Consider the following 227931-nt stretch of genomic DNA (forward strand, 5'->3'; position numbering starts at 1 on the left):
AGGTTGACCGTCACGTCCGTGGTCTGGGCGGAGAGCACCGTGGCCACGAGGAGCTCGAAGGGGTTCCGGAAGTCGAGCTCGGCGTGGGCGTACGGGTACTGCTCAGCGAGGGCCCGGTTGATCCTGCGCGCCCGGCGCTTCAACGCCAGCGCCGACTCGCCGGAACGGGCCGGCGCGCCAGCCACAGCCCCGTTTTCGGCGGGGAGGGTATCAGTGGGAACCCCGGCGGGCACGTCCGCGGGAACCTCCCCGGAAGCAGGTACCACCGGGATGCCCGGCGTGCCGCGCCGGCGCGAAGCGGAATCGGCCACGGCGGCCGGCTAGCCGCGCTCGATGTTGCTGAGGTCGCGCAGGACGCCCACCCGGCCGTCCGTGTGCTGCACCAGGAATTCGTCCCCGCGGTCCTCCAGTGCCAGAACCCATCCCCCGGGCTCGATACCGAACAGCGGTGCGCCGGTGCGCTCATCAACGGCAGTGCGGTGCTGGGCCACGGCGAACCAGAAGGCCTCGTGGACCTGCTCATGTTCGGACTCCTCCGGCCGGCTTGCCGGGTCGACCGTGGCACCGATCGGTTCCTGCGACCGCACCTGCTGCTGCACATCCACCCTCGGGTGGACGGCGGTGGCAGGCGTGGCCGAGGCAGCACGCGCAGCCTCTTCCGCAGCTGCACGCGCGGCAGCGTCGGACTTGCCTTCTGTGACGGCGGCTTCCGCTGCGGGCGCCTCCGTGGCCGCAGCTTCCCCTACAGGCGCTCCTGCGGCAGCCGCCGGGGCGGCCGTGGCTCCGTCCAACTGGGTCCGCTCGGCCTCCTCGGCGGCCCGCTGCGCGGCCGCTTCGGCTTTGGCGGACGGCACTGCGCCCGCCTGCGCGGCGGCGTCACCAGTCTGCGCAGAGGGCACGACGGCGGCCTGTCCCGTTTCCGGCGACGCTGCGGCGCTGCTCGCCGCGTTAGCGGCCGGCCACATCCCGGTCACGGGCGCTGGGCCGGCGGTTCCGGCACCAGCGGTTCCGCCACCAGCAGCAGCGCCGGCGGTGCCGGCGCCGGCAGCTGCGGCACCAGTAATTCCGGCACCACCAATTCCGGCGCCGGGGGTTCCGGTCTGGGCTGCGCCGTGCCCCGGCTGGCCGACCGCCGTCGCACCATGGGATACAGGACCCCGGGATTCAGGACCCATAGGCGCCGCGCTGGCGGCCACAGCGCTGCCGGCCGCAGCGCTACCTGAGACCGCACCCGCCGAAGCAGCGCCCTTAGTGGAAGCAGCACCGGGCATGGCCTGGGCAGCCTTCGGTTCCTTGGGCGCTTTAGGCTTGCGCACGGGAACGGCCGAGTCACGCGCCATGATGTGGGCCGGGACGTCGGGGCGGTCCAGGAAGTCGCCGGCGAAGAACGGGATGAACCGGGCCAGCACTGTGGCGGCCAGCAGCACGAGGGAGCCGATCAGGCCCACGAGCAGGCTGGGCGTGTAGGCGCCGGCAACGGACAGGAAGAAGAAGGCCACCGCAAACGAGGCCACCACAGAACCGAACTGGTCCACCGAAAGGGATCCGATGCGGACCTTCGTGTCGTGGGCGAGCCGGCGGGCCACAAACAACGCCGCAACAATGAGCGGCAGCACCACGCCGAGCCCCAGGAAGAACAGGCTTCCGAGGTTCCACAGGTTGTAGCGCACAGCGAACATCGGAATCAGCGATGCGATAAAGAGGACAAGAGTGGCCGCGAAGACGGTCAGGTCCCGAACGGTGAAAGGTCCAGCAACGGCCTCATTCCGCACGCCCTGCTGCTTCATGAAATTCGGCGCCGCAGTGTGCGCTTCCGGCCGCCCGGACGGTCCCGCCCCAAGCGGTGCCTGGCCTTGGCCCGGCTGGGTCGAGCCCTGCTGGGGCTGGCTTTGCTGATTCATTCTGTTCTCCTTAGCGTGGCGGTGCCCGGACGGGTGTCCGCTGCGTGGTTCCGCCCTACGGCCGGAGCCTGACCACAAGCGGCCTGGCTGCCTCCGGCCCCTGTCACGAGTCCATCTCAGCCTAGCCAAGTGGAGGGTGCTTCACTAGCTGACTGGCCGCGGTGCGGTGCGCTCACAGAAGCGGCACAGGTCTCCCAAAGAACCATTCACCGCTAAATGGGCACCGCTCACGGCTCCTAATGTGACGCGGCCCACGCGCAGTTGCATGACGCGCTAGTCTGGTCTCGGAACAGCTCTTTGCGGTTTATCCGTGACGGGCCGTTGCCCGACGCCGTGCAGCGCGGGGCAATGGCCGGGACCGGCGCGCCGCGCAGGAAAGATCGATGAATGATGAGGTTCACCATGTCCCAGGACACCCCCGGCTCGACGGCCACCGCTGCCACCCCCAGCCAGCAGGGCGATGCTCTTGAAAACCTGCTGCATGAGAACCGCAAGTTTGCCCCTTCCGAGGAGTTCGCTGCCAACGCCGTGGTGGGCGCCGAAGTCTACGCTGAGGCAGCAGCCGACCGGCCCGCATTCTGGGCCAAACAGGCCCGTGAACTCCTGACCTGGAACAAGGACTTCACCGAGGCCCTCGACTGGTCCAACCCGCCGTTCGCCAAGTGGTTCGTGGGCGGCGAGGTCAACGCCGCGTACAACGCCCTGGACCGGCACGTGGAGAACGGCCTTGGGGACCGGGTAGCAATCTACTTCGAGGGCGAGCCGGGCGATTCCCGCTCCTACACCTACGCGGAACTGACCGAGGAAGTGAAGAAGGCCGCGAACGCCTTCGAGTCCCTCGGCGTGGCCAAGGGCGACCGGGTGGCCGTCTACCTGCCGATGATCCCCGAAGCTGTCATCACGCTGCTGGCCTGTGCCCGGATCGGTGCGGTGCACTCGGTGGTGTTCGGCGGGTTCTCCGCCGACGCGCTCCGGTCCCGGATCGAGGACGCCGAGGCAAAGCTCGTGGTCACCGCGGACGGCACCTACCGGCGCGGCAAGCCCAGCGCCCTGAAAACCGCAGTCGACGCCGCCCTCGAGCAGGAGGGGCACACCGTCCGGAACGTCGTGGTGGTCAAGCGCAACGGCCAGGACGTCGACTGGCACGAGGGCCGGGACCACTGGTGGGAGGACACCGTCGGGGCAGCGTCGGCCGAGCACACCGCCGTCGGGCACGACTCCGAGCACCCGCTGTTCATCCTCTACACCTCCGGCACCACCGGCAAGCCCAAAGGCATCCTCCACACCACCGGCGGCTACCTCACCCAGACCGCCTACACCCACAAGACGGTCTTCGACCTGCACCCCGAAACGGACGTGTACTGGTGCACGGCCGACGTCGGATGGGTCACCGGCCACTCGTACGTCGCCTACGCGCCGCTCATCAACGGCGCCACCCAGGTCATGTACGAAGGCACCCCGGACTCCCCGCACCAGGGCCGCTGGTGGGAGATCGTGGAAAAGTACAAGGTCTCCATCCTCTACACCGCCCCCACCGCCATCCGCACGTTCATGAAGTGGGGCCGGGACATCCCGGACAAGTACGACCTCTCCTCCATCCGGGTCCTGGGCTCCGTGGGCGAACCCATCAACCCGGAGGCCTGGATGTGGTACCGCGACGTCATCGGGGGCAACAAGGCCCCCATCGTGGACACCTGGTGGCAGACCGAAACCGGTGCCCAGATGATCGCCCCGCTGCCCGGCGTGACCGCCACCAAGCCCGGCTCCGCCCAGGTGCCGCTGCCGGGCATCGCCGTGGACGTCGTGGACGAGAACGGCGCCTCGGTGCCCGACGGGCACGGCGGCTTCCTGGTGATCCGCGAACCCTGGCCGGCCATGCTGCGCGGCATCTGGGGCGACCCGGAACGGTTCAAGGACACCTATTGGTCCCGCTTCGAAACCATGTACTTCGCCGGCGACGGCGCCAAGAAGGACGAGGACGGCGACATCTGGCTCCTGGGCCGCGTGGACGACGTCATGAACGTCTCCGGGCACCGCCTCTCCACCACCGAAATCGAATCCGCGCTGGTGAGCCACCCCGCGGTGGCGGAGGCCGCCGTCGTGGGTGCCACCGACGAAACCACCGGGCAGGCGGTGGTGGCGTTTGTCATCCTCCGCGGCGACGCCGTTGACTCCGGCGACGAGACCGTCCAGGACCTCCGCAACCATGTCGGCAAGGAAATCGGCCCGATCGCCAAACCCAAGACCATCCTCGTGGTGCCCGAACTGCCCAAGACCCGCTCCGGCAAAATCATGCGCCGCCTCCTCAAGGACGTCGCCGAAGGACGCGACGTCGGAGACGCCACCACGCTCGCCGATAACACCGTCATGCAGCAGATCGCCGCCTCGCTGAAGAAGTAGCGGGGCCAAACAGGGCCCGTCCGGAGCGCCGGACGGGCCCTGCGTTTTGCTGTCCTACGGTGCCACGCCGCCGGAAAACCGCGTGTTGTTTTTCGATCTTTCCTGTTCCCTTTTGCGAGGTTATAGTCAGTAATATGTGACAGATGTCACATGACTCCATTCCCCGGGAGAGATCATGGCAACACATCCGGAAGCGTCCACCAGCGCCGGGCCAGCCCGGCGGACCTTCCTCAAAACTATTGGCGTGAGTGCCGCCGGCCTGGGCGGCGTGCCACTGCTGGCGGCGTGCACCGGAGGCAGCGGACCGTCCGCCGGAGGCTCGGAAGCCTCCGGCCTGTCGTTCGGCTCAGGCTCCTCCGACGAAGTTCCCAAGAATGCGTACCAGGCAGTCACCGATGCCTTCACCCAGAAGACGGGCAAGACGGTCCGCACCAACGTGGTGCCGCACAACGACTTCCAGAACAAGATCAACTCCTACCTGCAGGGCTCGCCGGACGACGCCTTTACCTGGTTCGCCGGCTACAGGATGCAGTTCTATGCCGGCAAGGGGCTCCTGGCGCCGGTTGATGACGTCTGGGGCAAGATTGGGGGCAATTTCTCCGACGCCCTGAAGAAGGCGTCCACCGGCCCGGACGGGAAGATGTACTTTGTCCCCAACTACAACTATCCGTGGGGTTTCTTCTATCGAAAGAGCGTGTGGGCAGACAAGGGTTACGAGGTGCCGGATACCTTCGATGCCCTCAAGACCCTGGCGGCCAAGATGAAGGCCGACGGCATCATCCCGATCGGTTTTGCGGACAAGGACGGCTGGCCCGCCATGGGCACGTTCGACTACATCAACATGCGCCTCAACGGTTACCAGTTCCACGTGGACCTGTGCGCCCACAAAGAGTCCTGGGACCAAAAGAAGGTGACCGACGTCTTCGACACCTGGTCCGCCCTGCTGCCTTTCCAGGATCCTGCGGCACTCGGCCAGACCTGGCAGGACGCCGCAAGGGCGCTTGCGGCCAAGAAGACAGGCATGTACCTGCTCGGCTCCTTCGTCACACAGCAGTTCACGGATCCCGCTGTGTTGAAGGACATCGATTTCTTCCCCTACCCGGAGATCGCCAGCGAGGGGCGGGATGCGGTGGAAGCCCCCATCGACGGTCTGCTGCTGTCCACCAAGGGCGGCGGGAACGCGGCCGCGCACCAGTTCATGGAGTTCATCGGCACACCCGAAGGCCAAGACATCTACGCCTCGGTGGACGCCTCCAACATCGCCACGGCCAAGGGCGCGGACACCTCGAAGTTCACGGCGCTCAGCAAGAAATTGGCCGACACCATCGCGCAGGCGAAGTCCATCAGCCAGTTCTTTGACCGTGACGCCCTGCCCGCCATGGCCAACAACGTCATGATCCCGGCCCTGCAGACCTTCCTCAAGGACGGCAAGATGGACGTCAAGAACCTTGAGGCGCAGGCCAAGTCACTGTACGCGGCCCAGTAGCAGTCCGGGGACTCCCATGAGCACAACAGCAAGAGACCTGGTCCCGCCGGAGTCCCGGGCGCCCTCCGGGGCACCGGCGAAGGGGGTCCGCAGCGGAAAAGTCCGCCGGCTCTCCAAACGCGACAAGGCGGTCCTGTCCCTGATGGTGGGCATTCCCACCCTGATCCAAGTGGCGTTTATCTGGCTGCCCACGGTGATGTCCGTCGGGCTGAGCTTCACGCGCTGGAACGGCCTCGCCCTGAGCGACATCAGGCCGGCGGGCGCGGACAACTACCAGTACATTTCCCAGGATTACCCGCCGTTCTGGCCGGCCATCCAGCACAACCTGCTGTGGCTGGCCTTCCTGGCCCTGGTGGCCACCCCGCTGGGCCTGCTGCTCGCGGTGCTGCTGGACCAGCAAATCCGCGGCAGCAGGATCTACCAGAGCATCTTCTTCGCTCCGGTGATGCTGTCGCTGGCACTGATCGGCATCATCTGGCAGCTGTTCTACCAGCGTGATAACGGCTTGCTGAACTTCCTGCTCGGAACCTCGGGGGCGCCTCAGGCCGTTGATTGGTTCGGGGACTCCTCGGTGAACATCTGGGCAGCCATGATCGCCGCCACGTGGCGGCACGCCGGCTACGTCATGCTGCTGTACCTGGCGGGCCTGAAGGGCGTGGATCCCACCCTGAAGGAGGCCGCGGCCATCGATGGGGCCAACGCGGCGCAGACCTTTTTCCGCGTGGTCTTCCCTGCCATGCGGCCCATCAACATCGTCATCGTCGTGATCACCGTCATCGAGTCATTGCGGGCGTTCGACGTCGTGTACGTCATCAACCGCGGCACCAACGGCCTGGAGCTCCTCAGCGCCCTGGTGATACAGAACCTCGTGGGCGAAGGCCAGGTGATCGGCGTCGGCTCCGCCCTTGCGGTAGTCCTGCTGGTCATCTCCCTCGTGCCCATCGTGTTCTACCTCAGCCGCACCTTCGGCAAGGAGAACAGGGCATGAGCGCCGCCGTCTCCCCCGGCAGGGCCATGACCGGGAAAACTGAACGCTCCGGCAGCAAGCCGAAGCGGCATTACGGCACGCATATCTTCCTGACGGCCATGGCGGTCATGTGGCTGATCCCCCTGATCTGGGCCGTGTTCACCGCCCTGCGGCCGATCGTCTCCACCAACGAGCACGGCTACTTCAGCCTGGCCGGCGACTTCAACTTCGACAACTTCAGTCAGGCCTGGTCCCAGGGCGGCTTTGCCAAATACCTCTGGAACTCGGTGATCATCTGCGTTCCGGCGGTACTGCTGGTGCTCTTTTTCGCTTCCATGATGGCGTTTGCCGTCAGCCGGGTGAGCTGGAAGTTCAACGTCACGCTGCTCATCATGTTCACGGCGGGGAACCTGCTGCCGCCCCAGGTGCTGGCGGCGCCGCTGTTCGAGATGGCCAAGCATTTCCAGGTGCCCTACTCCTTCAGCGATTCGGGCAACATGCTGAACACATACATCATCGTCATCGCCGTGAACATGGCGTTCCAGATGGGGTTCTGCACGTTCGTGCTGTCCAACTACATGAAGGCGCTCTCCGCGGACCTGACCGAGGCCGCCCTCGTGGACGGCGCCGGCATCTGGCGCCAGTACCGGGAAATCATCATGCCGCTGTGCCGGCCGGCCTTCGCGGCCCTTGCAACGCTGGAAGTCATCTTCATCTACAACGACTTCTTCTGGCCTCTGTTGTTCATTCAGAGCGGCGACCGGCTGCCCGTCACCACCGCGATCAACAACCTCCAGGGCGAGTTCCTGAACAACTACAACCTGCTGGCAGCCGGCGCCGTCATTACGGTAATTCCCACCCTGATTGTTTACCTGCTCCTGCAACGGCAGTTTGTTGCGGGCCTGACTCTTGGTTCCAGCAAGGGCTAGGCGATGATGGGCAGTACCAGGTTTCATCCACTGAAAGGATCCCGATGCTTCCCGCGGCCCGCCACCAGTCCATAGTGGACGCCGTCCGGCGCGAGCGGGTGGTCCGCGTGTCGGATCTGGCCCAGCAGCTGGGCGTGTCCCTGATGACGGTGCGCCGCGACATCGAGATGCTCGAGGAAAGCGGCCAGGTGGAACGGATCCACGGGGGTGCCAAGCTGCCCGGCGATGCCAGCACGCACGAGCCCGGATTCGAATTGAAATCCACCCAGCTGACCGCACAGAAACGCGCCATTGCCCTGGAGGCCGCCGCCCTGGTCCACGAGGGCATGGCCGTGGCTTTGAGCGCAGGCACCACCACCTGGGCGTTGGCCAAGGAACTTGCCAACGGTCCCCGGATCACCGCGGTGACCAACTCGGTGAAGATCGCCGACCTCTTCCACCATGCCTCCGCGTCGGGGTCCGGGCGCCACGCCTCCACAGTGATCCTCATCGGCGGCGAGCGCACGCCGTCGGACGCCCTGGTGGGCCCCATCGCGACGGCGGCGCTCCGCCAACTCCACCTGGACCTGCTGTTCCTCGGCGTACACGGCATGGACGCGGAGGCCGGCTACACCACGCCGAACCTCCTGGAGGCGGAAACCAACCGCGCCTTTATCGCCGCGTCCCGCAAGGTGGTGGTCCTGGCGGACCACACCAAGTGGGGCACCCAGGGAATCAGCACCATCGCCAAACTTGAGGAAGCCGACGAGGTGATCAGCGATTCCGGCCTATCCCCCGACGCCCAGCGGATCCTCCGGGACCGGGTGGGCCGGCTCCGGCTGGTTTAGGCCCGTACCGGCTTCAGGGGCAGCCGCAGGACTGCCTGATCAGGAGTCTCGTCGGAAAAACGCGGTGCTCTGCGGGGGCGCCGCGGTCCGCCCCGACGAGCGCCCGGACGGCTGCCTCGGCCATATCCCGCACCGGCTGCTCCACGGTGGTCAGCGTTGGCCAGGAGTATTCGGCGTCCTCTGAACCGTCGAACGAGGCCAGTGCGATATCCCCCGGGACGGACAGGCCGGCCTCGTGGAGCGCGCGGAGGATGCCGATGGCCTGCATGTCAGAGCTGGCGAAGATGGCGGTAGGCCGGTGCCCGGACGCCAGGAGCCGCTGCCCTGCGGCGTAGCCGCCAACACGGGTGAAGGCGCTGCGGGCAATGGGGCCTTCCGGCAGCCCGGCGTCCCTGAGTGCCCGCACCCAGCCCTCTTCGCGGGCGTCCGCTTCGTCGCCGGTGGTGGTGCCCATGGCCAGGCCGATGTTGGTGTGACCGTGCCCGATCAGATGCTCGACGGCGATGCGCGCGCCCTTTGCCAGGTCCACGCCCACCGTGGTGACCCCGGCCGAACTACCGCTGTGGCTCAGGAGCACGGACGGGATTTCCGCAGTCTCCAGATCGGTCAGGTCAGGCTCGAACAACACGCTGGCCAGAACCACGCCGTCCACCTGCCGGGCCGCGAGGTTCCGGATGTTCCGGCGCTCCTTGGCCAGGTTGCCGTCCGAGTTGGTCAGCACCAGGGCGTAGCCGAGGGCGGCCGCTGCGTCCTCCACGGCGTGGGCCAGCATGGAGAAGAACGGGTTGCTGTTGTCCGGAATGACCAGACCTATCGTTTCGCTGGACCCCAGCTTCAGGGCCCGCGCAGCCGCGTTGGGGCGGTAGCCCAGCTGCCGGATGGCTTCCTGGACCTTCGCCTCGGTGGCGGGGGCCACCTTCTTCGGCCCGCCGTTCACCACGTAGCTGACGACGGCGGTGCTCACCCCGGCGTACCGGGCAACGTCCTTGCGGGTCACCTGGGTCCGCGGGGCGGGCGCTGCCGGAATGGTCATAGTGTCCATGCTAGCTACAGCCCGCCCTAGAGGGTGGCCGGAGCATCGCCGAAGTCGCGGATGGGAAGGCGTTCGCCGTTCCGCACGGCGGATTCGTGGGCCACGATGCCGGGCAGGGTGAACCGCGCGGCCGTCCATGCGTTGACCGGCGGCAGCGACCCCGTATTCACGGCCGTGACAAAGTCGTCCACCAGGAACTGGTGGCTGCCTTCGTGGCCGTTGGGGGCACCCCGGAACTCCTCCGGCAGCCTGTCGCTGTCATGCACCGGGGCCAGCCCGGACACGAAGGCGTCCCGCAGTTCGGGGGCCACATTGGCGAGCGACGGATCGTCCAGCGCAACGCTGGGCCGGGACTCCACCTGCTCTGAGATGTCGTGAACGTTGGCCTTGTCCTGCCACACCGTCACCTTGGCCAGCTGCTCAAAGCTGGCCTCGGTGCCGAAGAACCGGAAACGGGACTCACGGATGTGGGAGGGGTATCCCACCCGGCGCATTTCATTGGTCCGCATGGCACCGCCGTCGTTCAGTTCGAAGAGGGCCGTGGCGTTGGAGAAGTCGTTCCCGAACATGCTGATGTCCTTGTCGAACACCCCGTCCTGGCGGTCGTCCTTCACGCCGACGCAGCTGACGCTCACGGCGTGCGCCGGCAGGGCACCGAGGACGCCGCCAATCGCGTGGGTCGGGTACAGCATGGGCGGGTAGCTGGCAGTCTCCTTCCAGCGCTCCCCGCCGCTGTACTGGTAAGCGTCGTAGAAGCCCAGGTCCATGTCGTGCACGTAGTCGCCTTCGGAGTAAAACACCCTCCCGAACCGGCCGGCCGCATGCTGCTGGCGCGCGTAGACAGTGGCCGGGTTGTAGTAACTCGTTTCACCCATCATGTAGACGTTGCGGGTGTCCCGGACGGCGTCGATGATCTTCGCGATCTCGTCCTCGGTGACGGCCATGGGCACGGCCGAGTAGACATGCTTTCCCGCCCGGAGCGCCCGTTCCACCAGCGGCCCGTGGGTCCACCGCTGCGTGAAGATGGCGACGGCGTCGACGTCGGACGCCAGCAGCTCATCGAAGGTGGCCATGGAACCGGCCAGGTCATATTGCCCAACTGCTTCGGCCGCACGGTCGGCCCGTTCATCTACCGCAAAGACTTCGCTGACCCCGGGGTGCAGATTGAAGAGGTGCGCGAACTGGCCACCGAACTGCCCCACGCCAACTACTCCGATCGAAAACGCCATTGTTCCTGCCTTTCTAGGCCTAGGCGGCACCGCTTTCCGGTGCGCACACATGTTTGCGTCACAGTCTTTCAGCCGAATCTACTCGAGTCAATAATTGCAACGTTGGAGAAAACTCGGCCAGCAATGGTGTGAAAATATTCCTTGCGGTCCCGGATCTACTCGTGTAGATTTGTGGCGATTGTTAGTTCCATCACACACCCAGGAAGGGTCGATGATGACCACCCTTACTAAAAACCCTGCAGCCAGGAGTGATCAGCGTCCGGCGCGGTCCGGCAGGATCCGCCCATGCGGCCTCCGGCGGTACGGCGACCTCAAGATCGCCCTCTTCTTCATCGCCCCGGCAATGATCGGCTTCGTCCTCTTCTACGTGGTGCCCACCCTCCGGGGGATTTACCTGAGCTTCACGGAGTACAACATCCTCGGCGACCCGGAGTGGGTGGGCCTGGACAACTACGCGGCGATTGCCAAGGATCCGCTGTTCTGGAATTCCCTGGCCGTCACAGGGCAGTACGTCCTCATGAACATCGCGCTCCAGACGACGCTGGCCCTCGGCCTGGCCCTCCTGATGGACCGGGTGGCCAAATCCACCCTGGTCCGGGGTGCCCTGCTCCTGCCCTACCTGATGTCGAACGTCATCGCGGCCCTGCTCTGGTTCTGGATGCTGGACTACCAGATCGGCATCGTGAACCAGTTCATCGAATGGGCGGGCCTCCCCCGCGTCGCATTCTTCGGCAGCGAGGAGTGGGCAATTCCCACCCAGGCCCTGATCAACACGTGGCGGCACATGGGCTACACCGCCCTGCTGATCTTCGCCGGCCTCCAGGCCGTCCCGCAGCACCTCTACGAAGTGGCCAAACTGGACGGCGCGTCACCGTTCCAGACCTTCCGTAAGATCACCATGCCGCTGCTTCGCCCGGTCCTGGTCCTGGTGCTCGTCGTCACCGTGATCGGTTCCTTCCAGGTCTTCGACACCGTGGCAGTAACCACGCAGGGCGGACCGGTCAACGCCACCCGCGTCATCCAGTACTACATCTACCAGCGCGCCTTCACCGAGTCGGACTTCGGCTACGGGTCCGCCATCGCCGTCATCCTCTTCCTCATCCTCGCCCTCGTTGCCTTCATTCAAATGAAGTTCCTCAAGGGCAACGAGTCGGACCTGGACTAAGGAGCCCCGCATGACCACCACCACCAGTCGCGCACCGCAACCGGCCGCCGCACGCCGCCCGGCAACCACCCGCCGTCGTCCTTTCAACGCCCGCCGCGCCGGCGCCTGGACCCTGCTGGCCCTCGCCATCGCCGTCTCCGTGCTCCCGTTCCTCTGGGTGTTCCGCACCGCGCTGTCCACCAACGGAGCACTGGCCACGCAATCGGCCAGCCTGCTTCCGGCAGACTTCACCGTTGGCGCCTTCATGCGGGTCTTCGGGCTGCAGAGCCCCGCCGACGCCGTCGCGGAGGGCGGTTCCGGTGCCGCCATCGACTTCTGGCTGTACCTGCGCAACTCGATCATCTTTTCCTCCATCACCACCGCCGGGGCCGTGTTCTTCAGCGCGATGGCTGCCTACGCCTTTGCCCGGCTGCGCTGGAAGGGCCGGAATGCTGTATTCAGCCTGTTCCTGGGCACCATGCTGGTCCCGCCGATCTTCACCGCCCTGCCCAACTTCCTCCTGATCAAGAACCTGGACCTGCTCAACACGATGCTCGGGATGGTTCTGCCGTACGTCTTTATGACTCCGTTCGCCATCTTCTTCCTCCGGCAGTTCTTCCTGAACATGTCCCGTGAAGTCGAGGAGGCAGCCATGCTCGACGGCGCCAAGCACCTCCGCATCTTCTTCCAGATCGTTCTGCCCAACGCCGCAGCCCCCATCGCCACGCTGGCGCTGCTGACCTTCATCGGCCAGTGGAACGAATACTTCTGGCCCCTGCTGGTCGGATCCCAGGACGACGTACGCGTTCTCCAAGTGGGGCTCGGCGTCTTCAAATCGCAGTCCCCGCAGGGGGCACCGGACTGGTCCGGCCTCATGGCCGCCACCCTGGTCTCGGCGCTGCCTGTCCTGATCCTCTTCGCCGCCTTCGGCAAGAAGATCGTCAACTCCATCGGATTCTCCGGAATCAAGTAAGCACCCGCCTCCTCCTCTTCACCCCAATCCCGAACGGAAAGAAAACAATGAAGAAATCCCTCGGCACCGTCGCCGTCGCCGCAGCCATGGCCCTCTCCCTCTCCGCGTGCGGCGGCTCAGGATCCTCTGCAGAATCGGCCAAGGGCGAGATCAGCTACTGGCTCTGGGACGCCAACCAGCTTCCCGCGTACCAGCAGTGCGCCGACGACTTCACCAAGGCCAACCCCGACATCAAGGTCAAGATCACCCAGCGCGGTTGGGACGACTACTGGAGCACGCTCACCAACGGGTTTGTCGGCGGCACGGCCCCCGACGTCTTCACCAACCACCTCGGGCGCTACGGCGAACTCGCCGAAAACAAGCAGCTGCTGCCCATTGACGACGCAGTCAAGAAGGACAACGTGGACCTGTCCGCCTACAACGAGGGCCTGGCGGACCTGTGGGTGGGCCAGGACGGCAAGCGCTACGGCCTGCCGAAGGACTGGGACACCATCGGGCTCTTCTACAACAAGGCGATGCTCACAAAAGCCGGCATCTCCGAGGACCAGATGAAGAACCTGACCTGGAACCCGCAGGACGGCGGAACGTACGAGAAAGTCATCGCCCACCTGACCGTCGACAAGAGCGGCAAGCGCGGGGATGAAGCCGGCTTCGACAAGAACAACGTGGCCGTCTACGGCCTCGGACTCAACGGCGGCGGCGACTCCTCAGGCCAAACGGAGTGGAGCTACTTTGCCAACACCACCGGCTGGTCCCATACCGACAAGAACCCGTGGGGCACGCACTACAACTACGACGACCCCAAGTTCCAGTCTTCCATCGACTGGTTCGCCGGACTGGTCAAGAAGGGCTACATGCCCAAGCTAGAGTCCACCGTCGGCGCAAGCATGGCCGACACGTTCGCTGCCGGCAAGTCGGCCATCAACGCCCACGGCTCATGGATGGTCGGCCAGTACACGGGCTACAAGGGCATCAAGGTGGGCATCGCTCCGACCCCGACGGGCCCGGAGAGCAAGCGCGCGTCGATGTTCAACGGCCTGGCCGACTCGATCTGGGCCGGAACCAAGAAGAAGGACGCATCCATCAAGTGGGTGGAATACCTCGCCTCGGCACCGTGCCAGGACGTCGTTGCCTCCAAGGCCGTAGTCTTCCCAGCACTCAAGGGCTCCTCTGACAAGGCTGCTGCAGCGTTCAAGGCCAAGGGCGTTGACGTCACCGCCTTCACCGAGCACGTGAAGAACAAAACCACCTTCCTGTACCCCATCACTGACAACACCGCCAAGGTCAAGGGCATCATGGAACCTGCCATGGACGCCGTGGTGTCCGGCAAGCAGCCCGCCAGTTCGCTGACCGAAGCAAACAACCAGGTCAACGCCCTCTTCAAGTAGGGCCGGAACTGGGCGAAAATCAAAGTCCAGGCATCCACACAGCACCACACCTGCGGGGCCGGAACCGCACACACCGCGCCGGCCCCGCAGCACCCCACATACCTATCTGCTCATCGCGAAAGAGACCTACCTATGGATCCCCTGCACCTCCGTTCCGCCGGCACCAGCCTGGTGATCAGCTTCGACAGCGGGGAGGCCGAGGTCGTCCACTGGGGTGCCGACCTTGGCAGCGAACTCCCTGACCTGTCCATCCTCACGGAGGCCATCCCCAACTCCGCCGTCGACACCACCGTCCCGGCGGGACTGCTCCCCCAGGCGTCCTCCAGCTGGCGCGGGCGGCCGGGCCTGCGCGGGCACCGGATTGCCGACGGCGTCTCCGGACTCGACTTCTCCGTTCGCCTGCGCGCCGTGGGCACCACAGTCAACGGCCGCTCCGCCGCCCTCGTCCAGCAGGATGCCGACGCCGGCATCACCGTGGAATCCACCCTCACCCTCCACGACGGCGGCCTGCTGGAACTGCAGCACACCGTCACGAACACCGGAACCACGGCTTTCCAGCTCGATGAACTGGCCGCCGTCCTCCCGGTGGCTCCGGACGCCGTCGAAATTCTCGACCTGACCGGGCGCTGGTGCCGGGAACGGCACCCGCAGCGCCGCCCCATCCAGCAGGGCACCTGGGTGCGGACCGGCCGGCACGGCCGCACCGGGCACGACTCCTCGCTGCTGTTCGCGGCCGGCACCGCCGGCTTCGGAAACCGCCACGGCCGGGTCTGGGCCACGCACCTGGCCTGGAGCGGCAACCACGAACAGTTCGCGGACACCCTCGCCGACGGGCGCACCATGATCGGCGGCTCCGAACTGCTGGGCCCTGCCGAGGTCATCCTCCAGCCCGGCGGAAGCTACGCCACCCCCAAGCTCTTCGCCGCCTACTCGGGCCGCGGCCTGGATGGCATCAGCGAGGCGTTCTACAGCTGGTTCCGCTCCCGCCCGCACCACGTGCTCCCGGCCGCGGGCGGCGGGAAGCCGCGCCCCGTGGTGCTCAACACGTGGGAGGCCGTCTACTTCGACCACAACCTGGACACCCTGATCGAACTCGCGGACTCGGCCGCAGACCTCGGCGTGGAGCGCTTCGTCCTCGACGACGGCTGGTTCCGCGGCCGCCGCGACGACACAGCCGGTCTAGGCGACTGGTTCGTGGACGAGACGCTATGGCCGGACGGGCTGACGCCGCTCATCGAAGCAGTCACGTCCCGGGGCATGGAGTTCGGCCTGTGGGTGGAACCCGAGATGATCAACCTCAATTCGGACGTGGCACGGGCGCACCCGGACTGGATCGTAGGACCCGCCACAGCCTCGCACAAGGACGGCGGACGCCTGCCGCTGTCCTGGCGGAACCAGCACATCATCGACCTGGTGAACCCGGAGGCATGGCAGTACATCTTTGACCGGATCGACGCCCTGCTGCGCGAAAATAACATCAGCTACCTGAAGTGGGACCAGAACCGGGACCTCACCGAACACGGGCACGCCGGGCGCTCCTCCGTTCACGAGCAGACCCTCGCCGCCTACCGCCTGTTCGATGAGCTTCGGAAGGCCCATCCCGGCGTCGAAATTGAAAGCTGCTCCTCGGGCGGGGCGCGCGTGGACCTCGGCATCCTCGACCGCACGGACCGCATCTGGGGTTCAGACTGCAACGACGCCCTGGAGCGGCAGACCATCCAACGTTGGACCGGCGTCGTGGTTCCGCCCGAACTGGTGGGCGGGCACGTCGGCCCCACCACGTCCCACACCACCGCCCGCACCCATGACCTGTCCTTCCGTGCCATCACGGCGCTGTTCGGCCACTTCGGAATGGAATGGGACGTACGCGAGGTGCAGAGCGAGCAACGCGAGGAGCTCAAGCGCTTCATCGAGCTGTACAAGGAGCACCGCGGGCTGATCCACAGCGGCCGGATGGTCCGGGCCGATGTGCCTGACGAGTCGCTGATGCTCCACGGTGTGGTGGCCGGTTCCGCTGCTGGTTCCGGTTCCGTTGCTGCGGGCACGACGGCGGCGCTGTTCGCCCTGGTGAGCACACGCACCTCGTTCGCCGAGCAGCTGGGGCGGGTCGCCCTGCCCGGGCTCGAGGCGGATTGCCGCTACCGGGTGGAGGCCATTTTCCCGGCCCCGGGGGACGCCGATTACGGCCACACCTTCACCCAGGTCCAGCCGCCGGCATGGCTGGCCTCCGGCGCGGAGGCCAGCGGCCGCTTCCTGGCCGAGGTGGGAGTCCCGATGCCCAGCCTCAACCCGGAGCACGCGCTGGTGCTGAAGGTCACGGCCCTCTGAGCGCCCTCTAACCCGGGCGGCTCTGAGCTGCGCCGCCCGCGGGTGCTGCCCGCCCGCCGTCGTTCTCCGTCCCGCACTATCGCGTCCCGCACCGCCGGCCCTCCAGCCGGCGGTGCGGGACGCCGCATTTTCCGTAACGAAAGCCTCGCCCTCGGAGCCCGGCAACCCGACGCGATAGATTTGCAGACATGACTGAAGCCCCCTCCGCCACCGAAGCCGGCCGCGGCACCATCCTTGTCCTCAACGGCCCCAACCTGAACCTCCTCGGCACCCGCGAACCGGAGAAGTACGGCACGTCGACCCTGGCCGACGTCGAACAGCTCGCCAAGGACGCCGGCGCCGCCCATGGTCTCGACGTCGAATGCTTCCAGTCCAACCATGAAGGCGCGCTGGTGGACGCCATCCACGCCGCCCGGGGCAAGGCAATCGGCATCGTGCTGAATGCGGGCGCGTACACCCACACCTCGGTCGCGATCCGGGACGCCATCTCGGCGGTGCAGGTGCCCGCGGTGGAGGTCCACATCACCAATGTTCATGCCCGCGAGGCGTTCCGCCACCACTCCTACCTCTCGGACATCAGCAAGGCCGTGATTGCCGGTGCCGGGATCATGGGCTACCGGTTCGCCGTGGAGTACCTCGCCGACCTGAATGCCGGCAAGGCCTGACCATGCCGGCGGCGGCCCTCGGCACCGCAGAGTGGTACCGGCACTTCGGCACGGTTGATGCCCCCGGTTCCTCGCCCTGCTACTCCGACTGGTCGCTGCATATCGCCGACGATGCCGGGCTGATCGCCCGGATCGACCGCTGGCCGTACAACAAGCGCCAGCCCCTGCTGATGCTCGCCGCCGCCCGTTTCCTCGGCGCCAAGGTCTCCCGTATCCGGAGTTCCGCACGTTCCTGGACGAGCACTGGACCGAGGTCTCGCGCACCGTCATGTCCCGCGCCACCCAGACAAACGAGGTGGGCCGCTGCGCCACCCTGCTTCCGTCGCTCGCTGCCATCGCGGCTGCCGAGGGCAGGCCGCTCGCGCTGATCGAGGTGGGCGCCTCGGCGGGACTCGCACTGTTCCCGGACCGCTACAGCTACGAGTTCGACGACGGCGCGACAGTCACGCGGCTGGATCCCGGCGCGTCCGGCGAACTGCCGGCCGGTTCCGGCCTACCGCCAGCCCGTTCCAGCCTTCGGCCGGAGCCTCCCGTCCTGCGCTGCCGGACAGCAGGCCCGGTTCCCCTGCCGGACAGCTTGCCTTCTGTGGTGTGGCGGGCCGGGATCGACCTCAATCCCTTGGACGCACGGAATCCCGACGACGTCGCCTGGCTTGAGGCGCTGATCTGGCCGGAGCAGGAGTTCCGCCGTGAGCGGCTGCGCCGGGCCATTGCCGTTGCGCGCCGAGATCCGCCTCTACTTGTAGCCGGCGACCTCAACGAACAGCTGCTGTCGCTGGCCGGCCAGGCCCCTCCCGGCGCCGCGCTGGTGGTGTTCCACAGTGCCGTCATGGGTTATGTCAGCGCTGACGGGCGCGCCAGGTTCCGGGCCATCATGCAGAGCCTGGCGCGGGACCGGGGTTGTCACTGGCTGTCCAACGAGGGCGAGACCGTGATCATCCAGGAGGACGGCTCGGCGGTTGTCCCGGAGATGGATTCCGGCCGGCTCCGCGGCAACTTCCTGCTGCTGCACAACGGCCAGCCGGTGGCCATCACCGGCCCGCACGGCCAGAGCCTGGACTGGCTGTAACCGGCTGATCCTTTCGCTGGATGCCTATTGCCGGATGCCGCTACTGCTGGATGCCGCTACTGCTGGATGCACTGTCCCGACGACACCGGGCTGGACAGGCTCGGCGCCTCTGCGGCCACCGGCCGGAGGTCGATCATCGGAATCGCGAAGCCCAAGGCTGCGTTGGATGTTGTCTTCGCGAAGATAACGCCTGCCACCTCTCCGTTGGTGGTGAGCAGGGGCCCGCCGGAGTTGCCGGGCTGGACGTCGCCGGCAAGCTTGTACACCTCGTCCGGAACAGGGTTGTTGCCATAGATGTCCGGCACCAGCACCGTGGAAATGCCCTGCACAGTGGCCGGCTTGGACTGGTAGGGGCCGCCGTGCGGGTAGCCGGCAAACGCGGCGGCGGTTCCCGCGGGCAAGTCAGAGCTCAGCGGCAGCGCCGCGGTGGGCAGTCCGTCCACGGCCAGGACTGCGAGGTCGCGCTTGCTGTCGAAGTACACCACGCTGCCGGGCATGGCACCGCCGCCGGGGACCTCCACGACAGGCTGCGACACCCCCGCAACGACGTGCGCGTTGGTCACTACGCGTCCGGATGACACCACGAAGCCTGTTCCGGTCTGGTTCTGCCCGCACTGGAATGCGGTTCCCGCGATCTTCAGGACCGAACCGGCGGCCCTGTTCAAGGCCGGTGTGTCCGTGTTGGCGTTCGGAACCGGAACCTGCTGCTGGTCCTGGCCGATGCCCTCAATGAGCGTGGGGATGCCGTCGCCCATGACCGCCGAGCGCAGCTGCGCCATGGCGGTTTTGACCGGGTTGGGCGTCAGTCCGTCTATGAAACGGATCACCTTTGACTCGGCCAGCTGCTGCGATACGAAAGGCACGCCGAGTGCGCTGATGCTGAAGGCCAGCATGGACATGACCAGAGCGGACACCACCACGTTCAGGGCACCGCCGATGATTCTGTCCATAGCCCGGAGCGGCCGCATGCGGACGGCACTCCGGATGCTGCGCCCGATCATGGTGCCGAGCGCGTTGCCGAGAACCACCAGCAGGACGGCGGTGCCGATAATGGCGGTCAGGCGCCACCCGCTGTCCTCCACGAAGTCGCTGACCAGCGGAACGGAGAGGAAAGCGGCCACGGCGCCGGCCGCGAAGCCGGCAAGGCCGCCGATGGTCACCAGGAAGCCGTTGCGCAGGCCGTAGATAAGATAGGACAGAAGCGTGAGTATCAACGCAAGGTCCAGAACGGTCAGGCCAAACACCGGGTCTCCTCATAAGCAGCTAGGCCCCGATTCTACTGGCGAAGTCTGACAGTATGCCGTGGATACGGGGAGCCGCCGCTGGTCTCGCGGCGTCTTTTAGGGCGTTTCAGCTGCCAAGTACGTCACAGACCGTTGAAAATTCTGAAACAATGGCACAAGCGCCCCAGACGACACTTTTACTCAGGAGAATTCATGGACATCGAGGTATTGCGACGCGCACCCCTTTTCGCCACGCTGGACGACGACGCGTTCCGCCTGCTGACGGACGAACTGACCGAGGTCGACCTGTCCCGCGGCGCATCCGTCTTCCGCGAGGGCGACCAGGGTGACCAGCTCTACTTCATCGTCGCCGGCAAGGTGAAGCTCGGCCGCACCTCCCCCGACGGCCGCGAATCCCTGCTGGCCATCCTCGGCCCCGGTGAGCTCTTCGGCGAGATGGCCCTGTTCGACCCGAGCCCGCGCACCGCCACGGCCACCGCCGTCTCGGAAACCCGCCTGGCCGGCCTCAAGAACGAGAGCCTGAACTCCCTGCTGCGGACCCGTCCCGAGGTGTCGGCACAGCTGCTGCAGGCGCTGGCCCGCCGCCTCCGCCGCACCAACGACTCCCTCTCCGACCTGGTCTTCTCCGACGTTCCCGGCCGCGTGGCCAAGGCCCTCCTGGACCTCGCCGACCGCTTCGGCCGTCCCGCCACCGACGGCGTCCTCGTGGCACACGAGCTCACCCAGGAAGAGCTGGCCCAGCTCGTTGGCGCATCCCGCGAAACCGTCAACAAGGCACTGGCCGAGTTCGTCCAGCGCGGCTGGCTGCGCCTCGAGGCCCGCGCCGTCGTGATCTTGGACATGCAGCGCCTCCGCCAGCGCTCGCGCTAGGTCACGATGCCCAAAGGCCGCCTCCACGTGGGGCGGCCTTTTGCTTTTAACTCACCACCGGCTGATAACGGCCCTTCGGCATCGCCTCGTCGAAACCAACTGAAAGTCCGCTGGTTGAGCCTGTCGAAACCAAACGAAAGCCCGCTGGTCGAGCCTGTCCAAACCAACTGAAAGCCCGCTGGTTGAGCCTGTCCAAACCAACTGAAAGCCCGCTGGTTGAGCCTGTCGAAACCAACTCGCCAAGCCCTCGATCTCGACAAGGACTGAGGAAGCGTTGGGAAAAACCCGACAAGAACTGAGGAAGCGTTGGTCCCTGCGACCGCAGGGGCCCTTTCGATTGTGTCTAAGTGACGGCGAAGGCCCGCCGCCCGGCGGACGGAACCAAAGCGAACCAGCAGATCTCGACAAGCTCGCCAACGGGAAGGCTTAGCGCTCGCGCTGGGGCTCCCCGGCCACGGTTTTGGCCGCCTCGACTTCGAGCATCAGAGTCCCGTTTTCGTCGACGAGCTTGGGTTGGTACACGTGCGGGGTGCGCTTGTAGCTGAGGTAGGCGATGCAGCCGTTGGCCTTGGCCATCTTCTCCAGCATGATCTCGGAGCCGGGAACCATGAGCTGGCCGAGGGTGAGGCCGACCGTGTTCTCCTGGCCCACCTCGTCACCCAGCACGGTCGTGTCGCGCTCGGCGATCGCCTTGGTGGCGCACACCCACCGGCCCCAGACGCCTTTGCTCTCCAGGATGGACGGCTGCTGGTTCATGGGGACCGTGGCGGCAAAATACCGGGTGTTGAAGCGCCGGTGCGCGAAGTCCGGGCTCAGCCAGTTCACGAGCGGCTTGAGCAGGTCGGTGCGCAGGGACAGGCCCCGCTTGGCCAGCTCCTCTGTGAACGACTTTTCCTGCGACGCAACCGCTTCGCGGGCCTTCATCCACTCCACCGTGGACGTGGCCTCCACGGTGGAGGACAGGTCCGGGCCCGCCAGCAGCACGCCGGTCTCCTCGAACAGCTCACGGACTGCACCCACCACGTGGCGGCGGGCCAGGCCGACGTCGTCCGTTCCCATTTGCTCGGCCCAGTGCTGGGGCGAGGGCCCCAGCCAGCCGACGGCATCGTCATCGGAGGCGTCCAAGGAGCCGCCCGGGAAGGCGAGGACGCCCAGCGGGGACGAGCCGGGACGGTACCCGAGCCAGGTTTCCAGGCCGGTGGGCGAATCCCGGAGGAGTACCACGGAGGACGCGAAACGGGGTTTGCGCGGAGTCCGTTCGCCGTGTTCGAGCCAGCTTTGTGCCGCCCCTTCAAGATCGGGAGGAAGAACAAAGAGCCGGCGTGCTAGCTGGGGCAAAGGAACCTACTGCTCCTTAACTGAATTCGGCGATCAGTTCGACTTCCACCGGAGAGTCGAGCGGCAGGACTGAAACGCCGACGGCGGAACGGGCGTGCTGGCCCGCGTCACCGAAGACCCGGCCCAGGAGCTCGGAGGCGCCGTTGATGACGCCGGGCTGGCCGGTGAAGGACGGGTCGGAGGAGACGAAGCCCACAACCTTGACGATGCGCGTGATGCGGTCGAGGTCGCCGATGACGCTCTTCACGGCGGCCAGGGCGTTCACGGCGCAGACGGCGGCGTATGCCTTGGCGTCTTCCGGGGACACAGTCGGTTCGTCCGAGGTGCCCTCGGTGCCGGCGGACACCTTGCCAGTAGCTTCGAGTTTGCCGTTAATAAACGGCAGCTGTCCGGAGGTGTAGACGTGGTTGCCGGAGACGACCGCCGGTACGTAGGCGGCGACGGGGGCGGCAACTTCCGGGAGGGTCAGTCCGAGCTCGGAAAGACGCTGTTCGACGGCGGACGACGGCGTCAGATCAGCACTGGAGGCGGTTTCCTGGGGGGTGGTCATGCTAGTGCTTCTCCCTCTTGAGGTAGGCGACAAGGCCGTTGCCGTCGGGTCCGGGGACTACCTGGACAAGCTCCCAGCCGTCGTCTCCCCACTGGTCCAGAATCTGCTTCGTGGCGTGGATGATGAGCGGAATCGTGGCGTACTCCCATTTGGTCATGAAATAAAGCCTAATCGTTGCCGGTAAACTGGAGAACATGGCGACTCGTAAGAACCCCATATTCGACACGGCCACCACCCTCGGAAAGATTTTTGGCTTCCTTGGCGTGAGCGCTATTTGTGGTGTCCTCGTGGCCGGCCTGCTGGTTCCCGCAGCCGCCGTCTCGGGCAGCACAGCCAGCGGCTCGATCGAATTCTTTGACACCCTGCCCGCTGAACTCCAGGTGGACCCGCCCAGCCAGTCCACCAAGGTCCTGGCCGCCGACGGGAGCGTGATCGCCAACCTGTATGCGGAAAACCGCACCCGCGTTCCGCTAGAACAGATCTCCCCGTACATGAAGGACGCGGTGATCGCCATTGAGGACAGCCGGTTCTACGAGCACGGCGGTGTGGACACCACCGGCATCCTCCGCGCCTTGGTCAGCACGGCCCGGGGCAACAAACAGGGTGCCTCCACCATCACTCAGCAGTACGTCAACAACGTCCTCAACGCCAACCTTGAAGCCGAAGGCAACTCCGACGAGATCAAGCTCAACGGCGTTAACAAGGGCGTCGGCGACAAGCTCCGCGAAATGAAGCTCGCGATCGCCCTGGAGAAGAAATTCACCAAGGAGCAGATCCTTGAGGGCTACCTGAACATCGTCTTTTTCAATCGCGACGCGTACGGTATTGAGGCCGCCTCCAAGTTCTTCTTCAGCACCACCGCGAAGAACCTCACGCTCCCACAGGCCGCGCTGCTTGCCGGCCTCGTAAACAGCCCTTCGGCCTTTGACCCGATCAGCAATCCGGATAACGCCAAGAAGCGCAGGGACCTGGTGCTGAGTGCAATGCTCACGCACGGCAAGATCACCAAGGCCCAGTACACCGCCGCCGTCGCCACCCCTGTCACGCCGAAGGTGACCCCGGCACGGCAGGGCTGCGCCTACTCGCCCACCGCCCCGTACTTCTGCGATTACGTCCTGCACCTCCTGCTGAACAACCCTGCCTACGGCGCGGACGCCACCGAACGCGAGAAGAAGGTGTTCCGCGGCGGCCTGACCATCAAGACCACCCTGGACCCGAAGGCGCAGAAGGCCGCACAGGACCAGGTGAACACCGCTGCCGGCTCGAACCCGGACAAGTGGGGCGCCGCGCTGGTTTCCGTTGAACCGGGCACGGGCAAGATCACGAACATGGCCCAGAACACCTCGTGGTTTGCCGGCAAGGGCAAGTTCGATTCCCAGATCAACTTCAGCGTGGACCAGTACGACGACCAGGGCAACGACCTGAACGGCCTGGGCGGTGCGCAGCCCGGCTCCACGATGAAACCGTTCACGTTTGCCGAGTGGCTGAACGAAGGCAAGCCGATGAACACCATCGTCAACGCCGCCCAGCGCCGGTACCAGCAGGATTTCCCGTGGCAGAACACCTGCCCCACCCCCACGGTGGGCTGGTATGACAGCACGAACGGCACCGATGACCTGCAGAACGCCGAGGAGGGCTATTACCGGCCCATGACCGTGCTGGATGGCCTGAAGAACTCCATCAACACGGCCACGTTCGCCTCGGCGTCGCAGGTTGACCTGTGCGGCATCCAGAAGGTTGTGGACGCCGTCGGGCTGCACGGCGGCCTCCCGACAAGGGACAAGGAAACCAACGCGGTGGTCGATGCGAACCCGAGCATCACCATGACCACCCTTGGCAACCTGCTGGGCTCCACGCAGACCGCGCCGCTGACCATGGCCACCGCCTTTGCCACGTTCGCAAATGACGGCAAGTACTGCGCGCCGATCGCCATCACGTCGGTGACTGACCAGACCGGCGCGCAGCTGCCGGCGCAGTCTCCCGCCTGCCGGGACGCCCTCAAGCCCGAGGTGGCGCGCGGCGTGAACTATGCCCTGCAGCAGGTCCTCAATGAAGGCTCCGGCTCGCTGATCGAGCCGCGAATCTCCACCCGGACCAACTTCCCCATTGCGGCCAAGACTGGAACGTCGAACAACAACGGCTCCACCTGGGTTGTCGGCCACACCATGGGCCTCGCGACGGCTGCCTGGTTCGGTGACGCGCTCGGCTCCCAGGGCCGGGCCGGCCAGAACGTGACGGTCAACGGCAGGTTCTACACGGGCATCGACGGCTACATGATCGCCGGCCCGATGTTCTCCAACTTCATGTCGCAAATCGCGCCGGGCTACGGCACGGACCCCTTCCCGGAACCGCCGTCGAACCTGCTTTACGGCACGCCGCAGTACCAGCCACCCGCCCCCGAGAACCCGTTCCCGGGCGGGACCACCGGCGGAAACACCGACACCGGCAACAGCGGCGGAAACACCGGGGGCAACAGTGACAACAGCAGTAATGACAAAGGAAACGGCAACAGCAACAAGGGCAACGGCTGACCGTGACTGACCTTTCACAGGTGGCTAGCCGCGTCCGGAGCATCGGGCGCGGCTTTGCCGTCACCGCTGGCGCCGGGACCGCTGCCGCCCTCGCCGCTACGGCCTACGGATTGTGGGAAAAAAACCAGTTTGTCCTCCGCGAGGAGACCGTCCCGGTCCTTCCTGCGGGAAGGCCCCCGTTCCGGATCCTGCATCTGAGCGACATCCATTTCGTGCCCGGCCAGAAGGCCAAGGCAGAGTGGTTGCAGTCGCTGGCGGCGCTCAGGCCCGACCTTGTGGTGAACACGGGTGACAACCTCAGCCACCCCAAGGCCGTGGACCCGCTGCTCAACGCGCTGGCACCGCTCATGGAGTTCCCGGGCGTGTTTGTTCCGGGCTCCAATGACTACTATGCGCCCAAGCTGAAGAACCCCGCCGCATACCTCATGGGCCCCTCGAAGGCCGCGCCGGACCGGGAGGAACTTGACTGGCCCCGCCTGCGGGCCGGCTTCGGCATGGGCGGCTGGATCGACCTGACCAACCGGCACCAGTCCATCGTCCTTAGCGGCATGCGGTTCGACTTCTCGGGCGTGGATGATCCGCACCTCAACCGCGAACGCTACGCCGGGTGGCCGCGCGGCACCCGAGGCCAGAACGCCAAGGACCACCTGCGGGTCGCCGTCATCCATGCCCCCTACCAGCGGGTCCTGGACCACTTCACCGAGGACGGCGCGGACCTGCTCCTGGCCGGCCACACGCACGGGGGCCAGTTGTGCATCCCGGGGTACGGCGCCGTCGTCGCGAACTGCGACATACCCACCTGGCGGGCCAAGGGCCTCAACGACTGGAGCAGCAACGGGCGTACGACGCCGGTCAACGTCTCGGGCGGGATCGGCACCTCGCGCTTTGCGCCGGTCCGTATCGCCTGCAAGCCCGAGGCCGTCCTGCTGACGCTCACCCCTCGCGCCTGATTGCCTGCGCCATCATTCGTCCGGGAGAGCCGCTGCTCCTCCGGTGACCGACGGCCTGTTAAGGGTGCAGCCCATGGCATAGGGTAGTTGCTACGGGAGACTACACACAGTTGATTTCACGCAGCTGATTTCACGCAGTTGAGTTCAAGAAGCGGGCATGGCCAAGCAGAGTTCATTTTTTCGATCCGTCAGCCGTCTCTATCCGCACGTGAAGCCGGTCCTGCCGCGCCTGTTTATGGGCCTGCTGTCGGCGCTCCTGGCCAGCGTGGTTGCCCTTGCCATCCCGCAGGTGCTGCGCGTGCTCATCAATGATTCCCTCCGGCCCGGGGCCACCGCAGACGCCGTGTGGGGCTCAGCCGGCCTCATCCTGGCCTTGGGCGTCGCCGAAGCGGTGCTGGTTGCCCTGCGCCGCACGTTCGTGATCAACCCGGCCACCACCGTGGAGACCCGGATGAGGGTCTCGCTCTACGGCCACCTGCAGGACCTCCCCGTCTCCTTCCATGATCGCTGGGGCTCTGGCCAACTGCTCTCCCGCGCCATGACGGACCTCAACTTCATCCGACGCTGGATGGCATTCGGGGCCATCATGCTGGTGGTGACCACCCTGACGGTGGTGATCGGCGTCGTCGTCATGTTCACCATGAGCTGGCAGCTGGCCCTGATCTTCGTGGCCGCCGCGGGACCCGTGATGGTCTACGGGTTCCGGTTCCGGACCCGCTTCAGCAAGGTCACCCGCCGCAGCCAGGACCAGGCCGGTGACCTCGCCACCACGGTTGAAGAATCCGTCCACGGCATCCGCGTGCTGAAGGCCTTCGGCCGCAGCCGCGAAGCACTGGAAACCTTCAACGGCCAGGCCGAGGAACTGCGCCAGACGGAGATTGCCAAGGCCCGGCACCAGGCCGTATTCAGCATGGTCGTGACGCTCCTGCCCGAGCTGGCGCTGGGCGCGGGTCTGGTAACTGGAATCATGCTCGCAGCCAGTGGCCAGCTCAGCATCGGCTCCCTCGTGGCCTTCTTCGCCACCGCCGCCGTCATCGCCGCGCCCGTCGAGTTCTCGGGCATGCTGCTGGCCATGGCCTTGACGGCGAAAACTGCCCTGGACCGGCACTTCGAGGTCATGGATTCCCAAAACACGATCACCGGCGCGGCCGAGCCCCGCCGCCTGGCCGACGTTAGAGGCGCGCTGAGCTTCAACAACGTGGCGTTCGCGTTCGACGACGCCCCGGACAAACCGGTCCTGAAGGACATCCGGCTGGATATCCGTCCGGGCGAGACCATGGCGCTGGTGGGCATCACCGGCAGCGGCAAAAGTGCCCTGCTGCAGCTGGTGCCCCGGCTCTATGACGTCACGGCGGGTTCCATTGAACTCGACGGCGTGGACCTGCGGGACTTCAGCGTCGAGGAACTCCGCACCCTGGTGGCTGTTGCCTTCGAGGACACCACCCTGTTCTCCAGCTCGGTGCGCGACAATGTGCTGCTCGGCGTCCGGTCCGAAGACACCGGCACCCGCGAAAAGATCCTGGCCGAGGCACTGGACACCGCCCAGGCACACTTCGCCTACTCGCTGCCTGAGGGGCTGGACACCCTCATCGGCGAGGAAGGCCTCAGCCTGTCCGGCGGCCAGCGCCAGCGCCTCGCCCTGGCGCGGGCCATCGCAGCCGCGCCCGCCGTGCTGGTCCTGGACGATCCCCTCTCCGCCCTGGACGTGAACACCGAGGAGCTCGTGGAAAACCGCCTGCGGGAGGTGCTGGCAGGCACCACGACGCTCATCGTCGCCCACCGCCCGTCCACCGTGGCGCTGGCCGACAGGGTGGCGCTGCTGGAGGACGGCCGCATCTCCGCCGTCGGAACCCACACCGAACTGCTGGCCGGCAACAGCCATTACCGTCACGTGATCGCGAGCCTGGAGACGGAGCCCCGTGACCTGGACTCCGAGCTGTCGGCCCTCGACGACGCCGAGGAGGTCAGCCGGTGAGCAACACAGCCTTCGGTACCGCCAATGAGGACAACGCCAACCTGAGCAAGAGCGACAGCAAGGCAGTACGGCGCCGGTCGCTCGCCTTGCTGGGATCGCTGATCCGGCCGGTGCAGTTGCGTTTCTGGCTCACGATCGCCATGGTGGTCCTGGCACAGACGGCCCGGGTGGCCGGCCCGGCGCTGATCGCCTTCGGCATCGACCATGCGTTGCCCGCCCTCCGCGCGGGCAACAGCCTCCCGCTGGTGCTGGCCGGCGTCGCCTACCTGATCACGGCGCTGGCGGCAGCCGGACTCACCGCCCTGTACGTAACGTCGACGGCGAGGCTCAGCCAGGCCATGCTGCTGGACCTGCGGCTGTGGGTTTTCCGCCACACCCAGCGGCTCAGCCTCGAGTTCCACGAGAAGTACACCTCGGGGCGGATCATCGCGCGGCAGACCTCGGACCTGGAGGCCCTGCGTGAACTCCTGGACTCGGGGGTCAGCTCGCTCGCCTCCGGCCTGCTGTTCATGCTGTTCACCGCCGTCACCGTCTTTGCCCTCGACTGGCGCAGCGGACTGGTAGTGCTGGCCGCGGCCGTCCCCATGTTTTTCCTGGCCCGCTGGTACCAGAAGCACTCGCAGAAAGCGTTCCGCCAGTCCCGGGTGGTCTCGGCCCGGCTTATCGTGCACTTCATCGAGACCATGACCGGCATCCGCGCGGTCAAGGCCTTCCGTAAGGAACGCGAAAACGCCGGCCGCTACGGCGAACTCGCCGAGGACTACCGGCGGGCGACTGTCCGCTCCATCAACCTGAACGGCGTCTTCCAGCCCGGCCTGGTGCTGATCGGCAACGTCTGCGTGGCCGCCGTGCTGCTGTTCGGCGGCTTCCGGGTGCTGACCGGTGACCTGGCCGTGGGCGTGCTGCTGGCCCTCATGCTCTCCACTAAGCGCTTCTTCCAGCCCGTGGACCAGATGGCCATGTTCTACAACTCCTTCCAAAGCGCGCAGGCCGCGCTGGAGAAGGTCTCGGGCCTGCTCGAGGAGGTGCCCACGGTGCGCCCGCCGCGGAACGCGGTGGAACTCCACGACGCCCGCGGCGCCGTCGAATTCCGTGACGTTGAGTTCCGCTACAGCACCGGGCCGCTCATCATCCCCACGCTGAACCTCACCATTCCGGCGGGCCAGACCGTGGCGCTGGTGGGCCAGACCGGTGCGGGCAAGTCCACGCTTGCCAAGCTGATTGCCCGCTTCTATGACGTGTCCGCCGGTTCTGTGACGCTCGACGGCGTGGACGTCCGGCAGCTGGCCACCGCGGACCTGCGGCGGAACATTGTGATGGTGACGCAGGAGGCCTTCCTGTTCAGCGGCTCGGTGGCGGACAACATCGCCCTGGGCCGGCCGGAGGCACCGCGTGAGGAGATCGAGGCCGCCGCAAAGGCCGTGGGTGCGCACGAGTTCATCATGGAGCTCCCCGAGGGATACGACACCGACGTCAACAAGCGCGGCGGCCGGGTCTCCGCGGGCCAGCGCCAGCTGATCAGCTTTGCGCGCGCGTTCCTTGCCCGGCCGGCGGTCCTGATCCTGGACGAGGCCACGTCCTCGCTGGACATTCCCTCCGAACGGCTCGTGCAGAGCGGCCTGGCCAGGCTCCTGCGAGGAATGGACGGCACCGGCCGCGGCCGCGCAACTCAGGGAGCGCCGACCGCCGACGGAACGTCCCGCGGAACCGCGCGCACGGCGCTGATCATCGCGCACCGGCTATCGACCGTGGAGACGGCTGACAGGGTGCTCGTGGTCCATGACGGACAGGTGGTGGAGGACGGAACGCCGGACGAACTGATCGGTGGCAAGGGCCGCTTCGCCCGCCTGCACAGCGCCTGGAAGGACTCGCTGGTCTGAGCCACAGCGGCTCTTCCGGACCCCGATTTCACATGTTGGCCCAGTATCGGATATTCTTGTTCAGTTGCTTTCACCGCAGCGGATCGGGATGTAGCGCAGCTTGGTAGCGCGCTTCGTTCGGGACGAAGAGGTCGCAGGTTCAAATCCTGTCATCCCGACCAAAAGGAAAGAGGGTCTCCCCAGGGAGACCCTCTTTCTGTTTCTTCGGCCTCCCCAACTAGGTGGGCCCACACCTGCAGGGTTCCCTGGCCGAGCTTGCGAGGCTAGGGTGCGGGTGGGGAGTTGCCGCCGAGGCTCTGATGGTTAATGTTCTGGGTCGCCTGCCCGTCACCCAGCAGGGGGACCCTCGGCCGGCGGGATCCGTCGTCCGTCAGGTAGGCGCCCCGGCTGTCGTAGCTTTGGGCCTGGTTCAGGTAGCGGTGGCGGAGGCGCAGGCCGACGGCGAAAAGCACCAGCGACTCCAGCAGCGCCGCAATGCCGATCAGCCCCCAGACGAAAGTCCCGGCGTCGGCCGTTCCCTTGAACACCTCAACCACAGCGGCTCCGGCGGCGGCTGCCACAATCAGTGACGTGCCGGCGATGGTCCAGAGGAAAAAGGCCCGCTGTAGGCCGTCGGCTACTCTCCGTGTCATGGTCCCCACTCCTCCTCAGCTACGGCTGCTGTTTCTGGAAAGAAAAACGGCCCCGGAACATGATGTGCGCATGTTCCGGGACCGTTTTCCTCATGGAAGCTGTTTACATGGGATCAGGCCAGTTGCCAATGGTGGTCTCTGACACCATGGGATCAGGCCAGTTGCCGATAGTGGTCTTGTTCACGTCCTTGACGCGCATCGGATCCGGCCAGTTGCCAATGGCAACCGAGGTGCCCGCGTTGTCCGCCATCGAGCCTGCAGACAGAACGGCGGGAGCCGCAGCAGAAAATGCAAGGGCCCCTGCCAAAATGGCGGCGGCTGCTATCTTCTTTAACATGTGAGAGTTCCTCAATACGAGTCGGATTTGCTACCAAGTCAGCACAGTCCTTGTTGACATACATTGTAAAATGTTGTCCACAGAGGGTGTCAAGCATTCTGTACAAAGGCTGTCCGGAATAGGAGGAACTCAGTGGGCAACGGATTCGGGGAGAAGCTCCGCGCTGAGCGGCTGGAGCGCGGACTGACCCAGGCCGAACTGGGCAGGGATCTGTACTCCCCCAGCTACATTTCCCTGCTGGAGACAGGCCGGCGGGAACCCACAGCCGACGTCATCGAAGAGCTCGCCCGCAGGCTGGAGCTCGCGCCCAAGGCGCTCGAAGCGTGGAGCCAGCCCATCTCGGTCAGCGACGCCGAGTACGTGCTGGCCGGCCTCTATGCCCGGCAGGCATGGGACTTGCGCGACTACGGCCTCGCGGCCGAACACGCCGCGAACGCTGCCCGGATCGCCCTCGACGGCAAGAACACCAGCGCCTGGTGGAACATGACCTACATGCAGGCCGAATGCCTCATGAAGCAGGGCCAGCTCAAGGAATGCCAGAAGATCATGGAGCACCTCTCCGAGCACCCCATGGCCACGGAATCGGCCGGTCTGGGTGTCCGGGCGCGCCAGATGCTCGCCGCCCTGTGCCACGGGCAGGGCCAGCTGGGCACCGCCGTCGAACACGCCGAGAAGGCCGTGGAGCTGTGCGCGCAGCTACCCAAAGGCTCAACACTGATCATTGGGGCGCTCCGCGCGCTGATAGGGGCGCTGGCCGAGAGTGGCCGGCTCGACGAGGCGTGGAAGTACTGCCAGGACATGAATGAGCAGATGGACGAGCATTCGATGTCCCAGCTCGCGGGCGAGGTGGCATGGGTGATCGGCAATGTCGCGTTCATGCGGCACGACTACCCGGAGGGCATCAAGCACCACGAGCGGGCGGCTAAGCTGCTCTCCCCCGCCAACGACATCGAGCTGTGGGCCCGCTTTAACAAGGCGTCGGCCGCCGTCCGCCTCTCCTCCGGAATCGTTGAGCCGGAGACCCTGTCCGCCATTGAGCGCGCCGAACTCGCGCTGTCCATCGTCGGCGGGAACAAGACGGACCAACTGGAAGTCGCCTTCATCCGCGCCCGCTGGCTCTATCTCACGGGCGACATCGTGGCTGCAGTCCAGAAGCTCCGCGACATCCACGCCGAACGCATGGATCTGGCCAAGCACACGGCCGGCGAGGTTTCGCTGCTTCTCGGCAAATCGCTAAAGGCTGCGGGCGAAGGGGATGAGGCGCTGGTGCATCTGCAGGAGGCGCAGAAGGAATTCAGTGCCGCCGGCGCGCAGGACCGGGTCCAGCAGGCCCTCGATGCCGTGCTGGAGATCCGGCTCGCCCAGCGCCGTGCGGCAGCAGCCGAAGCCAGCTAGCAGCCACTACGCAAAACAGGAGGCACCCCTTGGGACCAGTCCCGGGGCGCCTCCTGTCTTTTTGGAAGCCTGGAGCGCCTAGCTGAACGTGCGGCCGGTCAGCTTCTCGTAGGCCTCGATGTAGCGGGCCCGGGTACGGTCCACGATGTCCGCGGGCAGGGCCGGCGGCGGCGTGTCGGAGGCCTTGTCCCAGCCGGATTCGGCGGACGTCAGCCAGTCCCGGACAAACTGCTTGTCGTAGGAGGGCTGCGCCTTGCCGGGCTCGTACGTGGCGGCGTCCCAGAACCGGGACGAGTCCGGCGTCAGGACCTCGTCGCCCAGGGTGATGGCCCCGTTCACGACGTCATAACCGAACTCCACCTTGGTGTCGGCCAGGATGATGCCGCGTTCACGGGCGATCCCCTCGGCCTTGGTGTAGATGCCCAGCGTCAGTTCGCTCAGGCGCGCGGCGATGTCGTCGCCCACGATGGACACGACGGCGTCGTAGGTAATGTTTTCGTCGTGCTCCCCCACCTCGGCCTTGGCCGACGGGGTGAAGATGGCCTGCTCTAGGCGGGAGCCGTCCACCAGGCCTTCCGGCAGCGGGATCTCGCAGACGGTGCCGGACTGCCGGTACTCCACGAGGCCGGAGCCGGTGAGGTAGCCGCGGGCGATGCATTCCACCGGGAACATTTCCAGCTTCTTGCAGATCATGGCCCGGCCCTCGACCGCTGCCGGCACGCCGTCCTCCACCGTGGAGGCCAGGACGTGGTGTTCCACATCCAGCTGGTCGAACCACCAGAGGCTCAGCTGGGTCAGGACCCGTCCCTTGTCCGGGATTTCGCTGCTGAGCACGTGGTCGTAGGCACTGATGCGGTCACTGGCCACCACCAGCACGCATTCCTGCCCGAACTGCTCGTTGATGGACTCGCTAGCCGGGACGTACAGGTCGCGGACCTTGCCGGAGTAGACATGCTTCCAGCCGGGCAGCTCCGCGTGGGCGGTGTCCAGGCCGCGGGTGTTTTCCTGTTCAGCCACTGTCAAGCCTTTTCTTCCGAAGCGGAGCCGGCCTGGGCAGCCGACGGGGCGGTGACGGCGGACGACACCTTGATTTCACCGCGTGCGGCCTTGCCTGCGATGTCCGTGCGGAACTGGGCGCCTTCCAGCTGAACCAGCTCCACGCCGTCGTACGCCCTTTCCCGGGCCTCCACGAGGTCGGATCCGAGCGCCACCACGGCCAGCACGCGGCCGCCGGCGGAGACCACCTTGCCCTCGCCGTCGAGCGTGGTTCCGGCGTGGATCACGTGGACACCCTCCAGCTCGTCAACCTTCTTGAGGCCGCGGATGCGGTCACCCGTCCGGGGGGTGTCGGGGTAATTTTCGGAGGCGACGACGACGGCGACTGCTGTGTCCTTGGACCAGCGCAGCTCTTCTGCCTGGTCCAGTTCGCCCTTGGCGGCTGAGAGGAGCAGGGAACCGAGGGGCGTCTTGAGCCGTGCGAGCACAGCCTGGGTTTCGGGGTCGCCGAAGCGGACGTTGAATTCGATGACCCGCGTGCCGCGCGTGGTCAGCGCCAGGCCGACGAACAGCACGCCGACGAACGGGGTGCCGCGGCGGGCCATCTCGTCCACGGTGGGCTGGGCGATGCGGTCAATGACCTCCTGGACAAGGCCTTCAGGAGCCCAGTCGAGCGGGGTGTAGGCACCCATGCCGCCGGTGTTGGGGCCTTCGTCGTTGTCGTAGATGCGCTTGAAGTCCTGCGCCGGGGACAGTGCCACCGTGTTGCGGCCGTCGCACAAGACGAACACGGAGACCTCCGGGCCGTCCAGGAACTCCTCGATGACCACGGTTCCGCCGGCGTCGAAGCAGCTCTGGGCGTGCGCCAGGGCGTCGTCCCGGTTGTTGGTGACCACCACGCCCTTGCCTGCGGCCAGGCCGTCGTCCTTGACGACGTAGGGTGCGCCGAAAGTGTCGAGCGCTGCGGCTGCCTCGTCGGCATTGGCAGCCACCAGCGCCATCGCCGTGGGAACGCCGGCTTCGGCCATGATCTGCTTCGCGAAAGCCTTGGAGGCCTCGAGTTGGGCGGCGTCTTTGCTGGGCCCGAACACCGGGATGCCGGCGTCGCGCACGGCATCGGACACACCGGCCGCAAGGGGGGCTTCGGGACCAACCACCACCAGGTCGACGTCGAGCCGGGTGGCGAGCGCCGCCACCGCGTCCGGATCGTTCCCGTTGATCGCGTGCGTGGGGACGAGCTTGCTGATGCCGGCGTTGCCCGGAGCCGCGTGGACTTCGGAAACGTTGGGGTCGGCAAGGAGGGAGCGGACAATGGCGTGTTCGCGGCCGCCGGGGCCAATGACGAGTACCTTCACAGTCTCCAAGGGTACTTTGTGCACCGTGCTGGCTCCTAAGCTGCAACCGGGACGCACTTGTGACCGGGTCTCCCAGTGTGGCCTGCCCTCGCCTGTGACCTGCCCTCAGCTGTGACCGGCGGCAATCCGGGCGGCCCGCCGCTACGAACCAATGTCATGAAGAAGCTCATGAGGTGGTTGAGGGGACCAGCCGCGTTGGCGGCCCTTGCAGGGGTGGCCGCCGCCGCCGTCGTACTTTCCGTTGCGGAACTGGCGGGGGCGTTCTTTACCGCCCGCGCCACTCCCCTGTTTGCCCTGGGTTCGACGTTCATCGACTTCACGCCGCCACGGCTGAAGGACTTCGCGATTGCGACGTTCGGCACCAATGACAAAGCCGCGCTCTTCGCCGGGATGGGCCTGACAATTTTCGTGCTGGCGTGCGTGCTGGGCGTGGTGGCGTACCGGAGATGGGTGCTGGGCGCGGCCGGCGTGCTGTTCATGGGCGCGGTGATCGTGGCCAGCGTGGTGACCCGCGCGGGCGTCAGGCCGCTGGACGCCGTGCCCTCGCTCCTCGGAACCGTGGCCGGGCTGGTCGTGCTGCGGTTGCTGGTCTCGCGGCTGTGGCGGCTGCAGGTCTTTCCGGATGCTCCCGCCGATGTGGCGGCCAAGGCGCCGGAGCGCCCGGCCACCTCCCGGCGGGCCTTCTTCGCGGCCACCGGCCTCACGGCGGCCGCCGCGGGCATCGCGGCCACCGGGGGCCGGCTGCTCAGCGCGGCGCGCAGCAATGTGGCCCAGGCGAGGGAGTCCCTCCGGCTGCCGGCGCCGGGCCGGCCCGCAACCGCCGTGCCCGCCGGAGTACAGTCGGCCACGCCGGGCGTGACGCCGTGGCTGACGCCCGGCAAGGACTTCTACCGGATTGACACCGCCCTCAGCGTCCCGGAGATCAAGGCGGAGGAGTGGGAACTGCGCGTGCACGGGCTGGTGGAGGAGGAGGTCCGGCTCACCTTCCAGGACCTCCTCGACGCCGACCTGATCGAGTCCCACGTGACCCTCACCTGCGTCTCCAATCCGGTGGGCGGCAACCTCGCCGGCAACGCCAAGTGGCTGGGGCTCCCCATCCGCGAGGTGCTCAAGCGGGCCAGGCCCACCGCCGGCGCGGACATGGTGCTCTCCACCTCCATCGACGGGTTCAGCGCCTCCACGCCTCTGGAGGTCCTGCAGGACGGCCGCGACGCCATGCTCGCCATCGGCATGAACGGCGAGCCACTGCCGCTGGAACATGGCTATCCCGTGCGCATGGTGGTGCCGGGACTCTACGGGTTCGTGTCCGCCACGAAGTGGGTGGTGGACCTGGAGGTGACCCGCTTCGCCGACAGCAAGGCCTACTGGACCCAGCGCGGCTGGTCGGAGCGCGGCCCCATCAAGACGATGGCCCGGGTGGAGGTGCCCAAATCCTTCGCCGTGGTGCCGGCCGGGAAGGTAGCCATCGGAGGCACCGCGTGGGCGCAGACCAGGGGCATCACCAAGGTGGAGGTGCAAATCGACGGCGGCGACTGGGCCGCAGCCGTTCTCTCGGACGAGGCCTCCGTTGATACATGGCGGCAGTGGTCCTTCGCCTGGGACGCTCAGCCCGGCTCGCACTACATCAAGGTGCGCGCCACGGACGGGACCGGCGAGGTGCAGACGGAGAAGCGCGCCGATCCCGTGCCCGACGGCGCCTCCGGCTGGCAGTCGGTCATGGTCACCGTTGAGTAGGCGGTCCTGTCACTGGGCGTCTTGCCGTTGTAAAAGCCGGCCGGCCGCCCCTGACGGCTCCCGGAGAATGCCGCTGCCGCACCATAGACTGGGCCCATGGCCCTAACTTCGCACGCCACGTTCACTGTGGATTCCGCCGTCGAACTCGCAGTGGTTGAACGAAGCGGATTCGTGGAGTCGCGCCATATCGGGGCGGCGGTGGTGCTCGCCGCGGACGGCCACGTGGTCACGCAGCTGGGCGACATCTCCACCCCCATCCTGGCCCGGTCCACGCTCAAGCCCCTGCAGGCGCTGGCGGCCATGCAGTCCGGTGTTCCTCTGCGTGGCGCCCAGGTGGCCCTCGCCTGCGCCAGCCACACCGGATCGCTCGACCACATGGACGTCGTGGAAGGCATGCTCAAGGCCGCGGGTGTTAAGGAGGACCAGCTGCAGTGCCCCGCCGCCTGGCCACAGGACGAGACGGCACGCACCTGGCTGACCAGGTCTGAGCGGGGCAAGTCCCGGCTGGCGTTCAACTGCTCGGGGAAGCATGCGGCTTTCCTGTGGGCCTGCACGGAAAACGGCTGGGACACGCACAGCTACCTGGAGCCCAACCACCCGCTGCAGCAGCGCATCCGCACCGTGATCGAGGAGTACTCCGGCGAGCAGATCGCACACCTGGGCATCGACGGCTGCGGCGCTCCGGTGGCCGCCATCTCGCTGACCGGCCTGGCCCGCGCCTACTCCCTGCTCGCCAAAGCCCCCTCCGACAAATCCGCCAACGCCCGCGCCGCCACCATCGCCACCTCCATGCTGGACTACCCCTGGGCGGTCCAGGGCAGGGGCGAGGCCAACACGGTCGTGATGGAGGAGCTGGACGTCATCGCCAAGATCGGCGCCGAGGGCATCCTGGTCATGGCCACCTCCCAGGGGGTCTCCGTGGCCCTCAAGATGCTCGACGGCAACCTGCGGGCCACCTCGCTGGTGGGCCTGACGCTGCTGGCGGCCTGCGGAGCCGTCGACATCCCGGGTGTGTCCAGCGTGCTCGAGAAGGTGGTGGAGCCGGTCCTCGGCGGTGGCCGTCCCGTGGGCAAGATCCGCCTGGGCCACGCTGTCTCGGCCCTGCTGGACTAACGTACTTTTGGCTTTTCAAGGAGGCACCGGTGGCAGTTGCGCGCCGCAGAATTGACCCGGCCAGCGGCAAAGCGGCCCTGATCGAATGGGCGGCAGGTGCCGTCCCGCCGTCGGACGCTGCTCCGGCGGTTCCGGCCGCTCCGGCCGTCCCCCGTTCGGTGATCGCGACGGCGGTCCGGTACTCGCTCGAGGAGGTCACCGCCCGCGCGCCCGGGAATTCGGTGGAGGTGCGGGTGCCTCCGTTCGGCGTCACCCAGTGCGTGGAGGGTCCGCGGCACACGCGCGGCACTCCCCCGAACGTCATCGAGTGCGACGCCGCCACCTGGCTTGCGATGGTGACCGGACGGCTGAGCTGGGCGGACGCCGTGGGCGCCGGACGCGTGGCCGCCTCCGGCCTGCGCGCGGACCTGTCAGCCCTGCTCCCGCTCTGAGCACTGCCAGCTTAAAGAGGCAGGATCCCGCCCCGGACTGAACTGCTCAGCCGGGACGGGATCCTGCCCTCATTCCTTTGGAGTTTTTGTACAGATATCGCGACTTCAAGGGCCTTCAGCGGACGATATCTGTACAAAAACTCCGTGCGCTATTCGTGGTTGATGGCTGCCGACGGCCTGCTCATCTGGAACTCCGGCATCTCACCGGGGTTCGGGCCGCCGCGGAACTTGGGCGAAGCCTGCCCGCCCCCGCTGATCCGTTCGAGTTCCTGCTCCTGGAAGTCCTCCTCCACGCCGAGCATGACCGCCGAATCATGGTTGGTGATCTCGCCGCGGAATGCCCGGACCATGACGCTGCGGTCAAACTGGCCCTCCCACTTGGAGACCACAAAAGTTGCCACGCAGTTGCCCAGCAGGTTGACCACCACGCGCATGGAGTCCATGAGCCGGTCGGCGCCAAGGAGCAGGGCGACGCCGGCCACCGGGAAGATTCCCAGCGCAGCTGCCGTGGCGGACAGTGCCAGGAAGGACGAGCCGGGAACGCCGGCCATGCCCTTGGAGGTCAGCAGCAGCACTCCGAGGGCGGCCAACTGCTGGCCGAGGTCCAGGTGGTGGCCGAAGGCCTGGGCGAGGAACAGCAGGGAGATGGACAGGTAGATCGCGGCTCCGTCCAGGTTGAAGGAGTAGCCCGTGGGCACCACCAGGCCGGTGGTGGCCCGGGAGCATCCGGCATTCGTCAGCTTGGTCATGATGCGAGGCATTACGGCCTCGGTGGACGCGGTGCCGAGGGCCAGCAGGAATTCCTCGCGGGTGTACTTGAGGAACTGCCACAGCGGAACCCGGGCGAAGCTCCAGGCCACGACGAACAGGAGCCCAATGAACACCACAGCCGCGCCATAGCAGGCGGCAATCAGCATGGCGTAGGTGCCGAGGGTGTCCAGCCCGTACTGGCCGATGATGAAGGCCATCGCCCCGAAAGCACCGATCGGCGCAACCTTCATGATCCAGGACATGATCTTGAAAACGAGTTCCAGGACCGTCTCCATGAGGCTGACAACCGGGAGGCACCGCTCGCGGCCGATGACGACGATCGCGGCGCCGAAGAACACGGAGAAGAAGAGGACCTGCAGCAGGCTGTTGTTGGCGAAGGCGCCGATGACGCTGGTGGGGATGACGTCCAGGATAAAGGCCGCTGCGTCCTTCGGCACGGCGTGGCCGGTCTTGGCGTCCACGGCTTCCTGGGACAGCGTGCTCGGGTCAATGTTCAGCCCGGCACCGGGCTGGACGATGTTGCCTACGATCAGGCCGAAGACCAGCGCGAAAAGCGTGGCCGCGGTGAAGTAGAGAAGGGCTTTGACTCCGACCCTTCCGACCGCCTTGACGTCGCCAACGGCCGAAATTCCCGTGACGATCACGAGAAAGATCAGCGGCGCAATGATCATCTTGATGAGCCTGGATGAAGCCGTCACCGAGCGGCCTCAGTTGAGCGCCTAGGTCCGGCGGCCAGAAATGCCCTATAAGAACACCCGCCACGACGGCGATCAGAATTTGGAAGAAGAGCGACCTATACAAGGGCTTCTTCTTCGACGGCACCGAACTCGCCTTCAGCGCCGCGGAATCTGGGATCTTCATTGATCTGTACCTATCAATTTGGGAACAGCCCCGGATCGGGGTCTGCTTCCAACGTAACCCCAGTCACACTATTCCGCAAGAGGAAATTCAGTTTTCACGATGCGGAACTCTGGGGCCGGTCACGATTGAGTTTTTTGTCCACTTATTGGGAGTTACAGCCCCCTCCAGCGGCCATTATCTGTCCAAAAACTCCTACTGCTGCCAGCCCTGCTTGCGCAGCGCCTGCCGCACCCGCGAAACGACCCAGTCCCGCCCATGGCCCATGTCGACGCTGTTGACTTTGACCTGCCGCCAGCCCGCGTCCGTCACGCGCTGGTCGCAGCAGGCGTCCAGCGCCTGTTGCTCGGGGGTCGGGTGATGGAGCCCCTGATACTCCATGCACGTCCGGAACCTCACGCACCCCAGGTCCGTCCAGACCGGCCTGTTGAGGACGTCATCCACACGGCAGTTCGGCGTGAACTCCGGAAGGCCGGCGTCGTCCAGCAGCAGGCGGAGCTTGCTTTCCGGCGGCGAGTCGGGCCTGAACTCCGCCCACGGCGGCAGCGGAACGCCGTGGACTTCCGCCGCGGTGACCAGGCTGGCGAAGATGTCCGCATCAAGTGCGGTGTGCGTCGGAAGGAAAGGAAGGCAGCTCGGGAGGAGAGAGCGTTAGCCGCGGCCTATGAAGGGCATTCCGGCGGCCGTGATGACCACTGAGCCCACGCTGGCCGACGCCGGCATCCCCGCCATCATCAGCACGGCCCGCGCAGCGTCCTCCACCGGGAACATCGGTTCCACCCTGCGGCTTCCGTCGGCCTGGAGCGCCCCCGTGCCGACCCCGATGGTGTCCATGATTTCCGTGGCCGTGTTGCCGATGTCGATCTGCCCGCAGGTGACGCCGAACTCCCTGCCATCCAGCTCAATACTCTTGGTCAGGCCCGTCATGGCGTGCTTGGTGACGGCATATGCCACGGTCCGCGGCCGGGGTGAGTGCGCGGAGATCGAGCCGTTGTTGATGATCCGCCCGCCCTGCGGCGACTGCGCCTTCATCGCCCGGACGGCCGCCCCAGCGCACAGCACCGAACCGGTCAGGTTCACGGCGACGGTGGCCTCCCAGTCCGCCAGGCTGATCTCGTCTACCGACGCCGCCGGGCCAAAGACGCCGGCGTTGTTGAACAGGACGTCCACCCGGCCCCAGCGCTGGAGGACGGCGGCGAAAAGGCGCTCGACGTCGTCGGGCACCGTGACATCGCACGGCACCGCAAGCGCCTCCGGATGGCCGTCGGCCGTTTCCAGGAGCTGCGGCTCACGGCGGCCCGCCAGGGCCACCCGGTAACCGTCCGCCAGCATCTGCCGGGCAACCGCCCGTCCGATGCCGGAACCGGCGCCGGTGACGACGGCGACCCGTCCCGGAGTGGGTGGAACGGTCATGCTGCTTCTCCTGAGTAGTTGGAAACCCTAGGCGCTGGCGGGAAGGTCATTCACCGCCAGCGGCCAGCCTATGACGGTCTTGGGCCGCGGCGTGGCGTACGTCCGCACCTTGGACGTGGAGAGCCGCATCCGGACCAAGGACTCCGCGATGGTCACTGCGGCCGCAACGCCGTCGACCACCGGCACTCCGGCGCGCTGCCGGATCTGTTCGTCCAAACCCGCCATGCCGCCGCAGCCGAGCACGATCACCTCGGCTTTGTCCTCCCGGACGGCGAGCAGCGCCTGGCTGATGATGGCCTCGACCGCCCGCTCCGGCTCCTCCTCCAGTTCCAGTACGGCCATGCCGCTGGCCCGCACGGAAGCGCAGCGGGCGTCGAGGCCGGCCAGCTTCAGCCGGTCCTCGATGAGCGGCACGGCACGGTCCAGTGTGGTGACCACGGAGTATTTGTGGCCCAGGAACATGGCCGTGCTGGCCGCCGCCTCGGTGATGTCGACGACGGGCACGTCCAGCAGCTCCTGCAGCCCCTCCCTGCCGTGCTCGCCGTACCCTGCCTGGATGACGGCGTCGAAGGGTTCGGGGTAGTTGACCACCCTGTCCATCACGGCGATCGCGGCCAGGTAGCTTTCAAAGTTGCCCTCGCAGGAGTCGGCTCCGAAGCGCGGCGTGATCCCGACGATCTCCGTGCCGGGCGCAGCGATGCTGCGTGCCTGCTCGGCGATGGAGTCGGTCATGGACTGGGTGGTGTTGACGTTCGCAACGAGTATGCGCATGGTGTCCTCCTCGATGGGTTTTGCCCAACTGACTCGCAGTTGTTGTCGTTTTGGGCGCTCAAAACGACATTAAGTGCGAGTCAGTTGGGTGGGATGGCTGCTTAGTGGGTGCTGGCGACGGCGATGGCCTCGCCGTCGGCGTCCTCGAAGCGTTGCTTGCGGTCGGCGATCACGTAGTAGCACAGTGCGCCGACGCCGGCACCGAAGAACCAGGCAAACGGCGCCGCCGCCGCAAAGACAGGGAGGAAAGCGACAAGGATGGCCAGGACGGCCGCCGGCACCAGCGCGATGATGGCCCTCGGATTGACGCCCCGCTTGTAGAAGTAGGCTCCGGCGGGGTCCTCGCTGTACAGCTCGGGGACGTTGACCCTTCCGCGGCGGAGCAGCCAGTAGTCGGCCATGACGACGCCGAACAGCGGCCCAAGGAGGGCGCCGAGTCCGCCAAGGAAGTAGACGATGACGAGGGGGTTGTTGTAGAGGTTCCACGGCAGGATGACCAGTCCGATGGTGCCGCTCACCCAGGCCGCCCGGCGAAAGTTGAGACGCTTGGGAAAGAGGTTGGTGAGGGCATAAACGGGGGCCACGAAGTTCGCCATGAGGTTGACCGCAATGGTCAGGATGAGGATCGCGAGGCAGGCCAGCACCAGGAACAGGGTGTTGGGAATGCTTTGGACGATCTGCGATGGCGTTTCGATGATGGTTCCGTTGATCTTGTACTGTCCGCCGGCCAGAACCACCACGATGGCACCGAACAGGAGCATGTTGATCGGGATGCCCCAGAAGTTGCCGCGGACGATGGACTTCTTGGACACGGCGGAGCGGGTGAAGTCGCAGAAGTTCAGGACGAAAGTTCCGTAGATGGACACCCAGAGGGCGCCGCCGGCGAACATGGTCCGCCACATCTCGCCGCCTTCGAGGCCCCGGATGCCGGTCCACTGGATCGAGCCGTGCGCCTCGACGAAGACCCAGACAGCCAGCAGGATCATCGTCAGCAGGATGACCGGACCGGCGAAGGCCTCGTACTTACGGATCATCTCCATGCCGAAGCTGACGATCACGAGCTGCACAATCCACAGCCCAACAAAGGAGATCCAGCCCAGCGTGGACAGGCCGAGGATGGAATTGGTGTCCAGGTCCTGAAGGGACGGGACCATGGCCACCAGCATCACCCGGAGCACCACCGAGGCAAGGAACGTCTGGATCCCGAACCACGCAACCGCCACCGCGCCGCGCAGCAGGCTAGCGAGCTGGGCACCGCGGATGCCGAAACTGATGCGGCTCATGACGGGAAACGGAACGCCCGTTTTCTGCCCCATGAAACCAGAGAAGCTGAGCAGTACGAAGAGGAAGACCGCGCCGATGGCCAGGGCCATCAGGATCTGCCAGCCCCCGAGGCCGAGGGAAAAGAGTCCGACGGCGAACGCGTAATTGCCGAGGCTGTGCACGTCGTTCGCCCAGAGGGTGAAGATGCTGTACGCCGTCCAGCGGCGCCCTTGCCGCTTGGTCGGTGCGAGGTCGGTGTTGTAGAGGGCCGGGCTGATGTCGCGGCCGGCGGCGGCGCTGGCCGTCTCGCACAGGGCGTCGACGCCGGAGGCGGGATGGACCGGCTGGCCCGACAACGGCGTCGGCCCGTCCGTTTCGACGCCGACTGAAGGGGTCGTCTGCATCTGGTTCTCCAGTTTCTGGGATTTTCGCGGTGGTGAGCCCTCGATCGGTCGATCGTGGATCGTCCGATTATCGCTGTTATTCCACATTGCGAAATAAACTTGTTGAATAGTGAAATCATCGTATGACCCACATCACTATCCGGTCAAGGTGCGCGCCAGCCCGGGGCGGTCACAATTCGCCCGTTGGCTCAACGACGAGCCAGCGCCACCAAGAGTGATATCGGCGTTTGACCTGAGTCCGACGCTCCGGATAATCTCGAAGAGCAAGAATGTTTTCTCATAATACGAAAACATGGGCCCAAACATTCAAAGATGAAACGAGGCTGCCGTGGCTGCAGGAGAAGATACCTCCCATATCCTCAGCGGGTTGACTAACCAGCTGCCTGATCGTGATCCGGAAGAGACCGCCGAGTGGGTTGAGTCCCTGGATGCGCTGATCAGGGAACAGGGCACGGAGCGTGCCCAATACATCATGCGCAGTCTCCTGCAGCGTGCCGGCGCGCAGAGCGTCGGGGTTCCGATGGTGACCACCACGGATTATGTGAACACGATCCCGGTGGACCAGGAAGCAGAGTTCCCGGGCAACGAGGAGTACGAGCGCCGGTACCGGGCGTACATGCGCTGGAACGCCGCGGTGATGGTGCACCGGGCGCAGCGGCCCGAGATCGGGGTGGGCGGACACATCTCCACCTACGCCGGCGCCGCGACCCTGTACGAGGTCGGGTTCAACCACTTCTTCCGCGGCAAGGACCACCCGGGCGGCGGGGACCAGGTGTTCTTCCAGGGCCACGCGTCCCCGGGCATGTACGCCCGCGCGTTCATGGAAGGCCGCCTCAGTGAGGAGGACCTGGACGGGTTCCGGCAGGAAAAGTCCAAGGAAGGCCACGCGCTCTCCTCCTACCCGCACCCGCGGCTGATGCCGCACTTCTGGGAATTCCCGACCGTCTCGATGGGCATCGGCCCGATGAACGCGATCTACCAGGCCCAGTCCAACCGGTACCTGCACAACCGGGGCCTGAAGGACACCGCCGACCAGCAGGTCTGGGCGTTCCTGGGCGACGGCGAAATGGACGAGCCCGAGTCCCGCGGCCTGCTCCAGCTCGCCGCGAACGAGAACCTGGACAACCTGAACTTCGTGATCAACTGCAACCTCCAGCGCCTGGACGGGCCGGTGCGCGGCAACGGCAAGATCATGCAGGAACTCGAGGCGTTCTTCCGCGGCGCGGGCTGGAACGTGATCAAGGTCGTCTGGGGCCGGGAATGGGATGACCTGCTCACCCGCGACGCCGACGGGTCGCTGGTGAAGATCATGAACGAAACCCCGGACGGGGACTACCAGACCTACAAGGCCGAATCCGGCGGGTTCGTCCGCGAACACTTCTTCGGCAAGGACCCCCACACCAAGGACCTCGTCGCCGACCTGACCGACGACGAGATCTGGAACCTCAAGCGCGGCGGGCACGACTACCGCAAGGTCTACGCCGCGTACAAGGCAGCGACCGAATTCAAGGGCAAACCCACCGTGATCCTGGCCAAAACGGTCAAGGGCTACGGACTGGGCCCGCACTTCGAAGGCCGCAACGCCACCCACCAGATGAAAAAACTCACCCTCGATGACCTGAAGGAATTCAGGGATTACCTGCGGATCCCAATTTCCGACGCCCAACTCGAAGACGATCCGTACCGTCCTCCGTACTACCACCCCGGCGCGGACGCTCCCGAGATTGCCTACCTCCTGGAGCGGCGAAAGGCACTGGGAGGTTCCGTCCCGGAGCGCCGCCCCAATCATGCGGCCGTTGAACTGCCCGAAGCCAAGACGTTTGAAGTCGCCAAGCGGGGCACCGGCAAGCAGCAGGCCGCCACCACCATGGCATTCGTCCGCCTGCTCAAGGACCTGCTCCGCGACAAGAAGTTCGGGCACCGGATAGTACCCATCGTGCCGGACGAATCACGGACCTTCGGCATGGACGCCTTCTTCCCGACCGCGAAGATCTACAACCCTGGCGGCCAGAACTACCTCTCCGTGGACCGGGACCTGGTCCTGGCCTACAAGGAATCCGCCCAGGGCCAGCTGATCCACCCCGGCATCAACGAAGCCGGCGCCGTGGCAGCCTTCACCGCCGCCGGCACCGCCTACGCCACCCACGGCGTTCCCCTGGTCCCGGTCTACGTGTTCTACTCCATGTTCGGCTTCCAGCGCACCGGCGACGCCTTCTGGGCCGCCGCCGACCAGATGACCCGCGGCTTCATCATCGGCGCCACTGCAGGACGGACCACCCTCACCGGCGAAGGACTCCAGCACGCCGACGGGCACTCCCCGCTGCTGGCCTCCACCAACCCCGCCGTGGTCACGTACGACCCCGCCTACGGCTACGAAATGGGCCACATCGTCCGGGACGGCCTCGAACGCATGTACGGACCCGATTCCAACGGAAACAACACGGACCGGAACCTCATGTACTACCTCACGGTCTACAACGAGCCCATCACCCAGCCCAGCGAACCCGAGAACCTCGACGTCAACGGTGTGCTGAAAGGCATTTACCGCGTGTCGGCGTCAGGCGTTGACGGACCGAAGAGCCAGATCCTCGCCTCCGGCGTCTCCGTCCCCTGGGCACTCGAAGCCCAGCGGATCCTCGCCGAAGACTGGGGCGTCTCCGCCGACGTCTGGTCCGTCACCTCCTGGAACGAACTGCGCCGCGACGGCCTCGCCGCCGAGGAAGAAGCCTTCCTCAACCCCGGCAAGGACGCCCGCCAGCCGTTCGTCAGCAAACAGCTCGAAGGTGCCCAGGGCCCCGTCGTAGCCGTCTCGGACTACATGAAGGCCGTCCCGGACCAGATCCGGCAGTTCGTCCCGAACGAGTTCGCCACCCTGGGCGCCGACGGCTTCGGCTTCTCCGACACCCGCGCCGCCGCCCGCCGCTTCTTCAAGAACGACACCCACTCCATCGTCGTCAAAACCCTCCAGCTGCTCGCGGCGAGGGGCGAGGTGCAGGAGGGCGCGCCGTCGTACGCGATGGACCGCTACAAACTCCTGGACGTCACCGCGGGAACAACAGGAGGAGCCGGCGGCGACTCCTGACCATCCACCCGTTGGTTGACCCTGTCGACACCGCCCGCTGGTTGAGCTTGGGCCCACGCCCGCAGGGTTCCCTGGCCGAGCTTGCGAGGCTAGGGTGCGGGTGGGGAGCGAAACCAGGGTTTCGACAAGCTCAACCAGCGGAGCTGGCACCACACAAAACGACGGCGGCCCTCACCTGATGGTAGGGGCCGCCGTCGGGCTTCTTTGGATTAGGTCAGGGACGCCTGCGGTCGACGACGAAGCCTGTTGCTGCGCTCTCCCGGACTGCCGTTATTCCGGCAGTGACGGCCTTGATATTGGAAAAGCTGGGCGAAACCGCAACCACGGTTCCGTCGTCGGCCGTCAGCCTGAACCGGTACTGCCCAGCGCCTGCTGTCTCGATTACGAATGTGCCTGCCATAGATGCTCCTTCCGACAACTGCACCGTTGCAGCCGCCATTACGACCCCCAATTGCCAACACGACATATCCGAGGTTAGCCGCCATTCACTGGACTAACCACCCCTACTACCGGGTAGTCTTGCGGCCCTAAGGTGGTGACCATGGCTTCCTTCGTTTCATCCACCACCGGTGTGTTGCTGGCGGCGGGTGCCGGCACCCGCTTGGGCCGCGGCCCGAAAGCCCTGCTTCCGTTCCGTTGCCGCACCCTCGTGGAGGTCCTGGCGGACGTGCTGCTCGACGGCGGCTGCCGGGAAGTTGTGGTGGTGCTCGGCGCGGGAGCCGGGGACGTCCGCGGGCGGACTGACCTGGCCCGGCACACCGTGGTAGAGAACCCGGCGTGGGCCGGAGGGATGGGCAGTTCGTTCCGGGTGGGGCTGGACAGTGCACGCCAGGAAGACCACGTACTGGTGGCGCTCGTGGACCAGCCGGGGCTGACGGCGGAGACTGTCGCCCGGCTCCTGCGGGCGCACCGGCCAGGCCGGGTGACGGCCGCCGCTTACGCCGATACGTCCGGGGAGCTCCGGCGCGGCCACCCACTGCTGCTCGACGCAACGCTGCGAGCGGAAGCCGCGGCGGCATCGGAAGGCGACGCCGGTGCCCGGCTTTTCCTGCAGACGCACCCGGAGCTGATCGACCTGGTGGACTGCACCGACCAGTCAGGCGGCGAGGACATCGACACACCTGACCAGCTGCACCTGCTGGGCTAGCTCGGCTCCGCTGCAGGAAGTTACTGAACCATCCCCGCCGCGAGAAGTTCCTGCAGTCCCTGTTTGAAGCGGGCTCTTCCGCCATGGGCAGGGTGCCTGATTTTCGGCACGTCCAGACCGCTGCGGCGGAAGCCTTGGTATGCAACGTTCCCCACGGCCACCACGGTTTCGATGGGAAAGATCCTAGTGAGGGCCTGCCAGAATGGGGCGCCCAGCGCCGCCTCCGCGGGTGTTGGCGTGCGGTTGGACAGCGGCTGTCCCGGCACATGCGTATGCCAGGGGCAGGCACTCCACAGCAAAGGAAGGAAGTCGAGCTCGGCCAGCACCTCCCACATCACCGTGGCCGTGGGCTCGGCGGCGACGCCGGCAGCCTCCGGCGGCAGCACGTACCCTTTCCCTGCCCCGAACAGCCCGAAGGAATTGGCCGAGCCCTGAAACATGGTGCGGTTGGTGAAGGGAACACCCGTGAGCCGCATGCCCCGGAAGCCCGGCGCCTCCCCCACCAGGAGCACCTTCGGTGCCCGCTCCAGCACGTCCCCGAGATACGCCGCCAGGTTCTGGCGGCGCAGGGCGTTAGCCGGAACCGAATGGTCGAAGAAGTTGTTGCAGCCCGGCGGAGTCTCCGTGGCGGCGAGCCGGTCAACGAAGTCTTCGATCGACGATGACCTCATGCACCCGCCTCCCCTCACCCGATTTACAGCAGGGCGGGGTCAGATATCGCCCCCTGGAAGCCGTAAGTGACGCCGCGTTGCTGTTACCAGCGGGGGTGGACAGCCTCGCGGAAGTAGTGGTCGTAGATCCAGTGCACGCCTTCGTCGAACTCCGGGCTGAGCACCGTGGCCGCGGCGGCCGCGTTGGCCCGGGCCTGCTCCACGGAACGGGCCCCGGGAATGACCGACGTGACGCCGTCTTGGGCGGCGACCCATGCGATGGCCGCCTGCGCGGTTCCCGAGCCCTCCGGTACCAGCTGTTCGAACTCGGCCACCGCCTTGATCCCCAGCTCGTAGTCCACTCCGGAGAAGGTTTCGCCGACGTCGAAGGCGTCGCCTGCGCGGTTGTAGTTGCGGTGGTCGTCCGCGGCGAAGACGGTTTCCTTGGTGTACTTCCCGGACAGCAGGCCGGAGGCGAGCGGAACCCGGGCGATGATGCCCACGCCGGCGGCCTTCGCAGCGGGGAGCACCTCCTCCAGCGGCTTGAGCCGGAAGGCGTTCAGGATGATCTGCACGGAGGCGGTGCCGTCGTGGCGCAGGGCTTCGAGTGCTTCATCGGTCCGCTCCACGCTGACGCCGTAGTTACGAATGGCACCCTCGGCCACGAGGGTGTCCAGGGCGTCGTACACCTCGGCCCGGCTGTACACAGCGGTGGGCGGGCAGTGCAGCTGGACCAGATCCAGGGCATCGGTCCGCAGGTTGCGGCGCGAACGGTCCACCCACTCGCGGAAGTTGGCGAGGTTGTAGTTCTCCGGGCGCTGCTCCAGCCGGCGGCCCATCTTCGTGGCCACCGTGATGCCCGTGCCCGGGTTGTCGGCGAGGAACGCCCCGATGGCCTGTTCGCTGCGGCCGTCCCCGTAGACGTCCGCCGTGTCGAAGAACGTCACGCCAGCCTCAGCAGACGCCGCGAGGATGGCCTGCGCCTGTGCCGGGTCAACGTTGCCCCAGTCCGCGCCGAGCTGCCAGGTTCCCAGTCCAACAACTGAAACGTTCCGTCCGGTCTTGCCTAAGATGCGCTGTTCCATCCCCCGACTATATGTTGCCGAGCCCACGCGGGCTCACTTGGCGCGCCCCGGCGCAGTTCATGGGGCGCAAAGTGACTCCGCGTTGCCTGGACCAGCGGGAACGCGGTCTGCGGCAACGCTGCCGGCCACGGGAATGTGCGCCGCAGGAACGAGTCCCGCCTCCTTCAGCCCGAGGTAGATCCTGTCCCGGGCGATCGGCAGCTCGGCGAACCGCACGCCGGTGGCATTCCGGATGGCGTTGGCCAGCGCGGGCGCCACGGGGTTGAACGGGCTTTCGCTCATGGACTTGGCCCCCAGCGGTCCCAGTGCATCGTTGGTGTCGGCGAAGTACACCTCGCTGCGCGGCACGTCGGCGAAGGACGGGATGTGGTACTGCCGGAGGATGTCCGTGGTGACCCGGCCGGCGTCGTCCACGCAGACCTCCTCGTAAAGGGCGGCACCCAGCGCCTGGGCAATCCCGCCCTCGATCTGGCCCCGGCACTGCCGCGGATTCACCACGACTCCGGCGTCGGCCGCCTGCACGCTCTGCAGGATCCGCAGCTCGCCGGTCCCGGTGTTCACGGCCACGCGGAAACCGTGGACGTTGAAGGCCACCGAACGCGGCGTTCCGCCCCAGCGGCCCTCGGCCTCAAGTTCGACGCCGGCCTGCCGGGCGGCGTCGAACAGTTCAGTAAGCGGCACCCTGTTTCCTTCGCAGACGACGGCGTCGCCGTCGAGCACGCATCCGGACGACTGGATCTGGCGGACGCCGGCGGCGAACGCCCGGATCCTCACGGCCAGTTCCTCGGCCGCGGCGAGCGTGGCTTTGCCGGCCACCACGGTGCCAGCCGAGCCGAACGCGCCGGTGTCGTGCTCGATCAGGTCCGTGTCGGACTGCCGGACCGCGACCCGAGAGGCCACGGTGGACAGCGCCGTCGCCGCGAGCTGTGCGTGCACCGTGGTGGTGCCGTTGCCGAATTCGGCGGTTCCGACGTCGGCGGCGTACGTTCCGTCGGCCAGGAGCCGGAGCTTCGAGTGGGCGAAGTGACCTCGCGGCGGCACGGTGTCGATCATGGACAGCGCCGCGCCCTCCCCCGTAACCCAGCCCGGCCCCAGGTCATCGAGGCCGGCAGCCCGGTAGCGTTCGCGGCCGCGTTCCAAGGCGTCCTGCACCAGGCGCGTGCACTGGTCCAGCCCGTAGCTGCCGTAGTGGACGTCCTCCTCCGGTTCGGAATGGGTGGACAGCATGTCGTCGCCCTCGCGGACCATGTTGCGGCGGCGGAACTCCAGCGGGTCCATGCCGATGCCGGCGGCCAGTTCATCGATAGCCGATTCGATGGCGAAGATCATCTGGCTGAGCCCGTAACCGCGGAACGCTCCGGAGGGCAGGGTGTTGGTGTAGACGGCGAGCGCGTCGACCTTCTTGTTGGCGCACTTGTAGACGGCAAGGGATTCGCCGCAGCCGTGGAACATGACTCCGGGGGCGTGGTTGCCGTAGGCGCCCGTGTTGGTGAGGACGTCCAGCTGCAGGGCCGTGAGCCTGCCGTCGCTGCTGGCGCCCGCCTTGAGCTTGATGGTGAACGGATGCCGCGTGGTGCTGGCGGTGAACTGCTCGGTCCGGGTGAACTCCAGCTGGACGGGGCGCCGCAGTTTCAGGGCTGCGAGGGCGGCGATGTCCTCAGTCAGGACCTCCTGCTTTCCGCCGAAGCCGCCGCCCACCCGGCCCGCCACCACGTGGACCTGGTCCTCCGGCAGCCCGAACACGCGGCAGAGCGTGCGGCGCACCAGGAACGGAACCTGGCTGGACGTGCGCACCTGCAGCCGTCCGTCGTCGTCCACCGAGGCGATGGAGGCGTGTGTTTCCAGCGCCACGTGCTGGACGCGCTGGGTCCGGTAGGTCTGCTCGTGGATGAAGTCCGCCGCCGCGAAGCCGTCACTGACGCTGCCAAGTTCGGTGTGCAGCCCGGCCACAATGTTCCGCTCGGGTTGGGCGATCCGCGCCGTGCCGGAATCCTTGTCCCCGTGCAGGGCGGGGGCACCGGGCCGGATGGCATCCTGCGGGGTGAACACCGCGGGCAGTTCCTCGTACTCAACGCGGACCGCGCGGACGCCCGCTTCCGCCGCACCCACCGACTCGGCGACGACGGCGGCCACCCGCTGGCCGCGGAACCTCACCGCCGTGTCCAGCAGCCGGGTGTCGTCGGGGTCGTCTGTGTAGAGCTCGTGCTGGGCGCTGGAATACAGCTGGGTGGGGGCGTCCTCGGCGGTGAGGACGGCCACCACTCCCGGCACCTCCATCGCGGCCGCGGTGTCGATGGACAGGACCCGGGCGTGTGCGTGCGGCGAGCGCACGAGCTTCAGGTGCAGCAGGCCGGGCAGTGCCTCGGCCGGGACATCCAGCGTGTAGCGGGCCTGGCCCGTGACCACCGCGCGGCCGGCGGGGGCCGGAACGTCGTCACCCAGCCGGCCGGGCTCCGGGGCAGGCTGCCCCTCGCCCGCGATCCCCGAACCGGGGCCTTCCGGGGCCGGGTGGCCTTCGTGGCCGCAGACGGCGTCCGCGATGGCGCGGTAACCGGTGCAGCGGCACAGGTTGCCCTTCAGGCTGCGCGGCAGGTTTTCTTTCTGGGCGCCGTCGAAGGTGGCCGCCGTCATCACCATGCCCGCCGTGCAGAAGCCGCACTGGAAGCCCTGGCGGTCCAGGAACTGCTGCTGCACCGGGTGCAGGTCCGCTCCCGGGCTCGTGGCTGCGAGGCCTTCGATGGTGGTGACGGCATGGCCTTCGGCGCGCACGGCCGGGTAGATGCAGCTGTGCACCGGGGTGCCGTCCACGTGCACGGTGCAGGCACCGCAGTCGCCGCCGTCGCAGCCCTTCTTCACGCCGAAGTTACCCTGCTCGCGGAGGAACGTGCGCAGGCACTGGCCTGGCCGGGGCTCCGCCTGCACCGGCGCGCCGTTGATTTCCATGGCCATGCTCAGGCCCCTCTCTTCGTCTGCCGGGTTGGCTGCGTCTGCCGGGCAGGCTGCTGTGTCATTTGCGGTGGCCAGAAGTCGCCGGACACTGCTGCCGGCGCTCCTGCCGGCATGCCGAGTTCGGCCCGAATTTCCTCTGCCAGGCGGTGCGTCATGTCGCGGCGCCACGCGGGCAGCCCGTGGATGTCGTCGTGGTAGAGGCCCTCCGGGATGGCGGCCTCGAGTTCCTCCGCCAGCTCCGGCGCGTCCGGCAGGGAGCCGAACCGCAGCTGCACGGGCCGCTTTGTGGCGGCGGTGACGGTGAGCGTGAACCGGCCGCCGCCGTCGAGCCTTCCGATCAGCAGCACCCCCGACCTGCCGAGGTTGCTCAGCGAGAGCCGGCGGAACGCCACCCGGGAGGACAGGGCCGACGCCGGGAGGCTGACGCTGCGGAGCAGCTCGGCGGGTGCCAGGACGTTTTGCCCGTCCCCGGTGATGAAGTCAGCCACCGGCAGCTCCCGCCGGGAGCCTCCCGGACCGAGGACCGTGGCCGTGCCGTCCAGTCCGGCGCACAGCGAAATCATGGGGCCGGCGGGCAGGGACGTGCACAAATTGCCGCCCACGGTGGACATGTTCCAGACCTTGAAGGACGCCACGAAGGAGTCGCAGCAGGGCCGGACCAGGTCTAGGCCAGGCCAGTCCCTCGTGCCCTCTTCTGCCAGCTTCTCCGGGAGCGCGTACAGTTCGGCGACGGTGCAGGTGGCGGCCAGCTCGATGCCGTTCGCGGTCTCGGTGACGGCTTGCCAGCCGGCCGAGCCGAGGTCCAGCAGGCGCCGCAGCGGCTCGGGACCGAAGGCCGTGCTGCCATAGGAAAAGAGGACGGTGCCGCCCGCGAGCCAGGCGTCGCCCTCCCGCCAGTCGGCGGGGTCGGTGGTGCGGACCACCGCCTCGATGGTGTTCATGTCCATGCGGTCTCCTGGGATGCCTGTTCTGTATTTGATGCCGGTGCTCTCCTGGCTGCCGGTTCTGCCTGGGGTGCTTGTTCCGGGCCGGCGCTCGCGCCGGCGGGCATCGAATGGATAGGGCCGGTGCCGTCCCGCAGCGGGGCGCAGGCGGCGGAACCGGTGCGGACCGCGATCAGCTCGGCGGTAATGGAGACCGCCACTTCCGCCGGTGTGACGGCACCAAGATCCAGTCCGATGGGCGAATGCAGCCGGGCCAGCCGCTCCGGAGCCACGCCGGCCTCGAGCAGTCCGTCGATGCGGTGCCGGTGGCTGCGGCGCGAGCCCATGGCGCCGACGAAGGCAACGTCCAGCCCGAGTGCTTCCTGCAGCAGCGGGATGTCGAACTTGGGGTCGTGGGTCAGGACGCAGATGACAGTGCGGGAGTCGATGCGCCCTGCCGCGGCTTCGGCGGCGAGATAGCGGTGCGGCCAGTCGGTGGCCACCTCGTCTGCCGTGGCGAAGCGCTCCTGCGCCGAGAACGCCGGCCGGGCATCGCACAGCGTGACGCGGTAGCCGAGCAGCTTGGCAGCCGGCACCAGGGCGGCGCCAAAGTCGTTGGCACCGAACACCAGCAGCCGCGCCTGTGGCAGGCGGCTCTCCACGAGCAGGGTCACCGGCTCGGGCGACGTCACCCCAGCCTCCGTACCGTGGGCGCCCCGGACAACGCCGCCACAGCCCTGCGGGGGCGCCAGCCGGACCAGTCCCGTCCGGCCGCCGCGCAGCAGCGGGTCGAGCTGGGCCGCGGCCGCGAGGAGTGCGTCCTGTCTGGCCCCAGCGTCCAGGCTCAGAGCGTCCAGGCCCAGCAGCGCTGCGAGCTCCGCCGATTCCGCTGTCTGGAAGCTCCCCGGATCAGGAACGACGACGACGGCGGGCGGCTGGGCGACCGCAACACCCATGTTCCCAGCAGCCCCCAATGTACTGCCAGACAGGGTTCTGCCAACCAGCGTTCTGCCGGTGACGGACCTGCCGGTCCCACTGTCGATGCGCCGGATCAGTGCCAGCGGCCGTTCGGGGTCCCCGCCGGCGAGCTCCCGGAGGACCCCGAGCCCGGCGGCACTGCCGTCCAGGGGCTGAATGTGGACCTCCAGCTCACCACCACAGGTGAGCCCGACGGCGAATGCGTCCTCGCTGCTGAAGCCGAACGCCTCAAGGCGGGTGCCGCCGTCGGCCATCACTTCCAGCGCCGAGGCAACCACGGCGCCCTCAACACAGCCGCCGGAGAGGCTGCCGAGGATCTCGCCCGACTCGGACACCAGCATGGAGGTCCCGGGCGGGCGCGGCACGGAGCCGCTGGCGGTGATGATGGTGGCGACGGCGCACCGTTCCCCGGAGGCCGCCGGGCGCCAGCCGGCCAGAGAAGGCATCAGATCCAGCATGGCAGCACTCCCTCTTCCCGTGCGATGGTGCCCATATTCTCGTTCCTATCCTTGGTAGTGGAAAGCGTACGACGCCGGTCCTGCCCGGCGACGCGCAAATGGTCCGGGGATGCGCGGATTCCGTATCGTCCGGCCATTTGCGCGTCGCGGGGCATTTTCCGCGTCCCTAAGCCCGGTCCCTAAGCTCCGAGCAGGGCGCTGACCGGACCCCGCGCGAAGTAGACCACGAAGCCCACGGTCACCACCCACATCAGGGGATGGATCTTCTTCGCCTTGCCGGAGGCTGCACCGATGACGGCCCAGCTCACGAAGCCCACGCCGATCCCGTTGGCAATCGAGTAGCTCAGCGGCATGGTGACGATCGTCAGGAAGGCCGGCAGCGCCACCGCGAACTTGGTGAACTTGATCTCGCGGATCTGCGCCATCATCATCGCGCCCACCACCACCAGGGCGGCGGCTGCCACCTCAAGCGGCACCACGCTGGTGAGCGGGGTGAGGAACATCGATCCCAGGAACAGCGCGCCGGTGACCACCGACGCAAGTCCCGTGCGCGCCCCCTCGCCGATTCCCGCAGCGGAGTCGATGTACACGGTGTTGGAGGAACCTGACGTGGCGCCGCCTACCACCGCGCCGACGCCTTCGACGATGAAGGCGGACTTGAGCCGGGGGAACGTGCCGTTCTTGTGCGCCACGCCCGCGCTTTTCGCGAGCCCGGTCATGGTCCCCATGGCGTCGAAGAAGTTGGTGAACACGAGCGTGAACACCAGCATGGTGGCAGCGAGTCCGCCGATTCGGCCGAAGGCGCCGAACAGGTCGAACTGCCCCACGAGGCCGAGGTCCGGCGCGGAGACCAGGTGGCCCGACAGCACCGGCGTGTTCAGGTGCCAGCCGCCGGGGTTGGCTTCGCTGGCGGGGCCGATGTGCAGGAACGCCTCGACGACGGCGGCGAGCGCCGTGGTGGCCACGATGCCGATGAGCAGGCCGCCCTGGACCTTCCGTGCCACCAGGATGCCCATCACCAGCAGGCCCACGATGAACACCATGGTGGGGATGGAGGTGATGGAGCCGTTGTCGCCGAGCTGAACCGGCGGGCCGCCGGTGGTGGCCTTGACGAAGCCAGAGTCCACGAAGCCGATGAAGGCGATGAACAGGCCGATGCCCACCGTGATGGCGGCCTTCAGCTCCTTGGGCACGGCCCGGAAAATCGCGGTCCGTGCGCCGGTGACGCCAAAAAGGACGATCAGGATGCCGTTGATGACCACCAGGCCCATGGCCTCAGCCCAGGTGACCTCCTGGATCACCGCCACGGCGAGGAAGGAGTTGATGCCCAGTCCCGCGGCCAGGCCGAACGGCAGGTTGGCGATCAGGCCGAACGCGATGGTCATTACGCCGGCCGTCAGCCCGGTGACTGCACCAACCTGCGCCGCCGAAAGCCAGCCGCCGGCGACGTCCGTGGGGGCGTTGTCCGCGCTGAATCCGCCGAGGATCAGCGGATTCAGGATGACGATGTAGGCCATCGTGAAGAAGGTGACCAGTCCGCCCCGCACCTCGCGGGCCACGGTGGAACCGCGCCGGGTGATGTGGAAGAAGCGGTCAAGGAACGAGTTCGACGCCGGGGGCCTGGGGCTGTTGCTCCGCTGGGCTTTGCCGGGTGCCGGGTTCTCTTCGGGTGCCGCTGTCTGCCCTGCGCCCGGAAGCGCAGCCTGCTGTTCAGCGGTATTGTCCAGGATTGTCATGTCAGCCACCGGGCCCTAGTAGTCAATCCTGGAGTCGAGCGTGTTCCAGGTGTTGAACGGTTCCAGGATGGCCGGGGCTTCGGGATGGCCCAGCTCGAGCTTGGAGACCGGCATCAGGGCGTGGCGGTCCTCGTTGTCGAAGTACTCGTAGAAGACGGCGTCGTCGAAGCCCACGGAGGCGGCGTCGTGCCGGTCCGCAGCGAAGACCACGCGGTCGATGCGGGCCCACAGCGCCGAAGCGAGGCACATGGGGCATGGCTCGCAGCTGCTGTAGAGGGTGGCTCCGCGGAGGTCGAAAGTGCCAAGCCCGCTGCACGCGCGGCGGATGGCCGTGACCTCGGCGTGGGCGGTGGGATCGTTGTCGGCGGTGACCCGGTTGACGCCGTCGAACGCCTGACCGTCGGCGGTGACGATCACGGCGCCGAACGGGCCGCCGCTGTTCAGGACGTTGGCGGTCGCCAACCGGATGGACCTGGCCAGGAATGCCTCGGCTGTGACGGTGGTACTCATGATGCGACTCCCTTTGCTGTGGAAGCCGGTACCCCGCGGGCGGAACGGAAAGGACCAGATGCGACGGTTACCAGGCTTCAGCATGTGCTTTTGAAGGTTAAGTTGCGCCTGGTAGATAGCTTCCCGGAGTCCGGGTGCCCGCCTTTGGCAACTTGAGATTAGCACCGGAATGTGGTCCGCGCCATAGTTTTCTGGAAACTTAATTTCGCAATGTGAAATGCGTGTTTCCGGCGGCTCACGGCTGGCTGTCACGGCCGATCACTTCCCGCGCTGTCGCAAAGCGCGCCCATTGACCGCTCTCCCACACCCGCCCTACGCTGGTGCCGACTCGCCGCCGTCGGGCAGCGCGTCCCCTGGATCAGCAGACAGGACCACTGAGCTGGAAAGTATCAGCACACTCAGACAAGGACCCCTCATGACCCAGCTCTTTGACCTTCCGCCGACGCACCCGGCCGCCGAATCCCGGCTTTGGATCCGGAACCCGCTGGCGGCCTTCACCGCCAACAGCCTCGACGCCTCGGGCGGCCTGGTGGTGAGCGGCGGCAGGATTGTGGAGGTACTTGGCGCCGGACAGACGCCGTCGGTTCCCTGCCAGCAGACCTTCGACGCCGGCAACCACGTCCTGCTGCCCGGCCTGATCAATACCCATCACCACTTCTACCAAACGCTTACCCGTGCCTGGGGTCCGGTGGCCAACGCTCCCCTGTTCCCCTGGCTGCAGAACCTCTACCCGGTCTGGGCCAGGCTGACCCCGCGGGATCTTGAACTCGCAGCCACCGTGGCCCTCGCCGAACTGCTGCTTTCCGGCTGCACCACCGCCGCCGACCACCACTACCTCTTCCCCGCCGGGATGGAGGATGCAGTCGACGTCGAAATCGGCGTCGTCCGGCGCCTCGGCATGCGGGGTACGCTGACCCGGGGCTCCATGACACTGGGAGAGGACGACGGCGGGCTGGCCGCCGCAGTCGACAGTGCAGGCGCCGGAGGCGGTGCTGGCCGACAGCGAACGGCTGATCCGCGAATACCACGAGCGCGGGGACGGTGCCGTGATCCAGATTGCGCTGGCGCCCTGCTCGCCGTTTTCCGTCACCAAGGAGATCATGGCCGAGAGCGCCGCGCTGGCAGAGCGGCATGACGTCCGGCTGCACACCCATCTCGCCGAAACCCTCGACGAGGAGCAGTTCTGCCTCGAGATGTTCGGGCTGCGCACCGTGGACTACCTGGACAGTGTGGGCTGGCTGACCGACAGGACATGGCTGGGCCACGGCATCCATTTCAGCGACGCTGAAATCGCCCGGCTGGGAGCGGCCGGAACCGCCGTCGCCCACTGCCCGACGTCGAACATGCGCCTCGCGTCCGGCACCGCCCGGGTGCTTGAACTGGAGGAAGCGGGGGTGCCCGTGGGGCTGGGAGTGGACGGATCGGCGTCGAACGATGCCTCCAACATGATTCTCGAGGCGCGGCAGGCGCTGTACCTGCAGCGCCTGCGCTACGGCGCACACGTTCCAGTGGAGCGCGCGCTCGGCTGGGCCACACGCGGATCGGCGGCGGTTCTGGGGCGGCCGGACCTCGGCCAGTTGGCGCCCGGCATGCAGGCGGACCTGGCCCTGTTCCGGCTGGACGACCTGCGGTTCTCCGGCAGCCACGATCCCCTCGCCGCCCTGCTGCTGTGCGCCGCCGACCGCGCGGACCGCATGATGGTGGGCGGCGAGTGGCGGGTGATTGACGGGCAGATTCCGGGCCTGGACGTGGCCGGCTTGATCGCGAAGCATTCGGCGGCGGCGCGGCGGCTCGTGAACGGCTGACGCCCCGCCGTTTCGACGGTTCCCTGCGCACACGACGCTGCGAAACGTCGAGTGGGCAGGGAACCATCGAAATGGCGGCCAGGCACTGCTAGCGTGGCGCCATGACTCCGTCGAAGACGCCGGCCGAAATCCTGGACATCGCCGGCACAGAGGTCCGCATCTCGAGCCCGGACAAGGTGGTGTTCCCTGAACCCGGGCTGACGAAGCTCGACCTGGTGCGCTATTACCTGGCCGTCGCCGGTGGCGCGCTGCGCGGTGCAGGCGGCCGGCCGATGGTGCTCAAGCGCTTCCCGAAGGGCATCGACGCGGAGGCGTTCTTCCAGAAGCGCGTGCCCGACAACCATCCCGATTTCATCGACACGACGACGCTGCACTACGCGTCGGGGACGTCGGCGGAGGAGGCGGTCATCCGGGATGCCGCGGGCCTGGCGTGGGTGGTGAATCTTGGCTGCCTCGACCTCAACCCGCATCCGGTGCGCGCCGAGGACCTCGAACACCCGGACGAGCTGCGGGTGGACCTGGATCCGATGCCGGGGGTCGACTGGTCGCAGATCGTCGACGTCGCGTATGTCGCGCGGGAGGTGCTCGACGACGCCGGGCTCGTGGGGTGGCCGAAGACGAGCGGGTCCCGGGGTCTCCACATTCTGGTGCGTATCGCGCCGGAGTGGTCTTACCGCGATGTGCGGCTCGCTGCTGAGACTCTCGCCCGGGAGGTCGAAAACCGCGCCCCCGGCCTCGCCACCGCGCGGTGGTGGAAGGAGGAGCGCGGTGAGAGTGTGTTCGTCGACTTCAACCAGAACGCGAAGGACCGCACCGTGGCATCGGCGTACTCAATCCGGCCGCTGCCTGACGCCCGGGTCTCTACGCCGCTCACCTGGGACGAGGTCCGCTCCGCCAGGCCGGAACAGTTCACGGTGCTCACAGTGCCGGAGCGCTTCGCCGGGGTGGGCGACCCACACACCGGCATCGACGACGCCGTCGGCAGGCTCGATGGGCTTCTCGCCTTGGCCGCCGAGCTCGGCCCCGCCGAGAAGGCGCCGCGCGCTGGCAACGGCTCCGGCCGCCGGCAGTCGGTGATGCCGCTCATAGAGGTGGCCCGCACCAAAACCAAACCGGAGGCACTCGCCGCGCTCGACGAGTGGAAGTCCCGGCATGCCGACGTGGTGCCGTCGCTGCATCCGGCCGATGTGTTGGTCGACGGAATGCGCGGGTCAAGCTCGCTCTGGTACAGGGTGCGGGTGAACCTGCAGCATGTCCCCGAGGAGGAGCGTCCCCAGCAGGAGGAGCTCATGGCCGACTACGACCCGTGGGCCGGCAAGGAGTGGCCGGACCGTCCCGGATCCTGACAGTCCTTGCGACACGGAAATTACCGGAGGCTGCGGCTATGGCCGCCTGCCGAAGACCGGAAGCGCCCGGAGCCACCGCGACAGGCCGCCGGAGCGCCGGTCGCAGTCGGCCGGAATGTAGAAGTCGGGATCCGTGGCGCCGAACGGCAGGTACAGCTCCTGGCCGGGTGCCGGAAATTCCGCGACGTTGTTCTGATCCTGCGAGTCCATCTGTTCCTCCTCGTTTCTTGCCTTGCCCGCTTTACTTTTTCGTAGTGCGGAAATTAGTTTTTGATATGTGAAATCTTAGGGACACGTTCGGGGGTGTGTCAAGACCCCCGGCCATGGCGTTCCGCACCAGTCTGGTCACAATCGGTTTTTTGAACTTGTGATGTACACCACCGGCATGCTGCGCTACGCTTTAATTCAATTCGTGGCGCACGTCACGTAACCTGGGAGCAGCAGGCAGGGTCGTAATGAGCTGGCATCAACTGATGTCGGCTCATTTTTTGTTTGGGTCGACGCCACACGAAATGCGTGGGAAACACGCACTTAATTTCTATGTGGGACTTTCGTTCCACATACGGGAAGTTGGGAACAGACCATGAGCAACAAGATCGTCCTCGGCCACAACCAGTACGGTAAGGCCGAAGTCCGCGTCGTCAAGATCACCCGCGACACCGACCGCCATGAGATCGAGGATCTGAACGTCACCTCGCAGCTCCGCGGTGACTTCGAAGCCGCCCACCTCGAGGGCGACAACGCCCACGTGGTGGCCACCGACACCCAGAAGAACACCATCTACGCCTTCGCCCGCGAAGGGGTCGGCTCCCCCGAGGCGTTCCTGCTGCGCCTCGGCGAGCACTTCACCTCCAGCTTCGACTGGGTCACCGGCGGCCGCTGGGAAGCCGAGTCCTACGCCTGGGAACGCATCCAGGCGCACGGCAGCGCGCACGACCACTCCTTCGTCCGCAAGGGCCAGGAAGTCCGCACCGCCGTCCTTGTCCGGGACGGGGCTGCCACCCACCTGATCTCGGGACTCAAGGACCTGACCGTCCTGAAGTCCACGCAGTCCGGCTTCGTCGGGTACCCGAAGGACAAGTACACCACCCTGCCGGAGACCACTGACCGCATCCTGGCCACCGACGTCTCGGCCCGTTGGCGCTTCAAGGCCGGCACCGATTTCAGCTCGCTGGACTTCAACAAGAGCTACGAGGACGTCAAGAGCCTCCTGCTTGAGGGCTTCACCGAGAAGTACTCCCACGCCCTGCAGCAGACCCTGTTCGACATGGGCGCCAAGGTCCTGGAAGCCCACAGCGAGATCGAGGAAATCAAGTTCTCGATGCCCAACAAGCACCACTTCCTCGTGGACCTCTCGCCGTTCGGCCTGGACAACCCCAACGAGGTCTTCTTCGCAGCCGACCGCCCGTACGGACTCATCGAGGCCACCGTCCTGCGTGACGACGCCGAAGCAGCCGACGCCGCCTGGTCAGGCATCGCCGGCTTCTGCTAAACCCGCAGCCAGCGGGCCCGCGGACACCACGCTCCGCGGGCCGGCCGGCCAGCACCAGCATTACCCAAGGGTCCCGAGTTTTTGTACAGATATCGCGATTAGACACCCCCACCAACGGCCCCGGCCCACACCACAAGACCCAAATTGTTAGCCAGACATTGTTAGCCAGACGAAGGCGTCTGCCATGAACCAAGAAAGTCTGCCATGAACATCATCAAGAAAAGCCGCCCAACAGCAACCCGCCCGGAAGATCAGCGCCTCTCCATCGGCAGCACTTTCGCCTACGGATTCCAGCACGTCCTCACCATGTACGGCGGCATCATTGCCCCGCCCCTCATCATCGGCGCCGCGGCCGGCATGTCGTCCCAGGACATCGGCCTGCTGATCGCAGCCTGCCTCTTTGTCGGCGGCCTGGCCACCATCCTCCAGACGGTCGGCATCCGGTTCTTCGGGTCCCAGCTGCCGCTCGTCCAGGGCGTCTCCTTCGCCGGCGTCTCCACGATGGTGGCGATTGTCCACGGCGGCGGCGGAATCCAGGCGGTCTTCGGTTCGGTGATCGCAGCGTCGCTAATCGGGCTGCTCATCACTCCCCTGTTCTCCAAGATCATCAAGTTCTTCCCGCCGGTCGTCACAGGTACGGTCATCACCACCATCGGCCTCACGCTGATGCCGGTGGCCGCCAACTGGGCCATGGGCGGCAACAAGGCCGCCCCCAACTACGGCAGCATGGCCAACATCGGCCTGGCCGCCGCCACCATGGCGATCGTCCTGCTGCTGAGCAAGGTGGGCAACGCCGCCATCTCCCGGCTGTCCATCCTGCTCGCCATGGTTCTCGGGACCCTGATCGCCCTAGCTTTCGGCATGGCTGACTTCTCCAAGGTGGGCACGGGCGAGATCGTCGCGTTCCCCACCCCGTTCGCCTTCGGGCCGCCAACGTTCGAGATTGCCGCCATCATCTCCATGCTGATCGTCATCCTGGTGACGCTCACCGAGACCTCCGCGGACATCATCGCCGTGGGCGAGATCGTGGGCACCAAGGTCGATTCCAAGCGGATCGGCGACGGGCTGCGGGCCGACATGCTCTCCAGCGCCATCTCCCCGCTGTTCAACTCCTTCACCCAGAGCGCCTTTGCGCAGAACGTGGGCCTGGTAGCCATCACCGGCGTCAAGAGCCGGTTCGTCGTCAGCGCCGGCGGCCTCATCCTGGTCATTCTCGGCCTGCTTCCGGTCCTTGGCCGGGTGGTCGCGGCGGTGCCGACGCCCGTCCTGGGCGGGGCCGGCGTCGTACTCTTTGGAACTGTTGCCGCCAGCGGCATCCGGACGCTCTCCAAGGTGGAGTACCGCAACAACATGAACCTGATCATCGTGGCAGCGTCCATCGGCTTCGGCATGATCCCGATCGCGGCACCCGCGTTCTACGACCAGTTCCCGTCCTGGTTCAGCACCATCTTCCACTCCGGCATCAGCTCCGCAGCGATCATGGCCATCCTGCTGAACCTGCTCTTCAACCACTTCAAGGCAGGCAACTCGGACAACCAGTCCGTCTTCGTCGCTGGCACCGGGCGGGTCGTCAAGGAGGAGGACCTGCACTGCCTGTCCGACGGCGACCGTTTCGAAGGCGGGAAACTGATCGACTGCGACGGCAAGGAAGTCCCCATCCAGACGTCATCCAGCTCCGAGCACTAGAAATCGTTTAAGCGCGAACGGACAGTTGAGGCCCCCAGGACCGTGGGGCCTCAACTGTCCGTTCGCGCTGCACAGAAGGACGACGGAGGGGATCAGTTTTGGTTGAGCTCGTCCGAGATGGCCTGGGCTGCTTCGCGGAGGAGCGGCACGGCGCGGTCGGCGAAGGACTGGTCCACGCGGGAGACCGGCCCGGAGACGGAGATGGCGGTGGGCGTGGGCGCGTTGGGCACGGCCATAGCGAAGCAGCGCACACCGAGCTCCTGCTCCTCCTCGTCGATCGAGTAGCCGCGTTCCCGGATACGGTTCAGGTCCGCGATCAGGGAATCGAAGTCGCCGATGCTCTTAGCAGTGGGCGTAGGCATGCCGGTGCGGGTCACGATACCGCGCACCACCTCGTCGTCCAGCTGCGCCAGGATCGCCTTGCCGACGCCGGTGTCGTGCGTATGCGCGCGGCGGCCCACCTCCGTGAACATGCGCATCGAGTGCAGCGACGGCACCTGGGCCACGTAGATCACCATGTCCGAGTCCAGCACGGCCATGTTGGACGTCTCCCCCAACCGGTCCACGAGGGACTTCAGCTGCGGCCGCGCCAGGGCACCGAGCTGCTTGTTGGCGCCTTCGCCGAGCCGGATCAGCCGCGGGCCGAGGGCGTAGCGGCGGTTGGGCAGCTGGCGGATGTACCCCAGTGCTACGAGCGTACGCAGCAGCCGGTGGATCGTGGGCAGGGGCAGGTCCGTGGAGGAAGAGAGCTCGCTGAGCGTGACGTCGCCGCCGGCGTCGGTGATGAGTTCCAAAAGTTCAAAGACGCGCTCTACGGACTGCACGCCTCCGGTGGCCTTCTCAGCCATGTAACACTCTCCTGTTGCCTCGAATACGACAACTCTTATCCGCATCGTGAAAAAAGTTGCTTAGACAGCCAAAGATACAGCAAGACGCGGAGCGGCGTCGATGGAAGCATGAAGGGCTTGTATTTCCATAAAGTAGATAATAATATCCATAATACGAAAACATTCAGGAGAACAGCCCGCCCCAGCGGTGGGCCTGATCAGGAGGACATTCAATGGCGAACCCGAGCCCCGGAAACTCAATCACCCTGCGCGTGGAGGCACCCTCAAGCTTCACGGCCACCAGCGAGCTCGCGGCAGCCGTCGGCGCGGCCGGGGCGGCGATCACCGCACTGGACGTGACCGAGTCCCACCACGAGACGCTGGTTGTCGACGTCACCTGCAACACCACGGACCAGGACCACGCGGACCGCGTGAAGGATGCGCTCAACGCGCTCGACGGCGTCACCGTGCGCAACGTTTCGGACCGCACCTTCCTGATGCACCTGGGCGGCAAGCTCGAGGTGGTGCCGAAGGTGGCGCTCCGCAACCGCGACGATCTCTCCCGCGCCTACACCCCTGGAGTCGCCAGGGTCTGCCTTGCCATCGCGGAAAACCCCGACGCCGCCCGGAACCTGACGGTCAAACGAAACACGATCGCCGTGGTCACCGACGGCTCGGCCGTCCTGGGCCTCGGCAACATCGGCCCGGCAGCCGCGCTTCCGGTCATGGAGGGCAAGGCCGCGCTCTTCAAGCAGTTCGCCAACGTTGACGCCTGGCCCGTTTGCCTGGATACCCAGGACACCGAGGAGATCATCAAAATCGTCAAGGCCCTCGCCCCCGTCTACGGCGGCGTGAACCTCGAGGACATCGCGGCGCCGCGCTGCTTCGAAATCGAAAACCGGCTCCGCGATGAACTGGACATCCCGGTCTTCCACGACGACCAGCACGGCACCGCCATCGTCACGCTGGCCGCCCTGGTCAACGCCCTCCGGGTCGTGGGCAAGACGCTCGCGGACGTCCGCATCGTGGTCTCCGGCGTCGGCGCCGCCGGCTCGGCGATCATCCAGCTCCTCAAGGCCCAGGGCGCGCAGCACATCATCGCCGCCGGCCGCTCCGGCGCCATCCACTCGGGTGAGAAGTACGACGACGAGCACCGCACCTGGATCGCGGCCAACACCAACGAAGAGGGTTTCTCCGGCACGCTGCACGAGGCCCTCAAGGGTGCCGACGTCTTCATCGGCGTGAGCGCCCCGCACGTGATCGGCGAGGAGCAGGTTGCCTCGATGGCGGACAAAGCCATCGTTTTCGCCATGGCCAACCCGACGCCGGAAATCGACCCGACAGTGGCATCCAGGCACGCCGCCGTCGTCGCCACCGGCCGCAGCGACTTCCCGAACCAGATCAACAACGTCCTGGCCTTCCCGGGCTTCTTCCGCGGGCTGCTGGACGCCGGGGCATCAGACATCACACCGGAAATGCTGGTGGCCGCCGCCGAGGCGATCGCCAACCGGGTTCATGACGACGAGCTCAACGCCAGCTACATCATCCCCAGCGTCTTCGACCCCCATGTGGCCGCTGACGTCGCGGCAGCAGTCGCCGCCGCGGCCCACGCCGCAGCGGGTACTGGCATCGCGACGGCAACAGCGGAAGACTCAACAGAAGCAGCAGCGCCCGCGGACGCAGCTCTCGCCAACGCCTGAATCAGCCCTGGAAAGGACCCACAATGGCTATCACAGTCACAGACCCCCGGCCGATCGAGCGTGCGGAGGAGATTCTCACCCCGAAGGCCCTCGCGTTCGTGGAGGAGCTCCACAAGCGCTTCGCCGGCCGGCGCGGCGAGCTGCTCACGGCCCGGAAAACCAAGCGTGAGCAGGTGGCCCGGTCCGGCAGCCTGGATTTCCTGCCGGAAACCAAGAACGTGCGCGACGGCGACTGGAAGGTTGCGCCGGCACCGGCGGCCCTGCAGGACCGCCGGGTCGAGATGACCGGCCCGGCTTCGCCGGCCAAGATGGCCATCAACGCTCTTAACTCCGGCGCGAAGGTGTGGCTCGCAGACCTTGAGGACGCCAGCACCCCCACGTGGGGCAACGTCATCGATGCCATCCTCAACCTCCGCGATGCCGCTACCGGAACGCTGGCCTATACCTCCCCAGAGGGCAAAGAGTACCGGCTCCGCACCGACGCCCCGCTGGCCGTCGTGGTCGCCCGCCCCCGCGGCTGGCACATGGAGGAGCGGCACCTGCTGCTCGACGGCGAACCCGCCGTCGGCGCGCTGGTGGACTTCGGCCTGCACTTCTTCCACATCGCCAAGCAGCTGGTGCTCAACGGCCAGGGCCCGTACTACTACCTGCCGAAGATGGAGAGCCACCTCGAGGCCCGGCTGTGGAACGACGTGTTCGTCTTCGCCCAGGACTTCCTCGGCCTCGGCCAAGGCACCATCCGCGCCACCGTCCTGATCGAAACGATCCCGGCTGCGTTCGAGATGGACGAGATTCTCTACGAGCTGCGGGACCACGCTTCCGGGCTGAACGCCGGCCGTTGGGACTACCTGTTCAGCATCATCAAGTACTTCCGCGACGCCGGTGCCAGCTTCGTGCTGCCGGACCGCGCCACCGTGGCCATGACGGCGCCGTTCATGCGGGCCTACACGGAGCTGCTGGTGAAGACCTGCCACCACCGCGGCGCCTTCGCGATGGGCGGCATGGCTGCGGTCATCCCCAACCGGCGCGAACCCGAGGTCACCGCGCAGGCCTTTGCGAAGGTCCGCGCAGACAAGACCCGCGAGGCGAACGACGGCTTCGACGGCTCCTGGGTGGCCCACCCGGACCTCGTGCCCGTCTGCCAGGAGGTGTTCGACTCCGTGCTCGGGGACCGGCCCAACCAGCTCGACAAGCAGCGGCCGGAGGTCTCGGTCACGGCCGGCCAGCTGCTGGACATTGCCTCCGCCGAGGGCCAGGTCACCGAAGCCGGCCTCCGCCTGAACCTTTACGTCGCCGTGGCCTACACCGCCGTCTGGATCTCCGGCAACGGCGCGGTGGCCATCCACAACCTGATGGAGGACGCCGCTACGGCGGAAATCTCCCGTTCGCAGGTCTGGCAGCAGATCCGCAACGAGGTGGTCCTCGCGGACACGGGCAACAAGGTCACCCGCGAGCTGGTCGCCCGGATCCTCGCCGAGGAAACCGAAAAGCTGCGCGGCGAGGTGGGCGAGGAAGCGTTCGTCCGCTACTACCAGCCAGCGAGCGCCCTGATCGGCGACATCTGCCTCTCCGAGGACTACACGGACTTCCTCACCACCCCCGCCTACGAACTGGTGGGCTGAGCAATGGCGGTACCCGAAACATCGCTGACCGCAGCCGACCTCGCCCGGATCGACGGGCAGCTGGCGGACACCGACCGGCTGCTGGAGCAGAACTACCCGGGCGACGACGGCTCGCGCCAGCCGGTCCACACCGTGTACGTCCCCGCGGACCGGTTCACGCCGTCGCTCGCCGCCGACTGGGGAACCCAGGCGCTGGCGACGGCGGCCGCCCACGGCGGGCTGGCCCGGCTGGGTGCGCTCCTGGGCCAGGACGCCGACCTCGCGGAGGCCGTCGCCTCCCGGGTGGAGACGAAACTGGGCGGCGAGCCGATCGAGGACCTCCGGCTCGACTTCGAGGACGGGTTCGGGGACCGGGGCGACGACGCCGAGGACGCCGCCGCCGTTGCTGCGGCGTCCGCCGTGGCTGCCGCAGTCTCGGCCGGCTCCGCGCCGCCGTTCATCGGAATCCGGTTCAAGTGCTTCGAGGCCCCCACTCGCGCCCGCGGGCTGCGCACCCTCGACCTGTTCGTCTCCCGCCTGGCCGCGGCGGGCGAACTGCCCAAGGGCCTTGTCCTGACGTTGCCCAAGGTCACCACCGTGGCGCAGGTGCAGGCCATGGATTACGCGGTCTCCCGGCTCGAGGAGATCCACTCCCTCCCCGCCGGCCGGCTCCGGTTCGAGGTGCAGGTGGAGACGCCGCAGCTCATCCTCGGCCCGGAGGGAACGTCCCCGGTGGCACAGCTGCCGCATGCCGTTCCCGGCCGGATCAGCGGCCTGCACTACGGCACTTACGACTACTCCGCTTCCCTGCAGATCTCCGCCGAGTACCAGTCGATGGAACACCCGGTGGCCGACTTCGCCAAGGAGGTCATGCAGCTGGCCGTGGCCGGCACCGGCATCCGGCTGTCCGACGGATCCACCAACATCATTCCCGTGGGCGACAACGTGGAAAACGCCTGGCAGCTGCACGGCCGCCTGGTGCGCCGTTCCCTGGAGCGCGGCTTCTACCAGGGCTGGGACCTGCACCCGGCCCAGCTGCCCAGCCGCTTCGCGGCAACGTACGCCTTCTACCGCCAGGGCCTGCCGGCCGCGGCCGGCAGGCTGCGGAACTACGTGGAGCAGACGGAAGGCGGCGTCATGGACGAGCCGGCCACGGCGCGCGCCCTCGCCGCGTTCGTGCTGCGCGGCGTCCAGTGCGGCGCGGTCGGTGCCGACGAGGTGCTGGCGCTGGCCGGCGTCGGAATCCCCCAACTCACCGGACTGGCCCACCCACGGCTGGCCCAGACCACTTCAAAGTAAGGATCCAAAGATGGGCAAGTACTACTCCCCTGAAGGCGGGCTGCCGCCCCAGACGCACCTCACCACCGAGCGCGCGATCGTCAAAGAGGCCTACACCGTCATCCCCAAGGGCGTGCTGACCGACATTGTCACCAGCAACCTGCCGGGCTTCACGAACACCCGTTCCTGGATCATCGCCCGCCCGATCTCGGGGTTCGCCACCACGTTCTCGCAGCTGATCGTCGAGATCGGTCCCGGCGGCGGCGCCCCCAAGGCCGAATTCGAGGCCGGCGTCGAAGGCGTCGTCTTCGTCACCAAGGGACGGGTCAATCTGACGCTCGACGGCGAGCTGCACCAGCTTGAGGAGGGTGGCTACGCCTACCTCGCAGCAGGTTCAACCTGGGGCCTGGAGAACGTCTCAGATGACACTGTGTCCTTCCACTGGATCCGCAAGGCCTACGAACGGCTCGAGGGTTACGAGGCCAAGTCCTTCGTGACGAGCGATGCTGAGGTTGATCCGAGCGAAATGCCGGACGTCGACGGCGTCTGGAAGACCACCCGCTTCGCGGACCCCAACGACCTGGCCCACGACATGCACGTGAACATCGTGACCTTCCAGCCGGGCGGCGTAATCCCGTTCCCGGAGACCCATGTCATGGAGCACGGCCTTTATGTCCTCCAGGGCAAGGCCATGTACCTGCTCAACAACGACTGGGTGGAGGTGGAAGCCGGCGACTTCATGTGGCTGCGCGCCTTCTGCCCGCAGGCCTGCTACGCCGGCGGCCCGGGCGAATTCCGCTACCTGCTCTACAAGGACGTCAACCGCCAGATCCGCCTGACGTAGTCTTACCCGCCGCGGACCTCCTGCCGCCGAAATCGCCGGAAGCCACCGAGCTTCCGGCGATTTCGCGCGTTTCCGGCGACTCCGGCTTTCCGCCCCCCTTGCATCACAACTGCACGCACGGAAGCATGAAGGCATGCTGACGATTGGAACGACTGTCCTCGGCGTCAACGACGTCGCCCGCGCCACCGCCTTCTGGTGCGACGCCCTCGGCTATATCCCCCGGGAGGACGGCGACGAAACGTGGGTGGTGCTCGTCCCGCAAAAAGGCGACGGCGCCCGGCTCGCCCTCATGCTCAGCGAGACTCCGGTGCAGTCCCATCCGCGCCTTCACCTGGACCTCTACGCCGATGACCAGGCAGCCGAGGTGGAACGACTCGTCAAGCTCGGGGCAACACGGGTGGACTGGGACTCTTATCCGGATGACCCGGACTTCATCGTGCTGGAGGACCCCGACGGTAACCGCTTCTGCGTCGTGGATGCGGCAGCCTGACCCCAAAAAGGGACCCACGGAAGGACGCACCATGGAATTCTCGCCCCGCACCGCCATCGTCACCGGCAGCGACTCCGGGATCGGCCGCGCCACCGCAGTGGCACTGGCCCAGGCCGGACTGGACATAGGCGTCACCTGGCACTCTGACAGGGACGGCGCCGAGCGGACGGCAGAGGAGGTCCGGGCCGCGGGCCGGACCGCGCTGGTCCGGCAGCTCGACACCACCGACCTCCTGACGTGCGCCGGTGTCATCGACGGCCTCGCGGAGGACCTGGGCGGCGTGGACGTGTTCGTCAACAACTCCGGCACGGGCGACGGCACCAAGTTCCTCGAGCTCAACTATGAGACCTGGGCGAAGACCCTGGACACCAACCTCAACGGCGCCTTCCTCTGCATCCAGGCGGCAGCCCGCCGGATGGTCGACGCCGGGAGGGGCGGCCGCATCATCGCCGTCACGAGCGTCCATGAGACGCAACCGCGGGTGGGCTCGTCGGCCTACGACGCGTCCAAGCACGGGCTCGGCGGACTGATCAAAACCATTGCGCTTGAGCTGGCCAGCCACGGCATCACGGCCAACTCCGTGGCCCCCGGCGAAATCGCGACGCCGATGACGGGCCAGACCGATGAAGACCCCCGCACCAAGGACCGGCCCGGCGTTCCCCTCGGGCGGCCCGGCGATGCGTGGGAGGTGGCCGCGGTCATCGCGTTCCTTGCCTCTCCGGCGTCGAGCTATGTCACCGGGGCGTCGTGGGCGGTCGACGGCGGGATGCTCCAGATGGGCGCGCAGGCCGGCTCACACATCACCGGCCACGAGTGGCGTGAGGGCTGAGCGGGCGCGCTCGGCTATGAGCTCAAACGGAAAGCGACTGGCGGGTGAGTCGCCCGCCAGCCGCCGTCCCGGACCTCGCTGCTAAAGCCCGGTGTCTGTAAATCCCGTCAGGGCTTAAGGACCACCTTGATGCAGCCGTCCTCTTTCTTCTGGAACTTTTCATAGAGGTCCGGAGCCTCAGCCAGCCCAGCGGTGTGGGTGACCAGATCCATCACGGCCAGCGGATCGGCGTCGTCCTCCACCAGCGGAAGCAGCTCATCCGTCCACCGGCGGACGTTGCACTGTCCCATCCGTACCTGGATCTGTTTGTCGAACATGGTGAGCAGCGGCATGGGACTGGCCGTGCCGCCGTAGACACCGCTCAGGGAAAGCGTGCCGCCGCGGCGGACCGCGTTAATGGCCGTGTGCAGCACCGCAAGGCGGTCGACGCCGGCGGTTTCCATGGCCTTCTGCGCCACCTTGTCGGGGAGGAGGCCCAGTGCCTGGTGGGCGAAGCCCGCCACCGGCGAGCCGTGCGCCTCCATGCCGACGGCGTCCACCACGGCGTCCGGTCCCCTCCCACCGGTCATCTCGCGCAGCTCGTCTGCAATGCCCTTGGAATAGTCCAGCACCTCGACGCCGTGGCGCGCGGCCATCTCGCGGCGTTCCGGAACCGGATCAATGCCGATCACCCGCTGGCCGAAGTAGGTGCCGATCCGGGAGGAAAACTGCCCCACCGGGCCGAGCCCGAAGACCGCCAGCGTCCCGCCGGCCGGAGCATCGGCGTATTTCACCGCCTGCCAGGCAGTGGGAAGAATGTCCGAGAGGAACAGGTAACGCTCGTCCGGCAACTCCTGTCCCACTTTGACGGGGCCGTAGTCGGCGAACGGCACCCGCAGGTACTCCGCCTGGCCGCCGGGAACGGAGCCGTACAGCTCCGAGTATCCGAATATCGCACATCCCGAATTCTTTGCCCGGACCTGGCTGGTTTCGCACTGCGACTGCAGGCCCTGCGAGCACATGTAACAGTGGCCGCAGGAAATGTTGAAGGGAATGACCACGCGGTCGCCCTTGGCCAGGTTGGTGACGGCGCTCCCCACCTCTTCCACGATGCCCATGGGTTCGTGACCCAGCACATCGTCCTTGTGCATGTAGGGGCCCAGCACCTCGTACAAGTGAAGGTCCGAGCCGCAGATCGCCGACGACGTGATCCTTACGATCGCATCCGTGGGCTCCTGGATAACGGGATCCGGTACTTCCTTCACGCTCACCGAGCGCTTGCCCTGCCAAGTCAGTGCCTTCAATGGAGTGCCTTCCTGTAGCTGCACGTCGCGTTCTTTCGACCGTAGCCGGATCCGGCTCCGATGTGAAGGTCAGTATGCTTATCAATTTTTTGGGGATTCAAAGGCAGAAGGTAAGCATCCTTGCTTTTCTCTTGTTTCGGCCAAGGATCGCTCCTAGCGTAGGAACTGTTCCCGCCCCCCAAGGAAAGGCGCCCGTCATGTCGCTCTACCAGCCCGAACCCGTGGAAATCTCCACGCGAATGCGCCCCGGTGAGTGGACGGAGGCCAGCCTCGAGGAGCTGGTCACCACCTACCAGGCGAAAATCCTCGCCATGGGCGCGACGATTTCCGAGGTGGTCACCGAGGTGGTCCGAAACGACGACGGCTCCGTGGCGGTTGCAGTGTCCTGGAACAAGGGGGCCTACGCCGACGAGCCCAAGGGCGGCGGGTTCACAAACACCGAGTCCACCAACACCGGTTCCAGTGTGGACACGGCCGAGGCCTGACTGCGCACGGACGCTTCAAGCCCTGAAACCCTAGCCGGCCAGCAACTTTCCAATCGCGCTGCGGCCCAGGTTGTCCAGCAGTTCCCTCGGGTCGGCGTAGACCTCGACGGCGCCCGCCTCGCGGAGTTCCGCCTCGCTGGTGCCGCCGCAGGTGAGCGCGACGGTGGGGATGCCGAGCCTGCTGGCCGCCATGACATCCCACACAGCGTCCCCCACATACACGGCTCCGGAGGCCTCAATCCCCACAGCCTCCAGCGCCGCCACCAGGATGTCCGGCTCAGGTTTGCTGTTTTCGGCGTCGTTGGAGCTCGTCGCTGCGTGGATGAAGTCATCCGCCGACAGGGCCGCACGCAGCGCCCCGAGATCCTGCTCCCGCGCAGACGAGGCCAGGGCCACCGCCAGTCCGTTCTCACTGCACTTGGCCAGCAGGTCCCGGGCCCCGTCGAAGGCGCGGAGCGACGGCCAGTACGTGCCGAAGATCCCCGAATGCGCAGACAGAACATCCTCGTCCACGTCCTTGTTCCGGGAGTCCGGTAGCAGGTGGTCCACCAGTCGGGCGCCACCCATTCCCACGCAGCGGTGGATCCGGGCCATGGGCACATCGAAACCTGACTGGCGGAACGCCTGCCACCACGCGAGCGTGTGGATATAGGCGGAGTCGATCAGCGTGCCGTCAACGTCGAACAGGACACCCTTCTCCCTCCGCTGCCCTGGTGACAACTGATTCTCCGCCTCTTTCCCCTCTGACACTCCAGGACCTCAGCGCTCGGCCAGCAAGGGGGATGGCACCCGGTGCGGTGCAGTCCTCGGGGACCCGTAACCGACAGCAACCGTGGACTTCAGCGACTGCCTTGCCGGTTTGCCATGACGCTTCTGGACGGGGCGCTTCACAGCATCCTTGCAGCAGTCGCGGATTAGGCCCGTACCGGCAATCTCCCTGGCTTGGGCAACCCCGGCAACTGCTGCGCGCTTCGTCGGGAAGGTGACGGACACCGCCATCAGCGCCCCTGTTCCGTCCAGCAGCCGGATCCTGTAACCGCCGTCGGGAGCGTCCACCAACTCGAAATATCCAGCCATTTGGCCCTCCTCCTTCTTCACCCTTCGGTGAGGTGTTAGTAAGTATACTTACTTAGGCGCCGAAGGTGAGAGGTGTCACCCAATTTTGAGCGGAACCGCGTTGCCCGTCACCCGGTACCGGCCTTCGACGGCAGCGGCTTATCGCTGCGGTGGGACCGGCTTTGATTCAGTTCCAGGGCACTGGTCACCAGTGCGAAATGGCTGAATGCCTGAGGCGTGTTTCCGAGGTGCCGCGCACTTTGGACGCCCCATTCCTCACTCAGCAGGCCGACGTCGTTACGCAGGGACAGCAACCGCTCGAACAATTCCGTGGCCTCCCTGCGCCGGCCGGCTCCGAGCAGCGCCTCCACGAGCCAGAAGGAACAGGCGAGGAACACCCCCTCGCCCCCCGGCAGTCCGTCGTCGCTCTCCTGGGGCCGGTACCGGAGCACGAACCCGTCCTCCGTCAGTTCACGCTGGATGGCGTCGATGGTGCCGAGCACCCGGGGATCATCGGGCGGGAGGAAACCCACGCGGGGAATGAGGAGCAGGCTGGCATCGAGTTCTGGCCGGCCATAGCTCTGCGTAAAGGTGTTCCGGCCGGGGTCGAAACCGTTCGCCATGACCTCGGCGTGGATGGTGTCGCGGAGCGCCTCCCAGCGGTCCGCCGGACCGGGAAGCCCAGAATCCCTGACCCCTTTGACCATCCGGTCCGCCGCCACCCATGCCATCACCTTGGAATGGGTGAAATGGCGGCGCGGACCGCGCATCTCCCACAGCCCGTTGTCCGGCTGGTCCCAGGCGCCTTCGAGGTATTCCATCAACGCCACCTGAACGTCCCAGGCTTCGTCCGTGTGCTTCAGCAGCGAGTTGCGGGTCAGGGCAAGGCAGTCCAGCACTTCGCCCCATACATCAAGCTGCAGCTGGCCGGCGGCAGCGTTGCCTATCCTGACCGGTGCCGAATTCTCATAGCCGGACAGCCAGGGCAGTTCCAGCTCCGGCAACCTGCGTTCACCGTGGATTCCGTACATGATCTGCAGGTCGGCCGGGTCGCCTGCCACGGCGCGCAGCAGCCAGTCGCGCCAGGCCGCCGCCTCGGAGGTGTAGCCTGCGGCCAGCAGTGCCTGCAGCGTCAGGGTGGCATCGCGGAGCCAGCAGAAGCGGTAGTCCCAGTTCCGCGGCCCGCCCAACTGTTCCGGCAGTGACGTGGTCACGGCCGCAACGATCCCTCCAGTGGGCGCGTAGGTAAGGGCCTTGAGGGTAATCAGCGAGCGCTGCACGGCGTCCTTGTACGGCCCGGTTACGTTGCACTTATCCGTCCATTCCCGCCAGAACCGTTCGGTGGAGTCCAGGACTTCGTCGGCGTCCACGGACCGGGGCCGGCGGAACTGGCTCGGCGCCCACGTCAGCACGAACGGCACCCGTTCGCCGGCCTTCACGATGAAGTCGCTGACGGTGCGCATGCGTTCGCCGCGCAGCGGGGCAGTGGTCACCAGGTAGGCAGAATCAGGACCGGCGATGGCGTGGAGACCGTGGCTGTCCCGGCGCACCCACGGCATGATGTGGCCGTAGTCGAAGCGCAGGGCCAGTTCGCCTCTCATCCGGACATGTCCGTGCAGCCCCACCACAATGCGCACGATGTCCGCCACCTCGTCGCGGGGCGGCATGAAGTCGATAACCCGGACGGCGCCCTCGTCGGTTTCCCACTCGGTTTCCAGGATGAGGGTGTGCCGACGGTAGCGGCGCCGCGTGCAGCCGCCCCCGGCTGCCGGGGCGAGGAGCCAGCGGCCGGCTTCGGGAGTGTCCAGGAGCGCATTGAAGCAGGCCGGCGAATCGAACCGCGGCAGGCACAGCCAGTCAATCGAACCTTCGGTGCTGACCAGGGCCGCGGTGTGCAGATCTCCGACCACCGCATAATCCTCGATGCGTACCATGCCCTTACAGTGCCACAGCAGGCCCCGCGGCACGAGGGGCGGCCGGGTGTAGCCTGAAGTTAGGCGGAGCGGCCGCCCGAAGCCTTGCCTCGTTATCCCGGTGCTGCCGGGTTAAAGGGCGGAAGTGGAGCCTTGCGTGAATACTCGCCTGAATGAAGTTAACGTGGTGGGGCACGTCCAGGACATGTTGCTGGACACGCAGGACGTCCAGGATTTCCTTGACGAGTTGGCACGGTTCTCTGCGGAGAGCATGTCGGGGCCACGCGGCCCGATCTATTGCGGCATCACCCTCCTGCGGCACCGTTCGGCGGCCACCGTGGCAAGCAGCAGCGAGCACGCCCAGGCGGTTGACGAGATCCAGTACCAGTTTCGCGACGGCCCCTGCCTCCGCTCCTGCCGGGAGGGTGTCCTGGTCCACGTTCCGGACTTCGCACTCGATTCGGAGTTTCCGGATTACAACGTCACCGTGCTGAAGAACGGCATCCGTTCGGTTTTGGCGGTCCCCTTCGAGCTGCCCGGCGCCGACGCGCGGGCGGGACTCAACCTGTACTCCGGGAAGCCGAATGTCTTTGACGCAGCTGCCGTGGAGAGCGCCGTCAGCTACGTACGGCAGGCCTCCAAAGGCCTCCGTCTCGCGGTCCTCCTGGCCCAGCGCACCGACAACGCCGCCAATCTGAGGAAGGCGATCGAGTCGCGGACCATCATTGATACGGCCGTCGGGATCATCATCGCGCAGAACCGCTGCAGCCAAGAGGACGCCATCAACCTCATCAAGTCGGCGTCCAGCACGCGCAACCTGAAGCTGCGCGACGTCGCTGCTGCCATCGTGGAGTCTGCCGGCGGCGGCCCCGTAGCCACCCACTTCGAGTGACGTCCCACGGGTGAACATCCACATCGGAACGTCCGGCTGGAGCTACGACCACTGGGAAAATGTGCTGTACCCGCCGGGGCTTCCAACCCGTGACCGGCTGCAGCACTACGTTGCACGGTTCAGCACAGTGGAGCTTAACGCCAGCTTCTACCGCTGGCCGCGGGACACCACGTTCGCCGGCTGGCGGACCAGGCTGCCGGCCGGTTTTGCCCTGTCCGTCAAAGCCCCGCGCGGCCTCACGCACGGCAAGAAGCTGTACGGTCCCGAAGTCTGGATCGAACGGATCTCGCGGTGCTGGCACGAACTCGGCGACAAGCGCGCCGTGCTGCTGGTCCAGCTTCCGCCCGGCATGGCGAGGGATGACGCCCGTCTGGGCTATTTCCTCGGTGCCATGCCCGAGTGGATCCGGGTGGCCGTGGAATTCCGCCATCCGAGCTGGGAGCAGCCGGAGGTGTACGGGCTGCTGGAACGGCACGGGGCCGCGTACACCGTCATGAGCGGCGCCAGCCTGCCCTGCAACCTGCAGGCGACCGCCCCGTTCGTCTACGTCAGGCTGCACGGGCCCGACCACCAGCACCTGTACGGCGGCTCCTACTCGGACGAGGAGCTGGGCTGGTGGGCGGACAGGATCCGGGAGTGGCGCAGCTCCGGACGGGAAGTCTTCGCGTATTTCAACAACGACGGCGGGGGCAACGCCGTGCGTAACGCCGCCACCCTGCGCGGCATGCTGGGAGACGGCAGCGAGTAACAGAGCGCAGGCGGGCAGCCCATGGGCGCCTGCCCTGTGGCAGAGTGAAGGCATGGACATGGCGTCACAGGAATCACCGTTGTCAGGGGCGAGTCTGTCAGGGACGCGCGCCTTCCGCCTGGCCCACCGGCTCTCGGATGCGATCAATACGACGCGCCTGAAGGCCGCCCGCCGCTGGAAGTTCGAGCCCAAGACCATCGCCTACCAGGGTTACGGCTCCACGGAGTGGGTCCGGGTCCTGGGCAGGGTGGTGCTGGCCAGCAAGCCCGTGCCCGGAAGCCGCGCGGACCATGCCGCCCGGAACGGCACGGAGAATGTGCGGGGCTGGCGTGCCTTCACCAGCGTTCCCATTCCCGGCTCCGAGGTGGAGATCGAGATCGGCGGAACAGTCACAAAGGTCAAGGCAGACCGCGGCGGGCTGGTGGACATCGATATTCCCGTGTCCCTGGCCCCGGGCTGGCACACCGCCGTACTTCACTCAGCGGGCACCGAACCCACGGAAGCCAGCATCTTTGTCATTGGCCCGGACACAAAGTTCGGCATTGTCTCCGACATTGACGACACCGTCATGGTGACGGCACTGCCCCGGCCGTTCCTGGCGCTCTGGAACACCTTTGTGCTGAGCGAGCGGGCCAGGATGGCTACCCCGGGGATGGCGGTGCTGCTGGACCGGCTCAATGTGGAGCATCCCGACGCGCCGGTCATCTACCTCTCAACGGGCCCTTGGAACGCTGCGCCCACCCTCGCAAGGTTCCTGACCCGGAACATGTATCCGGCCGGCCCGCTGCTGCTGACGGACTGGGGGCTGACCCAGGACCGCTGGTTCCGCAGCGGCCAGGAGCACAAGCGCCGCAACCTCGAGCGGCTGGCGGCGGAGTTCCCGCACATGCGCTGGCTGCTGATTGGCGACAACGGGCAGCATGACGAGCAGATCTACTCGCAGTTCACACAGCACAACGCGGATAAGGTGGCGGCCATCGCCATCCGGCAGCTGTCCGTGAGCGAGGCAGTCTTCGCCGGCGGCCACTCCGAAGACGGGGACCACAGCGCCTCGACGGTGCCGTGGATCTACTCCCCTGACGGGGCGGGCATGGCCCGCCAGCTCAGGGAGCTCGAACTGCTCTAGAGCGCGAACTGCTTAGGCGACCGGCCCGCCGTCGGACGTTCCGCCGTCGGACATCCCTGCGTCTGTCAGCATTCCCTCAGTCACGGCTCCGTCCGGCCCTGCAGCCGCAGCCGCGACGGCGGCATCCGCGGACGCGGCCAGCTTCCGTTCCTCCTGGAGTTCCTGGAACCAGTAGAAGGAGGCCTTCGGCGTGCGCACCTGCGTCTCGAAATCCACGTGCACCAGGCCGAACGGCTGCTTGTAGCCGCCCGACCATTCGAAGTTGTCCATGAAGGACCAGACGTAATAGCCGCGCAGGTCGATCGCCTCGGCCTCGCCGCCGGGGGCCGTGGCACGGAGGGCGGTGCCGAGGTGGTCCGAGAGGTAGCGGAGCCGCCGCTCGTCGGGGATGAAGGTCTTATTGGTGGACTTGTCGAGGACCCTGATGTCCTCGAAGCTCGCCCCGCCCTCCGTGATGATCACGGGCGGAAGGTTCGGGTACCGTTCGGCCATCTCCTTGAGCGCCACGGCCATGTATTCCGGTTTCACGGGCCAGCCGTAGGCAGTGGTTTCGGTGTCCGGCCACGGTTCGATGTGCAGCGGGGCACCGGGCGTGGCGTCCTTGAGGTCATCCCCCATCGCCTCCGCCATCGCCGCCGGAACGGGGCTGTCTCCCCCGCCCGCCGCCACCCGGGTAGGCATGTAGTAGTTCATGCCGTAGAAATCCAGCGGCTGGGAGATGACGGCCATGTCCTCGTCCGGATGGTCGAAGGACGAGAAGAACTTCGCCGCCCGGACCAGGTCCGGATATTTTCCGGTGAGCACCGGGTCAGAGTAAAGCCGGTTCTGTGCCACATCCATGGCTCCGGCACTGATCCAGTCGAGGGGGTTACCCGAGTTGGGCACCACTGGCGAGTACACGTTGGTCATGCCGATTTCGCCGGGCACCTTGGCGGCCCGCAGGGCCTGAAGGGCGAGGCCGTGGCCCAGCAACTGGTGGTGCACGGTGGGCAGGCCGTTGGCGAGGTCGGCCTTTCCCGGGGAGTGCAGGCCCAAGGCATAGCCATTGGTGGTCACGGTGGCGGGTTCGTTGATGGTGACCCAGCGCGCCACCCGGTCCCCGTACGCGGCCGCGGCGATGGCCGCGAACTCGCCCAGCCGGTAGGCGGTGTCGCGGTTGAGCCAGCCGCCGTCCTCATCAAGAGCCAGCGGCGTGTCCCAGTGGTAGAGCGTCACCATCGGCGAAATTCCGTTGGCCAGCAGCTCATCCAGCAGCCGGTCATAGAAGTCCAGGCCGGCCCGGTTCACCGCTCCGCGGCCGTCCGGCTGGATCCGCGGCCATGCCAGCGAGAACCGGTAGGAATCGATGCCCAGTTCCTTCATCAGGGCCACGTCCTGCGGCATGCGGTGGTAGTGGTCGCATGCCACGGCGGGGCTGTGGTCGTCCACGATCGTCCCTGGCTTGGCGGCAAAGACGTCCCAGCCGGCGGGTCCGCGGCCGTCCTCGTCTAGAGCCCCTTCAATCTGGAACGCGGCTGTAGCCACCCCCAGGGTGAATCCCGTTGGAACCATGGCGGCCAATTCTTTGGCGGAAGGATGCATCGCTGGACCTCTGTGACGTTGTGAAAGGCCCGTAGGCCGAAACTTCAGATTGCCGGAGTCTACCGCTCAGGGCGCCGCGCTGCCCGGATTTATCACGGAAATCACGTTGCCGGCCGGGTCCTTGAACCATGCGATATCCGGGCCCATCCCCCGGGCTATTCCTTTTTCATCCGTGGGGAGGCCGGGATCGTCGTAGATCTTGGTCTGGACGCCAGCCGCGTTGAGCTCGTCAACCGCCGCTTCGACGTCGTCAACCACCAGGTTCAGGACGGTGAAGGTGGCTGGCTCATGGTTGTCCTTGGGGTAGACAAAAATCCTGTGGCCCTCGGGCATGGACAGCTCCAGCGTGCCCATCGCGCCGTCGGACACGGCCATTCCCAGCGTCTGCCCGTAGAACTCCCGGGCGCGTGCGACGTCGTCAACGCTGAAGCTGGAAAACGAACCCTTGGGCGCAAACATGGCCTTCTCCTTCGACGGCTCCGGTCCTTCCACAGCTCAAGACGACTGCGGTACCTCTGGACTGCGGTACCTCCCAGAATGGCACAGGCCGGGGCCGCTGACGAGGGGCCGATCGGGTTCCTGGCAACGCCCCGCCTCCGGCCGCGGCATGGTCTTGACCGCCGCTGGTAGGGTCTGCGGCATGGATGAAAAATTGGGGAAGTTCATCGATGATTTCGCGCAGCTGGTGCAGATCGCCCAGTCCGGGCAGCACCGCGTAAGGGCCGGAGGGCAGCTGCTGACAACAATCACCGAACATCTGGCGGTGCCGGCCGAATCACTCGCTGTGGTGGTGGAGGAGGTTCCGGCGCACCGGTTCGTGGACGCAGACATCCTGATGGCCGAGCTCGCCGCCGAGGACGCAGAGTTCCGGCTGGTGGGCATCGGTGGCGGTGACCAGCGCCACCATCAGTCCCTGAGTGACATGTTGCAGCAGTCGCAGTTTTTCCCACAGTTTCCGTTGTCGCAGCCCGATTACATCAACCTGGCTGTGGGGCCGGAGGAACAGCGGCAGGCCGTGGCTCTGGGCCTGTGGCTGTTCAGGCATGCGGGCAGCCCTGTTGCTGTCTTGCAGCGGGACGCGGCGCCGCGGTACGGGCGGCAGACGGCATGCCTCGAGGTTCTGGCTGCCGACGCGAAGAACGCCGCGGACTTCCTGGCCGAGTTCCGCCGACGCATGCAGCGCGGCAGCGTCCTGAAGGGCCAGGTCATTTCCCTGGTCATGGGAGAGTACGGGCCCAGCACCGGAGGCGTGACGTTCCACGCCCGGCCGGAACTCACGGCCTCCGACGTCATCCTGCCCCAGGGGCTGCTCCGGAAAGTGACCGACCATGCCCTCGGCATCGCCGCGCACCGGGAGTCGCTGAAAGAGTACGGCCAGCACCTGAAGCGGGGCATCCTGCTGTACGGCCGCCCGGGGACCGGCAAGACCCACACGGTGCGGTACCTGCTGAGCCAGAGTGCCGGCATCACCGCGATCCTGCTGTCCGGAGGATCCCTGGCCAGGATTTCCGAGGCGGCCGCCATGGCGCGGGCCCTCCAGCCTTCGATCGTTGTGCTTGAGGACTGCGACCTGATCGCCGAGGACCGGAGCTTCGGGCACGGGCCGCAGCCGCTGCTGTTCGAGGTGCTGGACGCCATGGACGGCCTGGACCACGACGCCGACGTCGCGTTCGTCCTCACCACCAACCGCGTGGACATGCTCGAACGCGCCCTTGCCCAGCGCCCCGGCCGCGTGGACCTCGCGGTGGATATTCCGCTGCCGGGCGCGGATGAGCGCGTCGGGCTGATGACGCTGTATGCGCGCGGCATTCCGTTCAGCCCGGATGCTGTCCGGGACGCCGCCGCCCGCACCGAAGGAACAACGGCCTCGTTCGCACGCGAACTCGTCCGCCGGGCCGTCGTACGGGCCGCACTGAACGCCGCACCCGTGTCGGACAGTCACCTGCTCGGGGCGGTGGAAGAACTGATGGCCGACGGCGAAACCCTCACCAGGAGCCTGCTGGGCAGCGGCCCCGCCGGCGGCGGCGGGGACGGACAGGGCGGCTTCGGCGGTCCCGGCCTCCCCGGGCCCGTACTTGGCGGGCCGGGTTTTCCCCGGCCCGGCTTCTTCCCCGGGCCTGACTTTGGCAGCGTTGGTTTCGCCGGGCCGGGTTAGTCCGCCAGCGGGGTTAGTCCACTCACGGGTCAGTCCACCACCGGTGGCGGGCCGAAGAGGAATTCGTTGGCATGGGACACGGCCTTGCGGAAGGCATCATTCCGCAGGGCCACCAGGTTCGCGGAGCTGGCCTCACCAGGGTCAAGGAACTGTGTATGGCCAGGGCGAAGCACCCAAATGTCCCCGGCTGGCGGGAGGTAGAACACCCCGAACGTACGGTGCTGGCGGTCGTCGTCCGACCAGATGGGCACCACGGCCAGGGCGGCACCGGTTGTGGGATTGATCCACTGTGCTCGGGGAAGCGGCTCCTCATGGGCCTCGGGGTCGAGGAACGGCGCCGTGCCCTTGCCCCAGCGCTCCTCGAAGCGCTCATGGAACGCCGGAATCAGATGCGAGTCGTAGCGGCGCCAATCGCTCATGGTTGTGGTTCTCCTCTGACGTTCAAGTCGGATTCAGGCCCAGGGTCCGCTCTCCCACCGGACGGGGGTGACGCGCAGCGGCGGTTCACGGTGCCGAATTACGTGGACTGGAATGCTTTGTGGCTGGCTGGCTGATGGTTCGGGAGCCCCGGCACGAAGGACCTCGCGATCGTAGGCGGCCCGGCGCTTCGGGTCCCGAAGCACGGAGAAGGCCCGCATGACGAGTTGCAGTTCGGCTGGTACCGCTTCACCGCTGGCAACATCGGGATGGTGGCGGCGCATCAGCGCGCGGTAGGCGCGGGCGACTTCCTGCTGCGACGCGCGGTGCGGAATCTGCAGCACCGCATAGTAATCCGGTGCGGGTCTGGTCATCACTGAAGCCTGTTGCAATTGCAGGGGTTGTTGCTGGTTGCCGCTGGCAGGGGCGGCCTTAGACGACGGCCGCCCCTGCCAGCGCGGAGGCCCCGGCTACGTCTCGATCTGATGCAGCTGGCCCTTGCTTTCGATCTCGATCTTCCGCGGCTTGGCCTGCTCGGCAACGGGGATCCGCAGCGTCAGCACACCCTGGTCGTAGTTGGCCTTGATCTTGTCCGCGTCCAGCGTGTCCCCGAGAATGACCTGGCGGCTGAAGACGCCGCGCGGCCGCTCGGAAACCACCAGCTCAACGTTTGGCTGGGTGGCATCCCGGCGCTCCGCCCGGACAGTGAGGACGTTCCTCTCAACGTTCAGATCCACGGCGTCCGGCGAAATCCCGGGCAGGTCAAAGGCCACCACAAACTCCCCGTCTTCCTGCCACGCATCCATCGGCATGGCCGCCGGACGGGCTGCTGTTCCGAAGACCTGCTGGGTGAGTCGGTCCAGCTCACGGAACGGGTCAGTACGGATTAGCATCATTTCCCACTCCCTTCAGCATGTAGGTTTTATGGCTATCCACCACCATTTATCTATGGTGCCGGATATAGATTTTTTATAGCACCGGTGACAAACTGGGGCAAGGGGGAAAATCAAGAAAAATCTGGACGGGGAATCACATGGCCAACCGGGACAGCACCGGGCGCGGGCTGTACGCCATTTCAGTGGTGGCGGAGCTCGTGGGAACGGGCCAGCAAAACATCCGGCTCTATGAGCGCCGCGGCCTGCTGACCCCGGAAAGGACCGACGGCGGCACCCGCCAGTACAGCGAATCTGACCTGGCGGTCCTGCGCCGCATCGCTGAGCTCCTGGACGAAGGGCTCAACCTGGCGGGCGTGGCAAAGGTGCTGGAACTGGAAATGGACAACGCCCGGCTGCGCCGTCAGCTGCAACTAGCCCGGGCCCGGAGCGCCCGCCCGGACGGCGGCGATTGATCCCTGCCGGCTACAGCCGGCCGCCGGCGAGCAGGAAGGAATCCTCGAGCAGTTCGGCGAGCTGGTCGCCGTCGACCCTTGAAAGCCGGACAAGGACCAACTGCGGCGAACGCTCATGGTGCGGCGTCCAGAAATACGTCTCCGGATCCGTGCCTGCGAGAGCCTCGCGCTCCCCAGTCTTGACCGTGAGCACGTCCGATTCCCAGATGCGGGCCATCAGGGTTTTAGCGAACCAGGCTGGCTGGTTCCAACTGGCGCGTTCGGTCACGCCCGGCAGTGCAAGGCAGATCCTGCGAACATCGGCTTCGGTGGCCATGCTTTCAGTCGGGGGTGTCGGCTTTGGAAAGCTCGCCCGTGACTTTCTCGCCCGGCACCCGGGCGGTGCGCCAGGTGTCGATGGCTATCACGGCGCCGAGCACCACCAGCGAGAGCGCCACAGAAGCCACGGCGTCGCTCACCCAGTGATAGCCAAGGTACAGCCGGCTGACGGACGCCAAGATTACTCCGATGATGGCGCAGACGAAACCGACCACCGTCGTCTTGGGTTTCCGGTGGCGGGAAAAGACCAGGAACGCCGTTATCAGCAGGAAGTCCGAGGCCCCCAGAACGTGGCCCGAGGGAAAAGAAAAGGTGTGGTCTGCACCGAACAGCATCTGGTCCACGGGAGGGCGGTCCCTGCCGACCGACCTGCCGATGAGCTGCGCCAGTCCCACGCCGGTGAGCATTGCCGCCGCCAGCAAAATCGGCCGCCACGCATGCTTCGCCAGGATGCCCCATGCCACTGTGACAACAAGGACGATAATGGGCAGCGCCACGGGCCCGAAGATGACAGCCAGGACAATCATCACCACGGTCAGCACCTGCGAGCGGGTCGTCAGGAGCCACCTCCATGCCCCGTCATCGGCGCTGGCCAGCCCGTCACGATCCAGAACACCTGCGAGCGTTACGAAGAAGACGGCTGCCCCCACAACTGCTAGGACGATCGCCGTCACGTAGAGCGCTTTCCGCGCGCTGGGTTCCATGTAGCGTTCTTCAACCACAAACTTGTCGTGGAAGACGCGCCACCAGCCCTGGTTGCCCCTTGATTCTTCTGCCACCTGAAAGACCGCCTGTGCGCTCGGGAACGGATCCTGAATTGAAGGTTATCCCTGTTCCGCACCCGCCGGGCAGAAACCCGGAGCCCCTTACGGATGTCCTTCCCCGCTGTTACGGTAAAACTTCCAGCCCCACGAGGTCTCAGGAGACGACATGAGCACTGAAGGAACCGGCCAGGAAGACCAGAACAGAGGAACTTCACCGCAGACCCAAGGGGATGGCGTCCCGGACTCCGGCGCCGGCGTCGCGGTGGGCGCAGGCGAGCCGAACACGTTCGAACCGGAAGAGGGCACGGACAGCACTCGGACCGGAACGCCAGGCAACGACCAGATTGCCACCGCGGAGGACACCCCGGACGTCGAGGAAACACCGGTGGACACCACCGAACCCAGCTGACCTGGCTGCGGGGCCGCTTGCACTGCTGCCGGCCCGGCTGAAAGGCCCGGACACGCTTCCCGGCAAGACCGATCGACCCGTTCCGGTAGCCCTGTCCTGAATGACAGGCGCGGTGGATAATTAGTCACACATTGAAGTGGCAACGGGGCGACGGAGGCTGCCGTGAGGATCATCGGATTGCTTGTGGTCATCTGGCTCATCATCGGCGTATTCGCTGCGTTTCAGCGGGGCTACTTCGGCGGCTCCCCGGACTCGTGCACGGAGGCCGGAACCGTGGCGATCACCATCGCCGCCGGACCGCTCAACTACATGGGCGCCAACCCCAAGCTGACCTGCGAAGTGCCCCAGCCTTCCAAGTAGCAGCAGCCTTCCAGGTAGCAGCGGCCCGCCGCTTCGCCGGACGGCGTGTTACCGTTCACTCGCGATTCACGCGCGCGTCCTCGCCTGTCCAAGCTGCCTCGTTAGGTTCGGGACCATGGACATCACGCGCAGAACACTCATCACCAGCAGCCTCGGTGCCGGCCTCGTCATCGCGTTGCCCGGCAGCGCCGTCGCCGATCCCCGGAACGCAGAAGCGAGCCTCCCCACAGATCCCTTCACCCTCGGCATCGCGTCCGGCGACCCTTGGCCCGACGGTTTCGTGCTCTGGACCCGGCTCGCGCTCAACCCGCTCGCAGAAGACGGGCTGGGCGGCATGCCCTCCCGCGTTGTCGCCGTGGCGTGGGAGGTTGCCGAGGACCCTGCCATGCGGAACGTGGTCCAGCGCGGCGTGGAGCAGGCCCTGCCGGAAAGCGCCCACTCGGTCCATGCGGAACTGCGCGGCCTGGAGCCTGGGCGCGAGTACTTCTACCGGTTCCGCGCCGGCCGCCACATCAGTCCTGTCGGCCGCACACTGACCAGCCCCGCCTGGTACGAAACGCCGGCGGCCCTGGCCATGTCCTTCGCCAGCTGCGCCCAGTACGAGCACGGATTTTTCACGGCCTACCCCGCCTCGCCGAGGACCAGCCGGATCTGGTGCTGCACCTCGGCGACTACCAGTACGAGTACAAGAACGGCTCCTAGCGTGACCGGCGGCGGGAACGTCCGCGACCACGAGGGCCCGGAGACGGTGACGCTGGAGAACTACCGCCAGCGCCACGCCCAGTACAAGGCCGACGCCGACCTCCAGGCTGCGCATGCCGCGGCGCCGTGGCTGGTGGTCTGGGATGACCACGAGGTGGATAACAACTGGGCGGACGAGGTCCCGGAGAACGCGGACCCGGCCCAGCTGAACGACACTGCGGCCAACTTCAGGAAGCGCCGGGCCGCCGCGTTCCAGGCGTACTACGAGAACATGCCGCTCCGCGCACCGTCCATGCCCGCCGGGGCAGACATGAAGATCTACCGCACGGTTCAGTGGGGCCTGCTCGCCAACTTCCACATGATGGACACCCGCCAGTATCGCGACGACCAGCTGGCGGGGGACGGCTGGCGGAAGAACGTCCAGGAGCGCCTGGCGGAGAACCGCACCATCACCGGGGCCGATCAGGAGCAGTGGCTGTTGGACGGTTTCCGGAAGTCCAAGACACGCTGGGACCTCCTGGGCCAGCAGGTGTTCTTCGCCGAGCGGGACCGCAACCAGGCCGCCGATATCGACGACGTGTCCATGGACGGCTGGGACGGCTACGCATCCTCCCGCCGCCGCATCACCCAGGGCTGGGTGGACGCCAAGGTGCGCAACGCCGTCGTCCTCACCGGCGACGTCCACCGCAGCTGGGCCAACAACGTAAAGGTGGAATACAAGGATCCGGACGCGCCGGTGGTGGGCTCTGAGCTGGTGTGCACGTCCGTCACTTCCACAGGCAACGGCACGGGCTCCATCACGGACCCCACCATGGCATGGAACGAGCACCTGAAGTTCTTCAACGACCAGCGCGGCTACGTTCGGACCACCATCACGAAGGATTCCCTGACGGCAGATTTCCGGGTGCTAGACTACGTCAACACTCCGGGTGCGGCGGTCAGCACCAAGGCGTCCTTCCGGATCGACGACGGCGTGCCCGGCCTCCAGCGCCGCGTCTAGCCTCATCGCCCAAGAAAAGCGCGAACGGACACTCAAGCCCGCGCCCACCTAAGCCGCAGGGGCCGCAAGTGTCCGTTCGCGCTCAGTGGTTACCAGTCGTGGACCGTTCCGTCGACGAGACGGTTGTAGGGCAGGTAGGCCTGCTGGTACGGATACAGATCCATGCAAAGACACCCTGCAGGGCCAGTCACTTGATGAGTCACGTCCACGCGGCTGAACGGCCAGCACCACTCTGCCAGCCAGTCCCAGACCAGCCGCCACCATCCTCACGGACACTTAGGGCCCCGGCCACCCACGCCGCAGGGGCCTCAAGTGTCCGTTGGCGCTCAGTCCTCTGTGGGCGTCGTGCGGGTCGAGTGGTAGTTCCGCCAGCTGTGCTCGGGCGCGTAGCCAAGGAGCCGTTTGGCCTTGTCGATGGACAGCAGGGTCTCATGCTCGCCCAGCTCCTTCGTCACCCTAACTCGCGGGAACACCTCCGCCGCCAGGCTGGCACTGGAGCGACTCATGACGGTGTCCTCGTTGGCGATGATGAAGGCCTCGAACCCCGGCGTCCGGTATTCCAGCGCGCGCGCCACTGCCTGCGCACCGTCGCGCGCGTCGATATAACCCCAGAGGTTCCACTTGCGCAGGGCGGCGTCCGAGTCAAAGGACGGAAACTCCTCATAGTCCTCAGGATCCATGACATTGGAGAACCGGAAGCCGACGATGCTCAGCTCCGGATCCCAGCGCGTCATCTGGATCGCCATCTGCTCCTCGAGGTGCTTCACCAGCGAGTAGGTGCTCTCCGGCCGGGCCGGATACTCCTCGTCCACCGGGATGTACGGAGGGTCGACGTCGAACGGCAGTCCCAGCACCGTCTCACTTGAGGCGTACACAATTTTCTTGATGCCGGCCCTCCGGGCCGCCTGGAACACGTTGTAGGTGGACAGCATGTTGTTTTCGAACGTGGCGGCGTCGGGCACCAGGCCAGGAGCCGGGATGGCGCCCAGATGGACTATCGCGTCGAAGCCCTGGTGCCGGTCATCCAGGCCCATGATGACGTCAACAACCTGCCCGTAATTACGCAGGTCCACGGCGGCGAACTGTGGACTCCGGCTGCCCGTCCGGTCCAGGTTGAGGACCGAATGCCCGTCCGCCACAAGCCTGCGGACCACATTCTGTCCGAGCTTTCCACTGCCTCCCGTTACGGCTATTCTCACTGCGGCCTCCTCCTGTTTGTTGCTGGCTCTGCCCTGGCCAGCCATGCTGCGTTAGCCGCAGCGGCTCCGCCGCCCGGCACCTTTCCCCAGCCTAGGGCCCGCGGCTGTAACCGCTGTCATGGCTCGTGAAGAACTGGTGTATATTTTCTCGGTACGGTTTAGCAGAAGGCCGTTGGATTGTTGTTCGATCCGGCACCTTGCTCGCTGTTGTCCGCCCCGGCCATGGGGCTCCTGCGCTGCGCCCGCTGGTTCGTCATGACCCGAACGAAACGGTACTGAAAGATCGTGGCCAGCGAGTCGACCGCAAAACCTGAAACCTCAATCACGGAGCACCTGAATGAGCTTGTGCTCACCAGCTCCGACGTAGGTGAATTCCTCCACGAGCTTGCCCGGATCTCTGCACGCAGCCTCTCCGTACCCGGCGACGAAGTCCTCTGCGGCGTGACCCTGTTGCGGCACCGCAAGGCAGCTACCGTGGCAAGCAGCAGCCCCGAGGCGCAGGCCATGGACGAGATCCAGTACGCTTTCGGCGACGGTCCCTGCATGACGGCCTCGCGCGAGCAGGTCACCATCCACATCACGGATCTTAAAGACCACGACCGCTGGAAAAGCTATGCCGAGACGGTCCTGGGGCAGGGCGTTCGCTCCATCCTCGCCGTTCCGTTCGTGCTCGAGGGCGAGACCCGGGCCGCCCTGAACCTGTATTCACACCGGCCGGGCCGTTTCGAGGGGCGGGTCCTGGAACTGGCGCAGGACTTCGTCAGCCAGACCTCAATGGCCCTGCGGCTGGCCGTGCGCTTCGCCCACTACAGCGACGCTGCGGCCAATCTCAAGGCCGCGCTGGAAACCCGAACCGTAATCGACGTCGCCGTCGGCGTGATCATGGCGCAGAACCGGTGCAGCCAGGAGGAAGCCTTTGAGCTGCTTAAGGCAGCGTCGAGTACCCGCAACATCAAGCTGCACAGCGTTGCGACATCGGTCGTTGACTCGCTCGGCCAGGGCCCGGCGAAGACCCACTACGAGGGCTGAGCTGCCGGCCTAGGGGCCACCGAAACTCTGGCCCTCGGGCTCCTCCCCCATGTCCCGTGAAGAGCCGCCAGTTCCAGCACCACCAGTTCCAGCACCGCGGGAGACGCGGACCTTCCGGGCTCCGGCAGCGGGCTCCTCGGGCAGCGGGACGCGCACTTCCAGAACGCCGTCGGTGTACGAGGCGCGGATGTCCTCCTGGTTCACCGGGGCGGGAAGGCTTACCGTTCGCGAAAACGTGCCGAAGCGGAATTCCGAGCGGTACCCTTCCTTGTCCTTGTGCTCCGATTTTTCTTCACGGCGGACTGTAATCTGCAGCTGACTGCCGGCGAGGGTGATGTCGACATCATTGTCAGGATCGATGCCCGGCGCTTCGGCCTTCACCACCAGGGAGCCGGCCTCCCGGTATTCCTCCACCCGGAGCCACGCCTCCAGATCCCCCTCCAGGAAACGGCGGAAGGGTTCCGGGAAATCCACGCCAGCCCGCCTGAATATGTTGGTCATCGCTGCTACCTCCTGTCAGCTTCCGGCCCCACTGCAGGATGCGGAAGCGGGAACGGGTCCCACCACCACAAAACTACGCCCTTGCGGAGCGCTTGTTAAGGCGCCCGTCGGGGCGCTTGCCAAGGGCTGCCCATGCAGCCTCCTGCCCCGCCAGCAGGAATCCTGAGAGTTTCCTTATGAAAATCCGGGAAGTTTCCGACTCAACCTCCGGGCCCCGCGCTAAAGCGGGCGTTTTCACCACCCTTACCCCCCCCAAATTCCGCGAGGAACCTTCTATCGAGGGGTGCGGGCACCGAGCTTTTCACAGGAGGCATGCTGCAGATTGGCGTCATGCAAGGGATCAGGCAGCCAACGGAGGAGCCCCAGTGAAGACGCTGTTACTGCTGTGTATTCCGGTGGTTACTTTCGCAGCACTCAACGTCTGGAACCAGGCGGTTGCGGAGCCCGCGCCTCTTCAGGGGCCCGGCATAGTGGTGGCGGAGCTCTCCCCATCAGCCAAAGCCGAATTCCTGGAGGGAAACGCGATCATTCACGGAGGTCCTGATGGACGGTAGCATTGCCACCCCTGGTGAGCCCAGTCGGCTAAACGTCCCCTCTGAACGTAGATGCCCCGGGGATGCAGCGGATGAGTTGGATGACTTCTGCAGCGAATCGCTAAGGTCGATCGACAGGACGGTGATGCGCGCGCAGGTCATCGAACTCATCCTGGACATCCTCGCCACCACGGATGTGCAATCAGAAGCCAGGCACCGGCTGCTGCAGCACCTGGCCTCGCATCCGGGGTCCCCCGAGCAGGCCTTGCTGTGCCACCTGAGCGAGAACGCCTGCCTGCCGCCGGCTGCGGGCGCCGACTCCCTGGCGGCGGGCGGCTTCCTCCCGGCGGGCGGAGACTACTTCGCAGCTGGGGCGGCAGACCGGCCGGCGCAAGGCAGCGAGGACTCGGGTGAAGGATCGAAGTCGAGGTGGCTCCCGGCCCCGCTCCGGAACCTGTTGCGGCGCGACTGATTTGGACCGGCAGCTGAAGGGAGCCGACGGCGGCCGGCCGTCGGCACTTTCAGCTCCGGTGGTGCTCGATCAGCCAGCCGGCCATCTGCTGCGCCCGCTTGGAAGCGAGGAAGTCGCCTTCAGTAGCAGAAATGATGGAGCCCTTCATCAGGATGTGCCAGGAGCGGGCGAATTCGTCAGGGCGTTCGAGTCCGGCCTCGTCGGCGAGCGCCTGGATGTGGCCGCGGATTCTGGCGAGATAGCCGATGCTGGCCTCGCCAAGCGGATGCTCCGGGCCCATCTCCAGAAGGACGTTGATGAAGGTGCACGCCTCGAAATCGTCGCGCTGGAACCAATCACCGAAGACGTCAAAGATGGCCAGCAGGCGCCCTTCGGGGGTGGTGCCCCTGCGCCTCGCCTCGGAGACAATCAGGTCCACGGTCCAAACCTGGTCGCGGAGTGCGAGGAAAGCCAGAACCAGCGCATCCTTGGAGGGGAAGTGGCGGTAGAACGTGGACTTGGCCACGCCGGACCGTTCGATCAGCTCATTGATTCCGACGTCGCGGACACCGCGGTGGGAGAAAAGCTCGTAGGCAGTGGCGAGGATCCGGTCCACTGGTTCACTATGGCCGGTACGCACCCCTGGAGGAAGCAAGGCATCCCCGGTTGCATCAGGAGCACTCATTAGAGAATCAGTGTACCTTGGTACTGGTAGAGACAGACCTGTCTGTCTTATTGTTTTAGGAACATGACGCTTCGTCTTGGGAACGGCGTCCCGGCAACAGCGCCGGACCACGGGCCGTTGGCGTCACTGCAATGGGGCAGGAACAGGAGGGTACCGATGGACGAAGATATCCGCGCGGTGGAAGAGGCCGCGGCTACGCTGGAATCCGCCGTAGTAGAGCACGACCCCGCAGCTGCAACCCTGCAATACGCAGTGGCGGCAGCCGTAACCCACGGCAAGCCGATCCGCGAAGTAGCGGCGGCCGCGCACATGACTGCGCTGGAGGTCCTGGATGCAGCCGATGCCGTGACATACCCACAGCAACCGTTGCAGCCCTGGATGCTCACCCCGTAGGTGCGTGCAAAGACCTCGCGGAAACTTGATTGGATCCCCGGGTAAACCTGCGGCAAGCCTGATCGGCCCGCGCCACCCTTAAGCATCAGCCCCTGGAGGAGCGATCTTTCCAGGGAAAGCATGCAACTAGGACCGCTAGGAAGCGGAGGGCGCCATGAACCGGTCAGCAACTCTCGAGGAAGTCATCCAAGTAGGCGGTGTCATCACCGACCGTGAGCCGCTGGACTTTTACCGGCTGGGGCTCGCTGGCTGCATCGACAGGCTCACAGTCCCCCTTCGCCGCCAGGGCACCTGCGTCCACTGGGAGACTCCCCATCACGGCGTTGAGATCTCGTCCGGCTGCGCGTCCCTGCTGTATCAGTCCGCGCAGGAGGCGCTGAGCAACACGTTCAAGCATGCGCATGCCACCGATGTCACTGTCCGGCTTGCCGCTGTGTTCCACGGCATCCGCCTCATGGTCGCGGACAACGGCACCGGCTTCGAATCGGTTCCGCCGGCAGCGGAACAAGTCAACGGCCACGGACTCAGGACCATCTCGCAGGCGGTCGAGGAAGCGGGCGGGACGGTGGACATCACCTCCGCTCCGGGCACCGGCACGGCCATTACCATCACCATTCCGCTCGACTGAACCTCAGCGCATCGCAACACACCTGCGTCCCGGGCCTCGCTTAGGATGCTGTGCATGACCCTTCCGAAAGTTGAGCCCTGCGCCGTCCGGGCATTCGAATCCGTGGAAATCCAGCACCCCGTCGCCGGACTGCGCAGCCGGATGAGCGCCGGAAGGCGGATTCTCCTCGGCGTGGCTGGTTCCCCGGGGTCCGGCAAATCCACCTTCTCGGCCTGCCTGGCCGACGCCCTCGGCCCGGATTTCGCCCTTGTGGTGCCCATGGACGGTTTTCACCTGGGCAACGCCATCATTGACGGCACTCCGCTGCGGCAGCGCAAGGGCGCACCGGACACGTTCGACGTCGGCGGTTACCTTTCGCTCCTGCAGCGGCTTTCGCGCCGGGACGAGGACGTCGTGTATGCACCCGACTTCCGGCGGACGATCGATGAGCCCGTGGCCGCTTCGCTGGCCATCCCCGCCGCCGTCCCCGTCATCATCACCGAGGGCAACTACCTGCTCGGCGACGATGCGCGCTGGCAGCAGGTGCGGGCGCAGCTGGACGAGGTGTGGTTCATCGACACACCGCGTGAACTGCGCCTTGGCCGCTTGGTTGAACGGCACATGCTCTATGGCATGGACCGCGCTGCGGCCGAGGCCTGGGCCAACGGGCCGGACGCGGCCAACGCGCGGCTGATCGAAGCCACGCGTTCCCGCGCGGACAGGATCATCCCCTGGCTTTAGCTACCTGTCCTCGGCGTCCCACAGCCCGGATTCGTCCGCGGCCTCTTCCGGCTTGTGTTCGCTTTCCGGCGCTCCACTGCCCACGTAGCTGGCCGGTACTGTTCCGCCAGGCTGTGTCATCTGTTCCTCACGGATGTTGCGTGCCGTGCCCGCCTCGGGATGGGGCTGCTCCTGTTCGACGGCGTCCGGGTCGCCCGGCCCCCGAAGGTCGCTGGGCTCTTCCGGATTGCGCTTGCTGTCGGTCATGCCACTGCCTCTCACTGGGAAATGCCGGTCGCGTCCCAGTCTAGGAGGAAGCGTCTTGACGCCAGTAGATTACGCCCCCGCCGGCACCCATCCCAGCACCGGGGCCACATGGCGGGCGATGTTTCCCAGCAGCTTGGCGTTGTACTCCACGCCAAGCTGGTTGGGGACGGTGAGCAGGAGCGTGTCCGCGGCCTGCACCGCGGCGTCGGCGGCCAGTTCCTGGGCTATGACGTCCGGCTCCCCGATATAGCTCTTGCCGAAGCGGGCAAGGGTACCGTCGAGGGCGCCCACCTGGTCCTTGCCTTCGCGGAGGGCGCTCAAACCGAAGTACTGCCGGTCCTCGTCATCGGCCAGCGGCACGACGCTGCGGCTGACCGAAACCCGCGGCTCATGGCCATGCCCGGCCGCCGCCCACGCCCCACGGAACATCGCGATCTGCTCGGCCTGGAGCTCATGGAACGGCACCCCCGTATCCTCGGTCAGCAGGGTGGAGCTCATCAGGTTCATCCCCTGCTCGGCCGCCCAAACCGCGGTCTTCCGGGTCCCGGCGCCCCACCAGATCCGCTCGGGCAGCCCCTCGGACCGGGGCTGGACCGGCAGCAGCCCGGTGGCTCCCCCGGCGTATCTCGGGTCGGCCTCCACCACGCCGGCGCCGGCGATGGCCCGCCGGAACTCCTCGGCATGCCGGCGCGCCATGTCGGCCTCCGTCTCGCCGTTCCGCGGCACATAGCCGAACGCCGCCGCCCCGTTACGTGCGGGCTCTGGTGAACCGCGGCTGATGCCGAGCTGGAGCCGGCCGCCGCTGATGAGGTCCGTGGCCGCAGCCTCCTCCGCCATGTACAGCGGGTTCTCGTAACGCATGTCGATGACCCCGGTGCCGAGCTCAATGCGGCTGGTGCGGGCTGCGGCCGCCGCGAGCAGCGGGAACGGTGACGCCTGCTGGCGAGCGAAATGGTGCACGCGGAAAAACGCGCCATCAATGCCAAGCTCCTCGGCGGCCACGGCCAGCTCGATCCCCTGCAGCAGCGCATCTCGCGCAGTCCTTGTGCGGGAACCCTGCACCGGTCCCCAGTGGCCGAAGGACAGGAAGCCAATTCGTTTCATGCCGTTCTCAACATCCCGGTCTCCGCTGCCATTCCTGCAGGCTACGCCCTGTCACAGACCCTGCGCACCGGCCCGCGATCCGGATAGGTTGGTAACACCGCTTGAGGACGTCCGTTCTCGCGAGACCGAAGGGAATGTAGACATGGCTTTCATCACCGTTGGACAGGAAAACAGCACCGACATTGAGCTCTACTACGAAGACCACGGGACCGGACAGGCTGTTGTCCTCATCCACGGCTATCCCCTGGACGGGTCCTCCTGGGAGAAGCAGACCGCCGCCCTGCTCGACGCCGGTTACCGCATCATCACGTACGACCGCCGCGGCTTCGGCAAGTCCAGCAAGCCCACCACCGGCTACGATTACGACACCTTCGCGGGCGACCTCAACACCGTCCTCACCACCCTGGACCTCAACGACGCGGTGCTGGTGGGCTTCTCGATGGGAACAGGCGAGGTGGCCCGGTACCTCTCCACGTTCGGGTCTGCCCGCGTGTCCAAGGCTGCTTTCCTGGGATCGCTTGAGCCCTACCTCCTGCAGACCGACGACAACCCCACCGGAGTCCCGCAGTCAGTGTTCGACGGCCTGACCGAGGCGGTCACGGCGGACCGCTATGCCTTCTTCACCGAGTTCTTGAAGAACTTCTACAACAGCGACACATTCCTGGGCACGCCCCGCCTCAGTGAGGAGTCCGTCAGGGCAAGCTGGAATCTTGCCGCCAACGCGGGCGCCTTCGCCTCGGTGGCAGCCCAGCCCACCTGGCTCACCGACTTCCGCGCCGACATCCCGAAGATCGACGTCCCCGCCCTGATCGTGCACGGCACGGCGGACAACATCCTGCCGATTGACGCCACCGGGCGGGAGTTCAACAAAGCCCTGCCAGAGGCCGACTACGTGGAGATCGACGGCGCCCCGCACGGCCTGCTCTGGACCCACGGAGCAGAGGTCAACGAGGCCCTGCTCGCCTTCCTGCGCAAGTAGCACGCCGCAAAGGGAGGGCAGCCGACGCCGAAAGGATCCGCCGTCGACTGCCCTTCATTGCGGTAACAACCGCTCTAGGTTGACAGTTTCGGTAAATCAGTGTTGACACGCACTTCCGGAGGTACACTCGGAATACCGGATCCGGACACTTCCCTTGAGGGGGACCCGGCTCCAAGCCCACCCGACAATTCCCGGTGGACGATCATAAAGTGGCAGAAGTGGTTGATAGGTCTCCACGCGCCCCGTGATCTGCTATTCCTGCCCGAACAAAAATGAATGTGCATCCCTAGGCAGGAGCAAAAACTATGACCATCACCTCGCCAACGCGGCAGCGCCGCCCATTGGCAGCCAGACTCGCTTTGGTTTCAGCCGCATCCTTCAGCCTCATTGTGGGTTCCGTGGCGGTCGCGGGACCGGCGTCAGCTGCGGGCTACGGCCAGAACGACAAAAAAGTTGAGTGCTGGGTCAAGGCCAAGGACGTAAAGGAGAGAGCGGACTACGGCAACTACTCGAGGAGCTCGAGGAACTCGGCCGACGTGAAGTTCGAGTTCAAAGTCTGGTGTGACAAGAAGACTGACGTTAAGTTTGAGCACTGGATCTTCCAAAAGAAACACGGCAAGTGGGTAAAGATCGAGGAAAAGAACGGCCATATTTACAACGTTAAGGACAAAGTCACAAAGCACACCAAGGCTAACGTCAAGGACACTGGCCGCAAGGGTGGCCACGAATACGTGCTCCATGTCGTCAAAATCAAGTACGACGACAAGGAGGGGCGGCACTCCTACAGGGTAACCAAGACCGACCACGCATACGGAACGGTCGATTTCGGCTCCTACCACTAGCCTTTCAGGCTGACCCGGTTCACTAACTAAACAGAGGCCGACGGCGGTTGCGAACAACCGCCGTCGGCCTCTGTTTTGTGTGGCTCAGGTTTTGCCGGAGATCACAGAGAACCGGTGGTGAACGTCCAGCCAGCCGACTTCAGCGGGTTGCCCGCGAGGTCGCGGACCGCCGCGGTTCCTCCGGTCACGGTGACCGTGTATTTGGTCCGCCCGGCCAGGGTCGCCGAGGGGTTCAGGATCCACTGGTTCGTGGTGCCGTTGCGGGAAACGGTGGCCGTCACCGTGGCGCCGGTGGCGGCGTTCTTCAGCGTGACGGTGCCGGTACCGGCACCCTGGATGGCTTCACTGAAGGTCACCGCGATGTTGTTGGCGCGCCGCACCAGCGTGGCGCCCGGGCGCGGCGTCATGGCCGTGATGACCGGGGACGGGCCGGTGGTGAACGTCCAGCCGGTGGTGGCCAGCGGGGTGCCTGCGGTGTCGAAGATGGCGGCGGCTCCGCCGGTGATCGTCACCGCGTACTTGGCGTCGTTAGCGAGGTTGGCCGCCGGATCCAGGGTGGCGGTGCGGGTGGTGGAGTCGTACGTGACGGCGGCCGGCAGCACAGTCCCGGCAGCGTTCTTCAGGAGGAAGCTGTTGCCGGTTACGCCCTGGACAGCCGTGCTGAAGGTGGCCGTGATGTTGCTTCCGGCGGCAATGGCGGTGCCGTTCGCGCCCGGCGTGCGTGCCGTGACCGTTGGGGCTGCTGCGGTGGTGAAGGACCAGCTGCCCGTCACGAAGGGCGTGCCTGCGGCGTCGCGGACGGCCGAGGATCCGCCGGTCAGCGTCGCCGTGTACTTCTGCGACGCATTGAGTAGGCCCTCCGGGTTCAATATTGCGGTACGCGTGGCGGCGTCGTAACTGACGGCCGCGGGCACCGTTGCGCCGGCGGCGTTCCGCAGGACGAACGTAGAGTTGCCCACGCCCTGGACCGCGGTGCCGAAGGTGGCGGTGACGTTGGCTCCCACGGCGGCGCCGGAAGAATTGGCCGCTGGGCTTAGTGCTGTCGCGGCTGGTGCGGTGAGGACCGCAACTGCCGGGTCGGAGAACAACAGCCGGTTCGGCGTCCCGGTGGTAGCGCCCGAGACCGCGCTGGAGGTGGCGGCAGAAAGCAGCTTCGACGCCACGTCCGCCGGCACCAGCCCCGGCGACCGGGACAGCATCACCGCCGCGGCGCCAGCCACATGCGGCGAGGCCATCGAGGTGCCACTCATCAGGGCCGTCGCCGTGGTTGAGGCATGGGAAGCGGACTTGATGCCCACGCCCGGCGCGTACAGGTCGACGCAGCTGCCGTAGTTGGAGAACGGTGCCTGCTTGTCCGCGGAGTCGCTCGCGGCAACGGTCAGCGCGCCGGCAACGCGGGCCGGGGAGCTGTTGCACGCATCGGCGGCGGAGTTTCCGGCGGCGACCACTGCGGTGACGCCGTCGTTGATGATGCCCTGCACCGCGGCGTCCACCATGGCGCTGGCGGTGCTGCCGAGGCTCAGGTTGGCCACCGCCGGGGTACCGGCCTGATGGTTGGAGACGACCCACTCCAGCCCGGCAATCACGTCCGAGTTGAAGCCCGAACCGGTGCAGTCCAGCACGCGGACGGGGACCACCGTGGCCGCCTTGGCCACGCCGTAGGTCTTTCCCGCGATGGTGCCGGCAACGTGCGTGCCATGGCCGTTGCAATCCCCCGTGCCCAGTCCGTCGGAAATCGCCGACCACCCCGAGGCAACGCGGCCGCCGAACTCCGCGTGCGCAGACAGCACGCCGGAGTCAACCACGTACGCGCTCACGCCGGCACCTGAAGACGCCGAAATGTAGGTCCCGGACAGCGGTAGGGCGCGCTGGTCAATGCGATCCAGGCCCCACGTAGCGGACTGCTGGGTGTCGGCAGCCGTTACCGGGGCATCGGGTTCGACGGCGGCCACGCCGGCCGACCGCAACAGGCCCGCCGCCTGCCCGGGCGTCGCCGTCACCACTGCGCCCCGGATCGCCTTGGCGAACGTGCGTCCGACGGCGATGTTCCTCGAGCGCAGGTTCCGCACGGCCGAGGAAACGTCGGTCCCGGCGGAGTAGCGCACGATGTAGCGGGCAGCCGGTGCTCCCGCCCCGGTTTCCGAAGCGGCAGCACCGGCTGACACTCCGGCGATGGGGGCGGCCAAGGCCGTCAGCAGCAGCGAGGCCAGGGCAGGACGGAGAACAGACGAAGCGCGAATTTTGGGTTCCTTCGAACGAACTGAGGGCCAGCGGGGAAAGCCAAAGGAAGGCTGATTCCAGTGTATTTTCCGCGGCCGGCCGCAGCCCCGTTGCTGGCCCGAAGCTTCGGCGAAGCTTCGAAAGCTGCGCGAAAACCGGCTAAATCCTGCGCTTGCCTGTACTCCTGAGCTTGCCTGACCTCCTGCCCGGCACCTGCCTCAGGTCCCCGCCACCCGCCTCAGGTACCAGCCGGGAACGCCGGGCGGTACATGGGCGGGAACGAACCCAGGGGTGTGGGGTCCGTTTTGGGCGGGTCGGAGAGGATGGGGTCGTTGTTCCGCAGATCGCCCACCGAAAACTGCACCATCATGTCGTGATCCTCGTGCACCAGGTTGTGGCAGTGCATCATGTACCGGCCGCCGGGGGAATCCGGTCCGGTGTCGAACTGCATGAGCAGCGTGATGGACTCGTTCTCACCAGCGTAGAACACATCCTTCGGCCCGGTCTCCCAGGCGAACGGCTTGCCGCCGTTGGTGTTCCGGGCAATGATCTTCGCGTCAACGAGGTGGATGTGCACCGGATGGAACCAGCCGCCTGACTCGTTGATGATGGTCCACTGCTCCACGGAATTCCGCCGCGGGATGGCGAAGCACCTGGTGAAACCCGACTTTTCCACGTCCTCCCATGTCTCCTCGTTGATGGTCCATTCCCCTCCCTGACGCTTCACGCGCAGCACCCGCTTTGCGACCGCCATCTCAGGTTTGAGAGCCATGGTGGCGATGCTGCCGCGGGCGCTTCCCGGCGTTCCGCCGTCGTCCAGTGTCACCGGGACGGAACTGATGCTTCCCGCCGAGGAACCGGAGCCGGCCACCACCTGGAACCGCATGACCTTGTTGGTGTTGGGCAAGTCCAGGTTGTTTTTGTTGCTCAGGTTTCGCAGGTCCACGGTCTGGCCCACCCTGTACCGGCGGAAGTCGATGAGCACTTCGTAGCGCTCCGCAGTCCCCTGGCGCCAGGAGGAGACAGCCTGCACCCTGGGGACCATCCCACCGTCGGTGCCCACCACATGGAATGGCTCCCCGTTGGAGAGGGCCAGCCGGTAGGAGCGGGTGATCGAGGCGACGAGCACGCGGAAGCGGTAGATCCGCGGTTTGACCTTCATGAGCGGCCACGGCACGCCGTTCACCATGATGATGTCACCCCACAGCCCGTCGTGATCATTGTCGTTGTAGCCCAGCGAGCCGTCGGCGTTGAACAGCGCGTCGGAGATGATTAGCGGCACGTCGAATTCGCCTTGGGGCAACTGTGCCCGTTCAAATCTGTCCTGCAACGGGTACATGGCCGCAAGCCCCGAATAGACGCCCTGCGCGGTGACCAGGTGGTGGTGGTCGTGGTACCAGAGGGTCCGTGCGTTCTGCCAGTTCGGATAATGGTAGTTCTTGAACTTTCCGGGTGCAGTGGAATCGTTGGCGTAGCCGTCGTACTGCGGCAGCGATGCTGAGCCGTGCAGGTGGGTGACGGTCTTGAAGGTGCCGCGGTGGAGCAGAGCCGTGGACGGAAGCGCGTTTCGGATCCGCACCTCGGTCCGGGTTCCCTGCGCCACCCGGATGGTGGGCCCGGGAAATATTCCGTTGTATCCGGCCACCGGCGTGGAGAGGCCCGGGACGAACCGGGCCTGGCCCAGCTTCTGGGTGAGGGCGTAGCGGGCAAACGGCCGGGCCGGGTCACCGCCGTCGAAACCCGTCTGGTAGGGCACCAGCTCCGGCGGACGGCGGAACCGTGCCGTGTACGGCACTGGCATGTTCGCCCGGGCCAGCTGGCTCCGGGTAATAAGTGACGTGCTTTGCGTCGGCTCGTCGCCGTTCGCCGCCACTCCGGTCAAGGACGCTGCCCCCACCACGCCCAGTTTCAGAACTTCCCTGCGAGACGTCATTGTCTCCTCCAGATGTCGCGATGATTTGGATTGAAAAAGGCAGACCTGCGGCCGGAACCGCAGGTCTGCTGAATCCCCAGGGACGCGGAACCCCGAACTTTCCGGGCCGCTGGCCTTCCGGCACCGCGCCCACGATCAAGTTCAGGTTTCCGCTCCCCTGCCGCAACGGGAGTGGAACACCGCAATTGTTGGGCCGGCTGCTTCTGGAAACCTTGGAAAAGTTGCCCCGCCTGCGATGTTCCCACCCAAATGGGGTGTCGACGGGTGTGCGGTCGGTTCTAGATCCAGTTGTTGTGCTTGAACGTGGCGTACAGGACCAGCCCCATACCGATCATCAGGCCCAGCGCCATGGGATAGCCGAAGATCCAGTCCAGTTCAGGCATCGTATGGAAGTTCATTCCATAGATGGTGCCGATGAGCGTGGGAGCGAAGAGGATGGCCGCCCAGGAAGAGATCCTCTTGACCTGCTCGCTCTGCGCGAAGCTGGACTCCGTGAGGCGGCGCATCTCGTCGTTCTGGCGCTGGGCAACGAGGGTCGCATTGACCGCGAGCGCGTTCTGTAGCAGTGCCCGGAAGGACGCGATCCGGTCGTTGAGCCGCAGGACGTGGTCCAGCACATCGCGGAGGTGGTCCTGGAGCTCGGCGCCGGGGTGGTGGTCCGGCGTTCCGGTGACCAGTGCCTGCAGGATTCCCGCCAGCGGCCCGGTGGCGCGCTGCACCGTGATGACCTGGCGGGACAGTTCGTAGATACGGCGGGACACCTCCGGGTCCGCGCCGAACAGTTCGTCCTCGATCTCGTCGATGTCATTTTCCAGGCCTGCCGCAACCGGCTCGTACTCATCGACCACCTGGTCCAGGATGGCGTACAGCACGGCGTCGGGACCCAGGGCAAGGAATTCGGGCTGCGATTCCATGCGGCGGCGCACCCGCGCCAGATCCGGTGACTCTGCACGGCGGACCGTAACCACGAAGTCCGGTCCGGCAAAAACATGGATCTCGCCGAACTCCACCTTTTCGACGTCGTCGAGATACCGCGCCGGGCGCAGGACCAGAAAGAGCGTTTCACCGTAATGCTCAAGCTTGGCGCGCTGGTGCCCGGTCAGCGCGTCTTCAACCGCAAGCGGGCTCAGGTCGAACTCATCCGCCACCGATCGCAGCTCATGGGGGTCGGGACGGTAAAGCCCGATCCAGGCCATGCCCTCGCGCTGCCGCAGCAGGAAGTATGTTTCCTCCAGCCCTTCGGGATCCGCCGTCCGGTGCCCTTTCACGTACACTGCGTTGTCGATGATGGCCACAGCGGCGCCTCCTCAGCTGGAACGGCATCCCATGGCAGTGACGTTATCCCTTGCGGAACGCCGTGCCAATAAGGGGACGTGCCCGCGCGGCAAGGGGCCGCCGGCTCAGGTGCTGGCGGCCCTGGTGCTGGGGTTCAGAGTGGCCAGGTCAGATTCGGGCGTGGAGGCCGCGGCTGACCGGCCGCCCGAACGATGCCGCGCCGAGGAACTCAACGGCCACGAACGGCTCGGAACCGACCACCCATTCATCGTGTCCCGGAGGAATCGCATAGGTGTCATTGGCGTGTATGGAGGAGCGGGCACCTTCAGGTGTCTCCACCTCCATGACGCCGGAGAGGCAGAACCCAAGGTGGTTGTGCTGGCAGAAGGGCGTCTGTTCGGTGGGCTTGGTGCATTCGGACCAGCGCCAGCCGGGGGCGAGGATCAGCCGGGCAACGGAGAAGTCGTTGACGCTGACCAAGTCCACCTCGGCTTTGTCCGGGCACCTCTTCTTGTCCGGTTCATCGAAGGATTTGACGGCAAGGGCTGTAATGAAATTGGCAGTCATAAACGGTACCTGCAGATTTGGTTGAGACCTGAAATTTGAAAGGCGGTTTCTGGAGAAACGCCACGTTAACGAGGTGCGGGCTGCTGCCGAACGTGACAGTACAGCAGCCGCATCTTTGATGCGGCTTCCCCTCGCCGCACGCGCACGCAACAGATCAAATGTTGACGTAGCTCAACCGTAGACCTCTGCAGGCCGAAGTCAATGGTCCCGGTGTGAGTGGCCAAGCCGGCGCTTTGCCACTGAACACGGTTACCGGCCGTAGAGCTTCACGAAGTTCCGCAGGATCTTCATGGGTTCGGTGGCGGTGAAGGTCCGGGCTTCCGCCATCAGCTCCTCGGCGGATTCGGGCGGGAAGTATCCGGCGTGGCGGTAGATGTCGATCCTGGTCACCAGGCCTTCGGCGTCGAGTTCGGGGTGGAACTGCGTGGCGTACAGGTTCTGCTTGATCCGGAACATGTGGACGGGGCAGGCGGCGGAGCTCGCCAGCAGCACTGCGTGCGCGGGCAGCACCGTGCACCCTTCCTTGTGGCCCGTGAAGGCGGTGAACTGCGCCGGAAGGCCGGCCAGCAGCGGATCCTGAAGGCCCTCCGGGCTCAGGCTTATGGTCACGCCGCCCAGCTGCTCGCCGTAGGTCCGATCGATCACGGCGCCCTGGTGCAGGCCAAGGGTACCGACGCCGTAGCAGGCGCCCAGGAACGGGAAGTCCTCCGCCACGATCCGGTCCAGCAGCCCGGACAGTTCGCGCTCCACGCGGTGCTGTGCTTCGGTCTTCTTCTCGGGAGGGTCGCTCGAGGTGAACGGGCTGCCGCCCACGATGACGCCGGAATAGTCGTCCAGGTCCAGCTCCGGCAGGGCCGCGCGCTCCATCCGGATCCGCGTCAGCTGGTGCGGTTCCAGCTCGCAATAGCGCAGGTACGACTCGTATTCGTCCTCCGCGGCGACGTCCTCGGCCCGCGAGGCGAGCAGCAGAAACGGCTTCACGTGCTTACTTCAGCAGGGCGACGTCGGACACGAGGGTGATGTGGTCCAGCATCGCCGCCGCGGCGGCCTCCGAGTCCTGGACCCGGATGGCGTCCGCGATTTTGCGGTGGGATGCCAGTGACTGCTCCGGCCGGCCGGGCTGTCCCAGCGATTCGAGCCGTGTTTCGAGGATCATCTCCGCAATGAAACTCATGAGCTGGGCTAGCACGCCGGAGTGCGCGGCGGCGGTGATGGCCTGGTGGAACAGCTCATCGCCATGGGCCCCTTTCGCGCCCGAGGCCACCTCTTCCGCCATGACGTCCAGGGCTTTGTCGATCGCCCGCATGTCCTCGTCGGTGCGGCGCCCGGCAGCAAGCTCGGCCAGCTTGACCTCGAGCGTGCTGCGGGCTTCGACAATTTCGGGAAGGCGGCTGCGGTGCTCGCGCAGACCCTTGAGCACGGAGGGAACGTTGGGCCGGTAGACAAGCACCGCGCCGGTGCCGTGCTGGACATCAATCACGCCCAGGACTTCAAGGGCAACCAGCGCCTGGGCCAACGTGGCCCGGGAAACGCCCAGCCGCTCGGCCAGGTCCCGCTCGGCGGGGAGCGTGTCACCGGGCCCCAGCTGCGCGGACTCGATGAAGTCCATCAGCTGCTCCACGAGCTGTTCGTAGAGTCGGGGCCGCGCGACGCGGGAAATTTGTTGCGTTGCTGTCTTCCTTGGCATGCGCATCCTTCCGGCGGTGTTCTTGCCCCAGCTTAGCGGAGGAGTATTGACAAAGTCATCTAGTGTCTAGGAGGCTAGGCCAGTGAGCTTGTTAGCCACGTCACATCAACTCTCTCATCCCGGAGGAACAACGATGTCCGCTCCAGTCCTGTCCATCATCATCCTGGCGGTGATGTTCCTGCTGGCCACGGTCCTGCCCCTCAACATGGGCGCCTTGGCTTTCGTAGGCGCCTTCCTGCTCGGCTCGGTGGTCCTGGGAATGTCCACCAGCGATATTCTTGCCAACTTTCCCGGAGGCCTGTTCCTGACGATCGTCGGGGTCACCTACCTCTTCGCGATTGCCCAGAACAACGGAACCATCGACCTGCTGGTCCGCGGCGCAGTCAGGCTGGTGGGCAGCAAGGTGGCGCTCATCCCCTGGGTCATGTTCGCCATCACCGCCGTCATCACCGCCGTCGGAGCCCTGTCTCCCGCCGCCGTCGCGATCATCGCGCCGATCGCGCTCAGCTTCGCCGCGAAGCACAAGATCAACCCGCTCATGATGGGCATGATGGTGATCCACGGGGCGCAGGCCGGCGGTTTCTCCCCGATCGCCGTCTACGGCGTCACGGTCAACGGCATCATTGCGAAGACGGATCTGGAAGCCAGCCCGATGGCGATCTTCCTGGCCAGCTTCATCTTCAACCTCGCCATAGCCGTCGTGTTGTTCATCGTCCTGGGCGGCAGCAAACTGCTCTTCACCAAGACCGGCCGGCTCGTGGAGCAGGCCGCCGAGTCCCGGATGGCCGTCAGCGTCGGCACCCGCGCGGCCGGTGTCACCCTTCGGGGCTCCGGCTCTGACATCTCCCCCTCCGGAGTGGCCCGCAAGGGAACCTCCGGTTCCGCCTCAGCCGCTTCCACCGCCGCCGATACCAGCGGCGCCCGTGCCACCATTCCGCAGCTGGTCACCATCGCCGGCCTCATCGCCCTCGCCGTCATCTCGCTGGGCTTCAAGGTCGACGTCGGCTTCGTCTCCATCACCATCGCCATGATCCTGGCCCTCGTCTCGCCCGCCGCCCAGAAGGGCGCCATCAACAAGATCAGCTGGTCCACCGTCCTGCTCATCTGCGGCATGCTCACCTTCGTGGGCGTCCTCGAGGAGGCCGGCACCATCAAGTTCGTCTCCGACGGCGTCGCCCACCTCGGGATGCCGCTGCTCGCAGCCCTGCTGATCTGCTACATCGGCGCTATTGTCTCGGCCTTCGCCTCCTCCACCGCCATCCTGGCCGCACTCATCCCCCTGGCCGTTCCCTTCCTGTCCACCGGCGAAATCGGCGCCGTCGGCGTGATCGCCGCCCTGGCCGTCGCCGCCACCATCGTGGACGTCTCACCGTTCTCCACCAACGGAGCCCTGGTACTCGCCAACGCCCCCGAGGACGTGGACAAGGACAAGTTCTACAAGCAGATCCTGGCCTACAGCGGCATCGTCGTCGTTGCCGGCCCCGCCATCGCCTGGCTGGTCATGGTCCTCCCCGGCTGGATGTAGCCACCCCGGAACAGGCCCACCAGCCCCTCCAAGCAAGAGAAGGAACACCCAGCATGAGCCATGAATCCACACCCCAGCCCGAAGGCCCCCTCGCCGGCTACCTAGTGGTGGACCTCAGCCGCGCCCTGGCCGGACCGCACGCCGGCATGATGCTCGCGGACCTCGGCGCACGGGTCATCAAAGTCGAAAACCCCGGCACAGGAGACGACACCCGCGGCTGGGGTCCGCCGTTCGTCGGCCCCGAAGACGATCCCCAGGCCACCTACTTCCTCTCCTGCAACCGCAACAAGGAATCCATCGCCCTGGACCTCAAAAGCGACGACGGGCGGACGGTACTGCGCGAACTGCTCGAACGCGCCGACGTCGTCATCGAAAACTTCCGCCCCGGCGTGCTGGACCGGCTCGGCTTCTCCGCCGCGGAGATGCACGCACTGAACCCTGCCCTGGTGGTCCTGTCCATCACCGGTTTCGGCCACGACGGCCCGGAATCCCGCCGCAGCGGCTACGACCAGATCCTGCAGGGTGAGGCCGGGCTGATGTCCCTGACCGGCTCCGGCCCCGACGATCCGCAGCGGGTGGGCGTGCCCATCGCGGACCTCCTCTCCGGCATGTACGGGGCGTTCGGCACCCTCGCGGCACTGCTGCAGCGCGAACGAACGGGCCAGGGGCAGATCGTCCGTACCTCGCTGCTCGCCGCACTCATCGGTGTGCACGCGTTCCAGGGCACCCGCGCCACCGTCGCGGGCGAGGTGCCCAAGGCCCAGGGCAACCACCATCCGTCCATCGCCCCTTACGGCCTGTTCCACTGCCGGCAGGGCCGCGTGCAGATCAGCGTGGGCAGCGAGAAACTGTGGCGCACGTTCGCGGCGGCGTTCGGCATCGACGCGGATCGGCCGGAATTCGCCTCCAACGCCGAGCGCGTCCGGAACCGGGAAAAAGTCATCGAGGAAGTGGAACGCGCCTTCGCCGACCACGAGGCCGAACCGCTGCTCGCCAAGCTCAACGACGCCGGGATTCCCGCCGGCAAGGTCCGGACCCTGGACGAGGTCTACGAGTGGGAGCAGGTCCACTCCCAGGGCCTGGTGATCGACGTCGACCACAAGATCCTTGGCAACGTCACCCTCCCGGGCCCGCCGCTGCGCTTCTTTGCCGCCGCGGACACCGCCGAGACCACCATCAAAACCCACACCGCGCCGCCGCTGCTGGACCAGGACGGCGAGCAGATCCGGCAATGGCTCGGCCTCGTCCCGGCCGACGCCGCCGCTGCCGGGGAGGGCCGCTGAGCATGGGGACAGGTCAGAAGGTCCGTCACCTGGACGCCACCCAACTCATCGCCGCCGTGCTTGACCCCGGCTCCTACCACTCCTGGGACTCGCCCGTGGTGGACCCCGATCCCACCCCGGAATACCGCCAGGAACTGGCCGCGGCCCGGGATAAGACCGGCGTCGACGAATCCGTCCTCACCGGTGAAGGCCTCATCCGCGGCCGCCGGGTCGCCGTCATCGTCAGCGAATTCCGCTTCCTCGCCGGCTCCATTGGCCTCGCCGCAGCGGAACGGATCGTGAACGCCGTCGAACGCGCCACCCGGGAAGGGCTTCCGCTCCTGGCGGGACCGGCGTCGGGCGGCACCCGCATGCAGGAGGGAACCATCGCGTTCCTGTCCATGGTGAAGATCAGCGCGGCCGTCCGGGCGCACCGGCAGGCGGGCCTGCCCTACCTCGTCTACCTCCGGCACCCCACCACCGGCGGCGTCATGGCCTCCTGGGGCTCCCTCGGGCACATCACGGTGGCCGAACCCGGCTCCCTCCTCGGGTTCCTGGGGCCGCGGGTCTACGAGGCCCTCTACGGTTCACCCTTCCCGGAGAACGTCCAGGTGGCCGAGAATCTCTTCGACAAGGGGCTCGTGGACGCCGTGGTCCCGCCATGGCAGCTGTCCGACGTCGTCGACCGCGCCCTGAGCATCCTGGTCGCCGGGCCCCACGCGCAGGTCCGCTCGCCGCGGACCCTGTCCGTAAAACCGTCCGACGCCGGCGCCTGGGAATCGATCGAGATCTCCCGGAACCCCCGCCGCCCGGACCTGCGCCAACTGCTCGCCTACGGCGCCCGCGATGTGCTTCCACTCAACGGCACCGGCCAGGGCGAAAAGGACCCCGGGCTGCTGCTGGCACTGGCCCGCTTCGGGCAGAAATCCTGCGTGGTGATCGGGCACACCCGGCCCCGGCCCTCCCAGCAGACCGCCATGGGCCCGGCATCGCTGCGAGAAGCCCGCCGCGGCATGCGGCTGGCCGAAGAACTTGGCCTGCCGCTGGTGACCGTGATCGACACCGGCGGCGCTGCCCTGTCCAAAGAAGCGGAAGAAGGAGGGCTCGCCGGCGAAATCGCGCGTTCCCTTCATGACCTCATCGGCCTGAACTCCCCCACCGTGTCCGTCCTGATGGGCCAGGGCACCGGCGGTGGCGCGCTGGCGCTGTTCCCGGCCGACCGCACCATCGCGGCCCAGCACGCCTGGCTGTCCCCGCTGCCGCCCGAAGGCGCAAGCGCCATCGTGCACCGCACCACCGACTTTGCCCCGGCCATGTCCGAGGCACAGGGCGTCAACGTCGCCTCACTCCACGCCCACGGCATGGTGGAGCACATCGTGGACGAACGGCCCGACGCCGCCCACGAGGGCAGGGCGTTCTGCCAGCGCCTGGGGCAGGCCATCGAGTACGAACTTGCCGCCCTCTCCGCCGCCGGGGTGCCCGAACTCCTCCTGCAGCGGCTCGAAAAGTACCGCAACCTCGGCGGCCTCGTCCCGCTCCCCCTCTAGTCGCCCTCCCTCGCTAGCGGGACAGCTTCTGGGTGTCGGGTTCCGGATCGCCGATGTGGCCGGGTGCATTGGCCGCCAGGACACGCTGGACGAAGGCGCAGTACTCTTCCATGTAATGGCGCAGGAATGCCGCGGTGGATTCATCCTTGACCTCGCCGTCGCTGCCGAACACGTCCGGGTTGAACTTCACGTAGGCCTCGGGGGCATTGAGCTGGGGGGCGTCGAGGAAGCTCAGCACGGCGCGCATGGAGGACTGCATCACCGCCGTGCCGATGCTCCCGGGCGAGGCGCCGATGATGCCGGTGGGCTTACGGGCGAACGAGTTGGTACCCCAGGGACGGGATCCCCAGTCGATGGCGTTCTTCAGCGCCCCCGGAATGGAGCGGTTGTATTCCGGGGAGACAAAGAGGATGCCGTCGGAGCCTTCGATGGCTTCCTTGAGGGCACGGCCTTCGGGCGGGAAATCGGCGTCGTAGTCGTAGCTGTACAGCGGCAGGTCCTTGATGTGGATCTCGGTGAACTCGAGGTCCTCGGGGGCGAGCTTGATGAGGGCCTTCGAGAGTGTCCGGTTAATGGAACCGCTGGCCAGGCTTCCTACGAAATAGCCGATCTTGTGCGTTGCCATACTGGTGTTCCTTCCCTACAGCCGGCATGAGCCGTCTGGGCCGACGGTGCAAAGAGGCAGTGCTGCGGCTGGCAGCCGCGGGGGCATTTCGGGGTGCAAACTCCAACAGTTCAGCACAGAACAGCATCCCCGGCCAGAGCGCGTGGCCGGTTCTTGACAGCCGGACCGGTGCGGTAGCTAGATGAACGTTAAGCGATAGCCCACAGCACACAACCGCAACAGAGGAGCGGCAGTCATGAGCGAGATCCCGGAGTCGCTGCAGCGCATCCACAGCGAGGCCCCCGCCGAAGGGGATGAAACGGCAGACCCCACCGACATCCGCATGCATTCGCAGGATCCGGCGGAAGGTGCTGACGACGTCGCGGAACCTGCGCCCAAGGCTGCGGAGACATCCTGACCGAAGTCCCCGCCCGCCGTCGGGCAGTCCGCGGCGACTGAGAGAATAGCCGCATGGAAGTCGCCCTGGGGTTGCTGGCGCTCGCCGCCGTGGTCTGCGCGGTCAGCGCGCTGGGCCGCAAGCTTGACGTGTCGGTCCCGCTGCTTTTGGTGCTCGCCGGGGTGGCCGGCTCCTTCCTCCCGTTCGTGCCCCGCGTCGACCTGAACCCTGAACTCGTCCTCGTGGGGCTGTTGCCGCCCCTCCTTTACGCCGCCGCCCTGCGGACCTCGCTGTTCGACTTCCGCTCCAACCGGCGGGCCATCGGGCTGCTCTCGGTGGGCTACGTCATCTTTGGCACCATCGTCGTTGGCCTGGTGGTCTGGTGGCTGTTCCCGGAGATACCGCTCGCCGCGGCCATAGCGCTTGCCGCCGTGGTGGCGCCGCCGGATGCGGTGGCCGCCACTGCTATTGCACGCAAGGTAGGGATGCCACGCAGAATTGTCAGCATTTTGGAAGGCGAATCGCTGGTCAATGATGCCACCGCCCTGGTGTGCCTTCGCGCCGCCATAGCAGCCATCTCCGGAACGGTTTCTGTAGTGGAGCTCGGCGCGGAATTCCTGCTGGCAGCCGGCGGCGGGCTGGTGGTGGGCCTCGCCGCTGCCTACGTCCTCACCCAGCTGCGCCGGAGGATCCGCAACGTTGCCATCAATACCTCGACGTCGCTGATGGCACCCTTTGTGGCGTACCTGCCGGCGGAGGCGATCCACGCATCTGGCGTCCTGGCCGTGGTGGTGACTGGCCTGATCATGGGCACCAAGGCCCCGTCCATGCCCAACGGGGCCGCCCGGCAGAGCCAGCGGAGCAACTGGGAGACGGTGCAGTTCCTGCTGGAAAACTCGGTGTTCCTCCTCATCGGCCTGCAGGTGCGGACCATCATCGAGGGCGTCCAGGACGACTCCCTGGGCACTGCCAGAATCTGGGCGGGCTGCGCGGTGATCCTGCTGGCCGTGCTGCTGCTGCGGCCGGTCTGGGTTTTTCCGGCGACCTACCTGCCGAGGCTTATCCCGGCCGTGGCCCGGAAGGACCCCTCGCCGCCCTGGCAGTACCCCGCCATCATCTCGTGGGCCGGCATGCGCGGGGTGGTGACGCTCGCCGCTGCCCTCACACTGCCCGAGGACCTGGAGCACCGGACCGTACTGATCCTCGCGGCGATGGTGGTGGTGGCCGGCACGCTGGCGCTGCAGGGGTTCACGCTGCCTGCCTTGGTGCGGCTGCTCCGCGTGCAGGGACCCGATGCAGGCGAGGACGCGCTGGCCCAGGCCTCGCTGACGCAGCAGGCCACGGCGGCCGGAGTGGAGCGGCTGTACGAACTGCGGACCGACGATGACCCGCCCGAGGTGGTGGCCATGCTCAAGCGGCGGACGCTGGAGCGCGGGCTGGCAGCGTGGGAACGTCTGGGCAGGCCGACGGCGGAAGCCGCCACTCCCAGCCAGCGCTACGCACAGCTGCGGCTGGCCATGCTGGAGGCCGAGCGGGCGAAGGTCCTTGAGCTCAGGAGCGGCGGAAACTACCCCCACGAGGTGCTGAGCAACGTCCTGGAACGGCTCGACGTCGAAGAGTCGATGCTTGACGCCGTCATCGAGGAGGCTGACGTTGCCGGCTCCCGCGCCGTCGCCCGACCGGGAGGCGACTGCGAGCACCTCGAGGCCGCACCCGATCCTGAGGTTCCCCGCGATGCACTCTGTGACGCGTGTGTCCGCGAAGGTACCGTCACGGTCCACCTGCGAATGTGCTTGGAGTGCGGGAACGTGGCCTGCTGTGATTCCTCGCCCGCCACCCACGCCTCCCGGCATGCCAAGGCCACCGGCCACCCGGTCATGCGCAGCATCGAACCGGGTGAGGACTGGCGGTGGTGCTACGTGGACGATCTCCTGGGGTAGCCCGGCGGGGACAATGTTGCCGAACGGATCTAACAGCCCCGTAACTCGCCGTTAATCCCGGGGCGGGAGACTGGAGACCTTGGATCCGCACGACTGGCCTTGAGTCTTGGGGGCAGCCACTCGACGAGGAGTTCGCTAGGCATGAACCATTCCGACGACGGCACATCAGAAACCTTCAGCTCGCCGGTACGCGGCGGGGAACGGCCCGATCTCAGAAGCATGCACATCCGCGAAGACGTGGCGCAGGCAGGCCGCTGCGGCAATGTCCACCTGGCCACCGGCCGGATCTGCATTCTGCCCCAACGCCACCACGGCTCCTGCGACTTCGTGGGCCCGGAGGATGCCAACGGCGTGACGCGCTAAGGCGCGTACCAGAAGCGTATGGGAGCTTGCGTGGCGCCGTGTGAGAACATGAACGGCGCCGATCCCGGCCTCGCAGTAACGCTCTAGGTGCCTTTTGCCGTGGCTGTGGCCGGTACAGATACGCCCGCAATGTCCGACGCCGGGGTGAGAATCCAGCGTTCCCCGTCCTGTTCGTAACTGATCACCATCGACTCGGGGACGGTGCTTGCCGCGTCCACGGCGAGCAGCAGTGCCGCCTGCATGCGGCTGGCATGGCCGAACCGTGCGTTCGCGCTGCCTTCGAGGTCGCTGTTGTCGACGAGAATGTAGGCCTTGCCTCCGGCCACCGCTTTGATCGAGTATCCGCGCTCCTCGTGGACCGATCCGCGCGAAGAGGCAATCTCCGTGACCCTGTCGGCCCGCACCAGGCTATGGCTAATCGTGCGGATCCACACGTCGCCCATGGCGACTCCTTTGCTGCCGTGCCGGCGAAAATTGCCTCTACATGCAAACGGTAGCCCGTGACAGCCCGGATGTAAGCCCCCCAAAACGGCGCATACCGCCGTCGGGCCTAGCCCACCAGCAGGTTTTCCCCAAGCTCCGGGAGAGTTTTCCCAAAGCTCTTTAGGAGATAGTGAACCGCATCAGGGCTTATCCCTGATCGATCAGAGGCTCGCCCAGCCCAGGCGTTCGGGCGTTGTCCTCGACCGTAGGTTCTTAGGGGGACAGATGTTCCAAACCTTTTGGCGGTTCCGAGGGGCGATAGCCCCACATATTTGGGCGTTGGCGGGAGGCGCGCTGCTGGTGGTGTTCGTCGCCGCCATGGAAGTGGCCCTGCCGTGGCCCATGAAGATCATTGTCGATGACGTGCTGCAGCCGACGGGCAGCTCCCAACTGCACACGATGCCCGCCTTCCTGGGCCTGGTCGGCTTGAGCCAGCTCCAGTTGCTGCTGCTCGCTGCGTCGGCGCTGCTCGCCATGACGGTGCTGAACGCCGGAGCGGATTACCTCGGCACGCGCCTGCTGAATGGCGTGGGTGAGAAGGCCATGGCCACCATCCGGGCCGAAGTCTTCACCCACCTGCAGCGGTTGTCATTGGCCTTCCATGACAAGCAGCGGCTGGGGGACCTGGTTACCCGCACCACCACCGATGTGGACTATGTCAGATCCCTCATGGTGTCGATGCTGTCCGTATTGCTGCCCAATGTCTTCATCCTGGGGTTCGTCATCACCATCTGCCTGCTGATCGACCCGACCTTTGCACTGATCGGCCTGGCAGTCGCTCCGCTGCTGTTCATCACGGTGCTGTTCTACCGGCGCCGAATCAAGGGCGCTTCGAAGGAGGCGCGCAGCAGGGACTCCGACATCGCTGCGGCGATGTCGGAGACGTTCGCCTCGGTGCGGGTGATGCAGACCTACACGAGCGAGGCGCGCCACGAGAAGGACTTCCGCACCCGGAACGACGGACGGCGGGACGCCGGCCTGAGAGTCATTCGGCTGCAGTCCATGTTTTCGCCGCTGGTGGACGTCATCGCCACAATGGGCACAGTGCTGGTCCTCTGGATCGGTGCCCAACGGGTGCTGGAGGGGTCCCTGACGCTGGGCCTGCTGCTCGTCTTTATCGCCTACCTCAAGGCCATGTATTCCCCCATGAAGTCCCTGGCCAAGCTGACCACGGTAATCAGCCGCGGCCAGGCCAGCGCCGAACGAATCCAGGAGATCCTGGATACCGCGCCGGCCATCTCCGACCGGCCGGGTGCAAAGCCTGCCCCGCGGCTGGCCGGTGCGGTGGAGCTTCGCGGGGTGAGCTTCGGCTACCACGGGGACCGGCACGTCTTGCACGGAATTGACCTCAAGGCCGAAGCTGGCAGCGTTGTGGCGATCACGGGCCCCACGGGAGCCGGAAAATCGTCCGTCGTCAGCTTGATTCCGCGGCTCTACGATGCCTCGGAGGGCGAAGTCCTCCTCGACGGCCTCGACGTGCGGGACCTGGAGGTCGCAACTGTGCGCAGGCAGATATCGATGGTGCTGCAGGAATCCATCCTGTTCCGCGGGACCATTTACGACAACATCGCCTACGGCTCGGAGGGCGTAAGCCGGGAGCAGGTCATGGCCGCGGCCGAAGCGGCTCACGTGGACGAGTTCGTCCGCAGCCTGCCCTTGGGCTACGACACCCTGGTGGCAGAGCGGGGTGTCACCCTCTCGGGCGGACAACGCCAGCGCATCGCCATTGCCCGCGCGCTGGTCCGGGACACCCCCATCGTCATCCTCGACGAACCAACGTCCGGCCTTGACGCGATCTCGGAGCAATACGTCATGCGCGGCCTCGACCGCCTCATGGCAGGACGCACGGTGATCGTCATCGCCCACAGGCTTTCAACGCTCAAACGGGGCCGACCGGATCTACGTGCTGGACCAGGGGCGGATCGTCGAAAGCGGCAGGCACGGGGAACTCGCAGCCGCCGGCGGCCTCTACAGCCGGCTGGACAGTCTGCAGCAGGCCAAGGACATCCCGGCTCTCACCCTGGTGCCGGCGGAGAGCAACATCCTGGAGACGGAGACGAGCGCATGAGCAAGACGAAGCCCCCCACGTACGGTGCACTGCCCTGGCGGATCGGAAAGAAGGGCGCCCCTGAAGTGCTCCTGATCCACAGGCCGGCCCACGGTGACTGGTCCATCCCCAAAGGCAAGGCGGATCCGGGGGAAACCGGCCGCGAATGCGCGGAACGCGAGGTGCGCGAGGAAACAGGGCTGCACTGCCGCCTGGGCGCGGAACTGCCCAGCATCCGCTACGAGGACAGTAAGCACAGAATTAAGACCATCCGTTACTGGGCTGCGGCGGCGGAGTCAGGCCGCTTCACCGCCAATGAGGAGGTCGACGCCGTCAGGTGGCTTTCGCTGCCGGCAGCCTTGCGCACGGTGACCGAGCCGCGGGACAGGCCCGCCATCATTGCCCTGGGCAGCCGGCTTCAGCTTGAGCTGGGCGTCCGTTCCGTTCCGGAGCGGGAAAAAATGCTGCTGCTGGTCCGCGGGGCCGAAATGACGAAACGGGACGAATGGGACCCGGCAGCAGGCAGCCGGCCGCTGGCGCCGGCCGGCGAGCAGGCCGCCAGGTCGCTGGCCTCGCTGGGGGCCATGTTTGAAATCGAACGCATAATCGTCGCACCTTCGGACCGCTGCGTCGAAACCGTCGCCGAACTTGCGCGCCAGGAAGCGCTAGAAGTGGAGCGTTCAGACCACCTGACCGGCGGCGGGCTGGCGGCAACGCTGGACCTCGTGGCCGAGGCCCGTGGGACAGGAATGGTCATGTGCACGCACGAGGATGTCATGGCAAATGTTCTGGACCACCTCATCCATCACGACCGGACGGTCCTGACCAAGCGCTTTCGTGTCCCGGAAGGGATCGGCCTGGGTGGTGACCGGCGACCGCACCCGTTACCGCTCCGCCTACTACCTGCCGCTGTCCCCGGCAGACCTCAGCACCGCCTTGGACCTCAGCCCCGCTGGGGATCTTCGCGCCGCTGTCTAGCGCCCTGTGCCGGCATTGCGGCGGGCGTACTCTCAGACAGTGGACATTGTGGAGTTCCTGTCCGCGCGCATCGCCGAAGACGAGGCCGTGGCGCGCAAGCTGATCGGCGACCGCACGACGTCGGAATCGGGCAAGTGGTACGAACGCCGCCTGCTCCTGGAGTGCGAAGCCAAGCGGCGCCTGATCGGCATCGTCGAGGCGGCCAGGCAGACCGCCCTGGCCACGCTCGTGAGCGATCCCTTCGGCGACGAGACCGAGTGGATTCCGCAGGCCCTGGAATGGACCACCCTGTCGCTCAATGCGCTGGCAGTCCCCTATAGTGACCATCCCGACTTCAACCGGGACTGGCTGAGGTCCCCCTAGCCAGGACAGTGCTGCCCATGGCGCGGTTCAGGTGCTGCCCAGGATGCGGCGGGCGTCGGCTTGGGCGTCCATCTCCTGCTGGGAAACGACTGATCCGCTGATGTACCCGGCGCGGGACCTCATGGCCCGGAGTTCCGCCACGGTGTAGGGGATCCGGCGCCTGTGCGCCATGGCGTGGCAGTTGGGGCACAGCGGGACAAGGTCCCCCACAGGATCCAGCTCGTAGCCCGGCCCCAGCTGGGCAGCCGGCACCAAATGATGGACATGGATGAAGCCTGCGCCCTCCGGGCCGTACGCGGCCTCAAACGAAAACCCGCAAACGGCACATGAGGTTCCGTGGTGCGCCAGGCAGATGCGCCGCGCGTGCGGGTTGCGTTCGTACCGGTTCACGCACACCCGGGTCAGGGCATCCTGCGGCAGGGTGCCGGGCACCGGAAGGACCGGATCGATCTCATCGGCCGGCCGGCACTCAGCCCAAAGCTCGCGGATGGCGCGTGCCTGCTCCTCCGGAACCGGTTGGCACGCGCCCGTCGCGGCAGCAGCCCAGTCCGTCAGCGGAGCACGGGCGGCCAGGATGTCCACCGGAATCTGGTCTCCAAGCGGCAGCAGCACATCAAAGTCCACGTCAACGCAGGTTGTGGCGCCAGCAAGATACGGTACGGAGGCGACAACGCCGTGGCCAATGAGCCCGCCGCCTGTCTTTCCATGCAAAACGAGCCACGCGTCCGCTCCCGGCACCGGCTGGGCTCCGGTTCCGGTGGGCCACACCCGCCGGTGCACGCCGGCAGCGCCCAGCTCATCCACGACCCGCGAATAGCCCGGCCAGGTATCACCTACACCCGGGTTCCAGCCCAGCAGAACAGCCACCATTCCCTTATCGTGCCACCTGATGTGGCTTTAGGAGGAGCGGTTGCGCAGGCGCCGCCACCACGGCGGTTTGGCTTCCGCGGCAGGTTCCGGTGCGGCCGCGGCCGCCGCCGCCCGCCGCTCGCGCCACCGCTGCACCTCGGCGTCGGCGTCACGTGTTTTCGTGACCACGGGCGGCCCTCCCTGCAGCTGCCGGCGGGCGTCGACGACGCGGGCATTGAAGTCCTCAACCTTGTCACGCACCTGCTTTTCCGTGTACTGGTCGTCCAACGTGGCGTCCAGCTCCGCGTCCTCGGTGCGCAGCAGGATCGCCTTTGGTCCCAGGCCGCTCAGGTGCTCGCGCTGGATGAGGCCCTTGACCCACCAGTCGGGGTCGTAGCCTTCGCCCAGCCCGGGGATCGGTTTGCCGGAGTATTCCAGGTTGTCGAATTTTCCCTGCGCCATCGCGTCCCGGATCAGATAATCGGCCCGGGCCGCATCGCTGACCTTCCGACGCTTTTCCCGCAGTTCCGCCTCCGCGGCGGACAGCTCCGCGTCCTCCGCCGCTGTCCCGCCGGAGGACCGGAGGGCGCGGAGTTCGGCCGCGCGCTCCACCTTCCGCCTGAAGTCGCCGCCTGCTGCTGAACCCGTCACCTTTTCACCGCCCCTGCCGCCGGACATTGTCCCGTTTCCAGTATTCCGGCGCGTGCCGGACTCTTCAACGGAGCGTTGCGTCAAGGGAAGCGTTTCTGGGCAGACAGCTGTAGGCAGGTACGGGCCAGAACGACGACGGCGGGGCCTCCCGCCGTCGTCCGCGGGCAGTGTCCGCTTGGACCCGGCTCACATGGGATCGGGCCAGTTGCCGATATTCGCACGCGCCGGAACGGGGGCGACCTCGTCGCTTTGCGGCCGCGCGCCGGCACCGCTTGGGGCGGCGGCAGCCGGCCCTTGCACGGGCGAGGCCGGAATTGTCGCAGTTGTGCGGGGACCGGCCGTTGCGGCCGGCCCGGATGGTTGGTCGGGGACCGCCTTCACAGGGGCCGTGTTCACAGCCGCCGTGATGACGGGAAGTTCAGACCTCGGAATCTTCATGGGGCCCTCGCAGGTGGGGCGGCAACTTTAGGCCGGATGGTGTACTCAACCGTGATTGCCGGCCGTCAGCCGAGGCTTTCCGGGCCCTTTGGCTAACTGATCCGGCGATCACTGACGTGCCGAGTCAGCCGGGGAGGACCGGCCGGTCCGACAACAACCGTGGCGGCCGTCCCAGCCCAGGGTGTGCCAGCAATTGCTTGTGCCGGCACACTTTCCACCACCCAATACTTCAACCCTATGGGCTGACACGTGGAACGGCATCTGTAGCAGGTACTCGAATTTGCGCGGCGGCCGCTACTTGGGCACTCGCGGGCCTTCGGCCATCCGCCGTCGTCTGGCGTAAGCCGTCTGGCGTAAGTCGTCTGGCGTAATGTGCGAAATACTTGCCGGCTGCCGGCTGTTGCGCCGGGCATGACAACAATCGGAATCATCGGTGCAGGACACATTGGAAGCCAGGTCGCACGGAAGGCTGCCGCGCTCGGCTATGACGTGGTCATCAGCAATTCGCGGGGGCCGGAGACGCTGGCCGCGCTTGTTGCGGAGCTGGGACCGCGGGCAAAGGCAGCCACGACGGCGGAGGCTGCAGCAGCGGGCGACTTCGCCGTCGTCACCGTTCCGCTCAAGAGCTACCGGGACATCCCCGTGGAGCCGCTGGCCGGAAAGATCGTGATCGATACCAACAACTACTACTGGGAGCGGGACGGCCACTTCCCGGCGCTGGACAACGGGCAAGCCACCACGTCCGGCCTGCTGCAGGAACACCTTCCGGAGTCCAAGGTGGCCAAGGGCTTCAACCACATTATGGCCAAGCAGATCACCTCGGACGGCACCCCGCCGGGCACAGCGAACCGCCGCGCGCTAGCCACGGCCAGTGACTATCCTGAGGCAAGCGAGCTGGTCACGAGGCTCTACGACGAGTTCGGCTTCGACACCGTGACCATCGGGCCCCTGTCCGACAGCTGGCGCGTCGAGCGCGACCGTCCGGCCTACGTGGTCCGGCAGAACGCGGCCGAGCTCACCGAGAACTTGGCGAAGGCTTCGCGGACCATCTGAGACCGGGCCCTAACGAGTGGACCCGGCTGCCCCTAAGGCCGGGTCCGCCAGCTCGGCCGGCCAGACCACCCGGACCCGTTCGAAAACAATCTCGTCGGCGTCCGTCCATTCCAGGCCACGGCGGGAAGGTCCGTGCCACTCATGCGAGGGCCTCCTTCAGCCAGCGGTCCAAAACAGGGGCCGGCGCCGCGCCTGCCTGGCGCGCCACGATATTTCCATCCACGAGCACCATCAGTGTCGGGACCGCCTGGATGGCGAAGCGTGCGGCCAGGCGGGGTGCCTTGTCCACATCAACTTTTACGAGCTTCACTTCGCCCGCCCGCTCATGCGCGAGCTGGTCAAGGACCGGGCTCACCATGCGGCAGGGTCCGCACCACACCGCCCAGAAGTCCACCAGCACGGGCACGCGGGACTGTTCGGCGATGGCGGTGAAGTCGTCGTCGCCCGCCTCCACCACCCAGGGCAGATCGCGGCGGCATGTTCCGCAGCGCGGCCGGCCCTCAGCAGCTGCGGGCACGCGGTTGGCCTGCCCGCAGTGGGGGCATTTGATGATCGCCTTGTTCATGCCGTCCTTCTCCTCCGTTGCCCAATTCCCACGGCCTTTGCGCCTAATGAAAATTGTGCCAAAGGAAAGAGGACGACGGCTGGTGCGTCCCGCCGTCGTCCTCCCGCCCCAGCACGGCGCTGCAGCTTCCGGCTGTACTGACCTGATCAAAATGGCCGTGTCGGGTCGGCCTGGCCGGGCGGCAGGAGGTCGATGATGGGCAGGTGCCCGTCCGTGCGGATGCTGTCTCCGCCGCCGTTGTGGTGGTGGTACCCGGAGGAGAAATGCCGGATCACGTGCACCGATTCCACGGCGTTGGCCGTCTTGAGCGTGCCGATGATGAAGTCGCGCTCCTCGTCGGTCCCGTCGGCGATTTTGTGCGTGATCTGGAACGTGAAGAGCGAGAGTCCCACGCTTTTGTCGTACGTTCCGGCACCCACCCAGTCGACGGCGAACCCGCCGGGGAGCATCCAGCCGTCCGGGCATTTCCAGAACCGCACATGGTGCCGCTTGCGCGGGTTGCCGTCGATTTCCCGCTGGAACGCCATGTCCTGCTTGTTGCCGAAGACGTACAGGGCACTGACCGGCGACTGCGGATAGCTCCGGCCCAGAAGCGTCGCGGTGAGGGTGCGCCAGGCGCTGGCCGGGGTGACGGGGTCGGCCTCGATCCACCCTGCCCTGAGCATCGCGGTGCGGAGCTCGTCCGCCGGGCCGATGACCGCGAGGTTGACCGGATCGCCCAGCACGCCGTCGCCGGTGCGGGTACGCCCGATGAAGTAATTCGGCAGGTACAGGCTGCTGAGGATCTTGTGGACGCGGGGCAGGAAGGCGTAGGCCGCAATCAGCCAGACGGGGAGGAATACCCACACCTGCTCCGGTCCCCTGGCCAGCCGGGCGAGCAGGAAGAAGTAGACGGCCCAGCCCACGGCGCCCGTGATGGCCACGTACAGCAGTCGCTGGAGGACGGCGACGACGGTGGCCCAGCGGGTGCCCCAGCGCGCCTTCCGGCTGTCCGGCCGGGAGTGCTCAGGCTCCTGAGGCGCTTCGGTGTCTTTGGAAACAGCCACCTACTTGGGCAGGTGCTCCAGCAGGTGCCCCGTGACCGCGCCGTACGCTACGTGCGGCACGATGTCGCTGACCCAATCCGCGGCACTCCAGGTCCGCGGATCAGTCACGCCCAGGGCGGTCATGGGAACGTTCGAGACGAGCAGGGCGGCCACGGAGGCCACTGCCACCGACCGGACTGGCCCGGTGCGCACCCCCAGCGACCCGGCCGCCCCCAGCACAGCGCCGAGGCCCATGCCGGTGGCGATCCCGAGCAGGGGGCCAAGGGCCTCCACCCGGTTCCCGCGCTGGGCCCCGGTTCCCGGGATCGTCACACCCGCCTGTTCCGCCAGCCGCTCCACTGAGTCGGAGGGCGTCGTGCTCGCCGCCCGGCCCCGCCACACCATATCCAGGTAGCTGACGGCATTCAGCGCCGTGGTTCCCGCCGCGCCCGCGAGCGCTCCGTTCACAAGTCCTTTAAACAGGGACATCCTCAACTCTCCTTCTGGCCGTGTGCTGGGCACTCCTATGCTGAAACTACGTGAATCCCCCTGATCGCGGCAACGCCAGCGGCTGCGGTCAGAGAGGGAAGGCCGCTGATTCGGGAAAGCCCCGCGAGGGCGCGGGCGTCGCTCACGCCGGCCACGCGGCAGGCAGGGCGCTTCACGTTGTCCGGAGCGGCGCAGCTGTGAAAACATGCCTCATGCGCGCCATGCAGAATTCCAGCCGATTGCAAGATGTCCGGTACGACCTCAGGGGTCCGGTGCAGCACGCGGCGAAGAAGATGGAGGCGGAAGGCCACAGCATTCTGCGCATGAACCTCGGGGATCCGGCGCCGTTCGGCCTGCATGCGCCGGAGTCCATCGTGGTGGACATGATCCACCACCTGCGCGAGGCCCAGGGCTACAGCGACTCCAAGGGCATCTTCTCCGCCCGCACAGCAATTTCGCAGTACTACCAGACCAAGGGCCTGATGGAGATCGGCGTCGAGGACATCTTCATCGGCAACGGGGTCAGCGAGCTCATTTCCATGACGCTCCAGGCCTTCCTGGAAGACGGCGACGAGGTCCTCATCCCGTCACCGGACTATCCGCTGTGGACGGCCGCTACCGTGCTCTGCGGCGGCAGCGCCGTGCACTACGCGTGCGATGAGGAGAACAACTGGTGGCCGGACATGGCCGACGTCGAGGCGAAGATCACCGACCGCACGCGTGCCATCGTGCTCATCAACCCCAATAACCCGACCGGGGCCGTCTATCCCCGTCACATCCTGGAGGGATTCGCCGACGTGGCCCGGCGCCATGACCTGGTGCTGTTCTCCGACGAGATCTACGAGAAGATCACCTTCGAGGACAACGTCCACATCCATACGGCCTCCGTGGCCCGGGATATTCCGGTGCTGACCTTCTCCGGCCTGTCCAAGGCGTACCGGATGCCCGGTTACCGGGCCGGCTGGGTGGCGGTTTGCGGGCCCCGCTGGGCCACCGCCGCCTACCGGGAGTCGCTGGAGCTGCTCGCCTCCCTTCGGCTCTGCCCCAACGTTCCCGCGCAGCACGCCATTCAGACGTCGCTGGGCGGCTACCAGAGCATAACGGACCTGATCCGGCCCGGCGGCCGGCTGCGGGAGCAGCGTGACCTTGCCTGCCGGCTGCTCAACGAGATCCCGGGAGTGAGCTGCGTTCCGGCGGCCGGTGCGATGTACCTGTTTCCGAAGCTGGATCCGGAGCTGTACCCGTTCGTGGACGACGAGCAGTTCGTCCTCGACCTGCTGCAGGACCAGAAAATCCTGGTCTCGCACGGGACGGCGTTCCACTGGCACGCCACGGACCACTTCAGGTTCGTCATCCTGCCCGCAGTGGACGACATCCGCGAGGCCGTACGGCGCATCGCCACCTTCCTGTCCTCGTACCGGGCCAAAGCGGGGCCGCGCCCGCGCCATGTCCGGCAACGCCCATCATGGTACGGACGAACTGAGCGCCTAACACTGCCGCCACAGCGGCCAAGGAAAGCGGACGACTGTCCTCGTGGACGGCTTGGGAGGCAACCAGTAAGGTTGCTTACTAAATGCCCTGGTGCTGCGCGCGCGGCTATCGAGGAGAGACAGGACCCACGCATTGTCTGACGAACCACTGGCTGACAAGCCGTTGACGCACAGACTCCTGACAGGCAGCCCGTCGACCGATAAACAGGGAACGCCTCAGACGGGCGTGCACGGCGAACTCCGCCAGGACACAACCGTCGGCGGCACGGACCTCACCCGCTGGCAAAGCCGCTTCGGCCGCCTTTTGGTCGGGGCCGTCCAGCGGACCAGCCAAATCCTGGGTCCGCACGGCGCCCTGGTCCTGACGCTGATGGTGGGAGCGGTCATCGCCGCAGTCCTCACAGCAGCCTTTGCCGAGGTGTATGAGTCGGTGGTCCAGGCCGCCGGGGTGGCCGGCCTGGACCATCCGGTGCTGGCGGCCGGCAAGAGCGTGCGCTCCCCCGGCCTGGATGTCGCCATCACGGCCTTCACCGACGTAGGCGGAACCATCGGCATGCCCATCCTGGCCTTGGCGGTCATGGGCGCCCTGGCCTACCGGCGGCGGTCGTGGACCCCCGTCATACTCATTGTCACAGCAGGCCTGGGCTCCCTGCTGATGACCATCGCGGGCAAGCGGCTGATCGGCCGGACCCGGCCTGATCTCAGCGACGCCGTGCCGCCTTACGAACACTCGGCCTCGTTCCCCAGCGGCCATTCCCTGAATGCGGGGGTGCTCGCGGGAATCGTCGTCTACCTGATCATCCTGCGGCTGAAGACGGCCCGCAGCCGCGTTCTCGCCGGCGCGGGCGCCGCGGTTTTCGCCGCGGCCATGGGTTTGAGCAGGGTGTACCTCGGCCACCACTGGCTCACCGACGTCCTCGCCGCGTGGGCACTCGGCGCAGCGTGGCTAGCCCTGGTAATCACCGCCCACCGGCTCTACCTGACAGTGCGGAAGCGGCGGGCACGCGGCGAGGTCCCGGCGGGAACGGCCCCCGGGGCAAGCGCTCCTAAGGCGGGCCGCGCCTAAGCACGCCAAATCACAGGCGGACTACGACGGTGGAGGCCCCCGCCGTCGTCGTCCTGCCTTTGCGGCAGGCAACGTTTAGCCGATCGGTTCAGCCATCTGTTCCACGACATACTGGACGTCGACGGAGTTTCCGGCCACCGGATCAGACATCTCCACCTTCCAGCTGCGGGCGAACTGGTCCACGCCGCTGGTCATGGCCACGGTGCCGGAGATGAGGACGGTTCCGGGTGTATTCAGGCCGCGTTCTGTAAGGACGTCCAGCCAGTAGTCCGGCGTCAGCAGGGCCTCGAGGGAGCTGTCCTGGATGAGGGTATCGGGGGCGTCACCCTCCCCCACCCAGGCCTTGAGCGTGATCTGGTCCAGGTGGCCCCGCACGTCATCCAGCCGCCACGCCTTGCGCCCCAGCACATCCGGGCTGGCGTTCTTGCTCCAGGCCACGCCATGCACCTCCAGCGCGCGGTCCGTATGGTCGCAGGCGACGGTGAGCAGCACCCCTTCCTCGGTGAGGACCATGGCCCATTCGGCCTCTCCGGAAGTCCGCCCATGCTGGACCCGGACTTCCGATACCTGCTGGGCCAGATAGGGGGACACTGGATACAGGGCTGGAGTCGTGGTGGGCCCCGGAACACCGAGTTCAGCGAGCTCAGCAATGTGGGCCTGGACCTCATCCTGCTCACGCCCTGCGTAGCCGGCATTCAGGAGGTGCTTGACCTCCACGTCCTGCGTGCGGCCATCGGGTAGTTCAAAGCTCAGAGTCGTCATCGTGGATCCATCCTTTGCATGTGCTGCCGCGGAAATTTACAGATCGGAAACCGGAAACGGTCGCCAATGTACAACCAGTATGCGTAATGTATACATTTAACGCCAGCGTGACAGGCGTCACCATAAGAACCTCGTGGAGGACAACACCATGGCTAACGTCCCAGTTCCGGCTTCCGGCGGCGCGCCGCATCCGCACCCGGCGCCGCACCCGACGATTCACCCCAAGGGCCTGTTCAAGGCCTTTGCCGCCAGCCTCACCGGCACCGCGCTTGAGTGGTACGACTTTGCTGTCTACTCGGCGGCAGCCGCCGTCGTATTTCCTGTCGTCTTTTTCCCGGCGTCCGATCCGCTGACCGGGACCATCCTCGCCTTCTCCACCTACGCCGTGGGCTACGTTTCACGCCCGGTCGGCGGCATCATCTTCGGCCGGCTTGGAGACCGCATCGGCCGCAAGAAAGTCCTGGTCATCACGCTGATGATCATCGGCGTGGCCACGGTGCTGATCGGCGTGCTGCCCGGATACGACAGCATCGGAATCACCGCCGGGGTCATCCTGGTCCTGCTGCGGTTCGCGCAGGGCGTGGGCGTGGGCGGCGAATGGGGCGGCGCCGTCCTGCTCTCCAGTGAATACGGCGACCCGCACCGCCGCGGATTCTGGGCTTCCGCCGCGCAGGTGGGACCGCCCGCCGGCAACCTGCTGGCAAACGGCGCGCTCGCCGTCCTGACCGTCGCCCTCACCGAGGAGCAATTCCTGAGCTTCGGCTGGCGCATCGCATTCCTGGTCTCCGCAGTGCTGGTTGGCTTCGGCCTCTGGATCCGTCTGCGCCTTGAGGATACCCCGATCTTCAAGGCCATCGAGGCCCACGGCGAGCAGCCTAACGCCCCCGTCCGTGAAGTCTTCAGCAAGGAGCTCCGCCCGCTCATCGCCGCCATTCTCTGCCGCGTGGGCCCGGACGTGCTGTATGCCTTGTTCACGGTCTTCACGCTCACCTACGGCATCCAAGTCCTCGGCTACGAGCGCAACCAGGTACTGACCGCCGTCCTGGTCGGCTCCGCCTTCCAGCTGTTCATGATCCCGATGGCCGGCGCCGTCTCCGACCGCTTCAACCGCCGCCTGGTCTACGGCGTCGGAGCCGTGGTGGGCGCAGTCTGGACGTTCATCTTCTTCGGCGTCCTGGGCGGGAACAACCAGCCGATGCTGATCATCGGCATCGTCCTCGGCCTCATGGCCCACTCCTTCATGTACGGCCCGCAGGCCGCCTTCATTGTGGAGCAGTTCTCCCCCCGGCTCCGGTCCACGGGCAGCTCGCTGGCGTACACCTTCGCCGGCGTCATTGGCGGCGCCATCGCGCCCCTGCTGTTCACCCTGCTGCTCGCCGAGTTCGGAACCTGGATTCCGGTGGCCATCTACGTGGCGGTGGCAGCAGCCGTGACTCTGGTGGGGCTGGCACTCGGCCGGGACAACGACACCATCGAGGACCTGGACTACCGGCTGCTTCTGGAAGGCTCCGCTTCAGCGCGCCAGCAGTCCGGCGTCGGCGATTCCCTCTAGCGGTTCCGAGTTTTGTACAGATATTGGGCGCTAAAGGGCTCCTAAGTCCCATTATCTGTACAAAAAAACTCCATCAGGTGCGGAGCAGGATGTCGCGGGTGACGGCCAGGTGGTGGTCGATGGCCTCCTGCGCCTTCGCAGCGTCTCCGGATACCAGGGCATCGAGGATGTCCTGGTGTTCGGAGCACACCTGCTGGCGCCGGCCTCCCGTCCGGAACAGGGCGGAAACCCCGACGACGATCTGCCGGACGTGGAGCTTGCTGTAGGTCCGGGAGATGAGCTCGTTGCCGGCGGCGTCGATGAGCTGCTGGTGGAAGAGCGTATCCAGCCGGATGAACTCCTGCGCGGCCTCGGCGCCGGGGTTTTCGGGCAGCCTGGCCTGCTGGTCGAGGGTATCCCGCATCTTGCCTGCCGGCACGCTCCGGTGTTCGATCACCAGGCGGGCGGCGTGGCTTTCCAGCACGCCGCGCAGCTCCATCAGTTCCGAAATTTCGCGGCCCGTCACCGGAGGAACATAGGCCCCGCGCTGCGGGATCAGCTCCACCAGCCCGTCGGAGACCAGCAGGAGTAGGGCCTCCCGGACCGGGGTGCGCGAGACACCGATTTGGGCGGCCAACTCCTGCTCGTTGAGGAAGCGCCCCTGCATCTCCGGGTCGGTCAGGATGTTCTCGCGCAGGTACTCATACGCCTTCTCCCGGCCGGACGCCGCTGTCCCCGAACTTTTTCGCATACATCAGGTATACAACAGAGAGAGCAAATTCATGCGTTTAGCAGTCGCCCAGATCGTCAGCAGCGCCGACCTCATGGCCAATCTGGGGCTGGTCCGAGATTGCGCTACCCAAGCCAAAGCGGCCGGCGCCGAACTGGTGGTGTTCCCCGAGGCGGCCATGTGCGCCTTCGGTAATCCGCTGGCGGATATCGCCGAACCGCTGGACGGGCCGTGGGCCACCGCCGTACGCGCCGTTGCCAGGGATCTGGACATCGCCGTCGTCGCCGGCATGTTCACGCCTGGGGAGGGCGGACGGGTGCGGAACACCCTGCTGGTGACCGGCCCTGGCATCGACACGGCCTACGACAAGATCCACCTCTTCGACGCGTTCGGCTTTGCCGAGTCCGATTCGGTGGATGCGGGATCATCGCCGGTGACCTTCGAACTCAACGGCACCGCCATCGGCCTGGCCACCTGCTACGACGTGCGCTTCCCGGCGCTGTTCACGGCCAACGCGAGGGCCGGCGCCGCCATCAACATCGTCTGCGCGTCCTGGGGTGCCGGGGAAGGAAAGGCCGAGCAGTGGGACCTGCTGGTCCGCGCCCGGGCCGTGGACAGCACCACGTTTGTGATTGCCTGCGGGCAGGGCGATCCGGCCACCCTCGGGCTTCCATCCGCCGGCGCTGCGCCCACCGGGATCGGCCGCAGCACGGTGATTTCCCCGCTGGGTTCTCCCTTGGTGACGCTGGGCGGCGAACCCGAACTGGCCGTGGTGGACATAGACCCGGCCATCATCCCGGACGTCCGCGGAAAGCTGCCCGTGCTGGCCAACGCCCGGAGTTTCTAGATCTGCCGGACAGTTTTCTGGGAAGTACGACGGCGGGGCGGGGCCACCTTGGTGGCCATCCCCCGCCTTTCGCTTTGACTAATTCCCTGCCGGCACGCGGTAGGAGCTTTCCGGAATATCCGTGATGAACATGTGCCCGGGCGCGTGGCTGATCGCGAACGCCGGCCTGGATGCCATCACCGCGCTCTGCGGTGTGACTCCGCAGGCCCAGAAAACCGGCACTTCCCCCGGCCGAATGTCCACCGGATCCCCGAAATCGGGCCGGAAAATATCGGTGATGCCCAGGTCCTCCGGCGACCCGACATGGATCGGCGCGCCGTGGACCTTGGGCACCTCCGCAGTCACGCTGATGGCGGTTTCCACCAGTTCGGCCGGCATCGGGCGCATCGAGACGACCATGGGGCCGTGGATCCGTCCTGCCGGGGCGCACTCGACGCTGGTGCGGTACATGGGCACGTTGCGCCCCATTTCGGTGTGGCGCAACGGGATGCCCGCGCTGGCCAAGGCGGCTTCGAAGGTGAAGCTGCAGCCGATCAGCACGCCCACCATGTCCTCCCGCCAGAGCGGGGTGGCGTCGGGGACCTCGGCGGAAAGGACGCCGTCCTCCCAAACCCGGTAGGCGGGGATGTCGGTCCGGATGTCCGAACCCGCGGCGAGGGAGCTCTCGTACTTCCCGGCCGGAATGACGTCGATGACAGGGCAGGCCCGGGGGTTGAGCCGGCAGAATTCGAGGAACTCCTCGGCGTAGTCCGCCGTCACCGCGATGAGGTTCGCTTGCGTGTAGCCGTCGCTCCAGCCGGAGGTCGGGGTGACCAGGCCGTTGCGGAACTGCCGGCGGGCCTCGGCCGGCGCCACGAGTGCGTTCGCCTGGTTCATCGGGTGCCGCTCTCCACAAGGTCGGTGGACCCCTGCAGGTATTCCTCGTCCTCGGCGACATTGGAGTCCCGGCCGATGGCCAACCCCACGAGTGTCAGCAGGCAAGCGACACTGAGGTAGATGGCTACCGGGACCCAGCTGTGGAAGGTGCTCTGCAGCAGGGTGAACATGAACGGTGCGATGGCGCCGCCGATAATGCCTGCGAAGGTGTAGGCCAGCGAACTGCCGGTGGAGCGCAGCCGCGGCGTGAACTGCTCGACGACGAACGCGGCCTGCGGGCCGTACATGAAGGAATGGCAGAGCAGACCGAGCACGGTTCCCACCACGAGCATCACCGGGGAGCGGCCGTCGAGGACGATGAAGAACAGGTAGGCCCAGACAGCGGCAGCCACTGCCGCGATGCCGTAGACAAGGCGCCGGTTGATCCGGTCAGAGATGGCGCCCGCGAGCGGCATAGTGAACAGCTGCAGGCCGGAACCGACCAGCACCGCCACGAGCACCTGGCCGCGGTCGAAGCCCAGTTCCTGGATGCCGTACGTCAGGGTAAAGACCGTGCACAAAGCGTAGGTGACATCCGGGCCGATGCGGCTGAGCATCGCAGCAAGGAGCGGACGGCGCTGCGTGCTGAGGACTTCCCTGATCGGGGCCTTGGGCTTGTCGCCCCGGGCTTCCATGGCCTTGAAGATGGGGGTGTCCTCGAGCTTGAGGCGGATCCACAGCCCGAACGCCACCAGCAGGGCCGAGATCAGGAACGCAATGCGCCAGCCGTAGTCCAGGAAGGCCTGTTCGGACAGGGTGAGCGTGAGGACGGCGAGCGCACCGTTGGCCATCAGGTTGCCGGCGGGCGGACCGATCTGCGCCGCCGAGGCCCAGAAGCCGCGGCGGTTGGGGTCACCGAATTCACTGGACAGCAGGACCGCGCCGCCCCACTCGCCGCCCACGCCGACGCCCTGCGCGAACCGCAGGAAAACGAGGATGGCCGGGGCCATGATGCCGATGTTGCCATAGGTAGGCAGCAGGCCGATGAGGAAGGTGGCGACGCCGATCAGCATCAGCGTGATGACCAGGATCTTCTTGCGGCCGATCTCGTCGCCGAGCCGGCCGAAAATGATGCCGCCGACGGGCCGGGAAATGTAGCCCACCGCGTAGGTCGAGAACGCCAGCAGGGTGCCCGTCACGGGGTCCGCGGCCGGGAAGAAGATCAGCGGGAAAACGATGGCGGCCGCGGCGGAGTAGACCGCGAAGTCGTAGAACTCCAGTGCAGTCCCGGTGAGGCTGGCGGCGAACGCTTTGTACATGTCCTTACGCCCGACAGCGGGCCTGGGACCCCGGGAGGCCATTGCGGATTGATTGGCCATTTGTTCCTCCATGGAGAGTGTGGATGCCATCCGCTGTGCTACGGATGCGCTGGTGGGCCAGCCCGCCCGGGCCTGCGACGTTGACAGGCGCGGGCACTAGAGGCTGGTTGACGGCTTCCCCCGGACAGCCGCCGAAAGCGGAGCGTTCTGTTGGATTGTGGAAATGTAGAACAATCCAAACTTGTTGAACAATGTACGCGACCTGGATCACACCGTCAAGGGGCAGGAAGGGCTGCACCACTCATGCGCGAACGGACACCTGCGGCCCTTGTTAAAGCGCGAACGGACACTTGAGGCCCCTGGGAAGTGTTTCCCTGGGGCCTCAAGTGTTCGTTCGCGCTGTATGAGCCCAGTGGGACGCGTCAGCTAGGACGCGTGGACAGCGGTCTGGTGCTCTTCGGACCTGGCGAGGTAGGAGAGGAGGCGCTCGGCTGCGAGGTCATTATCCCCGGCTTCGAGGGCCCTGCAGATCTGGTCATTGTCCGCGAGGTAGTCCTGGTAGAAACCGCCGTCAATGGAGGCCTTGTGGAAGAACAGCCGCATCTCGGCCAGCACCTGCGACATGATGACATTCAGGCGTTCACTGCCGGCCAATGCCACCAGTGCACCATGGAAATGCGCGTTCGCGCTGCCCAGCCCCTCGCTGTCGCCGGCCTCGGCGGCGCGCTTCCCTTCCTCCACGGCCGCGCGGACGGCGGCGATGCTTTCGGCACTTCCGCCACCGCGGACCGCGCTGACTTCAATGGCGCGCCGGACGGCGTAAACGTCATGGATGTCGCTGACCTCGAGGCTGGCAACAAAGACCCCACGGTTGGGCTGGCGGACCACCAGGCGCTCGCTGGCGAGCTCGGCAAACGCCTCCCGCACGGTGTTGCGTGAGACCCCGAGCTCCTCGGAGAGTGCTTCTTCCTTCAGCTTCGTCCCGGGAAGAAGCGCACCTTCCGCAATTTGGAGCCGCAGCTCACTCGCAACGCGGGTGGCCACCGCGGGCACGGCGACGCGCAGCCGGGATACGCCTGGACTCGGATTGACTGTGGCCATACACCGAATTTACACGAACCAACCACAAAGGGATTGTTGAATTGTTGAACATTTTCGCCGAAGGGTGCATCCTTGTGTAAGGACGAGTTGAGATGAGGGTCACAATGCACGCAATTGATTTGAACAGTGACGTCGGTGAATCCTTCGGGCGATGGAGCCTGGGAGACGATGCAGCAATGATGGCCTCGGTGTCGAGCGCCAACGTCGCCTGCGGATTCCACGCCGGGGACCCCAGCGTCATCCGGGCAACCTGCGAGGCCGCGGCCACGGCCGGCGTGGTGGTCGGCGCCCACGTGGGCTACCGCGATCTGGCCGGATTCGGCCGCCGCTACATGGAGGTCGACCCGCGCGAATTGGCCGACGACGTCGTCTACCAGATTGGCGCGCTGCAAGCATTGGCAGCGACGGCCGGCACCCGGGTCTGCTACGTGAAGCCGCATGGCGGCCTGTACAACGCGATCGTCCACAACACCGCGCAGGCAGGCGCCGTGGTGGACGCAGTGAAGGCGGTGGATCCCGATCTGCCCATCCTTGGCCTGCCCGGATCCGAGGTGCTGCGGCTCGCGGAGGCAGCGGGGCTCCGCGCCGTCTCCGAGGCGTTCGCGGACCGTGCCTACAACCCCGACGGCACGCTGACCTCCCGCTCCCTGCCGGGTTCCGTCCTGGAGGACCCGGAGGCGGTTGCCGCCCGCGTCCTGCGGATGACCACCGGGGAGGCCATCACCGCGATCGATGGCTCGGACCTGTTGATCAATGCGGAATCGGTGTGCGTCCACGGGGATTCACCTGGCGCGGTGGCCATGGCCGTGGCCGTGAAGCGCGCGCTCGACGCCGCCGGCATCAACATCAAGGCGTTCGCCTAGCATGAAACGACGGATTCAGGACCCGATGGCAAACACTGTTGACATGCCCTTATCAGGCCAGCCCGTACGGGACTCGCCACCAAACACTCCGCCTTCGAGTGCCGCCCGCCCCGGCAGGGTCCGCGCGGTGCGGCCGGTGGGAACGCGCACCATCCTCGCCGAGGTTTCCGGAACGCAGGATGTCCTGGCCCTGCAGGCCGCGCTCCTTGAGGCTCCGTTTCCGGGCCAGCAGGATGTCCTGGCCGCCGCCGAGACCGTCATGGTCAGGGCCGAATCCCCCGCGGCCGCACGGCGCATCGGGCAGGCCCTCCTGGAGCTGGACCTCACGGCACCGGCGGAGCAGGCCGGCGGTCTGGTGGTCATTGACACCGTGTACGACGGCGAGGATCTCGCCGAGGTGGGGAAGCTGACTGGCCTCGGTGCCGACGGCGTGATTGCAGCCCACACGGACCAGGTCTGGACCGTTGCCTTCGCGGGCTTCGCACCGGGCTTTGGGTACATGGTGGGCCAGAACCAGGCGCTGGAGGTTCCGCGCCGCAGTTCCCCGCGCACGGCGGTCCCGGCGGGATCGGTGGCGCTGGCCGGCAACTACTCGGCCGTCTACCCGCGCAAGTCGCCGGGAGGCTGGCAGCTTATCGGACGCACCGGAGCCAAAATGTGGGACCTCGACCGCCCCGAACCCGCCCTGGCCAGCCCCGGGCACCGGGTCCAGTTCCGCGCCGTCCGCGACGTGGTCCAGCTGGCAACGGAAGGATCAGGCGCAGCTGAAGCGGACAGCCAACAGACAGACAGCCTGCAGAAAGTCCCGCAAACCACCTCCGGGCTTCGTGTCCTGTCGCCCGGGATCCACAGCCTAATCCAGGACCTTGGCCGGCAGGGGCATTCAGCCCTTGGCGTCTCCGCCGCTGGTGCGCTGGACCGGGCCTCGCTCCGCAGGGCTAACCGCCTCGTCGGGAACGCTCCGTCGGCCGCCGCCATCGAGACCGTCTCTGGCGGACTCAGGCTCCAGGCCATCGGGGACCAGGTCCTGGCCGTTGCGGGGGCGCCGTCGGCACTCACTGTCGTGACGCCGTCGGCCTCCCCCAGCGAAACGGAAACCGGCGGCCCCCAGGACGGCGAAGCACAAAACACTGCAGGGGCGCGCCAGCGCACCGTCCCGGTGGCCGCGCCGTTCGCCCTCCTCGACGGCGAAATCCTCACCATCGGTGCCCCCGACGCCGGCTTCCGCAGCTATGTAGCTGTCCGTGGCGGCATCGATGCCCCGCCAGTGCTGGGCAGCCGCTCCACGGACACTATGTCCGGGATAGGACCGAAGCCGCTGGCGGCCGGCCAGCTGCTGCCATCCGGCGGCGCGGCCGAGTCCGGCGTCGTGGGCAGCCCGGAAATTCAGCCCGACTATCCGAGCGGCGGGGTCACCGTGCTGGACATCGTCCCGGGCCCGCGCGCGGACTGGTTCGACCGGGCCGCCCTGGATTCACTGTGCGCGCAGGACTGGACGGTCAAGCCTGAGTCCAACCGCGTGGGCATGAGGCTGCAGGGAACACCCCTGGAGCGGAGCCGCGCCGGTGAGCTTCCCAGCGAAGGAACGGTGGCCGGCGCCATCCAGATGCCGCCCGAAGGCCTGCCCGTGCTCTTCCTCGCCGACCATCCCATCACCGGCGGGTACCCGGTGATCGGCGTGGTGGTGGACCACCAGCTCGACCTGGCCGCCCAGGTCCCGATCGGCGGCAGCATCCGCTTCCGCATCGCCCCCGAAACTGCAGCCCCCGCCGGCACCTCCGAAGAAACTCCAGAGAGAAGAGCGAGTAACTGATGCACAAGGTCCTCATTGCCAACCGCGGTGAAATCGCAGTCCGCATCGCCCGAGCCTGCGACGACGCACAGCTGGCCTCCGTGGCTGTGTATGCAGACATCGACGCGGACGCCATGCACGTCGCCGCAGCGGACGAGGCGTTCAGCCTTGGCGGCAACTCCCCGGCGGACACCTACCTGAACATCGAGAAGCTCCTCGGCGCCGCAGCCGCGTCCGGGGCGGATGCTGTCCATCCCGGGTACGGCTTCCTGTCCGAGAACGCGGATTTTGCCCAGGCAGTACTGGATGCCGGACTCGCGTGGATCGGGCCGTCACCGGCGGCGATCCGCCAGCTCGGCAACAAGATCACGGCGCGCGAGATCGCCGTCCGCGCGGGTGCGCCGCTCGTGGCGGGCAGCGATGGTCCGGTGGAATCCGCCGCCGAGGCCCGCGCCTTCGCGGCGGAGCATGGGCTCCCCATTGCCATCAAGGCCGCGTTCGGCGGCGGCGGGCGCGGCCTGAAGGTGGTCCGGAACATGGAGGAGGTGGAGGAGGCCTTCGACTCCGCTGTTCGCGAGGCGGTGGCCGCATTCGGCCGCGGCGAATGCTTCGTGGAGCGCTACTTGGACCGGCCGCGCCACGTCGAAGCGCAGGTGCTGGCCGATACGCACGGCAACGTCATCGTCGTCGGAACCCGGGACTGTTCCCTCCAGCGCCGCCACCAGAAGCTGGTGGAGGAGGCCCCGGCGCCGTTCCTCAACGATGGGCAGCGGGCCCAGATTTACGACGCCGCCAGGGCAGTTTGCCGGGAAGCCGGCTACTCCGGTGCCGGCACGGTGGAGTTCCTGGTCGCCGCCGACGGCACCGTCGCCTTCCTCGAGGTGAACACGCGGCTGCAGGTGGAACACCCCATCACCGAGGAAACCACCGGGATCGACCTGGTCCAGGAACAATTCCGGATCGCCGCCGGTCAGCGCTTGCGCATCACCGAGGACCCCGCCCCGCGGGGCCACGCGTTTGAATTCAGGATCAACGCCGAAGACGTGGGGCGCGGCTTCCTGCCCTCCCCCGGCACCATCACCGAGTTCACGGCACCCACCGGCCCCGGCATCCGGCTGGACACCGGAGTCCGCTCCGGCTCCTTCGTGGCACCGCAGTTCGACTCCCTGCTGGCCAAGCTGATCGTCACCGGAGCGGACCGCCAGCAGGCCCTGCGGCGTGCCCGCCGCGCCCTTGCCGAGATCAGCATCGGCGGAGTGGCCACGGTCCTGCCGTTCCACCGCGCGGTGGTGGAGGCGCAGGACTTCACTTCGGAAACCGGCCTGGACGTCCACACCCGGTGGATCGAGACGGACTTCGCCGACCAGATCCCGGCCGATCCTGATTTCAGTCCCACCGGTCCCGAAGGCCGCCGGCGCACCATCACCGTGGACCTGGACGGCCGCCGGCTCGCCGTCGGGCTCCCCGCTGACCTGCTGGATGGCTGGGCCCGCTCAGGCCAGGCACTTCCCGGCGGACTGGGGTCCGCCGTTGGCCCGTCCGACGGTGAATCCCCCGACGGCGGGTCCGGCGCCTCCCACCCCGCAGAACTCCGCGCCGCCATGAGCGGCACCGTGGTGAAGTGGCTCGTGGAACCTGGTGCCGACGTGACCGCCGGCGATCCGGTGGTGGTCCTGGAGGCGATGAAGATGGAGACCAGCGTTCCCGCCCACCGCGGCGGCGTCCTGTCCGGCGTCGCGGCCGGGGCCGGCGAAGTGGTTACCGCCGGTTCGGTCCTGGCGCTCATCGGCTAACCCGGCCGCCAGCACCACCTTTGCGCGAACGGACACTTGGGGCCTTTGGGAAGCGCTTCCTAAGGGCCTCAAGTGTCCGTTCGCGCTGGAGGGGTGTGTGGCAAACCTCACCCGCCATTTGGGGCCGAATCGTTTGAAAAGCCTTCCCGCGCCTGTGCATCATGGAATGGAACCACGAAGGAATGCGCTTTTCTGCAAGTGGTTCAGAAGTTCAAACACAACAAAATCCTGGTGGACGCAATGAGGCCAAACCGGTGAGCTCGTCGAGCTGCCTAAGGCCTCCGAGCGTTCCTGGGCTGCCCTGTTCCGCGGCATCGCATTGGCGCCATGCCCAGACACGAAAGCACTGAAAATGACCTTTGAGACCGCCGAATCAATGACGATCAAGATCTGGGACCGTTCTGCAGTGAACCACACACTGGAGACGCTGGTGCACGATTTTTCGAGCCGGGCCAACGCAAAGAAGAGTGACGTTGCGGTCACCCTCAGCGGCCCGAACACCTTTACGCTCAGCCTGAACACCGCTGCCCTCTAGGCAGCACATAGCAGGCAGCACAAACCGAAGAGGACGACGGCGGGAACTTCCCGCCGTCGTCCTCTTCGGTTTGGCGCGAATAGCCGGAGCAGCGCGTTAGGACTGCTCGGCCAGGAGGGCATCGATCTGTCCTGCGGCCTCCTTCATGCCGTCCTCCATGCCCATCTCGATCATGTTGTTCATCTGTTCTTCGGACTCGAAGACAGACTGGACCGTCATCCGGGTGCGGCCGCCGATGTCCTCCAGCGTGACGGTGGCGTGCGTGGTTCCCATGGCCTCCACCGGCGCGCCGTCGTCATCCGCGAACCCGTCGTCAAACTCAAGGCGGTGCGGCGCCTGTATGTCGGTAATGCGCCACCAGCCGCCGGCCTTCTCACCTTCCGGGCCGGTCATGTAGTAGGAGGCCTCTCCCCCGGGGGTGAATTCGTACTGGCTAAACGTCGCCGGCCAGGTGGGCGGGCCCCACCAGCGCTCAAGCTGCCGCGGGTCTTCCCAGATCTGCCAGACGCGCTTCACGTCGGCGTCGAACTCTGCCACGAGGATGAAGCTGAGCGCCTCGGGATTCTTGGTGGAACTGATAACCGTCATTGCCGGACCCTTCCTATTTTTCAGCGAGGATATCTGCGATCCGGGCGACGCGCTGCCGCCAGATCGCCTCGTATTCGTCAAGCAGCCTGCGGGCTTTCTCCAGGCCGTCGTGGTTGCCCCGCACGATCTGCTCCCTTCCGCGCTTTTCCTTGGTGACCAGGGAGGCGCGCTCCAACACCGCCACGTGCTTTTGTACGGCGGCAAAGCTCATGGCGTAGAGGGCCGCCAGGCCGGTCACCGAATACTCGCCCACCGTCACCCGGCGCATGATGTCCCGCCGGGTGGTGTCCGCGAACGCCTGGAAGAGGCGGTCGAGCTCGGCATCGCTAAGCTGATCTACAACCATTTGGTTGTAGGATATGACTGCGGCGGACGTGTGTCAATGGCCTGAAAACGCCGGAGTCCCACTCATGCGGCACCCACCCCGGCGCCCGTTTCCGATGGCATGCTCCCGTCATCCTCGTACTCCACTGCACCGGCCAGGTCACGGCCGGCGACGTACCCGAACGCCAAAGCCGGGCCGAGGTTGATGCCGCCGGCCGGATAGTGCCCGCCCATCACGCTGGCTTGGTCATTGCCGGCGACGTACAGCCCCGGGATGGGCCGGCCGCCGTCGTCCAGGGCGCGGGAGCGGCCGTCCACATCCAGCCCGGCGAACGTGCCAAAGCTGCCGGGCACCACGCGGACGGCGTAGAACGGGCCCTTCTCGATGGGGCCGAGCGACGGGTTCGGTTTCACCGTGACGTCACCGCCGTAGCGGTTGAACGGCGTGGAGCCCCGGCCGAAGTCCGGGTCCGTGCCGGCCGCGGCATTGCGGTTGAACCGCTCCACTGTCTCCTTCAGCCCGGCGGGATCGATGCCGCACAGGGCCGCGAGCTCCTCGAGCGTGCGGCCCTTCTTCAGGTAACCGGAGCGCAGGTAGGGGAAGAGCGGCACGGGCAGCGGCTTGGCCATGCCCAGCGGGAAGCGGCGCACAAAACGGGAATCGGCGATCTGCCAGGCCTCCGCTTGCTCCCCCGACGGCGTGGCCTCCAGCATTGCCGCCACGTAGTCGTAATACCCGTTGGCCTCGTTGACGAACCGCTTCCCGCTGCGCAGGACGCCGATGCTGCCGGGCTTGGCACGGTCCATGATGTGCGGGAACGTGCCGGTCCGCCCGCTTCGGTACGGCACCAGCGACACTGGGCACCACGCCGCGGCGGACTTCACGTCGGTCCGGAAGCGGGCACCCACCGACTGGCCCAGGCTGATGCCATCGCCGCTGGCCTCGGCGGGCGCCAGGGTCCAGTGTTCACGCCCGGTGGGGGTGGGCGGGAACAGTTCTTTCCGGCGCTGCACGTCGTTCGGGAAGCCTCCGGCGGCCAGGACCACCCCGCGTGAGGCGTTGATCCGCAGCTCCCCTTCAGGGATTCCGACGACGGCACCCGTCACCTTGCCTGCCCTGTCGGTCAGCAGGCGCCGGGCCGGGGTGGAGACGCGGATGTCCACGCCGAAGCGGTCCGCTGACTGCAGCAGCCGGCCGGTCAGGGCCGTGCCGTTGACGAGCTGCATGTTGCGCCGGTGCGTCAGCAGATCCAGGATGTGCTGGCCAAAGCGCCAGCCTGCATGGAGAATCCCGCGCGGATTGCCTCGGGACGCGGACAGGAACCTGCCCAGGTCCTGCCCCGCCATGATGCCCATTCCCAGGAATGAGGTTTCATACAACTGGTGCCGCAGCTTGGCGCGCACCTCGGGACGGATCCGCCGGGCGTTCAGGGGCTTGGGACCCACGGAGCGGTGTCCAGTCCCGGCGCCGGGAAGCCCGCCATAAACGTCATTGATTTTGGCGCCGGGCACGAACTGCAACGACGTTTTCTGTTGAAAGAAGCCCACCATATGCGGTACGGCCTCCAGGAACGCGTCCACCCTGTCGGCCTGGTAGTCGGTCCCCAGGACACCGCGCAGGTAGGTGCGGAAGGTTTCCTTGTCCTCGCTGGCGCCGGCGGCCCTCGCCAGCGGATTGCCCGGCGCCCAGGCCCAGCCGCCCGACCAGGCCGTGGCGCCGCCGCACACGTCCGCCTTTTCCACCACCACAACCTTCAGGCCGTGGTACGCGGCCGTCACGGCGGCGGCCAGGCCGCCCGCGCCGGAGCCCACCACCAGAACGTCGCAGTCCAGGGTGGAATGTCCATCTCCGGCGGCAGGCGGTCCGTCTCCGGCCGCGGAAGGGGTTGTTGCATCAGTTGGGAAAGTCATCTCTGGCTCCAGTGCTTCTTTCAGTGTCCGAATTCGTCCGAGTCCAGCCGCGGCGGCGCACCCGTCTCCAGGGCATCGATGCCGGCCATTTCCCCCTCGGTGAGGGCAAAGCCAAAGACGTCGAGGTTTTCGCGCTGCCGCCGGTCATCGGCGGACTTGGGGATTGCCACCCGGCCGGACTGGACCTGCCAGCGGAGCACCACCTGCGCCGGGGTCTTGCCGTATTCCTCGGCCGGACTGGTGACGGCAGGGGCTGAGAGGAAGCCGCCGTTGCGGCCCAGCGGGCTGTAGGCAGCCGTAACGATGCCCTGCTCACGGTGGAACGCCAGCTGGTCCAACTGCTGGTGTTCGGGATCGATCTGCACCTGGTTGACCGGGACTTCCAGGCCTGCCGCCTGCAGCTCCCGCAGATGGGCCGGCTTGAAGTTGGAAACGCCCCAGCACCTGATCAGCCCCTCCTCGGCCAGCCGGGTGAGCCCCGCCGCAGCTTCCACAAACCGGCCCTGGGCAGGATTCGGCCAGTGGATCAGGAAGAGGTCCAGATACTCGGTGCCCAGCCGCCGGGCAGCTGTGCCGAAGGCCTCGCGCACGCCCGTGCCGCCGTGCCACTGCTTGTTGAATTTGGTGGTGAGGAACAGGTCCCCGCGGGCAATGCCGCTGCGGCGGATCCCCTCCCCCACGGCCTCCTCGTTGTCGTAATTTTCGGCCGTATCGATGTGCCGGTAGCCGTGGTTGATGGCGCGGGCCACGGCGTCGGAGGCCTCTTCGCCGGTCATGGGCCAGGTGCCGAGCCCGATGAGTGGAATCACGACGCCGGGCGCCAGTTCCGCCGTCGTGCCCGGTTCTGCTGCGGTTCCGGTTGCTTCTGCGGCTGTTCCGGTCATGCTGTTACCGCCTTCTCGATTGCCGACTTCTCGGTTGTCTTTTTGGATGTCGTAGCCAGCACAGCCACGGCGGCCTCCTTGAGCTTCCGCGCCCAGCCCAGCTCGCCCAGCCGGGCCACCGTGCTGTCCGACGGCACCTCGACGCTCACCGGAACGTCGGCCGGAAAAGCGTTCACCAGTGCGGCGAGGTCGAAGCCGCCCTCGCCCGGAACACCGCGTTCCGAGCGCGACTCCGCCACCAGCGCCGCGCGGCTGGCCGGACGCTGCACCGGCCCGTCGCACAGCTGCAGCAGCGGCACCAGGTCCCGGTTCGCCTCGAGGTCCCGCCACTGCGGGGACCCGGGGACCGCGCCGAAGCGGTTCAGGTGGAGCGCATCCACCACGACGTTGCAGCCAGACGTGAGGGCCAGGGCCACCGCGGCGGGAATGGAGTTCACCGCCTGGTAGGAGATGGGCTCGAGAGTTGGGACGATGCCGTAACTCCGGCCATCCTCCGTCATGCGCTCCAGGGTGTCGGCGAGGCGTGCGGTGTCGGGGTCGGACGCGGCCACGGTCAGGGAGTCCGCACCGAGTGCCTGCCCGGCCTCCATCATGGCCAGCCATGCGTTGCGCTGGTCTGTACCGTCCAGCAGCAGGAACTCGATGTCGCGGACCGTGACCCCGGTGTCGGCCATCCGGGCCAGCGTCTCCCTCAGCATCGGCGATCCCGGCTGCACGTCATAGGGCTGCTCGGTGGGAGTGACCGGACGGACACGCGCGCCGATAAAGTCGAAGCCAGCCTCCGCGGCGACGGCCACCAACTGGGGCGGGGCGGTGTTGAGGAGGGAGAGCTGGGCCAGGCCCAGCTGTCGGCGCGGTGCGCTCATGATGCTGCTCCGTTCATGCTGAGTTCGAAGGGACCCGCTGCGGGTTCGGTTACTGGAGCCGCGGGCTCGGCGGCCAGGGCAGCGGCGATACGCTGCGCGGCGTCGTAGCCGCTCTTCACCGCGTTGGAGGCGATGGCGGGGGTCAGGCCAACCACCGTTCCGGCGAACGCCACCGGCACGCCGGCCACTCGGGCCAGGTCTGCCTCACGGTCCTCCGCGGGGACGGAACCGTCCAGCGGCAGCACAGAACGGGACACCAGCAGGCTTCCCGGCGCGTCCAGCCATTCCGAACCGGACCCGTCCCGGGGCGTGCCGGCTATCCGGATGCGGCCGCCGTCGTATCCCTCGATGGTGGCACCCAGCCGGATCCGGACCCGCGGATTCTGTTCGAGCCGGGGCACGGCCAGGATTTTCGCCCGCCGCCCGGATTCCGGAGCGAGAACGTCCTGCGGCCCCACCAGCAGGACCGCTGTGCCGCGGTCCGCGAGGGTGTCCGCCAGGCTCATGGCCACCGAGTCGGCACCCCAGATGGTCACGGCCTCCGGGACCTCGCCGCCGTCGAGTACCTCGGGGTGGCCAGCGAGCCAGTCCCGCACGTCCGTCACGCCGGGCTGGTCGGCGCCGGGGAAGCCTGCCCCGGGCCGGGTCCCGCCGGTAGCCAGCACGACGGCGTCGGCCCCGGTTTCGCGGACCAGCCCGGCCAGATCGGTAACGTCGACGCGCCTGCGCTGTCGCAGTTCTACCCCCAGCCTTTCGTTCTCGGCCGCGGACCAGTCGGTGAACCGGTGGAAATCCGGCGTCGACTTCATCCGTTCCGCAAGGGCGAACTGCCCGCCGTGCCGGGCGCCGTCGTCGAGCACGGTCACCTGCGCACCTGCCAAGGCAAGTTCCCGGGCGGCAGTGAGGCCGGCGGGGCCGGACCCCACGACGGCCACCCGGGAGCCCGGGCGCACTCCCGGCGTGGGAAGTGGGACCCGCGAGCGCCCGACGGCCGGGTTGACCGTGCACGTGACCTGCCCCTGGCCGAGGGTGTCGATGCAGACGTTGCAGGCGATGCAGGGACGGTAAGCCTCTCCGCGGAGGACGCCGCCCACAAAGGCGGGATCGGCGTGGATGGCGCGGGCCAGGCTGACGAAATCGCAGACGCCGTCGCCGAGGACCTCCTCGATGACGGCCGGCGAGTTCAGCCGTCCGGCCATGCCCAGCGGAAGCCCGAACTGCCGGTACGCCGCGGCGTAGTCGCGGAGCAGGCCGGGCTTCCACTCGCCGGGCTGCACGATCCATTCGCCGGCGTCGTAGCTGCCGGCGGACAGATCGAGGAAGTCCAGCTGGTCCAGGTTCGCTTTTGCCATGATGGCCACCTGGTTTTCGGCGCTGATGCCCTCCGCCGGGCCCTCGACGACGGACACCCGCACCCCGACTAGTGCGTCCGGCGCAGCCTCGCGGACGGCGTCGATGACCAGGTTCAGAAAGTGCTCCGGCGCGGCGAACTCGTCCGTGCGGTGGTTGGAGATGGGGGACATGAACTGGTGGATCAGGTAGCCGTGGGCGCCGTGGATGTTGATCACGTCAAAGCCCGCGGCCACGGCCCGGCGTGCCGCCGCAGCGTAGGACCCCACGAGGTCGTGGCATTCCACCGCCGTCAGCTCCCGCGGAATCTCCCCGCCGGCCACCGCGCACGGGACCGGCGACGGCGCCACGTTCTTGTGCCCGGACACCGCAGTTTGGGCGGTGCGGCCGCCGTGGTTAAGTTCGACGGCGGCCAGCGCACCTTCGGCGTGCAGGGCGTCGGTGAGCCTGCGCAGCCCGGGAATCATGGCGTCGGTGTGCAGGCCCAGCTGGTGCGTGCGGCCCTTGCCGTCGGCGCGCACGTACGTGGCTTCGGTGGTGACCAGGCCGAGGCCAGCCCTCGCCCGGGTGACGAGATAGTCGATGTACTGCTCGGTGATGTGCCCGTCCACGGTGCCGTAGTTGCGCTCCATCGGGGCGGAGGCGAGCCGGTTGCGGAGGGTCCGCGGAGTGCGGCCGTTCCGGCCCAGGGTGAGCGGGCGGGCGGCGTGGCGGGTGTTGTGATCCGTCATGGCCTAGCCTGCCGCTTCCGCCGGAACACAAGTGACGACGTCGGCCGGCACCACGACACCGGATGGAACCTCGACGTCAGCGAAGCGGACGGGGCGGCCGGTGTTTGAGGATTCGTAGACCGCCAGCAGGATCCGGAGGGATTTCAGGGCATCCTTTCCGGTGATGGCGGGCTCGGTGCCGGCGTCCAGTGAGCGCACGAAATCGCGGACCTGGCTGGTGTGGTGCGGAATCAGCTGGCTGTTGATGGCGGAAAGGTCAATGTTGGGTTCCACGCCCTCAGGATGGACGGGCTCCACGGTGATCTTCTCCCCCACGGCCCACAGGTCCAGCCGGCCGTCGCTGCCCTCAGGGAACTCCGTCAGCGATGCCGAAGCTCCCGTTTCGCCGGTGATCCGGAGCTGGATGCCCAGGTTGGGGGACACCGCCGTCGACGCCTCCAGCGTTGCCATCGCGCCGGAGGTGAAGGTGATGACCGCCGTGGCGGAGTCCTCCACCTCGATGTAGTCGCCATGCCGGTAGGTGTTGACCTTCCCGTAGACCTCCGCCACGTCGCCGAGGTACCACTGCAGCAGGTCGATCTGGTGGATGGCCTGCGTCATCAGCACGCCGCCGCCGTCGTTCTCCCAGGTCCCGCGCCAGGCGTCGCGGGAATAGTAGTCCGGCGCGCGGTGCAGCATCACGGAACACTGGGCCATGAGCGGACGGCCCAGCGTTCCGTCGTCGATGGCGGAGCGGATCTTCTGGGCGGCCGGCCAGAAGCGGCGCTGGAACAGTGCCCCGAACTGCACGCCGGCCTCCTCGCACGCGGCCACCATCCGCTCAGCCGCGTCGAGTCGGGTGGCGATCGGCTTTTCGCACAGCACATGCACCCCGGCTGCCGCAGCCTGGAGCACCACCTCCTCGTGGGTCGGGTGGGGTGTGCAGACCGACACGATGTCCACGCCCAGCGCCAGGATCTCGTCCACGGTGTTCACGGCATTCGGCACCTCCCAGGCCCGGGCGGTGGCGCGTGCCCGGTCCAGATCGATGTCGCACACGCCGACCACCTGGACGTTGTCCAGGGCGGCGAACGCCTCGAGGTGGTTGCGGGAGATGGCGCCGCAGCCCACGATTCCGGCTCGGTAGGTGCGGGGGGCGGTTGCTGACGGGGTCATGGTTTCAACTTTCTGGTGAGTGGTGGACGGGGCCGGGCCGGGGTATCGGGGCAGGGGCTAGGCGTCGGCGGGCACGGAACTGCGGACCGGCCTCTGGGGCCGCGGCAGGCCGAGTTCCTCGAGCGGGATCTTGTGGGTTTCGCGGGCCGTGGCAATGGCGATCGCGGAGACGGCCAGGCAGGCCACCGTGAAGCCTGCCACCGGGATCCAGCCGCCGGGTCCCGGCTGGGCCAGGAGCGTGGCGATGGCGGGGGCGAAGCCGGTGAGGATCAGGCCCACCTGGCTGCCGATGGCCATCCCGGAGTAGCGGACCGGTGCCGGGAACATCTCGGGAAAGAAGACCGTCCACACGCCGTTCCAGCAGGAGTAGAAGACGGACATGTTCAGGAATCCGAAGACGAAGATCAGGGCGATGTTGTGCTCGCTGATGGCCCAGAAGTAGCCGAACGAGGTGATGGCGCAGCCGAGGGAGCCCACCAGGAGCACCCTCTTGCGGCCGAACCGGTCCGAGATGATTCCGGCGAGCGGGATGGTGAACATGGACAGGCCGATGGTGACGGCGTTGACCGTGAGCATGAGGGTCCGGTCCAGGCCGATGCCCTTGCCGGTGGCGTAGGCCAGGGCGTACACGGTGAAGGTGGTCTGCATGACGGAGAACAGCATCACGAGGGCCACGCGCAGGACGTCGCGCCACTGGGTTTTCAGCACCACGGCCGCCGGGATGCCCTTTGGCTTCTTCGTTTCCACGGCTTCTTCGAACACGGGCGGCTCCTCAAGCCGGGTGCGGATCCAGTAGGCCACCAGCAGCACCACGGCGGACAACCAGAACGGGACGCGCCAGCCCCAGCCAAGCAGCTGCTCCTCAGGGAGGGCGGCGAGCGGGATGAACACCACCGTGGAGAGCACCATGCCGGACGCGTAGCCGGTCATCACGAAGCTGGTGAAGAAGCCACGTCGTCCTTCCGGGGAGTGCTCCATGGTCAGGGTGGAGGCGCCCGCGGCCTCGGCGCCGGCGGAGAATCCCTGGGCCAGCCGGCCCGCCAGCAGGAGTGCCGTGGCCCAGTAGCCCACCTGGTCATAGGTGGGCAGGAAGCCGATGCCGATGGAGGCCACGCCCATGATCACCAGCGTGATCATCAGGGCCTGCTTGCGGCCGATCTTGTCCCCGAAGTGGCTCATGATGACGCCGCCCAGCGGCCGCGCCAGATAGCCGACGCCGAACGTGGCCATCGCGCCGAGCAGGGCAACCACCGGGTCTCCGCCGGGGAAGAAGATCTTCGGGAACACCAGCGCTGCCGCCGTGCCATAGATGAAGAAGTCGTAGTACTCCAGCGTGGATCCAAGGAAGGAAGCCAGTGCGGCCTTCCGTGGGGTCTTCGCCGCGAGGTTTTCCGCGCGCTCAATGACGGCGGGCTCCGCGGCGGTGGTTGGGGGCTGGACGTGTCCCATAGGTTCTCCTCATTGAGTTTCCAGGGCGGCCGCCACCTGCTGGCGGGGGCCGAAGTGTTGAGCGTGCACCGTGTTCGGGTGCCAGTGGCTCTGGGGGAAAACACTAGGAGCAGCGAAAAGCGATGCGACGGATTTTCCCGTTCAACGGGACGTCGACAAGGTGACGATTTTGTGTGCGTGAGGGGTTAAGCCCGAGGTCAGGAGCGCTGGAGCCAGGGCCGCGTGCCGTACGGACGGCGCTCTGCGCCCATAGTCCGGGACAGGCCGCGCCCTGCGGCCACCAGGACCGGAAGGACCACCTTGGGGTCCTCGTCCGCCGTCGGAATCACGACGGCGATCGCTCCGATCACGCTGTTGCCCTCGCCAAAGACGGGGACGGAGTAGGCCGTGTTCTCCGGCACCAGGACACCCACCATGCGGACGTAGCCGCGTTCCCTGATCAGGGCGAGCTGCTCGCGCAGGCGCGCCGGGTCTGTTTCCGTCGCGGCCGTCGTTTTCTCCAACTGCCCGGCCAGGAACCGTTCCTGCACGTCACGCGGCATGTGCGCCATCATGGCCATGCCGGACGACGTGTTGTGGATCAGGAGCCGGCCGGCCACGGCGGCCAGATTGGTGGCGGTGCCGTGCCGGTCCAACTGCTCCAGGTACAGCACGGTGCCGGAGTCGACGTCGGGAATGGAGAGCGAGACCTGCTCCCGGACAGCCGCGTGGACACCTTCAAGGAACGGAAGGCCCCGGCGTCGGAATTCCTCGAGCGGATTGCTGCGGGACGCCAGCTCCCACATCTTCATGCCAACGCCGTAGTCACCGGCCTCGCTGCGGTTCAGCAGCCCGCTGTCCACCAGGTCGTTGGCCAGCCGGTGGGCGGTGCTGCTGGACATGCCCGTGGCGCGGACCAGTTCTGTCAACGACATCCGCGGGCGGCCCTTCGAAAAGGCATCGAGGATCTTCACCACGCGCTGGATGACGGATTCGCCGGAGGGCGAGTTGGCCATCAGGCCCTCCGCAGCCCGGATGCGTCCCCGTAGGAGTCAAGACCGATCTGCCGCGCAGCCTCCTGCAGGCGGGGCACCACGGACTTTTCAATGTCCTCGGCAGGGGAACGGTGGGTCTGCAGGGAAACATTGACGGCTGCCACCACGTCATGGCCGCGCCACACCGGCACCGCGACGCCGCGCAGCCCCTCTTCCAGCTCCTGCGACACCATGGCCCACCCCCTGGACCTGGCACGTTCAACTTCCGCCCGCAGCTGCTCCAGGCTTGCGATCGAGTGTTCCGTCAGCTTCTGCAGCCGGACGGTTTCAAAGTAGGCCTGCAGGCCCTCCTCCGTCAGGGCCCCCAGCAGCACACGCCCCATGGACGTGGCCCAGGCCGGGAACCTGGTGCCCACGGTGATGGTCACGCTGAGCAGCCGTGGCGAGGGCACACAGGCCACATACACGACGTCGGCGCCGTCGAGAACGCAGAGGGAGGTGGTCTCATTCAGCTCTGCAGCGAGGGCCTTCAGATGCCGGTCCGCGATGGCCGGAAGCTCGAGATTGGCCAGGAAGGACCGCCCGATCTCCAGCGAGCGGGAGGTCAGCTCGAAGTGCGCCCCGTCCGTCCGGAGGTAGCCGAGGTCAGCCAACGTGAGGAGGAACCGCCGGGCGGAAGCCCTGGTCGTTTCGGCCGCCGCGGCCACCTGGGACACCGTCAGCCGGGGAGTGTTCGGTGTGAAGGCCCGGAGCACATCGAACGCCTTTTCCACCGATTTCACAAAGTAGGCCGGCTGTTCGTCCATGAGCTCCCTGCACCTCCCGGCAACCTCCAGCGGAGACCGCTAAGACGTATGGAAGCTGCGCGCTGTTCCTGACCTACCAAGAATACGGTCCACCGCCCGGCGAGGCGCAGGAAAACAAAAACGGATTGTGAGTCACTTCACTCTGCGCTATGCTTTTCTCTAGTCGCATATCGCACTGTTGTTCGCGATACGCACAAATCCAAAAATCCGGACCCCGTCTTTCAGTGCGGAAGGACCCCTGTAATGACCGATCTCGCCCCCAATGTCACCGCTGAGGCGAAGCAGTACCGGCTCAAGCGCGCCAAGAAGGCCGCCCTGGCCGCCTTCCTTGGCGGTGCGCTGGAATACTACGACTTCTTCATCTACGCCACCGCGGCGTCCCTCGTCTTCTCCAAGATCTTCTTCCCCGCGGGGGACCCCACAGTCGCCCTGATCGCCTCGTTTGCCACGTTCGGCGTTGCCTACGTGGCCCGCCCCTTCGGTGCCGTCGTCTTCGGCCACCTGGGTGACAAGATCGGCCGCAAGAACACCCTCGTCCTGACCCTCGTGCTGATGGGATCGGCCACGTTCCTGATCGGCGCACTGCCTGACTTCAACACCGTCGGCTACTGGGCACCTGCCCTGCTGGTGCTCCTGCGCCTCATGCAGGGACTCTCCGCCGGCGCCGAAACCGCCGGCGCCTCGGCCCTGTCCACCGAGGAGGCTCCGGAAGGCCGCCGCGGCTTCTTCGCCAGCTTTGCAATGAGCGGGATCTCCGCCGGCATCGTCCTGGCCTCCCTCGCCTTCCTTCCCGTGGCCGCCATGAGCGAGGCCGAGCGCCTCGCCTGGGGCTGGCGCATTCCGTTCTGGCTCTCCCTCGTGGTGCTGGTCGTCGCCTACCTGGTGCGGCGCTCCCTCGAGGAGCCGGAGGTCTTCGAGGAAAAGCACGACCACGGTGAACTGGTCAAGCTTCCGTTCGCCAAGATGTTCAAGACGCACCCGGCGCAGTTCTTCCAGGTGGCACTGATGTCCTTCGAAACCGTCACCAACACGTTTATGCAGTCCTTCGGCCTCGCCTATGCCGTGTCCGTCGGCGTCCCGACGTCGACCATGCTGTGGGTGAGCATCCTGGGCAACGTCATCGCCATGTTCAGCCAGCCGCTGATGGCCAGGCTCTCGGACCGCTTCGGACGGCGCCCGGTGTTCATTACCGGCGTGCTGGGATCCGGGCTGATGATCTTCGTCTACTTCTCCGTCATCTCCACCGGCAACATCCCGATGATCTTCCTTACCAGCACACTTATCACCGCCGGCACCTACGCGATGTCCAACGCCATCTACCCGGCGTGGTTCTCCGAACTGTTCAACGTCAAGGTCCGCTACTCCGGCATGGCCATCGGCCTGCAGGTCGGCATCCTCTGCGCCGGCTTCACTCCCCTGCTGGGCACCGCCCTGGTCGGCGCCGACAAGGCCAACTGGGGCCCCGCCGCGTGGATCGTCGCGGCGTCGTCCCTGCTGGCTGTGGCCGGCGCATACTGGGCCCGCGAAACCCACAAGACCCCGCTGCGGGAACTGGGCAACCCGGTCCGGTAACCAATAAATCCAGCGCGAACAAGCAGATAATGCCCTCAATCTACCGATTTGAGGGCATTATCTGCCGTTTCGGGACCTTCAGTTCTGGAGGCATAGGAGGAACTGCATGGAGCTTCGGCAAATCGAGGCTTTCCTTGCCGTGGCCGAGGAACTGCACTTCGGCCGCGCAGCGCACCGCCTCCGCATGGCCCAGTCGCCTCTGAGCCAGACCATCCGGAAGCTCGAGAAGGAGCTCGGCTCCGATCTGTTTGAACGCAATACCCGCTCGGTGGCCCTGACGACGGCGGGAGTCGCCTTTCTTCCCCATGCCCGCCGGATCATCGACGAACTCGATCTCGCCCGCCGGTCCGCCGTCACCGAACCCGGCACGTTCTACGGCCGGCTCAGCATCGGCTTTTCCGGGGCGCTGAACCACCGGACCCTGCCCCCGCTGACCCGGACCCTCCGCAACCGCTACCCGTCCCTGGACCTCACCCTCACCGGCGGCCTGCTGACCCAGGACGCCCTGCAGCAGCTCCGGAACGGTTCCCTGGACCTGGCCTTCGTCGGGCTGCCGCTGGATGCGGGCGCGCTGGCCACCCGCTCTATCGCCCTCGAACAGCTGGGCGCCACCGTGCCGGTGGACCATCCGCTGGCTGAGCGGCCGGCCATCGGGCTCGCCGAGCTGTCCGACGACGGGTTCGTCACCATGCGTGCCGCGCAGGGATCCACGCTCCGCGAGGGCATCTTTGCGGCCTGCGCGGCCGCGGGGTTCCGGCCCAGGGTGGCGCAGGAGGTCACCGATCCGTACACCGCACTGTCGCTGGTGGCCGGCGGAGTCGGGGTGAGCCTGATGCCCGCCTCCGTCGCCAGCATCATGCCCGGCGGGACCGTGTTCATCCCGCTGACCGGCACCGCGCCGCTGCTGGAGTCGGGCCTCGCCTGGAACCCGGCCGGCATCTCGCCCGCCCTGGCACTGGCCCTGGCCGTCGCCGAGGAAGTCCTCCCCACGCCAGCGCGCTGAGGCACCCAGCTGACTGAGGCACTCAAGCCGGCCTCCCGCCGTCGTACATTATGTGTTTTCTACACATACTCATTGACCAGATAAGTGTTGGACGCGGCACAATCCCGGTGGCCACGATGGAGTGGAACATCCACCTGCTCAACGATGAGGACACACCCATGGGAACATTCGCTGTCACCTACGCCTACTCCGCCAACACGTCTGCCGGCCGGGACGAACACCGCCCCCGCCACGTCGAGTTCCTGCAGGAGCAGTTCGACAAGGGCAGGCTGGTGAAGAGCGGTCCGTTCGGGCCCGAGGAGGATCCGGGCGCACTGCTGATCGTCGAGGCGGAGTCGAAGGCTGACGTCGAGGCACTGATGGACCAGGACCCGTTCTATCTCAACGGCCTCGTGAAGCAGCGCCGCATCCGGCAGTGGAACGTCGTTTTCGGCGCCGACGCCGGCACCGCACGGAACTAGGAGCGCATCATGCTGATCGCGCGCACCGTCACCAAGGAGACCATCCGCTACGAGGACGTTCCGGAACCGGCCCTCGAGCCGGGTCATGCCCTGGTCCGGGTCCACAACGTCACCCTGTGCGGCACGGACCTGCACATCTGGGAGGACGACTACCCGGCCGGGCTGCCCGTCATCCAGGGCCATGAATTTGCCGGCATCGTGGAGGCCATTGGAAACAACGACGCCGGCATCCGCACCGGTGACCGCGTTGCCGTCAGCCCGATGATCTACTGCGGACAGTGCCGGCCGTGCCGGCTGGGCCGGTTCAACGTCTGCGAGAACATCGGCTGCATCGGCTGCTATTCGGACGGCGCGCTCGTGGAGCTGATCAGCGTGCCGGTGGGAAAACTGTGCCCCGTGCCGGACGGCCTGGAACTGGATCTTGCGGCCATGGCCGAGCCCGCGTCCATCGCCATGCAGTCGGTGAACCGGGGCCGGCCTTCACCGGGGGAAACGGCCCTGGTGCTGGGCAGCGGTCCGATCGGGCTGCTCGCCACGCTGTACCTGACGGACCTCGGCGTGCGGGTTGTCTGCGCCGACACGGAGCAGGACCGACTGAAGCTGGCTTCTGCGTTCGGAGCCATTGAGACGCTGCTGGTGGATCCCCGTGCGGACTTCCCCAGCGGGGACCAGGCTGTCCGGCTGGCTGCGCTGACGGATTCTTCCGGGCCGGAGCTGGTCATCGAGGCCACGGGTGTTCCGTCCTCGCTGGAGACGGCTGTCCGTCTCGTGGCGAGTGCCGGACGGATCGTCCAGGTGGGCATTTCGGCGCGGACCGCATCCGTCCCCATGAACGCCATGCCTTTCAAGGAGATCGACCTGCTGGGCAGCCGGAACAGCCTGAACCTCATCCCGGCGGGACTGGAGCTGCTGGCCCGGCACCGGGACCAGGCCCGCGCCCTGATGACGCACCGCTTCGCCTTCGAAAATCTGCAGCAGGCCTTTGAACTGATGCGCAGCCGAGACGAGCCGGTGGGGAAGATTGTGGTGGACATGCCGGCCGCGCAGTCCGCCGCGGCGGCAACTGCCGTCCGCGCGGGGGCGACGGCGTGAGCGGCGTTGGGGCAAGCCGGCTGCTCACCCCTGTCGGAAAAATCTCGGGCACCTACGACGTTGTGGTGGCAGGCAGCGGCGCGGCGGGCCTGGTCGCGGCGATCCGGGCGTCCGACGCGGGGCTGAGGGTGCTGGTGGCCGAGAAAGCACCGCTGCTCGGCGGCACCACGGCAGCCGGCGGCGGCGTGATGTGGGCACCGAACAACCATCTGGCCCGACAGGCCGGCTTCCGGGACAGCCATGAGGACGGGGTCGCGTACCTCACCGAGGCCGCCGGACACGTGCTGACCCCCGCGGAAGTGGAGTGGTACGTCCGGACGGCGCCGCGCGCCGTCGCCTATCTCGACGGAGAAACCCGGCTCTCCCTGACACCGATCGCCCGCCCGGATTACCACATGGAATGGCCGGGGGCGGCCGACGGCGGGCGCGGCCTGGACAACGGCGCCTTCGACCCGTCGGGGTACCCGGGCCTCGCGGAGGCGATCCGGCCGTCGTCGTACTTTCCGCTGCTGACCATGACCGAGCGCGACCGGCTCAACGGCCGGGCGGCGGATCCGGAGCTGCTGGCACGGCGTGCCGCCACGGGCGTGCGGACCATGGGTGGCGCCCTGGTGGGGTCGCTGCTGGCGAGCGCGCTGGACCGTGGCGTGGAGATTGCGGTTTCCGCGCCGGTCGAGGACCTGGCCCGCGATGGGGACAAATGGAACGTGACCCTCGGCGGCGCCGCAGCCGGCAAAACAATGTCCGCGGCCGCCGTCGTGCTCGCTTCGGGCGGTTTCGAATGGAACCCGAGGCTCCGCCGTGCGTTCCTGCCGTTTCCGGTGACGCCCATCAGCGCGCCGTCCAACGAGGGCGACGGGCTGGAGCTCGGGCTGAAGGCCGGCGCCGCCGTGGCGGACATGACCGCCATCTGGGGAGTCCCGGTGATTTCCGAGGCCGCCCACGAGTACGACGGCGTGCGGTCCGGCCGGATGGGGAACGTGGAGATGACCCTGCCTGGATCGATCACTGTGAACGCGGCCGGGAAGCGCTTCGTCAATGAGGCGCTGAACTACCACGATGCCAGCCGCGTGTTCGCCTCCGTTGACCCTCTGACCGGCCGCCAGCAGAACAACCCAGCTTGGTTGGTGTTCGACGCGGCGTACCTGTCGAAGTACCCGGTGGCCGGCTCGGCCGCAGGTTCCCCGGCTGACTGGATGTCGGCCGCGGATTCACTGGAGGAACTGGCCTGCAAGGTCGGGGTGGACCCGGCCGGACTGGCCGCCACGGTGGCCAGGTTCAACGCCGACGCCTCAAAGGGAGTGGACACTGAGTTCCACCGCGGAGCGACGCCCCAGGACCGCTTCCTCGGCGACGCCGCCAACACGCCCAGCCCCTGCCTGGCGCCTTTGACGACTGCGCCGTTTTACGCGGTCCGGATTTCCGCCGGCGTGCTGGGAACCTCCGGCGGACTGGACACCGACTTCAACGGCCGGGTCCTTGACCGGCACCGGCAGCCCATCCCGGGTCTCTACGCGGCAGGCAACGTCTCCGCGGGCGTTTTCCGCAATAACTACCCGGGCGGCGGGGCGACCCTGGGCTCGGCCATCACCCGGGCCTTCGCAGTAGGCGAGCACCTCGCCGCAAACCTCTAACCGCGCCACACACCACCTCGCCAGCATGGAGTTTTTGTCCATTTGTCGCGACTTCAAGGGCGTTTAGCGACCAGTATCTGTACAAAAACTCGAAGTGAAGGAGGACGACGGCGGGACCACCCGCCGTCGTCCTTCTTGCGTTTAGCTGCGTTCCCGCTGCGGCTGCTTATGACTCCAGGTAGCTACGAACGCTGCTTCGCAGAATGTCTGCGTGTTCGTAGATCTCGTCCAAGGAGCTGATTGGGATACGCGTCTCAGTCCTGCTCTCGTCGAACACACCCAGATACTTCTGGACGCGGTTGAAGTGCAATCTGGCGATCGGCTTCCTGTTGTTGTCATCGAGCAGAACCGCAAAGTAGGACTTCGCGTCGCGCTGCACGACCCGCGCAGGCTTCACGTCACCACAGACGATCGCCCGGACAATATGGAAGCCTTCCAGCTCTTCGAGAGTTGTCTCGATCCCGGTCTCGATCAGGTCGTTCTCGGCCGATTCTTCGCTGGTGACAGTAGCCGCGATCTCAGGGTCACTTGCCATCGGGAAGTTCGGTGCCCCTAGGGCCGTCTTCAACCGCTCGTTGACCTGGTCGTTGAGGAACTGCTTGGTGGCCTTCGTTACCAGACCAGTGAATTGCTCCCTGACCTTCTGGGTGTATGGGCCCTCATAGACTTTCGCCGTCAGGAATTTGATCCAGTCATCCTCAGGCTGCTTGAACTCCGATGCGATAACTCGCTTTATTGCCCCGATGTACTTCAGCTCACCGGCTGCACTGATGATCGAGTCAAGGTCAAAGACGTCCTTGGACAGCTTCATCAACTCGGGGATGAGGGTCTCGTCAACCTCGTTGAGGTCGAGGACGAGGAATGGCTTAGCGTCCATGCGGTTTGGTGCGTCCAGATCGGTGAAGAACTGATAAACCTCGCCGTTGGTCAGTATCGCGATCCGGGCATTAGTCACCGCGAAGTAGCGATAAAGCTGCGAGGCGTGCTCAATCCGCAACGCCTCTTTGGATTTCTTGCACTCGATAAGGATCTGCACCGTGCCACCATGCATGATGGCATAGTCGATCTTCTCTCCCTTTTTCACACCGACGTCAGCCGTAAACTCCGGCACAACTTCCAAAGGATTGAAGACGTCGTAGCCAAGAATCGTCGAGATGAAGGGCATCACGAACGCGTTCTTCGTTGCCTCCTCCGTCTCGATCTGTGACCTCTGCTGTCGCACTTTTGCTGCCAGCGCGGTCAGTCGTTCAGCAAACTCCATTGTCCCCTCCAGGTCCACTTTCATCGGTCCAGCGAAATGCACACGGCGTGCGTAAAAACTATGTGGTCTTGCGACGGGCAGCAAGATACTTTCGGGGCCCGATGAATACAGTCTTGTAATCGGCTAATTGCCTGAACCGGAGGCTGCCGCGATGGCTATCAAGACGAAGACGAGTATCGACAGAACGCCTGCGATCGTGTCAATCCAGCCGAGAACCTTGCCCAAGGTTGCCGAGTGGTGCAAAGCTTCCGCTTTCCGGGCATTGGAAATTGCCAGTGGACCAAACACGATGCCGAGGAAAAAGAATCCGATGACGCCGAAGATCACGGACTTTTCCTTGAATTTGCTGCCGCGGAAAAACTCACGGGAGTTGTTCTGCTGCACATTCGGATAGTTCGGATACTGGTACGGCTGGTTGCTGGAGTAAGACATAGGAGCCTTTCGCGACGAGGGCGGTTCTGGTTTACGGGGGTCGTCACCCACAGCTTTGCATTGCTGGCCGTCGATTTCCCCTGTTGAAAAATACCCTGCGGGAACCGCCCAGAAAGGCATTGCACACAATCCTGCGGAAATCCTCCACATAATCTGTGATGACATTGAGGTTTGGGTCCAATATCTGGACAAGAGCTCCAGCCGGAGGAGAACGGGAGGGACCACCCGGCGGCACGTACGAGGGAGTTTTCGTCCACATATCGCGACTTCCGGGGCGTTTTACGGCCATTATCTGTACAAAAACGCCATATGGAAGCCGGTGACCGTCACTTGGCGAGCTGGGCCGCTCCGAAGGAAACACTGAACTGGACGCACCACAGATCCAGCGACTTGTACCTGGCCAGGTCAAGCTCGTCGGGGATCACGTACACCTGGTTGCCCTGGTTTCCCTTGATCATGCCCAAGTCAAAGTGTTCGGCGGAACCGGCCGTGAACCAGCCGGCTGTTCCCTCCACTACATCCGCGGCGCTGAGCCAGACGTGCACATCCGGACCGTTGGAAGTGTCGAGATTCTCCAGAGTCAGAACGCGTTTCCCGCCGGTCTGCTGAATGATTCTGACGGTTCCTGTGGTGGCGTGCTCGTGACTGATGAGCGAGCCTTCGGCAAGTTGGACCGGATCCACAGGCGCCGTGGTTGGTGTCCCGGAGGGCGGATTCGCGGTGGCGGAAGGGGCCGGCTGAGGTTGCTCCGCCGACGCCACAACTGTGGGCAGCTGCTCATCCACCCGCACGTCCACAAACAGAAGCCACGGCTTAAACAGGGCCAGACCTAGCACCAGCACGGCGGCGCCCACAACGGCGACGATCAACCAGCGGCGCTTGCGAGTGCGGGCCTCCATGCTGCAAATCTACACCCGACGTCGGAGGCGAGTTTTTGTCCACTTGTCGCGACTTAAAGGGCGTTTAGCGGCCATTATCTGTACAAAAACTCGGAACCAAAACGTGCGGTCAGCCGACCCGGGGCAGGGAAATCGCCGATGGACGCTTGGCCGGGTGGGACTGCAGCCAGGCCGGAATCCGCTCTGCCGGCAGCGGCTTGCTCCACAGGTAACCCTGCGCGAGGCGCACACCCAGCCGGCGGAGTTCGCTCAGCTGCACGGCGGTTTCCACGCCTTCGGCCACCACATCAAGCCGCAGGCTCTCGGCCATGCCAAGGACCAGTTCGATGATCGTGGCCCCGTGCGGATCGGTCCCCAGCTCCTCGACAAAGGTGCGGTCGATCTTGAGGGTGCGGGCCGAGAGCCACTTGAGGTAGCTGAGCGACGAGTAGCCGGTGCCGAAGTCGTCGATAGAAAGGCCCACCCCAAGGCGGGCCAGCCGCTGCAGGGTTTCCTTGGGCAGGTCCGGCTGGTCCATGAGCACCGTCTCGGTGATTTCCAGCTGGACGGCCCCCGGGTCAATACCGGTGTCGCGGATGGCCGCCTCCACGACGTCGGGAAAATCGCCGGCCACAAGCTGGCGGCCGGAGATGTTCACTGCCGCCGTGAAGTTCTCCGCCCCCGGAACCTGGGTGCGCCACTGCTGCACCTGGCGCAGCGCTTCGCGGAGCACCCAGGTGCCGATCGGCAGGATAAGGCCCGTTTCCTCGGCAATGGGGATGAAGGCGTCGGGCATGATCGGGCCGTGCTCACGGTGGTGCCAGCGCAGCAGCGCCTCGAAGCCGACGGCGCCCTCAGTAGAAACGTCAATGATCGGCTGGTAGTTCAGAGACAGCTCATTGCGCTCCAAGGCAAGCCGCAGATCCGACTCCAGGTCCAGGCGTCCCGTGGCCCTGCCGGTCATGCGCACGTCGTAAATGGCTGACGAATCCCCGCCGGCGGATTTGGCCCGGTACATGGCGGCGTCCGCTCCCTGCAGCATGGATTCTGCGGTGTCCTCAGCTTCGGCAAGGGCGATGCCGACGCTGACATTGAGGTAAATCTGCCGGCCGTCCACATCGAAAGGTTGCCTCGTCGCCTCTTTAATCCGTTCGGCCAGGCCCTGGGCTCCGCACATCTGGAGGTTCTCGCAGATCACCACGAATTCGTCACCTCCGAACCGGCCCACGGTGTCGCCGTCCCTGACGGCGGCCTTCAGCCGTTCACCCAGCAGCACCAGAATTGTGTCCCCGGCGCCGTGGCCGATGCCGTCATTGATCAGTTTAAAACGGTCGACGTCGACGAACATCACCACGGGCTGAGCCGCCCGGTCCAGGAAATCCTGAAGGACTTCGGTAACCATGTACCTGTTAGGCAGGCCGGTCAGGGCATCATGGCGCGCCTGCCACTCCAGGATCTGTTCAGCGTCCTTCCGGTCGGTGATGTCCAGGACAGTGTCCAAGAACCGTACGGGCTTGCCGTCCGCATTGTTCATGGTGCGGATCCGTGAGTGCAGCCAGCGCTGTTCGCCGCTGGGCCTGAGGATCCTGTATTCGAAGTCCGCGAAGCCGAGCCCGCCGTCCAGGCTCTTCCAGACTTGGCGAACGCGGTCCCTGTCCTCGGGATGCGTCAGCGCCAGGATGGACTCCCGGTCCTTCCGGTCCTCCGCGGACAGCCCCAGAATCCGGCCGAATTCCTCCGAGTGCCATGTCTCCCCCGTCACAACCGTGTGCTCGACGCTTCCAACGTGCGCCATCTCCTGGGCGGCCAATAGCCGCTCGCGCTCCGCCTCAGCCGCGGCTTTCAGGCGCTGGATCTCCGTGATGTCCCTGGCAATGGCAGATGCCCCCACCTGGGCGCCGTCCTGGTCGTAGACGGGAGACACTGTCAGTTCGACGTCGATGACCGACCCGTCCTTGCACTGCCACCGCGCCTCCACACCGGTGACGAACGCCCCGTTCCCTGAACGGGTGGGGACCTCGGTTCCGAAAAACGCGCCGTCGTCGGCGGTCAGCAGCCGGTGGCTTTGTCCCACAGCTTCCCAGGAGCTCCAGCCGAGCATCCTTGCAGCTCCGGCATTCCAGCTGGTGATCTTCCCGGTGAGGTCCGCCCCGATAATGGCATCGCCGGAGGACTCGACCATCGCTGAGAGCCGGCGCAGGATGGCCTCCGTGTGCTTCCGGTCGGTGATGTCTTTCGAGATCGCCACCACGGCCACGGGCACCGTGTGCCGGCCCCGGATACGGCTGACTGTCGCGTGGACCGGAAACTCCCGGCCTGTGCTGTGACGCGCCCACAGTTCGCCGGCCCAGTCCCCGCCGCCGGCCACCCTGTTCGCTATTTCCCGGTCGGTGGCGCCCCCGCCCCGTGCGTCAGCATCGCCCACGATTCCCAGGTCCGTGATCTTCGCTCCCAGAACCTTGTCCGGGCTGAACCCGTACAGGCGCTCCGATGCGCGGTTCCAGTACGTAATTCGCCAGTCGCCGTCCATGCCGATGACCGATTGGCCGATCTCGTCCAGCAGCAGCGATTGCATCACTAAATCGTCGCGATGTTCCCCAGCCATAACCCCTCCGACAGGTGCTCCCCCGATGGCAGCGCGCAAAGCGCTCGGACCCGTTCTGCTTAGGGAACCGTGCAGGAAGTAAATCAGCAGGCCGGGTTTCCTGCAAGTATCGTTATGTGGCGGCTTCTGCCTCCGCAAGCCTGATCATCCGAAGTTCGTCCCGCACCGCACGGGAAGGCCAGTGGTCACCGGTCAATTCCCTGAGCCGGGCAGGACCGGCGCCCGGGAAAAGCTTGTCCATCAGCCCTGCCGCGTGCAGCAGTCCAATCAGCGCGGCGGTTCTGGCGTCCGCCGGCGACGATCCGTTGAGTATGCCTTCAATCCTCGCCAGAAGTGCCGCTTCCGGAGCATGGTCCTTCTCCGGGTAGCGCGTGGTCCTGAAGACGCCAAGATGCTTTTCGCCCACATGAGCTACGACGCCGAGCGCCGCCATGCCCTCATAAACACGGTGCAGTTCGGCGCGGCTTTCCAGCATGGCAACCCAACGCCGCGGGCTGTGCGGCCGTGACTTGTCGTGGATCAGCTCCCACTGGTGCTGGAAGTCGGATTGCGGAGGGGCCCCGGTGGCCCTCACGTATTTCCCCTGCAGCTGAATTGCGCCCAGCAGGTCCAGCTCGGCCAGGATTGCCCCGGAGAGGGCGGCTTTGAGTACGCTGGGCGGCACTTCCGGCTCGCCGTCCTCGTCATTCGTCGCCAGAAGAAGGAACGCCTGCGGCAGGTTCAGCTCCCCGGCGCCGGGATTTTCGGTGGTCATATCTTCATGGTGACGCGGTCCCGCCACCGCCGCAATGGACGATCGGACCGAGGATTCACGGCGGGAATCCGATAGTACTTTCCGCAAACAGAATTGCAGAGTACATTGGATGCAATCTATCTTGCAGAGTGATCTGCGCCACGGAAGTCAGGCTAAAGATCACGTTCAGAGAAAGAGCTTGCACTTGAACCCCAGCACGGCCGGCGTGGAAGCCAGCACAGGGACAGGCGCCGCCGCTTCACATGCGTGGCTTGGCGACGCGCTTCCCGATGTTCCGCTTTCCAAGGCCCAGAGCCGGGTAGTCGACGTGATTGCGCGCAACCCGCAGCTCTCCTCGTATTCGGACATCGCCGAAATCGCGCAGCGGGCGGACGTCAACAATTCGACTGTGGTCCGCGCGGCCCAGCACCTGGGCTACCGCGGCTGGCCGGATCTCCAGCGGGAACTGCGGTCCCGTTACCTGGTCCTGATCTCCACGGAGGACACCCTGACCGAGCACGGGGAACACCGCAGTCCCCTGCATGACGCGCTCAACCACGACATCGAAAACCTGCGCCTGACCCTGGACTCCAACACGGCCGACGAAGCCGAGGCAGCCATAGCAGCAATGGCCGCGGCCAAGTCCATCACCGTCGTCGGTCTGGGCTCCTTCGCCGGCCCCGCCAGCGTGATGGCGCATCTGGGCTCGACCATGGGGTACCCCATCACGCTGGAGAACCGCGGGGCGGTCCACCTCGCCTCCAGCGTCAACGCCCTTGGGCCGGGCGACGTCCTGGTGGTCATCAACATGTGGCGCTCCATGCGGCAGATCATTGTCACCGCCGAAGCCGCGAAACAGGCGGGGGCCAAGGTCATCGCCATCAGTGACATGCGCCGCGGCCGGCTGGCAGCAGCCGCCGACCACCTCCTGGTGGTGGCGTCGGAAGGCATCTCCTTCTTCCAATCGGTCACCGCGGCAAATTCGCTGGTCTACGGCCTGCTCGCGGGCATGGAGGCCGCTCACCCCGAGCGCAGCCGCGCGGCCATCCGCCGCACACAACAGCTGTGGAAAGACCTCGACATCTATCTCGACTGACCTGGCCCCGGTCCTGCAGTCCCGGAACGCCACTCATCTGCTTCAAGGAGCACCTTCATGAACACCAGCACCGACCGCCGCATCGCCGTCATCGGCCTCGGCTCCATGGGCGGGGCGATGGCAGCCACGCTTCACAAGGCCGGCTGGAAGGTCACCGGCTTCGACCCCTCCGAGGCAGCACGGACCGCCGCGTCCGACGCCGGCATCGCCACCACCGGCAGCCTGGAAGATCTCGTTGGCACCCCCTACGCGGTGCTCTCGCTGCCCGCGGCCAGCGTCGTGGAGTCCACCGTTCCCCAGCTCCTGGCATCACAGGGAACCGTAGCAATCATTGACACCACCACCTCCGAACCGGCAACGAGCAAGCAGATGGCCGAACTCGCCGAAGCGCAAGGCGCAGCGTTCGTCGATGCCCCGGTCTCCGGCGGCCGCGACGGCGCATCAACCGGAACCCTGAGCGCCTTTGTCGGAGCAACGGACGCGGCCCTTGCCGCCGCCGAACCCGTTCTGCAGGCACTCACCGGCGGCAAGTACAACCACATCGGCGGACCCGGCAGCGGCAACGTCGTCAAGCTCCTCAACAACGTCCTGGCGGCGGCCAACCTGGTCTCGGTCGGCGAGGCCCTGGGTGTCGCCAACGCCTACGGCATCGATCCGGCCAAGGCGGCAGCAAGCATCAGCGAAGCCTCCGGCGGCAGCAAGGTCTCCGCGAACATGTACCCCGACTGGGTGCTCTCCGGAACCCACGATTCCGGTTTTTCGCTGGGGCTCATGGCACGCGACGCCGCCCTCGCCGTCGACGTCGCTGCCCAGATCGGCGAAAACCCGGCGCTGCTGGCCGCCGTCGCCAGCCAATGGCAGGAAGCCCTGGCCGCCCTCGGGCCGCGCGCGGATTTCACCGAGATCGCGCGGACCGTTGCCCCGGCCATCACCCCCGCCGGAGCGCCCGGCAATACAGACGACGCCACCGCCGTCGCCTGACGGCCTCCCTTAATAAGACAACCAGAGGACCACCACGTTGAGCACCACCACACCACCCACCTCCTCGTCAGCGGCCACCGCCAGGACCGTCTTGGACGAAGCGTTCCCCGCCGGCCTGGGGGCATTCCTTGACGGCAGGACCGTCCCCGGCAGCGGCGAGAACGTCACCCTCACCGCAGCCGCCACCGGCGAACCGTTCGCCACCTACGCCGACCCCGGCACCGAGGGCGCCAACGCCATCCTGGAGAGCTCAGTCGCCGGGGCGAAAACCTGGGGCGAAATGAACGGGTTCGAACGGGCCGCCATCCTTCGCAACGTCAGCCGCACCGTTGAAGCGCACGCGGAGGAGCTGGCCATCCTCGAGTCAGCCACCACCGGGAAGCCCATCCGCGACGCCCGGGTGGAGGCCGCCAAGGTCGCCGAGATGTTCGGCTATTACGCGGGCTGGGCAGACAAGCTGACCGGCCAGACCATTCCCGTTCCCGGCCCCTGGCACACTTACACCGAACGTGTGCCCTGGGGCGTCGTCGTCGCCATCACCCCGTGGAACGCGCCGCTGTTCACCGCCGGCTGGAACTCCGCCGCGCCGCTGGCCGCGGGCAACGCCGTGATCATCAAGCCCAGCGAATTCACGCCGGCCTCCTCCATCCGCCTCGCCCAGTTGGCGCACGAGGCCGGCCTGCCGGCAGGTGTGTTCAACGTTGCGGCGGGGCTGGGCCAGACCGTGGGTGCCGCGCTTACCAGCGACCGGCGCGTCGGCAAGGTCAGCTTCATCGGCTCCGTCCCCACCGGGCGCCGGGTGGCCGTCGCCGCCGCACAGGCCGGCATTCCCGCCCTGCTGGAACTCGGCGGCAAGAGCGCCAACATCGTTTTCGCGGACGCCGATCTGGAACGGGCTGCCGACGGCGCCATCGCTGCGATCTTCTCCGGCGCCGGGCAGTCATGCGTGGCCGGATCGCGACTCCTGGTGGAGCGCAGCGTGCACGCCCAGTTCGTGGAACTGGTCGCCGCCCGCGCCGCGAGGCTGCGGGTCGGTGACCCGCTAAGCGCGGACACCGAGGTGGGCCCCATCATCACGGCCCAGCAGTTTGCCACCGTCACCTCGCTGATCGAGGCTGGAATGAACGACGGCGGACGCAGGATCACGGGCGGAGCGCTTCCTGACGCTCTGGCCCGGTCACCGCTGGCCGGTGGCCACTGGGTGATGCCCACCCTGCTCGACGGCGTGACGCCGCAGAACAGGCTGGAAACCACGGAGGTCTTCGGGCCCGTCGTCGGGGCCGATGCCTTCGACACGGAGGCCGAGGCGATTGCCCGGGCCAACAACACGAACTTCGGCCTGGCCGGCGCGGTGTGGACGTCCGACGTCTCACGGGCCCACCACGTGGCACGCCAGGTGAAGGCCGGCACGTTCTGGATCAACTCCTACAAGACCATCCACGTGGCTGTTCCGTTCGGCGGGTTCGGGGACTCCGGCCACGGCCGGTCCTCCGGCCCGGGCGTCCTGGATGAGTACACGCAAACCAAGGCCATCTGGGTGCCGACCCGTGCAGCGGGCGCCCCCTTCCCGTCGCTTTCCTACTAGGGCAGGCATTGTTCATGGAACTGACAGAAACGTCCACCCTGCGCACGGCCCTTGCGGAGAGGGTCAGCAGGTGGAAACCGCGGGTGCAGGAAATGGCGCACCAGATCCACGCATTCAAGGAGGTGTCCTTCGAGGAGGTCCGCTCGGCCGAAGCGGTTGCAGACCTGCTGGCCGAGGGCGGCTTCGAGGTGGAACGCGGCACGGGCGGCCTTCCCACGGCCTTCACCGCCACCGCCGGCAGCGGCGACCTGACGGTTGCGCTGTGCGTGGAATACGACGCACTCCCGGACATCGGACACGCGTGCGGGCACAACCTGATCGCCGGCACCTCCGTGGGTGCCGCCCTGGCTCTGCAGCCCTTCGTGGATGAATTAGGCATCACCCTGAAGGCCATCGGGACGCCGGCGGAGGAACACGGCGGCGGCAAGGCCCTGCTGCTGGAACGCGGCGCGTTCGACGGCGTCAGTCTCGCCCTGATGGTCCATCCGGTCCAGGGCGGGGTGACCTACAACCCCGCGGGCACCAGCGCCCAGGCCGTCGGCCGGTACCGGGCGACGTTCACCGGACAGGCAGCCCACGCGGCGGCAGCCCCGCACCAGGGCGTGAACGCCGCGGACGCCGCCGTGCTGAGCCAGGTGGCCGTCGGCCTGCTGCGCCAGCAAATCCCCGGCGACCACCGGATCGCAATGTATATCGCAGAGGCCGGTCACGTCACCAATATCATTCCGGAACGGGCAGTGGTGGAGTTTGAATGCAGGGCCTTCACCCTGAGGGAATACGAGGCACTGCTGGAGCGTGTCCGCCGCTGCTTCGAGGGGGCCGCCCTGGCCACCGGCACCACGCTGGCCATCGAGGATACGGAGCCGCTCTACGAACCGCTGATCCAGGACGACGCCCTGGCGGCGCACTGGACCGAAGCCATGGTGGTGTTTGGCAAGGACACCTCCCCCTCGGCCGGCATCAGCGGCGGCTCCACGGACATGGGCAACATCTCCCAGGTCATCCCCAGCCTGCATCCCTGGCTCAGCATTCCCGGTGCCGACGTGCCCATCCACTCGCACAGCTTCGCCGCACTTGCAGACTCCCCCGCGGCCTACGCCGTGATGTCCGAGGCCGCCATCGCGCTGGCCTGGACGGTCGCCGCCGCGGCCACCACCCCCACCGAAAGGGCACGCCTGATCGAAGCTGCTTACCGCGGTCAGACGGTCACACAGGAAGGCACATCATGAGCACCAGCACAACACCCGTGCGGACAGACAGGGCCGGTATCCGGCTGACGCTTCCCATCGCCGCACTGGCCTTTGTCATTGCCCTGGCGGTCCAGCTGATCGGCCAGGCCAAGATCGACGTCGGCATCGGCGCCATCGTCATCTTCCCCATGGTCTGGGGCCTCATCCTCGGGCTGCTGGTCTCGGTCCAAAAGTTCAAGCCCCTGGGCCTGGACCTGCAGCGGGTCGCCGCCGCGCTGGTCGGTGTTGCCGTGCTGCTCCTGGTGGCCAGGCTGGCGTTCAACATCGGGCCCAGCCTTCCCACCCTGCTCAAGGCAGGGCCGGCGCTGCTGCTGCAGGAAGTGGGCCACCTGCTGGGCACCATTGCCCTGGCCCTCCCGCTGGCCGTGCTGCTCCGGATGGGCAAGGCGACGGTCGGTGCCACGTTCTCCCTTGACCGGGAACCGTCCTTCGCCATGGTCTCCGAAAAGTACGGCCCCGACTCCGACCAGTACCGCGGCGTCCTGGCCATGTACGTTTTCGGAACCCTGTTCGGCGCCGTGTACATCACGCTGCTGACCTCCCTTGTGTCCAACTGGAAGATCTTCGACCCCCTTGCCCTGGCCATGGGCGCAGGCGTGGGGTCCGGGTCCATGATGGCAGCATCCTCCGCCAGCATCATCGCCGCCTACCCCGGCGACCAGGAGGCCATCCTCGGCATGGCGGCCATCTCCAACCTGATCACCACCATCCTCGGCGTCTACGTCGGCATCTACCTCGCCTTACCGCTGGCGGACCGTTTCTACCGGGTCCTCACCCGCAGGCAGACCAGGGAAGAGGCCGCGGTCACGGCCGGCGCCCCGCCACAGCATGCGGACACCCAGCGCAGCGCTGCCGCCACGCACCGCGTTGCTGATACGGAGCTCGGCGGCGCAGACACAGCACGGGAAGCAGCCCAGGCCGAGGAAAACCGGCGGTTCCGGGAGCGTGTGGCCGAATCGTCAGCGGCCATGCACCTGCCGCTGTGGCTCTCCCTCTCGGTCCTGACCGTCCTCGGCATCGGCACCGCTTCGGTGGCGGCCAAGGGATTCAGCCTGACCATCGTCGCCGGGTACGCAATCATGCTCGCCCTCGTTCTGGTCAGCATTGCCCTGGCCAAGCTCACCAAGAAGATCTCGGCAATCGTCTACATCACCACCATCGGCGCCTACATCTCCAGCCCGTGGTTCTTCGGCGCGCCAGCACTCGCCGGGCCCATCAAGTCGGTCGACTTCCTGTCCATCGCCACGGTCATGCTGACCCTCGCCGGCCTGTCCTTGGGCAAGGACATTCCGTTGCTGAAAAACATCGGCTGGAAGATCATCCCGGTGGGCCTGGTGGCCGTCACCGCATCGTTCCTGCTGTCCACGGTGATAGCGGAGTTCGCCCTCGGTCTGTGGCACTAAGGGCTTTGGCACTAACGCCCTAACGCACTAAAGCAAGCGGACGACGGCGGGCCCTCCCGCCGTCGTCCGCTTCCTTTGTTTTTGGCTCTTGTCAGCGCAACCGGTACGTGAGTATGGTTCGGCCAGCCGGACTTTCGGCCGCGCCGGATGTTTGGCAGTGCCGGAGGTTTGGCGGTACAGCGCGGCACCCCAAACGGCGCCGCCGTCAGGGGCCATGGCGCGTACAATCATGGCCCCGTAAATCCAGGCGCCCGCTCGCCGCGTTGGCACGCCACGGGCGACGCAGGACGCCACGCTTCCGATAAAGGGAGAACTTGATGTTAGGCACCACAAGCCGCCTCGCCGCCGTCGCTCTCGCCGCCGGCCTAATGGGCATCGCCGCCCCCGCCCACGCAGCCCCCGCGACGCTCGTTAGCGCGGGACCAGGAATCCTCGTCGCCGACGGCGCCGCCGTCGATGTTCCGGTGACCTTTGTCTGCGACACTGATCCCACCCTGCTCATCGCGGTACCCGTCATCCAGCTCACCCAAAGAGTCAGCGACGGACGGATAGCCGGCGGCATTGGAAACGAACAGCTCAGCTGCACCAGGCAGGCCCAGACCGTCACCCTCCGGGTGGTTCCCAACGTGATGGCGTTCAACGAAGGCACGGCCGCGGCCACCATCGTTCTGCAAAGCTGCAACGCGCAGTTTCAGTGCTCCGTAGAGATCATCAACACCGAGGTGAAACTCGCCAAGGGCACGGCCACCGGGATCCTGCCCCAGAGGTAGGGCTAGGAAAGTTCCAGCCTGCGGACGATGCCGTCCACCAGCGATGCCGGATCGGCGAGGATATCCACGGGAATGTGCGCCTCATCGGTTCCCAGCGGCTCCAACGTCGCAAGCTGCGAAGCCAGGAGGCTGCTGGGCATGTATTCGTGCGCCCGGCCGGTGATCCGGCCCGAAATGGTGGCGGCCCCGCCGGAAAGGTGGATGAACAGCAGGTCAGGTGTGTAGCTGCGCAGCAGGTCCCGGTAGCTCCGCTTGAGGGCCGAGCAGGCAATGATGCGCGTGCCTGCTCCGTCGCTGGGCGTTGCCAGGGCGGCGCCGATCTCGGCGAGCCACGGTGCCCTGTCCTCGTCGTTTAGCTGTGTGCCGCTTGCCATCTTGGCCTTGTTGGCCGGCGGATGACAGTCATCCCCGTCGAAGAAGGGCCCGCCCAGGCGCTCGCCCAGCAGCGCGCCGACGGTCGACTTTCCGCAGCCGGAAATGCCCATGACAACCAGGGGTTGGCAGGTTCGTAATCATTGTTGTTCTTTCCGTTGGTGGCTCTAGCCGGTGAAGTTGAGGAGGACTTTGCCGGATTGGGCGGAGTTGCGGGCGGTCTCGAAGGCTTCGAGGGCGTCGGTGACGGGGTAGTCGTGGGTGATGACCGGGTCAATGCTCAGGGTGCCGTCGGCGAGGGCGGTGATGACCTCGTCGATTTCGTCGTTGAACCGGAACGAGCCGCGCAGGTCCAGTTCGCGGGTGATGGCCAGGGAGATCAGGACCGGCTGCGGGCCGGTGGGCAGCAGCCCGACCAGGACCACGGTCCCGCCCCGGGCAGCGCCCTGGATCGCGGAGGCCAGCCCGTGGTGGTTCCCGGAGGACTCGATCACGACGTCGGCCTGCACCGTGGCGATCGCGTCGGCGTCGGCGGCGTTGAGGACCTCGTCCGCGCCCACCTGTGCGGCGATCTCCAAAGGTTTGGCGTGCATGTCCACCGCCACGATCCGGGCAGCGCCGGCGCGTTTGAGGACCGCGACCGCCAAAGCCCCGATCGGGCCGGACCCGATCACGAGCGCGGTTTTGCCGGCCACGTCCCCGGCCCTTGCCACCGCGTGCCACGCCACGGACGCCGGTTCGATCAAAGCGGCGGTGCGCAGGTCCAGATCCTCGGGCAGGGCCCGGAGCATCCGGACCGGCAGGGTCACGTACCGGCTGAACGCCCCGTCCGTGTGCGGATACCTCGCCGCGGAACCCAGGTACGTGCACCCCGGCGACAGGTTCGGCCTCTCCGCCGGGTACCTGGGCGCGTCCGGGCCCGTGCCGGCTCCGGGGGTGGCCGGGTGCACCGCCACCGGGGTCCCCGCGGCCGGTCCGGTCCCGTCCGCGGCGGCCTTGACGACGCGCCCGGAAATCTCATGGCCCAGCACCAGCGGCGCCTTCAGGATCGACTCCCCCGCCGCGCCGTGCAGCCAGTAATGCAGGTCCGATCCGCAAATCCCCCCGAACAGCACCTCCACGACCGCCTCATCCGGCGCCGGGGCCTTCAGCGGGACCTCGTCGATCCGCAGGTCGCCCTTCGCGTGCGCGACCACCGCCGGACCGGAGACCGGCAGGATTTGTTCTGTGTGTGTCATCAGACCACCACCGTCATTCCGCCGTCGATAAAGATCGTCTGCCCGTTCACAAAATCAGACCCACTGGAGGCCAGCCACACCGCCGGGCCGGCCAAATCCTGCACCGTGCCCCACCGGGCCGCCGGGGTCCGGCCCAGGATCCAGGCATTGAACTGCTCATCATCCACCAGGTTCTGCGTCATCTCGGTATGGATATACCCCGGCGCGATGCCGTTGATCTGCAGACCCGATCCCGCCCACTCCGCGGTCATCGCCCGGGTCAGGTTCCGCAAACCGCCCTTCGCCGCCACGTACGGGGCGATCGTGGGCCGGGCCAGGTCCGTCTGCACCGAACAGATGTTGATGATCTTCCCGTGACCGCGCGGAATCATGTGCCGGGCCGCCTCCCTCCCGACCAGAAACGCGCTGGTCAGGTCCGTGGAGATCACCCGCTCCCAGTCCTTCACGTCCAGCTCCAGCATCGGCACCCGGTGCTGGATCCCGGCATTGTTCACCAGAATCTCCAGCGGGCCCACGTGCTCCTCGACCCACGCCACACCGGCCGCGGCCGCAGCGTCGTCCGTGACATCAAACGCCACACTGTGCACCCGGCCCGGCGCGTACTCCGCGGCCATCACCGCCTCCGCCGCCTTCAACCGCTCCGGATTCACCCCGTTCAACACCACCGTCGCGCCGGCATCGGCCAAAGCCCGCGCCAACGCGTTACCGATCCCCCGGCTCGAACCAGTCACCAGGGCAACCCGCCCAGTCAAATCAAAAAGTGAAGTCATGAAGAGCAGCTCCTTCGCCGCGGTCTGCGCAGTGCGCAAGATGGTGGTTCAGCATATTGGCGCGAACGGACACCTGAGGCCCGTGCGGCCGGGGCCTCAAGTGTCCGTTCGCGCTGTTCGTTTGAAGGGGCCAGTTCCTTAGAACGGGCCGCGCTGCACGAGGTTGCCAGGGGTTTGTCCCGAGGCCAGGGCTTCGAGCTGCTGCCGCAGGAGCTTCAGAATCCGGGGCTGGAAGGCGGACGCGTTGCCGCCGACGTGGGGCGTGATGAGGGCGTTGGGCGTGGACCACAGCGGGTGGTCCTGCGGAAGCGGTTCCGGATCGACGACGTCGAGGGCGCACTGCAGGCGGCCGGACAGGACTTCCTTGGTCAGGGCTGAGGTGTCCACCACCGGGCCGCGGCCCACGTTCACCACGAGGGCGCCGTCGGGCAGGGCAGCGAGGACTTCCTCGCCGATCAGGTGGTGGGTGTGGTCGTTCAGCGGCAGCACCGTAACCAGGATGTCGTGCGTTGCGGCGAGCGCGGCCAGGTCCGCCGAGGCGTGGACCTCGCCGTGCTCGTCGGTCCGCGCTGTGCTTCCTACCCGGGTGACCGTGACCTCGAAGGGCGCCAGGCGGCGGGCAATTTCGTGCCCGATCCCGCCGACGCCCACCAGGAGCACGCGGCGGTCGGCGAGGGACTGGCGCCGCTCCGGCCGCCAGAGGCCGTACTGCTGGTCACGGACGGCCTGGTCGATGCCGCGCAGTTTGGCGAGGATCAAACCCACCGCCAGTTCCGCCGTCGCGGCCGCATGCACGCCGGAGGCGTTGGCGACGCCGGCCGCCGGACCGGCGGCCTCGATGACGCCGTCGTATCCGGTGGACTGTGTCTGGACGAACTTCAGGTCGTCCACCCGGGCGAGCGATCCCAGAACCGCGCCGGCGTTGATGTAGGGGAGGATGACGCCGTCGATCTCTCCCAGCGCCGCGTCCTCGGGTTCCGACTCCATGTCCCAGACGACACCCTTCAGCCCTGCGGGAAGGGGTGAGAGATCGGCGAGCAGTTGCCGGTCGGGGAAGCTGACGGTGCGTACTGGTTGCATCGGAAACCTATCGATTCTGGAGAGCGGGTGGTGAATTGGGTGGGGCCGCTCTGGCTAGCCCCACCCTTGGCAACTTTAGGCCTGGCGCCGGTCGAACGTCAGCCCGCCAGGGACCTGGAAGGTTGGCATGAGTTCCAGCATGCCCACGTTCACGTGGCGGGGTGTTTCAATGGCGTAGTCCATGGCGTTGACGATGTCGTCGGTGGTCAGGGATTCGTAGCCCTCGTAGTACGTCTTCCAGGCCTCTTCCATGGCCTCGGGCGTGCCGCCCATATTGCGTCCGAAGATCTCCGTCTCGACGCGTCCGGGACAGATCTCGGTGACGCGGATACGCTTGCCCACGGTGTCGTTGCGCAGCTGGCGGGAGATCTGGTGCACGGCGGCCTTGGTGGCGTGGTAGACCGTGTGGCCGTAGAAGTTGTACAGGCCGGCGATGGAGCTGATGTTGATGACGTGGCCGCGGTCGCGTTCCACCATGCCCGGCAGGACCAGCCGGGTGAGCTGGAGCAGGCCGCGGAGGTTGACGTCAATGAGTTCGTCGATGTCGCTCTCCGAGGAGTCCAGGATGTTGCCCGGTCGGGACACGCCGGCGCAGTTCACCAGGACGTCAATTTCGAGATCTCCGACGGCGGCGGCCAGGGCCGCGGTGTCGGTCAGGTCGACGATGTGGGGAATGGCGCCGGTCTTGTCGGCCAGGTCGTTCAGGCGTTCCTCGTTGCGGGCCACGGCGTGCACGGTGAGTCCGCGCTTAGTGAGGCGCTCGGCGATCGCGGCACCCATCCCTGTTGAGGCGCCGGTGACGAGGGCGGTTGAGTAGTCTGAAAACGGCATCTAAGTCTCCTGTTATTGCAGTGGTATGTGTTAGGCGTCGCGCAGCGGCAGGTGCGCGCGGTCCTTGACGGTGCTGACGGCCGCCAGCGTGCCCAGCGCGGTGATGACTGCGTAGAAGGCGGGCATGTAAACGTTGCCGGTGGATGAGATCAGCCAGGTCATCAGCAGCGGTGCAGTTCCGCCGAAGAGTGCCGAGGAGATGTTGTAGCCCAGGCCGTAGGCCGAGTACCGGACGCGGGTGGGGAACAGTTCCACGATCAGGATGTGGATCACCGCGGTGTGGCCGGCGAAGACGACGGCCATGATGGAGGCGCCCAGGATGGCCAGGGCCATGTCGCCGGTGGCGATGAGTGCGTAGGAGGGGATGCCGAGGACCGCCATGGCGATTGCCGAGCCGGCGATGACCTTCTTGCGTCCGATGCGGTCGGAGAGGGCGCCCATGAAGGGAATGGCGATGCAGATGACCACGAGGCTGCAGGCGGTGACCAGCAGGGCTTCGGCGATGGTGAAGTTTAGCTGCTTGCCCTTGAGGAACGTCGGCATGTAAGAGAAGAGGACGTAGTAGCCGGAGCCGTTCATCAGCGGGATGAACAGAGCCAGCAGCATGGCGCGGCGGTGTTCGGCGGAAGCGAAGGCTTCCTTCAGCGGGTTCTTGGACAGCCCGCCTTCTTCCTTCAGCTTCACGAAGTTGGGGGTGTCGCTGATCGCCTTGCGGATGTACCAGCCGATGACGCCCATCGGGATGGCCACCAGGAACGGGATGCGCCATGCGAACGAGCCGAAGCCGCCGCCGTCGATCGCTGCCTGTGTGAGCCACGGCGACATGGAGAAGGCGACCAGAGTGCCGGTGAGCAGGGCAGCGAAGGAAGCGATCTGGGCGTAGGAGGTGATGATGCCGCGCTTGCCTTCCGGGGCGTGTTCGGCGAGGAAGGTCATGGCGCCGGCAGCCTCGCCGCCGACGGAGAAGCCCTGGAGCAGGCGAAGCAACACAAGCAACACGGGGGCCGCTATGCCGATGGCCGAGTAGGCGGGCAGGAGCCCAATGCCGGCGGTGGCGACGCTGATCAGCAGGATGACGAAGACCAGGAGCTTTTGGCGTCCGATCTTGTCGCCCAGGATGCCGCAGACGACAGCACCGAGGGGGCGGACAAAGAAGGATACGGCGTAGCCGGCGAAGACGAACAGCAGTGCGTTGTCCGGGTTGCCGGGAGCCAGGAACACGAGCGCAAGCGTTCCGGCCATGAAGGCGAAAATGCCGTTGTCGTAAAGCTCAACAAAAATCCCGACACACCCGGCGGTCACTACTTTCCGGGCCTGCCTCGCATCGAGGCGGTCATGCTGCGGAGCACCCGCACGTGTTGATGTAGACATTTTCATTCCTAACTTGGACTTAGTTCGAGGGGAGGTCATCGGTGATCCTTAGCTGCCGGCTGCCGGTACGAGTTCCGGCCATCCGGGCTCTTTTCCGATGCCAAGGAGGGCGAAGATTGCGTTGACTCGGGAACGGAGGTTTTCCAGTTCCCTTATTGCGGCCCGATGCTTTGCTGTGGCTTCGGGGACGGTGGTCTTGCGGAAGGTGATGGTGTGCCCGGGGCGGGCCTGGGCAAGAGTGTCGAGCGAGCGGCTGGTGACCACTGCCAGAACGGGGTAACCAGCGGTGACGCCGCGTCCCCGGTGCAGCACCAGCAGCTCTTCCCGGGAGGGAACCTCGATGGCGCCGACCGGGACGCCGCGGGACAGCACTTCTGCTGTGGACTGGCGTTCGGGAAGCGCCCCGCCGAGGCGCAGTCCGATGTGGTTGCTCCGGGCGCTGACGGTGTATTCGGTGTTGAACAGCAGCTCTGCCGTCTCGCCGAATTCGTCAACGTCCGGACCGTCAGTGACGTCGATGACCGCCCTGCTGCTGAACCCGGGCCTGGTCAGCCCCAGCCGGAACAGCGGAAGGTCAAAGTATGGCTGCCGGATGGGACCGACGCTCCTGCAGGTCTTCAGCTCCGTGCCCTCGGAAAGCCGGAGTCCGAACCCGATGACCGTATCCGGGGCACAGCTTCCCAGCAGTTCCGGTGCCTCCACCGAACCGTGGACGGCAAGGTAGGAGCGGAGCCCGCCGGTGATGCGGCGCACCGCCACGGTTTCCCCGGCACGTACGGACACCGGTTCCCACTGCGGGCATTCGCGCCCGCCGACGGTGAGCGTCAGCGGTGCGCCGGTGACGGCGATGAGGAGGTCGGTGGTGGCCTGCATGCGGAAGTCCAAGGCGGTTATTTCCAGCAATGGGGCGTTGTCTGCGTTGGCGGCGAGGATGTTAGCCGCCCGTGCCGAGAACTGGTCGAGTGCCCCGTTGACGGGCAGCCCGAACCGGGGTCCGCGGAAGCGGCCCAGGTCCGTGACCACCGAGTTTCCGGGCTGCTGGATGATCAGTGACCCGCTCATTGTGCTGCCTCCAGTTTCCTGCCCGCGTAGTCCGCGAACTCTTCCGGCTGGATCTGGCGGAACGTCAGGAGGTCGCCGGGCAGGTAGGGAACCAGCGGCTCGCTGGCGGCGTCAAGGACCGTCAGCGGGGTCTGCCCGATGACGCACCAACCACCGGGCGCCACCGCCGGGGCGATGACGGCCTGCCGGCCGGCGACGGCCACGGCACCTGCCGGAACGGACAGCCGGGGGTCCTTCAGCCGCGGAACGGGAACCGGAAAATCGGGGCCGTCCATCATGGGTGAGCCGGCAGGGGCGCCGAGGCACCGGATGACGTAGGACTTGGCCGTGTGGAGCGAAATGATCTCCTCCACGGAGAGCTGCTGGTGCTCGGCGACGCGCTCAAGGTCCGGGCCGTATTCGCCGCCGTAGACCACCGGAACGCTGAATTCGCGAGCCGTGCGGGCGGGTGCACCGACGTGCTCCAGCTGGCGCAGGCCTAGGAGGACGAAGGCCCGGACCTGGCGCGCGGAGGTGACCCCGGGGTCAAATTCCACGAGCAGAGAATCGTACGTCGGCACTGCGCCGTGTACGCCGTCGGCCCCTGCAGTCTCAAGCCACTGCGCCAGGGAATGGACGGTGCTCCAGTTGGCCTCCGTGTCAGCGGAGGAGGCGACGACCCGCAGGGCCGAATCCCCGCACTCGAAGATTTCCACCGGAGTTGAATTTGGGGTGCCAGCCATTTCAGGCGACCTTTTCTTTAGCGGCCAGTACCTGCGCCAGCGGTGCGATGGTCACGCCGGCGTTCTCCAGTTCGGCGCGGACCTGGCGGGCCAGCTGCACCGCGCCGGGCGTGTCCCCGTGCAGGAGGACCGTGTCGGCCACAATCGGCAGGTCCGTGCCGGCGACGGTCTCGATGAGCCCCTCGCAGACCATCCGGACGGTGCGTTCGACGATGACGGCAGGATCGTGGATCACGGCGCCGGGGCGGCCGCGGGGAACCAGGGTGCCGTCGGCTTCATAGGCGCGGTCGGCGATGCCGACGATGCCCACCGGGAGCTGCCGATCGGCAGCGGCGGAGGCCAGTTCGCCGTCCTGAGCCAGGACGATGAGGCCGGGGTTCAGTCGGGCGGCGGCATCGGCCACGGCCGCTGCGTAGTCGGCGCGGGTGGCAACGAGGTTGCCCAGGCGGCCGTGCGGTGCAATGTGGGCGACGGTGGTGCCGTGGTAGGCGGCGAAGGCGCTCAGCGCGCCGAACTGGTACAGGACGTCGTTGCGGACCTCGTCCGCCGTCAGGTCCATGGCGCGCCGGCCGAAGCCCCGCAAGTCAGGGAAGCTCGGGTGCGCCCCGATGCTGACGCCGCGGCGGACACATTCAGCGACCGTGGCGTGCATGATGTCCGGGTCACCGGCGTGGAAGCCGCAGGCGATGTTGGCACTGGAAACCACCTCAAGCAAGGCCGCGTCGTCGCCCATCGAGTAGGCGCCGAAGCCTTCTCCAAGATCTGCGACGAGATCAACTGTGGGTCCCATTATCTGCCTTCCTGGGTGGTTAGCTGCGGCCCTGCCCGCCGGGGCAAAGGGATCAGCTGCGCTGGTGATGAGGTGTGTCCGAACTGGCCCTGTGAGGGGGGTTCCGTTCCGGTGCTGCCGGGCTACCGGCTTCTGGAAAAAAGTCTGACACCGGGATTTGGCTCACACAAAGACGTAATCGGTGTCACGGGATAGGTGCCGGTTATGACCACCGCCGCAGTGGAGTCCATGACCGTCTCCTTCCCACTAAGGAGGGTTCGGCCCTTGCCGGCCGCCCTCGTTGCATTGAACATATGGAGCGTTTATTTCGGGAATGTAAAACAGGTCGCCTATTTCAATAAAATCCATTTCTATGCAAAATGCATCTGACCCCATCGGGAAATTGCATCTCACCCGAGGGGATAGAATGTACCCCTAATGAAATAGCGTTCTGGGTTCAACCTAGTGTCAGCGATGTGGATCACACAAAGACCTATTGCGTGTCCCTCCATAGCATCCCGTTATGACCTTGCGGGTTCAGGACGCCGCAAAGAGAGAGGGCGGCCGTGGATACCAGGAAGCTGGCGTACTTCGTACAGATCGTGGACTCGGGGAGCATCACCAAGGCCGCGGCTGCGCTGCACGTGGCCCAGCCGGCCCTGAGCCAGCAGGTTTCGGCGCTCGAGACTGAACTGAAGCAGCGCCTGCTGATCCGCAGCAAGCAAGGCGTGCAGCCCACAGCTGCCGGGCACACGCTATACCGCCACGCCCAGTCCATCCTGCGGCTCGTCGCGCAGGCCCGGGTGGACGTTGCCAAGTCAGGGGCGGCGCCGTCCGGCCGAGTGTCCATTGCCATTGCGCCCTACAGCATGGCATCGAGCCTCACCCCGCAGATCATCAGCGAAGTGGCCCGCCGGTACCCGGACATCGTCCTGCACGTCACGGAAATCTACGGCGGCGTACTGAGCGAGGCGATCAAGAACGGCCGGCTGGACATGGCGCTCATCTACGAGCCCGGTCCTATCCGCGGTGTCCTTTTCACAACGATGATCGTCGAGGACCTGCACTTGGTGGTCAACGCCGCCAAGCCGGATGTTAACGCGGAGAACGGCGAGATCACGCTGGAGGAAGTGGCCCGGCTGGGGCTCTTCCTTCCCGAGAAGATCCACACGCTCCGACAGGCGGTAGAGGCAGGCTTTGACAGCAAGGGGCTCAAACTTCAGCTGGTGGGTGAAGTGGAATCAGTGCCCTCGCTGGCCCGGCTGCTGCGTGCCGACCTTGGGGCCACGATCCTGCCCAAGTCGGCTGCAGACGCGCTGTTCCACGAGGAAGACTTCCACGTCCTGCGGATCGTGGACCCTGCCCTGCAGTGCAAGATCGCGCTGTGCACACCCGATCACGACCCCCTCTCGGAGGCGGCATCGGCCGTGCTCCTGGTGCTGAAGGAAATGCTCCAGGAAATGCTCAACGATAAGTACGGCCGCTCATAGGTTTGGCTTATTAGGGCACTCATCATTTGTCTTAGTAACCACGTCCCCGGGATTCTAATATTGGTGGCAAGCCAAGAAATTGCGGCGAATCATATTCCGCAAACAAATCAACGGGGAGCCAGCCATGAAAAAGATCAGCACCGCCAGGAGAACTTCAGACCCAAGCCTGGGGCTTATGGCCAAAACCGGGTCGCACTGCCCGACCAACGGGTTCTGGCGGCCAGAGGACCGGTCCGCAGCGCCCATCTTCGTTTTCGAGGGCAGCATCATGCCGGTCAGCGGAGGCGGGTCGACGGTCTGGTACTTGGAGGACGCCGTCTTCGGCGCCCCGGCCTACCCCGTCCCCCACCGCGTCTAGCCGGCCCTCCCCTGCCTCCCAACTGGGTACCAGCACAGGGCGTTCTCAAGGCTGGGAACGCCCTGAGCTGCTACCCAGTTTCCACTCCCCCACGGGATGCAACCCCGTACGACGGCGGTGCTGCCGCGGCTCGCGCTTCCTGCTCGCCACTGCGCCCAACTAGGTAGCATTTCAGGGCGTTCTCAAGGCTGGGAACGCCCTCAACTGCGACCCACTTTCACTTCTCAGGTGGATCTAAGAAACTTTGGATTCATCCCGCATCTGGTGCCCGGTCGGCCCTTAAATGTCGTAGCCTCTTGGCAGACTGAGTCCATGGAAGGCATCCGGAATTCGGCACTGACAGCGGGGGCGCCGCGCGGCGGTGTTCTGCAGGCTGCTGCGGTTCCTGACGCCCTTCTTGCAGACGCCGTTTTTCCTGTTGACGCGTTCCCCGAGGATGTGTTCGCGAACGACGGGCTTCCGTTTGACGATGACCTCGATGCCCCGTATCCGGCATCTCTTGGACGAAAGCTTTTTCGACGGCGGTACTTTTCACGGCGGCGCTTTTGAAGACGGCGTTCCCGCCAGCGCCGCTACTGTCCGTCACGTTGCGGCCGGTGCCTCTGCAACAACCCCGGGGTGGTTTCTCCCTGCAGTTGACCTCACCGCTGACAATGCCGCGCTGATCGACCAGGTACGGGTCTACGAGAATTTCAAGTGCTGGGCCGCCGGGCAGCAGGCGAGGCTTGCTGTGGCCTTCGAGGCCCGGCTCCGGCAGGAATCCACCGATCGGCCGCCACTGGCTGCGGAGGACCTGGGCAAGGACCGCGGCAAAGACCGGGACCTGGGCGCGGCTGAGCAGATCGCGCTGGCCCGCGGCGAGTCCCCGAACCGCGGGCACCGGCTCCTCGGCACAGCCAAAGCCTTGGTGCAGATGCCTCACGCCCAGGCCGCCCTGGACACCGGGCAGCTCAATGAAGAGCGCGTCATGCTCGTCGTGAAAGAGACTGCCTGCTTGAGTGTCGAGGACCGGACTGCCGTCGACGAGGAACTCGCCGCCGACACCGGAACCTTCACCGGCGCCGGGACACGCGCCGTTATCGCCGCGGTCCGGGCGGCCGCGATCCGCAGGGATCCCCGTTCCGTGGCCCAGCGGGCCAGCCATGCCGCGTCGGAGCGGAGGGTCAGCCTGCGCCCGGCCCCGGACTGCATGACGTACCTGACGGCGCTGCTGCCCGTCCACCAGGGCGTCGCCGTGTACGCGGCACTGACCCGGAACGCCGACACCCTCCACGCCGCCGGAGATCCGCGCTCCCGTGACCAGCTCACGGCCGACACCCTGGTCGAGCGGACCACCGGCACCCCCGGCGGCATCACCGGGATCGAGCTCAACCTCGTCATGACCGACCGGACCCTCCTTCAAGGCGATAGCGAACCCGCCCGGATACCCGGCTACGGCATCGTCCCCGCCGACTGGGCACGCGATCTCGTCACGCAGGGACAAGGTTCCGCCCAGTTCCAGCATCCGGGCCGGCCGGATCGCGGCCAGCCCGGCGAGGTCGATTCAACCGCCATGACGGAGCTGAAGACCTGGATCCGGCGCCTCTATACCACCCCCGGGACCGGCGACCTGGTGGCGATGGACTCGCGAAGACGGCTCTTCCCGGCACCGCTGCGCCGCTTCATCCAAATCCGGGACGACACCTGCCGCACCCCCTACTGCGACGCCCCAATCCGCCATCACGACCACATCATCCCCTGGCACGACGGCGGAACCACCAGCCTGGCCAACGGCGCGGGACTGTGCGAAGCCTGCAACCACACCAAAGAACTGCCCGGCTGGAAGGCAAAGCCCAGACCAGGTCCAAGGCACACCATCGAACTGACAACGCCCACCGGCCACACCTACCGCTCCACGGCACCGCCGCTACCCGGATCTAGATGGCCCGGAACCGGGGTGTGCGAAACACATCAGCCCGAACGTGTCGGCCCAGCGCCGTAAATAGGCGAGGCTGGACGGCAATTCCGCGGCCCCGGGGAGCACAGACAGTAGAGCGAAGCGTGGGAGGCAGAGGGCGGCAGCCTAGGTACGCCTCAGGCGGGACAGAAGGCTGTCCCGCCTGAGGCGACGACGCTACGCGAACACGCGACTACGCGTGCTCCACCAGCAGACCCTTGGCCTTCAGCACCTCGGTGAGGTTGCACAGCTCGATGGTGGTTCCGCCGGCCTTGTAGAGGCCGATGAGCTCGCGCTCGGCGTCGTCACGTTCTTGGGAGAGGCGGATGACTTCCTCGATCTCGTCCTTCCGGACAACGACAACACCGTCGGCATCGCCGCGCAGGACGTCGCCGGGGTAGATGATCTCGTCACCGAAAACCACAGGGTGGTTGATGGGGCCGATGGTTTCCTTGACGGTGCCCTTGATCGAGACACTGCCGGAGAAGACGGGCAGTCCCAGCTCGATGAGGTCCTGGGTGTCGCGGACACCGGAGTCCGTCACCAGGCCCGCGAGGCCCTTGGCCTTCATGGCGTTGCCGAGGACGTCGCCGAACGTACCGGCTTCCTCATACTCCCCCGCCGCGGCCAGGATAACGTCGCCGGCCTCGGCGTAATGGATGGCCACCTGCAACATGAGGTTATCCCGCGGAGCACAGCGGACGGTGGTGGCGGGGCCGCAGAAGGACATGCTGCGGTCGATCGGCTTGATCCTGGAGCTCAGCGCTCCTTTGCGGCCCTGTGCCTCGTGGATCGTGGCCGAGGAGAACTGCGCCAGGCGGCGGACGGCGGCGGCGTCGGGTCGTTCGATGTTGGTCTTTACGTGGATCACGGAATTTTCCTTCATTTGGTGGGGGTTAGCTGAGGGCCCGTTTGGTGGGGGTTAGCTGAGGGCCCGGACAGCTTTGTCGATGGCTGCGATGGACTCTTCGATGACGTCGAGGCTGGTGGCGTAGGAGATGCGGAAGTACGGGCCCAGGCCGTAGGCCGAGCCCTGGATGACGGCGACGGAGGCTGCCTCGAGAAGGTAGAGCGTGAAGTCCTCGTCGTTGGCGATGACTTTCCCCTCCGGGGTGGTCTTGCCGATGGCGCCGCCGCAGTTGACGTACGCGTAGAAGGCGCCTTCCGGCGTCGCGCATGAAAGGCCGTCGACGGCGTTCAGCGCGGCTACCGCCGCATCGCGCCGGCCGCGGTAGACCTCGACGCTCTCCCGCAAGAAGGCCTGGTCGCCGGTGAGCGCTGCGGCGCTGGCGGCCTGGCTCACGGAGGACGGGCAGGAGGAGATCTGCGACTGGAGCTTGTTTATCGCCGCGATCAGCGGCGCCGGCCCGGCGGCGTAACCCAGCCGCCAGCCGGTCATGGCGTAGGCCTTCGAAACGCCGTTGACGGCAAGGATGCGGTCCTTGAGTTCCGGAGCAACCTCCACCAGGCTCTGGATCCGGCCGGAGCCGAAGTAGATCTGGTCGTAGATCTCGTCCGTCAGGACACAAACCTGCGGGAAGTTCGCGAGGACATCCGCCAGGGCCCGCAGTTCCGACGGGGAGTACACAGCACCTGTGGGGTTCGACGGGGTGTTGAGGATGACCCACTTGGTCCGCTCGTTGAGTGCCCCGGCCAAGGCTTCGGGCGTGAGCTTAAAGCCAGACTCCTCGCTGCAGGTGACAACCACCGGGGTGCCCTCGTTCGCGAGCACCATGTCCGGGTAGGAAACCCAGTACGGTGCGGGAACCACAACCTCGTCGCCCGCGTCCAGGGAAGCCATGAATGCCGTGAAGATCACCTGCTTGGCGCCACCGCCGATGGTGATCTCAGCCGGGGTGTAGTGGATGCCGGTGCGCAGTTCGATGGTCTCCAGGATCGCCTTCTGCAGTGCTGGCGTGCCGGTGACCGAGGTGTACTTCGTCTCGCCCTTGCTGATCGCCTCAACCGCCGCCGCCTTGATGTGCTCAGGGGTATCGAAGTCCGGCTCACCGACCGTCAGGTCCAGGATCCGGCGCCCTTCTGCCTTCAGCTCACGCACGCGGGCCGCTGCGGCCACGCTGGCAGATTGCTTGATGCGGGACACTCGCGATGCAGGTTCAAATTCAGACATGGTCTCTTCCTAGGGAGTCAGGAGGGAGCGATACTCGTTCCTTCGACACTAGGGAATCCAGGGCGGTCTGGATAAGACCTAATCTGCGTGGACGGATAAGCGTCCCTTATGGACCGCCGTCGTTCTTTGCCAAGGCACCCAACCCAAACTTTTTGGTTATGGCTCCACGCACTATAGGTATTTCCGCCCCTCCGTCCGTGCTGCCTAGCCTTCTAGGTAAGTCGTGAATCCGAACCGAGGAGTGCTGTTGGCTATTCTGCACCGCGAGGACCGCCGGGAAGGCTGCTACCGCTACCGCGGGACCGCGAAACCCGACAAGGCCGCTATCCAGGCGGAAAAGACGCGCAAGCTGCTCCGGGACAGCCGGCAGCGGATTTCCTTCAATGCCACCAGCATGCGCGCCCTCTCCGTCCGGCTGAACCAGCAGATCGCCCAGGCGCTCTGCGACGGCATGAAGGTAACCCGCCTCGCCGAAGCCGCGGAACTCTCCCGCTGGGCGGTCCGCACCGTGGGCCTGTCGTCCGACGACCTTCTCCCGTCCGGGATGCCGGCGGAGCAGCATCTTGCCGCGATCGGCCAGCTCAAGTCGGAACTGGTTGAACTTGAAGAGTCCAAAATTGCCCTGGAAGGCCGCCGCCTGAACCTCCTGGCAGCAGCACGACGGTGGGGACTTCTGGATGACTACGAGCTGGCCGCCCTCAGCGGGCTGCAACGAGAGACCATCCGGAAGATGACCTGGGGCGTCCAGCCCCAATCCGGCGCTATCCCGGCGTAAATCTGCACCCGGCGTCGTGCGCGTCAGGCCCATGACTGAGGAGGAACGGGGGAAGATCCTCCATGAGTCCCGTCCGTCCAAGGGCTGCCTGAAGGGATGATGCTCCACCAGGGGCACCGGCCATGGATGTCAGAACTGGTCCAGCAGGCGGACCACCGACGCAGGGAGAGGTTGGAAAACCGGGGCCGGTAGCGGGTGTAGGGGTCAAGCCGTCCGGAGGCGCACGCCGTCGCGGTTGCCGTACATCTGGCGTCCCTGCCCGGCGGAACTGATGACCCACACCAGGCCGGAGTCCGGTGTCTTGGAATCGACGCGGCCGGTGTAGGAGTGCCCGGCGGGAAGCGTGACTTCAACCGTGGTCCCTATCTTGATGGCTTCCCAGTCCTCCGCGGGCTGCCACACGTCGTCGCCGATTTCCGGCTGAACGTGCCGGCGGCCGCGCCGCCGCGACGTGGCCTTGACCGGTGTCATGCGGCGCCCTCCAGGATTTTGACCAGTGGCTGCACGGAGACGTAGCCGCCCTTGAAGAAAAGGAGGGGATCGACGCCGGAACGGGCACTCAGGGCGTGGACCGCGGCCACCACGATGGTATGGTCGCCGCCGTCGTACTCCTGGCGCAGCTCGCAGTCCACCCAGGCCAGGGCGCCCTCGAGGACAGGGTTGCCGAGGGGCGACGGCGAGTGGTCCACGCCGGCGAACTTGTCCGCGCCGGACCGCGCGAACTGGGCCGCGAGGTGCTGGTGGTCGGCCGGAAGGATGTTGACGGTGAAGCGGCCCGCCTGGCGCAGCAGCGGCCAGGTGCTGGAGGTCCGCGCCGGGCTGAAGGTCACCAGTGCCGGTTCCAGCGAGAGGGATGCGAAGGACTGGCAGGTGAACCCGGCGGGGCCGTTCTCGGTGGCCGCAGTGATCACGGTCAGGCCCGTTGCGAAGTGGCCCAGCACGTCGCGGAGCCGGCGCGGGCTGAGGTCTGAGAGTTCCGTCATGGCGAGTCCTTTCGAGGCGTGTAGACCCAATCAAGCACCTTGCTGCCCGCTTCCCAACCCCGGCTGCAACGTACTGACGCGCACTGAAACGCAGTTTCACCGGCCGAAGCGGGGCGTAACAAAACCAGCCAACTTCCAGGCCCCCGTGTCTTGAACCGCAATGTGATGACCGAGTTCTACACGTACAGGACACCGGGCCTGGGCTTGCCTAGGCTACCGGTACGTGGTGTGCCCGAGAGGACAGGGAGCGGTCTGCAAAACCGTTGAAGCGGGTTCGAATCCCGCCATCACGTCCGATAAGTGGACGCCTGCCGCTCCGGGGTAATGTGTCCGCTGGTTCAGCGCCAGTCGTCGATCACGTAGGAGTCGGCATGGCTGTAACCGGGCTCGTTGGGCCGGTGCATGGTCACACCCTGCACCCCGGTACGGAAACCGCGAGCGATCATTCGCTGATAGGCATCCGGGCGGCCGAGGTTCATCCCGGCGTCGAGCTGGCCCAGTCCGCGCTCGGTTGCCAACTGCTCGCAGGCATCGAGCAGACGTTCGAATCTGTCACCAGCATGCGGGCCGGGGCGTACGGCACCGAACTTGATGAAGCACACGTCCGTGCCCGCCTCCGATCCCGGTCCGCAGTGACACACAGCCAGCCCATCGAGCCCTGATTCGCCCGGTAGCAGCACGGTGTCGCCGAGTCCCTGTGCATGCACGGCCATGATCTCGCGTCCGAGATCCAGACCCTCGTACACAGCGTCCGTCAGCGCGCGGCAGGCACCAAGGTAGTCTTGCTGGTCCGCGGCGGACAACTCGGCATACATCGTCCGGCCGGGCACCGCGCCACGGGGCTTCACCTGCTTGCGCATGACGGCGGTCAGGAATCGGGGCCAGAAGCCGTAGCGGCGGTAAAGTTCGAGATGTTTTGGACTGTGCGAGAAGGTGAACAGGCCAAGGTGGTTGTTCCCCCATGTCTCGAAGCACCCCATGACCGGCTCCATCAGGCTTTGACCAACGCCGCGGTCCCACAGGTCCGGACGCACGGTCAACGGTCCGAAGAACCCGACGCTGCCCCAGTTCGCCGCAAAGATCGATCCCACAAGGTCGCCGTCCACCGTAGCGGCGAAGGCGGCATGAGCATCAGCGGCAAAGCGAGTACGGACATAGTCTGCGGTCCCGAACAGGTCGGGGACTCCGAGGAACGTCCCGAACGCCACCCTGAGAATCTCGTCAGCGCGGTCGAGGTCCGCCTCGCGCAGTGGGCGGACCGACACCGGGCCGCTGGTACTCTTTCGCCTGGTTTGCTCTGCGGTCATGAGCTTGTCCCTCCACGACGTCGTCTTGCTGCCGCACCCAGCGCAAACCCAGACGGGGCGTATCCGACAGCGCTGGAGATAGGTCCCGTGGAGTATGGAAATCGCTGGGCGCGTTGCTTGTGTGATCTGGATTATGGCCCGCGTTGGCCATGCCGTCCAGTGTGTGCGTCAACGCGCCGGACCTTACCGTTTTTTCTACAGGTGAAGGAGGATGACGACGACTGCGATTCTACTGCTACGTCTGTTGGAGGGAACGGGGCGCCGGGCGGAGGTAGTCGGTCAGGAAACCGGCGAGGACGCCTCCCAGGATTACGGCGAGCGCCGGCAGGAGCGTTATGGGCCCCACGCTTTCCCGGAGATCGATGCCCAGGAAGGGCGTGACGACGACGGCCAGCACGTACGCTATGGACACCGCCGCGGCGATGGTGGTGACGGCCGCTCCCCGTGACCGCCGCCTTCCCTTTGGGAACTGCTTGGCGTAGTCCTGTGCAGCCCCGAACTCGTCCTTTGCCGGCGTTCCGGCGGCCGCTTCATGGGCCCGCACCTCCTCCAGCGTTTCGGCAATCTCGCGCTCGGAAATGCCACGGATCCGAAGGTTGAAGGCCAGGTCGCGCTCGTACGTCATGGGGTTTCCTGTCTGCTTGTCCGAATCCTGCTGAGTGCGTCATCCATCTGCTGCCAGGCGTCCGCCGCGCGGACCAGGTCCGCACGGCCTTCGCCGGTGATGGCGAACTGCTTGCGGCCCGGACCCGCCGAGTCGTGCTGCCAGACATGGCTAACCAGTCCCTGCTCCTCCAGTCGCCGCAACAGCGGATACAGCGTCCCGCCCTTGGTCCTCGGGAACCCTCCAGCGCGGAGGACTTCGATCATGGCGTAGCCGTGCATCTCAGCGCTCATTAGGAGCGCGAGCACTGCATGCGGGAGGGCAGCCCGAGTCAGCTCCTGCTGCCAGTCGATTCCGCCCATAGGCAGATAGTTACACTACTTAGATTGGATGGCAATCCTTGTTGTCGGATGGACCGTTGAACCGACGGAATAATCGAATTTGCGGTAAAAAGCCCCATGAATCTCCGCAAATAGTGGAATATGGTGCTATGCCGAAAATCCGCATCTCCGAAGCAGCGCGCTTTCTGGGCGTCAGCGACGACACCGTCCGCCGCTGGACCGAGAACGGGACCCTGACCCCGATCAAGGACGCCTCTGGCCGGCTGGCCGTCGAGGGAATTGAACTCGCCCACCTTGCGCGCGACCAGGCGCAGCTGCCCGAGGACCCCACCCGTGTAGGCAGCTCTGCCCGCAACCGGTTCGTTGGCCTGGTCACCGGCATCACCGCGGACAAGGTCATGGCCCAAGTGGAACTGCAGTGCGGCCCCTTCCGCGTCGTCTCCCTCATGAGCAGCGAAGCCGTCCGTGAACTCGGCCTGGAACTCGGGTCCGTGGCCACCGCCGTGGTCAAAGCCACCACCGTCATCATCGAAACACCCCAGGGAAAGAGCATCATTTGAACGTCACCCGCGTGCGCATCGGCGCCCTGCTGGCCACCGGCGTCCTTGCAGCCGGGCTGGCCGGCTGCGCCGCTTCCAATACGGCGAGCGGCACAACCCAAAACGGCAGTTCGACGGCGGCCGGTACCGGCGCCGTGACTGTTTACGCCGCCGCGTCGCTGAAGACGACGTTCACCAAGATCGCCTCCGAGTTCGAGGCCGCAAACCCGGGCACCAAGGTCATACTGAACTTCGCCGGGTCCTCGGACCTGATCACGCAGATTACCCAGGGCGCCCCGGCCGACGTGGTCGCCTCCGCCGACACCAAGAACATGGCCAAGCTCTCCGACGCCAAGCTCATCGATGGAGCGGCAAGCAACTTCGCCACAAACGTCTTGGAGATTGCCGTGCCGCCAGCCAATCCGGCGTCGATCAGTTCCTTTGCGGACCTGGCGAAGCCGGGCGTCAAGGTGGTTGTCTGCGCACCGCAGGTTCCCTGCGGCTCCGCCACCGAGACGGTGAAGAAGGCCGCCGGAACCACACTGAAACCTGTCAGCGAGGAATCCTCCGTGACCGATGTGCTCGGCAAGGTCACCTCCGGGGAAGCCGACGCCGGGCTGGTCTATGTCACCGACGTCAGGAGCGCAGGCAACAAGGTCAAGGGCATCCCATTCAACGAGTCGGACAAGGCAGCGAACACCTACCCGATCGCCACCGTGGGCAGCAGCAAAAACAAGGAATTGGCCAAGGCCTTCATCGCCATGGTCACCGGCACCGAAGGCAGGAAGGTCCTCAGTGACGCCGGTTTCGGCACCCCGTAGCAAGGCTTTGACAGCCCGCAAGACAAGCCGGCGGGATACCGGCTACACCGGTGTCCCGCCCTGGGTATTCGCCCTCGCGGCAGCAGGGGCGCTGTTTGTCCTGCTGCCGCTGGCCGCCATGGTGGCCAAGGTCAACTGGGGCCAGTTCATCCCGCTCATCACCGCGGAGTCATCCCTCAGCGCGCTGGGCCTGAGCCTGAGAACGTCGGCAACCAGCACCGTGCTGTGCATAGTACTCGGCGTGCCCTTGGCTCTCGTCCTGGCCCGTGCCAGGTTCCCGGGCCAGCGCCTGCTGCGGGCCTTCGTGCTGCTTCCCCTGGTCCTGCCGCCGGTCGTCGGCGGCATCGCCTTGCTGTACACGTTTGGCCGCCAGGGCTTGCTCGGGCGGAGTCTGGAGTTGGCGGGGATCCAGATCGCCTTCTCCACCACCGCCGTCGTTCTCGCCCAGACGTTCGTGGCGCTGCCGTTCCTGGTGGTCAGCCTTGAGGGCGCCCTGCGCACCGCGGGCACTAAGTACGAGGCGGTCGCGGCGACCCTTGGCGCCCGTCCCACCACGGTGTTGCGCCGCGTCAGCATCCCGTTGGTACTGCCCGGGCTCGCCTCCGGTGCCGTGTTGTCCTTCGCGCGCTGCCTGGGTGAGTTCGGCGCCACCCTGACCTTCGCCGGCAGCCTGCAGGGCGTTACCCGAACCCTGCCGCTGGAGATCTACCTGCAGCGGGAAACCGACGCCGACGCCGCCGTCGCCCTTTCCCTGGTGCTGGTGGCCGTGGCGGTCGCCGTCGTCGGGCTTTCCTACCGGCGCCCCCGGGCGCTGCTGTCAGAGGCAGGAACAAAATGACGTTCACGCTCAACGCCGCGCTGCACGCCCGGAACTTAGACGTCTCCCTCACGCTCGGCCCTGACGAAACCGTAGCCGTGCTGGGGCCAAATGGAGCCGGCAAGTCCACACTGCTGGGGATTATCGCCGGGCTCCTCCGCCCGGACAGCGGGCACGCCGTCCTCGGACAGAAGACACTTTTCGACCTCAACGGCGGGAACGGCCACTTCCTGCCGCCGCACACCCGGGGAACAGCGTTGCTCGCACAGGAACCGCTGCTGTTTCCGCACATGAGCGTGTTGGACAATGTCGCCTTCGGACCCCGGGCGGCCGGCGCGAACCGGGCTAGCGCGCTGCAGACGGCACGGCACTGGCTGGCCGAAGTGGAAGCCGCGGAGTTCGCGGACCGGCGGCCCGGCCAGCTTTCGGGCGGCCAGGCGCAGCGCGTCGCCATCGCCCGCGCCCTGGCCACAGACCCCGAACTGCTGCTTCTCGACGAACCCATGGCGGCCCTCGACATCCATGCCGCCCCCATGCTGCGCAGGCTGCTCAAGCGTGTCCTCGCCAACCGCCGGGCCATCATCATCACGCACGATGTCCTGGACGCGCTCATGCTCGCCGACCGGGCCATCGTCGTCGAAGGCGGACGGATCACCGAGGAAGGGCCCACCCGCGCGGTCCTGGAGAAACCGCGCAGCAAGTTCGCCGCGGGTTTGGCGGGCATGAATCTTCTCCCCGGCACCATCACCCACCGCGGGCTGACTTCCGACGGCGGGCTGAACATCACTGCCCACCCCGAGGACGGCGCCGTCCCCGGCCAGGCCGGCGTCGCCGTCTTTTCGCCGACGGCGGTCTCGGTCTTCCTGAGCGCCGAACACGGCAGCCCGCGGAACTCGTTCGCCGTCACCATCACGGACCTTGAACCCCACGGCGACCAGATCCGCGTCCACGCCGGCGGCCTGTCCGCGGACATCACCCCGGCAGCCTCGGCGGACCTGGGACTCACGCCGGGGATGACCGTCTACTTTGTCATCAAGGCCACCGCCGTCGCCGTTTATCCGGCGTAGGTTTGAGCGGAAGGCAGCGCGGACTGCCCGATCGTCGACCCGTGGGGCTCCCAGTCCATTCGGTACGTGCGCCGGGCCGTGTCGGCGAAGAGGAATTGTCGTTCGGCTCTGGTCATGTCCTGCGTGATCTCATCGAAGGTGCTGTAGAGCGTCGGGAAGTCCGAGTAGAGTCCGTCAACGGGGAAGTTGGACCCGAACATCGTCCGCTCAGGGCCGAATATTTCGATGGTGTCCAGAACGATGGGGCGTATGGACTCCACCGTCCAGTGATGATCGTTTGTTCCGAGCGCGGAAATCTTGGTTGTCACGTTGGGTTCTGCCGCTAGCCGCCGCATGCCTTGTCGCCATTCGGAGAGCGCGTCCCTGTCGCGGCCGATTGGCATGCCCGCATGGTCGAGGATGATTTGGGTATCAGGGTGATCTGCGGCGAGAACGGCGGCATCAGACAGTTGCGGCGGGAAGACCTGAAGGTCGAAGGACAGTCCCAGCGGTGCCAGGTGTGAAAAGCCCTTGAGCCACTGGGGATCGGTAATGATGTCAGGCCGGGGTGTGTGCGTGAAGACCGGATCCGGGTGCCAGTTCAGGATGTCGCGCACTCCGCGGACAGTGAACAGCGGGACCAGCCGTTCCAGGTGAGCCAGTACATCGTCGGCAAGGAGGTTTGCCTTGATCACCTGAACGGTTGGCAGACCGTTCCTGTCGTGAATGCTTTGGACCCAGCCGGCCTCCCAAACCGGGTCCGCGGCACCATTTTCGATATGGACGGACCCTGCAAGGTTAAAGTTCTTGGCGTCGGACAGGTAGTCATCCAGTGAGTAGTCGCGCCGCAGGGGCCGGTCGTCGCCGTGGTAGCGGAATGGTTCGGCTGGCCCTTGCAGCCACGGATAGGACCGGGAGTAGTCACACAGGTGGTGATGGGCGTCGATGATTTCAATGTCGTGCATGGGGCACGTCCTCCTGTTCGAAGATGTCCTCCGCGCGGCCCACGCCCTGCAACTGGGGGAGGACAAGTCCGCCGGTCAGCCCGAGGCCTCCAAGTACATGTATCTGCCGTCCTTGGAGGCCGCCGGGGACCTGACGTGTTCTCCGCTCCATCAGCTGCGGTCTGCTTTCGCAGGCGTCATCAGGCTGTTGCTGCTTTCTTGGGCGCCGTCCTTTTTTTCATTAGCGGCCATCCCTTGCTGCCCTGGTCCAGTGCAACGGCGATGACAACAACTAGGCCCGTGACGATCTGTTCGTAGAAACTGGGGACGTTGAGCAGGACGAGGCCGTTGGTTAGCGCACCCAGGATCAGCGCTCCGACAAGGGTTCCTGCAATGCGCCCCTCCCCGCCCATGAGGTTTGCTCCACCGATCACGGCCGAAGCGATAGCGGTGAGCAGGTAGGGGCTGCCGGCGTCTGTCTGCGCGGCGTTAATGCGGGCGACGATCACGAGGCCGCCGATGGCCGCCAGAACGCCGGACAGGGCGTAGACGGCAATCTTTACCCGGTCGACGCGGACGCCCGAAAGCCAGGCTGTTTCCTCGCTGCCGCCGGTGGCGATGACGTTCTGCCCGAAGACGGTCCGGCGAAGGAGCAGCCAGCACAGCACCGCAAGAACGGCCACCAGGATCACGGCCACCGGCACTCCACCGACGTAGCTGTTGAGCATGAACACGAAGTCCTTCGGCACGTTGTATACCGGGCGGCCGTTGGTGACGACATAGGCGCAGCCCTGGTAGATGCTCATGGTGCCGAGGGTGGCGATGAAGGGCGGCAGTTTGAGCTTCGTGATCAGGACACCGTTGAGGGCGCCGCAGACGAGGCCCAGCAAGATGCCCGCGAGCAGGGCAAGGAGCGGCGAGGTCCCGGCATTCACCATCAGGGTCGCCGAGACAATCCCGACGAAACTGGCAATGGACCCGACTGCCAGGTCGATGCCGCCGGTGATGATCACGAAGGTGATGCCCAGGCCGATGATGGCGTTGACGCTGGCGGACACGGCGATGTCCCGGAGGTTGCCCGCGGTGAGGAAGTTTCCGTTCAGCGCGCCGAAGATCAGGAAGATCACGACGGCGGCGATGTAGATTCCCAGGGCCTGCAGGTTCACTGCCGGTCGGGGCCGCCGCGGCTCTTTGACGGTGGCGTCCGCATTGTTCAGAGGCTTCTTGCCGGGGCCCTGTTGACTCGCGTCGTCTTTGGGCATGGTGTGCTGGCTCATGTTGTTCTTTCTGCGATTCCCATGGCTCCGGCCACGAGGCTGTGTTCATTGATGTCATCGCCGGTGTGTTCGGAGACAAAGGTCCCCTGCCGCATGACCTTGACTCTGTCGCTCAGGGAGATGATTTCCGGAAGATCCGAAGAGACGACGATGACGGCGCTTCCAGCCTTGGCCAGCGCGTCGATCAGTTCATAGATTTCGACCTTGCCTCCGACGTCCACGCCTTTGGTCGGCTCGTCAAACAGGAAGACCTTGGTGTTCCGCCAAGTCCATTTGGCAATGACGATTTTCTGCTGGTTACCGCCCGAGAACTGGCGGGCATTGAGCCGGACATTATTCGGGCGTAACGACATGCGGGACGCCGCTTCCTCTGCGGCAGCTATCTGCTTGCGGCGGCTCAGCAGCGGACCGAAGCCGTTGAACTGCCGATCAGCGGTGAGGGCGACGTTCGCGTAGGCCGGGACCTGCAGAACAAGCCCCTGGTGCTTGCGCTCCTCCGGGATGAAAGCGATACCGGCATTTCGGCTGTCCCGCGGGGAGCGGATGCGGCGCTTTCGACCGTCGATGCTGATCGTGCCGCTGCTTCCCTTGTCGGCGCGGATGATCGCCCGCAGGAACTCGGTGCGCCCGGAACCGACGAGCCCGGCGATGCCCAGCACCTCGCCCGCCCGGACCTGCAGTGACAGCGGACCAACACCTTTGGGATGGGCAACGTCCGTGGCCTCGAAAACTACTGGTGCGTCCGGCGGCACAGGATGCTGCCTCTTGAACTCCAGGAGCTGCCTGCCCACCATGTTCCGGACAATGTCGTGCTCACTCGTCTGGCTGATGGCACTGGTGAAGTTCACCCTGCCGTCGCGCAGGACGACCACCTTGTCGGAAACAGTCATGACCTCCGGCATTTTGTGCGAAACGTAGATGATTCCCACGCCGCGGGAGTGGGAAATTTCGCGGACCCGGTTCAGCACACCTTCAACGTTGTGTTCCAGCATGCTGGTCGTGGGTTCATCGAGGGCCACGATCTTGGCACCGAACGCCAAGGATCTGGCAATGGTCAGGGCGTGGCGCTCGGACTGAGCCCACCGACCGGGGCCTTGGCATCGAGCGGAAAACCCATCCGGGCAACATCGGCCAGAGCCTGGTCAATGTCCTGCCGGGCCGCCTTCCGCTGCGCCGGCGTCCGTCCCAGCAAAAGGTTCTGTTCCACCGTCAACTGCGGAACGATCGCAGGCTCCTGATGGGCGATCCGTACCCCGTCGGCAAGGGCCTGCCGGGGAGAAAAGTGCTCTCTTCGAACCCCGTCAATAATCACAGAGCCCTGGTCCGGCAGCAGGGACCCGCCCAGGATGGCAAGCAGGGTGCTCTTGCCCGCCCCGTTCTCCCCCGCGAGTGTACAGATTTCTCCCCGCTCCAAGGTGAAGCTGACGTCTGCCAGGGCGCGCACGCCCGGGAACGACTTGGCGATGTTTTTGAGTTCCAACAACGGTGCAGTCATGAAAGTTACCGTTCCCTGGTTACGGCATGCCGGTTGGGTACTTGGACACGTTTTTTGAATCAATGATGAAGGCCGGAACGTCCACCCAACCGGGAACTTTCTTGCCCGCCAGCAGCCAAAGCGCCGTGTCCACTCCGCTGGCACCTTCAGTCGTCGGCTGCTCACTGACCGTGGCCGTCATGTTCCCGGCCTGAATTTCCTTCTTCGCCTGCGGAATTCCGTCCGTTCCCACCAGGAGCACTTTGCCCGTCAGGTTCTTCGCCGCAATGGCCGCGGCCACACCAAGGGCCATGCCATCGTTCTGGGAGTAGAAGGCCTTGATGTCAGGGTTGGCTGTAAGCATGGCGGATGCGATTTCCTGGGCGCGGGTCTGGTCCCACTTTGCCGTCTGGGATGCAACCAAGTTCAGGTTGGAATGCTTCGCCAGCCCCGCCTTGAATCCCTCGCCCCGGTTCAGGGCGTTTGAGGATCCCGGATCGCCTTCGATCATGGCAACCTTGCCACCGTCGGGAAGCTTCTTGGCGATGTAATCCGCTGCCGTCTGGCCAATCGTCTGCGCGTCCGGGCCCACATAGACGGTTCCCGGAACAGTGCCCTTTGCATCATTCAGGATAATAACGGGCACATTCTTGGCCAGCGCGTCAGTGAAAACGGTATCCAGGCCCGTTGCCGAAATCGGCGAAGCAAGAAGGGCCTTGCAACCCTGGTTCGCCGCACTCTTGGCCTTATCCAGCTGCTCGGTGATCGAAGACTCGTCAGTGACGTCGAACGTCTGATACGGGACACCCAGCTTCTTTGCCTCGGCTTCGAAACCATCGCGTTCATAGCCCCAGAACTCGTTGGAGAGCGTCCGGGTGATGTAGCAAAGCTTCGTGTCCTTGGAACCGCTGGGCTGGCCAAGGCTGCTGGTGAGGTCCTTGATCGCGGTTTTGCCTGCGCCGTCCACCAGAGAAGCGAGTCCTGCCGTCGTTCCTGACGCACCGGAGCCGCTGCCGCCGCCATCTGGAGTAGCACTGCAGGCCGCGAGCAACGCCACAGCTGCGGTAGCTGCGGCCATCTGCGTGGCCCTCTTGGAAATTTTGTTCATGATCTGTATTCCTTTCATCATTGGAAGGCCTGCACCAGGCGGGATTCAAGCTCTTTTTGGCCTACGCCTCGCCAAGGAGAAGATCGGTGCCAAACCTCTACGGTTTCCCGGAATGGCTGGGTTTCCGACGCTCATGGTCGAAGGCGCTATCGGCCGGCGCGCAGGAGGCGATCGCCTGTCTCAGGCCCCTGACCCGGACCCGATAGGCCTAAAGTACGTTTCGACGTCTAGCGTCGACGACGTTCTCAGCCATGGATTATCTCCGACGCTCGCGGGTACGTAGCCGCGGCTTTAGCCAGGGGAACTCCGATGACGTCCTCAATGTGCCTGACGTCAGCGGATGTGAGGAAAGATTCAGAGCGGCCACAGACCAGCCGTCCGGCCTCGTTGGCAGCCCGGAGGCATACCGGGAACGGGTGGTCGTTGGCCATGGCCAAGACCATCATGGCCAGGAAGCTGTCTCCCGCCCCGACGGAGTTCACAACGCGGGTCGGCTCAACTTCCTCCTTGACCAGATCGTTGCCGTTCAGGGCCACCACCCCGCCGTCGCCCAGTGTCAGAACCGGGGTCCGAGCGCCGGCCTCACGCAGAGCTGTAAGCAGCAAGCGTTCGCCGGTGGTTGGCGGGACGTCCAGTATGTGGCAAGCCTCGCTGCGGTTCATGACCACAACGTCGGCGAGACGAAGTAGTGCCCTCGCCTCGGCATTCACCGGAGAGAGGTTCAGCACCACGGTTGCCCCGCGTTCACGGAAGCGGGTCGCGGCCTGTCGCACGGCCGGAAGCGGGACCTCCAGGTTCAGAACCACAAACGCTGGCGGCTCATGGCTATCGAGGTAGGCGTCCACATCATCCGCCGAAAAATTCCCGTTGGCTCCCGGGACAACGACGGTGTCGTACTCGCCCTCAGGATTGACCCTTACATGCCCGACACCGGTGTGGATGGCATCATCACGAATGAGGCCTTCTGTAGTGACGCCCCGAGTGCTGAGTGCCCCGGCGATGAAGTTGCCGAGATCGTCAGAACCGATACGTCCCACGAGCGTTACCGTCGGATCCAGCGACGCGATGCTCATTGCGGCATTGAGGCTCTTACCGCCGGCGGCCATTTCGAACTTGGACCCGGTCGCGTAGCTCGCCGCGCTCCCGTCTGCGCCAACGTAGGCAATGAGGTCCGCATTTAGGGACCCGACGACGCAGATACTCGTTGACCGCATCTAGACACCAACGACTTTCGACCAAACGACAGCCGATGAGTGAAGTGCGTCCCCGTTCGGAAGATCCGGGTGGTCCCGAACCAGTTCGCGGGCCTTGTCGATGATGGTCCCCATCCTCTCAATGTTCATTTCGCATTCGGAGACCGGGTTCTCCCGCACAGGATCGGTATCGAAATAGTACGTTCCCTGGTATCCCTCGCGGATCAGGTAGTACACGAGTTCCACTGTTTCCGCGAGGTGGATCGACGCTACCACGAGGCCGTCGTCGGCCACACCGTGCGAATCATTGAGCTGCAGCCCGTACAGTTTCTGGTCCCGCAAGCACATGGCCGCGGACTGGGCCGGATTTTCCCGGGCCATCAGCAGGTGTCCGAAGTCAAGGGTGACTCCGAGGTTCGGGCGGTCACAGTCTTTGATGAGGTTCATGACTGCGCCGGTGGTGTTGAGGATAGTGCGTCCACGCGGCTCCGCCGGCTTGTACTCGATAGAAATGCGCATGTCCTGGTCGACATCGGCGACCGTCTGCAGGCTTTCGACCATCCAGTCCCAGGACTTCATGTAGTCCATTTCCAACGGGTATTCGTAGCCGTCATGGGCTGGCCACAGAAGTACATGGTCGGCGCCGAATTCCCGGCACAGGCTAATGGCTTCCTTCACCATTCCTACGGCTGCCTCCCGAAGGGCGGGATCGGGGTTGGTGAATCCTCCGTTGGCAAATTGAGGCGCCGGCCAGCGGAGCTGGATGCCGCGGACGTCAAGATCGGCTTTCTCCAGGGCCGCCTTTATTTCGTCGACCGAGTGCTGGCCGAAGTGCTCCGGGTAGTTCAGTTCAAGCGTCGTCAGTCCCTTGACGGTGCCCGCGATGGCGATCAGGTCGATCACGGAGTCTTCACCGCTGGGGTATTTCTTGCCCTTCCCCAAGGCAAAGGAATTAAGTCGGGTGGAGTATTTGATTTCGGTCATCTTGTTTCGCTTTCGATCGTGAAGGCCACTCGGTCCAGCGGACCGCGATCGAAATTCCTGACGGAACTTCGGCTCTGAAGTTGGGCTGATGTTGGAAGCTTACGAGCTGCAGGCACCTAGAGCACGGAAAATTTCACGCCTGAATATTCATTCAGCGAGCGAGGGCGCGGCAGTCGAGTTCCCCTCCGTTTCCCTCACGCAAAAGACGGCGGAGGTAGCGACAAGCAGCGCTGGTAGGGGGTATATTCGGGTCTGCATATTTATTCAAAACCGGCGCGAAGGCTACGAAATATGACGCAACTCACAGGGTCCACTTCCTTCCTGTCGACCAGCACCGAACAGTTGCGGCTGTTCACGAAGATCGCTGTGCTGTACCACGAGGAGGGCATGTCCCAAGCGGAAATCTCTCAGCGTCTGAACCTGTCCCAAGCCCGCGTTTCGCGCTATCTCAAGAACGCCGTTGAGCTGGGTATCGTGCGGACCTCGATAGTGCAGCCGGCAGGTATCTACGTTGGGCTGGAGAAGGCTCTGGAAGAGAAGTATCAACTTCGTGAAGTTGTGGTGGTTGACGTCATGGACGGCGCCTCACTGGGGATGCGTTTGGGGTCATCAGCGGCAACCTATCTGGAGACCACCATCGACGCCGACGACTATGTGGGCATCTCCTCATGGAGCACGACCCTCCTGCATACGGTTGAAGCCATGCGTTCTCGGCCGAGAAAAATCGCCAAGGAGGTGATCCAGCTCATCGGCGGCGTGGGCAGTCCACAGGCGCAGATTCAGGCCACGCGCTTGGTCTCGCACTTGGCAGAACTGACGTCGGCCAAGCCCTACTACATGGGATGCCCGGGACTGGTGGCGAACCAACAGATCCGGGAGGCGTTCGTAGCAGATCCTGCCGTGAAGGCGTCCATTGCGGCCTGGGACCGCCTCACCACCTTGCTGGTGGGTATCGGCACATTCCCGGCGTCCCCCCTGTGGCAAGCCAGCGGGAACGCCCTGAGCAGAGCGGAAGAAAGGGAACTAGCCGGAGCCGGAGCCGTCGGAGAGATATGTTTGCGCTTCTTCGACAGCAACGGCATGCCCATGAAACCAGCCATCGAGGAAAGAATGATCTCCATTGACGCCGAAGCCATGATGCGCATACCCCGCCGCATCGGCGTCGCCGGCGGCATGCGCAAACTGGATGCCATTCGAGGCGCCATCGACGGAGGCTGGATCAACGTCTTGATAACGGATGCAGATGTGGCACGACAGCTACTGGAGCCGCCGCAATTGTAGACCTCGTCGTCTCCCGTTCAGTCGTCGTCCGGTTAGCTGACCACGACGGACGCCCGCTTGGACAGCGCCAGGACCAGGGTTCCGGGCCGCAGTCCGGGGAGTTCGTCCGCCGTGTGCATGGCTGCGGGAACGAGGGTTGCAACGCCGTGGCCTGCTGCCGCGAATCCAAGGATGGTCCCGGGAATGCTGCAGGACGCCGTACTTGGCCACTGCCCCTGGGCGCCCACGGGGCGGGCAGCCTCTAAGGCCGCCCGCCCCGATAGGAGATGGTCCGGGAAGGATCAGTTCTTGACCACGTCCAGCTCGACGACGGCCCAGGACAGGGCAGGCAGGCTCAGCCGGAGTTCGGAGCCGCTTGCCTTCGCCCCTTCGAGCGGCTTGAGGCCAACCCGGTCGGGGCTTCCCTGGGCGTTGATCGTGAAGCGGTCCCCGCCCTCCGGGATTTCCAAGACCTCCGCCCGGAGCACCTGGCGGGCATCGAAACCGCGCAGGGCCACCTCGACGTCGGCCGCCTCCTCCAGCCCGCGATTCGCGAAGAACAGCGCTACGCGCCCGGTTTCCTCGTTCCACGTCGCGCTGACGTCCACGAGGTCGGTGTCGCCGAACCGCGCGTTCCCGTACTTGTCCGAGTCGACGGAAAGGCGCAGGATCTGGCCCTTCGCCAGTTCGGCCATCCGGGCGAAGGGGTGGAAGATGGTCTGGCGCCAGGCCGGTCCGTTCTCCTCACTGAAGATCGGCGCGATCACGTTGACCAGCTGCGCCTGGTTGGCGATCTTCACCCGGTCGCCGTGGCGGAGCAGCGAGTTGAGCAGGGTTCCGACGACGACGGCGTCCGTCACGTTGTACTTGTCCTCGATGACCCGGGGGTGCTCGCGCCAGCCGGCCTTGGTCACGTTGTGCGGCTGGTCCTCGGTGTCGAGGCCGCGCTGGTACCAGACGTTCCATTCGTCGAAGGACAGGTTGATGTGCTTCTTGTGCTTGCCCTTCGCGCGGACGGCGTCGGCCGTGGCGATCACGGACTCGATGAAGTAGTCGGTGTCGACGGCGCTGGCGAGGAAGCTGCCGACGTCGCCGTCGTGCTCCTGGTAGTAGGCGTGCAGCGAGACGTAATCCACTTCCTCGTAGGCCTGGGTTAGCACTGTCTGCTCCCAGGCCCCGAAGGTAGGCATTCCGGAGTTGGAGCTGCCGCAGGCCACCAGTTCGATGTCCGGGTCCACGAACCGCATTGCCTTCGCCGCTTCCTGGGCCAGCCGGCCGTATTCCTCGGCGGTCTTGTGGCCGATCTGCCACGGCCCGTCCATCTCGTTGCCGAGGCACCACAGCTTGATGTTGAACGGGTCCTTGTGCCCGTTCTTGGCGCGCAGGTCGGACAGGTAGGTACCGCCGGGGTGGTTGGCGTACTCCACGATCTCGCGGGCCGCGTCCACTCCCCTGGTGCCCAGATTGATGGCCTCCATGATTTCGGTGCCGGCCTGCCGGGACCAGTCCACGAACTCGTGCAGGCCGAAGGCGTTGGTCTCGAGAGTGTGCCAGGCGCCGTCGAGCCGCCGCGGGCGGTTTTCCCGGGGACCGATGCCGTCCTCCCAGTTGTAGCCGGAGACGAAGTTGCCGCCGGGGTAGCGGATGACGGTGGCGCCGAGTTCCTTGACGAGCTTGAGTACGTCCTGCCGGAAGCCGTTCTCGTCGGCCTCCGGGTGGCCGGGCTCATAGATGCCGGTGTACACACAGCGGCCCATGTGCTCAACGAAGGAGCCGAAAAGGCGGCGGGGTACTTCCCCGACGGTGAAGTCGCGGTCGAGTGTGATCCTTGCGCGGGACATGTGGGGTATCTCCTTGGTTGTGGAACAGGTTCATTGAGAAGCGATGCAAAGCGAAGGTGCTTAGGTCAGGTGCCGGCGAGTCCCGTCGTCGCAACGCCCTTGATGATCTGGCGCTGGAAGAACAGGAAAACCAGGATGAGCGGCAGTGCCGCGAGCAGCGCGGATGCCATGTTCTGCGCGTACTGGATGCCGTAGGCGCTCTTGATGGTCTGCAGCCCCACCGGGAGGGTCAGGATGGAGCCGTCGTTGGTGGAGATGAAGGGCCAGAGGAAGTTGTTCCAGGCGCTGATGAAAACGAAAATTGCGACGGCGGCCAGGATGGGGCGCGAAAGCGGCAGGATGATCTGGGTGAAGATCCGCATTCGGCTGGCGCCATCCATCACCGCGGCCTCCTCGAGCTCACGCGGGATCTGGTCGAAGAACTTCTTGAGCACGAACACCATGGCGGGGTGGATGACCTGCGGCAGGATGATGGCCCAGGACGTGTCGATCATGTGCAGCGCCACCATTTGGTAGAACAGCGGGATGATCAGCACCGGCGGCGGGATGATGATGGAGGCGATGATCACCGTCATCAGCACCTTCTTGCCACGGAAGTCGATGCGGGACAGGGCGTAGGCCACCAGTGCGGAGATGGCCAGCGTGATCACCGTGATGGCCGCGGAGGTGTAGAGGGAGTTCCACGTCCACAGCGGGATGTTGCCGTCCTGGAACACCTTGACGAACGCGTCGGCGGTAAAGCCAGACGGCGGGATCCAGCTTATTTTCGGCGCTGCGGCGTCCCCTTCGCTCTTGAAAGCGGTGGCCGTCGCCCAGGCGAACGGGACTAGCCACAGGACGGCCAGGATCGCCGCGACTGCAAGGACGGCGGCCTTGCCGGCCGTCATCTTCTTGCGGGGCTGCCGGAGCTTTGCGGCTGAAGTGCTGCTACGGGCCGGGCTGGTAAGGGTCTGGGTTGCCATGGTTATGCACTCCTGCGGCGAGTGATGAAGAACTGCATGACCGAGACGGCCACGATCAGCCCGAAGAAGATGTAGGAGATGGCTGCGGAGTAGCCCAGCCGGTAGCCGGTGAAGCCGGTTTCGAAGATGTACTCCACCACGGGCCGGGTGGAACCGGAGGGGCCGCCGGCCGTCATCTGGTAGACCTGATCGAAGATTTTGAGCGAGGCCAGGATCTGCAGGAGCACGATCATCACCGTGGTGGGCGTCAGCTGCGGCAGGGTGATGGAGAAGAACTGCCGCCAGGCGCCGGCGCCGTCCAGTGATGCGGCCTCGTAGTGCTGGGCGGGGATGTTCTGCATGGCGGCCAGGTACAGCAGGAAGTTGAAGCCCACGGTCCACCAGAGCGTGGCGATGACGATGGCCCACATGGCGACGTTCGGGTCGTTCAGCCAGCCCACCTTGGGCAACCCGATCTTCGCGAGCGCGTCGTTGATCAGGCCCAGCTGCGGGTTATACATCCAGGAGAAGAAGAGCGAGACGACGGTGGACGCGAGCAGGTACGGGGCGAAGTAGGAGAGCCGCCACAGCCACTGCGCCGGCAGCCCAACATTGACGAGTCCGGCCATGACCAGGGCAACGAGCACCAGCGGAACCGTGCTGATCACCGTGAAGTAGAGCGTATTGCCGAGCGAATGCCACATGTCGGCGTCGGCCAGGGCTTCGGCGTAGTTGGCCAGGCCGATCAGGCTGTCGTTCGCCCCGGTGAGGGACTTGCCGGTGAGGCTCATGTACAGCCCATACAGCAGCGGCCAGACGAGGAAGACCAGGAAGAACGCCAGGAACGGGGCGGCAAAGCCCCAGCCGTTAAGGTTGTCCCGGGTCCGGCGGGGACTGGACTGGGCCGTGCTGGAGGGGCTCTTTCCGGGCTGGTTATTGCGGGACGGGTTTCTGCGGGGCTGGCCGGGCAGGGACGGCGCCTGCTCAGCACTTTCGGATGTTGCTAAGGAACTCATTGGGACTCCTTTGTCGCTCGGTGGCCTCAGACCGGGTTGGGCCGGGAAAGAAGGGTGTTGGTGCGGCGGACAAAGGCGTCCCAGCCGTCGGCTGCCTTGTCACGGCCGAGGAGTACGTTCTGCACGTTTTCGGCGAAGTAGGTCTGCCAGTCCGAACCCGAGCCGCTGAACCAGGCCTCGGGGTCGTAGGCGATGATGTCCGCGGCGTTGGCGTAGTGGATCTGCGGCGTGAGGTCCCGGTACGCCTGCGACTGCACAATCGGCTGGTAGGCCGGGATGTGGCCGGCCTCGGCCCAGGACAGCGACCCTTTGAGGATGTCGCTGACGAACTTGTACACGTCGCGCCGCTTCTCGTCGTCGACATTCAATTGCCGCGGCAGGACGAAGGAATGCGAGTCCGCGTACGACGCCGGCGTCCCGTAGAGCGTGGGAATGGTGGCGGCATCGACGGGCAGGTCCGCCTTCTTGAAGGTGGGGAGTTCCCAGACGCCGCTGAACAGCATCCCCGAACCTCCGCGGGCAAATTCCGCGATGCCTGTGCCGATGTCCCCACTCTTTGCGGCGACGGTGTCATCGAACAACGAGGCCATGAATTCCAGGGATTCGACGGCGGCATCCCGGTCGACCTTCATCGGCTGGCCCGGCGTGAGCTCCATGTCCGCCCCGTGCTGCTTGTAGAGCGTGTAGAAGAGGCGCCACATCTGCGACCCGCTGCCCAGGTAGCCGAAGGACAAGCCGTGCGCCTGCGTCACCTTCTGCATCTCGCGGGCCATGGCGAGGAAGTCCTGCGGGGAGCCCACTTCCTGCAGCTGGCCGTTGGCGCCAAGCATTCCCGCCGTGCCGGCGATGTCGGTGTTGTAGAACATGACGAAAGGGTGGGAATCCAGGGCGATGGAGAACACCTGGCCGCCGTGCTGGCTCTTGTCCCAGATCCTTGGCGCGAAGCTCTCGGCCGTCACGCCATACTCCGCCAGCAGGGACATGTCCCACGGGTCGATGAGTCCGCCCGGCGCGTAGCCGGGGACCCGGCTGGCGTGCATGATGGCCAGTTCCGGCGGCCTGCCGCCCGCCGACGCCATGGCCAGCTTGGTGTAGTACGGCGGCCCCCACGCCAGGACGGTCGGATGGACTTTGAAGCCAGGGTTGGCCCCGTTCGCCGCGCTGATCATGGCCTGCATCTTGATGCCGTCACCGCCGGACAGCAGATGCCAGAACGCAATGTCCCGAGCAGACGCTGCCGAGGCGGTTCCGCCGCAGCCCGTGAGGCCGGCAGCGGCAAACACACTGCCCAGGGCCGCTGTTCCTGCCAGTAGCTGCCGCCGGGACACCTGTTTGCCGGACATCTGTTTCCCGGCGAAAAAATCAAACTGCTTCACCCGTCACTCCTTTGGATGGGTCCGCTGAAAGTAATCCTTGTGGCACTGCGCCAGCCGCTCCGGTTCCCTCCAGCGCGGATCCGGTAATGGCTGGCCTTGTGACGCAAACCTCACATTACATCGTTGTAAAACCTGGCACAAGGGAAAATTGTTAGCGCCAACAACATCATCTGATGGTCTCGTTTAGACGCGGGTGCTGTCCCGCTCCACGATGCTGTAGTCGACGGTGACCACCCGCTGTTCGCTGGTACGGTCGGCCATCCGCTCGGTGAGGAGGCGCAGGGCCTCGGTGGCCACCCGGCGCTTGTCAAAGGACACGGTGGTGAGTGACGGCACGGCATATTGTCCGTCGGCGATGTCGTCGAAGCCTGCCACGGCCACGTCCTCCGGCACCTTGATTCCGCGCTTCCACAGCACACTGAGCGCGCCGATGGCCATGGAGTCGGTGAAGCAGAACAGCGCATCGGGGAGCGGGTGCGAGTCCAGGTAGGAGGCGAGCGCACCGGCAGCAGTCTGGGGCGTCCACTTCTCGCAGGGGATCAGCAGTGAGTCGTCACGGCCAATGCCGAGTTCCTTAAGCGCGGCCTGGTAGCCGCGGGTCCGCAGAACTGCCGCTGCCGAGTGCCGGCCTTCGGCAGTTCCCAGCGCGGCGATGCGGCGCCGGCCAGTACGGGCGAGGGTGAGGGTCATGTCGCGGGCGGCGGCAACGCTGTCCACCCACACCCGGTCGGCCAGCTGCTGGGACACCTCCCCCAGCAGGACCACCGGGGGCAGGGAGACGCCCACTTTGACGGCGCTCTCGTCCAGCACCACGGGGTTGAGGATCAGGCCGTCGATGAGGTTGGACCGCGCCCTGGACATTAGTTCGTACTCGCGCCGGGGATCGGAGCCGGTTTCCTCGATCTGGATGCTCCAGCCCTGTTCGTGGGCGACCTCCACCACGTGGTGCGCGATCTCGGCCGAGTACGGGGTGGCCAGGTCCGGAAGTGCCAGGGCAATGACGCCCGACCTGCCGTTGCGCAGGCCCCGGGCGGAGAGGTTGGGCACGTAGTCGAGTTCGAGGATGGCCTGCTCCACCTTGAGCCGGGTGGATCCGCTGACCGGCACCACGCCGTTCATCACGTTCGAGACAGTCTTGGGTGAAACCCCGGCACGGCGCGCGACGTCCTTGACCGTTGCGCGCACTGCTCCCCTTTCAAAGATGGATGTGAACGATGTTACAGCCCGCTACCCCGCCTGACCGGCGCCGGCGGCCAGTCCGGCCGCCTTCCTGCGGCGGCCCTTCACCAGAATCCAAACGGCGGCGGCGGCGAAGGCTGCCGCCACCCCGCCGGCCACGGCGGGCAGGGCACTGGAGGAGCCGTCGTCTGGTTGCGCCGCCGTTTCCCGGGCCGGAGTTGCGGCCGGTGCTGCCGCCGTCGGCGCCTCGGACGCAGCCGGCGTTGCCGCCGTCGAACCTCGCGACGCCGCTGCCAGGGCCGCCGCGGAGTACCGGACCACCGCACCGTCACCCGGCGGTGAAACCGGGGGGCTGATCACGATGACAGAACCGTCGGGGGCCACCGCCAGGTGACCGGGGCCGCCGTCGGTAGGGATGGAGCCGCCCACGTCCTTGGCTTGAGGACGGATCACGGACAGCTTCTGGGTCAGAAGGCTCGTCACGTACAGCGAGCCGTCCGGTGCGAGGGCTACGTCCTGCGGCCCGCCCTCAACATAGATCCGCTCAGCCACGGTGTGGGCACCGGGTTTGATGACGGCGAGGTCATTGGACTTGATGTTGGCCACATAGACGGTTCCGTCAGCTCGGGCTGCGATCCCGTGCGGCTGCTCTGAGGTTCCGGTGTCGGAGAGCAGCTCGATGGTCTTTGAGACCGCGCCCGCGCCCGCCGGTATCACCGAAACCGTGCCGGCGGTCTGGTTGGCCACGAACGCGGTTCCGTCCTTCGCCACCGCAATTTCCGCCGGGCCAGCTCCGACTTTAATAGTCCGATCCACCGCGGTTCCGTTGGGCGCAATGACGGAGACGGTGTTCTCGGCGGAGTTGGCGACGTAGACCGTTCCGTCCGGTCCGGCGGCGAGCGGATGGAGTCCGGCGGACACCGGAATGGTCCGTGCCGTGCCTGCATCTCCGGCCGGAATAACGCCGATGGCGCCGTGGCCCGCGCCGTCCGCCGTGGCCACATACAGGGTGCCGTCCGGGCCGAGCGCGAGACCTGTGGTGCTGTGTCCTCCGGTGCTGATGGTGCGCGACGGCTTGGTGGCCCCGGAGGGAACCACGAAGACGCCTCCGCCCTGGCCATAATTGCTGAGGTAAGCCGTGCCGTCCGCAGCAATGGCCACCCGCACCGGCGTGCCGTAGATGGAGATTGCCCCGTCAGGTGCTGCCCCTGCCGGCGCAGAACCCAGGCACAGGAACGCGCCCAGCACTGCAGTGAATGTCGCCCAGCGGCACTTCATGAAATTATTCCCCCACAGATTTCCCAATAGTGTGTCGGTGCGAGACCAACCGAAAGAAGCCTACTAGTTACCGGGACAGACTCATTGACCGCTGCCCGCGGACTCCGAATAGTGGGGGCATGGCCAAACTGATTTCCGATGCAGAATTCTCTTCCGCCGACGGCGTCAGGGAGTGGCGCGTGCTCTTCTGGGGCGCGAAAACCCTCTACGAAACTGGCGACTTCGCCACCGGCGCCAAGTTCGTTGCCGCGATCGCGGAGGCTGCCGAAGCGCTCGGCCACGCCCCGCTGGTGGACCTCAGGCCGGACACCGTGACCGTCCAGGTCATCACGCCCGGTGTTGGGCTCAGCGACCGCGACCTGGAGCTTGCCCGAAGCATCTCCGGCGTTGCTGCACGGCTTGGGCTGAAGGCGGACCCTACGTCCGTGCAGCACGTCCAGCTCGCGTTCGACGCCGAGGACCGGCCAGCCGTCATGGAGTTCTGGCGTGCGGCGCTGGGCTACGTCGCCGTCGGGGACGAGGACCTGATCGAACCCAACCTCATCGGCCCGCCCGCGTGGTTCCAGGATAAAGAGTTCGTTCCGCCGCGGAACCGGATCCACATGGACGTTTCGGTTCCGCATGACCAGGCGCAGGCGCGCATCGACGCGGTCCTGGCCGCCGGCGGCCGCATCCTGGGCGACCGCTACGCACCCGCGTGGGTGTCCCTTATCGATCCCGAGGGGAACGTGGTGGACATTTGCACCTGGCAGGGACGGGACTGATCTTTCGTCATTCCCCCCAACGGGACGGACGACGGCGGGAGGTTTCCGCCGTCGTCGTCCTATGCAGCGCACGGCGGCGATGCAGCTACGAGGCTGCCCGGTCCAAGTGGGCGCTCTTGACCTCCGGGGGCGTTGCGCCCTGAAGGACCCAGCGGTTGCCGTCCGGATCGCTGAGGAATGCGAACAGCACGCCGCCCATGTCCTGGACCTCGCTGATGCCAGCGCCCCGGTCCAGCAGCTGGGCGCGCACCGCGTCAATGTCGGGTACGACGAGCTGCAGCCCTTCCAGGCTCCCCGGCGCCATGCTGGTCATTCCCGTTCCGATGACGATCGAGGCAGCGGAACCGGGTGGCGTCAGCTGCACCACCCTCATTCCGGGGATGTGTTCCACGTCGTGGTCCAGGACGAAGCCCAGCTTCTCCACGTAGAACAACTTCGCCGCGTCCACATCAGCGACCGGCACTTGCACAACTTCAAGGCGCATCTCCATGCGCCCCACCCTACCGCCGCCCGACCAGGGATACGCATATTTTCGCTAGCGTACGGACGACGGCGGAAGGTTCCGCCGTCGTCCGTTCTTTCCAAGGTGCCCTTACCGGCTCAGCTGGCGGACGGGCGCGCCGGCGGCTTCGACTCGGAGCGACGCCTCGAGAGCTTGAGTCCACGCTTTCGGGCCAGAACAGCCCGCTTTGGGACGTGGCTCTTATGGCTATCGCGCTCCTTCATGCGCAGCGCCTTCCTCTGCTGCCGCCAGGCCCGACGCTCATCCCGGTTGATCCTCGAGAGCAGCAGCACCGGAACAGCGAGCCAAAGCAGCGCCACCGCAAACACCAACAAGATTGACACCAGCGGTTCCATGAACAAAGTCTATTGAGCCCGACTCAAGATGATAAGTATCCTTATCAAGTCGTTATGAAGTGGCCGAGTTCAGGTGCGTGCTTCAGGCCCCCATGCCCCGGACCTCAGCCCGCCAGGACCTGCCAAATTCCGAACTCCCCCACAGAGAACATGCGCGGGCTGTCGTCGGAGTTGCTGAGCATGGCGGTGGACAGGACGAGGGCCCAGCCGCGGGCGCGCGTCCAGGTGTCAGCGTCCACTGCGGAGCCAAAGATACCGATGAAGCGCTGGCGGGCGCCGGCGTCGAACATCAACCAGCCCACGGCGAGATCGACGGCCGGATCCCCGGCCCCCACATCGCCGAAATCGATCACACCGGCCAGCGACCCGTCTCCGACCAGCAAAATGTTGGCCGGATGCAGGTCCCCGTGGAGCATCATCGCGGGGCCGTCCCAGACGGGAGCCGCGCGTGCCTGCGCCCACAGCGCCCTCAACTCTGCCGACCGAGGGTAGCGTTCCCGGTCCCCGAGCCGTTCCTGCACCACGGCGTCACGGTCCATCAGTGGCACCCCGCGGACCGGATTCACGGGGACACCCGTGTCGGCGGGCACGTGAAGGGACATGAGAAAGGCAGCCAGTCCGTCAACGGCCCGCCTGCGGGCCGCCGATGCGGCGTCCACAGCGGCGGTGCCGGAGACCCACCGGACGATGCTCCACGGCCAGGGAAAGTCCGACGTCGGATGGCCCGCATGGACGGGCACCGGAACCGGAACCGGGGACCGGCGGGCGATGCCGGGAAGGTACTGCTGCTCGTGCACGATCAGCGGTACTGCCTCGTCCCGCCGGGGCAGCCGGACGGCCAGATCGTCACCGAGCCGGAAGGTCGCGTTGTCCCAGCCGTTGGCCAGCCGCACCAGGGGGCGGCCGGCAAGGTCCGGCCGCTGGTCCCGTATGAGGGCGTGGACGACGGCGGCACTCACCTCCACCGTGGCCGGCGGCATTCGCGCCATTCACAGACCCGCCTTTCAGTGCCGCGATGGCATCGTCTCAACCAAGCAGTCATGACGCTGCCCTGTCAACAAACGATGTTCAGTAGACAGTACCCTCCAGCAGTTCAGTCTCGCGGAGTCACCATGTTGATGCGACGGTGCGTGCGATGACCCAGCCGTCTCCGTGGGGCTCGAACCAGGAGCTCAGCGTCAGGCGCCAGGTGCCCCTCGCTCCCCAGATGGTGGCGTCGGTGAGCGTGCGGGCGGTCAGCCCGGGCACGGTCCCCTCCGGGTTGAAGGTGGCCTCGACTGTTTCCATCCGGTGGTACCGCATCTGCCCGGTTTCGATGTCGTCCAACCATTCCGACTTGGATTGCACGTATCCGGTCATGTGGGTCAGGGTGAACTCCTCCGCGAGGATGCTGTCCAGCTCTGCCACGTCGCCGTTCACCATAGCCTCGCACATGGCTTCGTGGAGCGCGTTCACTGCCTCGGCGGTCACGGCAGTTTCCGTCGCCGCGCCTGAGAGGTGAGTTCGTGCGCGCCGTAGCTGTTGTCCTCGGGATTGACCGTCACACCTGGCGCGACGATCTTGTCGATGCCGTCCAGCACGTCGGCGGACAGGGTGAGGCCCGCCGCCGGGAGGTAGGACTCGAGCTGCTCCATGGTGCGGGGTCCGACGATGGCGGAAGTGACGCCGGGGTGGTTGATCACGAACGCGATCGCCAGCTCGATGAGGCTCATTCCTGCCTGTTCGGCGAGCTGGGCGAGTTCCTCGACGATGTCGAGCTTGCGCTGGTTGGCCGGGCTGGTCATGTCGAACCGGGCGCTCGGGCGGGCACTCGAGGTGGGTGCGGATGCTGCGTCCTTCCGCCAGCGTCCTGAAAGCCAGCCGCCAGCGAGCGGGCTGTAGGTGAGGGTGCCCATCCCGTGGCGCTGCACCGTGGGGAGGACGTCCTCCTCGATGCCGCGTACCAGGATCGAGTACGGCGGCTGCTCGGTGACGAACCGCTCCAGATTGCGTTCCCGGGACGCCCACTGGGCTTCCACGATCTGCGATCCGGAGTACGACGAGGAACCGATGTAGCGGACCTTGCCCTGACGGACGAGGTCGGTGAGCGCGCCCAGAGTCTCCTCCACGTCGGTGTCGGGGCTGGGCCGGTGAACCTGATAGAGGTCGATGTAGTCGGTGTTCAGCCGGCGGAGCGAGTTTTCCACCTCGCGAATGATCCAGCGGCGGGATCCGCCGCGGTGGTTGGGGTCCTCGCTCATGGGCATGAAGAACTTCGTGGCGAGGAATACGTCGTCGCGCCGGCCTTCCAGCGCCTGCCCGACGATCTCCTCAGACAGGCCGCCCGAGTAGACGTCGGCGGTGTCGATGAAGTTGATCCCGGCGTCGAGGGCGCGGTGGATAACCCGGGTGTTGTCGGCGCGGTCGTCGTTGCCCCACGGGCCGAACATCATCGCGCCGAGGCACAGGGGGCTGACCTGCACGCCGGTGCGGCCAAGCGGGCGGTATTCCATAGCGGCTCCTTCTTCTTCTTTGTTTCAGGCTTCGGGGATGACCATCGCGAAACGTTCCTCGCGGGCTTCGTCCGGGTCCGGTCCGTTGCGCACCCCGGCGTCGAGCGCGTCGATCGATGCGAGCTCGGCGGCGCTGAGCTCGAAGTCGAAAACGTCGAAGTTCTCGGCGATGCGTGCCGGGTTGGTTGATTTCGGGATCGCTGAACGGCCCTGCTGCAGGTGCCAGCGCAGCATGACCTGGGCGGCGCTCCTGCCGTGCGTTTGCCCGATGGCGGCGATCGTAGGGTCTTCCATCACGTTCCGGCGGCCTTCGCCCCAGCCGGGGTAGAACGTGATGCCGCCGATGGGTGACCATGCCTGGGTGAGGATGCCGTTTTCGGCGTCGGCTGCCTGGACGTCCGGCTGGGTGAAGAAGGGGTGCAGCTCGACCTGGTTCACCGCCGGGACGATGTCGGTAGCGGCGAGCAGTTGCTCGAGGTGGTGCGGCATGAAGTTGCTGACGCCGATCGCCCGGACGCGCGCGTCGGCGAGCAGGGTTTCAAGCGCCTTGTACGCGGCGATGGTCTTGTCGAACCGGTCGGGTGCGGGCTGATGCAGGATGAGCAGGTCGAGGGATTCGACGCCAAGCTTGGCCACCGCCTTCTCCCAGGCGTGCAGGGTTTCGTCGTAGCCGTAGTCGCTCACCCAGACCTTGGTCTCGATGAACACGTCCGCCCGATCGACGCCGGAACGGCGGATGCCTTCGCCGACCTCCCGCTCGTTGCCGTACGCGGCGGCGGTGTCGATATGCCGGTAGCCGGCCGCCAGCGCGGCCTCGACCGCCGTCGTGGTCTGCTCCGGTGGGCTTTGGAAGACGCCCAGACCGAGTGCGGGCATCGTGATGCCGTTGTTGAGTGTAAGTTCCATGTTCATGCCTTTCAACGTATTCAGATGGGCGGGGTTAAGGGAGGGCACATCAGTACCCCTCTTGGGAATGAGCGGTTCAACGGGCGTACTCGGCTTGGGGTGCGGACACGGCCGTCCGTGGTGTTCTGGCCCGCCTCCCGGACAAATCTGCGGGCAGGATGAGGGCAGAGGTGACGGCCAGGCTGAGGAGCAGCAGGACGCTGCCCGTCGTGAGCGCGAGGCTGACCTGCGCTGCCAGGTGCGCTGTAGCAGGACCGCCGGCGGGGACGGTGGCTGCTGCCGCGACCGCGATGCCGAGCCCGAGGCAGGTGCCGACCTGGTGGAAGGTGTTCACCAGACCGGAGGCCGCACCGGCGTCGGAGGCGGGCGCACCGATGATGCCGAACGAGGTCAGGGGTGCGAAGGCGAGACCCTGGCCTGCGCCGATGAGGACCATCGGCAATGCGACGCCTGTCCAGTAGCCGGAGTCGACGCCGGCCCGGCTGAGCCAGAACATTCCGGCAAGGGTGATCAGGATCCCGGCCAAGAGGGGAATTGAGCCGGACATCCGGCGGGCGAGCCGGGGAATGCTCATCGCGACGGCGAAGTTCACGGCGGTCATGGGCAGGAACCCAAAACCGGCCTGTAGCGGGTCGAAGCCGAGAACTTCCTGCAGGTACTGCGTGGTGAAGAAGAAGAACCCGATCATCGCGCCCAGGTACAGGAAACGCGCCACGTAGGCACCGGTACGGCGTCGGCTCCTGAACAGGCGCAGGGGCATGATGGGCTGGGCGGCCTTGCGTTCGATCAGCACGAACGCGATGAGAAGTACGACGCCGGCGCTCACGGGCGTGGCAGTTATCGGCGAGTTCCAGCCCGCGTCAGTGGTGTTGATGATCCCGAACACGAGCGCTCCGACACCGAGGGTCGCACTGAGCGCCCCGAACACGTCGAAGCGGCCGCGTGCTCGCCCCGTTTCGGGGAGGAACCGTGGAGCGAGTGCAATCATCGCGGCTCCGATGGGCGCGTTGACGAAGAATCCGGCGCGCCAGGAGATCCAGTGGGCCAGCGCACCGCCGATGACCAGGCCAAGGCTGGCACCGATCCCGGCGGTCGCACCATACAAAGCGACGGCCCGGGTGCGCTCACGGCCTTCCGGGAAGCTCGCGGTGAGCAGGGACAGCAAGGCCGATGCGACGATCGCCGCACCGATATACCCTGAACCGCTGCAGCTCGGCCTGCAGGCTCGGCAGCGCGGTGAAGATCACCGAATTGTCCAGGAGAATCATGAAGTAGCTGACGAGGATGATCGCCAGAATCGCGGCCGGGTGGGCAGCAGTCGCGGGTTCAGGTTTCATGCTTTCAATGCAACCGTGATTTCTCAGGGGCCGGGAGTTCCTGTTGTTCCGGGTAATGCCAGTGCCTCCCTCGAGCATCAGCCGCCGCGTAGCGTTGATGCCATGACACACAGCGACGACGTGCGGAAATTCCTGACCTCCCGGCGGGCCAGGATCACGCCCGAGGAAGCCGGGTTACCGGTCTACGGCGGGAACCGGCGCGTGGCCGGGCTGCGCCGCGAGGAAGTCGCCATGCTCGCCGGGATGAGCATCGATTACTACATCCGCCTGGAGCGCGGAAACCTCTCCGGCGCCTCGGACAGCGTCATCGAGGCACTCGCCCGGGCCCTGAAGCTCGACGACGCCGAAACAGCTCACCTTTTCGACCTCGCCCGTGCTGCCACCGCCTCCCCCCGCGTGCGGCGCAAGCGCAGCCCGCAGACAGTACGGCCGAGCGTGCAGCGCGTCATCGACGCGATAACTATCGCCCCGGCCTGGGTCCGCAACGACCGCGGGGATGTCCTGGCCGCCAATGACCTCGGCCGGGCGCTGTACCTGGACCTGATGGCCGAGCAGGTTACCCCGCCGAACAGCGCACGGTTCACCTTCCTGAACCCGAAGGCGCGGGAGTTCTTTGCCGACTGGGAGCGCGCCGCGGACGACATCGTCGCGGTCCTGCGCTCCACCGCGGGGAAAAACCCCTTCGACAAGGACCTCACGGATCTGATCGGCCTGAGCTACGAAGCGCTCGAGCTCCCCGCTGATCCCGGGCTGCGGATCAACGTGTACACGGCCGAGCCGGGGACCCCGGCCGAGGATGCACTGAAAGTCCTCGCGAGCTGGGCTGTAACCCAACGGGCAACGGCAGAAATCCCCGTTGAGGAGAAGAAGTAACCGGCCGTCCTTCAGCCCCGCACCCCGCCGACTTGTTAGCCACGTCACATTGGTCTATCGTAATCGGGGGCCACAGCGTGGTGGCCCTTTCTAAATTGGGGAGAAAATTAGTGAACGAGAAGCTGCGGGTGCTGGTCAGCGTTGACCTCGACGGTGCCAAGGCCCAGGTCAAGACCCAGGGTCACGTGACTGTCCAAAGCATTCAGGGCCTGTACAGCGTGATGAAGCGCGCCGACGCGCTGGTTCCGGGGCTGGCACTGGAGCTGGATATGACCCTGGCCGAGGTGGAACCCCAGGCGATGGAAGAGCTCCACGGCTGCGCCCGATCCCATCACCTTCCGCTGCAGGTCGATCCGCTCCAGCGCGACTACCGGTTCAGCATCCTCGCGCCGAAAATCACAGCGCCGAAGCTGACCGTTTTGCCGGTCGCCGCACCTGTACTGGCCGCCGCCTGACCTAAATCCCGGCGGCCCAGTCGTCGTCGTAAGCGCGGCCGCGGAAGTGGGCACGGAGGTACTCCCCCACAACCGCGGCGCCGAGATCCCCGGTGTCTGGTGCGACCACCCGGCCGTCGATCCGGCGGGCCAGCCGCCGAACGAACCTTTCAAGGCCCGGGTCGTCACCGAGCCGGAAAAACGTGGCCTGCGTGCCCGCACGCCCAAGCCGGTCCAGCTCGGCGACCGTAACCCGGATGGTCTCCGGGTCCGGCGGCCAGCAGAACCACGACTCACCGTCGCCCAGCAAATGGGCAGTGGGCTCGCCGTCGGTCACCACGAGGAGAACGGGCTGCATCGACGGGTGCTGGCGGAAGAAACGGCCGGCCAGCAGCAGACCATGGTGCAGGTTGGTTCCCTGCTCCTGAAACGCCGGCAGGGCCGTGAGCTCGCCGATGTCCATCGACTGCGCGTAACGGCCGAACGTGATGAGCTGCAACCGGTCCCCGCGGAACCGGGTGGAGACCAGGTGGTGCAGGGCGAGCGCCGTGCGTTTCATGGGCACCCACCGCCCCTCGGCCGCCATAGAGAAGGAAACGTCGGCGAGCAGGACGACCGCGGCCTGGGTACGCGCCTCCGTCTCCGACACCTCGATGTCCCCCACCGCCAGACGCAGTCCGCGGCCCGGATCACCGCCGTCGGCCATGGTGCGCCGTATGGCATTGGTTATGGTGCGGGTGACGTCCCACGGCTCGGCATCGCCGAACTCCCACTGGCGGCTGGAGCCGGTCTGTTCACCGGCGGCCCCGGCGACGCGCGTATCCCGGCCCCCCTGCCGGCCGGACAGCTGTTTGGCGGTGTCCCGCAGCAGCGACTTCCCGAGCCGCCGCATGGCCTGGGGCGACAGCCGGAGGTCGCCGTCGGCCCCGCGGCGCAGGTAGCCGCCGTCCTGCATCGCCCGCTCGATCTCCGCGAGGGTGCGGGCCGTCACGGCGGCGTTCTGACCGAGCTGGCGGGCGAGGGCATCCAGATCCAGGTCGTCGAGGGTGGACCCGTTGTAATGCTGGGAGAGCTGTTCCGACAGCTCGTCGAGCTCGGCAATGTCCTGCAGCACGCCGGTGCCGTCACCCAGTCCGAGTCCTTCCTGGCCCCCGAAGCGTTCGGAACCGCTCCAGTCCTCGCCGGGGCGCAGAGCCCGCAGGCTGCCGTCGAGCTGGTTGAGCTGGGCCATGAGTTCGGCCGAGCCGAACGCTTGGGCGGACAGCCGCATCAGCTCATCGCGCTGCTCGGGGGACATCGACTGCAGGAGTCGCTGGGCTGCGGCCGCGCGCTTGGCGAGGGCGTCCACCAGCTCCTCGACGGACTGCGGATTCTCCGGAAAGTACTGGCCGTGCTTGGCCATGAACGCCCGGAAGTCCGCGTCGGTGTCCTCGCCGCGGCGGTGCTTGCCGAGCAACTCGTTGAGGTCGCGCAGCATCTCGCTCACGGCTTCGCGGTCATCATCCGTGGCGTTCTCGAGCGCCTGCTTCATGCCGGCGAACCGCTGGTCAAGGACTTCGCGGCCCAGCAGGTCCTTGATCCTTTCGTAGGCTTCCCGGGCGCTGCTCGACTGCCAGTCATAGGAAGCCAGTTCGTTGACCGCCGCGGCCGTGGACTGGGGCAGGTTCTCCAGCTGCATCTCCCGGAAGGCGCGGTCGTTGTTGTCCATCATGGCGTCGCGGGCGAGCTGCTTGCGCTCCTCCAGCACCGCGGTGTCCAGCAGCTTCCTGACCTCGCTGAGGGTGCCGTCCAGCTTATGGCGGCCCAGCAGTTCACTCCGCCGCTGCTGGACGCGCCGGGCCAGGTTGTCGAGCCCGTCGCGGTTCCGGCCGCCGCGCCGCAGGAACTCCTGCAGGGCATGCCGGGGCGAGTAGCCTTCCATCACGTCCTCGGCGATCGCTTCCAGTGCCTCGGCCAGGTCCACGGGCGGGGCAAGCGGATCCGGACCTCCGGCGTACCGGCCGTACCTGGACCGGTTGTGCAGGGTCATGATGCCTCCTGTACCAAGCAGAAACTGTACTTAGCCGTAGACCGTTGCCTCGTCGTCGGACTCCTTGGAGATCCGCCGGGCGAGGTACAGGCCTTCCAGCGCAAGTTCGACGGCGGCAGCGCGCTGTCCGTCGTTTTTCGCGCCCAGGCGCTCACTGATTTTGTCGTAGAGACTTGATCCGTTTCCGGATCCATTGAGGGACGGAAGATTCTGCAGGAACTCCCGGGCTGTGACCTGGTCCCCGGTGGTCACGGTGGTGTGACCGTCGAGCGCGGCCACGAGCGGCCCCATCTCGATGCCCTTGAAATGCGCCCGCACGGCTTCGGCCGTGGCTGTGCGCAGCAAGTGGTCGAGGATGCCCTGTTCACGCCCTTCCTCGCCCGACTCAAACTCGATTTTCCCCGTGAGGACTTCCACGGCGGTCTCGAGGTCGATGATCCGCGCAACAGCATGGTCCTCCCCGCGCACGCTGGCCCGGCGCAGGGCCGCCGCCGCGACGGTTTCAGCGCCCGCGATGCCGAAGCGGGCGGAAACCCCGGACGTCTGGTTGATGGCCGGGGACTGCCGCAGCGCCCGGGTGTAGCGGGCCAGGATCTCGAGGATGACAGGCGGGACGTCAGCCACCAGCTTCCCCTCCTGGCGGATGACGGAGACCTCGTCGTCCAGCTCGATCGGGTAGTGGGTGCGGATCTCGGCGCCGAAGCGGTCCTTCAGGGGCGTGATGATCCGGCCGCGGTTGGTGTAGTCCTCGGGGTTGGCGGATGCGACGACCAGCACGTCCAGCGGAAGCCGCAGCACGTAGCCGCGGATCTGGATGTCGCGTTCCTCCATCACGTTGAGCATCGACACCTGGATCCGCTCGGCGAGGTCAGGCAGCTCATTGATGGCGATGATCCCGCGGTTGGAGCGCGGGACCAGGCCGTAGTGGATGGTTTCGGGGTCCCCCAGCCGGCGGCCTTCGGCGACCCGCATCGGGTCGACGTCGCCGATGAGGTCGGCGACGGAGGTGTCCGGCGTCGCGAGCTTTTCGACGTACCGTTCCGAGCGGTGGCGCCAGGCCACCCGCATCCGGTCGCCTTCGGTGAGTGCACGGGCGCGGGACTGCTCGGTGATCGGTTCGTACGGGTGCTCGTTGAGTTCCGAGTCCTCGATCACCGGCGACCACTCGTCCAGCAGCCCGGCCAGGGTACGGAGCAGCCGGGTCTTGCCCTGCCCGCGTTCGCCGAGCAGGACGACGTCGTGGCCGGCAATCAGGGCACGCTCGAGTTGGGGAAGGACTGTCCGGCTGAACCCGAACAGCCCCGGCCACGGATCGCGGCCCGCCGCGAGCGCGGCGATCAGGTTGTCGCGGATTTCGTGGCGCAGGTCCTTATGGACGTGGCCGGATGCACGCAGTTCGCCAACAGTGAAGATATCTGGACGATCACTCACCCCTCTACGGTAGTCCTTGACTGTGCGGGGAATCGAGTGATTTCCTCCGATTCCTGCGGCACACCCCCTGCCCCGCTTACGCTTGATGCTGATGACTGCAGAAACACCGTCGGCACCATCCGCACAGCCGCCGAGACCGGAGAGCACGCTCCTCCTTCTGGTGCGCCATGGGGAGACGCCCACCACGGGCAAGGTGCTGCCAGGGCGGGCGCCGGGACTGCATCTGTCCGACCGGGGCCGGGCCCAGGCTGAACTGGTGGCGGAACGGCTCGCGGGCCTTAAGGTCGACGCCGTCTACTCCTCGCCGCTGGAGCGCACCCGCGAGACGGCCGAGCCCACGGCAGCCGGCACAGGACTTGAGGTGCGCGAGGAGGCCGGCCTGATCGAGTGCGACTTCGGCGAGTGGACCGGCGCTGCCCTCGCAGAACTGGCCGGCCTGCCGGAGTGGCAGACCGTGCAGCACAACCCGTCCGACTTCCGCTTCCCGAGCGGCGAGAGTTTCATGGAGATGCAGGCGCGGATCGTCGGGTCGCTCGAGGTGCTGGGCACGGCGCACGCCGGGGGCGTCGTCGTCTGCTTTTCCCACGCCGACCCGATCAAGGCGGCAGTGGCCCACGCCCTGGGCACGGATCTTGACCACTTTCAGCGGATTGTCATCAGCCCGGGGTCGGTCTCGGCCATCTCCTATTCGGACGGTCAGGCGCCTGCCGTGCTCATGGTGAATTCGACGTCGGAACCGCTGAGCGGGCTGAGGGTGTGACATGGCTGTGTGTGGACGCGAGCAGACGCTTCTGACCGAGGGCCAGGTCGAGCTGATCGGACGCATCCCGCGCAGCAGCAACGAGACGTTCCTGGTCGAGGTCTCCCGCGGGGACGACTCCGCCTATGCGGTGTACAAGCCGGAGGCCGGCGAGCGCCCGCTGTCGGATTTCGAGCCGGGACTGTACCGGCGGGAGCGGGCGGCGTACCTGCTCAGCGAGTCCCTGGGCTGGGGATTCGTGCCGACGACCGTGATCCGCGAGGAGGCACCGTTGGGAGTCGGGTCGCTGCAGTGGTTCATCGACTGTGACTTCGGTGAGCATTACTTCACCCTCTATGCCGACGTCCCGGAAACGCACCGCGATCTGGCGCGGATCGCCCTGTTCGATTACATCGCCAACAACACCGACCGCAAAAGCGGGCACGTGCTGCGCGGCGACGACGGTCGGGTGTGGGGCATCGACCACGGCCTGTGCTTCTCCGCAACCTTCAAACTGCGCACCGTGATCTGGGACTTCGCGGGTGACCCCATCCCCGAAGCCCTGCTCGAGGACATCGCTCCGCTCGCCGATTCCGTGTCCGCCGACGTGGCGGAGCTCCTCGACGGCTCGGAGGTCACCGCCCTGCAGCGCCGCGTGCGGCGCCTGCTTCACGAACCGGTACTGCCAGTCGACCGCACGGGCATGCGGTACCCGTGGCCGCTCGTTTAGGGGAGTTTCCTCAGACCCGCTCAGCGCGAACGGACACTTGTGGCCCCTGCCATTCAGGGTCACAAGTGTCCGTTCGCGCTATGCCTGGATCTAGGCGTAGGGGTCTGCGATGCCGATGTACTGCGTGGTGGTGTATTCGGCGATGCCTTCGGAGCCGCCTTCGCGGCCGAGGCCGGACTGCTTGACGCCGCCGAAGGGTGCCGCTGCGTTGGAGATGACGCCGGCGTTGAAGCCGACCATGCCGAACTCAATCTGCTCGGACACCCGGAGGAGGCGGTTGAAGTCCCCGCTGTAGAGGTAAGCGGCAAGGCCGTACTCCGTGGAGTTGGCCATGGCAATGGCCTGTTCCTCGGTGCTGAACGTGGTGATCGGGGAGACCGGACCGAAGATCTCGGTGCGCAGGATCTCGGCGTCGTTTGATACACCAGCCAACACCGTGGGCTGGTAGAAGTATCCGGGGCCATCCACGGGCGCGCCGCCGGTGACCACCGTTGCACCGGCGGTCACGGCGCCCTCCACCAGGGCGTGCACATCCTTGCGCGCGCCGCCGTCGATCAGCGGGCCGACTGTCACGCCATTCTCGGTGCCGCGGCCGGGGCGAAGTGCTTTCATCGCCTCGGCGAACTTGGCCGTGAACTCCGCCGCCACGGACTCGTGCACGAGGAACCGGTTGGCGGCGGTGCAGGCCTCGCCCATGTTCCGCATTTTCGCCGCCATAGCGCCCTGCACTGCTTTGTCCAGGTCGGCGTCCTCGAACACGACGAACGGCGCGTTGCCGCCGAGCTCCATGGACGTGCGCAGCACGTTCTGGGACGCCTCGGCGATCAACTGCTTGCCCACCGGCGTCGAGCCCGTGAAGGAAATTTTCCGCAGCCGGGCATCCTTCAGCAGGGGCCCGGAGATGGATGAAGCCGACGACGACGAGACGACGTTCAGCACACCGGCCGGCAGGCCCGCTTCCATCATCACCAGCGTCCCGAAGCCGCTGCAGAAACCAACGCCGCCCATGTGGATCGCCGCCCGCGACATCTCCTCCCACGAATTCGCCGTCGCCAACGGCTGCAACGTGATGGTGACGCCGCTCATGAAGGGCGACGAGGAGGTCGAAGACCTCGCGCACAAATTCGACACCGCCGTGGAGAACAACCCCGGCGTCCCCCGCCCGGACCTCATGGTGCTCCGTCACACCCACGTCCACCCCGCAGACGAACCCGAGGGATGGCGGCGTCCGGCCGAGGGCATCCAGAAGTTCTACCGGACCTTTGATGCCTGGTTCGGCAACAAGACCACCCCGAAGAACGGATTCCTCGAGCCCAGCCCCGCTGAGAGATTCGCCGACCGCCCGGAGTTCACGCCCGAGTCCCTCCACCAGACGGCCATGATCGGTACGCCCGAGGAAGTGATCGAGCGGCTCCGCCACTACGAGGCGCTCGGCGTCACCGAGTTCAGCCTCTGGTCCGATAACAGCCTGACCCACGAGGAGAAGAAGCGCTCACTTGAGCTTTTCATCGAGCACGTGGTGCCGGCCTTTCAGGAGCAGCCCGTAGCCGCGGCACGCTGATGCCAACTGGCGCCTGAGCCTCTCTTAGCACGAACGGACACTTGTGGCCCCCGCGGGGGGCAACAAGTGTCCGTTCGTGGCCAAGGTCCCTTAAACCGCAGCTATCCCCGGTGGAGCAGACGCCTCCTCTCCTCCGGGTCCAAGGCAGCAGCGCATGCGGCTGCGGCCAGGCCGAACGAGCCGTCCAGGACTGCCTTGTCCGCACCTGTTGAGGCGCCAAACGCGGCAAATTCTGCGGTGTGATGTGCGCTGCCCCTTACGTCGTAGCCGACCATCGGATGGATGCTTGGGACGACCTGCGAAACGTTCCCCATGTCTGTAGAGGCCACCGGCTCCGCGGTGAATACAACGCACCTCCCCCTTGACGTCATGGCTGCCCGGTAGGCCTCCGAGAGGAATGCGTCCTGACGCAGTTCGGCGTAGTCGTTACCGTGCGGCGCGATCTGTAGCGTGCTGCCGCTCGCATGGGCACCCGCTTCAAGGGAGCGCCGTACCTTGTCCTGGATGCGGCTGAGGCTCTCGATGCTGGGGGCCCGCATTTCGATGGTCGCCCGAGCCCGGTCCGGGATGACGTTCACTGCGCTGCCGCCCTCCGTGACGATCAGCGAAACGATCGAACCAGGGGACAGCTGTTGCCGGGCCAAGGCGATGGCCGTTTGTGCAACCACCAGCGCATCCAGGGCGTTGACGCCCTCCGAAGGAGCAGCGGCGGCATGGGAGGGACGCCCCTCAAACAAGACATTCCACATGCACATGGCCAACGATGAACCACCAACCACATCCGTTGCCGCAGCGTGAGCCATCATGGCCAGGGACACGTCCTCGAAGAACCCTTCGTCGATGAGGTCTACTTTGCCGCCCGTGGTCTCTTCGGCCGGCGTCCCAAGCACTTTGACAGTTATGCCCAAGTCGTCGGCCACCGCCGCCAGAGCCAGCGCTGCCCCAACGGCGCTGGCCGCGTTCACATTGTGCCCGCAGGCATGGCCGATAGCGGGCAGTGCGTCGTATTCAATGCACAGTGCCACCACAAGGTCGCCGGTTCCGAAGCGCGCACTGAATGCCGTGGGTTGCCCGGGCTGAACCTCATCGAAGCTGAACCCGGCCTTCCGCAGCACCCGCCGCACCCGTTTGACGGCACGGAATTCCTGCCCGCCCAGCTCAGGGTCTGCATGGATGGCGTGGCTCAAATCCAGGACGTCCGGCTCCCACCGTTCCACCGCGGCAGCAAGTGCGGCCTGGATGTCGCCTTGGGACACGTGTTCGACGGCGCTTCCTCGCATCCCGCTGTTCCGCCCAGTCGTCACGCCCCCACCTCCATTGTCTGCCGCTTCGGGTAGCGGGCACCCGCAGCGGCAGCGACCAGGGCTGCGGCGGCCAGGACGCCCCAGATGAAGAAGATCCCGGCTTCAGTAATGTGCCCGGATTCCACAGACGCCGAAGACATCAGCTTCACCACGGCCGCCCCTACCGCGATACCTACGGACAGGGCCAACTCGTTGAGCCCGGCCGCCGTCGACGTTTCCTCCACCGGTACGCCCTCAACGGACAGCGCGCGCGTTCCCGCTTGGTACATGCCCAAGCTCAGGTTGAACATGGCGAAGCCCGCGGAGTAGCCCGCAAGCGAGCCGTGGGCAACCACCATCACCAGGAAGCCGGCCGCCAACAGGACGCCGGCGAAAACCAGGATGGCGCGTTCGCCGAACTTCCTCATTGCCCTGGCGGTCAGCAGCGAGGAGAACAGGGAGAGAACCGAGGCCAGAGCGAGGACAATGGCGATCATCAGGGGGCTCAGGGCGAAGCCATAACCGGTCTTGTCCGGGTTGGCATGCAGGAAGATGCCATTGGTGCCGAAGTAGCTGATGGAGGCGAAGCCGAAGAAGAAGGTAGCCAGCGAGACGGTGCGGATCCGCGGGTTGACGAGCATCCGCAGATCCATGAACCTCCGGCCTTCGGTTGCGCTGGAATCGCGTTTGGCCCAGTACGCCAGCAGGGCAAGCCCTACCACTCCGGCCACCAGGGTCCGGGCGTCGAGCCAACCCCACTCGGGTGCCATGGAGAGCGCCACAACAAAACCAATCAGCCCGAGCGAGCACGCCAGGAGCGGCGCCAGGGCGATGCCCTCACGAGTCGGGATCCCCGCGTCGGGCAGCACAAACGAACAGGCGACGGCGGCCACTGCGAACGGGACAGCCACCCAGAAGCCGAGCGTCGGGTCGGTGACGCCGACTATTCCGGCAAGAAGCCCGCCTGCTCCCACCATGATCATCAGCATGCCGATCATGACGCTCACGCCCGTGCGGGTGTGAGCAGGGCTGCTCACCCGCAGAATTCCCATCATCAGCGGGATGAAGCCCACCACGGACGTGAGCATGACGACACCCAGCGTTACCGTCCACAGCGACGGCCAGAGGGCCATTAGAAGCGCGCCGACCGCGACAACGCCGGTGGACCATCGCAACACCAGACGGTATCCGTAGCTGTCGCCCAGCCGGGAAATGATCGGGGTAAGGACCGCAAAGCTGACGTTGGAGATGAGGAAGATGCCGTTGATGGTGGGTCGTCAATCTCGAAGACCGGCCCGAGCGCCGGCAGGATGGGATTCAGGTACCCCTGTGTGACCCCGCTAAGCGACTCAATCAATGCCATTGCCATGATCATGCCCGCGATCGTCCTGTGTGTTGTGCCCACGGTAGCCGGAGGGGCCGTCTTACTTTCCATGTGATTCCTTGTGGTTGTGCTTGCTGTCTCGGCGGGATTCGCCAGGGGTGATGCAAGTCACCACGTTAGGACGGTCGTTTACACTTGCCGTGGAAATGTTCGAAATCGCGCTGAAGGAGGGAATATTGAACGAATCAGCCATGATCTCGGAGCTGGACCTTGAGATCGTAAATGCCCTCCAGATCAACCCGCGGGCCGAATGGAGTCGGGTTGCCGACGCCTTGGGTCTGTCGGGTCCAACGGTTGCCCGTCGCCGGAACGCCCTCAGCGACCAGGGCCAGGCGTGGATCACGCCTGCTCCCGGCCAGCGCTACCTCAGTGCAGGCTGGTCCGCGTTCATCCACCTCTCCTCAACGCCCAGCGACAGTGCGGCACTCATCGAACGCCTGTGCGCGGAACCCGCGTTCGGCACCGTCTCCTTGGTCACCGGTTCGCACGACCTCTTCGTGGACTGCTTCGCGTCCAGCCACGACGAACTGATGGACATCGTCACGGGCTCCTTTCCGGGGCTGCCCGGCGTGACGCACCGCGAGGCCGTTTTCGTCACCAAGCTGTATCGGCAAGCCTCGGAATGGCGCAGCGGGACTCTCGAACCCGCACGCGCCCGGCTCGTGTCCGCGGAACCCCTGCGCGAGCAGCCGGCCTACGCACCGGACCGGATTGACGCAGCATTGCTGGAAGAACTCACCAAGGATGGCCGCGCCAGCTGGGCAGAACTGGGCGCCGCTTGCGGCGTCTCGGCCCAAACAGCTCGGCGGCGGGTGGAACGGTTCCTCGCGACGGGTTACATAGCGCTTCGGTGCGATACGTCCACTTCCGCCCAGCAGGGCCTCCGGGAAGTCACGCTGGTCCTGAACGTCCCGGCCCAATTTGTTGACGACGTCGGACGCTACTTCGCCGGTTTGGACAACTGCCGGTTGAGTGCCCAAGTCCTCGGCGCCCAGAACCTGCTGGTCACCCTATGGGTCCGCGACTACCTGAAAGTCCAGGCCTACGAACGCGAACTGGCCGAGCGGGCTCCTGGCAGCACTGTCATCTCCCGCCAAGCGGTAGTCCGGACGTATAAGCGGCTGGGCCACGTCCTGGACGAATCAGGATGCAGCCGCAGCGTGGTGCCACTGTCGCTCTGGAGGAAAGGTTCCTAAACGGGGTCTACAACGTTCGTCGGGGTCCTGACCAGGAACTGTAGTGCTCGGCCAGCTTCGCCAGTCCGTCATCCAGCGAGACGGCGGGCGTCCAGTTGAGGAGTTCACGGGTCTCGCGCTGGTCGAACCAGTGGGCGGTGGAGAGCTGCTCAGCAAGGAACCTGGTCATCGGCGGCTCCTCTTTCCGCCCGGACCAGGTCCAGATCTTCTCCACCACCGCTCCCGCCGCCCGTGCCACTCCACCCGGCACACTCCACGACGGCGCGGGGACGCCCCCCGCGGCGCAGATCCCTGCCAGCAGCTCGCCGACCGGGCGGGGCTCGCCGTTGCTCACAACCAGGGCCCTGCCATGGACGTGTTCCATGCGGTGCAGCGCGGCGACGATGGCCGAGGCGGCGTTGTCCACGTAGGTGGTATCAATCAGGGCCGCACCGGCGTCGAGCAGCGGCAGGCGGCTGCGGCAGGCACGTGCCAGGACCCGTTCCACCAGTTGCGTGTCGCCGGGGCCCCAGACGATGTGCGGGCGCACGGCCGCGACCCGGAATTCCGGAGCGTCCGCTGCCAGCGCCAGCAGTTCGGCCTCGGCCTTAGTGCGGGAGTAGTCGCCGTGCGCATGCTCAGGGTCAGCCGGCTCCGCACCCAGCCCGGCGATGGCGGTGCCGGAGTTGGCCACGGACGGGGAGGAGACGAACACCAGGTCCCGCACGCCGGCCGCACGGGCGGCGTGGAGCAGGCGGCGCGTGCCTGCAACGTTCACCTCGTCGAACTCCGCGGCATGGCCCGTAAAAGACACTTTCGCGGCCAGGTGGATGACGCCCTCGGCGCCGACGACGGCGCGACAGACGGCGTCATCGTCCGTGACGGACCCGCAGAAGTCCGCAGCGCCGTCGACCCCTGATGGACGGCGCTGGAACGTAGCCACGGCATGGCCCTGGCGAACCAGTAGCCGAGCCACTTCCCGCCCGAGCAGCCCGCTTGCGCCGGTGACGAGGACCCTCACGGCTGGCCCGGACGGCCGCCAGCCAGCACCCGTGAAGCCCAGCGGGACAGGCGTGTCCTGTCGATCTTGGCGTTGTGCCGGATGTCGGTGGGCTGTGCGGGGACTTTGAGCACAGCGGAGACACTGACGCCTGCCGCAAGAGCCGCCCCGCGGACACGCCCGGCAAACTGCGGCGCAGCAGGGCCCGCTTTGCGGGCGGGAGGCACGGTCTCGACGACGGCGACGACGGCCTGCGTCCCGGACGGACCGACCCCGACGACGGCGGCCAGTCCGACGTCGTCCAGGCGTTCGATGGCCTGTTCGGCGCCCACGGGCGTCACCACAGCACCGGGCGCCGTCACGACGTGCGCGAGACGCCCTTCCACCCAGAGCCGGCCAGCAGCGTCGAAGTGCCCGACGTCGCCGGTGCGGTGCCATCCGGGCAGGCTGGTGCTCTCCCGCTGGAGCAGCCAAAGCCTGTCGTAAGCTTCCTTGACGTGCGGGGAACTGACGAGGATCTCGCCGGTCACCCCGGCTTCCGTCACGAAATCCGTCCCGGGTGCGGTGCCATCCGCGGCCAGTGGGACGACGGCCACGCGGGCGCCATGCACAGGCCTCCCCACGCACACGCCATTGCCCGCTCCCGCAACGGTTCCGGCGGCAGCGTCGGCATCGGCGGCCTGAATTTGTTCGAGGCTGATGTCGGTGACCGGCAGCGCCTCGGTCATGCCGTACGGCGTATGCAGCGAGGCCCGGGGCACCAGCCGCTGCACCTCCGCCAGGAGCGGTTCGGGGATGGGCGCGCCGGCAGACAGAAGCAACTCGACACCTTCCAGGGCTTTACGCCCTGCCCCACTCAGGCCATCCCGGGTAGCAAGAACGTTGCGCAACGCCGCCGGGGAGGCAAAGACCACCGTGGCGTCTATGGCCGCGGCGGCGTCCGCCAGCGCCCGGGCCGTCAAGGTTCGGGGCGCAGTGACGTCCATGGCCGGCGTCACCGAAACCGCTCCAAGCGCGGGCCCCAGCAGGGCGAACGGGGCGAAGCCCGCCACCAGCCGGGCACCGGAACGGATCCCGAAAGTCTCGGCCACGGTATCCCGCATCGCGGCCAGCTGCCGGTGCGTGTAGAGCACGCCCTTGGCGGGACCGGTGGAGCCGGATGTAAAGAGTACGGCGGCGTCGGCATCCGGATCCGGAGCCTCTACCGGCGGTTCCGACCTCAGGCTCGCTCCGCGCCGGGCGAGGGTGGCGAGGGAGGTTTCGACGCCGAGGAGGCGGCGGCGGGCGGCCGGCAGGTCCTGCACACTGATGCGCCGTCCCGGCCAGCCGAGTACCGCGGCAGCCGCCAGCGCCCTGTCGATTCCGATGAGGAAATCCGGGGTGGCGCCCTTCACGGCACGGCTCAGGCCCCTGGTTCCCAGCCCGGCGTCGGCCACGACCACCACGGCCCCCAGCCGCAGGCACGCATAGAGGGCTACTGTCAGGTCCACCCCCGGCGGAACCATCAGGCTCACCCGGCAGCCGTGCCGTACGCCGGCTTCCTGCAGGCCCGCCGCGAGGGCGGCGATGCTCTGTTCAAGCTCCCGCCAGCTGAGCGTTCGGGCGACGTTGCCGTCCGCGGCCATTTCCGCGACGGCGGTATCCCCGCTGGCGGCTCCTGCCGCCTGCTCGGTGAGGAGCCCCCAAAGGGGCGGGACGCCGTCGGTCGGGGCGTTTGTCTGTTGAGGGTCGGGTCCGCTGTCCCGGTCAAGTTCGGCAAGCCACTCGAAGACAGGAGTGGCGATGTCCCGGTCTTCCGCGACCAGGTGGCCGGCACCCTCGAAGCGGTGCACTTTCGCGTGCGGCAGCCGGCCAATTAGGTCTTTGAGGTACCGGTCCGAAAAGATCGGGTCCCGCGGTCCCCAGAGCATCAGGGCCGGAACCCTCAGCCCGCGCAGCCCCTCGGCGACGCCGCTGAGCGCCGGGTAGCTGGGATGGGACGCGTCGGCGGGAATGTCCGCCACGAAGTTCCCCACGCCGGCGCGGCGGCCGGCGCCGCGGTAGGGGGCCATGAAGGCGTTGCGGACATCAGTGGAAAGCGGCGGGTGGGCCAGCGAATGCGTCACCCGCAGGAAGGTGTCCGACGTCGTGGTGCCCCACCGGTGCACGGCCGGGTGCAGGGCAAGCCGCAGCGCCGGCGGGATGCCGGAGCCGGAGGGCTGGTGGACGGCGGTGTTGGTCAGCACCACCCCGGCGAGCTGCTGCGGATGTGCCAGCGCCCAGCCCAAACTGATCACGCCGCCCCAGTCGTGGCCCACGGTGACCACCGGCCCGTCTAGATTCAGCGCGTCAGTAAGATCGCCAAGGTCGTTGATCCGGTCCGCCAGGCGCCGGAAGGTGCCGGTGCGCTCCGAATAGCCCATGTCCAGCTGGTCCACCGCCACCACGCGCCACGGATGAGCGGGGTCGGATCCGGCGGCCATCAGCGTCCGCCATAGGTAGGACCACGTCGGATTCCCGTGGACGCACAGCAAGGTGGCGGACGGACTCAGCCCACGCCGGGACAGCTGCGCACCATTGTCGAGCAGATGCCAGCGGTGCACGGTCCCCGCGTCATCGGCGGCGGAGGTGGACACCACATCGATTTCCCGCGACCATTCGGGGTCGAGGCCGGGCCAGTCGGCGGTTACCAAACGATTTCCATCATGGCGGTGTTCAGACCGGAACCGACGCCCATGCACAGCACGCGGTTCCCGGTTTCGAGGGTTTGCGCCTCGGCGGCGAGGGTCATGGGGAGGGAGGCCGGTCCCACGTTTCCCCAGTGCGGGAACGTGATGGGCACCCTGTCCGGGTCCAGGTCGATGGCGTCGATGATGGCCTTCGTATAGGCATTGCTCACCTGGTGCGTGACGTAACGGTCCATCGAGCCCCAGTCCCACTCCGGCTGGGCCTCATGCCAGGCATCGACCACGAGCTGGAGGCCGCCGTCGAGCAGGCCCTTGGTGTCGGTGGCCATGCCGTCGATGCCGCCCACGCACAGTTCATGGTGCTCGGTCCCGGCCCGCATCACGCCGCCGACGATCCGGTGCGCGCCGGGGTGCTGGTCCGCCGGGCCGAGCACCGCTGCAGCGGCTCCGGAGCCCAGCGTGAGGGTGGCGAACTCGCGGTTGAAGTCCTCGCGGGTCGTCTCGGGCCGCTGCAGCCGGGCCAAAGTGGCCTCCTGCGTGGCCTGGGCATCTTCACCGTTGACGATCATCGCGTACTTAATCTGGCCGGAGTCAATCATGTTGGCTGCCAGGGCCATGCCGTTGACGAATCCGAGGCAGGCGTTGGCCAGGTCGAAGTTCATGGCCGACGACGGCAGGCTTAGTCCGTGGTGGATCTTCACCGCGACAGATGGTTCGAGGTTGCGCCGGGTGACCGAGGTGTTGATCAGCAGGCCGATTTCGGATGCCCCGACGCCGGCCTCGGCCAGGGCCTTCGCTCCCGCTTCGACCGCCGCATCATCGAACGATGTCCCGGCGGCCCACCAGCGGCGGTGCGTGATGCCGGCAACGCGCTCCAGCAGCCGCGGGGGGAACTTCAGCCGCTGCAGGGTCGAAGCCAGCCTCCGGTCGAAATCCATGGAACTCACGATCCTCGGAGCCTCGACACTGCTCACCGAAAGCAGCGCGGTGTTGCTGTGCCGGAAGGTTGCATTCCCTGCCAATTCAAGCCCCTGTTCGTTTCCGTCCTGCATTCATGCGGTGACCGTACCCATAAGCGCATAAGTGCAAGCCCAAGAGCTTAACTATGCTGGTGCAAACCCGGATCCTCCACATTTGGCGCCCGTGGGCTTTACTTACGGCAGACCGACGACGCGGGACGTCCCGCCGTCGTCCGCTTACGGGCCGTATCCGTGCCCGTCAGCTGTCAGTACACTGGGACGCATGACCGAGCAGGAACCCGCCCCGGTCCAGGACGCCGAGGCGCCGACTCTGACCGATCCCGACGCCGTCGATACCTCCTTGCGCAGTCCGGCACAGCGGTCCCGCACCTTCGCCGGAATTCTGGTGAATACCGCGCTTGCCAACATCACCACCAGCTACCTCTGGTTCGCACTGACGTTCTGGGTGTACCTCGAGACCCGCAACGTGATCGCCACCGGGGTGGTCGGCGGCGCGTACATGCTGTTGATCGCCCTTTCCAGCATCAGCTTCGGCACCTTCGTGGACCGCTACCGCAAGCTGGCTGTGATGCGCTTCGCCGCCGGCTTCACCCTGGTGATGTTCGTGCTATCCGGGGTTATGTTCCTGCTGACGCCCGCCGCACGGATCCTGGACCTGGCCCAACCCTGGTTCTGGATCTTCATGCTGATCATCCTGGTCGGTGCGGTCGTGGAAAACATGCGGAACATCGCGCTGTCCACCACGGTCACCATCCTCATCGAGCCGGACCGGAGGGCCAACGCCAACGGGCTGGTCGGCATGGTGCAGGGACTGATGTTCATCGTCACCTCCCTGCTCTCCGGGCTGTCCGTCGGGCTGCTGGGCATGGGGTGGACGATCGTCGTCGCCTTGGTCCTCACTGCGTTGGCGTTCGCGCACCTGCTCACCCTGCGCATGCCGGAGGAAGTGCGCGCGGCCGCGACGGATGCGCAAGGTGGATTCGATCTGCGCGGCTCACTCGCTGCCGTGCTTGCCATAGCCGGACTGTTCGCGCTCATCCTGTTTTCCACGTTCAACAACTTCATCGGCGGCGTCTACATGGCGCTGATGGATCCGTACGGGCTGGAGATGTTCTCCGTGGAGATGTGGGGGGCCGTCTTTGCTCTCGGCTCCACCGGGTTCATCGTGGGCGGCGCACTGATCGGCAAGTTCGGGCTCGGCGCCAACCCGCTGCGCACCCTGCTCATCGCCGTGGCTGTGATGGGCCTCCTCGGTGCGGTGTTCACGCTGCGGGAGTGGGCCTGGCTGTACGTCGCGGGCATCTGGCTGTACCTGGTCCTGATACCGTTCGTGGAAGCTGCCGAGCAGACTGTTATCCAGCAGGTGGTGCCGCTGCCCCGCCAGGGCCGGGTGTTCGGATTCGCCATGGCATTCGAGTCCGCTGCGGCGCCGGTCACCGCATTCCTCATTGCCCCGATCGCCCAGTTCTGGATCATCCCGTACGCGCGGTCCGCCGAGGGCGCCGCCCGGTTGGCCCCGCTCCTGGGCGAGGGCACGTCCCGCGGCATCGCGCTGGTGTTCCTGGTGGCTGGAATCATCATGATCGCGGCCGCTTTGGCGGCCTTTCTGACGCCGGTCTACCGCCGGGTTTCGGCATCATATTCGCGGGCGGCCGCAGACGCCCCGGGGACTGCGGCACCCTCTGCATGAGTAAACGGCGTTTTTACCGCGGGCTGCCGTCTCCGGTCCCGCCCGCTTTCTGAATCGAGGGGGCGGTCCGGCTGATGACGACGATCCGGACGGTCACGCCCGCCAAGACCAGGACGACGCCCAGCGCAATCAGGATCCAGGTAGGAACTGCGGCGGCGTCGATGCTGCGGTAGCAGTCCGCCGCTGCTTTGGCGCCGCGGTGGAGCGCGTCGAATGCTTCAGCGGCACCACTGTCCGGTAAAAGCGGGCTGCCACACAGCGGGCCGGCCTTCTGCAGTCCGAAGACGATCCCGGCAAGGAGCACAGCGAATCCGGCTCCGATCAGCCAGAGCCAGACCTGCCATGCGGCGGAAATCCGCCGGACCGTTGTACCTCGCACGTCACTCCCTAGAAAACGGCGGTACCGAAATCATAAGGGGAATTGTGGGGAGTCCTACCAGCCTTGGTTTCCGGTAACAGCAGAATTGTCGTGAGAGCGGACGACGACGGGACGTCCCGCCGTCGTTCGCTTATGCGCAGCGTGCTTGCGGCGCTTCAACGATGGTCATCTGGCCGGTTTCGGGGACTCCGGGAAATTGCACGTGCAGGGGCTCAGCAGCTGCAACCGGCGGCTCCTGCTGGGAGCGCATCCGCAGAAGTGCTACGGCGGAAATGAGGAACCAGGCGACATTCGTGACTACGGACGGCCATGCTTCGTGGAATGCACCGTTGACAATGAAGGCACACGAACCGAGGAGATTCGCGGTCTGGAAGCCCTTGCCGGCCTTCAGCCAACCCATGGACACGGCCAGGTACGCACTGAGAATCGCAACAGCGCCTGCCCAACCGGAGATTTCCCACAGCAGTTCCATGATGTCCTTTCAGGGTTGATGCCCGGCTGCCATTCACTGAGCGGAGTGGAGATGACGGGCGATATGTTTTTGTTTTGTAAGAGGCGCCATTGCCGACGGGCTCGGCATCGCTGGAACAGCGTGTGTGCTCAGCCGTCCGGGCGGGACGTCCTTCGCTGGACGGGCCGGCCTGTCTCTTTTGCCCTTACCTTTAACAGCAATTATGAGGACGAAGGGCCTTTAGATCAATTGCATTCTGCTGAAGACATGGTTTAGAACTACTTAACATGGATATCGATCCGCGCCGGCTGCGAGTTCTCCTTGCGGTTGCCCGCACGGGCGGGGTGCTCGCTGCCGCTGACG

At 66.3% G+C, this 227931-nt stretch carries 214 protein-coding genes, 2 tRNA genes and 4 pseudogenes (2 of these 220 only partly in view); 96 read left to right on the forward strand and 124 right to left on the reverse strand.

Features of this window, described 5'->3' with window-relative positions; all coding sequences use genetic code 11:
- Together nth and QFZ33_RS21530 are read right to left on the reverse strand one after the other, a co-directional pair.
- Positions 1-185: the start of an endonuclease III gene (gene nth, locus QFZ33_RS21525; RefSeq protein ID WP_307031939.1), read on the reverse strand. It extends 619 nt beyond the left edge of the window; 185 of the gene's 804 nt are visible here — the first part of the coding sequence; its start codon is at positions 183-185; the stop codon falls past the left edge of the window.
- 135 nt (positions 186-320) lie between these two features.
- Positions 321-1901, reverse strand: a complete 1581-nt coding sequence (locus tag QFZ33_RS21530) for a hypothetical protein (protein ID WP_307030816.1) — start codon at positions 1899-1901, stop codon at positions 321-323.
- A 402-nt stretch (positions 1902-2303) separates the two neighbouring features.
- Here QFZ33_RS21530 and acs point away from each other — a divergent pair, with 402 nt between their 5' ends.
- From acs to QFZ33_RS21555, 5 genes are all read left to right on the forward strand, one after another.
- A complete protein-coding gene (gene acs, locus QFZ33_RS21535) occupies positions 2304-4301 on the forward strand; it encodes an acetate--CoA ligase (protein WP_307031941.1) in 1998 nt (665 codons plus the stop codon).
- A 175-nt stretch (positions 4302-4476) separates the two neighbouring features.
- Positions 4477-5787: an ABC transporter substrate-binding protein gene (locus tag QFZ33_RS21540; RefSeq protein WP_307030818.1), complete on the forward strand. Its 1311-nt coding sequence runs from the start codon at positions 4477-4479 to the stop codon at positions 5785-5787.
- 16 nt (positions 5788-5803) lie between these two features.
- Positions 5804-6775: a carbohydrate ABC transporter permease gene (locus QFZ33_RS21545; RefSeq protein WP_307030820.1), complete on the forward strand. Its 972-nt coding sequence runs from the start codon at positions 5804-5806 to the stop codon at positions 6773-6775.
- Positions 6772-7683, forward strand: a complete 912-nt coding sequence (locus tag QFZ33_RS21550; protein ID WP_307030822.1) for a carbohydrate ABC transporter permease — start codon at positions 6772-6774, stop codon at positions 7681-7683. Before QFZ33_RS21545 ends, QFZ33_RS21550 begins: the two co-directional genes overlap by 4 nt.
- Positions 7684-7727: 44 nt before the next feature.
- Entirely contained in the window at positions 7728-8510 is a 783-nt protein-coding gene (locus QFZ33_RS21555) for a DeoR/GlpR family DNA-binding transcription regulator (protein ID WP_307030825.1), read from the forward strand.
- Positions 8511-8523: 13 nt separating this feature from the next.
- Here QFZ33_RS21555 and QFZ33_RS21560 read toward each other — a convergent pair whose 3' ends face one another.
- Positions 8524-9543 (reverse strand): LacI family DNA-binding transcriptional regulator, encoded by a 1020-nt coding sequence (locus tag QFZ33_RS21560; RefSeq protein WP_373427314.1) that lies wholly within the window; start codon positions 9541-9543, stop codon positions 8524-8526.
- Between the two features lie 26 nt (positions 9544-9569).
- Positions 9570-10772 (reverse strand): Gfo/Idh/MocA family protein, encoded by a 1203-nt coding sequence (locus tag QFZ33_RS21565; protein WP_307030829.1) that lies wholly within the window; start codon positions 10770-10772, stop codon positions 9570-9572.
- Positions 10773-10986: 214 nt separating this feature from the next.
- On the opposite strand from QFZ33_RS21565, the gene QFZ33_RS21570 reads away from it, so the two are divergent.
- The 6 genes from QFZ33_RS21570 to QFZ33_RS21595 all read left to right on the forward strand — a co-directional run bounded on the left by QFZ33_RS21570 (position 10987) and on the right by QFZ33_RS21595 (position 18339).
- Positions 10987-11937 carry a carbohydrate ABC transporter permease gene (locus tag QFZ33_RS21570; protein WP_307031942.1) on the forward strand — a complete coding sequence of 317 codons (951 nt, stop codon included), beginning with the start codon at positions 10987-10989 and terminating at the stop codon, positions 11935-11937.
- Between the two features lie 10 nt (positions 11938-11947).
- Positions 11948-12889 carry a carbohydrate ABC transporter permease gene (locus QFZ33_RS21575; RefSeq protein ID WP_307030831.1) on the forward strand — a complete coding sequence of 314 codons (942 nt, stop codon included), beginning with the start codon at positions 11948-11950 and terminating at the stop codon, positions 12887-12889.
- 47 nt (positions 12890-12936) lie between these two features.
- Positions 12937-14277: an ABC transporter substrate-binding protein gene (locus QFZ33_RS21580; RefSeq protein WP_307030833.1), complete on the forward strand. Its 1341-nt coding sequence runs from the start codon at positions 12937-12939 to the stop codon at positions 14275-14277.
- Between the two features lie 132 nt (positions 14278-14409).
- Positions 14410-16605 (forward strand): alpha-galactosidase, encoded by a 2196-nt coding sequence (locus tag QFZ33_RS21585; RefSeq protein ID WP_307030836.1) that lies wholly within the window; start codon positions 14410-14412, stop codon positions 16603-16605.
- A 188-nt stretch (positions 16606-16793) separates the two neighbouring features.
- Positions 16794-17270 (forward strand): type II 3-dehydroquinate dehydratase, encoded by a 477-nt coding sequence (gene aroQ / locus QFZ33_RS21590; RefSeq protein WP_307030838.1) that lies wholly within the window; start codon positions 16794-16796, stop codon positions 17268-17270.
- 88 nt (positions 17271-17358) lie between these two features.
- Positions 17359-18339 carry a DUF2332 domain-containing protein gene (locus tag QFZ33_RS21595; RefSeq protein ID WP_373427363.1) on the forward strand — a complete coding sequence of 327 codons (981 nt, stop codon included), beginning with the start codon at positions 17359-17361 and terminating at the stop codon, positions 18337-18339.
- Between the two features lie 56 nt (positions 18340-18395).
- On the opposite strand, the gene QFZ33_RS21600 is transcribed toward QFZ33_RS21595, so the two are convergent.
- A complete protein-coding gene (locus tag QFZ33_RS21600; RefSeq protein ID WP_307030841.1) occupies positions 18396-19583 on the reverse strand; it encodes a MarP family serine protease in 1188 nt (395 codons plus the stop codon).
- 192 nt (positions 19584-19775) lie between these two features.
- On the opposite strand from QFZ33_RS21600, the gene QFZ33_RS21605 reads away from it, so the two are divergent.
- On the forward strand, positions 19776-20453 hold the full coding sequence (locus tag QFZ33_RS21605; RefSeq protein ID WP_307030843.1) for a Crp/Fnr family transcriptional regulator: 678 nt from the start codon (positions 19776-19778) through the stop codon (positions 20451-20453).
- Between the two features lie 426 nt (positions 20454-20879).
- On the opposite strand, the gene QFZ33_RS21610 is transcribed toward QFZ33_RS21605, so the two are convergent.
- Genes QFZ33_RS21610 through QFZ33_RS21620 form a run of 3 tightly spaced genes read right to left on the reverse strand, consistent with a single transcriptional unit; the run spans position 20880 to position 22498 of the window.
- Entirely contained in the window at positions 20880-21791 is a 912-nt protein-coding gene (locus QFZ33_RS21610) for an NUDIX hydrolase (RefSeq protein WP_307030845.1), read from the reverse strand.
- 16 nt (positions 21792-21807) lie between these two features.
- The gene (locus QFZ33_RS21615; RefSeq protein WP_214852899.1) at positions 21808-22341 is read right to left on the reverse strand and encodes a RidA family protein; all 534 of its coding nucleotides are present in this window, start codon (positions 22339-22341) and stop codon (positions 21808-21810) included.
- Position 22342: 1 nt separating this feature from the next.
- Entirely contained in the window at positions 22343-22498 is a 156-nt protein-coding gene (locus QFZ33_RS21620) for a DUF4177 domain-containing protein (RefSeq protein ID WP_236805066.1), read from the reverse strand.
- Positions 22499-22535: 37 nt separating this feature from the next.
- Here QFZ33_RS21620 and QFZ33_RS21625 point away from each other — a divergent pair, with 37 nt between their 5' ends.
- From QFZ33_RS21625 to QFZ33_RS21645, 5 genes are all read left to right on the forward strand, one after another.
- A complete protein-coding gene (locus QFZ33_RS21625) occupies positions 22536-24872 on the forward strand; it encodes a transglycosylase domain-containing protein (protein ID WP_307030847.1) in 2337 nt (778 codons plus the stop codon).
- Positions 24873-24874: 2 nt separating this feature from the next.
- Positions 24875-25822: a metallophosphoesterase gene (locus QFZ33_RS21630; RefSeq protein ID WP_307030849.1), complete on the forward strand. Its 948-nt coding sequence runs from the start codon at positions 24875-24877 to the stop codon at positions 25820-25822.
- A gap of 157 nt (positions 25823-25979) precedes the next feature.
- Positions 25980-27797, forward strand: a complete 1818-nt coding sequence (locus tag QFZ33_RS21635; RefSeq protein ID WP_307030850.1) for an ABC transporter ATP-binding protein — start codon at positions 25980-25982, stop codon at positions 27795-27797.
- Positions 27794-29677, forward strand: coding sequence for an ABC transporter ATP-binding protein (locus tag QFZ33_RS21640; protein WP_307030852.1), 1884 nt, complete (start codon positions 27794-27796; stop codon positions 29675-29677). The genes QFZ33_RS21635 and QFZ33_RS21640 overlap by 4 nt, the downstream gene beginning before the upstream one ends.
- A gap of 84 nt (positions 29678-29761) precedes the next feature.
- A tRNA-Pro gene (locus QFZ33_RS21645) sits at positions 29762-29838 on the forward strand.
- 102 nt (positions 29839-29940) lie between these two features.
- Here QFZ33_RS21645 and QFZ33_RS21650 read toward each other — a convergent pair.
- Complete coding sequence (locus tag QFZ33_RS21650) at positions 29941-30309, reverse strand: hypothetical protein (RefSeq protein WP_307030854.1); 369 nt, start codon at positions 30307-30309, stop codon at positions 29941-29943.
- Between the two features lie 103 nt (positions 30310-30412).
- Positions 30413-30646 carry a hypothetical protein gene (locus QFZ33_RS21655; RefSeq protein ID WP_214852913.1) on the reverse strand — a complete coding sequence of 78 codons (234 nt, stop codon included), beginning with the start codon at positions 30644-30646 and terminating at the stop codon, positions 30413-30415.
- A gap of 132 nt (positions 30647-30778) precedes the next feature.
- Between QFZ33_RS21655 and QFZ33_RS21660 the strand changes: the two genes are divergently transcribed.
- The gene (locus QFZ33_RS21660; RefSeq protein WP_307030856.1) at positions 30779-32041 is read left to right on the forward strand and encodes a helix-turn-helix domain-containing protein; all 1263 of its coding nucleotides are present in this window, start codon (positions 30779-30781) and stop codon (positions 32039-32041) included.
- Positions 32042-32119: 78 nt separating this feature from the next.
- Here QFZ33_RS21660 and QFZ33_RS21665 read toward each other — a convergent pair whose 3' ends face one another.
- Together QFZ33_RS21665 and purD are read right to left on the reverse strand one after the other, a co-directional pair.
- Positions 32120-33058, reverse strand: a complete 939-nt coding sequence (locus QFZ33_RS21665) for a phosphoribosylaminoimidazolesuccinocarboxamide synthase (RefSeq protein WP_307030858.1) — start codon at positions 33056-33058, stop codon at positions 32120-32122.
- Positions 33059-33060: 2 nt separating this feature from the next.
- Complete coding sequence (gene purD / locus QFZ33_RS21670; RefSeq protein WP_307031944.1) at positions 33061-34392, reverse strand: phosphoribosylamine--glycine ligase; 1332 nt, start codon at positions 34390-34392, stop codon at positions 33061-33063.
- A 156-nt stretch (positions 34393-34548) separates the two neighbouring features.
- Here purD and QFZ33_RS21675 point away from each other — a divergent pair, with 156 nt between their 5' ends.
- The 3 genes from QFZ33_RS21675 to QFZ33_RS21685 all read left to right on the forward strand — a co-directional run bounded on the left by QFZ33_RS21675 (position 34549) and on the right by QFZ33_RS21685 (position 37670).
- The gene (locus tag QFZ33_RS21675) at positions 34549-36126 is read left to right on the forward strand and encodes a molybdopterin-dependent oxidoreductase (protein WP_307030860.1); all 1578 of its coding nucleotides are present in this window, start codon (positions 34549-34551) and stop codon (positions 36124-36126) included.
- A 96-nt stretch (positions 36127-36222) separates the two neighbouring features.
- Positions 36223-37239, forward strand: coding sequence for an asparaginase (locus QFZ33_RS21680; protein WP_307030862.1), 1017 nt, complete (start codon positions 36223-36225; stop codon positions 37237-37239).
- Positions 37240-37268: 29 nt separating this feature from the next.
- The gene (locus tag QFZ33_RS21685) at positions 37269-37670 is read left to right on the forward strand and encodes a sterol carrier family protein (protein ID WP_307030864.1); all 402 of its coding nucleotides are present in this window, start codon (positions 37269-37271) and stop codon (positions 37668-37670) included.
- A gap of 149 nt (positions 37671-37819) precedes the next feature.
- On the opposite strand, the pseudogene QFZ33_RS21690 reads toward QFZ33_RS21685, so the two are convergent.
- The 5 genes and pseudogenes from QFZ33_RS21690 to QFZ33_RS21710 all read right to left on the reverse strand — a co-directional run bounded on the left by QFZ33_RS21690 (position 37820) and on the right by QFZ33_RS21710 (position 43150).
- Positions 37820-39302: pseudogene (locus QFZ33_RS21690) on the reverse strand (cation:dicarboxylate symporter family transporter).
- Positions 39303-39494: 192 nt separating this feature from the next.
- Positions 39495-39680 (reverse strand): hypothetical protein, encoded by a 186-nt coding sequence (locus QFZ33_RS21695; protein WP_307030867.1) that lies wholly within the window; start codon positions 39678-39680, stop codon positions 39495-39497.
- A 270-nt stretch (positions 39681-39950) separates the two neighbouring features.
- Positions 39951-40712 (reverse strand): SDR family oxidoreductase, encoded by a 762-nt coding sequence (locus QFZ33_RS21700; protein ID WP_307030869.1) that lies wholly within the window; start codon positions 40710-40712, stop codon positions 39951-39953.
- A 27-nt stretch (positions 40713-40739) separates the two neighbouring features.
- The gene (locus tag QFZ33_RS21705; protein WP_307030871.1) at positions 40740-41483 is read right to left on the reverse strand and encodes an aspartate/glutamate racemase family protein; all 744 of its coding nucleotides are present in this window, start codon (positions 41481-41483) and stop codon (positions 40740-40742) included.
- A gap of 101 nt (positions 41484-41584) precedes the next feature.
- Positions 41585-43150 carry an NCS1 family nucleobase:cation symporter-1 gene (locus QFZ33_RS21710; protein WP_307030873.1) on the reverse strand — a complete coding sequence of 522 codons (1566 nt, stop codon included), beginning with the start codon at positions 43148-43150 and terminating at the stop codon, positions 41585-41587.
- Between the two features lie 328 nt (positions 43151-43478).
- On the opposite strand from QFZ33_RS21710, the gene aceE reads away from it, so the two are divergent.
- Complete coding sequence (gene aceE / locus QFZ33_RS21715; RefSeq protein ID WP_307030875.1) at positions 43479-46232, forward strand: pyruvate dehydrogenase (acetyl-transferring), homodimeric type; 2754 nt, start codon at positions 43479-43481, stop codon at positions 46230-46232.
- Positions 46233-46446: 214 nt separating this feature from the next.
- Here the strand turns inward: aceE and QFZ33_RS21720 are convergent, their stop codons facing one another.
- Entirely contained in the window at positions 46447-46632 is a 186-nt protein-coding gene (locus QFZ33_RS21720) for a YegP family protein (protein ID WP_102974445.1), read from the reverse strand.
- Between the two features lie 141 nt (positions 46633-46773).
- On the opposite strand from QFZ33_RS21720, the gene nboR reads away from it, so the two are divergent.
- On the forward strand, positions 46774-47379 hold the full coding sequence (gene nboR / locus QFZ33_RS21725; protein ID WP_307030878.1) for a nicotine blue oxidoreductase: 606 nt from the start codon (positions 46774-46776) through the stop codon (positions 47377-47379).
- Between the two features lie 20 nt (positions 47380-47399).
- Here the strand turns inward: nboR and QFZ33_RS21730 are convergent, their stop codons facing one another.
- From QFZ33_RS21730 to QFZ33_RS21760, 7 genes are all read right to left on the reverse strand, one after another.
- Positions 47400-48050 carry a uracil-DNA glycosylase gene (locus tag QFZ33_RS21730; RefSeq protein ID WP_307030879.1) on the reverse strand — a complete coding sequence of 217 codons (651 nt, stop codon included), beginning with the start codon at positions 48048-48050 and terminating at the stop codon, positions 47400-47402.
- Positions 48051-48133: 83 nt separating this feature from the next.
- On the reverse strand, positions 48134-49114 hold the full coding sequence (locus QFZ33_RS21735; RefSeq protein WP_307030881.1) for an aldo/keto reductase: 981 nt from the start codon (positions 49112-49114) through the stop codon (positions 48134-48136).
- 57 nt (positions 49115-49171) lie between these two features.
- Positions 49172-52063 carry a molybdopterin-dependent oxidoreductase gene (locus tag QFZ33_RS21740; RefSeq protein WP_307030883.1) on the reverse strand — a complete coding sequence of 964 codons (2892 nt, stop codon included), beginning with the start codon at positions 52061-52063 and terminating at the stop codon, positions 49172-49174.
- Positions 52064-52065: 2 nt separating this feature from the next.
- Positions 52066-53010, reverse strand: coding sequence for an FAD binding domain-containing protein (locus QFZ33_RS21745; RefSeq protein WP_307030884.1), 945 nt, complete (start codon positions 53008-53010; stop codon positions 52066-52068).
- Positions 53001-54422, reverse strand: coding sequence for an XdhC family protein (locus tag QFZ33_RS21750; RefSeq protein WP_307030885.1), 1422 nt, complete (start codon positions 54420-54422; stop codon positions 53001-53003). Before QFZ33_RS21750 ends, QFZ33_RS21745 begins: the two co-directional genes overlap by 10 nt.
- A 179-nt stretch (positions 54423-54601) precedes the next feature.
- A complete protein-coding gene (locus QFZ33_RS21755) occupies positions 54602-56158 on the reverse strand; it encodes an NCS2 family permease (RefSeq protein ID WP_307031946.1) in 1557 nt (518 codons plus the stop codon).
- A gap of 15 nt (positions 56159-56173) precedes the next feature.
- A complete protein-coding gene (locus tag QFZ33_RS21760) occupies positions 56174-56668 on the reverse strand; it encodes a nucleoside deaminase (RefSeq protein ID WP_003806330.1) in 495 nt (164 codons plus the stop codon).
- A gap of 415 nt (positions 56669-57083) precedes the next feature.
- On the opposite strand from QFZ33_RS21760, the pseudogene QFZ33_RS21765 reads away from it, so the two are divergent.
- Both QFZ33_RS21765 and ligD read left to right on the forward strand, forming a co-directional pair.
- Positions 57084-58473: pseudogene (locus QFZ33_RS21765) on the forward strand (8-oxoguanine deaminase).
- A gap of 101 nt (positions 58474-58574) precedes the next feature.
- The gene (gene ligD / locus QFZ33_RS21770) at positions 58575-59819 is read left to right on the forward strand and encodes a non-homologous end-joining DNA ligase (RefSeq protein ID WP_307030888.1); all 1245 of its coding nucleotides are present in this window, start codon (positions 58575-58577) and stop codon (positions 59817-59819) included.
- A gap of 36 nt (positions 59820-59855) precedes the next feature.
- Here ligD and QFZ33_RS21775 read toward each other — a convergent pair whose 3' ends face one another.
- Complete coding sequence (locus QFZ33_RS21775; protein ID WP_214856926.1) at positions 59856-60029, reverse strand: hypothetical protein; 174 nt, start codon at positions 60027-60029, stop codon at positions 59856-59858.
- Between the two features lie 373 nt (positions 60030-60402).
- Here QFZ33_RS21775 and pucL point away from each other — a divergent pair, with 373 nt between their 5' ends.
- Together pucL and QFZ33_RS21785 are read left to right on the forward strand one after the other, a co-directional pair.
- Positions 60403-61311 (forward strand): factor-independent urate hydroxylase, encoded by a 909-nt coding sequence (gene pucL, locus QFZ33_RS21780; protein WP_307030890.1) that lies wholly within the window; start codon positions 60403-60405, stop codon positions 61309-61311.
- Between the two features lie 204 nt (positions 61312-61515).
- The gene (locus QFZ33_RS21785) at positions 61516-62997 is read left to right on the forward strand and encodes a nucleobase:cation symporter-2 family protein (RefSeq protein ID WP_307030892.1); all 1482 of its coding nucleotides are present in this window, start codon (positions 61516-61518) and stop codon (positions 62995-62997) included.
- Between the two features lie 92 nt (positions 62998-63089).
- Here QFZ33_RS21785 and QFZ33_RS21790 read toward each other — a convergent pair whose 3' ends face one another.
- Positions 63090-63845, reverse strand: a complete 756-nt coding sequence (locus QFZ33_RS21790; protein ID WP_214856929.1) for an IclR family transcriptional regulator — start codon at positions 63843-63845, stop codon at positions 63090-63092.
- Between the two features lie 212 nt (positions 63846-64057).
- Here QFZ33_RS21790 and QFZ33_RS21795 point away from each other — a divergent pair, with 212 nt between their 5' ends.
- The 6 genes from QFZ33_RS21795 to QFZ33_RS21820 all read left to right on the forward strand — a co-directional run bounded on the left by QFZ33_RS21795 (position 64058) and on the right by QFZ33_RS21820 (position 70566).
- A complete protein-coding gene (locus QFZ33_RS21795) occupies positions 64058-65524 on the forward strand; it encodes an NAD-dependent malic enzyme (RefSeq protein WP_307030895.1) in 1467 nt (488 codons plus the stop codon).
- Positions 65525-65547: 23 nt separating this feature from the next.
- Positions 65548-67146, forward strand: a complete 1599-nt coding sequence (aceB, locus tag QFZ33_RS21800) for a malate synthase A (RefSeq protein WP_307030897.1) — start codon at positions 65548-65550, stop codon at positions 67144-67146.
- Positions 67147-67149: 3 nt separating this feature from the next.
- Positions 67150-68424 carry a DUF6986 family protein gene (locus tag QFZ33_RS21805; RefSeq protein ID WP_307030899.1) on the forward strand — a complete coding sequence of 425 codons (1275 nt, stop codon included), beginning with the start codon at positions 67150-67152 and terminating at the stop codon, positions 68422-68424.
- Between the two features lie 10 nt (positions 68425-68434).
- Positions 68435-69247 carry a bifunctional allantoicase/(S)-ureidoglycine aminohydrolase gene (locus QFZ33_RS21810; RefSeq protein ID WP_307030901.1) on the forward strand — a complete coding sequence of 271 codons (813 nt, stop codon included), beginning with the start codon at positions 68435-68437 and terminating at the stop codon, positions 69245-69247.
- Between the two features lie 133 nt (positions 69248-69380).
- On the forward strand, positions 69381-69737 hold the full coding sequence (locus tag QFZ33_RS21815; protein WP_307030903.1) for a VOC family protein: 357 nt from the start codon (positions 69381-69383) through the stop codon (positions 69735-69737).
- Between the two features lie 31 nt (positions 69738-69768).
- Positions 69769-70566, forward strand: a complete 798-nt coding sequence (locus QFZ33_RS21820) for an SDR family oxidoreductase (RefSeq protein WP_307030905.1) — start codon at positions 69769-69771, stop codon at positions 70564-70566.
- Between the two features lie 107 nt (positions 70567-70673).
- Here QFZ33_RS21820 and QFZ33_RS21825 read toward each other — a convergent pair whose 3' ends face one another.
- The gene (locus QFZ33_RS21825) at positions 70674-71849 is read right to left on the reverse strand and encodes a zinc-dependent alcohol dehydrogenase (RefSeq protein ID WP_307030907.1); all 1176 of its coding nucleotides are present in this window, start codon (positions 71847-71849) and stop codon (positions 70674-70676) included.
- 197 nt (positions 71850-72046) lie between these two features.
- Between QFZ33_RS21825 and QFZ33_RS21830 the strand changes: the two genes are divergently transcribed.
- A complete protein-coding gene (locus QFZ33_RS21830) occupies positions 72047-72334 on the forward strand; it encodes a hypothetical protein (RefSeq protein WP_307030909.1) in 288 nt (95 codons plus the stop codon).
- Positions 72335-72364: 30 nt separating this feature from the next.
- On the opposite strand, the gene QFZ33_RS21835 is transcribed toward QFZ33_RS21830, so the two are convergent.
- The 3 genes from QFZ33_RS21835 to QFZ33_RS21845 all read right to left on the reverse strand — a co-directional run bounded on the left by QFZ33_RS21835 (position 72365) and on the right by QFZ33_RS21845 (position 75324).
- Positions 72365-73054, reverse strand: a complete 690-nt coding sequence (locus QFZ33_RS21835) for an HAD family hydrolase (protein WP_307030911.1) — start codon at positions 73052-73054, stop codon at positions 72365-72367.
- 39 nt (positions 73055-73093) lie between these two features.
- The gene (locus QFZ33_RS21840) at positions 73094-73411 is read right to left on the reverse strand and encodes a YegP family protein (RefSeq protein ID WP_307030913.1); all 318 of its coding nucleotides are present in this window, start codon (positions 73409-73411) and stop codon (positions 73094-73096) included.
- A 107-nt stretch (positions 73412-73518) separates the two neighbouring features.
- Positions 73519-75324 (reverse strand): glycoside hydrolase family 15 protein, encoded by a 1806-nt coding sequence (locus QFZ33_RS21845; RefSeq protein ID WP_307030916.1) that lies wholly within the window; start codon positions 75322-75324, stop codon positions 73519-73521.
- Between the two features lie 136 nt (positions 75325-75460).
- On the opposite strand from QFZ33_RS21845, the gene QFZ33_RS21850 reads away from it, so the two are divergent.
- From QFZ33_RS21850 to QFZ33_RS21860, 3 genes are read left to right on the forward strand one after another with little or no spacing between them, the layout of a single operon-like run.
- Complete coding sequence (locus QFZ33_RS21850; RefSeq protein WP_307030918.1) at positions 75461-76195, forward strand: GAF and ANTAR domain-containing protein; 735 nt, start codon at positions 75461-75463, stop codon at positions 76193-76195.
- A gap of 10 nt (positions 76196-76205) precedes the next feature.
- The gene (locus tag QFZ33_RS21855; RefSeq protein ID WP_307030920.1) at positions 76206-76943 is read left to right on the forward strand and encodes a DUF72 domain-containing protein; all 738 of its coding nucleotides are present in this window, start codon (positions 76206-76208) and stop codon (positions 76941-76943) included.
- Between the two features lie 52 nt (positions 76944-76995).
- Complete coding sequence (locus QFZ33_RS21860; protein ID WP_307030922.1) at positions 76996-78069, forward strand: App1 family protein; 1074 nt, start codon at positions 76996-76998, stop codon at positions 78067-78069.
- 12 nt (positions 78070-78081) lie between these two features.
- Here the strand turns inward: QFZ33_RS21860 and QFZ33_RS21865 are convergent, their stop codons facing one another.
- Together QFZ33_RS21865 and QFZ33_RS21870 are read right to left on the reverse strand one after the other, a co-directional pair.
- Positions 78082-79650, reverse strand: coding sequence for a GH1 family beta-glucosidase (locus QFZ33_RS21865; protein ID WP_307030924.1), 1569 nt, complete (start codon positions 79648-79650; stop codon positions 78082-78084).
- Between the two features lie 66 nt (positions 79651-79716).
- Entirely contained in the window at positions 79717-80109 is a 393-nt protein-coding gene (locus QFZ33_RS21870; RefSeq protein WP_307030925.1) for a VOC family protein, read from the reverse strand.
- Between the two features lie 181 nt (positions 80110-80290).
- Here QFZ33_RS21870 and QFZ33_RS21875 point away from each other — a divergent pair, with 181 nt between their 5' ends.
- Positions 80291-81805, forward strand: a complete 1515-nt coding sequence (locus tag QFZ33_RS21875) for an AAA family ATPase (RefSeq protein WP_307030927.1) — start codon at positions 80291-80293, stop codon at positions 81803-81805.
- 29 nt (positions 81806-81834) lie between these two features.
- Here QFZ33_RS21875 and QFZ33_RS21880 read toward each other — a convergent pair whose 3' ends face one another.
- From QFZ33_RS21880 to QFZ33_RS21890, 3 genes are all read right to left on the reverse strand, one after another.
- Entirely contained in the window at positions 81835-82224 is a 390-nt protein-coding gene (locus QFZ33_RS21880; protein ID WP_307030929.1) for a hypothetical protein, read from the reverse strand.
- A 33-nt stretch (positions 82225-82257) separates the two neighbouring features.
- A complete protein-coding gene (locus QFZ33_RS21885; protein WP_307030931.1) occupies positions 82258-82596 on the reverse strand; it encodes a J domain-containing protein in 339 nt (112 codons plus the stop codon).
- Positions 82597-82692: 96 nt separating this feature from the next.
- Entirely contained in the window at positions 82693-83115 is a 423-nt protein-coding gene (locus QFZ33_RS21890) for an Hsp20/alpha crystallin family protein (protein ID WP_307031948.1), read from the reverse strand.
- Between the two features lie 140 nt (positions 83116-83255).
- On the opposite strand from QFZ33_RS21890, the gene QFZ33_RS21895 reads away from it, so the two are divergent.
- A complete protein-coding gene (locus QFZ33_RS21895; RefSeq protein ID WP_307030933.1) occupies positions 83256-83570 on the forward strand; it encodes a MerR family transcriptional regulator in 315 nt (104 codons plus the stop codon).
- Between the two features lie 10 nt (positions 83571-83580).
- Here the strand turns inward: QFZ33_RS21895 and QFZ33_RS21900 are convergent, their stop codons facing one another.
- Both QFZ33_RS21900 and QFZ33_RS21905 read right to left on the reverse strand, forming a co-directional pair.
- A complete protein-coding gene (locus QFZ33_RS21900) occupies positions 83581-83886 on the reverse strand; it encodes an MmcQ/YjbR family DNA-binding protein (protein ID WP_307030935.1) in 306 nt (101 codons plus the stop codon).
- Positions 83887-83890: 4 nt separating this feature from the next.
- Positions 83891-84667, reverse strand: a complete 777-nt coding sequence (locus QFZ33_RS21905) for a phosphatase PAP2 family protein (RefSeq protein WP_373427315.1) — start codon at positions 84665-84667, stop codon at positions 83891-83893.
- 151 nt (positions 84668-84818) lie between these two features.
- On the opposite strand from QFZ33_RS21905, the gene QFZ33_RS21910 reads away from it, so the two are divergent.
- The 3 genes from QFZ33_RS21910 (at position 84819) to QFZ33_RS21920 (ending at position 87123) form a co-directional block, all read left to right on the forward strand.
- The gene (locus QFZ33_RS21910) at positions 84819-85061 is read left to right on the forward strand and encodes a hypothetical protein (protein ID WP_307030937.1); all 243 of its coding nucleotides are present in this window, start codon (positions 84819-84821) and stop codon (positions 85059-85061) included.
- Positions 85062-85223: 162 nt separating this feature from the next.
- On the forward strand, positions 85224-85421 hold the full coding sequence (locus QFZ33_RS21915) for a hypothetical protein (RefSeq protein ID WP_076800319.1): 198 nt from the start codon (positions 85224-85226) through the stop codon (positions 85419-85421).
- 115 nt (positions 85422-85536) lie between these two features.
- Positions 85537-87123 carry an alkaline phosphatase D family protein gene (locus tag QFZ33_RS21920; RefSeq protein WP_307030940.1) on the forward strand — a complete coding sequence of 529 codons (1587 nt, stop codon included), beginning with the start codon at positions 85537-85539 and terminating at the stop codon, positions 87121-87123.
- 326 nt (positions 87124-87449) lie between these two features.
- Here the strand turns inward: QFZ33_RS21920 and QFZ33_RS21925 are convergent, their stop codons facing one another.
- Positions 87450-88322 (reverse strand): NAD-dependent epimerase/dehydratase family protein, encoded by an 873-nt coding sequence (locus tag QFZ33_RS21925; RefSeq protein WP_307030941.1) that lies wholly within the window; start codon positions 88320-88322, stop codon positions 87450-87452.
- 285 nt (positions 88323-88607) lie between these two features.
- On the opposite strand from QFZ33_RS21925, the gene QFZ33_RS21930 reads away from it, so the two are divergent.
- The gene (locus QFZ33_RS21930; protein WP_307030943.1) at positions 88608-89351 is read left to right on the forward strand and encodes a GAF and ANTAR domain-containing protein; all 744 of its coding nucleotides are present in this window, start codon (positions 88608-88610) and stop codon (positions 89349-89351) included.
- 9 nt (positions 89352-89360) lie between these two features.
- Here the strand turns inward: QFZ33_RS21930 and QFZ33_RS21935 are convergent, their stop codons facing one another.
- Complete coding sequence (locus QFZ33_RS21935; RefSeq protein ID WP_307030945.1) at positions 89361-89852, reverse strand: Hsp20/alpha crystallin family protein; 492 nt, start codon at positions 89850-89852, stop codon at positions 89361-89363.
- Between the two features lie 678 nt (positions 89853-90530).
- On the opposite strand from QFZ33_RS21935, the gene QFZ33_RS21940 reads away from it, so the two are divergent.
- The gene (locus QFZ33_RS21940; RefSeq protein WP_307030947.1) at positions 90531-90857 is read left to right on the forward strand and encodes a hypothetical protein; all 327 of its coding nucleotides are present in this window, start codon (positions 90531-90533) and stop codon (positions 90855-90857) included.
- A gap of 49 nt (positions 90858-90906) precedes the next feature.
- Here the strand turns inward: QFZ33_RS21940 and QFZ33_RS21945 are convergent, their stop codons facing one another.
- Complete coding sequence (locus QFZ33_RS21945; protein ID WP_214856953.1) at positions 90907-91521, reverse strand: TetR/AcrR family transcriptional regulator; 615 nt, start codon at positions 91519-91521, stop codon at positions 90907-90909.
- Between the two features lie 156 nt (positions 91522-91677).
- On the opposite strand from QFZ33_RS21945, the gene QFZ33_RS21950 reads away from it, so the two are divergent.
- From QFZ33_RS21950 to QFZ33_RS21960, 3 genes are all read left to right on the forward strand, one after another.
- Positions 91678-91914, forward strand: coding sequence for a hypothetical protein (locus QFZ33_RS21950; RefSeq protein WP_307030949.1), 237 nt, complete (start codon positions 91678-91680; stop codon positions 91912-91914).
- Between the two features lie 154 nt (positions 91915-92068).
- A complete protein-coding gene (locus QFZ33_RS21955; RefSeq protein ID WP_307030951.1) occupies positions 92069-92542 on the forward strand; it encodes a sensor histidine kinase in 474 nt (157 codons plus the stop codon).
- Positions 92543-92596: 54 nt separating this feature from the next.
- Complete coding sequence (locus QFZ33_RS21960) at positions 92597-93262, forward strand: nucleoside/nucleotide kinase family protein (protein WP_307030953.1); 666 nt, start codon at positions 92597-92599, stop codon at positions 93260-93262.
- Here the strand turns inward: QFZ33_RS21960 and QFZ33_RS21965 are convergent, their stop codons facing one another.
- Together QFZ33_RS21965 and QFZ33_RS21970 are read right to left on the reverse strand one after the other, a co-directional pair.
- Positions 93263-93508, reverse strand: a complete 246-nt coding sequence (locus QFZ33_RS21965) for a hypothetical protein (RefSeq protein WP_307030955.1) — start codon at positions 93506-93508, stop codon at positions 93263-93265.
- Between the two features lie 69 nt (positions 93509-93577).
- Entirely contained in the window at positions 93578-94612 is a 1035-nt protein-coding gene (locus QFZ33_RS21970; RefSeq protein WP_307030957.1) for an LLM class flavin-dependent oxidoreductase, read from the reverse strand.
- Between the two features lie 142 nt (positions 94613-94754).
- Here QFZ33_RS21970 and QFZ33_RS21975 point away from each other — a divergent pair, with 142 nt between their 5' ends.
- Entirely contained in the window at positions 94755-95591 is an 837-nt protein-coding gene (locus QFZ33_RS21975; RefSeq protein ID WP_307030959.1) for an alpha/beta fold hydrolase, read from the forward strand.
- A 305-nt stretch (positions 95592-95896) separates the two neighbouring features.
- Complete coding sequence (locus QFZ33_RS21980; RefSeq protein ID WP_307030961.1) at positions 95897-96433, forward strand: hypothetical protein; 537 nt, start codon at positions 95897-95899, stop codon at positions 96431-96433.
- 101 nt (positions 96434-96534) lie between these two features.
- Here QFZ33_RS21980 and QFZ33_RS21985 read toward each other — a convergent pair whose 3' ends face one another.
- The 6 genes from QFZ33_RS21985 to QFZ33_RS22010 form a co-directional block, all read right to left on the reverse strand.
- Entirely contained in the window at positions 96535-98619 is a 2085-nt protein-coding gene (locus QFZ33_RS21985; RefSeq protein ID WP_307030963.1) for an Ig-like domain-containing protein, read from the reverse strand.
- 272 nt (positions 98620-98891) lie between these two features.
- Positions 98892-100586 carry a multicopper oxidase family protein gene (locus QFZ33_RS21990; RefSeq protein WP_307030965.1) on the reverse strand — a complete coding sequence of 565 codons (1695 nt, stop codon included), beginning with the start codon at positions 100584-100586 and terminating at the stop codon, positions 98892-98894.
- Positions 100587-100864: 278 nt separating this feature from the next.
- Positions 100865-101881 carry a magnesium and cobalt transport protein CorA gene (locus tag QFZ33_RS21995; protein ID WP_307030968.1) on the reverse strand — a complete coding sequence of 339 codons (1017 nt, stop codon included), beginning with the start codon at positions 101879-101881 and terminating at the stop codon, positions 100865-100867.
- Between the two features lie 148 nt (positions 101882-102029).
- Positions 102030-102428, reverse strand: coding sequence for a cupin domain-containing protein (locus QFZ33_RS22000; RefSeq protein ID WP_307030969.1), 399 nt, complete (start codon positions 102426-102428; stop codon positions 102030-102032).
- 249 nt (positions 102429-102677) lie between these two features.
- Positions 102678-103409 carry a glutamine amidotransferase gene (locus QFZ33_RS22005; protein WP_307030971.1) on the reverse strand — a complete coding sequence of 244 codons (732 nt, stop codon included), beginning with the start codon at positions 103407-103409 and terminating at the stop codon, positions 102678-102680.
- Positions 103410-103413: 4 nt separating this feature from the next.
- Entirely contained in the window at positions 103414-104115 is a 702-nt protein-coding gene (locus tag QFZ33_RS22010) for a FadR/GntR family transcriptional regulator (RefSeq protein ID WP_307030974.1), read from the reverse strand.
- A 133-nt stretch (positions 104116-104248) separates the two neighbouring features.
- Between QFZ33_RS22010 and QFZ33_RS22015 the strand changes: the two genes are divergently transcribed.
- The 3 genes from QFZ33_RS22015 to QFZ33_RS22025 are packed head-to-tail and all read left to right on the forward strand — an operon-like array spanning position 104249 to position 108449.
- Positions 104249-105640 (forward strand): SLC13 family permease, encoded by a 1392-nt coding sequence (locus QFZ33_RS22015; protein ID WP_307030976.1) that lies wholly within the window; start codon positions 104249-104251, stop codon positions 105638-105640.
- A 53-nt stretch (positions 105641-105693) separates the two neighbouring features.
- A complete protein-coding gene (locus tag QFZ33_RS22020) occupies positions 105694-106923 on the forward strand; it encodes a CaiB/BaiF CoA transferase family protein (RefSeq protein WP_307030978.1) in 1230 nt (409 codons plus the stop codon).
- A 2-nt stretch (positions 106924-106925) separates the two neighbouring features.
- On the forward strand, positions 106926-108449 hold the full coding sequence (locus QFZ33_RS22025; RefSeq protein ID WP_307030979.1) for a carboxyl transferase domain-containing protein: 1524 nt from the start codon (positions 106926-106928) through the stop codon (positions 108447-108449).
- Positions 108450-108462: 13 nt separating this feature from the next.
- On the opposite strand, the gene QFZ33_RS22030 is transcribed toward QFZ33_RS22025, so the two are convergent.
- On the reverse strand, positions 108463-109074 hold the full coding sequence (locus QFZ33_RS22030) for an NADPH-dependent FMN reductase (RefSeq protein WP_307030981.1): 612 nt from the start codon (positions 109072-109074) through the stop codon (positions 108463-108465).
- A gap of 235 nt (positions 109075-109309) precedes the next feature.
- On the opposite strand from QFZ33_RS22030, the gene QFZ33_RS22035 reads away from it, so the two are divergent.
- The 3 genes from QFZ33_RS22035 to QFZ33_RS22045 all read left to right on the forward strand — a co-directional run bounded on the left by QFZ33_RS22035 (position 109310) and on the right by QFZ33_RS22045 (position 111753).
- Positions 109310-109471 (forward strand): hypothetical protein, encoded by a 162-nt coding sequence (locus QFZ33_RS22035; RefSeq protein ID WP_214858447.1) that lies wholly within the window; start codon positions 109310-109312, stop codon positions 109469-109471.
- A gap of 53 nt (positions 109472-109524) precedes the next feature.
- The gene (locus tag QFZ33_RS22040; protein ID WP_307030983.1) at positions 109525-111390 is read left to right on the forward strand and encodes a Na+/H+ antiporter; all 1866 of its coding nucleotides are present in this window, start codon (positions 109525-109527) and stop codon (positions 111388-111390) included.
- 141 nt (positions 111391-111531) lie between these two features.
- Positions 111532-111753: a hypothetical protein gene (locus tag QFZ33_RS22045; protein ID WP_307030986.1), complete on the forward strand. Its 222-nt coding sequence runs from the start codon at positions 111532-111534 to the stop codon at positions 111751-111753.
- An 83-nt stretch (positions 111754-111836) separates the two neighbouring features.
- Here QFZ33_RS22045 and QFZ33_RS22050 read toward each other — a convergent pair whose 3' ends face one another.
- Positions 111837-112196, reverse strand: coding sequence for a hypothetical protein (locus QFZ33_RS22050; protein WP_307030988.1), 360 nt, complete (start codon positions 112194-112196; stop codon positions 111837-111839).
- Between the two features lie 265 nt (positions 112197-112461).
- Here QFZ33_RS22050 and QFZ33_RS22055 point away from each other — a divergent pair.
- Together QFZ33_RS22055 and QFZ33_RS22060 are read left to right on the forward strand one after the other, a co-directional pair.
- A pseudogene (locus tag QFZ33_RS22055) lies at positions 112462-114669 on the forward strand (ABC transporter transmembrane domain-containing protein); the annotation flags it as partial.
- 679 nt (positions 114670-115348) lie between these two features.
- Complete coding sequence (locus QFZ33_RS22060; RefSeq protein ID WP_307030990.1) at positions 115349-115624, forward strand: DUF6221 family protein; 276 nt, start codon at positions 115349-115351, stop codon at positions 115622-115624.
- Between the two features lie 27 nt (positions 115625-115651).
- On the opposite strand, the gene QFZ33_RS22065 is transcribed toward QFZ33_RS22060, so the two are convergent.
- Both QFZ33_RS22065 and QFZ33_RS22070 read right to left on the reverse strand, forming a co-directional pair.
- Positions 115652-116494, reverse strand: a complete 843-nt coding sequence (locus tag QFZ33_RS22065) for an HNH endonuclease (protein WP_307030992.1) — start codon at positions 116492-116494, stop codon at positions 115652-115654.
- A 27-nt stretch (positions 116495-116521) separates the two neighbouring features.
- On the reverse strand, positions 116522-117151 hold the full coding sequence (locus QFZ33_RS22070; protein WP_307030994.1) for a DnaJ family domain-containing protein: 630 nt from the start codon (positions 117149-117151) through the stop codon (positions 116522-116524).
- Positions 117152-117973: 822 nt separating this feature from the next.
- Between QFZ33_RS22070 and QFZ33_RS22075 the strand changes: the two genes are divergently transcribed.
- The gene (locus tag QFZ33_RS22075) at positions 117974-118615 is read left to right on the forward strand and encodes an NADPH-dependent F420 reductase (protein WP_307030996.1); all 642 of its coding nucleotides are present in this window, start codon (positions 117974-117976) and stop codon (positions 118613-118615) included.
- Between the two features lie 139 nt (positions 118616-118754).
- On the opposite strand, the gene trxA is transcribed toward QFZ33_RS22075, so the two are convergent.
- The 3 genes from trxA to QFZ33_RS22090 form a co-directional block, all read right to left on the reverse strand.
- Positions 118755-119180, reverse strand: a complete 426-nt coding sequence (gene trxA, locus QFZ33_RS22080; protein WP_307030999.1) for a thioredoxin — start codon at positions 119178-119180, stop codon at positions 118755-118757.
- A gap of 146 nt (positions 119181-119326) precedes the next feature.
- The gene (locus QFZ33_RS22085) at positions 119327-120226 is read right to left on the reverse strand and encodes an LssY C-terminal domain-containing protein (RefSeq protein WP_307031001.1); all 900 of its coding nucleotides are present in this window, start codon (positions 120224-120226) and stop codon (positions 119327-119329) included.
- On the reverse strand, positions 120227-120694 hold the full coding sequence (locus QFZ33_RS22090) for a hypothetical protein (RefSeq protein ID WP_307031003.1): 468 nt from the start codon (positions 120692-120694) through the stop codon (positions 120227-120229).
- A gap of 212 nt (positions 120695-120906) precedes the next feature.
- On the opposite strand from QFZ33_RS22090, the gene QFZ33_RS22095 reads away from it, so the two are divergent.
- Together QFZ33_RS22095 and QFZ33_RS22100 are read left to right on the forward strand one after the other, a co-directional pair.
- A complete protein-coding gene (locus QFZ33_RS22095) occupies positions 120907-122325 on the forward strand; it encodes a pyridoxal phosphate-dependent aminotransferase (RefSeq protein WP_307031005.1) in 1419 nt (472 codons plus the stop codon).
- On the forward strand, positions 122318-123250 hold the full coding sequence (locus QFZ33_RS22100) for a phosphatase PAP2 family protein (protein WP_307031007.1): 933 nt from the start codon (positions 122318-122320) through the stop codon (positions 123248-123250). The genes QFZ33_RS22095 and QFZ33_RS22100 overlap by 8 nt, the downstream gene beginning before the upstream one ends.
- 75 nt (positions 123251-123325) lie before the next feature.
- Here QFZ33_RS22100 and QFZ33_RS22105 read toward each other — a convergent pair whose 3' ends face one another.
- Positions 123326-124012, reverse strand: a complete 687-nt coding sequence (locus tag QFZ33_RS22105; RefSeq protein ID WP_307031009.1) for a DUF2848 domain-containing protein — start codon at positions 124010-124012, stop codon at positions 123326-123328.
- Positions 124013-124160: 148 nt separating this feature from the next.
- On the opposite strand from QFZ33_RS22105, the gene QFZ33_RS22110 reads away from it, so the two are divergent.
- The gene (locus QFZ33_RS22110) at positions 124161-125564 is read left to right on the forward strand and encodes an MFS transporter (RefSeq protein ID WP_307031010.1); all 1404 of its coding nucleotides are present in this window, start codon (positions 124161-124163) and stop codon (positions 125562-125564) included.
- Positions 125565-125637: 73 nt separating this feature from the next.
- Here QFZ33_RS22110 and QFZ33_RS22115 read toward each other — a convergent pair whose 3' ends face one another.
- On the reverse strand, positions 125638-126294 hold the full coding sequence (locus QFZ33_RS22115) for a GntR family transcriptional regulator (protein WP_307031012.1): 657 nt from the start codon (positions 126292-126294) through the stop codon (positions 125638-125640).
- Between the two features lie 31 nt (positions 126295-126325).
- Here QFZ33_RS22115 and QFZ33_RS22120 point away from each other — a divergent pair, with 31 nt between their 5' ends.
- The gene (locus QFZ33_RS22120) at positions 126326-127120 is read left to right on the forward strand and encodes a carbon-nitrogen hydrolase family protein (RefSeq protein WP_307031014.1); all 795 of its coding nucleotides are present in this window, start codon (positions 126326-126328) and stop codon (positions 127118-127120) included.
- Positions 127121-127198: 78 nt separating this feature from the next.
- Here the strand turns inward: QFZ33_RS22120 and QFZ33_RS22125 are convergent, their stop codons facing one another.
- From QFZ33_RS22125 to QFZ33_RS22135, 3 genes are all read right to left on the reverse strand, one after another.
- Positions 127199-127996 (reverse strand): putative hydro-lyase, encoded by a 798-nt coding sequence (locus QFZ33_RS22125; protein ID WP_307031015.1) that lies wholly within the window; start codon positions 127994-127996, stop codon positions 127199-127201.
- Positions 127993-129354, reverse strand: coding sequence for an MFS transporter (locus tag QFZ33_RS22130; protein WP_373427316.1), 1362 nt, complete (start codon positions 129352-129354; stop codon positions 127993-127995). Before QFZ33_RS22130 ends, QFZ33_RS22125 begins: the two co-directional genes overlap by 4 nt.
- A gap of 366 nt (positions 129355-129720) precedes the next feature.
- Positions 129721-130395: a GntR family transcriptional regulator gene (locus tag QFZ33_RS22135; RefSeq protein WP_307031017.1), complete on the reverse strand. Its 675-nt coding sequence runs from the start codon at positions 130393-130395 to the stop codon at positions 129721-129723.
- Between the two features lie 104 nt (positions 130396-130499).
- Here QFZ33_RS22135 and QFZ33_RS22140 point away from each other — a divergent pair, with 104 nt between their 5' ends.
- The 4 genes from QFZ33_RS22140 to QFZ33_RS22155 all read left to right on the forward strand — a co-directional run bounded on the left by QFZ33_RS22140 (position 130500) and on the right by QFZ33_RS22155 (position 135378).
- The gene (locus tag QFZ33_RS22140) at positions 130500-131258 is read left to right on the forward strand and encodes a LamB/YcsF family protein (protein WP_307031954.1); all 759 of its coding nucleotides are present in this window, start codon (positions 130500-130502) and stop codon (positions 131256-131258) included.
- A gap of 43 nt (positions 131259-131301) precedes the next feature.
- On the forward strand, positions 131302-133071 hold the full coding sequence (locus QFZ33_RS22145; protein WP_307031019.1) for a carboxyltransferase domain-containing protein: 1770 nt from the start codon (positions 131302-131304) through the stop codon (positions 133069-133071).
- A complete protein-coding gene (locus QFZ33_RS22150) occupies positions 133071-134843 on the forward strand; it encodes an acetyl/propionyl/methylcrotonyl-CoA carboxylase subunit alpha (RefSeq protein WP_307031020.1) in 1773 nt (590 codons plus the stop codon). The genes QFZ33_RS22145 and QFZ33_RS22150 overlap by 1 nt, the downstream gene beginning before the upstream one ends.
- A gap of 352 nt (positions 134844-135195) precedes the next feature.
- Positions 135196-135378: a hypothetical protein gene (locus QFZ33_RS22155; protein WP_111905501.1), complete on the forward strand. Its 183-nt coding sequence runs from the start codon at positions 135196-135198 to the stop codon at positions 135376-135378.
- A gap of 96 nt (positions 135379-135474) precedes the next feature.
- Here the strand turns inward: QFZ33_RS22155 and QFZ33_RS22160 are convergent, their stop codons facing one another.
- From QFZ33_RS22160 to QFZ33_RS22205, 10 genes are all read right to left on the reverse strand, one after another.
- Complete coding sequence (locus tag QFZ33_RS22160; protein WP_307031023.1) at positions 135475-135966, reverse strand: SRPBCC family protein; 492 nt, start codon at positions 135964-135966, stop codon at positions 135475-135477.
- Between the two features lie 13 nt (positions 135967-135979).
- Positions 135980-136312, reverse strand: coding sequence for an ArsR/SmtB family transcription factor (locus QFZ33_RS22165; protein WP_214857631.1), 333 nt, complete (start codon positions 136310-136312; stop codon positions 135980-135982).
- 62 nt (positions 136313-136374) lie between these two features.
- On the reverse strand, positions 136375-138201 hold the full coding sequence (locus QFZ33_RS22170; RefSeq protein ID WP_307031026.1) for an FAD-dependent oxidoreductase: 1827 nt from the start codon (positions 138199-138201) through the stop codon (positions 136375-136377).
- A gap of 20 nt (positions 138202-138221) precedes the next feature.
- The gene (locus tag QFZ33_RS22175) at positions 138222-139085 is read right to left on the reverse strand and encodes an aldo/keto reductase (protein ID WP_307031028.1); all 864 of its coding nucleotides are present in this window, start codon (positions 139083-139085) and stop codon (positions 138222-138224) included.
- Positions 139082-139951 (reverse strand): sugar phosphate isomerase/epimerase family protein, encoded by an 870-nt coding sequence (locus QFZ33_RS22180; protein WP_307031030.1) that lies wholly within the window; start codon positions 139949-139951, stop codon positions 139082-139084. Before QFZ33_RS22180 ends, QFZ33_RS22175 begins: the two co-directional genes overlap by 4 nt.
- Positions 139948-142032, reverse strand: coding sequence for an oxidoreductase (locus tag QFZ33_RS22185; RefSeq protein WP_307031032.1), 2085 nt, complete (start codon positions 142030-142032; stop codon positions 139948-139950). The genes QFZ33_RS22180 and QFZ33_RS22185 overlap by 4 nt, the downstream gene beginning before the upstream one ends.
- Positions 142033-142035: 3 nt before the next feature.
- A complete protein-coding gene (locus QFZ33_RS22190) occupies positions 142036-143187 on the reverse strand; it encodes a Gfo/Idh/MocA family protein (protein ID WP_307031034.1) in 1152 nt (383 codons plus the stop codon).
- A 57-nt stretch (positions 143188-143244) separates the two neighbouring features.
- Complete coding sequence (locus QFZ33_RS22195; protein ID WP_307031035.1) at positions 143245-144636, reverse strand: MFS transporter; 1392 nt, start codon at positions 144634-144636, stop codon at positions 143245-143247.
- 197 nt (positions 144637-144833) lie between these two features.
- Positions 144834-145631 carry an IclR family transcriptional regulator gene (locus QFZ33_RS22200; protein ID WP_307031037.1) on the reverse strand — a complete coding sequence of 266 codons (798 nt, stop codon included), beginning with the start codon at positions 145629-145631 and terminating at the stop codon, positions 144834-144836.
- A complete protein-coding gene (locus QFZ33_RS22205) occupies positions 145631-146416 on the reverse strand; it encodes an IclR family transcriptional regulator domain-containing protein (RefSeq protein WP_307031039.1) in 786 nt (261 codons plus the stop codon). Before QFZ33_RS22205 ends, QFZ33_RS22200 begins: the two co-directional genes overlap by 1 nt.
- 243 nt (positions 146417-146659) lie before the next feature.
- Here QFZ33_RS22205 and QFZ33_RS22210 point away from each other — a divergent pair, with 243 nt between their 5' ends.
- The 5 genes from QFZ33_RS22210 (at position 146660) to QFZ33_RS22230 (ending at position 152178) form a co-directional block, all read left to right on the forward strand.
- Positions 146660-147988 (forward strand): MFS transporter, encoded by a 1329-nt coding sequence (locus QFZ33_RS22210; RefSeq protein WP_307031041.1) that lies wholly within the window; start codon positions 146660-146662, stop codon positions 147986-147988.
- A 106-nt stretch (positions 147989-148094) separates the two neighbouring features.
- Positions 148095-148991: a LysR family transcriptional regulator gene (locus QFZ33_RS22215; protein WP_307031043.1), complete on the forward strand. Its 897-nt coding sequence runs from the start codon at positions 148095-148097 to the stop codon at positions 148989-148991.
- A gap of 116 nt (positions 148992-149107) precedes the next feature.
- Entirely contained in the window at positions 149108-149452 is a 345-nt protein-coding gene (locus tag QFZ33_RS22220; protein WP_307031045.1) for a YciI family protein, read from the forward strand.
- A 9-nt stretch (positions 149453-149461) separates the two neighbouring features.
- Complete coding sequence (locus tag QFZ33_RS22225; RefSeq protein WP_307031047.1) at positions 149462-150544, forward strand: zinc-dependent alcohol dehydrogenase; 1083 nt, start codon at positions 149462-149464, stop codon at positions 150542-150544.
- On the forward strand, positions 150541-152178 hold the full coding sequence (locus QFZ33_RS22230) for an FAD-dependent oxidoreductase (RefSeq protein ID WP_307031049.1): 1638 nt from the start codon (positions 150541-150543) through the stop codon (positions 152176-152178). Before QFZ33_RS22225 ends, QFZ33_RS22230 begins: the two co-directional genes overlap by 4 nt.
- Before the next feature lie 166 nt (positions 152179-152344).
- Here the strand turns inward: QFZ33_RS22230 and QFZ33_RS22235 are convergent, their stop codons facing one another.
- From QFZ33_RS22235 to QFZ33_RS22255, 5 genes are all read right to left on the reverse strand, one after another.
- Positions 152345-153439 carry a type I restriction endonuclease gene (locus QFZ33_RS22235; RefSeq protein ID WP_307031956.1) on the reverse strand — a complete coding sequence of 365 codons (1095 nt, stop codon included), beginning with the start codon at positions 153437-153439 and terminating at the stop codon, positions 152345-152347.
- Positions 153440-153562: 123 nt separating this feature from the next.
- Positions 153563-153991 carry a hypothetical protein gene (locus QFZ33_RS22240; protein ID WP_307031050.1) on the reverse strand — a complete coding sequence of 143 codons (429 nt, stop codon included), beginning with the start codon at positions 153989-153991 and terminating at the stop codon, positions 153563-153565.
- Positions 153992-154197: 206 nt separating this feature from the next.
- Positions 154198-154770, reverse strand: a complete 573-nt coding sequence (locus tag QFZ33_RS22245) for a DM13 domain-containing protein (protein WP_307031052.1) — start codon at positions 154768-154770, stop codon at positions 154198-154200.
- Positions 154771-154879: 109 nt separating this feature from the next.
- Positions 154880-157324 (reverse strand): sensor domain-containing protein, encoded by a 2445-nt coding sequence (locus QFZ33_RS22250; protein WP_307031054.1) that lies wholly within the window; start codon positions 157322-157324, stop codon positions 154880-154882.
- 142 nt (positions 157325-157466) lie between these two features.
- Positions 157467-158108, reverse strand: a complete 642-nt coding sequence (locus QFZ33_RS22255; RefSeq protein WP_307031056.1) for a GOLPH3/VPS74 family protein — start codon at positions 158106-158108, stop codon at positions 157467-157469.
- Between the two features lie 184 nt (positions 158109-158292).
- Here QFZ33_RS22255 and QFZ33_RS22260 point away from each other — a divergent pair, with 184 nt between their 5' ends.
- The 6 genes from QFZ33_RS22260 to QFZ33_RS22285 all read left to right on the forward strand — a co-directional run bounded on the left by QFZ33_RS22260 (position 158293) and on the right by QFZ33_RS22285 (position 165172).
- Entirely contained in the window at positions 158293-159183 is an 891-nt protein-coding gene (locus tag QFZ33_RS22260; protein ID WP_307031058.1) for a MurR/RpiR family transcriptional regulator, read from the forward strand.
- 57 nt (positions 159184-159240) lie between these two features.
- Positions 159241-160164 carry an NAD(P)-dependent oxidoreductase gene (locus tag QFZ33_RS22265; RefSeq protein ID WP_307031060.1) on the forward strand — a complete coding sequence of 308 codons (924 nt, stop codon included), beginning with the start codon at positions 159241-159243 and terminating at the stop codon, positions 160162-160164.
- Between the two features lie 37 nt (positions 160165-160201).
- Positions 160202-161749 (forward strand): aldehyde dehydrogenase family protein, encoded by a 1548-nt coding sequence (locus QFZ33_RS22270; protein WP_307031062.1) that lies wholly within the window; start codon positions 160202-160204, stop codon positions 161747-161749.
- 14 nt (positions 161750-161763) lie between these two features.
- Positions 161764-162978: an amidohydrolase gene (locus tag QFZ33_RS22275; protein WP_307031065.1), complete on the forward strand. Its 1215-nt coding sequence runs from the start codon at positions 161764-161766 to the stop codon at positions 162976-162978.
- On the forward strand, positions 162975-164402 hold the full coding sequence (locus tag QFZ33_RS22280) for a DUF3100 domain-containing protein (protein ID WP_307031067.1): 1428 nt from the start codon (positions 162975-162977) through the stop codon (positions 164400-164402). The genes QFZ33_RS22275 and QFZ33_RS22280 overlap by 4 nt, the downstream gene beginning before the upstream one ends.
- Before the next feature lie 317 nt (positions 164403-164719).
- On the forward strand, positions 164720-165172 hold the full coding sequence (locus QFZ33_RS22285; RefSeq protein ID WP_307031068.1) for a hypothetical protein: 453 nt from the start codon (positions 164720-164722) through the stop codon (positions 165170-165172).
- Between the two features lie 2 nt (positions 165173-165174).
- Here the strand turns inward: QFZ33_RS22285 and QFZ33_RS22290 are convergent, their stop codons facing one another.
- The 9 genes from QFZ33_RS22290 to QFZ33_RS22330 all read right to left on the reverse strand — a co-directional run bounded on the left by QFZ33_RS22290 (position 165175) and on the right by QFZ33_RS22330 (position 173408).
- On the reverse strand, positions 165175-165657 hold the full coding sequence (locus tag QFZ33_RS22290; protein ID WP_307031070.1) for a gluconokinase: 483 nt from the start codon (positions 165655-165657) through the stop codon (positions 165175-165177).
- Positions 165658-165711: 54 nt separating this feature from the next.
- Entirely contained in the window at positions 165712-166782 is a 1071-nt protein-coding gene (locus tag QFZ33_RS22295; RefSeq protein WP_307031072.1) for an L-idonate 5-dehydrogenase, read from the reverse strand.
- Positions 166782-167552: an SDR family oxidoreductase gene (locus tag QFZ33_RS22300; protein ID WP_307031957.1), complete on the reverse strand. Its 771-nt coding sequence runs from the start codon at positions 167550-167552 to the stop codon at positions 166782-166784. The genes QFZ33_RS22295 and QFZ33_RS22300 overlap by 1 nt, the downstream gene beginning before the upstream one ends.
- A 138-nt stretch (positions 167553-167690) precedes the next feature.
- Entirely contained in the window at positions 167691-168632 is a 942-nt protein-coding gene (locus QFZ33_RS22305; RefSeq protein WP_307031074.1) for a 2-hydroxyacid dehydrogenase, read from the reverse strand.
- Positions 168633-168707: 75 nt separating this feature from the next.
- Complete coding sequence (locus QFZ33_RS22310; protein ID WP_307031076.1) at positions 168708-169463, reverse strand: SDR family oxidoreductase; 756 nt, start codon at positions 169461-169463, stop codon at positions 168708-168710.
- Positions 169464-169493: 30 nt separating this feature from the next.
- Positions 169494-170834 carry an MFS transporter gene (locus QFZ33_RS22315; RefSeq protein WP_307031078.1) on the reverse strand — a complete coding sequence of 447 codons (1341 nt, stop codon included), beginning with the start codon at positions 170832-170834 and terminating at the stop codon, positions 169494-169496.
- Positions 170835-170882: 48 nt separating this feature from the next.
- Positions 170883-171896 carry a biotin-dependent carboxyltransferase family protein gene (locus QFZ33_RS22320; RefSeq protein ID WP_307031080.1) on the reverse strand — a complete coding sequence of 338 codons (1014 nt, stop codon included), beginning with the start codon at positions 171894-171896 and terminating at the stop codon, positions 170883-170885.
- Entirely contained in the window at positions 171893-172618 is a 726-nt protein-coding gene (locus QFZ33_RS22325) for a 5-oxoprolinase subunit B family protein (RefSeq protein WP_307031082.1), read from the reverse strand. Before QFZ33_RS22325 ends, QFZ33_RS22320 begins: the two co-directional genes overlap by 4 nt.
- A 1-nt stretch (position 172619) precedes the next feature.
- Complete coding sequence (locus QFZ33_RS22330; RefSeq protein WP_307031084.1) at positions 172620-173408, reverse strand: LamB/YcsF family protein; 789 nt, start codon at positions 173406-173408, stop codon at positions 172620-172622.
- A gap of 545 nt (positions 173409-173953) precedes the next feature.
- Between QFZ33_RS22330 and nac the strand changes: the two genes are divergently transcribed.
- The 3 genes from nac (at position 173954) to QFZ33_RS22345 (ending at position 177216) form a co-directional block, all read left to right on the forward strand.
- Complete coding sequence (nac, locus tag QFZ33_RS22335) at positions 173954-174877, forward strand: nitrogen assimilation transcriptional regulator NAC (RefSeq protein ID WP_307031086.1); 924 nt, start codon at positions 173954-173956, stop codon at positions 174875-174877.
- 124 nt (positions 174878-175001) lie between these two features.
- Complete coding sequence (locus QFZ33_RS22340) at positions 175002-175235, forward strand: hypothetical protein (protein ID WP_307031088.1); 234 nt, start codon at positions 175002-175004, stop codon at positions 175233-175235.
- 499 nt (positions 175236-175734) lie between these two features.
- Positions 175735-177216, forward strand: a complete 1482-nt coding sequence (locus QFZ33_RS22345; RefSeq protein WP_307031090.1) for an HNH endonuclease — start codon at positions 175735-175737, stop codon at positions 177214-177216.
- 148 nt (positions 177217-177364) lie between these two features.
- Here the strand turns inward: QFZ33_RS22345 and QFZ33_RS22350 are convergent, their stop codons facing one another.
- Positions 177365-178042, reverse strand: coding sequence for a 4-carboxy-4-hydroxy-2-oxoadipate aldolase/oxaloacetate decarboxylase (locus QFZ33_RS22350; protein WP_307031092.1), 678 nt, complete (start codon positions 178040-178042; stop codon positions 177365-177367).
- A gap of 51 nt (positions 178043-178093) precedes the next feature.
- Entirely contained in the window at positions 178094-179302 is a 1209-nt protein-coding gene (locus QFZ33_RS22355; protein ID WP_307031094.1) for an aspartate transaminase, read from the reverse strand.
- A gap of 241 nt (positions 179303-179543) precedes the next feature.
- On the opposite strand from QFZ33_RS22355, the gene QFZ33_RS22360 reads away from it, so the two are divergent.
- Complete coding sequence (locus QFZ33_RS22360; RefSeq protein WP_307031961.1) at positions 179544-180077, forward strand: hypothetical protein; 534 nt, start codon at positions 179544-179546, stop codon at positions 180075-180077.
- 204 nt (positions 180078-180281) lie between these two features.
- Here QFZ33_RS22360 and QFZ33_RS22365 read toward each other — a convergent pair whose 3' ends face one another.
- Together QFZ33_RS22365 and QFZ33_RS22370 are read right to left on the reverse strand one after the other, a co-directional pair.
- Positions 180282-180548, reverse strand: coding sequence for a hypothetical protein (locus QFZ33_RS22365; protein ID WP_307031096.1), 267 nt, complete (start codon positions 180546-180548; stop codon positions 180282-180284).
- Positions 180545-181060, reverse strand: a complete 516-nt coding sequence (locus QFZ33_RS22370) for a flavin reductase family protein (protein ID WP_307031097.1) — start codon at positions 181058-181060, stop codon at positions 180545-180547. The genes QFZ33_RS22365 and QFZ33_RS22370 overlap by 4 nt, the downstream gene beginning before the upstream one ends.
- A gap of 222 nt (positions 181061-181282) precedes the next feature.
- Here QFZ33_RS22370 and QFZ33_RS22375 point away from each other — a divergent pair.
- Positions 181283-181353 (forward strand) — tRNA-Cys (locus tag QFZ33_RS22375).
- A 45-nt stretch (positions 181354-181398) separates the two neighbouring features.
- Here the strand turns inward: QFZ33_RS22375 and QFZ33_RS22380 are convergent.
- The 3 genes from QFZ33_RS22380 to QFZ33_RS22390 form a co-directional block, all read right to left on the reverse strand.
- Positions 181399-182367, reverse strand: a complete 969-nt coding sequence (locus QFZ33_RS22380; RefSeq protein WP_307031099.1) for a GNAT family N-acetyltransferase — start codon at positions 182365-182367, stop codon at positions 181399-181401.
- A gap of 235 nt (positions 182368-182602) precedes the next feature.
- Positions 182603-182992 (reverse strand): hypothetical protein, encoded by a 390-nt coding sequence (locus QFZ33_RS22385; protein ID WP_307031101.1) that lies wholly within the window; start codon positions 182990-182992, stop codon positions 182603-182605.
- Positions 182989-183333, reverse strand: a complete 345-nt coding sequence (locus QFZ33_RS22390) for a PadR family transcriptional regulator (RefSeq protein ID WP_307031103.1) — start codon at positions 183331-183333, stop codon at positions 182989-182991. The genes QFZ33_RS22385 and QFZ33_RS22390 overlap by 4 nt, the downstream gene beginning before the upstream one ends.
- 128 nt (positions 183334-183461) lie before the next feature.
- Here QFZ33_RS22390 and QFZ33_RS22395 point away from each other — a divergent pair, with 128 nt between their 5' ends.
- The 4 genes from QFZ33_RS22395 to QFZ33_RS22410 are packed head-to-tail and all read left to right on the forward strand — an operon-like array spanning position 183462 to position 186556.
- Positions 183462-183872, forward strand: coding sequence for a TOBE domain-containing protein (locus QFZ33_RS22395; protein WP_307031105.1), 411 nt, complete (start codon positions 183462-183464; stop codon positions 183870-183872).
- A complete protein-coding gene (gene modA, locus QFZ33_RS22400; RefSeq protein ID WP_307031107.1) occupies positions 183869-184672 on the forward strand; it encodes a molybdate ABC transporter substrate-binding protein in 804 nt (267 codons plus the stop codon). The genes QFZ33_RS22395 and modA overlap by 4 nt, the downstream gene beginning before the upstream one ends.
- A gap of 7 nt (positions 184673-184679) precedes the next feature.
- On the forward strand, positions 184680-185510 hold the full coding sequence (locus QFZ33_RS22405) for an ABC transporter permease (protein WP_307031963.1): 831 nt from the start codon (positions 184680-184682) through the stop codon (positions 185508-185510).
- Entirely contained in the window at positions 185507-186556 is a 1050-nt protein-coding gene (locus tag QFZ33_RS22410) for a sulfate/molybdate ABC transporter ATP-binding protein (protein WP_307031109.1), read from the forward strand. Before QFZ33_RS22405 ends, QFZ33_RS22410 begins: the two co-directional genes overlap by 4 nt.
- Here the strand turns inward: QFZ33_RS22410 and QFZ33_RS22415 are convergent.
- From QFZ33_RS22415 to QFZ33_RS22445, 7 genes are all read right to left on the reverse strand, one after another.
- A complete protein-coding gene (locus tag QFZ33_RS22415; RefSeq protein ID WP_307031111.1) occupies positions 186544-187500 on the reverse strand; it encodes an amidohydrolase family protein in 957 nt (318 codons plus the stop codon). The two genes, QFZ33_RS22410 and QFZ33_RS22415, sit on opposite strands and share 13 nt — an antisense overlap.
- A gap of 179 nt (positions 187501-187679) precedes the next feature.
- A complete protein-coding gene (locus QFZ33_RS22420; protein ID WP_307031113.1) occupies positions 187680-188756 on the reverse strand; it encodes an ABC transporter permease in 1077 nt (358 codons plus the stop codon).
- Positions 188753-189796 (reverse strand): ATP-binding cassette domain-containing protein, encoded by a 1044-nt coding sequence (locus QFZ33_RS22425; protein ID WP_307031115.1) that lies wholly within the window; start codon positions 189794-189796, stop codon positions 188753-188755. The genes QFZ33_RS22420 and QFZ33_RS22425 overlap by 4 nt, the downstream gene beginning before the upstream one ends.
- A 14-nt stretch (positions 189797-189810) precedes the next feature.
- Complete coding sequence (locus QFZ33_RS22430) at positions 189811-190251, reverse strand: ATP-binding cassette domain-containing protein (protein WP_307031117.1); 441 nt, start codon at positions 190249-190251, stop codon at positions 189811-189813.
- Positions 190252-190270: 19 nt separating this feature from the next.
- Positions 190271-191338, reverse strand: coding sequence for a sugar ABC transporter substrate-binding protein (locus tag QFZ33_RS22435; protein ID WP_307031119.1), 1068 nt, complete (start codon positions 191336-191338; stop codon positions 190271-190273).
- 245 nt (positions 191339-191583) lie between these two features.
- A complete protein-coding gene (locus QFZ33_RS22440) occupies positions 191584-192552 on the reverse strand; it encodes a PfkB family carbohydrate kinase (RefSeq protein ID WP_307031121.1) in 969 nt (322 codons plus the stop codon).
- The gene (locus tag QFZ33_RS22445) at positions 192553-193515 is read right to left on the reverse strand and encodes a sugar phosphate isomerase/epimerase family protein (protein ID WP_307031123.1); all 963 of its coding nucleotides are present in this window, start codon (positions 193513-193515) and stop codon (positions 192553-192555) included. It lies immediately after the preceding gene.
- A gap of 291 nt (positions 193516-193806) precedes the next feature.
- On the opposite strand from QFZ33_RS22445, the gene QFZ33_RS22450 reads away from it, so the two are divergent.
- Positions 193807-194796: a sugar-binding transcriptional regulator gene (locus tag QFZ33_RS22450; protein WP_307031125.1), complete on the forward strand. Its 990-nt coding sequence runs from the start codon at positions 193807-193809 to the stop codon at positions 194794-194796.
- 32 nt (positions 194797-194828) lie between these two features.
- Here QFZ33_RS22450 and QFZ33_RS22455 read toward each other — a convergent pair whose 3' ends face one another.
- The 7 genes from QFZ33_RS22455 to QFZ33_RS22485 all read right to left on the reverse strand — a co-directional run bounded on the left by QFZ33_RS22455 (position 194829) and on the right by QFZ33_RS22485 (position 202406).
- Complete coding sequence (locus QFZ33_RS22455) at positions 194829-195023, reverse strand: hypothetical protein (protein WP_307031995.1); 195 nt, start codon at positions 195021-195023, stop codon at positions 194829-194831.
- Between the two features lie 54 nt (positions 195024-195077).
- Positions 195078-196616: an arabinosylfuranosidase ArfA gene (gene arfA, locus QFZ33_RS22460; RefSeq protein WP_307031127.1), complete on the reverse strand. Its 1539-nt coding sequence runs from the start codon at positions 196614-196616 to the stop codon at positions 195078-195080.
- A gap of 65 nt (positions 196617-196681) precedes the next feature.
- Positions 196682-197578 carry a carbohydrate ABC transporter permease gene (locus QFZ33_RS22465; protein WP_307031128.1) on the reverse strand — a complete coding sequence of 299 codons (897 nt, stop codon included), beginning with the start codon at positions 197576-197578 and terminating at the stop codon, positions 196682-196684.
- A gap of 2 nt (positions 197579-197580) precedes the next feature.
- Positions 197581-198573 carry a carbohydrate ABC transporter permease gene (locus QFZ33_RS22470; protein WP_307031130.1) on the reverse strand — a complete coding sequence of 331 codons (993 nt, stop codon included), beginning with the start codon at positions 198571-198573 and terminating at the stop codon, positions 197581-197583.
- A gap of 26 nt (positions 198574-198599) precedes the next feature.
- Positions 198600-199916, reverse strand: a complete 1317-nt coding sequence (locus QFZ33_RS22475; RefSeq protein WP_307031964.1) for an extracellular solute-binding protein — start codon at positions 199914-199916, stop codon at positions 198600-198602.
- 216 nt (positions 199917-200132) lie between these two features.
- Positions 200133-201134, reverse strand: coding sequence for a LacI family DNA-binding transcriptional regulator (locus tag QFZ33_RS22480; RefSeq protein ID WP_307031132.1), 1002 nt, complete (start codon positions 201132-201134; stop codon positions 200133-200135).
- A gap of 42 nt (positions 201135-201176) precedes the next feature.
- Positions 201177-202406 (reverse strand): Vgb family protein, encoded by a 1230-nt coding sequence (locus QFZ33_RS22485; RefSeq protein ID WP_307031134.1) that lies wholly within the window; start codon positions 202404-202406, stop codon positions 201177-201179.
- 119 nt (positions 202407-202525) lie between these two features.
- On the opposite strand from QFZ33_RS22485, the gene QFZ33_RS22490 reads away from it, so the two are divergent.
- The gene (locus QFZ33_RS22490) at positions 202526-203170 is read left to right on the forward strand and encodes a VOC family protein (protein ID WP_307031136.1); all 645 of its coding nucleotides are present in this window, start codon (positions 202526-202528) and stop codon (positions 203168-203170) included.
- A gap of 85 nt (positions 203171-203255) precedes the next feature.
- Here the strand turns inward: QFZ33_RS22490 and QFZ33_RS22495 are convergent, their stop codons facing one another.
- The 8 genes from QFZ33_RS22495 to QFZ33_RS22530 form a co-directional block, all read right to left on the reverse strand.
- Positions 203256-203660, reverse strand: coding sequence for a VOC family protein (locus QFZ33_RS22495; protein ID WP_307031138.1), 405 nt, complete (start codon positions 203658-203660; stop codon positions 203256-203258).
- 110 nt (positions 203661-203770) lie between these two features.
- Entirely contained in the window at positions 203771-204028 is a 258-nt protein-coding gene (locus QFZ33_RS22500; RefSeq protein ID WP_307031140.1) for a hypothetical protein, read from the reverse strand.
- A gap of 104 nt (positions 204029-204132) precedes the next feature.
- The gene (locus QFZ33_RS22505; RefSeq protein WP_307031141.1) at positions 204133-205017 is read right to left on the reverse strand and encodes an aminoglycoside phosphotransferase family protein; all 885 of its coding nucleotides are present in this window, start codon (positions 205015-205017) and stop codon (positions 204133-204135) included.
- A 118-nt stretch (positions 205018-205135) separates the two neighbouring features.
- On the reverse strand, positions 205136-205498 hold the full coding sequence (locus tag QFZ33_RS22510) for a nuclear transport factor 2 family protein (protein WP_307031143.1): 363 nt from the start codon (positions 205496-205498) through the stop codon (positions 205136-205138).
- Positions 205495-206520 carry an aldo/keto reductase gene (locus QFZ33_RS22515; protein ID WP_307031145.1) on the reverse strand — a complete coding sequence of 342 codons (1026 nt, stop codon included), beginning with the start codon at positions 206518-206520 and terminating at the stop codon, positions 205495-205497. The genes QFZ33_RS22510 and QFZ33_RS22515 overlap by 4 nt, the downstream gene beginning before the upstream one ends.
- A gap of 24 nt (positions 206521-206544) precedes the next feature.
- Complete coding sequence (locus QFZ33_RS22520; RefSeq protein ID WP_307031147.1) at positions 206545-207426, reverse strand: aldo/keto reductase; 882 nt, start codon at positions 207424-207426, stop codon at positions 206545-206547.
- Positions 207427-207502: 76 nt separating this feature from the next.
- On the reverse strand, positions 207503-208591 hold the full coding sequence (locus tag QFZ33_RS22525; RefSeq protein ID WP_307031149.1) for an MFS transporter: 1089 nt from the start codon (positions 208589-208591) through the stop codon (positions 207503-207505).
- Entirely contained in the window at positions 208551-208763 is a 213-nt protein-coding gene (locus QFZ33_RS22530; RefSeq protein ID WP_307031151.1) for a hypothetical protein, read from the reverse strand. The genes QFZ33_RS22525 and QFZ33_RS22530 overlap by 41 nt, the downstream gene beginning before the upstream one ends.
- Positions 208764-208865: 102 nt before the next feature.
- Here QFZ33_RS22530 and QFZ33_RS22535 point away from each other — a divergent pair, with 102 nt between their 5' ends.
- Together QFZ33_RS22535 and QFZ33_RS22540 are read left to right on the forward strand one after the other, a co-directional pair.
- A complete protein-coding gene (locus QFZ33_RS22535) occupies positions 208866-209636 on the forward strand; it encodes a helix-turn-helix transcriptional regulator (RefSeq protein ID WP_307031153.1) in 771 nt (256 codons plus the stop codon).
- Between the two features lie 110 nt (positions 209637-209746).
- Positions 209747-210091 carry a hypothetical protein gene (locus QFZ33_RS22540; RefSeq protein ID WP_307031155.1) on the forward strand — a complete coding sequence of 115 codons (345 nt, stop codon included), beginning with the start codon at positions 209747-209749 and terminating at the stop codon, positions 210089-210091.
- A gap of 1 nt (position 210092) precedes the next feature.
- Here the strand turns inward: QFZ33_RS22540 and QFZ33_RS22545 are convergent, their stop codons facing one another.
- A complete protein-coding gene (locus tag QFZ33_RS22545; protein ID WP_307031157.1) occupies positions 210093-212099 on the reverse strand; it encodes a vWA domain-containing protein in 2007 nt (668 codons plus the stop codon).
- 30 nt (positions 212100-212129) lie between these two features.
- Positions 212130-213530 carry a sigma 54-interacting transcriptional regulator gene (locus QFZ33_RS22550; RefSeq protein WP_307031159.1) on the reverse strand — a complete coding sequence of 467 codons (1401 nt, stop codon included), beginning with the start codon at positions 213528-213530 and terminating at the stop codon, positions 212130-212132.
- Positions 213531-213621: 91 nt separating this feature from the next.
- Here QFZ33_RS22550 and QFZ33_RS22555 point away from each other — a divergent pair, with 91 nt between their 5' ends.
- Both QFZ33_RS22555 and QFZ33_RS22560 read left to right on the forward strand, forming a co-directional pair.
- A complete protein-coding gene (locus tag QFZ33_RS22555) occupies positions 213622-214290 on the forward strand; it encodes an MSMEG_4193 family putative phosphomutase (RefSeq protein ID WP_373427317.1) in 669 nt (222 codons plus the stop codon).
- 1 nt (position 214291) lies between these two features.
- Entirely contained in the window at positions 214292-214999 is a 708-nt protein-coding gene (locus QFZ33_RS22560) for an SCO1664 family protein (protein ID WP_307031162.1), read from the forward strand.
- Positions 215000-215089: 90 nt separating this feature from the next.
- On the opposite strand, the pseudogene QFZ33_RS22565 reads toward QFZ33_RS22560, so the two are convergent.
- Positions 215090-215965, reverse strand: a pseudogene (locus tag QFZ33_RS22565) (aldehyde dehydrogenase family protein); the annotation flags it as partial.
- Positions 215966-216005: 40 nt separating this feature from the next.
- On the opposite strand from QFZ33_RS22565, the gene QFZ33_RS22570 reads away from it, so the two are divergent.
- On the forward strand, positions 216006-216560 hold the full coding sequence (locus QFZ33_RS22570; RefSeq protein WP_307031966.1) for an LLM class flavin-dependent oxidoreductase: 555 nt from the start codon (positions 216006-216008) through the stop codon (positions 216558-216560).
- Positions 216561-216661: 101 nt separating this feature from the next.
- Here the strand turns inward: QFZ33_RS22570 and QFZ33_RS22575 are convergent, their stop codons facing one another.
- Positions 216662-217864, reverse strand: coding sequence for an amidohydrolase (locus QFZ33_RS22575; RefSeq protein ID WP_307031164.1), 1203 nt, complete (start codon positions 217862-217864; stop codon positions 216662-216664).
- Positions 217861-219111, reverse strand: a complete 1251-nt coding sequence (locus QFZ33_RS22580; RefSeq protein WP_307031968.1) for an MFS transporter — start codon at positions 219109-219111, stop codon at positions 217861-217863. Before QFZ33_RS22580 ends, QFZ33_RS22575 begins: the two co-directional genes overlap by 4 nt.
- Before the next feature lie 292 nt (positions 219112-219403).
- Between QFZ33_RS22580 and QFZ33_RS22585 the strand changes: the two genes are divergently transcribed.
- Positions 219404-220423, forward strand: coding sequence for an Lrp/AsnC family transcriptional regulator (locus QFZ33_RS22585; protein WP_307031166.1), 1020 nt, complete (start codon positions 219404-219406; stop codon positions 220421-220423).
- Positions 220424-220430: 7 nt separating this feature from the next.
- On the opposite strand, the gene QFZ33_RS22590 is transcribed toward QFZ33_RS22585, so the two are convergent.
- Genes QFZ33_RS22590 through QFZ33_RS22600 form a run of 3 tightly spaced genes read right to left on the reverse strand, consistent with a single transcriptional unit; the run spans position 220431 to position 225090 of the window.
- Positions 220431-221423: an NAD-dependent epimerase/dehydratase family protein gene (locus QFZ33_RS22590; RefSeq protein ID WP_307031167.1), complete on the reverse strand. Its 993-nt coding sequence runs from the start codon at positions 221421-221423 to the stop codon at positions 220431-220433.
- Positions 221420-224074, reverse strand: coding sequence for an alpha/beta fold hydrolase (locus QFZ33_RS22595; protein WP_307031169.1), 2655 nt, complete (start codon positions 224072-224074; stop codon positions 221420-221422). The genes QFZ33_RS22590 and QFZ33_RS22595 overlap by 4 nt, the downstream gene beginning before the upstream one ends.
- On the reverse strand, positions 224068-225090 hold the full coding sequence (locus QFZ33_RS22600; RefSeq protein ID WP_307031171.1) for a 3-oxoacyl-ACP synthase III: 1023 nt from the start codon (positions 225088-225090) through the stop codon (positions 224068-224070). The genes QFZ33_RS22595 and QFZ33_RS22600 overlap by 7 nt, the downstream gene beginning before the upstream one ends.
- A 220-nt stretch (positions 225091-225310) precedes the next feature.
- Between QFZ33_RS22600 and QFZ33_RS22605 the strand changes: the two genes are divergently transcribed.
- Positions 225311-226738 (forward strand): MFS transporter, encoded by a 1428-nt coding sequence (locus QFZ33_RS22605; protein ID WP_307031172.1) that lies wholly within the window; start codon positions 225311-225313, stop codon positions 226736-226738.
- Positions 226739-226751: 13 nt separating this feature from the next.
- On the opposite strand, the gene QFZ33_RS22610 is transcribed toward QFZ33_RS22605, so the two are convergent.
- Both QFZ33_RS22610 and QFZ33_RS22615 read right to left on the reverse strand, forming a co-directional pair.
- Positions 226752-227117 carry a hypothetical protein gene (locus QFZ33_RS22610; RefSeq protein ID WP_307031174.1) on the reverse strand — a complete coding sequence of 122 codons (366 nt, stop codon included), beginning with the start codon at positions 227115-227117 and terminating at the stop codon, positions 226752-226754.
- A gap of 130 nt (positions 227118-227247) precedes the next feature.
- Entirely contained in the window at positions 227248-227589 is a 342-nt protein-coding gene (locus tag QFZ33_RS22615) for a CBU_0592 family membrane protein (RefSeq protein WP_307031176.1), read from the reverse strand.
- Positions 227590-227855: 266 nt separating this feature from the next.
- Here QFZ33_RS22615 and QFZ33_RS22620 point away from each other — a divergent pair, with 266 nt between their 5' ends.
- Positions 227856-227931, forward strand: partial view of a LysR family transcriptional regulator gene (locus QFZ33_RS22620; protein ID WP_307031178.1) — the 5' portion only. It continues 851 nt past the right edge of the window; 76 of the gene's 927 nt are visible here — the first part of the coding sequence; the start codon lies at positions 227856-227858; its stop codon lies off the right edge, out of view.

Origin of the sequence: Arthrobacter globiformis, from assembly GCF_030815865.1 — a bacterium.
Classification (GTDB): Bacteria; Actinomycetota; Actinomycetes; order Actinomycetales; family Micrococcaceae; genus Arthrobacter; species Arthrobacter globiformis_B.

Coding starts and splice junctions, on each gene's coding strand:
- QFZ33_RS21530 (WP_307030816.1), bottom strand. CDS start 1,901: ATGAATCAGCAAAGCCAGCCCCAGCAGGGCTCGACCCAGCCGGGCCAA.
- acs (WP_307031941.1), top strand. CDS start 2,304: ATGTCCCAGGACACCCCCGGCTCGACGGCCACCGCTGCCACCCCCAGC.
- QFZ33_RS21540 (WP_307030818.1), top strand. CDS start 4,477: ATGGCAACACATCCGGAAGCGTCCACCAGCGCCGGGCCAGCCCGGCGG.
- QFZ33_RS21545 (WP_307030820.1), top strand. CDS start 5,804: ATGAGCACAACAGCAAGAGACCTGGTCCCGCCGGAGTCCCGGGCGCCC.
- QFZ33_RS21550 (WP_307030822.1), top strand. CDS start 6,772: ATGAGCGCCGCCGTCTCCCCCGGCAGGGCCATGACCGGGAAAACTGAA.
- QFZ33_RS21555 (WP_307030825.1), top strand. CDS start 7,728: ATGCTTCCCGCGGCCCGCCACCAGTCCATAGTGGACGCCGTCCGGCGC.
- QFZ33_RS21560 (WP_373427314.1), bottom strand. CDS start 9,543: ATGACCATTCCGGCAGCGCCCGCCCCGCGGACCCAGGTGACCCGCAAG.
- QFZ33_RS21565 (WP_307030829.1), bottom strand. CDS start 10,772: ATGGCGTTTTCGATCGGAGTAGTTGGCGTGGGGCAGTTCGGTGGCCAG.
- QFZ33_RS21570 (WP_307031942.1), top strand. CDS start 10,987: ATGACCACCCTTACTAAAAACCCTGCAGCCAGGAGTGATCAGCGTCCG.
- QFZ33_RS21575 (WP_307030831.1), top strand. CDS start 11,948: ATGACCACCACCACCAGTCGCGCACCGCAACCGGCCGCCGCACGCCGC.
- QFZ33_RS21580 (WP_307030833.1), top strand. CDS start 12,937: ATGAAGAAATCCCTCGGCACCGTCGCCGTCGCCGCAGCCATGGCCCTC.
- QFZ33_RS21585 (WP_307030836.1), top strand. CDS start 14,410: ATGGATCCCCTGCACCTCCGTTCCGCCGGCACCAGCCTGGTGATCAGC.
- aroQ (WP_307030838.1), top strand. CDS start 16,794: ATGACTGAAGCCCCCTCCGCCACCGAAGCCGGCCGCGGCACCATCCTT.
- QFZ33_RS21605 (WP_307030843.1), top strand. CDS start 19,776: ATGGACATCGAGGTATTGCGACGCGCACCCCTTTTCGCCACGCTGGAC.
- QFZ33_RS21615 (WP_214852899.1), bottom strand. CDS start 22,341: ATGACCACCCCCCAGGAAACCGCCTCCAGTGCTGATCTGACGCCGTCG.
- QFZ33_RS21620 (WP_236805066.1), bottom strand. CDS start 22,498: ATGACCAAATGGGAGTACGCCACGATTCCGCTCATCATCCACGCCACG.
- QFZ33_RS21625 (WP_307030847.1), top strand. CDS start 22,536: ATGGCGACTCGTAAGAACCCCATATTCGACACGGCCACCACCCTCGGA.
- QFZ33_RS21635 (WP_307030850.1), top strand. CDS start 25,980: ATGGCCAAGCAGAGTTCATTTTTTCGATCCGTCAGCCGTCTCTATCCG.
- QFZ33_RS21650 (WP_307030854.1), bottom strand. CDS start 30,309: ATGACACGGAGAGTAGCCGACGGCCTACAGCGGGCCTTTTTCCTCTGG.
- QFZ33_RS21655 (WP_214852913.1), bottom strand. CDS start 30,646: ATGTTAAAGAAGATAGCAGCCGCCGCCATTTTGGCAGGGGCCCTTGCA.
- QFZ33_RS21675 (WP_307030860.1), top strand. CDS start 34,549: ATGAAGAAGCTCATGAGGTGGTTGAGGGGACCAGCCGCGTTGGCGGCC.
- QFZ33_RS21680 (WP_307030862.1), top strand. CDS start 36,223: ATGGCCCTAACTTCGCACGCCACGTTCACTGTGGATTCCGCCGTCGAA.
- QFZ33_RS21695 (WP_307030867.1), bottom strand. CDS start 39,680: ATGGAGTATCAGGGGCTCCATCACCCGACCCCCGAGCAACAGGCGCTG.
- QFZ33_RS21700 (WP_307030869.1), bottom strand. CDS start 40,712: ATGACCGTTCCACCCACTCCGGGACGGGTCGCCGTCGTCACCGGCGCC.
- QFZ33_RS21705 (WP_307030871.1), bottom strand. CDS start 41,483: ATGCGCATACTCGTTGCGAACGTCAACACCACCCAGTCCATGACCGAC.
- QFZ33_RS21710 (WP_307030873.1), bottom strand. CDS start 43,150: ATGCAGACGACCCCTTCAGTCGGCGTCGAAACGGACGGGCCGACGCCG.
- QFZ33_RS21720 (WP_102974445.1), bottom strand. CDS start 46,632: ATGGCAGGCACATTCGTAATCGAGACAGCAGGCGCTGGGCAGTACCGG.
- nboR (WP_307030878.1), top strand. CDS start 46,774: ATGGCTTCCTTCGTTTCATCCACCACCGGTGTGTTGCTGGCGGCGGGT.
- QFZ33_RS21730 (WP_307030879.1), bottom strand. CDS start 48,050: ATGAGGTCATCGTCGATCGAAGACTTCGTTGACCGGCTCGCCGCCACG.
- QFZ33_RS21735 (WP_307030881.1), bottom strand. CDS start 49,114: ATGGAACAGCGCATCTTAGGCAAGACCGGACGGAACGTTTCAGTTGTT.
- QFZ33_RS21740 (WP_307030883.1), bottom strand. CDS start 52,063: ATGGCCATGGAAATCAACGGCGCGCCGGTGCAGGCGGAGCCCCGGCCA.
- QFZ33_RS21745 (WP_307030884.1), bottom strand. CDS start 53,010: ATGGACATGAACACCATCGAGGCGGTGGTCCGCACCACCGACCCCGCC.
- QFZ33_RS21750 (WP_307030885.1), bottom strand. CDS start 54,422: ATGCTGGATCTGATGCCTTCTCTGGCCGGCTGGCGCCCGGCGGCCTCC.
- QFZ33_RS21755 (WP_307031946.1), bottom strand. CDS start 56,158: ATGACAATCCTGGACAATACCGCTGAACAGCAGGCTGCGCTTCCGGGC.
- QFZ33_RS21760 (WP_003806330.1), bottom strand. CDS start 56,668: ATGAGTACCACCGTCACAGCCGAGGCATTCCTGGCCAGGTCCATCCGG.
- ligD (WP_307030888.1), top strand. CDS start 58,575: ATGACTCCGTCGAAGACGCCGGCCGAAATCCTGGACATCGCCGGCACA.
- QFZ33_RS21775 (WP_214856926.1), bottom strand. CDS start 60,029: ATGGACTCGCAGGATCAGAACAACGTCGCGGAATTTCCGGCACCCGGC.
- pucL (WP_307030890.1), top strand. CDS start 60,403: ATGAGCAACAAGATCGTCCTCGGCCACAACCAGTACGGTAAGGCCGAA.
- QFZ33_RS21785 (WP_307030892.1), top strand. CDS start 61,516: ATGAACATCATCAAGAAAAGCCGCCCAACAGCAACCCGCCCGGAAGAT.
- QFZ33_RS21790 (WP_214856929.1), bottom strand. CDS start 63,845: ATGGCTGAGAAGGCCACCGGAGGCGTGCAGTCCGTAGAGCGCGTCTTT.
- QFZ33_RS21795 (WP_307030895.1), top strand. CDS start 64,058: ATGGCGAACCCGAGCCCCGGAAACTCAATCACCCTGCGCGTGGAGGCA.
- aceB (WP_307030897.1), top strand. CDS start 65,548: ATGGCTATCACAGTCACAGACCCCCGGCCGATCGAGCGTGCGGAGGAG.
- QFZ33_RS21805 (WP_307030899.1), top strand. CDS start 67,150: ATGGCGGTACCCGAAACATCGCTGACCGCAGCCGACCTCGCCCGGATC.
- QFZ33_RS21810 (WP_307030901.1), top strand. CDS start 68,435: ATGGGCAAGTACTACTCCCCTGAAGGCGGGCTGCCGCCCCAGACGCAC.
- QFZ33_RS21815 (WP_307030903.1), top strand. CDS start 69,381: ATGCTGACGATTGGAACGACTGTCCTCGGCGTCAACGACGTCGCCCGC.
- QFZ33_RS21820 (WP_307030905.1), top strand. CDS start 69,769: ATGGAATTCTCGCCCCGCACCGCCATCGTCACCGGCAGCGACTCCGGG.
- QFZ33_RS21830 (WP_307030909.1), top strand. CDS start 72,047: ATGTCGCTCTACCAGCCCGAACCCGTGGAAATCTCCACGCGAATGCGC.
- QFZ33_RS21840 (WP_307030913.1), bottom strand. CDS start 73,411: ATGGCTGGATATTTCGAGTTGGTGGACGCTCCCGACGGCGGTTACAGG.
- QFZ33_RS21845 (WP_307030916.1), bottom strand. CDS start 75,324: ATGGTACGCATCGAGGATTATGCGGTGGTCGGAGATCTGCACACCGCG.
- QFZ33_RS21860 (WP_307030922.1), top strand. CDS start 76,996: ATGGACATGGCGTCACAGGAATCACCGTTGTCAGGGGCGAGTCTGTCA.
- QFZ33_RS21865 (WP_307030924.1), bottom strand. CDS start 79,650: ATGCATCCTTCCGCCAAAGAATTGGCCGCCATGGTTCCAACGGGATTC.
- QFZ33_RS21870 (WP_307030925.1), bottom strand. CDS start 80,109: ATGTTTGCGCCCAAGGGTTCGTTTTCCAGCTTCAGCGTTGACGACGTC.
- QFZ33_RS21875 (WP_307030927.1), top strand. CDS start 80,291: ATGGATGAAAAATTGGGGAAGTTCATCGATGATTTCGCGCAGCTGGTG.
- QFZ33_RS21880 (WP_307030929.1), bottom strand. CDS start 82,224: ATGAGCGATTGGCGCCGCTACGACTCGCATCTGATTCCGGCGTTCCAT.
- QFZ33_RS21885 (WP_307030931.1), bottom strand. CDS start 82,596: ATGACCAGACCCGCACCGGATTACTATGCGGTGCTGCAGATTCCGCAC.
- QFZ33_RS21890 (WP_307031948.1), bottom strand. CDS start 83,115: ATGCTAATCCGTACTGACCCGTTCCGTGAGCTGGACCGACTCACCCAG.
- QFZ33_RS21895 (WP_307030933.1), top strand. CDS start 83,256: ATGGCCAACCGGGACAGCACCGGGCGCGGGCTGTACGCCATTTCAGTG.
- QFZ33_RS21900 (WP_307030935.1), bottom strand. CDS start 83,886: ATGGCCACCGAAGCCGATGTTCGCAGGATCTGCCTTGCACTGCCGGGC.
- QFZ33_RS21910 (WP_307030937.1), top strand. CDS start 84,819: ATGAGCACTGAAGGAACCGGCCAGGAAGACCAGAACAGAGGAACTTCA.
- QFZ33_RS21920 (WP_307030940.1), top strand. CDS start 85,537: ATGGACATCACGCGCAGAACACTCATCACCAGCAGCCTCGGTGCCGGC.
- QFZ33_RS21935 (WP_307030945.1), bottom strand. CDS start 89,852: ATGACCAACATATTCAGGCGGGCTGGCGTGGATTTCCCGGAACCCTTC.
- QFZ33_RS21940 (WP_307030947.1), top strand. CDS start 90,531: ATGCGCGCGCAGGTCATCGAACTCATCCTGGACATCCTCGCCACCACG.
- QFZ33_RS21945 (WP_214856953.1), bottom strand. CDS start 91,521: ATGAGTGCTCCTGATGCAACCGGGGATGCCTTGCTTCCTCCAGGGGTG.
- QFZ33_RS21950 (WP_307030949.1), top strand. CDS start 91,678: ATGGACGAAGATATCCGCGCGGTGGAAGAGGCCGCGGCTACGCTGGAA.
- QFZ33_RS21955 (WP_307030951.1), top strand. CDS start 92,069: ATGAACCGGTCAGCAACTCTCGAGGAAGTCATCCAAGTAGGCGGTGTC.
- QFZ33_RS21960 (WP_307030953.1), top strand. CDS start 92,597: ATGACCCTTCCGAAAGTTGAGCCCTGCGCCGTCCGGGCATTCGAATCC.
- QFZ33_RS21965 (WP_307030955.1), bottom strand. CDS start 93,508: ATGACCGACAGCAAGCGCAATCCGGAAGAGCCCAGCGACCTTCGGGGG.
- QFZ33_RS21970 (WP_307030957.1), bottom strand. CDS start 94,612: ATGAAACGAATTGGCTTCCTGTCCTTCGGCCACTGGGGACCGGTGCAG.
- QFZ33_RS21975 (WP_307030959.1), top strand. CDS start 94,755: ATGGCTTTCATCACCGTTGGACAGGAAAACAGCACCGACATTGAGCTC.
- QFZ33_RS21980 (WP_307030961.1), top strand. CDS start 95,897: ATGACCATCACCTCGCCAACGCGGCAGCGCCGCCCATTGGCAGCCAGA.
- QFZ33_RS21990 (WP_307030965.1), bottom strand. CDS start 100,586: ATGACGTCTCGCAGGGAAGTTCTGAAACTGGGCGTGGTGGGGGCAGCG.
- QFZ33_RS22000 (WP_307030969.1), bottom strand. CDS start 102,428: ATGACTGCCAATTTCATTACAGCCCTTGCCGTCAAATCCTTCGATGAA.
- QFZ33_RS22010 (WP_307030974.1), bottom strand. CDS start 104,115: ATGCCAAGGAAGACAGCAACGCAACAAATTTCCCGCGTCGCGCGGCCC.
- QFZ33_RS22015 (WP_307030976.1), top strand. CDS start 104,249: ATGTCCGCTCCAGTCCTGTCCATCATCATCCTGGCGGTGATGTTCCTG.
- QFZ33_RS22020 (WP_307030978.1), top strand. CDS start 105,694: ATGAGCCATGAATCCACACCCCAGCCCGAAGGCCCCCTCGCCGGCTAC.
- QFZ33_RS22025 (WP_307030979.1), top strand. CDS start 106,926: ATGGGGACAGGTCAGAAGGTCCGTCACCTGGACGCCACCCAACTCATC.
- QFZ33_RS22030 (WP_307030981.1), bottom strand. CDS start 109,074: ATGGCAACGCACAAGATCGGCTATTTCGTAGGAAGCCTGGCCAGCGGT.
- QFZ33_RS22035 (WP_214858447.1), top strand. CDS start 109,310: ATGAGCGAGATCCCGGAGTCGCTGCAGCGCATCCACAGCGAGGCCCCC.
- QFZ33_RS22040 (WP_307030983.1), top strand. CDS start 109,525: ATGGAAGTCGCCCTGGGGTTGCTGGCGCTCGCCGCCGTGGTCTGCGCG.
- QFZ33_RS22045 (WP_307030986.1), top strand. CDS start 111,532: ATGAACCATTCCGACGACGGCACATCAGAAACCTTCAGCTCGCCGGTA.
- QFZ33_RS22050 (WP_307030988.1), bottom strand. CDS start 112,196: ATGGGCGACGTGTGGATCCGCACGATTAGCCATAGCCTGGTGCGGGCC.
- QFZ33_RS22065 (WP_307030992.1), bottom strand. CDS start 116,494: ATGGTGGCTGTTCTGCTGGGCTGGAACCCGGGTGTAGGTGATACCTGG.
- QFZ33_RS22070 (WP_307030994.1), bottom strand. CDS start 117,151: ATGTCCGGCGGCAGGGGCGGTGAAAAGGTGACGGGTTCAGCAGCAGGC.
- QFZ33_RS22075 (WP_307030996.1), top strand. CDS start 117,974: ATGACAACAATCGGAATCATCGGTGCAGGACACATTGGAAGCCAGGTC.
- trxA (WP_307030999.1), bottom strand. CDS start 119,180: ATGAACAAGGCGATCATCAAATGCCCCCACTGCGGGCAGGCCAACCGC.
- QFZ33_RS22090 (WP_307031003.1), bottom strand. CDS start 120,694: ATGTCCCTGTTTAAAGGACTTGTGAACGGAGCGCTCGCGGGCGCGGCG.
- QFZ33_RS22095 (WP_307031005.1), top strand. CDS start 120,907: ATGCGCGCCATGCAGAATTCCAGCCGATTGCAAGATGTCCGGTACGAC.
- QFZ33_RS22105 (WP_307031009.1), bottom strand. CDS start 124,012: ATGACGACTCTGAGCTTTGAACTACCCGATGGCCGCACGCAGGACGTG.
- QFZ33_RS22110 (WP_307031010.1), top strand. CDS start 124,161: ATGGCTAACGTCCCAGTTCCGGCTTCCGGCGGCGCGCCGCATCCGCAC.
- QFZ33_RS22115 (WP_307031012.1), bottom strand. CDS start 126,294: ATGCGAAAAAGTTCGGGGACAGCGGCGTCCGGCCGGGAGAAGGCGTAT.
- QFZ33_RS22120 (WP_307031014.1), top strand. CDS start 126,326: ATGCGTTTAGCAGTCGCCCAGATCGTCAGCAGCGCCGACCTCATGGCC.
- QFZ33_RS22125 (WP_307031015.1), bottom strand. CDS start 127,996: ATGAACCAGGCGAACGCACTCGTGGCGCCGGCCGAGGCCCGCCGGCAG.
- QFZ33_RS22130 (WP_373427316.1), bottom strand. CDS start 129,354: ATGGCCAATCAATCCGCAATGGCCTCCCGGGGTCCCAGGCCCGCTGTC.
- QFZ33_RS22135 (WP_307031017.1), bottom strand. CDS start 130,395: ATGGCCACAGTCAATCCGAGTCCAGGCGTATCCCGGCTGCGCGTCGCC.
- QFZ33_RS22140 (WP_307031954.1), top strand. CDS start 130,500: ATGCACGCAATTGATTTGAACAGTGACGTCGGTGAATCCTTCGGGCGA.
- QFZ33_RS22145 (WP_307031019.1), top strand. CDS start 131,302: ATGCCCTTATCAGGCCAGCCCGTACGGGACTCGCCACCAAACACTCCG.
- QFZ33_RS22150 (WP_307031020.1), top strand. CDS start 133,071: ATGCACAAGGTCCTCATTGCCAACCGCGGTGAAATCGCAGTCCGCATC.
- QFZ33_RS22155 (WP_111905501.1), top strand. CDS start 135,196: ATGACCTTTGAGACCGCCGAATCAATGACGATCAAGATCTGGGACCGT.
- QFZ33_RS22160 (WP_307031023.1), bottom strand. CDS start 135,966: ATGACGGTTATCAGTTCCACCAAGAATCCCGAGGCGCTCAGCTTCATC.
- QFZ33_RS22165 (WP_214857631.1), bottom strand. CDS start 136,312: ATGGTTGTAGATCAGCTTAGCGATGCCGAGCTCGACCGCCTCTTCCAG.
- QFZ33_RS22170 (WP_307031026.1), bottom strand. CDS start 138,201: ATGACTTTCCCAACTGATGCAACAACCCCTTCCGCGGCCGGAGACGGA.
- QFZ33_RS22175 (WP_307031028.1), bottom strand. CDS start 139,085: ATGACCGGAACAGCCGCAGAAGCAACCGGAACCGCAGCAGAACCGGGC.
- QFZ33_RS22180 (WP_307031030.1), bottom strand. CDS start 139,951: ATGAGCGCACCGCGCCGACAGCTGGGCCTGGCCCAGCTCTCCCTCCTC.
- QFZ33_RS22185 (WP_307031032.1), bottom strand. CDS start 142,032: ATGACGGATCACAACACCCGCCACGCCGCCCGCCCGCTCACCCTGGGC.
- QFZ33_RS22190 (WP_307031034.1), bottom strand. CDS start 143,187: ATGACCCCGTCAGCAACCGCCCCCCGCACCTACCGAGCCGGAATCGTG.
- QFZ33_RS22195 (WP_307031035.1), bottom strand. CDS start 144,636: ATGGGACACGTCCAGCCCCCAACCACCGCCGCGGAGCCCGCCGTCATT.
- QFZ33_RS22200 (WP_307031037.1), bottom strand. CDS start 145,631: ATGGCCAACTCGCCCTCCGGCGAATCCGTCATCCAGCGCGTGGTGAAG.
- QFZ33_RS22205 (WP_307031039.1), bottom strand. CDS start 146,416: ATGGACGAACAGCCGGCCTACTTTGTGAAATCGGTGGAAAAGGCGTTC.
- QFZ33_RS22210 (WP_307031041.1), top strand. CDS start 146,660: ATGACCGATCTCGCCCCCAATGTCACCGCTGAGGCGAAGCAGTACCGG.
- QFZ33_RS22215 (WP_307031043.1), top strand. CDS start 148,095: ATGGAGCTTCGGCAAATCGAGGCTTTCCTTGCCGTGGCCGAGGAACTG.
- QFZ33_RS22220 (WP_307031045.1), top strand. CDS start 149,108: ATGGAGTGGAACATCCACCTGCTCAACGATGAGGACACACCCATGGGA.
- QFZ33_RS22225 (WP_307031047.1), top strand. CDS start 149,462: ATGCTGATCGCGCGCACCGTCACCAAGGAGACCATCCGCTACGAGGAC.
- QFZ33_RS22235 (WP_307031956.1), bottom strand. CDS start 153,439: ATGGAGTTTGCTGAACGACTGACCGCGCTGGCAGCAAAAGTGCGACAG.
- QFZ33_RS22240 (WP_307031050.1), bottom strand. CDS start 153,991: ATGCCTTTCTGGGCGGTTCCCGCAGGGTATTTTTCAACAGGGGAAATC.
- QFZ33_RS22245 (WP_307031052.1), bottom strand. CDS start 154,770: ATGGAGGCCCGCACTCGCAAGCGCCGCTGGTTGATCGTCGCCGTTGTG.
- QFZ33_RS22250 (WP_307031054.1), bottom strand. CDS start 157,324: ATGCAATCGCTGCTGCTGGACGAGATCGGCCAATCGGTCATCGGCATG.
- QFZ33_RS22255 (WP_307031056.1), bottom strand. CDS start 158,108: ATGACCACCGAAAATCCCGGCGCCGGGGAGCTGAACCTGCCGCAGGCG.
- QFZ33_RS22265 (WP_307031060.1), top strand. CDS start 159,241: ATGAACACCAGCACCGACCGCCGCATCGCCGTCATCGGCCTCGGCTCC.
- QFZ33_RS22275 (WP_307031065.1), top strand. CDS start 161,764: ATGGAACTGACAGAAACGTCCACCCTGCGCACGGCCCTTGCGGAGAGG.
- QFZ33_RS22280 (WP_307031067.1), top strand. CDS start 162,975: ATGAGCACCAGCACAACACCCGTGCGGACAGACAGGGCCGGTATCCGG.
- QFZ33_RS22285 (WP_307031068.1), top strand. CDS start 164,720: ATGTTAGGCACCACAAGCCGCCTCGCCGCCGTCGCTCTCGCCGCCGGC.
- QFZ33_RS22290 (WP_307031070.1), bottom strand. CDS start 165,657: ATGGGCATTTCCGGCTGCGGAAAGTCGACCGTCGGCGCGCTGCTGGGC.
- QFZ33_RS22295 (WP_307031072.1), bottom strand. CDS start 166,782: ATGACACACACAGAACAAATCCTGCCGGTCTCCGGTCCGGCGGTGGTC.
- QFZ33_RS22300 (WP_307031957.1), bottom strand. CDS start 167,552: ATGACTTCACTTTTTGATTTGACTGGGCGGGTTGCCCTGGTGACTGGT.
- QFZ33_RS22305 (WP_307031074.1), bottom strand. CDS start 168,632: ATGCAACCAGTACGCACCGTCAGCTTCCCCGACCGGCAACTGCTCGCC.
- QFZ33_RS22310 (WP_307031076.1), bottom strand. CDS start 169,463: ATGCCGTTTTCAGACTACTCAACCGCCCTCGTCACCGGCGCCTCAACA.
- QFZ33_RS22315 (WP_307031078.1), bottom strand. CDS start 170,834: ATGTCTACATCAACACGTGCGGGTGCTCCGCAGCATGACCGCCTCGAT.
- QFZ33_RS22320 (WP_307031080.1), bottom strand. CDS start 171,896: ATGAGCGGGTCACTGATCATCCAGCAGCCCGGAAACTCGGTGGTCACG.
- QFZ33_RS22325 (WP_307031082.1), bottom strand. CDS start 172,618: ATGGCTGGCACCCCAAATTCAACTCCGGTGGAAATCTTCGAGTGCGGG.
- QFZ33_RS22330 (WP_307031084.1), bottom strand. CDS start 173,408: ATGGGACCCACAGTTGATCTCGTCGCAGATCTTGGAGAAGGCTTCGGC.
- QFZ33_RS22340 (WP_307031088.1), top strand. CDS start 175,002: ATGAAAAAGATCAGCACCGCCAGGAGAACTTCAGACCCAAGCCTGGGG.
- QFZ33_RS22355 (WP_307031094.1), bottom strand. CDS start 179,302: ATGTCTGAATTTGAACCTGCATCGCGAGTGTCCCGCATCAAGCAATCT.
- QFZ33_RS22365 (WP_307031096.1), bottom strand. CDS start 180,548: ATGACACCGGTCAAGGCCACGTCGCGGCGGCGCGGCCGCCGGCACGTT.
- QFZ33_RS22370 (WP_307031097.1), bottom strand. CDS start 181,060: ATGACGGAACTCTCAGACCTCAGCCCGCGCCGGCTCCGCGACGTGCTG.
- QFZ33_RS22380 (WP_307031099.1), bottom strand. CDS start 182,367: ATGACCGCAGAGCAAACCAGGCGAAAGAGTACCAGCGGCCCGGTGTCG.
- QFZ33_RS22385 (WP_307031101.1), bottom strand. CDS start 182,992: ATGACGTACGAGCGCGACCTGGCCTTCAACCTTCGGATCCGTGGCATT.
- QFZ33_RS22390 (WP_307031103.1), bottom strand. CDS start 183,333: ATGGGCGGAATCGACTGGCAGCAGGAGCTGACTCGGGCTGCCCTCCCG.
- QFZ33_RS22395 (WP_307031105.1), top strand. CDS start 183,462: ATGCCGAAAATCCGCATCTCCGAAGCAGCGCGCTTTCTGGGCGTCAGC.
- QFZ33_RS22410 (WP_307031109.1), top strand. CDS start 185,507: ATGACGTTCACGCTCAACGCCGCGCTGCACGCCCGGAACTTAGACGTC.
- QFZ33_RS22415 (WP_307031111.1), bottom strand. CDS start 187,500: ATGCACGACATTGAAATCATCGACGCCCATCACCACCTGTGTGACTAC.
- QFZ33_RS22420 (WP_307031113.1), bottom strand. CDS start 188,756: ATGAGCCAGCACACCATGCCCAAAGACGACGCGAGTCAACAGGGCCCC.
- QFZ33_RS22430 (WP_307031117.1), bottom strand. CDS start 190,251: ATGACTGCACCGTTGTTGGAACTCAAAAACATCGCCAAGTCGTTCCCG.
- QFZ33_RS22435 (WP_307031119.1), bottom strand. CDS start 191,338: ATGAACAAAATTTCCAAGAGGGCCACGCAGATGGCCGCAGCTACCGCA.
- QFZ33_RS22440 (WP_307031121.1), bottom strand. CDS start 192,552: ATGCGGTCAACGAGTATCTGCGTCGTCGGGTCCCTAAATGCGGACCTC.
- QFZ33_RS22445 (WP_307031123.1), bottom strand. CDS start 193,515: ATGACCGAAATCAAATACTCCACCCGACTTAATTCCTTTGCCTTGGGG.
- QFZ33_RS22450 (WP_307031125.1), top strand. CDS start 193,807: ATGACGCAACTCACAGGGTCCACTTCCTTCCTGTCGACCAGCACCGAA.
- arfA (WP_307031127.1), bottom strand. CDS start 196,616: ATGTCCCGCGCAAGGATCACACTCGACCGCGACTTCACCGTCGGGGAA.
- QFZ33_RS22465 (WP_307031128.1), bottom strand. CDS start 197,578: ATGGCAACCCAGACCCTTACCAGCCCGGCCCGTAGCAGCACTTCAGCC.
- QFZ33_RS22470 (WP_307031130.1), bottom strand. CDS start 198,573: ATGAGTTCCTTAGCAACATCCGAAAGTGCTGAGCAGGCGCCGTCCCTG.
- QFZ33_RS22475 (WP_307031964.1), bottom strand. CDS start 199,916: ATGTCCGGCAAACAGGTGTCCCGGCGGCAGCTACTGGCAGGAACAGCG.
- QFZ33_RS22485 (WP_307031134.1), bottom strand. CDS start 202,406: ATGAAGTGCCGCTGGGCGACATTCACTGCAGTGCTGGGCGCGTTCCTG.
- QFZ33_RS22490 (WP_307031136.1), top strand. CDS start 202,526: ATGGCCAAACTGATTTCCGATGCAGAATTCTCTTCCGCCGACGGCGTC.
- QFZ33_RS22495 (WP_307031138.1), bottom strand. CDS start 203,660: ATGGAGATGCGCCTTGAAGTTGTGCAAGTGCCGGTCGCTGATGTGGAC.
- QFZ33_RS22500 (WP_307031140.1), bottom strand. CDS start 204,028: ATGGAACCGCTGGTGTCAATCTTGTTGGTGTTTGCGGTGGCGCTGCTT.
- QFZ33_RS22505 (WP_307031141.1), bottom strand. CDS start 205,017: ATGGCGCGAATGCCGCCGGCCACGGTGGAGGTGAGTGCCGCCGTCGTC.
- QFZ33_RS22515 (WP_307031145.1), bottom strand. CDS start 206,520: ATGGAATACCGCCCGCTTGGCCGCACCGGCGTGCAGGTCAGCCCCCTG.
- QFZ33_RS22520 (WP_307031147.1), bottom strand. CDS start 207,426: ATGGAACTTACACTCAACAACGGCATCACGATGCCCGCACTCGGTCTG.
- QFZ33_RS22530 (WP_307031151.1), bottom strand. CDS start 208,763: ATGAAACCTGAACCCGCGACTGCTGCCCACCCGGCCGCGATTCTGGCG.
- QFZ33_RS22535 (WP_307031153.1), top strand. CDS start 208,866: ATGACACACAGCGACGACGTGCGGAAATTCCTGACCTCCCGGCGGGCC.
- QFZ33_RS22545 (WP_307031157.1), bottom strand. CDS start 212,099: ATGACCCTGCACAACCGGTCCAGGTACGGCCGGTACGCCGGAGGTCCG.
- QFZ33_RS22555 (WP_373427317.1), top strand. CDS start 213,622: ATGACTGCAGAAACACCGTCGGCACCATCCGCACAGCCGCCGAGACCG.
- QFZ33_RS22560 (WP_307031162.1), top strand. CDS start 214,292: ATGGCTGTGTGTGGACGCGAGCAGACGCTTCTGACCGAGGGCCAGGTC.
- QFZ33_RS22570 (WP_307031966.1), top strand. CDS start 216,006: ATGTGGATCGCCGCCCGCGACATCTCCTCCCACGAATTCGCCGTCGCC.
- QFZ33_RS22605 (WP_307031172.1), top strand. CDS start 225,311: ATGACCGAGCAGGAACCCGCCCCGGTCCAGGACGCCGAGGCGCCGACT.
- QFZ33_RS22615 (WP_307031176.1), bottom strand. CDS start 227,589: ATGGAACTGCTGTGGGAAATCTCCGGTTGGGCAGGCGCTGTTGCGATT.